This is a genomic window from Lysobacter sp. cf310 (assembly GCF_900114355.1).
Lineage (GTDB): Bacteria > Pseudomonadota > Gammaproteobacteria > Xanthomonadales > Xanthomonadaceae > Lysobacter.
This window is the reverse complement of sequence record NZ_FOSS01000002.1, coordinates 370,234-599,221: the sequence shown is the minus strand read 5'-3', so window position 1 is coordinate 599,221 and position 228,988 is coordinate 370,234. Positions and strand designations below refer to the sequence as shown.

189 protein-coding genes, 5 tRNA genes, 1 other RNA gene and 1 riboswitch (2 of these 196 running past the window's edge) are annotated in these 228,988 nt (G+C 69.1%); of the genes, 118 read left to right on the top strand and 77 right to left on the bottom strand.

All coding sequences use genetic code 11. The features are described from left to right. Positions 1 to 481, bottom strand: partial view of a PP2C family protein-serine/threonine phosphatase gene (locus BMZ45_RS09295; RefSeq protein ID WP_056173368.1) — the 5' portion only. The gene continues 224 nt to the left of window position 1, outside the view; the window shows 481 of its 705 coding nt (coding positions 1-481); its start codon is at positions 479 to 481; its stop codon lies beyond the left edge, outside the window. A 269-nt stretch (positions 482 to 750) separates the two neighbouring features. Then, positions 751 to 841: transfer RNA gene (locus BMZ45_RS09290), tRNA-Ser, on the bottom strand. 97 nt (positions 842 to 938) lie between these two features. Between BMZ45_RS09290 and BMZ45_RS09285 the strand changes: the two genes are divergently transcribed. The 3 genes from BMZ45_RS09285 to BMZ45_RS09275 all read left to right on the top strand — a co-directional run bounded on the left by BMZ45_RS09285 (position 939) and on the right by BMZ45_RS09275 (position 3,416). Then, positions 939 to 1,349 carry a DUF6165 family protein gene (locus BMZ45_RS09285; protein WP_091635423.1) on the top strand — a complete coding sequence of 137 codons (411 nt, stop codon included), beginning with the start codon at positions 939 to 941 and terminating at the stop codon, positions 1,347 to 1,349. Positions 1,350 to 1,362: 13 nt separating this feature from the next. Then, positions 1,363 to 2,031, top strand: coding sequence for a hypothetical protein (locus BMZ45_RS09280; protein ID WP_091635421.1), 669 nt, complete (start codon positions 1,363 to 1,365; stop codon positions 2,029 to 2,031). 374 nt (positions 2,032 to 2,405) lie between these two features. Then, positions 2,406 to 3,416, top strand: a complete 1,011-nt coding sequence (locus BMZ45_RS09275; RefSeq protein ID WP_139215448.1) for a hypothetical protein — start codon at positions 2,406 to 2,408, stop codon at positions 3,414 to 3,416. Positions 3,417 to 3,661: 245 nt separating this feature from the next. Here BMZ45_RS09275 and BMZ45_RS09270 read toward each other — a convergent pair whose 3' ends face one another. Further along, on the bottom strand, positions 3,662 to 4,726 hold the full coding sequence (locus tag BMZ45_RS09270; protein ID WP_091635416.1) for a glycosyltransferase family 9 protein: 1,065 nt from the start codon (positions 4,724 to 4,726) through the stop codon (positions 3,662 to 3,664). 22 nt (positions 4,727 to 4,748) lie between these two features. On the opposite strand from BMZ45_RS09270, the gene BMZ45_RS09265 reads away from it, so the two are divergent. From BMZ45_RS09265 to BMZ45_RS09235, 7 genes are all read left to right on the top strand, one after another. Beyond that, a complete protein-coding gene (locus tag BMZ45_RS09265; RefSeq protein WP_091635413.1) occupies positions 4,749 to 5,498 on the top strand; it encodes a 3-deoxy-D-manno-octulosonic acid kinase in 750 nt (249 codons plus the stop codon). After that, positions 5,499 to 6,257, top strand: coding sequence for an MBL fold metallo-hydrolase (locus tag BMZ45_RS09260; RefSeq protein WP_091635410.1), 759 nt, complete (start codon positions 5,499 to 5,501; stop codon positions 6,255 to 6,257). It abuts the gene before it with no gap. 5 nt (positions 6,258 to 6,262) lie between these two features. Further along, positions 6,263 to 7,285 (top strand): GTP 3',8-cyclase MoaA, encoded by a 1,023-nt coding sequence (gene moaA / locus BMZ45_RS09255; protein ID WP_254776611.1) that lies wholly within the window; start codon positions 6,263 to 6,265, stop codon positions 7,283 to 7,285. A gap of 75 nt (positions 7,286 to 7,360) precedes the next feature. After that, on the top strand, positions 7,361 to 7,873 hold the full coding sequence (gene moaC, locus BMZ45_RS09250) for a cyclic pyranopterin monophosphate synthase MoaC (protein WP_256374550.1): 513 nt from the start codon (positions 7,361 to 7,363) through the stop codon (positions 7,871 to 7,873). Next, a complete protein-coding gene (locus BMZ45_RS09245; protein ID WP_091635401.1) occupies positions 7,870 to 8,112 on the top strand; it encodes a MoaD/ThiS family protein in 243 nt (80 codons plus the stop codon). The genes moaC and BMZ45_RS09245 overlap by 4 nt, the downstream gene beginning before the upstream one ends. Positions 8,113 to 8,115: 3 nt before the next feature. Continuing rightward, positions 8,116 to 8,547: a molybdenum cofactor biosynthesis protein MoaE gene (locus BMZ45_RS09240; protein WP_091635398.1), complete on the top strand. Its 432-nt coding sequence runs from the start codon at positions 8,116 to 8,118 to the stop codon at positions 8,545 to 8,547. A 95-nt stretch (positions 8,548 to 8,642) separates the two neighbouring features. Next, complete coding sequence (locus BMZ45_RS09235; RefSeq protein ID WP_254776586.1) at positions 8,643 to 9,647, top strand: YVTN family beta-propeller repeat protein; 1,005 nt, start codon at positions 8,643 to 8,645, stop codon at positions 9,645 to 9,647. Between the two features lie 296 nt (positions 9,648 to 9,943). On the opposite strand, the gene ffs is transcribed toward BMZ45_RS09235, so the two are convergent. Continuing rightward, an RNA gene (ffs, locus tag BMZ45_RS09230) (signal recognition particle sRNA small type) lies at positions 9,944 to 10,040 on the bottom strand. An 81-nt stretch (positions 10,041 to 10,121) separates the two neighbouring features. Beyond that, a tRNA-Ser gene (locus BMZ45_RS09225) sits at positions 10,122 to 10,214 on the bottom strand. A 221-nt stretch (positions 10,215 to 10,435) separates the two neighbouring features. Between BMZ45_RS09225 and dnaX the strand changes: the two genes are divergently transcribed. The 6 genes from dnaX to BMZ45_RS09195 all read left to right on the top strand — a co-directional run bounded on the left by dnaX (position 10,436) and on the right by BMZ45_RS09195 (position 14,535). Beyond that, complete coding sequence (gene dnaX, locus BMZ45_RS09220; protein WP_091635393.1) at positions 10,436 to 12,343, top strand: DNA polymerase III subunit gamma/tau; 1,908 nt, start codon at positions 10,436 to 10,438, stop codon at positions 12,341 to 12,343. Positions 12,344 to 12,432: 89 nt separating this feature from the next. Beyond that, a complete protein-coding gene (locus BMZ45_RS09215) occupies positions 12,433 to 12,753 on the top strand; it encodes a YbaB/EbfC family nucleoid-associated protein (protein WP_056173402.1) in 321 nt (106 codons plus the stop codon). A 19-nt stretch (positions 12,754 to 12,772) separates the two neighbouring features. After that, on the top strand, positions 12,773 to 13,009 hold the full coding sequence (locus tag BMZ45_RS09210; RefSeq protein ID WP_056173406.1) for a hypothetical protein: 237 nt from the start codon (positions 12,773 to 12,775) through the stop codon (positions 13,007 to 13,009). 10 nt (positions 13,010 to 13,019) lie between these two features. Then, positions 13,020 to 13,619, top strand: coding sequence for a recombination mediator RecR (recR, locus tag BMZ45_RS09205; protein ID WP_091635390.1), 600 nt, complete (start codon positions 13,020 to 13,022; stop codon positions 13,617 to 13,619). Between the two features lie 29 nt (positions 13,620 to 13,648). Next, positions 13,649 to 14,002, top strand: a complete 354-nt coding sequence (locus BMZ45_RS09200) for a histidine triad nucleotide-binding protein (protein ID WP_091635387.1) — start codon at positions 13,649 to 13,651, stop codon at positions 14,000 to 14,002. A 26-nt stretch (positions 14,003 to 14,028) separates the two neighbouring features. Further along, complete coding sequence (locus BMZ45_RS09195) at positions 14,029 to 14,535, top strand: hypothetical protein (protein ID WP_139215447.1); 507 nt, start codon at positions 14,029 to 14,031, stop codon at positions 14,533 to 14,535. Positions 14,536 to 14,708: 173 nt separating this feature from the next. Here BMZ45_RS09195 and BMZ45_RS09190 read toward each other — a convergent pair whose 3' ends face one another. The 4 genes from BMZ45_RS09190 to BMZ45_RS09175 are packed head-to-tail and all read right to left on the bottom strand — an operon-like array spanning position 14,709 to position 19,078. Then, positions 14,709 to 15,209 carry a Slp family lipoprotein gene (locus BMZ45_RS09190; protein WP_091635382.1) on the bottom strand — a complete coding sequence of 167 codons (501 nt, stop codon included), beginning with the start codon at positions 15,207 to 15,209 and terminating at the stop codon, positions 14,709 to 14,711. After that, positions 15,206 to 17,188 carry a transglutaminase TgpA family protein gene (locus tag BMZ45_RS09185; protein ID WP_091635380.1) on the bottom strand — a complete coding sequence of 661 codons (1,983 nt, stop codon included), beginning with the start codon at positions 17,186 to 17,188 and terminating at the stop codon, positions 15,206 to 15,208. Before BMZ45_RS09185 ends, BMZ45_RS09190 begins: the two co-directional genes overlap by 4 nt. After that, the gene (locus tag BMZ45_RS09180; protein ID WP_091635377.1) at positions 17,181 to 18,146 is read right to left on the bottom strand and encodes a DUF58 domain-containing protein; all 966 of its coding nucleotides are present in this window, start codon (positions 18,144 to 18,146) and stop codon (positions 17,181 to 17,183) included. The genes BMZ45_RS09185 and BMZ45_RS09180 overlap by 8 nt, the downstream gene beginning before the upstream one ends. Before the next feature lie 5 nt (positions 18,147 to 18,151). After that, a complete protein-coding gene (locus BMZ45_RS09175; RefSeq protein ID WP_175489018.1) occupies positions 18,152 to 19,078 on the bottom strand; it encodes an AAA family ATPase in 927 nt (308 codons plus the stop codon). A 241-nt stretch (positions 19,079 to 19,319) separates the two neighbouring features. On the opposite strand from BMZ45_RS09175, the gene BMZ45_RS09170 reads away from it, so the two are divergent. Further along, positions 19,320 to 21,152, top strand: coding sequence for an ArnT family glycosyltransferase (locus BMZ45_RS09170; RefSeq protein ID WP_091635373.1), 1,833 nt, complete (start codon positions 19,320 to 19,322; stop codon positions 21,150 to 21,152). 46 nt (positions 21,153 to 21,198) lie between these two features. Here BMZ45_RS09170 and BMZ45_RS09165 read toward each other — a convergent pair whose 3' ends face one another. The 3 genes from BMZ45_RS09165 to BMZ45_RS09155 all read right to left on the bottom strand — a co-directional run bounded on the left by BMZ45_RS09165 (position 21,199) and on the right by BMZ45_RS09155 (position 22,778). Then, the gene (locus tag BMZ45_RS09165) at positions 21,199 to 21,717 is read right to left on the bottom strand and encodes a tetratricopeptide repeat protein (protein WP_139215446.1); all 519 of its coding nucleotides are present in this window, start codon (positions 21,715 to 21,717) and stop codon (positions 21,199 to 21,201) included. 93 nt (positions 21,718 to 21,810) lie between these two features. Continuing rightward, entirely contained in the window at positions 21,811 to 22,404 is a 594-nt protein-coding gene (locus BMZ45_RS09160; RefSeq protein WP_091635368.1) for a Maf family protein, read from the bottom strand. A gap of 11 nt (positions 22,405 to 22,415) precedes the next feature. Then, complete coding sequence (locus BMZ45_RS09155; protein ID WP_091635365.1) at positions 22,416 to 22,778, bottom strand: hypothetical protein; 363 nt, start codon at positions 22,776 to 22,778, stop codon at positions 22,416 to 22,418. A 126-nt stretch (positions 22,779 to 22,904) separates the two neighbouring features. Here BMZ45_RS09155 and BMZ45_RS09150 point away from each other — a divergent pair, with 126 nt between their 5' ends. The 13 genes from BMZ45_RS09150 to BMZ45_RS09090 all read left to right on the top strand — a co-directional run bounded on the left by BMZ45_RS09150 (position 22,905) and on the right by BMZ45_RS09090 (position 34,149). Next, a complete protein-coding gene (locus tag BMZ45_RS09150) occupies positions 22,905 to 23,432 on the top strand; it encodes a YceD family protein (RefSeq protein ID WP_091635362.1) in 528 nt (175 codons plus the stop codon). 88 nt (positions 23,433 to 23,520) lie between these two features. Continuing rightward, complete coding sequence (gene rpmF, locus BMZ45_RS09145; protein WP_056173439.1) at positions 23,521 to 23,715, top strand: 50S ribosomal protein L32; 195 nt, start codon at positions 23,521 to 23,523, stop codon at positions 23,713 to 23,715. 205 nt (positions 23,716 to 23,920) lie between these two features. Next, positions 23,921 to 24,916 carry a beta-ketoacyl-ACP synthase III gene (locus tag BMZ45_RS09140; protein WP_091635359.1) on the top strand — a complete coding sequence of 332 codons (996 nt, stop codon included), beginning with the start codon at positions 23,921 to 23,923 and terminating at the stop codon, positions 24,914 to 24,916. A 189-nt stretch (positions 24,917 to 25,105) separates the two neighbouring features. Beyond that, positions 25,106 to 26,053, top strand: a complete 948-nt coding sequence (fabD, locus tag BMZ45_RS09135) for an ACP S-malonyltransferase (protein ID WP_091635356.1) — start codon at positions 25,106 to 25,108, stop codon at positions 26,051 to 26,053. 108 nt (positions 26,054 to 26,161) lie between these two features. Beyond that, entirely contained in the window at positions 26,162 to 26,908 is a 747-nt protein-coding gene (gene fabG, locus BMZ45_RS09130) for a 3-oxoacyl-ACP reductase FabG (RefSeq protein ID WP_091635354.1), read from the top strand. Positions 26,909 to 27,025: 117 nt separating this feature from the next. Beyond that, positions 27,026 to 27,265: an acyl carrier protein gene (gene acpP / locus BMZ45_RS09125; protein ID WP_031373652.1), complete on the top strand. Its 240-nt coding sequence runs from the start codon at positions 27,026 to 27,028 to the stop codon at positions 27,263 to 27,265. A gap of 162 nt (positions 27,266 to 27,427) precedes the next feature. Beyond that, positions 27,428 to 28,666, top strand: coding sequence for a beta-ketoacyl-ACP synthase II (gene fabF / locus BMZ45_RS09120; protein WP_091635351.1), 1,239 nt, complete (start codon positions 27,428 to 27,430; stop codon positions 28,664 to 28,666). 184 nt (positions 28,667 to 28,850) lie between these two features. After that, on the top strand, positions 28,851 to 30,206 hold the full coding sequence (locus tag BMZ45_RS09115) for an aminodeoxychorismate synthase component I (RefSeq protein ID WP_091635348.1): 1,356 nt from the start codon (positions 28,851 to 28,853) through the stop codon (positions 30,204 to 30,206). After that, positions 30,203 to 31,045, top strand: coding sequence for an aminodeoxychorismate lyase (gene pabC / locus BMZ45_RS09110; RefSeq protein WP_091635346.1), 843 nt, complete (start codon positions 30,203 to 30,205; stop codon positions 31,043 to 31,045). Before BMZ45_RS09115 ends, pabC begins: the two co-directional genes overlap by 4 nt. Next, entirely contained in the window at positions 31,042 to 32,181 is a 1,140-nt protein-coding gene (gene mltG, locus BMZ45_RS09105; RefSeq protein ID WP_254776585.1) for an endolytic transglycosylase MltG, read from the top strand. Before pabC ends, mltG begins: the two co-directional genes overlap by 4 nt. Then, entirely contained in the window at positions 32,178 to 32,816 is a 639-nt protein-coding gene (gene tmk, locus BMZ45_RS09100) for a dTMP kinase (RefSeq protein ID WP_091635344.1), read from the top strand. Before mltG ends, tmk begins: the two co-directional genes overlap by 4 nt. Beyond that, a complete protein-coding gene (locus tag BMZ45_RS09095) occupies positions 32,813 to 33,787 on the top strand; it encodes a DNA polymerase III subunit delta' (protein WP_091635340.1) in 975 nt (324 codons plus the stop codon). Before tmk ends, BMZ45_RS09095 begins: the two co-directional genes overlap by 4 nt. Continuing rightward, the gene (locus tag BMZ45_RS09090) at positions 33,784 to 34,149 is read left to right on the top strand and encodes a PilZ domain-containing protein (RefSeq protein ID WP_055909722.1); all 366 of its coding nucleotides are present in this window, start codon (positions 33,784 to 33,786) and stop codon (positions 34,147 to 34,149) included. The genes BMZ45_RS09095 and BMZ45_RS09090 overlap by 4 nt, the downstream gene beginning before the upstream one ends. A 597-nt stretch (positions 34,150 to 34,746) precedes the next feature. On the opposite strand, the gene BMZ45_RS09085 is transcribed toward BMZ45_RS09090, so the two are convergent. Further along, positions 34,747 to 36,798 carry a 3-hydroxyacyl-CoA dehydrogenase NAD-binding domain-containing protein gene (locus BMZ45_RS09085; RefSeq protein ID WP_091635337.1) on the bottom strand — a complete coding sequence of 684 codons (2,052 nt, stop codon included), beginning with the start codon at positions 36,796 to 36,798 and terminating at the stop codon, positions 34,747 to 34,749. A 239-nt stretch (positions 36,799 to 37,037) separates the two neighbouring features. On the opposite strand from BMZ45_RS09085, the gene rpoE reads away from it, so the two are divergent. The 9 genes from rpoE to recO all read left to right on the top strand — a co-directional run bounded on the left by rpoE (position 37,038) and on the right by recO (position 45,936). Continuing rightward, complete coding sequence (gene rpoE, locus BMZ45_RS09080; protein WP_091635334.1) at positions 37,038 to 37,640, top strand: RNA polymerase sigma factor RpoE; 603 nt, start codon at positions 37,038 to 37,040, stop codon at positions 37,638 to 37,640. A gap of 1 nt (position 37,641) precedes the next feature. Continuing rightward, a complete protein-coding gene (locus BMZ45_RS09075) occupies positions 37,642 to 38,520 on the top strand; it encodes a sigma-E factor negative regulatory protein (protein ID WP_091635331.1) in 879 nt (292 codons plus the stop codon). 170 nt (positions 38,521 to 38,690) lie between these two features. After that, positions 38,691 to 40,205 carry a DegQ family serine endoprotease gene (locus BMZ45_RS09070; protein ID WP_091635329.1) on the top strand — a complete coding sequence of 505 codons (1,515 nt, stop codon included), beginning with the start codon at positions 38,691 to 38,693 and terminating at the stop codon, positions 40,203 to 40,205. Between the two features lie 132 nt (positions 40,206 to 40,337). Then, positions 40,338 to 42,131 carry a translation elongation factor 4 gene (gene lepA, locus BMZ45_RS09065; protein ID WP_091635326.1) on the top strand — a complete coding sequence of 598 codons (1,794 nt, stop codon included), beginning with the start codon at positions 40,338 to 40,340 and terminating at the stop codon, positions 42,129 to 42,131. Between the two features lie 108 nt (positions 42,132 to 42,239). Next, the gene (gene lepB, locus BMZ45_RS09060) at positions 42,240 to 43,025 is read left to right on the top strand and encodes a signal peptidase I (protein WP_091635324.1); all 786 of its coding nucleotides are present in this window, start codon (positions 42,240 to 42,242) and stop codon (positions 43,023 to 43,025) included. A 65-nt stretch (positions 43,026 to 43,090) separates the two neighbouring features. Then, positions 43,091 to 43,474 carry a DUF4845 domain-containing protein gene (locus BMZ45_RS09055; RefSeq protein WP_057162846.1) on the top strand — a complete coding sequence of 128 codons (384 nt, stop codon included), beginning with the start codon at positions 43,091 to 43,093 and terminating at the stop codon, positions 43,472 to 43,474. After that, a complete protein-coding gene (gene rnc, locus BMZ45_RS09050; RefSeq protein ID WP_091635321.1) occupies positions 43,452 to 44,129 on the top strand; it encodes a ribonuclease III in 678 nt (225 codons plus the stop codon). Before BMZ45_RS09055 ends, rnc begins: the two co-directional genes overlap by 23 nt. Positions 44,130 to 44,183: 54 nt before the next feature. Continuing rightward, positions 44,184 to 45,080, top strand: coding sequence for a GTPase Era (era, locus tag BMZ45_RS09045; protein ID WP_091635319.1), 897 nt, complete (start codon positions 44,184 to 44,186; stop codon positions 45,078 to 45,080). A gap of 94 nt (positions 45,081 to 45,174) precedes the next feature. Beyond that, on the top strand, positions 45,175 to 45,936 hold the full coding sequence (recO, locus tag BMZ45_RS09040; RefSeq protein WP_091635317.1) for a DNA repair protein RecO: 762 nt from the start codon (positions 45,175 to 45,177) through the stop codon (positions 45,934 to 45,936). Between the two features lie 47 nt (positions 45,937 to 45,983). On the opposite strand, the gene BMZ45_RS09035 is transcribed toward recO, so the two are convergent. Beyond that, positions 45,984 to 46,721, bottom strand: coding sequence for a response regulator (locus BMZ45_RS09035; protein WP_091636365.1), 738 nt, complete (start codon positions 46,719 to 46,721; stop codon positions 45,984 to 45,986). Positions 46,722 to 46,767: 46 nt separating this feature from the next. Between BMZ45_RS09035 and BMZ45_RS09030 the strand changes: the two genes are divergently transcribed. The 3 genes from BMZ45_RS09030 to rlmD all read left to right on the top strand — a co-directional run bounded on the left by BMZ45_RS09030 (position 46,768) and on the right by rlmD (position 50,954). Continuing rightward, complete coding sequence (locus tag BMZ45_RS09030) at positions 46,768 to 48,807, top strand: hypothetical protein (RefSeq protein WP_091635314.1); 2,040 nt, start codon at positions 46,768 to 46,770, stop codon at positions 48,805 to 48,807. 35 nt (positions 48,808 to 48,842) lie between these two features. Further along, positions 48,843 to 49,451, top strand: coding sequence for a YdbL family protein (locus BMZ45_RS09025; protein ID WP_091635311.1), 609 nt, complete (start codon positions 48,843 to 48,845; stop codon positions 49,449 to 49,451). 147 nt (positions 49,452 to 49,598) lie between these two features. Beyond that, a complete protein-coding gene (rlmD, locus tag BMZ45_RS09020) occupies positions 49,599 to 50,954 on the top strand; it encodes a 23S rRNA (uracil(1939)-C(5))-methyltransferase RlmD (protein ID WP_217643190.1) in 1,356 nt (451 codons plus the stop codon). 97 nt (positions 50,955 to 51,051) lie between these two features. Here the strand turns inward: rlmD and BMZ45_RS09015 are convergent, their stop codons facing one another. Both BMZ45_RS09015 and BMZ45_RS21625 read right to left on the bottom strand, forming a co-directional pair. After that, entirely contained in the window at positions 51,052 to 52,383 is a 1,332-nt protein-coding gene (locus tag BMZ45_RS09015; protein ID WP_235568786.1) for a S8 family serine peptidase, read from the bottom strand. A gap of 546 nt (positions 52,384 to 52,929) precedes the next feature. After that, complete coding sequence (locus BMZ45_RS21625) at positions 52,930 to 53,247, bottom strand: hypothetical protein (RefSeq protein ID WP_175489017.1); 318 nt, start codon at positions 53,245 to 53,247, stop codon at positions 52,930 to 52,932. Between the two features lie 21 nt (positions 53,248 to 53,268). On the opposite strand from BMZ45_RS21625, the gene BMZ45_RS09005 reads away from it, so the two are divergent. The 12 genes from BMZ45_RS09005 (at position 53,269) to BMZ45_RS08950 (ending at position 67,533) form a co-directional block, all read left to right on the top strand. Continuing rightward, complete coding sequence (locus BMZ45_RS09005; protein ID WP_091635299.1) at positions 53,269 to 53,784, top strand: CYTH domain-containing protein; 516 nt, start codon at positions 53,269 to 53,271, stop codon at positions 53,782 to 53,784. 272 nt (positions 53,785 to 54,056) lie between these two features. Continuing rightward, complete coding sequence (nagZ, locus tag BMZ45_RS09000; RefSeq protein WP_091635296.1) at positions 54,057 to 55,052, top strand: beta-N-acetylhexosaminidase; 996 nt, start codon at positions 54,057 to 54,059, stop codon at positions 55,050 to 55,052. Then, a complete protein-coding gene (locus BMZ45_RS08995; RefSeq protein WP_091635294.1) occupies positions 55,052 to 55,621 on the top strand; it encodes a hypoxanthine-guanine phosphoribosyltransferase in 570 nt (189 codons plus the stop codon). Before nagZ ends, BMZ45_RS08995 begins: the two co-directional genes overlap by 1 nt. 1 nt (position 55,622) lies before the next feature. Then, the gene (locus BMZ45_RS08990) at positions 55,623 to 56,396 is read left to right on the top strand and encodes an S-methyl-5'-thioinosine phosphorylase (RefSeq protein ID WP_091635291.1); all 774 of its coding nucleotides are present in this window, start codon (positions 55,623 to 55,625) and stop codon (positions 56,394 to 56,396) included. A gap of 192 nt (positions 56,397 to 56,588) precedes the next feature. Further along, entirely contained in the window at positions 56,589 to 56,795 is a 207-nt protein-coding gene (locus BMZ45_RS08985; protein ID WP_056176409.1) for a cold-shock protein, read from the top strand. A 121-nt stretch (positions 56,796 to 56,916) separates the two neighbouring features. Then, positions 56,917 to 58,158, top strand: coding sequence for an FAD-dependent oxidoreductase (locus tag BMZ45_RS08980; RefSeq protein WP_091635288.1), 1,242 nt, complete (start codon positions 56,917 to 56,919; stop codon positions 58,156 to 58,158). A 75-nt stretch (positions 58,159 to 58,233) separates the two neighbouring features. Further along, positions 58,234 to 59,871, top strand: coding sequence for an acyl-CoA dehydrogenase family protein (locus tag BMZ45_RS08975; protein WP_091635285.1), 1,638 nt, complete (start codon positions 58,234 to 58,236; stop codon positions 59,869 to 59,871). Then, entirely contained in the window at positions 59,868 to 60,401 is a 534-nt protein-coding gene (locus tag BMZ45_RS08970; RefSeq protein WP_091635282.1) for a L,D-transpeptidase family protein, read from the top strand. The genes BMZ45_RS08975 and BMZ45_RS08970 overlap by 4 nt, the downstream gene beginning before the upstream one ends. 432 nt (positions 60,402 to 60,833) lie before the next feature. Beyond that, positions 60,834 to 62,039, top strand: a complete 1,206-nt coding sequence (locus BMZ45_RS08965) for a S1 family peptidase (protein ID WP_091635279.1) — start codon at positions 60,834 to 60,836, stop codon at positions 62,037 to 62,039. Between the two features lie 450 nt (positions 62,040 to 62,489). Continuing rightward, entirely contained in the window at positions 62,490 to 63,650 is a 1,161-nt protein-coding gene (locus BMZ45_RS08960) for a S1 family peptidase (RefSeq protein WP_175489015.1), read from the top strand. Positions 63,651 to 64,185: 535 nt separating this feature from the next. After that, complete coding sequence (locus BMZ45_RS08955; protein WP_175489014.1) at positions 64,186 to 65,418, top strand: S1 family peptidase; 1,233 nt, start codon at positions 64,186 to 64,188, stop codon at positions 65,416 to 65,418. Between the two features lie 933 nt (positions 65,419 to 66,351). Continuing rightward, complete coding sequence (locus BMZ45_RS08950; protein ID WP_175489013.1) at positions 66,352 to 67,533, top strand: S1 family peptidase; 1,182 nt, start codon at positions 66,352 to 66,354, stop codon at positions 67,531 to 67,533. Positions 67,534 to 67,592: 59 nt separating this feature from the next. Here BMZ45_RS08950 and BMZ45_RS08945 read toward each other — a convergent pair whose 3' ends face one another. The 5 genes from BMZ45_RS08945 to BMZ45_RS08925 are packed head-to-tail and all read right to left on the bottom strand — an operon-like array spanning position 67,593 to position 71,993. After that, the gene (locus BMZ45_RS08945) at positions 67,593 to 67,961 is read right to left on the bottom strand and encodes an MmcQ/YjbR family DNA-binding protein (RefSeq protein ID WP_091635271.1); all 369 of its coding nucleotides are present in this window, start codon (positions 67,959 to 67,961) and stop codon (positions 67,593 to 67,595) included. A gap of 19 nt (positions 67,962 to 67,980) precedes the next feature. Next, positions 67,981 to 69,762, bottom strand: a complete 1,782-nt coding sequence (locus BMZ45_RS08940; RefSeq protein WP_091635269.1) for an ABC transporter transmembrane domain-containing protein — start codon at positions 69,760 to 69,762, stop codon at positions 67,981 to 67,983. After that, complete coding sequence (locus tag BMZ45_RS08935) at positions 69,759 to 70,361, bottom strand: IMPACT family protein (RefSeq protein ID WP_254776584.1); 603 nt, start codon at positions 70,359 to 70,361, stop codon at positions 69,759 to 69,761. Before BMZ45_RS08935 ends, BMZ45_RS08940 begins: the two co-directional genes overlap by 4 nt. A gap of 10 nt (positions 70,362 to 70,371) precedes the next feature. Next, complete coding sequence (locus BMZ45_RS08930) at positions 70,372 to 71,442, bottom strand: hypothetical protein (protein WP_091635264.1); 1,071 nt, start codon at positions 71,440 to 71,442, stop codon at positions 70,372 to 70,374. Beyond that, the gene (locus BMZ45_RS08925) at positions 71,439 to 71,993 is read right to left on the bottom strand and encodes an RNA polymerase sigma factor (RefSeq protein WP_056173542.1); all 555 of its coding nucleotides are present in this window, start codon (positions 71,991 to 71,993) and stop codon (positions 71,439 to 71,441) included. Before BMZ45_RS08925 ends, BMZ45_RS08930 begins: the two co-directional genes overlap by 4 nt. A 202-nt stretch (positions 71,994 to 72,195) precedes the next feature. Here BMZ45_RS08925 and BMZ45_RS08920 point away from each other — a divergent pair, with 202 nt between their 5' ends. Further along, a complete protein-coding gene (locus tag BMZ45_RS08920; RefSeq protein WP_091635261.1) occupies positions 72,196 to 75,102 on the top strand; it encodes a bifunctional diguanylate cyclase/phosphodiesterase in 2,907 nt (968 codons plus the stop codon). Here the strand turns inward: BMZ45_RS08920 and BMZ45_RS08915 are convergent. From BMZ45_RS08915 to xseA, 4 genes are all read right to left on the bottom strand, one after another. Then, the gene (locus BMZ45_RS08915; protein ID WP_091635258.1) at positions 75,092 to 76,993 is read right to left on the bottom strand and encodes a vWA domain-containing protein; all 1,902 of its coding nucleotides are present in this window, start codon (positions 76,991 to 76,993) and stop codon (positions 75,092 to 75,094) included. The two genes, BMZ45_RS08920 and BMZ45_RS08915, sit on opposite strands and share 11 nt — an antisense overlap. Positions 76,994 to 77,369: 376 nt before the next feature. Next, positions 77,370 to 78,842, bottom strand: coding sequence for an aldehyde dehydrogenase family protein (locus BMZ45_RS08910; protein ID WP_091635256.1), 1,473 nt, complete (start codon positions 78,840 to 78,842; stop codon positions 77,370 to 77,372). 41 nt (positions 78,843 to 78,883) lie between these two features. Next, positions 78,884 to 80,530 carry an acetolactate synthase large subunit gene (locus tag BMZ45_RS08905; protein ID WP_091635253.1) on the bottom strand — a complete coding sequence of 549 codons (1,647 nt, stop codon included), beginning with the start codon at positions 80,528 to 80,530 and terminating at the stop codon, positions 78,884 to 78,886. A 297-nt stretch (positions 80,531 to 80,827) separates the two neighbouring features. Further along, positions 80,828 to 82,183, bottom strand: a complete 1,356-nt coding sequence (gene xseA / locus BMZ45_RS08900; RefSeq protein WP_091635250.1) for an exodeoxyribonuclease VII large subunit — start codon at positions 82,181 to 82,183, stop codon at positions 80,828 to 80,830. A gap of 133 nt (positions 82,184 to 82,316) precedes the next feature. Between xseA and ispG the strand changes: the two genes are divergently transcribed. The 6 genes from ispG (at position 82,317) to BMZ45_RS08870 (ending at position 98,618) form a co-directional block, all read left to right on the top strand. Beyond that, positions 82,317 to 83,588 carry a flavodoxin-dependent (E)-4-hydroxy-3-methylbut-2-enyl-diphosphate synthase gene (gene ispG / locus BMZ45_RS08895; RefSeq protein WP_091635247.1) on the top strand — a complete coding sequence of 424 codons (1,272 nt, stop codon included), beginning with the start codon at positions 82,317 to 82,319 and terminating at the stop codon, positions 83,586 to 83,588. A gap of 22 nt (positions 83,589 to 83,610) precedes the next feature. After that, a complete protein-coding gene (locus BMZ45_RS08890) occupies positions 83,611 to 84,294 on the top strand; it encodes a phosphatase PAP2 family protein (RefSeq protein ID WP_254776609.1) in 684 nt (227 codons plus the stop codon). Positions 84,295 to 84,418: 124 nt separating this feature from the next. Further along, positions 84,419 to 91,495 carry an RHS repeat-associated core domain-containing protein gene (locus BMZ45_RS08885; RefSeq protein WP_091635242.1) on the top strand — a complete coding sequence of 2,359 codons (7,077 nt, stop codon included), beginning with the start codon at positions 84,419 to 84,421 and terminating at the stop codon, positions 91,493 to 91,495. A 1,268-nt stretch (positions 91,496 to 92,763) separates the two neighbouring features. After that, positions 92,764 to 96,093: a S8 family serine peptidase gene (locus BMZ45_RS22115; RefSeq protein ID WP_091635239.1), complete on the top strand. Its 3,330-nt coding sequence runs from the start codon at positions 92,764 to 92,766 to the stop codon at positions 96,091 to 96,093. A gap of 109 nt (positions 96,094 to 96,202) precedes the next feature. Then, positions 96,203 to 97,891, top strand: a complete 1,689-nt coding sequence (locus tag BMZ45_RS22165; RefSeq protein ID WP_091635236.1) for a YadA-like family protein — start codon at positions 96,203 to 96,205, stop codon at positions 97,889 to 97,891. A gap of 265 nt (positions 97,892 to 98,156) precedes the next feature. Further along, positions 98,157 to 98,618: a hypothetical protein gene (locus tag BMZ45_RS08870; protein WP_056173564.1), complete on the top strand. Its 462-nt coding sequence runs from the start codon at positions 98,157 to 98,159 to the stop codon at positions 98,616 to 98,618. A 130-nt stretch (positions 98,619 to 98,748) separates the two neighbouring features. Here the strand turns inward: BMZ45_RS08870 and BMZ45_RS08865 are convergent, their stop codons facing one another. The 9 genes from BMZ45_RS08865 to BMZ45_RS08825 all read right to left on the bottom strand — a co-directional run bounded on the left by BMZ45_RS08865 (position 98,749) and on the right by BMZ45_RS08825 (position 107,081). Next, positions 98,749 to 99,357, bottom strand: a complete 609-nt coding sequence (locus tag BMZ45_RS08865) for a hypothetical protein (protein WP_091635234.1) — start codon at positions 99,355 to 99,357, stop codon at positions 98,749 to 98,751. Positions 99,358 to 99,372: 15 nt separating this feature from the next. Next, a complete protein-coding gene (locus tag BMZ45_RS08860; protein WP_091635231.1) occupies positions 99,373 to 100,776 on the bottom strand; it encodes a pectin acetylesterase-family hydrolase in 1,404 nt (467 codons plus the stop codon). A gap of 284 nt (positions 100,777 to 101,060) precedes the next feature. Then, entirely contained in the window at positions 101,061 to 101,948 is an 888-nt protein-coding gene (locus tag BMZ45_RS08855; RefSeq protein WP_091635228.1) for a DMT family transporter, read from the bottom strand. Between the two features lie 20 nt (positions 101,949 to 101,968). Next, positions 101,969 to 103,015 carry a UDP-N-acetylmuramate dehydrogenase gene (gene murB / locus BMZ45_RS08850; protein WP_091635226.1) on the bottom strand — a complete coding sequence of 349 codons (1,047 nt, stop codon included), beginning with the start codon at positions 103,013 to 103,015 and terminating at the stop codon, positions 101,969 to 101,971. Further along, positions 103,012 to 104,067 carry a quinone-dependent dihydroorotate dehydrogenase gene (locus BMZ45_RS08845; RefSeq protein ID WP_091635223.1) on the bottom strand — a complete coding sequence of 352 codons (1,056 nt, stop codon included), beginning with the start codon at positions 104,065 to 104,067 and terminating at the stop codon, positions 103,012 to 103,014. Before BMZ45_RS08845 ends, murB begins: the two co-directional genes overlap by 4 nt. 106 nt (positions 104,068 to 104,173) lie before the next feature. Then, on the bottom strand, positions 104,174 to 104,503 hold the full coding sequence (locus BMZ45_RS08840) for a DUF4190 domain-containing protein (protein ID WP_091635220.1): 330 nt from the start codon (positions 104,501 to 104,503) through the stop codon (positions 104,174 to 104,176). A 66-nt stretch (positions 104,504 to 104,569) separates the two neighbouring features. Beyond that, the gene (locus BMZ45_RS08835) at positions 104,570 to 105,310 is read right to left on the bottom strand and encodes a metallophosphoesterase family protein (protein ID WP_091635217.1); all 741 of its coding nucleotides are present in this window, start codon (positions 105,308 to 105,310) and stop codon (positions 104,570 to 104,572) included. A gap of 58 nt (positions 105,311 to 105,368) precedes the next feature. Then, positions 105,369 to 106,901 carry an L-piperidine-6-carboxylate dehydrogenase gene (locus BMZ45_RS08830; protein ID WP_091635213.1) on the bottom strand — a complete coding sequence of 511 codons (1,533 nt, stop codon included), beginning with the start codon at positions 106,899 to 106,901 and terminating at the stop codon, positions 105,369 to 105,371. 103 nt (positions 106,902 to 107,004) lie between these two features. Then, positions 107,005 to 107,081 (bottom strand) — tRNA-Arg (locus BMZ45_RS08825). A gap of 387 nt (positions 107,082 to 107,468) precedes the next feature. Here BMZ45_RS08825 and BMZ45_RS08820 point away from each other — a divergent pair. Together BMZ45_RS08820 and BMZ45_RS08815 are read left to right on the top strand one after the other, a co-directional pair. After that, on the top strand, positions 107,469 to 107,843 hold the full coding sequence (locus BMZ45_RS08820) for a hypothetical protein (protein ID WP_254776607.1): 375 nt from the start codon (positions 107,469 to 107,471) through the stop codon (positions 107,841 to 107,843). Between the two features lie 595 nt (positions 107,844 to 108,438). Next, the gene (locus BMZ45_RS08815; protein WP_091635209.1) at positions 108,439 to 112,572 is read left to right on the top strand and encodes an autotransporter domain-containing protein; all 4,134 of its coding nucleotides are present in this window, start codon (positions 108,439 to 108,441) and stop codon (positions 112,570 to 112,572) included. A 114-nt stretch (positions 112,573 to 112,686) separates the two neighbouring features. Here the strand turns inward: BMZ45_RS08815 and BMZ45_RS08810 are convergent, their stop codons facing one another. The 4 genes from BMZ45_RS08810 to BMZ45_RS08795 all read right to left on the bottom strand — a co-directional run bounded on the left by BMZ45_RS08810 (position 112,687) and on the right by BMZ45_RS08795 (position 118,045). Then, the gene (locus BMZ45_RS08810) at positions 112,687 to 114,522 is read right to left on the bottom strand and encodes an ABCB family ABC transporter ATP-binding protein/permease (protein WP_091635206.1); all 1,836 of its coding nucleotides are present in this window, start codon (positions 114,520 to 114,522) and stop codon (positions 112,687 to 112,689) included. An 83-nt stretch (positions 114,523 to 114,605) separates the two neighbouring features. Continuing rightward, a complete protein-coding gene (locus BMZ45_RS08805) occupies positions 114,606 to 116,135 on the bottom strand; it encodes a S8 family peptidase (RefSeq protein ID WP_091635204.1) in 1,530 nt (509 codons plus the stop codon). A 192-nt stretch (positions 116,136 to 116,327) separates the two neighbouring features. Beyond that, positions 116,328 to 116,750, bottom strand: a complete 423-nt coding sequence (locus tag BMZ45_RS08800; RefSeq protein WP_139215445.1) for an ArsR/SmtB family transcription factor — start codon at positions 116,748 to 116,750, stop codon at positions 116,328 to 116,330. Further along, the gene (locus BMZ45_RS08795; RefSeq protein ID WP_175489011.1) at positions 116,747 to 118,045 is read right to left on the bottom strand and encodes an FAD-dependent monooxygenase; all 1,299 of its coding nucleotides are present in this window, start codon (positions 118,043 to 118,045) and stop codon (positions 116,747 to 116,749) included. The genes BMZ45_RS08800 and BMZ45_RS08795 overlap by 4 nt, the downstream gene beginning before the upstream one ends. 141 nt (positions 118,046 to 118,186) lie before the next feature. On the opposite strand from BMZ45_RS08795, the gene BMZ45_RS08790 reads away from it, so the two are divergent. The 4 genes from BMZ45_RS08790 to BMZ45_RS08775 all read left to right on the top strand — a co-directional run bounded on the left by BMZ45_RS08790 (position 118,187) and on the right by BMZ45_RS08775 (position 124,890). Continuing rightward, a complete protein-coding gene (locus BMZ45_RS08790) occupies positions 118,187 to 118,936 on the top strand; it encodes a response regulator (protein WP_091635196.1) in 750 nt (249 codons plus the stop codon). Between the two features lie 10 nt (positions 118,937 to 118,946). Next, positions 118,947 to 120,725 (top strand): ATP-binding protein, encoded by a 1,779-nt coding sequence (locus tag BMZ45_RS08785; protein WP_091635194.1) that lies wholly within the window; start codon positions 118,947 to 118,949, stop codon positions 120,723 to 120,725. Positions 120,726 to 121,079: 354 nt separating this feature from the next. Further along, a complete protein-coding gene (locus tag BMZ45_RS08780; RefSeq protein WP_175489010.1) occupies positions 121,080 to 122,027 on the top strand; it encodes a helix-turn-helix domain-containing protein in 948 nt (315 codons plus the stop codon). Between the two features lie 70 nt (positions 122,028 to 122,097). Then, positions 122,098 to 124,890, top strand: coding sequence for a TonB-dependent receptor (locus BMZ45_RS08775; RefSeq protein ID WP_091635189.1), 2,793 nt, complete (start codon positions 122,098 to 122,100; stop codon positions 124,888 to 124,890). Positions 124,891 to 125,132: 242 nt separating this feature from the next. On the opposite strand, the gene BMZ45_RS08770 is transcribed toward BMZ45_RS08775, so the two are convergent. Beyond that, positions 125,133 to 126,152: a FecR family protein gene (locus tag BMZ45_RS08770; protein ID WP_091635186.1), complete on the bottom strand. Its 1,020-nt coding sequence runs from the start codon at positions 126,150 to 126,152 to the stop codon at positions 125,133 to 125,135. After that, complete coding sequence (locus BMZ45_RS08765) at positions 126,149 to 126,700, bottom strand: RNA polymerase sigma factor (RefSeq protein WP_091635184.1); 552 nt, start codon at positions 126,698 to 126,700, stop codon at positions 126,149 to 126,151. Before BMZ45_RS08765 ends, BMZ45_RS08770 begins: the two co-directional genes overlap by 4 nt. A gap of 215 nt (positions 126,701 to 126,915) precedes the next feature. On the opposite strand from BMZ45_RS08765, the gene BMZ45_RS08760 reads away from it, so the two are divergent. Further along, the gene (locus BMZ45_RS08760) at positions 126,916 to 129,969 is read left to right on the top strand and encodes a TonB-dependent receptor (protein WP_175489009.1); all 3,054 of its coding nucleotides are present in this window, start codon (positions 126,916 to 126,918) and stop codon (positions 129,967 to 129,969) included. 113 nt (positions 129,970 to 130,082) lie between these two features. Then, positions 130,083 to 131,234, top strand: a complete 1,152-nt coding sequence (locus tag BMZ45_RS08755; protein WP_091635178.1) for a metallophosphoesterase — start codon at positions 130,083 to 130,085, stop codon at positions 131,232 to 131,234. A gap of 21 nt (positions 131,235 to 131,255) precedes the next feature. Here the strand turns inward: BMZ45_RS08755 and BMZ45_RS08750 are convergent, their stop codons facing one another. The 8 genes from BMZ45_RS08750 to BMZ45_RS08715 all read right to left on the bottom strand — a co-directional run bounded on the left by BMZ45_RS08750 (position 131,256) and on the right by BMZ45_RS08715 (position 138,911). Continuing rightward, entirely contained in the window at positions 131,256 to 131,984 is a 729-nt protein-coding gene (locus BMZ45_RS08750; RefSeq protein WP_175489008.1) for an FKBP-type peptidyl-prolyl cis-trans isomerase, read from the bottom strand. A 53-nt stretch (positions 131,985 to 132,037) separates the two neighbouring features. Continuing rightward, the gene (locus BMZ45_RS08745) at positions 132,038 to 133,693 is read right to left on the bottom strand and encodes a multicopper oxidase family protein (protein ID WP_091635172.1); all 1,656 of its coding nucleotides are present in this window, start codon (positions 133,691 to 133,693) and stop codon (positions 132,038 to 132,040) included. Positions 133,694 to 134,000: 307 nt separating this feature from the next. Continuing rightward, on the bottom strand, positions 134,001 to 136,406 hold the full coding sequence (locus BMZ45_RS08740) for an ATP-binding cassette domain-containing protein (protein WP_091635169.1): 2,406 nt from the start codon (positions 136,404 to 136,406) through the stop codon (positions 134,001 to 134,003). A 4-nt stretch (positions 136,407 to 136,410) separates the two neighbouring features. Beyond that, the gene (locus tag BMZ45_RS08735; protein ID WP_091635166.1) at positions 136,411 to 136,860 is read right to left on the bottom strand and encodes an iron chaperone; all 450 of its coding nucleotides are present in this window, start codon (positions 136,858 to 136,860) and stop codon (positions 136,411 to 136,413) included. A gap of 165 nt (positions 136,861 to 137,025) precedes the next feature. Further along, the gene (locus tag BMZ45_RS08730; protein WP_091635163.1) at positions 137,026 to 137,244 is read right to left on the bottom strand and encodes a hypothetical protein; all 219 of its coding nucleotides are present in this window, start codon (positions 137,242 to 137,244) and stop codon (positions 137,026 to 137,028) included. Between the two features lie 89 nt (positions 137,245 to 137,333). Then, the gene (locus tag BMZ45_RS08725; RefSeq protein WP_091635160.1) at positions 137,334 to 137,744 is read right to left on the bottom strand and encodes a VOC family protein; all 411 of its coding nucleotides are present in this window, start codon (positions 137,742 to 137,744) and stop codon (positions 137,334 to 137,336) included. Between the two features lie 43 nt (positions 137,745 to 137,787). Continuing rightward, complete coding sequence (locus BMZ45_RS08720) at positions 137,788 to 138,306, bottom strand: helix-turn-helix transcriptional regulator (RefSeq protein ID WP_217643175.1); 519 nt, start codon at positions 138,304 to 138,306, stop codon at positions 137,788 to 137,790. Positions 138,307 to 138,560: 254 nt separating this feature from the next. Next, the gene (locus tag BMZ45_RS08715; RefSeq protein ID WP_091635157.1) at positions 138,561 to 138,911 is read right to left on the bottom strand and encodes a DUF2200 domain-containing protein; all 351 of its coding nucleotides are present in this window, start codon (positions 138,909 to 138,911) and stop codon (positions 138,561 to 138,563) included. Between the two features lie 169 nt (positions 138,912 to 139,080). Here BMZ45_RS08715 and BMZ45_RS08710 point away from each other — a divergent pair, with 169 nt between their 5' ends. Beyond that, entirely contained in the window at positions 139,081 to 139,782 is a 702-nt protein-coding gene (locus BMZ45_RS08710) for a glutathione S-transferase family protein (RefSeq protein WP_217643174.1), read from the top strand. Positions 139,783 to 139,937: 155 nt separating this feature from the next. Here BMZ45_RS08710 and BMZ45_RS08705 read toward each other — a convergent pair. After that, a tRNA-Ala gene (locus tag BMZ45_RS08705) sits at positions 139,938 to 140,013 on the bottom strand. Between the two features lie 37 nt (positions 140,014 to 140,050). Then, positions 140,051 to 141,136 carry a ribonuclease D gene (rnd, locus tag BMZ45_RS08700; RefSeq protein ID WP_091635154.1) on the bottom strand — a complete coding sequence of 362 codons (1,086 nt, stop codon included), beginning with the start codon at positions 141,134 to 141,136 and terminating at the stop codon, positions 140,051 to 140,053. A 157-nt stretch (positions 141,137 to 141,293) separates the two neighbouring features. Here rnd and BMZ45_RS08695 point away from each other — a divergent pair, with 157 nt between their 5' ends. Together BMZ45_RS08695 and BMZ45_RS08690 are read left to right on the top strand one after the other, a co-directional pair. Next, positions 141,294 to 143,135: a formylglycine-generating enzyme family protein gene (locus BMZ45_RS08695; RefSeq protein ID WP_091635151.1), complete on the top strand. Its 1,842-nt coding sequence runs from the start codon at positions 141,294 to 141,296 to the stop codon at positions 143,133 to 143,135. Between the two features lie 88 nt (positions 143,136 to 143,223). Next, positions 143,224 to 144,156: a M48 family metallopeptidase gene (locus BMZ45_RS08690; protein WP_091635148.1), complete on the top strand. Its 933-nt coding sequence runs from the start codon at positions 143,224 to 143,226 to the stop codon at positions 144,154 to 144,156. Between the two features lie 798 nt (positions 144,157 to 144,954). Here BMZ45_RS08690 and phbB (BMZ45_RS08685) read toward each other — a convergent pair. The 4 genes from phbB (BMZ45_RS08685) to gluQRS form a co-directional block, all read right to left on the bottom strand. Continuing rightward, complete coding sequence (gene phbB / locus BMZ45_RS08685) at positions 144,955 to 145,695, bottom strand: acetoacetyl-CoA reductase (protein ID WP_091635146.1); 741 nt, start codon at positions 145,693 to 145,695, stop codon at positions 144,955 to 144,957. Between the two features lie 98 nt (positions 145,696 to 145,793). After that, entirely contained in the window at positions 145,794 to 146,294 is a 501-nt protein-coding gene (phaR, locus tag BMZ45_RS08680; protein WP_091635144.1) for a polyhydroxyalkanoate synthesis repressor PhaR, read from the bottom strand. 243 nt (positions 146,295 to 146,537) lie between these two features. Next, entirely contained in the window at positions 146,538 to 147,278 is a 741-nt protein-coding gene (gene phbB, locus BMZ45_RS08675) for an acetoacetyl-CoA reductase (RefSeq protein ID WP_091635141.1), read from the bottom strand. 43 nt (positions 147,279 to 147,321) lie between these two features. Further along, complete coding sequence (gene gluQRS, locus BMZ45_RS08670) at positions 147,322 to 148,245, bottom strand: tRNA glutamyl-Q(34) synthetase GluQRS (protein WP_091635138.1); 924 nt, start codon at positions 148,243 to 148,245, stop codon at positions 147,322 to 147,324. A 197-nt stretch (positions 148,246 to 148,442) separates the two neighbouring features. Here gluQRS and htpX point away from each other — a divergent pair, with 197 nt between their 5' ends. The 4 genes from htpX to BMZ45_RS08650 all read left to right on the top strand — a co-directional run bounded on the left by htpX (position 148,443) and on the right by BMZ45_RS08650 (position 151,010). Then, positions 148,443 to 149,351, top strand: a complete 909-nt coding sequence (htpX, locus tag BMZ45_RS08665) for a protease HtpX (protein WP_091635135.1) — start codon at positions 148,443 to 148,445, stop codon at positions 149,349 to 149,351. A gap of 192 nt (positions 149,352 to 149,543) precedes the next feature. Then, positions 149,544 to 150,182, top strand: a complete 639-nt coding sequence (locus BMZ45_RS08660; protein ID WP_091635133.1) for a TetR/AcrR family transcriptional regulator — start codon at positions 149,544 to 149,546, stop codon at positions 150,180 to 150,182. Beyond that, entirely contained in the window at positions 150,179 to 150,715 is a 537-nt protein-coding gene (locus BMZ45_RS08655) for a GFA family protein (RefSeq protein WP_091635130.1), read from the top strand. The genes BMZ45_RS08660 and BMZ45_RS08655 overlap by 4 nt, the downstream gene beginning before the upstream one ends. Continuing rightward, entirely contained in the window at positions 150,708 to 151,010 is a 303-nt protein-coding gene (locus BMZ45_RS08650) for a DUF6958 family protein (RefSeq protein ID WP_091635127.1), read from the top strand. Before BMZ45_RS08655 ends, BMZ45_RS08650 begins: the two co-directional genes overlap by 8 nt. Before the next feature lie 353 nt (positions 151,011 to 151,363). Here the strand turns inward: BMZ45_RS08650 and BMZ45_RS08645 are convergent, their stop codons facing one another. Both BMZ45_RS08645 and epmB read right to left on the bottom strand, forming a co-directional pair. Further along, on the bottom strand, positions 151,364 to 153,439 hold the full coding sequence (locus BMZ45_RS08645; protein ID WP_091635125.1) for an EAL domain-containing response regulator: 2,076 nt from the start codon (positions 153,437 to 153,439) through the stop codon (positions 151,364 to 151,366). Between the two features lie 62 nt (positions 153,440 to 153,501). Continuing rightward, positions 153,502 to 154,533: an EF-P beta-lysylation protein EpmB gene (gene epmB / locus BMZ45_RS08640; RefSeq protein ID WP_091635122.1), complete on the bottom strand. Its 1,032-nt coding sequence runs from the start codon at positions 154,531 to 154,533 to the stop codon at positions 153,502 to 153,504. A 218-nt stretch (positions 154,534 to 154,751) separates the two neighbouring features. Between epmB and efp the strand changes: the two genes are divergently transcribed. The 7 genes from efp (at position 154,752) to BMZ45_RS08605 (ending at position 162,520) form a co-directional block, all read left to right on the top strand. Continuing rightward, positions 154,752 to 155,318, top strand: a complete 567-nt coding sequence (gene efp, locus BMZ45_RS08635; RefSeq protein WP_091635119.1) for an elongation factor P — start codon at positions 154,752 to 154,754, stop codon at positions 155,316 to 155,318. A gap of 376 nt (positions 155,319 to 155,694) precedes the next feature. Beyond that, a complete protein-coding gene (locus BMZ45_RS08630; RefSeq protein ID WP_091635117.1) occupies positions 155,695 to 157,035 on the top strand; it encodes a TRZ/ATZ family hydrolase in 1,341 nt (446 codons plus the stop codon). 46 nt (positions 157,036 to 157,081) lie between these two features. Further along, positions 157,082 to 157,831, top strand: a complete 750-nt coding sequence (ubiG, locus tag BMZ45_RS08625) for a bifunctional 2-polyprenyl-6-hydroxyphenol methylase/3-demethylubiquinol 3-O-methyltransferase UbiG (protein ID WP_091635114.1) — start codon at positions 157,082 to 157,084, stop codon at positions 157,829 to 157,831. Then, the gene (locus tag BMZ45_RS08620; protein ID WP_091635111.1) at positions 157,828 to 158,514 is read left to right on the top strand and encodes a phosphoglycolate phosphatase; all 687 of its coding nucleotides are present in this window, start codon (positions 157,828 to 157,830) and stop codon (positions 158,512 to 158,514) included. Before ubiG ends, BMZ45_RS08620 begins: the two co-directional genes overlap by 4 nt. Continuing rightward, on the top strand, positions 158,511 to 159,269 hold the full coding sequence (locus tag BMZ45_RS08615) for a squalene/phytoene synthase family protein (RefSeq protein WP_139215443.1): 759 nt from the start codon (positions 158,511 to 158,513) through the stop codon (positions 159,267 to 159,269). Before BMZ45_RS08620 ends, BMZ45_RS08615 begins: the two co-directional genes overlap by 4 nt. Positions 159,270 to 159,415: 146 nt before the next feature. Then, complete coding sequence (gene folE2 / locus BMZ45_RS08610) at positions 159,416 to 160,348, top strand: GTP cyclohydrolase FolE2 (protein ID WP_175489007.1); 933 nt, start codon at positions 159,416 to 159,418, stop codon at positions 160,346 to 160,348. 489 nt (positions 160,349 to 160,837) lie between these two features. After that, positions 160,838 to 162,520 (top strand): diguanylate cyclase, encoded by a 1,683-nt coding sequence (locus BMZ45_RS08605; protein WP_091635104.1) that lies wholly within the window; start codon positions 160,838 to 160,840, stop codon positions 162,518 to 162,520. Positions 162,521 to 162,538: 18 nt separating this feature from the next. On the opposite strand, the gene BMZ45_RS08600 is transcribed toward BMZ45_RS08605, so the two are convergent. Genes BMZ45_RS08600 through yidD form a run of 3 tightly spaced genes read right to left on the bottom strand, consistent with a single transcriptional unit; the run spans position 162,539 to position 164,996 of the window. After that, the gene (locus BMZ45_RS08600) at positions 162,539 to 163,435 is read right to left on the bottom strand and encodes a M23 family metallopeptidase (RefSeq protein WP_091635101.1); all 897 of its coding nucleotides are present in this window, start codon (positions 163,433 to 163,435) and stop codon (positions 162,539 to 162,541) included. Continuing rightward, a complete protein-coding gene (locus BMZ45_RS08595; RefSeq protein WP_091635099.1) occupies positions 163,432 to 164,763 on the bottom strand; it encodes a dihydroorotase in 1,332 nt (443 codons plus the stop codon). The genes BMZ45_RS08600 and BMZ45_RS08595 overlap by 4 nt, the downstream gene beginning before the upstream one ends. Continuing rightward, on the bottom strand, positions 164,748 to 164,996 hold the full coding sequence (gene yidD, locus BMZ45_RS08590) for a membrane protein insertion efficiency factor YidD (protein ID WP_200943927.1): 249 nt from the start codon (positions 164,994 to 164,996) through the stop codon (positions 164,748 to 164,750). Before yidD ends, BMZ45_RS08595 begins: the two co-directional genes overlap by 16 nt. Positions 164,997 to 165,274: 278 nt before the next feature. Between yidD and dksA the strand changes: the two genes are divergently transcribed. Next, complete coding sequence (dksA, locus tag BMZ45_RS08585; RefSeq protein ID WP_091635096.1) at positions 165,275 to 166,348, top strand: RNA polymerase-binding protein DksA; 1,074 nt, start codon at positions 165,275 to 165,277, stop codon at positions 166,346 to 166,348. Positions 166,349 to 166,555: 207 nt separating this feature from the next. Here dksA and BMZ45_RS08580 read toward each other — a convergent pair whose 3' ends face one another. The 3 genes from BMZ45_RS08580 to cysS all read right to left on the bottom strand — a co-directional run bounded on the left by BMZ45_RS08580 (position 166,556) and on the right by cysS (position 169,893). Next, a complete protein-coding gene (locus tag BMZ45_RS08580) occupies positions 166,556 to 167,809 on the bottom strand; it encodes an MFS transporter (RefSeq protein ID WP_091635095.1) in 1,254 nt (417 codons plus the stop codon). After that, positions 167,806 to 168,258 carry a SufE family protein gene (locus tag BMZ45_RS08575; RefSeq protein WP_091635092.1) on the bottom strand — a complete coding sequence of 151 codons (453 nt, stop codon included), beginning with the start codon at positions 168,256 to 168,258 and terminating at the stop codon, positions 167,806 to 167,808. Before BMZ45_RS08575 ends, BMZ45_RS08580 begins: the two co-directional genes overlap by 4 nt. 258 nt (positions 168,259 to 168,516) lie before the next feature. After that, positions 168,517 to 169,893: a cysteine--tRNA ligase gene (gene cysS / locus BMZ45_RS08570; RefSeq protein WP_091635090.1), complete on the bottom strand. Its 1,377-nt coding sequence runs from the start codon at positions 169,891 to 169,893 to the stop codon at positions 168,517 to 168,519. A gap of 242 nt (positions 169,894 to 170,135) precedes the next feature. Between cysS and BMZ45_RS08565 the strand changes: the two genes are divergently transcribed. From BMZ45_RS08565 to BMZ45_RS21200, 14 genes are all read left to right on the top strand, one after another. Further along, positions 170,136 to 170,609, top strand: coding sequence for a hypothetical protein (locus BMZ45_RS08565; protein WP_091635087.1), 474 nt, complete (start codon positions 170,136 to 170,138; stop codon positions 170,607 to 170,609). A gap of 329 nt (positions 170,610 to 170,938) precedes the next feature. Next, positions 170,939 to 171,946, top strand: coding sequence for an N-acetylornithine carbamoyltransferase (locus tag BMZ45_RS08560; RefSeq protein WP_091635085.1), 1,008 nt, complete (start codon positions 170,939 to 170,941; stop codon positions 171,944 to 171,946). Positions 171,947 to 172,091: 145 nt separating this feature from the next. Then, positions 172,092 to 173,288: an argininosuccinate synthase gene (locus tag BMZ45_RS08555; protein ID WP_091635082.1), complete on the top strand. Its 1,197-nt coding sequence runs from the start codon at positions 172,092 to 172,094 to the stop codon at positions 173,286 to 173,288. 207 nt (positions 173,289 to 173,495) lie between these two features. Further along, a complete protein-coding gene (locus BMZ45_RS08550; protein WP_091635080.1) occupies positions 173,496 to 174,587 on the top strand; it encodes an acetylornithine deacetylase in 1,092 nt (363 codons plus the stop codon). Further along, positions 174,587 to 175,915, top strand: a complete 1,329-nt coding sequence (locus BMZ45_RS08545) for an acetylglutamate kinase (RefSeq protein ID WP_175489006.1) — start codon at positions 174,587 to 174,589, stop codon at positions 175,913 to 175,915. Before BMZ45_RS08550 ends, BMZ45_RS08545 begins: the two co-directional genes overlap by 1 nt. Position 175,916: 1 nt before the next feature. Next, entirely contained in the window at positions 175,917 to 176,537 is a 621-nt protein-coding gene (locus BMZ45_RS08540; RefSeq protein ID WP_091635078.1) for a GNAT family N-acetyltransferase, read from the top strand. Continuing rightward, positions 176,530 to 177,474 (top strand): N-acetyl-gamma-glutamyl-phosphate reductase, encoded by a 945-nt coding sequence (gene argC / locus BMZ45_RS08535; RefSeq protein ID WP_091635076.1) that lies wholly within the window; start codon positions 176,530 to 176,532, stop codon positions 177,472 to 177,474. Before BMZ45_RS08540 ends, argC begins: the two co-directional genes overlap by 8 nt. A gap of 11 nt (positions 177,475 to 177,485) precedes the next feature. Beyond that, positions 177,486 to 178,775: an argininosuccinate lyase gene (gene argH, locus BMZ45_RS08530; protein ID WP_091636355.1), complete on the top strand. Its 1,290-nt coding sequence runs from the start codon at positions 177,486 to 177,488 to the stop codon at positions 178,773 to 178,775. Further along, on the top strand, positions 178,772 to 179,953 hold the full coding sequence (proB, locus tag BMZ45_RS08525; protein WP_091635074.1) for a glutamate 5-kinase: 1,182 nt from the start codon (positions 178,772 to 178,774) through the stop codon (positions 179,951 to 179,953). The genes argH and proB overlap by 4 nt, the downstream gene beginning before the upstream one ends. Next, complete coding sequence (locus BMZ45_RS08520) at positions 179,950 to 181,218, top strand: glutamate-5-semialdehyde dehydrogenase (RefSeq protein WP_091635072.1); 1,269 nt, start codon at positions 179,950 to 179,952, stop codon at positions 181,216 to 181,218. Before proB ends, BMZ45_RS08520 begins: the two co-directional genes overlap by 4 nt. A 92-nt stretch (positions 181,219 to 181,310) precedes the next feature. Next, entirely contained in the window at positions 181,311 to 183,587 is a 2,277-nt protein-coding gene (locus BMZ45_RS08515) for a CocE/NonD family hydrolase (RefSeq protein ID WP_091635070.1), read from the top strand. Positions 183,588 to 183,718: 131 nt separating this feature from the next. Continuing rightward, positions 183,719 to 184,513, top strand: a complete 795-nt coding sequence (locus BMZ45_RS08510) for a class I SAM-dependent methyltransferase (protein WP_175489005.1) — start codon at positions 183,719 to 183,721, stop codon at positions 184,511 to 184,513. Between the two features lie 200 nt (positions 184,514 to 184,713). Further along, positions 184,714 to 184,934, top strand: a riboswitch (cobalamin riboswitch). A gap of 446 nt (positions 184,935 to 185,380) precedes the next feature. Further along, positions 185,381 to 186,187: a hypothetical protein gene (locus tag BMZ45_RS08505; protein ID WP_091635066.1), complete on the top strand. Its 807-nt coding sequence runs from the start codon at positions 185,381 to 185,383 to the stop codon at positions 186,185 to 186,187. Then, complete coding sequence (locus BMZ45_RS21200; RefSeq protein WP_139215442.1) at positions 186,184 to 186,684, top strand: hypothetical protein; 501 nt, start codon at positions 186,184 to 186,186, stop codon at positions 186,682 to 186,684. The genes BMZ45_RS08505 and BMZ45_RS21200 overlap by 4 nt, the downstream gene beginning before the upstream one ends. A 191-nt stretch (positions 186,685 to 186,875) precedes the next feature. Here the strand turns inward: BMZ45_RS21200 and BMZ45_RS08500 are convergent, their stop codons facing one another. The 5 genes from BMZ45_RS08500 to BMZ45_RS21605 form a co-directional block, all read right to left on the bottom strand. Continuing rightward, positions 186,876 to 187,271, bottom strand: coding sequence for a hypothetical protein (locus tag BMZ45_RS08500; protein WP_091635063.1), 396 nt, complete (start codon positions 187,269 to 187,271; stop codon positions 186,876 to 186,878). A gap of 127 nt (positions 187,272 to 187,398) precedes the next feature. Beyond that, the gene (locus BMZ45_RS21615) at positions 187,399 to 187,908 is read right to left on the bottom strand and encodes an HIT family protein (RefSeq protein WP_175489004.1); all 510 of its coding nucleotides are present in this window, start codon (positions 187,906 to 187,908) and stop codon (positions 187,399 to 187,401) included. Positions 187,909 to 188,000: 92 nt separating this feature from the next. Continuing rightward, positions 188,001 to 188,459 (bottom strand): hypothetical protein, encoded by a 459-nt coding sequence (locus BMZ45_RS21610; protein WP_175489003.1) that lies wholly within the window; start codon positions 188,457 to 188,459, stop codon positions 188,001 to 188,003. Between the two features lie 53 nt (positions 188,460 to 188,512). Beyond that, entirely contained in the window at positions 188,513 to 188,914 is a 402-nt protein-coding gene (locus tag BMZ45_RS08490; RefSeq protein ID WP_139215441.1) for a hypothetical protein, read from the bottom strand. A gap of 154 nt (positions 188,915 to 189,068) precedes the next feature. Beyond that, positions 189,069 to 189,509 (bottom strand): hypothetical protein, encoded by a 441-nt coding sequence (locus BMZ45_RS21605; RefSeq protein WP_175489002.1) that lies wholly within the window; start codon positions 189,507 to 189,509, stop codon positions 189,069 to 189,071. A 297-nt stretch (positions 189,510 to 189,806) separates the two neighbouring features. On the opposite strand from BMZ45_RS21605, the gene BMZ45_RS21600 reads away from it, so the two are divergent. Further along, complete coding sequence (locus BMZ45_RS21600) at positions 189,807 to 190,589, top strand: uracil-DNA glycosylase family protein (RefSeq protein WP_175489001.1); 783 nt, start codon at positions 189,807 to 189,809, stop codon at positions 190,587 to 190,589. 4 nt (positions 190,590 to 190,593) lie between these two features. Here BMZ45_RS21600 and BMZ45_RS08480 read toward each other — a convergent pair whose 3' ends face one another. The 7 genes from BMZ45_RS08480 to pgaA all read right to left on the bottom strand — a co-directional run bounded on the left by BMZ45_RS08480 (position 190,594) and on the right by pgaA (position 197,833). Next, entirely contained in the window at positions 190,594 to 191,214 is a 621-nt protein-coding gene (locus tag BMZ45_RS08480; RefSeq protein ID WP_091635054.1) for a hypothetical protein, read from the bottom strand. 64 nt (positions 191,215 to 191,278) lie between these two features. Further along, positions 191,279 to 191,581 carry a YciI family protein gene (locus BMZ45_RS08475; RefSeq protein ID WP_254776583.1) on the bottom strand — a complete coding sequence of 101 codons (303 nt, stop codon included), beginning with the start codon at positions 191,579 to 191,581 and terminating at the stop codon, positions 191,279 to 191,281. Between the two features lie 65 nt (positions 191,582 to 191,646). Continuing rightward, positions 191,647 to 191,964: a hypothetical protein gene (locus tag BMZ45_RS08470; protein ID WP_091635049.1), complete on the bottom strand. Its 318-nt coding sequence runs from the start codon at positions 191,962 to 191,964 to the stop codon at positions 191,647 to 191,649. 168 nt (positions 191,965 to 192,132) lie between these two features. Then, positions 192,133 to 192,642 (bottom strand): poly-beta-1,6-N-acetyl-D-glucosamine biosynthesis protein PgaD, encoded by a 510-nt coding sequence (gene pgaD / locus BMZ45_RS08465; protein WP_091635046.1) that lies wholly within the window; start codon positions 192,640 to 192,642, stop codon positions 192,133 to 192,135. After that, positions 192,639 to 193,886 (bottom strand): poly-beta-1,6-N-acetyl-D-glucosamine synthase, encoded by a 1,248-nt coding sequence (gene pgaC / locus BMZ45_RS08460; protein WP_091635043.1) that lies wholly within the window; start codon positions 193,884 to 193,886, stop codon positions 192,639 to 192,641. The genes pgaD and pgaC overlap by 4 nt, the downstream gene beginning before the upstream one ends. A gap of 10 nt (positions 193,887 to 193,896) precedes the next feature. Next, entirely contained in the window at positions 193,897 to 195,717 is a 1,821-nt protein-coding gene (pgaB, locus tag BMZ45_RS08455) for a poly-beta-1,6-N-acetyl-D-glucosamine N-deacetylase PgaB (RefSeq protein WP_254776605.1), read from the bottom strand. A 70-nt stretch (positions 195,718 to 195,787) separates the two neighbouring features. Next, the gene (pgaA, locus tag BMZ45_RS08450; RefSeq protein WP_091635038.1) at positions 195,788 to 197,833 is read right to left on the bottom strand and encodes a poly-beta-1,6 N-acetyl-D-glucosamine export porin PgaA; all 2,046 of its coding nucleotides are present in this window, start codon (positions 197,831 to 197,833) and stop codon (positions 195,788 to 195,790) included. Between the two features lie 647 nt (positions 197,834 to 198,480). On the opposite strand from pgaA, the gene BMZ45_RS08445 reads away from it, so the two are divergent. From BMZ45_RS08445 to BMZ45_RS08435, 3 genes are all read left to right on the top strand, one after another. Further along, positions 198,481 to 199,749, top strand: coding sequence for a S41 family peptidase (locus tag BMZ45_RS08445; RefSeq protein ID WP_175489000.1), 1,269 nt, complete (start codon positions 198,481 to 198,483; stop codon positions 199,747 to 199,749). 316 nt (positions 199,750 to 200,065) lie between these two features. Further along, positions 200,066 to 200,785 carry a response regulator transcription factor gene (locus tag BMZ45_RS08440; RefSeq protein ID WP_175488999.1) on the top strand — a complete coding sequence of 240 codons (720 nt, stop codon included), beginning with the start codon at positions 200,066 to 200,068 and terminating at the stop codon, positions 200,783 to 200,785. Between the two features lie 71 nt (positions 200,786 to 200,856). After that, complete coding sequence (locus BMZ45_RS08435) at positions 200,857 to 203,178, top strand: ligand-binding sensor domain-containing protein (protein WP_175488998.1); 2,322 nt, start codon at positions 200,857 to 200,859, stop codon at positions 203,176 to 203,178. A gap of 21 nt (positions 203,179 to 203,199) precedes the next feature. Here the strand turns inward: BMZ45_RS08435 and BMZ45_RS08430 are convergent, their stop codons facing one another. After that, positions 203,200 to 204,600 carry a sensor histidine kinase gene (locus tag BMZ45_RS08430; RefSeq protein ID WP_175488997.1) on the bottom strand — a complete coding sequence of 467 codons (1,401 nt, stop codon included), beginning with the start codon at positions 204,598 to 204,600 and terminating at the stop codon, positions 203,200 to 203,202. Positions 204,601 to 205,564: 964 nt separating this feature from the next. Here BMZ45_RS08430 and BMZ45_RS21595 point away from each other — a divergent pair. From BMZ45_RS21595 to BMZ45_RS08415, 3 genes are all read left to right on the top strand, one after another. Then, positions 205,565 to 212,335, top strand: coding sequence for an ESPR-type extended signal peptide-containing protein (locus BMZ45_RS21595; protein ID WP_175488996.1), 6,771 nt, complete (start codon positions 205,565 to 205,567; stop codon positions 212,333 to 212,335). A gap of 160 nt (positions 212,336 to 212,495) precedes the next feature. Beyond that, the gene (locus tag BMZ45_RS08420) at positions 212,496 to 213,326 is read left to right on the top strand and encodes an OmpA family protein (protein ID WP_091635020.1); all 831 of its coding nucleotides are present in this window, start codon (positions 212,496 to 212,498) and stop codon (positions 213,324 to 213,326) included. A 55-nt stretch (positions 213,327 to 213,381) separates the two neighbouring features. Continuing rightward, complete coding sequence (locus tag BMZ45_RS08415; protein ID WP_254776582.1) at positions 213,382 to 213,861, top strand: DUF4019 domain-containing protein; 480 nt, start codon at positions 213,382 to 213,384, stop codon at positions 213,859 to 213,861. 333 nt (positions 213,862 to 214,194) lie between these two features. Here BMZ45_RS08415 and BMZ45_RS08410 read toward each other — a convergent pair. Continuing rightward, positions 214,195 to 214,271: transfer RNA gene (locus BMZ45_RS08410), tRNA-Pro, on the bottom strand. A 196-nt stretch (positions 214,272 to 214,467) separates the two neighbouring features. Here BMZ45_RS08410 and hisS point away from each other — a divergent pair. From hisS to BMZ45_RS08395, 3 genes are all read left to right on the top strand, one after another. Further along, a complete protein-coding gene (gene hisS / locus BMZ45_RS08405; RefSeq protein WP_091635015.1) occupies positions 214,468 to 215,868 on the top strand; it encodes a histidine--tRNA ligase in 1,401 nt (466 codons plus the stop codon). Between the two features lie 303 nt (positions 215,869 to 216,171). After that, positions 216,172 to 218,064: an HAL/PAL/TAL family ammonia-lyase gene (locus tag BMZ45_RS08400; protein ID WP_091635012.1), complete on the top strand. Its 1,893-nt coding sequence runs from the start codon at positions 216,172 to 216,174 to the stop codon at positions 218,062 to 218,064. Between the two features lie 52 nt (positions 218,065 to 218,116). Continuing rightward, complete coding sequence (locus BMZ45_RS08395) at positions 218,117 to 218,662, top strand: prolyl hydroxylase family protein (RefSeq protein WP_217643173.1); 546 nt, start codon at positions 218,117 to 218,119, stop codon at positions 218,660 to 218,662. Between the two features lie 120 nt (positions 218,663 to 218,782). Here BMZ45_RS08395 and BMZ45_RS08390 read toward each other — a convergent pair whose 3' ends face one another. Continuing rightward, positions 218,783 to 220,651 carry a sensor domain-containing diguanylate cyclase gene (locus BMZ45_RS08390; protein WP_091635008.1) on the bottom strand — a complete coding sequence of 623 codons (1,869 nt, stop codon included), beginning with the start codon at positions 220,649 to 220,651 and terminating at the stop codon, positions 218,783 to 218,785. A gap of 282 nt (positions 220,652 to 220,933) precedes the next feature. On the opposite strand from BMZ45_RS08390, the gene BMZ45_RS08385 reads away from it, so the two are divergent. From BMZ45_RS08385 to BMZ45_RS08340, 10 genes are all read left to right on the top strand, one after another. Further along, positions 220,934 to 221,224, top strand: coding sequence for a YerC/YecD family TrpR-related protein (locus BMZ45_RS08385; protein ID WP_256374552.1), 291 nt, complete (start codon positions 220,934 to 220,936; stop codon positions 221,222 to 221,224). A 56-nt stretch (positions 221,225 to 221,280) separates the two neighbouring features. Further along, positions 221,281 to 222,195, top strand: a complete 915-nt coding sequence (gene hisG / locus BMZ45_RS08380) for an ATP phosphoribosyltransferase (protein ID WP_091635002.1) — start codon at positions 221,281 to 221,283, stop codon at positions 222,193 to 222,195. A gap of 14 nt (positions 222,196 to 222,209) precedes the next feature. Then, on the top strand, positions 222,210 to 223,511 hold the full coding sequence (hisD, locus tag BMZ45_RS08375) for a histidinol dehydrogenase (RefSeq protein WP_091636350.1): 1,302 nt from the start codon (positions 222,210 to 222,212) through the stop codon (positions 223,509 to 223,511). After that, entirely contained in the window at positions 223,508 to 224,599 is a 1,092-nt protein-coding gene (gene hisC, locus BMZ45_RS08370; protein WP_091635000.1) for a histidinol-phosphate transaminase, read from the top strand. Before hisD ends, hisC begins: the two co-directional genes overlap by 4 nt. 22 nt (positions 224,600 to 224,621) lie before the next feature. After that, complete coding sequence (gene hisB / locus BMZ45_RS08365) at positions 224,622 to 225,701, top strand: bifunctional histidinol-phosphatase/imidazoleglycerol-phosphate dehydratase HisB (protein ID WP_091634997.1); 1,080 nt, start codon at positions 224,622 to 224,624, stop codon at positions 225,699 to 225,701. Between the two features lie 130 nt (positions 225,702 to 225,831). Continuing rightward, the gene (gene hisH / locus BMZ45_RS08360; RefSeq protein WP_091636348.1) at positions 225,832 to 226,434 is read left to right on the top strand and encodes an imidazole glycerol phosphate synthase subunit HisH; all 603 of its coding nucleotides are present in this window, start codon (positions 225,832 to 225,834) and stop codon (positions 226,432 to 226,434) included. Continuing rightward, positions 226,431 to 227,180 carry a 1-(5-phosphoribosyl)-5-[(5-phosphoribosylamino)methylideneamino]imidazole-4-carboxamide isomerase gene (hisA, locus tag BMZ45_RS08355; protein WP_091634994.1) on the top strand — a complete coding sequence of 250 codons (750 nt, stop codon included), beginning with the start codon at positions 226,431 to 226,433 and terminating at the stop codon, positions 227,178 to 227,180. The genes hisH and hisA overlap by 4 nt, the downstream gene beginning before the upstream one ends. Next, complete coding sequence (gene hisF, locus BMZ45_RS08350; protein ID WP_091634991.1) at positions 227,174 to 227,950, top strand: imidazole glycerol phosphate synthase subunit HisF; 777 nt, start codon at positions 227,174 to 227,176, stop codon at positions 227,948 to 227,950. The genes hisA and hisF overlap by 7 nt, the downstream gene beginning before the upstream one ends. Positions 227,951 to 227,996: 46 nt before the next feature. Next, complete coding sequence (gene hisIE, locus BMZ45_RS08345; RefSeq protein ID WP_254776603.1) at positions 227,997 to 228,611, top strand: bifunctional phosphoribosyl-AMP cyclohydrolase/phosphoribosyl-ATP diphosphatase HisIE; 615 nt, start codon at positions 227,997 to 227,999, stop codon at positions 228,609 to 228,611. Positions 228,612 to 228,857: 246 nt separating this feature from the next. Beyond that, a protein-coding gene (locus BMZ45_RS08340) for a calcineurin-like phosphoesterase C-terminal domain-containing protein (RefSeq protein WP_091634986.1) crosses the window boundary here: on the top strand, positions 228,858 to 228,988 show its beginning. 1,492 nt of this gene lie beyond the right edge of the window; only the first 131 of its 1,623 coding nucleotides appear in the window; the start codon lies at positions 228,858 to 228,860; its stop codon lies off the right edge, out of view.

Genomic DNA, 228,988 nt, shown 5'->3' with positions numbered 1-228,988 from the left:
GGTCGGTCACGCCCAGGGCCTGGGTCACCACGTTGCGGTGCGGGTGGCTGCGCGCCTGCTCGTGGGTGATCGCGCCGTTGGCGATCAGTTCCTGGACGTAGCTGTGGTCCTGCGAGAGCTGGGCCAACTGGCCGTCGCGCCACAGGTAGACCCGGCTGTCGCCCACCCAGGCAACCTCGAATCGGTTGCCGTTGACGCGCGCGGCGACCACCGTGGTGCCCATGGGCAGGGCGTCGTTGCGGCGGCGCGAGGTGCGGATGATCTCCTCGTCGGCGATCCGGATGGCCTGAGCCAGCGGCGTGCCGTCGCGGACTTCGCGCACGATGGCTTCGCGCGCCAGCGCGCTGGCGACCTCGCCGTACTCATGTCCGCCCATTCCGTCAGCGACCAGCCACAGGCCCAGTTCGCTGTCACCGTAATAGGTGTCTTCATTGAGCTCGCGGCGCAGGCCGACATGCGTCAGGTGTCCGAATTCGATCATGAGTCGATCATGCCGGTCGCGTTTGTCGGAGGCTCTTCGGGTAGTAAACGGAATCATCGGGGCGTAGCGGCCGTGCAGCAAGCGGCGGTCGCGTCCCCCTCACGACCTTGCCCGGTGTTGCAGTAACGAAACATGACCGGGGCCGCGCATCATCGCGTAAAAAACCTGCCCTGCGACACGGTTCGGCGCGATTCCCGCACGATCCGGCGCCGCTGGCGGGGCCGCGGCCAACAAAAAAGCGGGCCCGGTCGGGCCCGCTTTGCATAATCTGGCGGAGAGGGAGGGATTCGAACCCTCGGTACGCTATAAACGTACGCCTGATTTCGAGTCAGGTACATTCAACCACTCTGCCACCTCTCCGGGTGCAGTGAGCCGGGAATGATACGGGTCGCGGAGCCTTCCGACAAGGCATGCGTCCGGCCGGCTACACTGTGGTCCCCCTGAACGAAACGCTGCCATGTCCGAAATCCTGGTTCCGGTGTCCTTCGGCGAATTGCTGGACAAGATCGCCATCCTGCAGATCAAGTCCGAGCGCATGAGCGACCCGGCCAAGCTGGCCAACGTGCGCAACGAGCTGTCGGCCCTGGAACAGACCTGGATGGCCCATCCGGCCGCCGGCCACGACATCGTGCGCCTGCGCGCCGAGCTCAAGGCCGTGAACGAGCGCCTGTGGGTGATCGAGGACGACATCCGCATCAAGGAAAAGGCCCAGGCCTTCGACGCCGAGTTCGTGCGTCTGGCGCGCAGCGTCTATTTCGAGAACGACGAGCGCGCCCGGATCAAGAAGGACATCAACCTCGCGCTGGGTTCCAGCTACGTCGAGGAAAAGTCCTACCAGGACTACAAGAGCGGCGCCGCCGCGCCCTGAGCCGGTCCGGCGCATGCCGACCTCCCCGCAGGGGCGCGAGCCCGGGCCACGCGCCGCCGGCGCCTGGCTCTACGACGATCTGCTGGCCTGGCTATGCCCGGGCGGCCTGCTGCTGACCGCGCTGGCCCTGCGTTACCCGGACGGCCTGCGCCTGCTGCGCGCGCAGGCGCCGGAACTGACCCTGCCGACCTGGTTCGCCGGCGCCTACGTGCTGGGCCTGGCCCTGAGCCCGCTCGGGCGCCTGGTTTACGCCTTCGCCCAGGCCATCGTCTGGCCGCGGCTGCGCCAGGCCTGGACGCCGGCGATCGCGTTCCTGGCCCAGCGCCTGCAGCGCGACGAGGGCCTGAGCCTGCCCGACGCCGCGCATATGTCGACCTCGGTGTTCCACGACGTCGACCGGCGCATGCGCGAATACCTGGAGGCGGTCGACCCGTCCTCGCGGCAGGCGCTGAATCGCATGAAGGTGCTGTGCAGCCTGGCCTGCAACGCGGCCGCCGCGGCCTTGGTGTTCGTCGCGATCGACGCCGCGCGCGGCGGTTACCGCTATTGGAGCGCCAGCCAGGTCGGTATCGGCGCGTTCGCGATCGGTTTGACCCTGGTCGCGGCGGTGTACCGCGAACGCCGGCGCCAGCGCACCCAGTTGTCGATCTGGCGACGTCTGCAGGTGGTCGCGAACGACTGATCGCCGCGCGTCGGCGGCCCCAGGCAACTGCGGGTTGGCTCGCGGCGCCAGAACGCGCTGGATCTCGCGCACCGGGCGCAACCCAGAGTGCCCCGGCGAGCGCGAGTCTCGTCAGCCTGCCCGCCATCGGTAGCGCCGCGCGCCGCCGGCCTGCCGCCACAGGCCTGCACACGCCGGGCCGGCCAACCGGATTGGCCGGGGCGCGGAACCGCAGCCCATTTTTCGCCAGCCACTGCCGCTAGGGTGGCCGCGCTCCGACCCGGCCCGCGCCTCGCGCGTGGACCGCGCGGCGCGACAGCGGGCAGGTCTGGATGGCCTCTCGCCCACGGACCGGCCCGATCGATCAATGGATGGACGACTCAAGGAGCAACAACGTGAAAAAGGAACACGTGATAGGGACGCTGTGCATGACGGTGCTGTTGGCCTTGTCGCCGCTGGTGGCGATGGCCGATCAATCCGAGGAGGAAACGCCCAAGGAGGAGCAGGAGTTCAAGCGCAACGAACCGCCGGTGCCCGAGGCGGTGAAGCAGCATCTGGCCTACGTCGAGGACCTCGACAAGCGCTATCCGGACACCTCCAAGGTCGATCCCGAGCGCTTCATGGCCGAGGAAGGCGAGAAGGCCGCGCTGATCTATTGCCGCGCCCTGGGCTTCGACGGTCCCTGCGAGCCGGCCAAGGAAGGGCAGTCGGCGCAGGCGCGTTCCGGCTTCGTCGCCATGAGCGTCGAGCGCGCGGCGGCCAAGGTCGGCCGCTACGGCTGGTTCGACTGGCTGTTCAATCTGCTCTACAGCGTCGGCGTGATTCCCGATAAGGCCTCGTGCCCGTCGCCGCACGTGCTGGTGCAGATGCACATGGACGACGAAGACCGCCGCAACGCCAATTCGCGTTGGGGCTGGATCGGCGCGACCGTGTCCAACAGCAACACCACCTGGCGCTTCTGTCGCCTGAGCTGGGACGCGTCGTTCGCGTTCAAGCCGCTGGCCAACTGGGGCAACCAGTACGACTACGCGGTGCAGAACCTGGGCATGTTCTGTCCGCCGGGTTCGCGCCGCGTGCTGCGCCGTCACGACAACGAGGATTGGGCCAACGCCAACTGGTCCAGCGGCGGCGTGTTCCCCAGCTTCAACCTGGGCGGCAACTGGTGGACCTACACCTGCCAGTACGACGGCGGCACGCCGACGCCGCTGATGTCCTCGTTCCCGACCTTGGGCTTCGGCTACGGCGTGTTCTCGCCGACCAACCTGCCGTGGCCCTATGCGCTGGCCAACGGCTACGTCTACCAGGACGACGAGGATTTCCTGAACCTCAACTTCTGGATCGGCTCGCCCGACGCGGTGATGGGCGGCGGCAACAACACCTGGCGCGGGCTGTCGCGCGTCAAATAAGTCGCTAGTTTCAAGCCCCTCTCCCGCTCGCGGGAGAGGGGTGAGGGCGCCGCGGCCGCGGTGCTGCTTGGGCTGCGCAGATCGAGCCGATGCATATTCGCAAGCCAGTGCGATGGGAACGCAGCAGCGCGCGGCTAAACGCGCCCGCACATCCATCACAGCGAAGCCGAGTGGATGCAGCCCACGCCATCGCTCAGGCCGACTCGCGTCATTCGTAGCGAAACTGCGGCTTCTGTGCCGCGGTCTCAGCCCGCCGAATGATCGGCGACATAACGTTCGAACGCCGCGACCCCATCCTCCACCGAGATCAGATCCATGACCCCGTCATGCTCGATCTTGGTCCCCCACTTGAGTTCGCTCGCAGGCTTGCCGAGGTACTTGCGCGCCGCGTCGTCGTAGCGGTCGGCGCAATAGCGGCGGTCGCTGTAGGGGCCGCTGCGGGCCGGGTTGCTGGCCGCGTGCAGGCCCAGCACCTTGGTGCCCATGGCGTTGGCGATGTGCATGGGGCCGGAGTCGGGCGTCATCAGCAACTGGCCGCGCGCGAGCAGGGCCGGCAATTGCTTGAGCGTGTCCTTGCCGACCAGGTCCAGCGCCGGCGCGCTCATCGCGGCCAGGATTTCGTCGGCGGTGCGGCGCTCCAGCTCGCTGCGGCCGCCGCACAGCACCACCCGCCAACCGCGCGTGGTCGCGTGATCGGCGACCGCGGCATAACGGTCGCTGCGCCAGTTGCGCAGGGCATGGCTGGAGCAGGGCGAGATCAGCAGGGTCGGGCGGCCGTCGTCCGGCCATTGCGCGCGCGCCCACTCGTAGGCCTCCGTCGGCACCGGCAGGTCCCAGCGCACCTGGGTCTGGCGCAGGCCCAGCGGCTCGCAGAAGCTGCCGATCGCGTCCAGCACGTGGATGCCGGGGCGGTCGGGGATGCGTTCGTTGACGAACAGGCCGTGCAGGTCCTTGGCGCGCGAGCGGTCGTAGCCGATCCGGCGCCGCGCCGGCACGAAGGCCGACAGCAGGTTCGCGCGCGCGGCCACCTGCATCTGCAGCAGGGCGTCGTAGCGCCGCCGCTCGCCCAGGCGCTCGCGCAGCTCTCGGCCCAGCGCGCGCATGCCGGCCAGGCCGGTCTTCTTGTCGTATTCGACGAAGCTCACGTTTTCCAGGCCGTCGAGCAGGCGGCGCTCGCCCTTGCCGATCACCCAGGTCAGCTCCAGCCGCGGCCAGGCCTCGCGCAGGGTGCGCACCAGCGGAACCACATGGGTCACGTCGCCCAGGGCGGAAAGCCGCAGCAGGCAGATCGAGTGGGGTGCGTTGTTCACGTGACTTGTTAGACTCCGGCGGATGACGGGCTACGACGCCGCCGAAGGATTGACGCCGTTCCGCGACGACAGCGGCTACGGCGCGATTCTGTTCGACCGCACCCGGGTGCGGCAAGCGAGCCCGGAATGGTTCTCGCCTGCCTTCTGGGGCGAACGCGCGCGCCCGGTCGACAGCGGCGGCCGCGGCGGGGCCTGGTTCGTGGACGCGCCGTTCGGCCCCAGCCTGCTGCGGCGTTACCTGCGCGGCGGCCTGGTCGCGCGCTTCAACCGCGACCGCTACTGGTGGCGCGGCGCCAACGAGACGCGCAGCTTCGCCGAGTTCCGCCTGACCCGCGCGGTGGCCGAGAAGGGCCTGCCGGTACCGCGTCCTATCGCCGCCTATTACCGCCGCGACGGCTTCTACTACTACGCCGCGATCCTGCTGGAACGCCTCAACGACGTGCGCTCGCTGGCCGACCGCGCCGCGGTCGCCGGCGACGGTGCGCCCTGGGAAGAGGCCGGTCGGCTGATCGCGCGCTGCCATCGCGTAGGCTTGGACCATGCCGATCTCAACGCCCACAACCTGCTGTTCGACCCCACCGGGCGCGGCTGGGTGATCGATCTGGACCGCGGCCACCTGCACATCCCCGCGACCGGCTGGCGCGAGCGCAATCTCGCCCGGCTCAAGCGCTCGCTGCTGAAACTGCGCGGCGCGCGTTCGCTGGAAGAGGTCGAACGCGACTACGGCCGCCTGCGCGCGGCCTACGAGCGCGCCTGGAACAAGGGCTACTGAATGAGCTGGCATCTGCGTCTGCACGGCGTCGGCAACGCGTCCGCGGTCGAGCTGGGCTCGGCGATGGCGACCATCGAGCGCGACGGCGCGCCCTGGCTGACCATCGACTGCGGCGGCGAGGGCCTGACCGCCTATCTCGCCCACTATGGGCAGGCGCCGCGCGCCTTGTTCATCACCCACACCCATCTCGACCACGTCGCCGGCTTCGAGCGCCTGTTCGTCTCGACCTATTTCGACAGCGAGCGCCGCGGCCGGGTCAAGCTGTACGTGCCGGCGCCGGTGGTGCCGCTGCTGCACCAGCGCGTGGGCGACTATCCCAATGCCCTGGCCGAGGGCGGGGTGAACTTCTGGGACGCGTTCCAGGTGATCCCGGTCGGCGCCGCGTTCTGGCACGAGGGCGTGCGCCTGGAAGTCTTCGCCACCCGCCATCACTGGCCGGACACCGCCTTCGGGCTGCGCCTGCGCGGCAGCGTGGTCTGGACCGGCGACACCCGGCCGATCCCCGAGGCCCTGGCCAAGTACGCCGACGCCGGCGAGCTGATCGCCCACGACTGCGCTCTGCACGGCAACCCCTCGCACAGCGGCATCGAGGACCTGGAGCGCGAGTATTCGCGCGAACTGCTGGCGCGCTGCCTGCTCTACCACTACGCCAGCGCCGGCGAGGGCGACACCCTGGCCGCACGGGGGTATCGTGTGGCCAGACCGGGCGAATGCGTCGCCCTAGCCGAATCCAGCGCAGAGCAGGTGCCGCCGTCGTGAGCGCGTTGCCGGATCCGAAGCAGACGCCGTGGGCGCAGGATGTCTACGGGCGTCCGCTGCGCGACCTGCGTTTGTCGGTGATCGAGGCCTGCAACTTCCGTTGCCCCTATTGCATGCCGGCCGAGCGCGTGCCCGACGACTACGGCCTGGACGCGGCCTCGCGCCTGAGCTTCGACGAGATCGAAACCCTGGTGCGCGGCTTCGTGCGCGTGGGCGTGCGCAAGCTGCGCCTGACCGGCGGCGAGCCGCTGCTGCGCAAGAATCTGCCGGAGCTGATCGCGCGGCTGGCGGCGATCGACGGCCTCGACGATCTGGCCCTGACCACCAACGGCTCGCTGCTCGCGCGCCAGGCGCGCGCGCTGCGTGAGGCCGGCCTGCGCCGGCTCACGGTCAGCCTGGACGCGCTGGATGCCGATCTGTTCCGGCGCCTGTCCGGCGGCCGCGGCGAAGTCGCCCAGGTACTGGCCGGCATCGACGCCGCCCAGGCCGCGGGCTTCGGCTCGATCAAGCTCAACTGCGTGGTCCAGCGCGGCGTCAACGACGATCAGGTGCTGCCCCTGGCCGAACGCTTCCGCGGCAGCGGCCACGTGCTGCGCTACATCGAGTACATGGACGTGGGCACCTGCAACGGCTGGGACGCCGCGCGCGTGGTGCCTTCGGCCGAACTGCGCGACCGGCTGCACCAGCGCTGGCCGCTGCGCGCGCTGGACGCGCACTACCGCGGCGAAGTCGCGGCGCGCTACGCCTATGCCGACGGCGCCGGCGAAGTCGGCTTCGTGTCCTCGATCAGCGCGCCGTTCTGCGGCGACTGCCACCGCTCGCGCGTCTCGGCCGACGGCCGCCTCTACACCTGCTTGTTCGCCGCCGACGGCGTCGACCTGCGTCCGACCCTGGCCCAGGGCGAGTTCGGCCTGGCCGAACGCGTGGCCGAGCTGTGGTCGCGCCGCGCCGACCGCTACAGCGAACTGCGCGCCGCCGACGCGCCGCGCCCGAGCCGGCACGTGGAGATGTTCCTGGTCGGCGGTTGAAGCGCGCGGCGTATCATGGCCGCTGCCCGATCCGCCGATACCGTTAGGCGTCCCGACCTGCCGGAGCCCCCTCGTTTGAAAGCCCGCAAAGCCAAGCCCGCCGCCACGCGTTCCGCGCTCACGCACCTGGATTCCGACGGCCGCCCCGCCATGGTCGACGTGTCCGCCAAGGCCGCGACCGCGCGCGAGGCGCAAGCGGAGTGCCGGGTGCGGTTTCCGGCCGCGGTCGCCGCGCAATTGCGCGCCAGCGGACTGCGCAGCGCCAAGGGCGGCATCGTCGATACCGCGATCGTGGCCGGCACCCTGGCGGTCAAGCGCACCGCCGAGCTGATTCCGTTCTGCCATCCGCTGCCGATCGACGGCTGTCGGATCGCGATCGACTGGCTGGACGAGAACGCCCTGCGCATCGAATGCCGGGTGCGCACCACCCATCGCACCGGCGTCGAGATGGAGGCCCTGACCGGCGCCACCGTGGCCGCGCTGACCGTCTACGACATGTGCAAGGCCTTGTCGCACCGGATCGTGATCGGGCCGGCCAAGCTGCTCGCCAAGTCCGGCGGCAAGCGCGACTTCGGGGGCGCGGCATGAACCGGCTCACCGTGCTGTATTTCGCCAGCTTGCGCGACGCCGCGGGTCGCGCCGACGAGAGCGTGGACACCGACGCCGCCGATCTGCGCGGCCTGTACGCGGCGCTGCGCGAGCGCCACGGTTTCGCGCTGCCCGCCGAGCGCCTGCGGGTCGCGGTCGACGGCGCGTTCGCGCACTGGGACGACGCGCCGCGCGCCGGCAGCGAAGTGGCCTTCATTCCGCCGGTGTCGGGGGGCTGAGCGATGCGCTTTCGTCTGTCCGAAACCCCGTTCGACCCGGCCGCCACGCGCGAATGGCTGATGCGCGACGAGGCCGGCGCCTACGCCAGCTTCGAGGGCTGGGTGCGCGACCATCACCAGGGGCGCGCCGTGCTCGGCTTGCGCTACGAGAGCTACGCGCTGCTGGCCGAGCGCGAGGGCGAGAAGATCCTGGCCGAGGCGCTGGAGCGTTTCGCGATCGTCGAGGCGCGCTGCGTGCACCGCGTCGGCGACCTGGGCGTGGGCGAACTCGCGGTCTGGGTCGGCGTCAGCGCCGCCCATCGCGATGCCGCGTTCGCCGCCTGCCGCTACATCATCGACGAGACCAAGGCGCGGGTGCCGATCTGGAAGCACGAGCGCTACGCCGAGGGCGACGCGGGCTGGTTGCATCCGGAGCCGCCCCCGACGCAGGGCTAGGGTCGTTGTTCGTCGTAAGTGCGAGGGCACGGTCGCAGCCGACGCCGCTCCTGCCCCAACGCGACGAGATTCGGATCATGGCGGAGAGGTGGACGATGCGACTGCAGTGCTTGCTGCTTTCCCTGGCCCTCGGCGCGGCGCTGCCGGCCCACGCGGCCGAACTGCTGGTCGGCAACAAATCGGCCGATACGGTCTGGCGTTTGTCGCTGGAAGACGGACGCAAGCTCGGCGAGTTCGCCAGCGGCAAAGCGCCGCACGAGATCGTGGTCAGCCCCGACGGCGCCACCGCACTGGTCGCCAACTATGGCGGCCCCAGCCCCGGCAATACGCTGAGCGTGCTCGACCTGCGCGGCGGCGCTGCGCCGCGCGTGCTGGATCTGGGGCAGCACGGCCGTCCGCACGGGCTGCGTTTCCTGCCTCATGGGCGCGAGGCAGTGGTCACCACCGAGGAATCCGCGCATCTGCTGCGCATCGCTATCGCCAGCGGCAAGCTGCTGGCGGAAATCCCAATGGGCGAGGGCCGAGGGCACATGGTCGCGGTCTCGGCCGACGGCAACACCGCCTACGTGAGCAAGATCGATCGCGGCACGGTCAGCAAGGTCGATCTGGTGACCGGCGCCAAGGTCGCCGAGGTCGCGGCCGGCGCGGGCGCCGAAGGCATCGCGGTGCGGCCCGGCAGCGACGAGGTCTGGGTCAGCAATCGCGAGGCCGGCACGGTGACCGTGCATGACGCGCGCAGCCTGCAACTGCTGGCGACGCTGTCCAGCCCCGGTTTCCCGATCCGGGTCGCGTTCACCGCCGACGGCCGCCAGGCCCTGGTCAGCAACGCGCGCGCCGGCACCCTGGCGGTGTTCGACGCCGCCAGCCGCAAGCCGTTGGCGACGGTCGCGCTGGCGCGCAAGGGCGCGCAGTACCGCGACACCCTGCTCGGGCGTGCGGCCCTGCCGATCGGCGTGATCGCCGATCCGAAGCGGGCGCGCGTGTACGTGGCGATCAGCGGCGGCGACGAAGTGGTGGTGGTCGACCGCAAGCGCTGGAAGGTGGTCGCGCATTGGACGACCGGCCGCGAGCCGGACGCGCTGGCGCTGACGGCGCCCTAGCATCTGCGCTGCCTGACTCAAGTGGGCCTGTGCTTGGCGCTGCGCGGGCTCGCCGTCCATGGTTCGACAGGCTCGCCACCAACGGCTATCGCAGTCGCGAGCGGCTCCGCTTGTCTTCCCCCTTTGGAAAAGGGGGATTGAGGGGGATTTGCTTCCGCCACCGCGCGAATCCGCGGTCCAGGTTCGACCCGCTCGCCACGGACGGCTCCGGGACGGCTTAAGGCGCGACGGTTCCCGCGCGCAAAAGCGCTGAACCGCTCGGCATCGCCCGAAGAAGCCGTCCCGAAAAGGTGGCGGCCCCGCCGGCTGACCTCGGCGCCCGCATCAGTCGATACCGTTGCTGCCTTCCGGCCCTGGCGGGATTTTCGACCTAGCGTCGCGAGGGGCCGACGGGGCCACCATAGGACGTGCGCATCTGGCGCGAGACGTGTCGCATGACGCGGCGACAGGATCTGAACGACATTGCTGGAAATCTGGCGGAGAGAGCGGGATTCGAACCCGCGAAGCGGGGTTTAGCCGCTTACACACTTTCCAGGCGTGCTCCTTCAACCACTCGGACACCTCTCCGGGCCTGGGCTGACAGCGACATCCGGTCGGGCTCAGGGCCGAGAATTCTAGCCGTCGCGGCGGTTGTCCACAAGTCGAGGCGTTGCGGTGGCGGTCGTCGCGAACGGCCGTGGCACAATGGACCGATCCGTTCCCGCGCCGCGCCGGCCGCTGCGACAGGGCCTAGGGCCGCGGCGCGCGGCGGTACCGACGCAAGCAAGCACACGCAACCAAAGGGTCCGATGTCCTACCTCGTCCTCGCCCGCAAATGGCGCCCCAAGCGTTTCGCCGAACTGGTCGGGCAGGAGCACGTGGTCCGCGCGCTGACCAATGCGCTCGATTCCGGCCGCGTCCACCACGCCTTCCTCTTCACCGGCACTCGCGGCGTGGGCAAGACCACGATCGCGCGCATCTTCGCCAAGTCGCTGAACTGCGAGCGCGGCACCTCGGCCGACCCCTGCGGCGAGTGCAACTCCTGCCGCGACATCGACGCCGGCCGCTTCATCGACCTGCTCGAGATCGACGCCGCCAGCAACACCGGCGTCGACGACGTGCGTGAGGTGATCGACAACGCCCAGTACATGCCCAGCCGCGGACGGGTCAAGGTCTACCTGATCGACGAAGTGCACATGCTCTCCAAGTCGGCCTTCAACGCCCTGTTGAAGACGCTGGAAGAGCCGCCCGGCCACGTCAAATTCCTGCTCGCGACCACCGACCCGCAGAAGCTGCCGGTGACGGTGTTGTCGCGCTGCCTGCAGTTCAACCTCAAGCGCCTGGACGAGGCCCAGATCTCGGGCCAGATCGGCCGCATCCTGGAAGCCGAAGGCATCGCCGCCGAGCCCGGCGCGATCCGCCAGCTCAGCAAGGCCGCCGACGGCAGCCTGCGCGACGGTCTGTCGCTGCTGGACCAGGCCATCGCCTACACCGGCGGCCAGCTCAGCGACGGCGCGGTCGCGACCATGCTGGGCACGGTCGACCGCACCCGCGTCGGCGCGCTGCTGCAGGCCCTGGCCGATGGCAACGGCCACACGCTGCTGGCCGAGGTCGCGGCCCTGGCCGAGTTCTCGCCCGACTGGGGCGGCGTGCTGGATACCTTGAGCGAGGCCCTGCACCGCGTGCAGGTGCGTCAGCTGGTGCCCGAGGCGCCGATGGAGACCGACGGCGTCGACGTCGACGCGCTGGCCGCGCGCCTGCGTCCCGAGGTCGTGCAGCTGTGGTACCAGATGGCGCTCAACGGCCGTCGCGATCTGCCGCTGGCGCCGAGCGCGCGCGCCGGTTTCGAAATGAGCGTGCTGCGCATGCTGGCCTTCCGTCCCGCCGCCGCTGGCGAAGACGGACGTGGCGCCGCGCCCGCGGCCTCCGGCGCGGGCGAGAGCGCGCGCGGCTCCGGCGCCGCCGCGGCGGCCGCCGCCCTGGCTGCGCCGCAAACCCGCGCCGCACCGCCGCCGTCGCCGTTCGACGATCGTCCCGCGACGACTTCGCGCGCCGAACCGGTGCGCACCGAAGCGCTCCGAATGGAGGCGCGCCCGGTAGAAGCGCCCCCGGTAGAAGCGCCCCGAATGGAAGCGCCTCGCATCGAAGCGCCGCGAGCCGAAGCGACCAGTGCGCAGGCTGCACGCAACGACGTGCCGTGGGCGGAGCCGCCCGAGGCAGTCGCGCCGCCGCGCCGTCCGCCCCCCGCGCCGCCGGAACCGGTCGCGGCGCGCGACGCCGCACCCGCGTACACCGCGCCGGCTGTGTCGCGCAGCGGCAGCGCCGGCATCGCCGATGCCGAGGCCTGGCACGACCTGGTCGCCAGCAGCGGCCTGCGCGGTCCGGCCCGTTTGCTGGCCGAGCACGCCGGCTTCATCGCTTACGCCGACGGCGCGTTGCGCCTGTCGCTGTCCGCCGACGACGATCACCTGCGCGCGCCGGCCCTGATCCAGATGGTCGCCGACGCCCTGGCGCCGCGCCTGGGCGTGGCCCCGCAGATCCGGTTCGAATCCGCCCAGTCCAGCGAATCGCTGCGCGAGCGCAACGAGCGCGCGCGCGATCAGCGCCAGGCCTCGGCCGAGGACGCGTTCATGAACGATCCCGACGTGCAGCGCCTGATCTCGCAGCACGGCGCGCGCGTCGTACCCGATTCGATCCGTCCCTTCGACGAGGCTTGAGGACGGCCCCGGCCGGCCTTACTCCAGTGTCATCGCGTCGCGCCCGCGCGCGACGCCGTTCCCCATCACCACGAGACAGGTAGACCACCATGCGCGGCAACATCGCCCAACTCATGCAACAGGCGCAGAAGATGCAGGAAAACGTGCAGCGCGCCCAGGAAGAACTGGCCAAGATCGAAGTCACCGGCAACGCCGGCGGCGGCATGGTCAGCGTGACCATCACCGGCCGCATGGAGTGCCGCAAGGTGCGCATCGATCCCAGCGTGCTCAGCGATCCGGAAATGGCCGAGGACCTGGTCGCGGCCGCGTTCAACGACGCCGTCAACAAGGTCAATGCCGAGTCGCAGGCCAAGATGTCCGCCGCCACCGCCGGCATGCCGATTCCGCCCGGCATGAAGATGCCGTTCTGAGCCGCTGGAACGCATCCGCATGAACCTGCATCTCGGCATCACCGCCGGCCTGATCGCTTCCGGCCTGCTCGGCCTGGACCTGTACACGACCTGGGCGATCTGGCGCGAGCCGGACCTGACCGGCGCCCAGAAGGGCCTGCAGTCGGCCTTCGTCTGGCTGCTGCCGCTGCTGGGCGCGATCGTCTGCCTCAACGTCGTGCGCGCGATGAATCGCGAGCCGACGCCGCGCAGCACCTCGTTCACGCCGTCCGAGTGAGTTCGCCGGCATGAGCAGCGCGCTGCTGGAGCAACTGATCGAGGCCTTCCGGGTGCTGCCCGGCGTGGGCCAGAAATCGGCCCAGCGCATGGCCTACCACGTGCTCGAACGCGAGCGCGCCGGCGGCCAGCGTCTGTCGAACGCGCTGGCCGCGGCGATCGAACAGGTCGGCCATTGCACGCGCTGCCGCGACTTCAGCGAGACCGAAGTCTGCGCCACCTGCGCCAGCGCCGCGCGCGACGCTCATCTGCTATGCGCGGTGGAATCGCCGGCCGACCGCCTGGCGATCGAGCAGGCCACCGGCTACCGCGGCCTGTACTTCGTGCTGCAGGGCCGTCTCAGTCCGCTCGACGGCATCGGCCCGCGCGAACTCGGCCTGGACGGGCTGGGCGCGCGCCTGGCAGAGGGCGAGGTGCAGGAACTGATCATCGCCACCAACCCCACCGTCGAGGGCGAGGCCACCGCGCACTACCTGGCCCAGCTCGCGCGCCAGCACGGCGTGCGGCCCAGCCGACTCGCGCACGGCGTGCCGCTGGGCGGCGAACTCGAGTACGTCGACCGCGGCACCCTGTCGCACGCCTTCGGCAGCCGCAGCGAAATGGGCCCTTGAGCGCCGCCTCTTCCCGGAAGGAACCCGCCATGACCGACCCCACCATCTTCGGCAAGATCATCCGCCGCGAAATCCCGGCCGACATCGTCTACGAAGACGACGAGCTGATCGCGTTCCGCGACATCGCGCCGCAGGCGCCGGTGCACGTGCTGTTCGTGCCCAAGACCCACGTGCCCACCCTCAACGAGCTGCAGCCCGACCAGGCCGCCGTGGTCGGCCGCCTCGCGCACGCCGCCGCGGCCTACGCCAAGCGCGAAGGCTTCGCCGAGGATGGCTACCGCATCGTCATGAACTGCAACGGCGACGGCGGTCAGACCGTGTTCCAGATCCACCTGCACCTGCTGGCCGGCGCCCAGCTTGGCCGCTTCGGCACGCCGCGTTGAGCTTCGCTTACCGAGTCGTGAAAGAGATGAGCAAGAAAGCACGCCGTAGGTATGTCCGTTCGTACTTTTCCGCCTTCGCGCTGAGCATGGCCTTGTGCTTGCCGATGGCGGCGGTAGAGGCCTATGCCCCGCCCAGTTCGATTCCGGAGGCGCGTCAGCGGCAGCGGGTCGCGGTGAACCTGTTCCCCGATCAGGAAGTGGCTTACGTCGATATCCCGGCCTCGACGGGGCACGCCGCCGAGAGGAATCCGGCGGACCTGGCGGGATCGCAGAGTTTGCGCGACCTGAGTCGTCTGTTCCGGCTAAGCCGCGAAAAAACCGTATATGTGGCCGTCGGCAGCAACAGCGACACCTTGGCCGCGGATGCGATTTATTTTGCGTTGCAGCGCGACAAGGGGCGGGACTTGAGCGGCCTGCATCTGATCCACGTGGGGGACGGCTGGGAGCGCGCCAACCAATTGCGCGGCCGGATCGAGCCGTTGGGCGCCAAGTACTACGTGGTGAAGCGAGATCCGTCGGCGACGGAGAACTGAGGCGTCGTTGCGTGGCCACCCGCTCGCGCGGTGGTCGGAGCACGCCGGGATTCGCGCACACCCATTGACGCTTTGATCGTCGCACGCTACCTACGCGCCGCGCGTCGGCGAACGCCGCAAACGAAAACGCCCGGGCTGTCCCGGGCGTTTCGCTTATCGTCGTGTTGCCGGTTTCACCACCAGCCCCACCACGGCCACGGCGCCGGGCGCGTCATCACCACGTCGACCTGTTCGCGCACCGGCCACAGGTAGACCACTTCGGCGTCGACGATCGGGAAGCGATAGTCGTACTGGCCGATGCGGCGGTTCTCGTAGCCGCTGATGCGACCGGTGAAGGTCACTTCGCGGTTCTTCTCGAACAGGGCCGGATCGTAGAAGCCGGTACGGCAGGCCAGGAAGCGGCCGCCGATGTCGTCGTTGGCCCAGTACGGGCGGCCGCTGCTGCCCAGGCGGGTGGAGATCATCACGAAGCAGGTGCGGTTGGCCTGCGGGTCGACCTCGACCACGCGGCCGCCCCAGCGCACGGTCGCGCCGGTGCTGTCGTTGGCGGTGGCGTCGGCCGGAGTGATCGGGTTGAACGCGCCCTGCAGCGGTTGCGGCTGGGTCGCGCAGGCGGCCAGCAGGCCGACGCTCGCGGCCAGCAGGACCAGGCGGGGGGTAAGACGGATGTTCATCGGCCTTCTCCATTGGGGCCCGGGCGATGCGCGCGCAGCGCCCTGATCAATTCGCGCTTCTCACGGGCGTCGCGCCGCCCGGGTTCCGCAACAGCGTACCGCCAATCGGCGAAACGGTGGCTGAGCGCCGCCAGCGCCGGGGCCAGGTCCGGGCGGCTGCGGGCGACCCGGTCCGACCAGTCCTGGGCCGGCTCGTGCGGTTCGCGCGCCAGGCCCAGGCGACCGTAGCGGCGGCCCAGTGCGTGCCAGGCGCGCAGGACCGGATCGCGTTCGCGCTGGCCACGGCTGCTCAGCCACACCATCCACAGCAGGGTCAGGCCCGCGGTCACGCCGAACAAGGCTACCAGGCGGCTCGTGTCGAGCCTGTCGATGCCCAGCGGCTGGAGCAGGCTTTGTTGGCGCTTGGCGTCGAAGCCGAGCACGAAGTCGTTCCAGCCGCGTCGGGCCCAGTCGCCGAGATTGAAGATCGGGGTCGCTACGGTCAGCCCGCCGAGCAGGTTGGCGCCGGGGGCGCGCTCGGCGAGGGTGTCGTAGACGCGTTCGGGCGCGACCGCGGCGGTCGGGTCCACCCGCACCCAGCCGCGCTGCGGCAGCCAGACCTCGGCCCAGGCGTGCGCGTCGGAGCGCCGCACCAGCCAGTAGTCGCCGAACGGATTGCGGTAGCCGCCGGCATAACCGGTGACCACGCGCGCGGGAATGCCGGCGCTGCGCATCAGCACCACGAACGACGAGCTGAAGTGTTCGCAATAGCCGGCCTTGTAGTCGAACAGGAACTCGTCGACCGCGTGCCGGCCGGGCAGGGGCGTGTCCAGGGTGTAGGCGAATTCGCGATGCACCCAGTCCAGCGCGCGCTGCACGATGGCCGCGTCGTTGCCGCCGAGCTCGCCTCGCCAGCGTTGAGCCAGCGCGCGTGTTCGCGGGTTGTAACCTTCAGGCAGACGCAGCGCTGCGTCGCGCAAGACGCTGTGCAAGTGCGGCTGATAACGAGCAGGCGGTGCCGAGCGCAGTCTCCAGCGCGTAAGCGCAGTCAAGGGGCGAGGCGTGTAGAGGCCGTGATCGATCGACATCCGGGTGCCGGGCGGCGCCGCCAATGGCAGGTCCAAGGCGACCAATTGCCGGCCGTCGGTCGGTTCGAACTCGATTTCGTAGTCCCAACGCGCCTCACCCGACTGCGTCTGGGCCGGCGGCAGGCCGCGGTACCAGAGCGGCTGGGTCCATTCGCGGCCGTCGAAATCCCACAGCACCGGACCGCGCCAATACATCTGCGAAGGGCGCGGCATGGCGCCATTGAAGCGCACGCGCAGGGTCGGGGTTTCGTCGTTCATCAGCTCGGCCCAGCCGCCCGGGGTCATGCTGCCGGACAGGCCCGGCCGGCTCAGCGAGCGGTCGGGCACGCCCCACAGCGGCGTGCCCAGGCGCGGGAACAGCCAGAACGCCGCCAGCGCCAGCGGCAGGCCGATCGCGACCAGGCGCGCGATGCCGGCCAGACGCTGCCAATGCCCGAGCCGGCGCACGCGTTCGCCCGATTCGAACTCGGCCAGGCGCTGCAGCGTGGCCAAGGCCAGCAGCGCCGCGATCAGGCCCAGCACCAGCGACAAGGGCCCCTGGTCGAGCAGGAAGGTGCCGAACGGCGCGAACAGGCCGAAGCCGATCAGGCTGCGCGCATCGCGCAGGGTCGAGGTCTCGGCGGGTTTGATCGCGAGCATGGCCGCGAGCAGGGCGCAGCCGGTGTCGCGGCCGATGCCGAAGTTCATCTGCATCATCACCGCGCCGATCAGCACCAGCGCCAGCAGTGCGCGCACCACGAAGTTGAGCGGACGACGCCAGGCCAGCAGCGCGATCGCGATGCCGCAGGCGGCGATCAGCGCGGCCAGCAGCGGGGTGAGCTGCAGCAGCAGCGGCAGCATGCACGCGGCCGCGGTAGACAGGGTCCAGGCGCGGCTGCCCGAATCCAGCAGGGGCGACGTCGACTTAGGCATGCGGCATCAGCGCCAGCGCGCGCAAACAGGCGTGACGGTGCGCGCTGCCGCTGCTGGGGCCCAGCTCGGGCTGGCCGGGCAGCATCAGGCGGTAGCGGCGGCCGTCGCGTTCGGCTTCGTCGACCCAGCGCGCCAGGCGCGCGATGCGCGCCTCGTAACCCAGCGCGAGCACCGCGCGCCAGTCCAGCACCACATCGGCGCCCAGCGGTTGTTCGTATTCGCGCACCAGCAGCGTGTCGCGTCGCGCGGACGGCTTCCACGCGATCGCGCGGCGCGCGTCGCCGCTGCGATAACCGCGCAGGTGATGGACGTCGTCGCCGCTGGGATGCAGGCGGGTCTGGATCTGATCGCCGCTGCCGGTCGGCAGCGGCGGGCCGTGCGGCTCCGGCGCCGGATACACCAGCAGGGGCGCGTCCGGCCAGACATAGGCCCAGGCGCGCGCCAGACCGAGCGGGCGCGTGGTCGACACGCGCAGGCGCGGCAGCTCGAACCAGCCGCGTTGGCGCGTGGCGAAACTGAGTTCGGCTTCGCCGCTGCCGGCGTCCAGGTCCAGCGGCGCGAGCGCATCGCTGTCGCCGTCGTCGTCCACGCGCAGGCCGCGGCGGGCACGTTCGGGCGGCGCCTTGGCATGCACGCGCACGCGCAGCGGCTGGCCGGCGGCGATCGGTTCGGCGTCGATCGCGACCACGCTCAGGCCGGTGAGCTGCATCTGCGCCGCGATCAGGCTGGCCAGGCCGGCGCCTGACAGCAGCAGGGCCAGCAGCAAGGCGGGGTTGTTGTTGTAGTTCAGCGCGCCCAGCAGCATCGACATCAGCGCGACCGCGAAGAACAGGCCGAAGCCGGTCGGCAGCACGTACACGCGGCCGCGATGGAAGCTCGCTGGCAAAGCCTCCGGATCGCGCGGTCGCGCGAACTTGCGCAGGCGCGCGCGCAGGCCGGGGCGCGGACGGTCCGCCATCGCGCTCAGTCCACCGGCACCGCGTGCAGAATCGCCTTGGCCAGGGCGCCGTCGTGTCCGGCATCGGCATCGGCGACCAGGCGGTGCGCGGCGACCGGCGCGAACAGCGCCTGCACGTCCTCAGGCAGCACGTGCGCGCGGCCCAGCAGCAGGGCGTAGGCGCGCGCGGCGCGCAGCAGGGCCAGGCCCGCGCGCGGCGACAGGCCCACGCGCACGCCCGGATGGCGACGGCTGCGCGCGAGCAGCGCCTGCACGTAGCCGATCAGGGCGTCGCTGGCATGCACCGCATTGACCGCGCTGCGCGCGGCGATCACATCCTCGCTGCCCAGGATCGGCAGGGTTTGAGCGATCAGATCGCGGCGATTGGCGCCGGCCAGCAGATCGCGTTCGGCGGCCTCGCCCGGGTAGCCCAGCGCCAGTCGCAGCAGGAAGCGATCGAGTTGCGAGTCCGGCAGCGGATAGGTGCCGGCCAGGTCGACCGGATTCTGGGTCGCGATCACGAAGAACGGATCCGGCAGAGCATGGGTGGTGCCGTCGACGGTGACCTGATGCTCGGCCATGGCCTCCAGCAGCGCACTCTGGGTGCGCGGCGGCGCGCGGTTGATTTCGTCGGCCAGCAATACCTGAGTGAACACCGGGCCCGGATGGAACTGGAAACTGCGCGCCTGCGGATCGAACACCGACACGCCGACCACATCGGCCGGCAACAGGTCGGAGGTGAATTGCACGCGCTGGAACTCCAGGCCCAGGGTCGCGGCCAGGGCGTGCGCGAGCGTGGTCTTGCCCAGGCCGGGCAGGTCCTCGATCAGCAGATGGCCGTCCGACAGCAGGGCCACGAACGCGAGCCGGACTTCGTGCGGCTTGCCCAGCACCAGGCCGTTGACCTGCGCCTGCGCGCGATCGAGGGCGCTGCGCAGGCCATCGGTTAGCATGGATGCCGTCGTGGGGGATGCCGCCATCGTGCTGGTCTCCTGAGGATCGCGTCGAGAATCCGGAGCGCGCCGCACCGCGGCCGCTGCGTCCGGTGCGCGAGGGGCAGGGCGCTGGTGCGCCGCGTCCGCGCGCGTCGAGTCCATCAGAGTGTAACGAGGTCGCGAGTCGATGCGGGGTGCGGAACAGCTGGCTGCAAATCAGGTCGATGCGAACGAGCTCGAACTCCATCGGGACCTTGTGATGCGCCGCACTTTTTGGGTTCTGTGGTCGATCGTGCTGGCGCTCAAGCTGCTGGTCGCCGCGCGCCTGCCCTTGTTCGTGGACGAGGCTTTCTATTGGTGGGAAGGGCGGCATCCGGCCGCGGCCTATTCCGACCTGCCCGGTCTGACCGCCTGGCTCGCGCGCCTGGGCACCGCCATCGGCGGCGAACACACCCTGGCCCTGCGCGCACCGTTCCTGGCGATCGCCGCGCTGCTGCCCCTGCTGGTACGGCGTATCGCCGCGCGCGAATACGGCGCGCGCGCCGGTTGGCAGGCGGCCTGTTTCGCGCTGCTGCTGCCCTTGGGCGGCACGCTCGGCCTGCTGGCCTTGCCGGACGCGGCGATGGCGCTGGCGACCTTGCTGTGCATGGACGCGGGCGCGCGCCTGCTGCGCCGCGTCGATGCCGCCACCGCGCTGGAGCTGGCCGCGGGCCTGAGCATCGGCGCGCTCAGCCATTACCGTTTCATCGCCGTGATCGGCGTGGGCTTCCTGGCTTTGCTGATGTTGGCCGATGGCCGCCGCGCCTTGCGCGACGTGCGCACCCTGACCGCGATCGCGATCGGCGCCTCGGCCTGGGCGCCGTTGGTGTTTTGGAACGTCGAAAACGCCGAGGCCGGCCTGCGCTTCCAGTTGGTCGATCGCCACCCTTGGGCCTTCCACGCCGACGGGCTGTGGTTCGTCGCGATCCAGGCCCTGCTGGTCACGCCGCCGCTGTTCCTGGCGCTGATGCTGGCGGCCAAGCGCGGCTATCGCGCGCATGCGCAGGCGACGCGCTACTTCGCCCTGCTCGGCGGCCTGCTGGTGCTGGGCTTCTTCGCCCTGGGTTTCTTCGCCGACACCGAGCGGGTGAGTTTCCATTGGCCCCTGCCGGGCTATTTCGCGCTGCTGCCCTTGTTGCCGGCGCTGCTCGCACAGTGGCCGCGCTGGGCGCGACGCCTCACCTGGATCGCGGCCGCGCTGGGCCTGCTCTCGATGCTGGGCTACTACGTCGCGGTGTCGGTGCCGCAGGTGCGCGCGTTGAGCGCGGCGCAGAAGTGGTACCCGAGCAACTTCGCCGGTTGGGACGAGCTGGCCGCGCGCGTGCGCGAGCGGCGCGCGCGCATGCCCGCCGGCACGCGCCTGATCGCCGACAACTTCAAGGTCGCCGCCGAGCTCGGCTTCGCCCTGCGCGATCCGCGCATCGCGGTGCTGGATCATCCGCTCAACCACAAGCACGGCCGCGCGCCGCAGCTGCAACTGTGGGGCCTGAGCAGCGCCGGCCGCGCCGACTGGGGCGACGCGCCGGTGCTGCTGGTGGTGGGCGCCAGCGAGGTCGAATACAAGAACCTGCTCGATCGCTACCAGGCCTTATGCGCGATGGTCGGGCCGCTGCCGCCGCCGCAGGTGCTCAACATCGATCATGGTCGCCAGCGTTTCCTGCTGTTCGCGCTGGACCGCCCGCGCGCGGGCGCGTGCACGACGCCGGCGATGGCGTGGATCGACGCGCCCGAATCGCGCGCGCGCATCGGCCGCCGCTTCGATCTGCGCGGTTGGGCGTTCAAGGACGGGGTCGGATTGGACGGCGTCGAGATCACCCTCGACGGGCGCGTGGTCGCGCAGGCGCGCTACGGCCTGGAGCGCCTGGACGTGCAGGCCTATTGGGCGCGTTCGCGCGATCCGCAGCAGCCGCGCGTGGGCTTCACCGCGCAGGTCGCGCTGGACGCGGGCGTGGCGCCGGGCCGGCATTGGCTGGGTCTGCGCCTGCGCGGGCGCGACGGCAGCGTCGAGACCTGGTCGGAGCAGCCGGTCGAACTGGTCGACGCGGCGCCTTGAGCCGGAACCGCGCCGACGCGCTGCGCGCGCGTCGACGCGAGTGCGCTCACTCCTGCGGCGCGACGTCCAGATAACCGCCGGCAGCGGCCACCGTGGCCCACAGATCGGGCTTGGCCTTGAACGAGCGGTCGAACAGACGTTCTGCGCCCGCGCGATCGCCCTGGATCAGGTAGTACGCGCCGATCTCGGCGAGCTTGGTTTCGTCGCCGTCGTTCACGCTCAGGAAGCGATCGAACATCGCCTTGGCCTTGTCCCACTCGCCGGCTTCGCGGTAGACGCGGGCGATGCGGTAGAAATCGGTGTCCTCGGGCTTGCCCGCCAGCACCTGGTCGAACAGGGCCTGGCCTTCGGCCTTGTGGCTGCCGAGGTAGTAGACGCGGCCGACCGCGATGCGTTCCCAGCTGCCCTTGCCGGCCAGCGCGGTGGCGGTCTGCAGCAGGGCCATGGCGGCATCGGGCTTGGGCTTGTCGCGGTAGGACGGCGCTGCGACCTTCTGCGCGGCGGTGCCGACCGCGATGCCGGAGACGAACAAAACTCCCGCGACGGCTGCGGTGCGAATCTTCATGCTGGTTTTCCCCCTGATAGTGCCGCGAGCATAGCCAAGGTCCGCTCGCCCGTCAGGCGCGCGTGGCTGCGTTTGCGTCGAAGCGGTGCCGGACTAGGGCAGGGCGTAGCCGGCCGCGCGCAGCAGGCGCGCGGTTTCGATCAGCGGCAGGCCGATCAGGGCGCTGGGGTCGCGGTTGTCGATCGCGTCGAACAAAGCGATGCCCAGGCCCTCGGACTTGAAGCTGCCGGCGCAGTCGTAGGGCTGCTCGGCGTCTAGGTAGCGGTCGATTTCGGCGCGGCTCAGCGTGCGGAAGCGCACCACGGTGACATCCAGGGCGCCCTGCGTCGCCTGGCCGCCGCGGGCCAGGCTCAGCGCGGTCAGGAAGCGCACCTCGCGCCCCGACATCGACGCCAGTTGGGCGATCGCGCCGGCGCGGTCGCCGGGCTTGCCGATCGGGCGGCCGTCGAACTCGGCGACCTGGTCCGAACCCAGCACCCAGGCCCCGGGCCTGCGCGCGGCGACCTCCTCGGCCTTGGCCCGGGCAAGGCGCTGGGCCAGGTCCAGCGGCGATTCGCCCGGCCGCGGGGTCTCGTCGACCCGCGGGCGCTCGCAATCGAAGGCCAGGCGCAGGCGCTGCAGCAGCTCGCGCCGATAGACCGAGGTCGAAGCCAGCACCAGCGGCGCCGGGGGCGGGGAGGCGGACATGGCGGCCGCGTTCAGGCCAGCGGCGCGCGCGCGCGTTCGATCTGCGACAGCTGCTGCTCGATGCGGGCGCGCGCGGCGTCGATCGAGGCCCGGACCTCGGCCAGTTGCTCGGGACTGGCCGAGGTGCCGTGGTCGCGCAGCCACAGGCGCTGGCGCAGCATCTCGCGCATGGCGTCGCCGACCGGGTCCAGTGGCTGGTCGCCGGCGACCGCCTCGATTTCGGCCCGGGCCGTGCGCAGGCGGGCTTCCAGGGCGTCGGCGGCGTCCAGCAGCTCGCGCACGGCGCGCTGGTGGCGGCCGGAACCGCGGCGCAGGCTGAACGCGACCGCGGCGGCCACGAGCACGGCCAGAAGCAGGATCAGGGAGGTGGTCACGGCGGAGTCGGCTGAACGCAGGGAAAGCCGAAGTCTGACCCGAGGGCCCGGCCGGCGGCAAATCCCCGCCAGGCCTGGGTTTCCGGTTTGACATCAGGGGGTTGGGTCTCTAACATTCCGCGGCTTATGTCAGCGGACGTGCCAGCCGGGCGGGTGCCCGAAGTACTCGATGCCTGGCGCCTGGTGGCCGCAAGGCGCGGCGTCGAGGGGCGCGTGCCGTTGTCGTCGTTCAAGCGGCTGCAGGACAGTCTGCTCGATACCGAGGGTGACGTGACGTTCTCGTTGGATTTCGCCAACGACGAACTGCAGGTGCCCTACGTCGAGTTGAAGATCGAGACGGCGTTGCCGCTGCTGTGCCAGCGCAGCCTGGAGCGGTTCCTGCTGCCGGTGCAGATCGTGCAGCGCCTGGGCTTGATCCGCGAGGAAGCGGACGAGGCCGGGCTGCCGCCGGGTTACGAACCGCTGCTGATGCCGGAAGACGGCCAGCTGCGGACCATCGAACTGGTCGAGGACGAACTCATCCTCGCCGTGCCGGTGGTGCCGATGGCTCCGGGCACGGAAGCGATGGAGCGGGACTGGCCGGCCACCGAGGCCGAACAGGAACGCACCCATCCCTTCGCGGCGTTGTCGGCGTTGAAGAACAAATCGAACTGATTCATCGCGGCGCGCTCCGCAAGACGCGCCCGGGCATCACCGCTTAACTAACAGTTTCAGTTTCCACAGTTTCTCTTGGAGCAAGACCATGGCTGTCCAGAAGTCCCGCGTTTCCCCGTCCCGCCGCGGCCAGCGCCGCGCCCACGACGCGCTGACCAGCAAGCAGCTGGCCACCGACCCGACCACCGGCGAGACCCACATCCGCCACCACGTCACCGCCGACGGCTACTACCGCGGCAAGAAGGTGATCAACACCCAGTCCAAGGTCGCCGACGAAGAGTAATCTTCGCTTCGCCCGTCGCGCCGCGCGCACGCAACAGCGGCGCGCGGGGCCGTCGCCGATCCGGCCGCCGCTGTCATAGCGCGCGGAACCAACACGTGCTTACCCAGCACGCGGGACCTGCGGCCGCCACGGCGGGGTTCCGCCGCCAGCGCGTCTGGCGGAATGGCCCGATCGGGCCTGGCTACGGTTCCGCAGCGGAGTGGTGATGACTGAGCAGCGCAAGCAAGACCGGATCTATTCGCGTGTCGCGGGCACCGGCAGCTATCTGCCGGAAAAGATCCTGACCAACGACGACCTCGCCAAGATGGTCGACACCAGCGACGAGTGGATCGCGGCCCGTACCGGCATCCGCGAGCGCCACATCGCCGCCGAAGGCGAAACCACCTGCGATCTGGCCTATCACGCTTCGGTGCGCGCGCTCGAAGCCGCCGGCGTCGCCGCGCAGGACCTGGACCTGATCGTGCTCGGCACGACCACGCCCGACCTGATTTTCCCGTCCACCGCCTGCCTGCTGCAGCACCGCCTGGGCGCCAACGGCTGCCCCGCGTTCGACGTCAACGCCGCCTGCTCGGGCTTCGTCTATGCGTTGACGGTGGCCGACAAGTTCATCCAATCCGGCGCGGCCAAGACCGTGCTGGTGGTGGGCTCGGAAACCCTGACCCGCATGATCGACTGGAGCGACCGCGGCACCTGCGTGCTGTTCGGCGACGGCGCCGGCGCGGTCGTGCTCAAGGCCGACAGCGAAACCGGCATCCTCAGCACTCACATGCACGCCGACGGCGGCAAGAAGGAGTTGCTGTGGAACCCGGTCGGCGTCTCGGTCGGCTTCAAGCCGGAAGAGCACAACGCCGGCGTGAAGGTGATGATGACCGGCAACGAGGTCTTCAAGCACGCGGTCAAGGCGCTGGATTCGGTGGTCGAGGAGACCCTGGAGGCCAACGGCCTGGATCGTCACGACATCGACTGGCTGATTCCGCATCAGGCCAACCTGCGCATCATCGAAGCCACGGCCAAGCGCCTGGACATGCCGATGGAGCGTGTGGTGGTCACCGTCGACAAGCACGGCAACACCTCCTCGGGTTCGGTGCCGCTGGCGCTGGACGAAGCGGTGCGCGACGGCCGCGTGCAGCGCGGCCAACTGGTGCTGCTGGAGGCCTTCGGCGGCGGTTTCACCTGGGGCTCGGCGCTGCTGCGCTACTGATAGCCTCGGTTTTCGCCGCTTCATCCGACGCGCCCGGCTTGCCGGGCGCGTTCGTTTTCGCGCCCGAATTCGCGTCTTTGGAAACTGTCGCAATGCGTCACGATACGCGCGGGTACAGACGATGACGCGGTTTGCCTCGTATCATGCCGGTCCTTACTCGAACTGGACCGGCGTTCGCGCCACGACTCGATGAGCCACGACTCCCTCGCCTTGGTGTTTCCCGGACAGGGCTCGCAATCGCTGGGCATGCTCGCCGAGCTGTCCGAGCTGCATCCGCTGATCCGCGAAACCTTCGCCGAGGCCAGCGACGGCGCCGCGACCGACCTGTGGGCGCTGAGCCAGGGCGGCCCGGAAGAAATGCTCAATCGCACCGAATACACCCAGCCGGCGCTGCTCGCCGCGGGCGTGGCAGTGTGGCGCCTGTGGCAGGCCCAGGGCGGCGCGCAGCCCGCGCTGCTGTCCGGCCACAGCCTGGGCGAATACACCGCGCTGGTCGCCGCCGGCGCGCTGTCGCTGAAGGACGCTGCCCATCTGGTGCGCCTGCGCGGCCAGTTCATGCAGGACGCCGCGCCCGCGGGCACCGGCGCCATGGCCGCCGTGCTCGGCGCCGAGGACGCGCTGGTGCAGGAAGTCTGCGCCGCGGTGTCCGGCAAGGAAGTGGTGGTGCCGGCGAACTACAACTCCCCCGGCCAGATCGTGATCGGCGGCCACGCCGCCGCGGTCGACGCCGCGCTGACCCTGCTGGCCGAACGCGGCGTGCGCAAGGCGGTCAAGCTGGCCGTGAGCGTGCCCTCGCACACCCCGCTGATGCGCGACGCCGCCAATCGCCTGGGCGAGGCCATGGCCGGCCTGAGCTGGCGCCTGCCGGCGCTGCCGGTGGTGCAGAACGTCGACGCCCAGGCGCATGCCGACGTCGACGCGATCCGCGACGCGCTGGTGCGCCAGCTCTATCTGCCGGTGCAGTGGACCGGCTGCGTGCAGGCCCTGGCCGCGCGCGGCGCGACGCGGGTGGCCGAATGCGGCCCCGGCAAGGTCCTCAGCGGCCTGGTCAAGCGCATCGACAAGGCGCTGGACGCCCGTCCGCTGGGCACGGTCGGCGATTTCGAGGCCGCCTTGGCGGACTGGTCGCAGGCCTGAACCCTATCCTGGTCGGGCCGGCTGCGCGCTCCGCCCGTTTCGGGCGATGATCGCGCCGACGCCGCACCGAACCGTCGCCGCACCGAATAGAAAGAAACGGAGCATTACATGAGCACTGGACCCCTCGCGGGCGAAATCGCCCTGGTCACCGGCGCCAGCCGCGGCATCGGCGCGGCGATCGCCGACGAACTGGCCGCGCAGGGCGCGACCGTGATCGGCACCGCCACCAGCGACGCCGGCGCCGCCGCGATCGGCGAGCGCCTGGCCGCGCACGGCGGCCACGGCCGCACCCTGGACGTGGCCGATCCGGCTTCGATCGAGGCGCTGATCGAGGCGATCGGCAAGGACATCGGCGCGATCTCGATCCTGGTCAACAACGCCGGCATCACCCGCGACAACCTGCTGATGCGCATGAAGGACGAGGACTGGCAGGCCATCCTCGACACCAACCTGACCAGCGTGTTCCGCACCAGCAAGGCGGTGATGCGCGCGATGATGAAGGCGCGCAAGGGCCGCATCATCAATATCGCCTCGGTGATCGGCGTGACCGGCAACGCCGGCCAGGCCAACTACGCCGCGGCCAAGGCCGGCATCATCGCCTTCAGCAAATCGATGGCGCGCGAGATCGGCAGCCGCGGCATCACCGTCAACGTGGTCGCCCCCGGCTTCATCGACACCGACATGACCCGCTCGCTGCCCGAGGACGCGAAAAACGCGATGCTCGGCCAGATCGCGCTGGGCCGTTTCGGCGAACCGGCCGACATCGCCCGCGCGGTGGCGTTCCTGGCCGGCCCCTCGGCGGCCTACATCACCGGCGAGACCCTGCACGTCAACGGCGGCATGTACATGCCATGAGCCGTCGTTGCGAAGCGTAAACGATTGAACCAAAAGGGGTTTCGCGCATGCTCGCGAACGCCCTCGATTCCATTAGACTATTCCATCGAAAACCCCTCACGGGAGGAGCACAAACTCATGAGCAGCATCGAAGAACGCGTCAAGAAGATCGTGGTCGAACAGCTTGGCGTTAAGGAAGAAGAAGTCACCAACAACGCTTCGTTCGTCGACGACCTCGGCGCTGATTCGCTCGACACCGTCGAGCTGGTGATGGCGCTCGAAGAAGAATTCGAGTGCGAGATCCCGGACGAAGAGGCCGAGAAGATCACCTCGGTGCAGCAGGCGATCGATTACGTCAAGGCGCACGTCAAGTCGTAATCGACGCGGGCGGCGCGGCGGCCAGCGCGAGCGGACCGCCGGCGTCGCCGGCAAAACCATACCGGGGCCGCATTGCGGCCCCGCGTTTTTAGGGCCGGTGGATACGCCGGCGTAGCGTCAGCAACCCGCGTCAACAATCGCGTCAACAGTACGGAGTGCTCCATGTCCAACCGTCGCGTAGTGATCACCGGCCTCGGCATCGTTTCCCCGCTCGGCAACGATCTGGCCAGCAACTGGGACGGCATCGTCAACGGCCGCTCCGGCATCGGTCCGATCACCTGGTTCGACGCGTCCAACTTCACCACCCGCATCGCCGGCGAAGTCCGTGGCTTCGACATCGGCAAGTGGGTCGGTCCGAAGGACGCCAAGAAGATGGACGAGTTCATCCATTACGGCGTGGCCGCTTCGATGATGGCGATGGAGGACGCGGGCCTAGTCGTGGACGAGTCCAACGCCGAGCGCATCGGCGCGCTGATCGGCTCGGGCATCGGCGGCCTGCTCGGCATCGAGGAGCAGACCATCAAGTACCACGAGGGCGGCCCGCGCAAGATCTCGCCGTTCTACGTGCCCAGCACCATCATCAACATGCTGCCCGGCCAGGTCTCGCTGCTGACCGGCATCAAGGGCCCCAATTTCTCCGCCGTCTCGGCCTGCGCCACCTCCAACCATTCCATCGGCATGGCGATGCGCATGATCCAGTACGGCGATGCCGACGTGATGATCGCGGGCGGCGCCGAGCGCGGCGCCTCGCAGACCTCGGTCGGCGGTTTCTGCTCGATGAAGGCGATGTCCACGCGCAACGACGATCCCACCCGCGCTTCGCGCCCCTGGGACCAGGACCGCGACGGTTTCGTGCTCGGCGACGGCGCCGGCATCCTGGTGCTGGAGGAGTACGAGCGCGCCAAGGCGCGCGGTGCGCGCATCTACTGCGAGCTGGCCGGTTTCGGCGCCAGTTCCGACGCCTTCCATATGACTGCGCCCAGCGAGAACGGCGAAGGTCCGGCGCGCTGCATGGCGGCCGCGTTCAAGGACGCCAAGATCAATCCCGAGGACGTGGCCTACCTCAACGCCCACGGCACCTCGACCCCGCTGGGCGATCTGGCCGAAACCCTGGCGATCAAGCGCGCGCTCGGCGACCACGCCTACAAGACCATGGTCAGCTCGACCAAGTCGATGACCGGCCACCTGCTGGGCGCAGCCGGCGGCGCCGAGGCGATCTACTCGGTGCTGGCGCTGCACCACGGCATCATCCCGCCGACCATCAACCTGGACCAGCCGGGCGAGGGTTGCGACCTGGACTACGTGCCCAACGTGGCGCGCGAGAAGAAGGTCGACGTCACCGTCTCCAACGGCTTCGGCTTCGGCGGCACCAACGGCACCCTGGTGTTCAAGCGGATCTGATCCGCGCGCCGACGGCAGGCGTTGCGGCCCGGACCGGTCGCCTCGGCACCGGTCCGCTCGCCGCGCACGCCGGATGTTCCCGCGCGGGCCGCGACAGGCCCGCGACTGCGCGGCCGATCGCGGCCGCTGCGCTTGCGCGTTGCGCTCGCCGGTCCACGACGCGCCGGTATAAGGTTCGACCATCATGCTGCTGACCCGCGCGCTGCCCGCCACCGTCGATCTGTTGTCGCTGCAGCGCCTGGCGCCGCAGCGCTACCCCATGCTGCTGGAATCCAGCGCCGACGGCACTGCCCAGGGCCGCTGGGACTTGCTGCTGGCCGCTAACGGCGCGTCGCTGCAACTGGACCCCGACGGTACCGTGCGCGACCAGAACGGGCACACGCGCGCCGGCGATTTCCTGTCCGCGCTCGACGCCGACTGGCGCGCCCAACGGGTCGCGCGCGACGAGCCGCGCTGGCCGTTCCGCGGCGGCTGGGCGCTGCTGTTCGGCTACGAACTCGCGGCCCAGGTCGAGCCGGTGCTGCGCCTGCCGGCGGCGCCGGGCGGCCTGCCGGTGGCCTTGGCCCTGCGCTGCCCGGCCGCGCTGCTGCGCGACCGCGCCAGCGGCGACTGCATCGTGCTGGCCGAGACCGACCACGCGGACATGCTCGACGCGATCGTCGCCGACATAGCGCGCGCGGTCGCGCTGGCGCCGCTGCCCGAATGGCAGCCGCCGCAGGCGATCGAAGAAGACGCGCCGCAGCGCTACACCGACGGCGTCGCGCGCGTGCTCGACTACCTGCTCGCCGGCGACGTGTTCCAGGTCAATCTCTCGCGCGGCTGGCGCGCGCGCTTCGACGCGCCGCTGGCGCCCGCGGCCCTGTTCCAGCGCCTGCGCCAGCACAACCCGGCGCCGTTCGCCGGCCTGTTCGCCGGCCCCGACTGGGCCGTGGTCAGCGCCTCGCCCGAGCGCCTGGTGTCGGTGCGCGGCGACGTGGTCGAGACGCGGCCGATCGCCGGCACCCGCCCGCGCGTGGCCGGCGACGACGATCTGGCGCGCATCCGCGAGCTGGTCGGGCATCCCAAGGAACGCGCCGAGCACGTGATGCTGATCGATCTGGAGCGCAACGACCTGGGCCGGGTGTGCACGCCAGGCAGCGTCGAAGTCGACGAGCTGATGACGGTGGAGAGCTACGCCCACGTCCACCACATCGTCAGCAACGTGCGCGGCCGCCTGCGCGCGGACGCGAGCCCGGGCGAGACCATCCGCGCAGTGTTCCCGGGCGGCACCATCACCGGCTGTCCCAAGGTGCGCTGCATGCAGATCATCGCCGAGCTCGAAGGCGGCGGTCGCGGCGTCTACACCGGCGCGATGGGCTGGCTCAACCGCGACGGCGACCTCGACCTCAACATCCTGATCCGCAGCGCCGAGCTGGAAGGCCAGGAACTGCGTTTCCGCACCGGCGCCGGCATCGTCGCCGACTCCGATCCGCAGCGCGAGCTGGACGAAACCCGCGCCAAGGCGCGCGGCATGCTGCGCGCGCTGGGCGTGGCCGGATGAACGCGCGCGTCTACGTCGGCGAGCGAGCCGCGCAGGCGCTGCCCTTGCTGGACCGCGGCTACGCCTATGGCGACGGCCTGTTCGAAACCCTGCGCGCGCATCGCGGCACACTGCCGTGGTGGGAGGCGCATTGGCGGCGCCTGAGCCGCGGCGCGACGCGCCTGCGCCTGTCGCTGCCGCGTCCCGAACTCGTGCGCGCCGAAGCCGAGCGCCTGCTCGACGGCACCGACGCGGTGCTGAAACTGATCGTGAGCCGGGGGCAGGGCGGACGCGGCTATGCGCCGCCGGCCGAAGCCGTGCCGACCTGGCTGCTGTCCACCCATCCGCTGCCGCCGCCGACGCCGGCCGAAGGCCTGCGCCTGCGTTGGTGCGAGACCCGCCTGGCGACGCCGTCGGCGCTGGCCGGGCTCAAGCACTGCAATCGCCTGGAGCAGGTCCTGGCGCGCGCCGAATGGGACGCCGCCGAGGTCCACGAAGGCCTGATGCGCGACGGCGAGGGCGCGGTGGTGTGCGCGACCGCGGCCAACCTGTTCGCGCTGCGCGAGGGCCGCTGGTGGACGCCCCGCGTGGACCGCTGCGGCGTCGCCGGGGTCTGCCGCGAGCAGTTGCTGGCGATCCTGGGCGAGGCCGCCGCCGAAACCGCGACCCTGTCGCAAGACGCGCTGGAAAGCGCGGACGCGGTTTTCCTGTGCAATGCCGTGCGCGGTATCCTGCCGGTCGCCCGGCTGGGCGAGCGCGTCTGGCCCTCGCATCCCGCGGTGGCCGGCCTGCAGCGTCGCCTGGCCGAGTCGCATCCCGCATTCGAATCTGCAGCCCCGCCGGGCTCGGAGGTGTCGTGAGTCGTAAAACCAAGCGCCGTGTCGGCGGTTTCTTCCTGCTGCTGGTGCTGGCCGCCGCGATCGCGGGCGGCTGGCTGTATCAGCGCTACACGCGCTTCGCCGACGCTCCGCTGTCCGGCCTGCAGGCCGGGCAAAGCCTGATCGTCGAACGCGGCGACTCGCTGCCGGTGGTGCTGCGCAAGCTGCGCGAGGCCGGCGTGAGCGGCGGCGACGCGCTGGAATGGCGCGCGCTGGCCAAGCAACTCGGCGCCGCCGGCCGCCTGCAGGTCGGCGAGTACGCGCTGGAGCCCGGCACCTCGCCGCGCGAATTGCTCGAGGCGATGCGCGACGGCCGCGTGCTCAGTCACCGCTTCACCGTGATCGAAGGCTGGAACCTGCGCGACCTGCGCGCGGCCCTGGCGCGCACCCAGGGCCTGAAACAGGAAGCCGCCAAGCTCGACGATGCCGCGCTGATGAAGGCGCTGGGCCGGCCGGGCCAGCATCCGGAAGGCCGCTTCCTGCCCGAGACCTACCTCTACACCGGCGGCGACAGCGACCTGGACGTGCTCAAGCGCGCCTGCGACGCGATGGACAAGGCCTTGAACGCGGCCTGGGAAGGCCGCGACAAAAACAGCGTGCTCAAGAGCCGCGAGGAAATGCTGATCCTGGCCTCGATCGTCGAGAAGGAAACCGGCATCGCCTCCGAGCGCCCGCAGATCGCCGGCCTGTTCGAGCGCCGGCTCAAGCTGGGCATGAAGCTGGAAACCGACCCGACCGTGATCTACGGCCTGGGCGCGGGCTACGACGGCAACATCCGCAAGCGCGACCTGCAGACCGACACGCCCTACAACACCTACACCCGCACCGGTCTGCCGCCGACACCGATCGCGATGCCAGGCGCGGGCGCGCTCAAGGCGGTCGCCAATCCGGCGCCCGGCGACGCGCTGTTCTTCGTCGCCTCCGGCGACGGCAGCGGCAGCAGCCTGTTCGCGGCCACTTACGCCCAGCACCAGGCCAATGTGCGCCTGTACCTGCAGCGCTACCGCGCGCAGCGTCGCGGCGGCCAGCCCGAGGAGGGCAAGGCGGTGCTGGAGGAAGCGCAGGAAGCCGAAGGCACGCCGACGCCCGCGGCGCCGACGCAGAGCCGCGGCCGATGAGCCTGCAGGTCCAGCCGCGCCTGATCACCCTGGAAGGCGGCGAAGGCGCGGGCAAATCCACCGTGCTGGCCGCGCTGCGCGACGCGCTGGAAGCCACCGGCGTCGAAGTGGTGTGCACGCGCGAGCCCGGCGGCACGCCGCTGGCCGAACAGATCCGCGGCCTGCTGCTGGACCCCCATCACGAACCCGCGACGCCGGAAGCCGAACTGCTGCTGGTGTTCGCCGGCCGCGCCCAGCACGTGCGCGAAACCCTGTTGCCGGCGCTGCGCCGCGGCGCCTGGGTGATCAGCGACCGTTTCACCGACGCCAGCTACGCCTACCAGGGCGAGGGCCGCGGCCTGGATCCGGCCTTCATTGCCGAGCTCGAGCGCCGCGTGGTCGGGATCGAGCCCGCGCTGACGCTGCTGCTGGACGTGCCGGTCGCGATCGGCCTGCAGCGCGCGCGCGGCCGCGGCGCGGCCGATCGCATCGAAGCCGAGCGCGAGGACTTCTTCGAACGCGTGCGCGCCGGCTACCGCGCGCGCGCGCAGGCGCAGGCGCATCGCTTCCATGTGATCGACGCCAGCCAGCCCGCCGACGCGGTCGCCGCGCAGGCGGTGGCGCGCTTGCGGCTATTGATCGAGGCGCAGTCGTGAGCGCGCCCGCGTTCGCGCCCTGGCAGCGCCGGGTCTACGAGCAGGCCACCGCCGCGCTCGACGCCGGTCGCCTCGGCCACGGCCTGTTGTTCTGCGGTCCGGCCCAACTGGGCAAGCGCGCGGTCGCCGAGCGCCTGGCCCAGCGCCTGCTGTGCCGCGATCGCGACGCCCAGGGCGAGCCCTGCGGGCATTGCCGCGGCTGCCTGCTGTACGTGGCGGGCACCCATCCGGATTTCCAGACCGTGTCCTTCATTCCGAACAAGGAAGGCACGCGCCTGCGCACCGAGATCGTGATCGAACAGATCCGCAGCCTGTCCGAGCGTCTGTCGCTGACGCCGCAATACGGCGGCGCCCAGGTCGCGATCCTGGATCCGGCCGACGCGATCAACAACGCCGCCGGCAACGCCTTGCTCAAGACCTTGGAAGAGCCGGTGCCCGGCCGCTACCTGTGGCTGGTCAGCGCGCATCCGCTGCGTCTGAGCGCGACCATCCGCAGCCGCTGCCAGCGCCTGGAATTCCGCTTGCCGCCGCAAGACGAGGCGCTGGCCTGGCTGAAGGCCGCCGGCCACGCCGAGACCGCCGCGCGCGAAGCGCTGGAGGCCGCGCGCGGCCATCCGGGCCTGGCCCACGAGTGGTTGCAGGGCGAGGGCCTGAAGCTGCGTCGCGACGTTGCCGCCGATCTGAGCAAGCTCGCGCGCGGCGACGCCTCGCCTTCGGAAATCGCCGCGCGTTGGGTCGGCGACGAACATGCCGCGCTGCGTCTGCGCCATGCCGCGGATCTCGCCCTGGCCGAAGCCTCCGGCTTGACCGACCCGGTGCGAACGCGCAGTCTGGCGGCCTGGTTCGATCGCGCCAATCGCACCCGCGATCTGTTGCGGACGACGGTGCGCGCGGACCTGGCGGTAGTCGAATTGTTGATGGCTTGGCGCGCCCCGGACGGCGCGCGGGTCGCTGGAGGACATCGGGGATGAGCGGAGCGGCAGGCGCGGGCGCAGCCAGGCAGGGCATTCTGTCGTTGGCGATCAAGGACAAGGCGGCGCTGTACGGCGCCTACATGCCGTTCCTGAAATACGGCGGCATTTTCGTCGCCACCCCCAAGCGTTACTTCCTCGGCGACGAGGTGTTCCTGCTGTTGACCCTGCCCGAATCCACCGAGCGCCTGCCGGTGGCCGGCAAGGTGGTCTGGGTCACGCCCACCGGCGCCCAGGGCAACCGCCCGGCCGGCATCGGCGTGCAGTTCGCCGAGACCGCCGAGGGCGATGCGGTGAAGGGCAAGATCGAAGCGCTGCTGGCCGGCTCGCTGACCGCCGATCGCGCCACCCACACGATGTAACGCGTCGTCTCTGCATCCGCTCCGTGCAGGAGCGGCGCAAGCCGCGACCGCGAGTCCTCATTCGCATCGAGTGTCCGTTTCCTCCGGGAGCGGCACCGGCCGCGATGTGCATCCGCGTGTGAATACCCCTGAATCGGGACCGCGACCGCAAAGGCCAGGTTCGGGATAAAGCGCATTCGCGCTTCGCGCTCATCCCTCACCCTAGCCCTCTCCCGCAAGCGGGAGAGGGGACCCCATCGACGCCGCTGCCTTCAGCCCCTCTCCCGCAAGCGGGAGAGGGGACCCCATCGACGCCGCCGCCTTCAGCCCCTCTCCCGCTGGCGGGAGAGGGGACCCCATCGACGCCGCCGCCTTCAGCCCCTCTCCCGCTAGCGGGAGAGGGGTTGGGGTGAGGGCGCGCGAGGTTACGAATTCGCGCCATCAGCTCGTACGCTGCGATGGGTCCAAGACGAACCGTACCGTCGCGCCGCCACAGCGGCCCGCGTCGATGCGGTGGTCAGCGCATGCTGTGAAGCACCCACTCGGGTTTGTGCCGTGGTGCGGCGAGGGCCATGGCAGCCTCGGCAACGCAGGCTGCTGACGCCAGCGCCGCGCCCCTCACGGACGCAGCGCCGGCGAATCCCAACCCAGCCGCGGCGCGAAGCGATCGCCGTAGCGCGCGTGCAGGGTCTTGAGGCGTTCCAGCAGCGCATCGGCGCCGGTTTCGCGCACGTACTGGATCGGGCCGCCGCGGAACGGCGCGAAGCCGGTGCCGAAGATCACGCCCGCATCCAGCAGGTCGGCATCGCTGACCACGCCATCGTGCAGGCAGGCCACCGCTTCGTTGACCAGCGGCAGGATCAGGCGATCCTCCAGGTCCGACGGAGTCTGGTAGTCCTTGGGCAGTTCGGGCTTCTGGGCGCGCCCGTTCTCCCACTTGTACAGGCCCTGGCCGTCCTTCTTGCCGCGCTTGTTCGGCTCCACGCCGCTCAACGCCGCCGGCACGCTCAGGCCCAGGAACGGCGCCAGTTCCGCGCCCACGCCCGCGGCCACGTCCAGGCCGACGGTGTCGATCAGTTCGATCGGACCCATCGGCATGCCGAACTTCACCGCGACCTTGTCGATGGCCGGGCCCGGGATGCCCTCGGCGAACGCGGTCGCCGCTTCCAGCATGTAGGGGAACAACACCCGGTTGACCAGGAAGCCCGGCGTGCCCGCGACCGGGACGGGAAGCTTGTCGATGGCCTTGCAGAACGCCGCCAGGCGCTGCTCGGTTTCCGGCGCCATGGCGTCGTGGCGGATGATCTCGACCAGCGGCATCAGCGCCACCGGATTGAAATAGTGCAGGCCGCCGAACTGGGCCGGACGGCGGATGTGGTCGCGCAGTTCGACCAGCGGGATCGACGAGGTGTTGGTGGTCAGCAGCGCATCGGGCTTCATCTTCGGCTCGACCTGATCGTAGAGCTCGCGCTTGGCCTCGGGCTTTTCGATGATCGCCTCGATCACCAGATCGGCCTGCGCCGCGCCGTCGCCGGCGAGGTCGCCCTTCAAACGCGCGGCCACCGCCGGACGCTTGCTCTCGTCCTTGACGCGCTTGGCGAACAGCTCCTGGGCGCGGGTCAGGGCGCCGTCGATGAAGCGCTGTTCGCGATCGGACAGGGTGACTTCGAAGCCTTTGTAGGCCGACCAGGCCGCGATATCGCCGCCCATCACGCCGGCGCCGACCACGTGCACGCGCTGAATCCCATGATCCTTGCCGCCCTGGCCCTTGAGCCGTTCCTGCAGGAAGAACACCCGGATCAGATTGCGCGCGGTCGGCGTGGAGGCCAGCTTGACCACCGACTTGCGCTCGGCCGCCAGGCGCGCCTGCACGCCGCCGCTGCTGCGCGCCCAGGTGTTGATCAGCGCGTATGGAGCGGGGTAGTGCTCCTTGCGCGCCTTGCGCGCGACCTGCTTGGTCAGCATGCCGGGCAGGATCTTGCGCGCCAGCCAGCTGTTCGTCGCCCAGCCCATGAAGCGTTGCTTGAACGGGCGCTGCGTGCCCTTGAGCGCCAGCGCGACCGCGGCGTCGACCAGCAGCGGCGCTTCCACCACCTTGTCGACCAGGCCGATCGCGCGGGCGTTCGATGCCGACAGCGCGCGGCCGGTGAGCATCATGTCGAAGGCGGCCGGCGCGCCTACCAGACGCGGCAGGCGCACGCTGCCGCCCCAGCCCGGGTAGATGCCCAGCTTCACTTCCGGCAGGCCGATCCGGGTCGAGGGGTCGGAGCTGGCGACGCGGTAGCGGCAGGCCAGCGAGATCTCGGTGCCGCCGCCCATGCAGAAGCCGTGGATCGCGGCAACCGTGGGGCAGGGCAGCTCGGCCAGGCGTTGGAACACCTGCTGGCCGCGCCGGATCGCGTCGCCGACCGTGCCCTTCTCGTCGAAGGTCTGGAATTCCTTGATATCGGCGCCGGCGATGAAGCCCGATGCCTTGGCCGAGCGCAGCACCACGCCCTTGGGCGGATCCAGCGCGAGGCGCTCCAGCAGCGCGTCTAACTCGATCAGGACGTCCTGTCCGAAAGTATTGACCGACGAGCCGGCGCGGTCGAACGACAGCAGCAGAATGCCGTCCTCCCGCAGCTCGGTCTGCCAATGTTGGAAACGAAGTCCGTCGAGGCCAGCCATCATGACTGCACCATCCGTTCAGGTATGGATATCCCGCTATCATCACGAGGATGTTTCGTCGCCGTCAAATCGGCACGTCCCAGGTCTCGGTTCCAAGCGGCCCCCAACGCGCGCCGCGCCGTGACCCTTGGCGGTTGCGCCGGCGCGGCTCCGGCCCCATTTATGATCGTGATTGAACTTTCTCCCGACAGGGTTGTCCCATTGTTCGGCCACGGCCGAGCTGACAGGAGTGCCGGCGCGGCATGGCCGAGAATGAGTTGGACCAAGAGCTGGTCAGGCGTGTCCAGCGTGGCGATAGCACGGCCTTCGATGCCCTGGTGCGCAAGTACCAGCATCGGATCACCGCGCTGATCGGGCGCTACATACCGGACTGGAGCGAATGCCAGGACGTTGCCCAGGAAACCTTCCTGCGCGCTTACCGCGCGCTGCCGAACTTCCGAGGCGATGCGCAGTTCTATACGTGGTTGCACCGGATCGCCGTGAACACCGCCAAGAATTACCTCGTCGCGCAGAACCGCAGGCCGCCGACCGACGACATCGACGCCGGCGACGCCGAGCAGTTCGAGACCGGCATCCGTCTGCGCGACAGCGACACCCCGGAACACGAGTTGCTGCGCCAGGAGATCGAACGCACGGTGATGCGCGCGGTCGAATCCCTGCCGGAGGAACTGCGGGCCGCGATCACCCTGCGCGAGGTGGACGGCCTGAGCTACGAGGAAATCGCGCAGAAGATGGGCTGCCCGATCGGCACCGTGCGTTCGCGGATCTTCCGCGCCCGCGAGGCGATCGACATCGAGCTGCGGCCCCTGCTGGATAACCAAGACACCCGCGAGCGCGCCCACTGATATGACGTCCAAAGCAGCCCCCAACGAGCACGACACCACCACCGACCGCGAAGCCCTGAGCGCGCTGTTCGACGGCGAGCTCGACGGCGATGCCGCCCGTTTCGCCCTCAAGCGCTTGAGCCACGACGCCCAGTGGCGTCGCGCCTGCGGCAGCTGGCAGCTGTGCGGCGACGCCCTGCGCGGCCAGGCCGCCGGCATCGCCGCGCCCGATTTTGCCGACCGCGTCGCCGCGGCGATCGCGGCCGAAGCCGCGACCGCGCGCGCCACCGCGCCGGCGGCCGCGCCCGCCAGTCGCCGTGGCTGGATCGGCGGCGCCGCCCTGGCCGCTTCGGTGGCGGTGGCGGCCCTGTTCGTGGCGCGCCCGTTCTCCAGCGACAGCGCACCCGATACCGCGCCCCAGACCCAGGTCGCAAGCGCCGACGGCGCCGGCATCACGCCGGCCGCCCCGCAACCGCAGAGCCCCGAGCTGCAGACCGCTACGCTCGGCGCCGCCGCGGTCGCCGTGGCCGAAGTGCCGCGCCGGATCGCCGAGCGCCGCAGTTCGCGCGGGCAGACCCAGCGCGCCGCCTTGCGTCGCCAAACCCAGACCCAGGCCGTCGCCGCGACACCGGCGATCGAAGTCGCGGCCGCCAGCGCCGGCGGCAGCAGCGCCAACCCATTCCGGCCCCAGCACAGCGACGCCCCGTCGCGGCCCTGGCCGCGCGCGGTGCTGCCGAATTACCCGGCCACCGGCGGCTTCACCGCCAGCTACGGCAGCAGCAGCGCCAGCACCAGCGGCAGCGCACGCTCGTTCTATCCCTTCGAGCCCAGCGCGACCGATTCGGTGCCCATGCAGCCGCCACCGGCGCCTCAGCCCGAAAGCCGGATGCCGCAGCCTTAAGCGGCACCGGCGGCGGACCGCGAAGACGCTGTGCGCGAGCTCGCCGCACTTCGCTTCCGCCTGTGTCGCTTACACCACGCATTCTCCAGCCCGTTCCCCTGTCCGTTCCCCGATCACGTGCGGCCCGGCGGCCGCGCGACCAAACCTCCGCAACCTTCGAGGCCGATTCCATGACTCGTCCGCTTCGCTCTATCGCCCTGGCCACTGCCCTGGTCGCCCTGCTGCCGGTCGCCTGCACCGCGCAGACCCCTAGCGCGCCGATCGCGCCGCCGCCGGCCGCGACGCCGTCCGCGCCGCTGGTCAGCGGCCTGCCCGATTTCACCGCCCTGGTGCAACGGGTCGGTCCGGCCGTGGTCAACGTGCGCGCCGAGATCGCGCCGCGCCGCGCCAGCCGCGGCCAAGGTCAGATGCCGAACGAGGAGGAGATTCCGGAAATCTTCCGCCGCTTCTTCGGCCCCGACATGCCGGGCGGTCCGCAGGGCCCGCGCGGTCCGCGCGGCGGCGGCAACTCGCTGGGCACCGGCTTCCTGATTTCGCAGGACGGTTACGTGCTGACCAATCACCACGTGGTCGACGGCGCCGACACGGTCAAGGTCACCTTGTCCGATCGCCGCGAGTTCACCGCCAAGGTGGTCGGCAGCGACGAGCAGTCCGACGTCGCCCTGCTCAAGATCGACGCCAAAAGCCTGCCGTTCCTGCGCCTGGCCAACGCCAGCCTGACCAAGCCCGGGCAGTGGGTGATCGCGATCGGCTCGCCGTTCGGCCTCGACCACTCGGTCACCGCCGGCATCGTCAGCGCGGTCGGCCGCAGCAATCCCTACGCCGATCAGCAGTACGTGCCCTTCATCCAGACCGACGTCGCCATCAACCAGGGCAACTCCGGCGGTCCGCTGCTCAATACCAGCGGCGAGGTGGTCGGCATCAATTCGCAGATCTTCTCCAACTCCGGCGGCTACATGGGCGTGAGTTTCGCGATCCCGATCGACGTGGCCATGAATTCGGCCGAGCAGCTGCGCGCGACCGGCAAGGTCCAGCGCGGTCTGCTCGGCGTGGGCGTGCAGCCGGTTACCACCGAAAACGCCAAGGGTCTGGGGCTATCTGAAACTCGCGGAGCCCTGATCAACAGCGTGCAGGCAGGCGGCGCGGCCGAGAAGGCCGGGATCCAGCTCGGCGACGTGATCCTGGCGGTCAACGACCGGCCGGTGAACACCTCCAGCGACCTGCCGCCGCTGATCGGCGCGCTGGCGCCGGGGGCCAAGGTCAAGTTGCAGATCAACCGTGATGGCAAGGTCTTGACCGAACAAGTGGTGCTGGGCGCGCTGGGCGCCGAGGTCGCCGGTGCGCCGGGTCCGGCCGCCAACGACGACAGCGCCGCGGCCCCCAGCCGCGGTGGCAGCAACGCGCTCGGCCTGGTCGGCCAGGACCTGGCCGCCAACGCGCGCCAGCGCCTGGGCCTGAAGACGGGCGAGGGCGTGCTGGTGCAATCCCCGGGCGAGGTCGCCGGCGAGGCCGGGCTGCGCCCGGGCGACGTGGTGCTCTCGGTCGGCCGCACCGCGGTCGGCAGTGCCTCGGCGCTGAACCGCGAGCTGGCCGGGGTCCGCCCCGGCGACACCGTGATGCTGCTGGTCCGCCGCGGCGCGGCCACCCAGTTCATCGCGGTCACCGCCGAGGCCAAAGCGGGCTGAAGAATCTGGCTGGAAAGCTGGGTGGAACAGGGCACCCACCCGCCTTCGGGCGGGCACGGGGCGTGGGTACTGCGCGGTATGCGATAATCTCCCGTTAACTCTCTGGAACCGGTGAGCTTCGCGCCGTCCCGCATGCAGCAGATCAGAAACTTCTCCATCATCGCTCACGTCGACCACGGCAAATCGACCCTGGCCGACCGCATCATCCAGCTCTGCGGAGGCCTGGAGGCGCGCGAGATGGAAGCGCAGGTGCTCGATTCCAACCCGATCGAGCGCGAGCGCGGCATCACCATCAAGGCGCAGTCCGTGTCCTTGCCCTACAAGGCGAAGGACGGGCTGGTCTACCAGCTCAATTTCATCGACACCCCCGGCCACGTCGACTTCAGCTACGAAGTCAGCCGCTCGCTGGCCGCCTGCGAAGGCGCGCTGCTGGTGGTGGACGCCGCCCAGGGCGTGGAGGCGCAGTCGGTCGCCAACTGCTACACCGCGGTCGAGCAGGGCCTGGAAGTGGTGCCCGTGCTCAACAAGATCGACCTGCCCACCGCCGATATCGCGCGCGCCAAGGCCGAGATCGAAGCGGTGATCGGCATCGACGCCGAGGACGCGGTCGCGATCAGCGCCAAGACCGGCCTCAACGTGGTCGACGTGCTGGAGGCGATCGTGCATCGCATCCCGCCGCCCAAGCCGCGCGACACCGACAAGCTGCAGGCGCTGATCATCGACTCCTGGTTCGACAACTACCTGGGCGTGGTCTCGCTGGTGCGGGTCATGCAGGGCGAGATCGTGCCGGGCAGCAAGATCCTGGTGATGTCGACCGGCCGCACCCATCTGGTCGACAAGGTCGGCGTGTTCACCCCCAAGCGCAAGGACCTGCCCAAGCTGGGCGCCGGCGAAGTGGGCTGGATCAACGCCAGCATCAAGGACGTGCACGGCGCGCCGGTCGGCGACACCCTGACCCTGGCCTCCGATCCGGCCAGCAAGCCGCTGCCGGGCTTCCAGGAAATGCAGCCGCGCGTGTTCGCCGGCCTGTTCCCGGTCGACGCCGAGGACTACCCGGACCTGCGCGAAGCGCTGGAAAAGCTGCGCCTCAACGACGCCGCGCTGCGTTTCGAGCCGGAAAGCTCCGAGGCCATGGGCTTCGGCTTCCGCTGCGGCTTCCTGGGCATGCTGCACATGGAGATCGTGCAGGAGCGCCTTGAGCGCGAGTACGACCTCAACCTGATCAGCACCGCGCCGACGGTGATCTACGAAGTGCTCAAGACCGACGGCACCACCATGCCGCTGGACAACCCGGCCAAGCTGCCTCAGGTCAACATGATCGAGGAGATCCGCGAGCCGATCATCCGCGCCAACATCCTCACGCCGCCGGACTACGTCGGCAACGTGATCACCTTGTGCGAGGAAAAGCGCGGCAGCCAGATCGGCATCACCTACATGGGCAACCAGGTCCAGATCAGCTACGAGCTGCCGATGGCCGAGGTGGTGCTGGACTTCTTCGACCGCCTCAAGTCGGTCTCGCGCGGCTACGCCTCGCTGGACTACCAGTTCCTGCGTTTCCAGGCCGGTCCGTTCGTGCGCGTGGACACGCTGATCAACGGCGACAAGGTCGACGCGCTCAGCATCATCACCCACCGCGCCCACGCCGATCGCCGCGGCCGCGAGATCTCCGAGAAGATGCGCGAGCTGATTCCGCGCCAGATGTTCGACGTCGCCATCCAGGCCGCGGTCGGCTCGCAGATCATCGCCCGCAGCACGGTCAAGGCGATGCGCAAGAACGTGCTGGCCAAGTGCTACGGCGGCGATATCAGCCGCAAGAAGAAGCTCCTCGAGAAGCAGAAAGAGGGCAAGAAGCGCATGAAGCAGGTGGGGCGCGTCGAGATTCCGCAGGAAGCGTTCCTGGCGGTATTGCAGGTGGACAACAAGTGAGGCGGGGTCGGGGATCGGTCCCCGCGACCGGCGGCCGGAGGCCGTTGCGCGTCGCGCAGGACGTATTCCCGATTCCGAACGCCGGAACCCGGCTTTCTAGGAGCTCGCATGCGCTGGTTTGAAATCGCACTGGTATCGCTGACGTTGTTCTCGGGCGCCGTCTGGCTGCTCGACAAGTTGTTCCTGGCCAAGCGCCGCGCCGCGCGCGAGGGTCTGCTGGACGACGGCAAGGAGCCGGCGCTGGTCGACTACTCCAAGGCCTTCTTCCCGGTGCTGCTGGTGGTGCTGGTGCTGCGCAGCTTCATCGCCGAGCCGTTCCGGATCCCCTCGAACTCGATGATGCCGACCCTGCTGACCGGCGACTTCATCCTGGTCAACAAGTTCACCTACGGCCTGCGCCTGCCGATCAGCAACCAGAAGGTCGTGTCGCTGGGCGAGCCCAAGCGCGGCGACGTGGTCGTGTTCAAGCCGCCGCACCATCCGGAACAGGACTGGATCAAGCGCGTGGTCGGCCTGCCGGGCGACCGCGTGAGCTATCACGACAACCAGGTGACGGTGAACGGCCAGGTACTCAAGTACACCCCCATCGGCACCTACGAGGGGCACGGCAACGGCACCGAGATGACGGGGTCGCAGGAACTGGCCGAGAATCTGCTCGGACGCGAGCACCGCGTCCTGGAGCGGACCAATTTGCCGTTGCTCGATCAAGGAGAGGGCGATTGGGTGGTTCCGGCCGGTCACTATTTTGTGATGGGCGACAATCGTGATAATAGCGAGGACAGCCGATACTGGGGCTTCCTTCCGGAGCGTAACCTGAGGGGCAAGGCGTTCCTGATCTGGATGAACGTCGATGGGGGCGTGGATTTCTCGCGTATCGGCAACAGTATTCCGTGACGGCGCCCGCCGTCGCGGCACGGTGACACTCAACAAATCGCGTCTAACGACGGGGGGATGATCGGATGAAGCGTAATCAGAGCGGCATGACCCTGATCGGGTTCATCATCGTGCTGGCGGTGGTCGGTGTATTCGTCTACATGGGCATGAAGCTGATCCCGATGTATACCGAGTACTACGGCGTGAAACGCGCGCTGACGAGCCTGGCGGCGGAGCCCGGCATCGCCGATCGCGATCCGGCCAAGATCGAGGATCTGTTCTTCCGTCGCTTGTACGTCAGCTATGCCGACAACGTGAAGCACGAGCACGTGAAGATTCAGCGTAAGGGCTCGGGCTACGAAATTCTGGTGAACTACGAGGTGCGGCGTCAGCTGATCGCCAATCTCGACGTGGTTGGCCGTTTCGAGGCCCATCAGGATATCGTCCGTGGCGGCGGTGGTGCCGACTGATCGCATCGAACACCGGTTCGCGAATCCGGGCCTGCTCGAGCAGGCCCTGACCCATCGCAGCGCCGGTGCGCCGCATAACGAGCGGCTGGAGTTCCTCGGCGACTCGCTGGTCAACCTGATCGTCGCCGAAGCCCTGTACGTGCGTTGGCCGCAGGCCGACGAGGGCGCGCTCACGCGCGCGCGCGCCGAGTTGGTGCGCGAGTCCGCGCTGGCGCCGATCGCGCGCCAGCTCGAGCTGGGGGCGCGTCTGACCCTGGGCCCCGGCGAGATGAAGTCCGGCGGCCATCGCCGCGACTCCATCCTGGCCGATGCGCTGGAAGCGGTGGTCGCCGCGATCTACCTGGACGCCGGTTTCGAGGCCTGCCGGGCACGCGTGCTGCCCTGGTTCGAGGCCGCGATGGCCGCATTGCCGCCGCCGCACAAGGTCGGCAAGGACGCCAAGACCCGCTTGCAGGAATGGCTGCAGGGCCGGCAGAAGCCGCTGCCGCTGTACGCCCTGCTGTCGGAGTCCGGCGAGGACCACGCCAAGAGCTTCCGGGTCAGCTGCAGCATCGCCCAGCCGCCCATCATCACCGAGGGCGAGGCCGGCTCGCGCCGCGCCGCCGAGCAACTAGCCGCCGAGGCCGCGCTGCGCCAGCTGGATCCGAATTACTGAATCCCGGCCGCCGGCCGGTTTGCCCTCGGGCCCGCACACGCGGACAATCCACGCATGAACGCATCCCCCTATCGCGCCGGTCACGTAGCCGTGATCGGCCGCCCCAACGTGGGCAAATCCACCCTGGTCAACGCCCTGGTCGGCGTCAAGGTCAGCATCGTCTCGCCGCGCCCGCAGACCACCCGGCATCAGCTGCTAGGCATCGCGACCTTCCCCGAAGGCCAACTGCTGCTGGTCGATACGCCCGGCATCCACCGCGAGCAGAAGCGCGCGATGAACCGCATGATGAACCGCGCCGCGCGCGGCGCGATCGAGGGCGTCGACGTGGCCTTGCTGGTGGTGCGCGCGGGGCAGTGGGACGACGAGGACGCGCTGGCCTACGATGCGCTGCGCAAGGCCGGCATGCCGGTGGTGCTGGTGGTCAACCAGATCGACCGGCTCAAGGATAAGACCGCCTTGCTGCCGTATCTGGCCAAGATCAGCGACGGCCGCGAGTTCGCCGGCGTGCATCCGATCTCCGCGCTCAAGCGCAACGGCCTGGAGGCCCTGGTCAAGACCGTGCTGAGCCACCTGCCCGAGCAGGACGCGCTGTACGGCGAGGACGAGATCACCGACAAGAGCCAGCGCTTCCTGGCCGGGGAAATGGTGCGCGAGCAGTTGATGCGCCAGCTCGGCGAAGAGCTGCCGTACGCGACCACGGTGGAAGTCGAGAAGTTCGAAGTCGACGGCACGATGCTGCGCATCGGCGCGGTGATCTGGGTCGAGCGCGATGGCCAGAAGGCGATCGTGATCGGCAAGGGCGGCGAGCGCCTGCGCGAGATCGGTTCCAAATCGCGCATCCAGATGGAGCGTCTGTTCGGCGCCAAGGTGTTCCTGGAAACCTGGGTGCGCGTACGCGAAGGCTGGTCGGACGACGAGGCCGCGCTGCGCTCGCTGGGTTATCACGATTGAAGCAGGAGTGAGCGCAGAGGAGTGAGGAGCGAGTCAAAGCCCATGCTCTTCGCTCCCTCTCACTCCTCACTTCTCCTCGCTCACTCCTAGCCCTATGCGTTACACCGCCGAACCCGCCTTCGTCCTGCACACGCGTCCCTGGCGCGAGACCAGCCTGCTGGTCGAGGCGCTGAGCCGGAATCACGGCCGCATCGGCCTGGTCGCGCGCGGCGTGCAGGGCCCGAAGAAGCAACTGCTGCGCGCGGCGCTGCAACCGCTGCAATGGATCCGTTACGACGCGGTGCAGATGGGCGAGCTGGCGCGATTGACCGCGGCCGAAGCGCTGGACGCCGCGCCGCGTCTGGCTGGCGACGGCATGCTGGCCGGCTTCTATCTCAACGAACTCACCTTGCGGCTGGCGCCGCGCAACGATCCCTTGCCCGATCTGTTCGCGGCCTACGCGCAGGCGCGCGCGCGCCTGGGCAGCGACGCTTCGCCGGGCTGGACCCTGCGCCGTTTCGAACGCGATCTGCTCGACGCGCTGGGGTTCGGCTTCGACTGGCATCACGACGGCGACGGCGCCGCCATCGATCCGGCCGCGCGCTACCGTCTGGACCCCGAGCACGGCCCGCGCCGTTTGCTCAGCGATCGCGGTCATGCCGACCGCAGCGGCGCGGCCACCGGCCAGGCCCTGCTGGCGCTGGCCGACGACCGTTTGCCCAGCGCCGACGATCTGGCGGGTCTGCGCCGGGCGATGCGCGGCGTGCTCGCGCATCACCTTGGCCCGCGCGGCCTGAAATCCTGGGAACTGCTGAGCGAACTGGCGCGCGTCGCGCCGCGCGCGAAACCCGCACGCGAGGACGGCGCCGAAAGCTAGCGCCGCCGCGCCGCGCGTACTGGCGACCCAGCGCGGGTCGACGCGCCCTAACTCGCGATCGGCAACGACGTGGCCAGCGTGTCCTGCACCGCGTCGTCGAAACGCGCCAGGCGTTCGCGCGAGTCCGGCTCGTTCTGCAGCGCCTGCACCGCTTCGCTCAGGCGCGTCGCGCCGACGAAGCCGCAGCTCGCGCGCAGCTTGTGCAGTTCGCTGCGCACGGTGTCCAGGTCCTCGCGATGGGCCGCGGCCAGGATGGCCTCGTGGGTGGTGGGCAGCTCCTGCACGAACAGGCCGCGCAAGGTCTCCACATGCGCGACGTTGCCGTTGAGCGCGCTCGCGGCGGCTTCGTCGTCCCACACCGGGCGCTTGGCGCCGGTGGCCACGCTGGCGACGGCGCGCTGATCGTGGCCGTCCAGGCCCAGCGTGCGCGCGATCGCGGCGCGTACCGCCGCGGCGGGCAGGGGCTTCACCAATACCTCGGTGAAGCCCACCGCGATCAGGCCCTCGAGCACCGATGCGTCGGCCGCGGCGGTGTGCGCGAGCGCGGGCGTGCGCGGGTGGCGCGCGCGCAGGCGCGCGAGCAATTCGACGCCGCTGCCGTCGGGCAGGTTGGCGTCGAACAACCACAGGTCGTAATCCTGCGCATTGCCCAGGGCGACCGCGGCGGCGACGCTGTCGGCGCCATCGATGTCGGCGGGCAGGGCCTGCGCGGCGGCGGTGAGGAAGGCGCGGCTGGTCGGGTCGTCCTCGACCAGCAACAAACGGGGGATCTGCGGCGAATTCATCGTCGGTTCCATCGGGTCGGGGGCTCCGCTGGTTATGCTGCCGGCTATGTCGTCTCCGATAGTACGCCTGCTGCTGTGGATGTCGCTTCCGGGTTTTTGCCTGGCCGGCGATGCCGGCGCGCGCAGCCTGAACGCGAAGATCGGCCGGATCGAGACCGCGGTCGCAAGTTTGCGCGAGGTGCGGGTGTCGCTGGACTGGCCGGCGCAGGCGACGCAGGGCGAACTGCGCCTGCGCGCGGCCAGCGTGGTCGCGCCCGACCTGGGTTATCGGTTTGCCGACGTGAGCTGGCGCTGCCCCTTGCAGCGCGACGGCCGCGGCGGTTGGCGCTGCGAGGGGGAGCTGCGCTCCGGTCGCGCCGCGCCCCTGCGGCTGGCGCTGGACCTGGGCGTGGCGATCACCGATGCGCGCCTGTCGCGCGGCGCGGCGGTGGTCGCCTTGCATCGCAACGCGGCGGCGCCCGACGCGACCCGGATCGACCTGACCCGGGTGCCGCTGGCCTGGACTCAGGCCCTGGCCGCCCAGGCCTGGCCGGAGGCGCGCTTCAAGAGGGGCGAACTCGACGCCCGCCTCACCGTCACCGCCGCCGAGCGCCAGCCGCTGCGCGTGGCCGGCCCGATCACGCTGCGCGGCGGCGCCTTCGACACGCCCGACGGCACCACCGCCGCCGAGCACCTGGGCGCCGAACTCGCCCTGGATGCGCGCTTCGGCGAGCTCACCCGTTTCGATCTGGACGGGCGCCTGCGAGGCGGCGAGCTGTTGTTCGGCAACGCCTACCTGTCGCTGCAGCAACGCGAGGTCGCGCTGGAGCTGACCGCGCAGCGCCAGGGCGCGCAGGGCTGGCAGCTGCCGCGCCTGCTGTGGCGCGACGAGGGCGTGCTCAGCGCCGAAGGCCGCGCGGCACTCACGCCGGACGCCGGCCTGGACGCGCTGGAACTGGATCTGCGCAGCGCCAACCTGGCGCCTTTGCGCGACGGCTACCTCACCGGCTTCCTGGGCCTGGCCGGCCTGGGCCAGTTGCAGCTGCGCGGCGCCATGCAGGCGCGCGTGCGCGTGGCCGGCGGCGAGCTGCATGCGGCCGACGCCAGCCTGCAGGACGCCGCCATCGACGATCCGCAGGGCCGCTTCCGTTTCGATGGCCTGGCCGGCAACCTGCGCTACTCGGCCGACGCGCCGGTCGCCAGCGCGCTGACCTGGAGCGGCGGCGCGCTGTACGGCCTGGACTTCGGCCCCGCGCAGCTGCCGTTCACCAGCGGCGCCGGCGAGCTGCGCCTGCAGCGCGCGGTCAGCTTTCCCATGCTGGGCGGGCAGGTGAGTTTCGACGGCCTGCGCCTGCGGCCGCCGTCCGGCGAGCGCGGTCTCGACATCCGCTTCGGCCTCGGCCTGGACCGGCTCGACATCGGCCGCATCGCCAAGGCCGTGGACGGCCCGGCCTTCAGCGGCGAGCTCAGCGGCCGCATCCCGCAGGCGCACTACGCCAACGACCGCCTCGATTTCGACGGCGGCCTGACCATGCAGCTGTTCGGCGGCAGCGTGAGCGTGTCCTCGCTGGCGATGGAACGTCCGTTCGGGGTCGCGCCCACGCTCTCGGCCGACATCGCGCTGGACGATCTGGATCTGGAGTCGCTGACCGGCGTGCTCGGTTTCGGCAGCATCACCGGCAAGCTCGACGGCCGCATCGACGCCTTGCGCCTGGTCGACTGGCAGCCGGTCGCATTCGACGCCCATCTGGGCACCGAGCGCAAGCGCGGGGTGCGCCAGCGCATCAGCCAGCGCGCGGTCCAGGACCTGTCCAGCGTCGGCGACGCCTCCTTCGTCGGCAGCCTGCAAGGCATGCTGATCGGCTTCTTCGACGACTTCGGCTACGCGCGCCTGGGCATCTCCTGCCGGCTCGCCGACGAGGTCTGCCATATGGACGGATTGGGCCCGGCCAGTAAGGATTCAGGCGGCAAGGCCTTTATTATCGTCCAAGGCGCGGGACTGCCGCGCCTGGACGTGGTCGGCATCAACCGCCGGGTCGACTGGCCGACCCTGCTGGAACGGCTCGAAGCCGTCGGCAAGGGCGACGTCAAACCCGTGGTCCAATAAACCCGTCGTAGAACATTCTTCAGAAGGAAACGAACATGCGCCGTTGGATGGGTTTGCCGGTCGCCGCCGTGATGCTTACGGCCTGCGTCACGATCAACGTGTACTTCCCGGCCGCCGAGGCCAAGGAAGCGGCCAAGGAGTTCGTCGAGAAGGTGATCGGCGACGACGCCCAGCCGGCCACCCCAGCGCCCGCGCCGACGCCCAAGTCGGGCGGGCAGAGCGCTTCGCTGGGCCCGCGCATCGACTGGCTGTCGCTGGTCGGCATCGGCAGCGCCTATGCGCAGTCCTCGCCAGACATCACCATCAAGACGCCGGCGATCCAGGCCATCCAGGCGCGCATGAAGGGTCGCTTCGACGGCCAGCTGCGCGCGCACTTCGATTCCGGCGCGCTGGGTTTCGGCAACGACGGCAGCATCGACGTGCGCGACGCGGCCAAGATTCCGCTGGCCGAGCGGGTCGGCGTGAACCAGGCGGTGGCCGACCAGAACCGCGACTCGGCCGCGGTCTACCGCGAGGTCGCGGTGGCCAACGGCCATCCGGAGTGGGAACCGCAGATCCGCAAGGTGTTCGCGCGCCAGTGGACCGACAGCGCCCGCGCCGGTTGGTGGTACCAGGACGCCGGCGGCGGCTGGAAGCAGAAGTAAGCGCGCAGCGCTCCCCGACGGCCCGCCCCGCGCGGGCCGTCGGCGTTTTGGGCGCATGAAGTCGGGCATGGCGGAGCGCATTCGGCCGGATGCGCGCGATTCCGGCAGCATCGCCCCGCATCTGCGACAATGCGCGGCCTTTGATTCCTGCCAGCAGCTGTGGCCCGCATCGATCAAACCCCCTTCGAGGCCGCCATCGGCGGCCTCACCCATGATGGCCGCGGCGTCGCCCGGCGCCCGGACGGCAAAGCGGTCTTCATCGCCGGCGCCTTGCCCGGCGAACGCGTGATGGCCAAGCAGACCGCGCGCTCGCGCAGCTACGACGAAGCGGTGACGCTGGAGGTGCTGGAAGCCTCGGCCGACCGCGTCGTGCCGCGCTGCCGGCATTTCGGCACCTGCGGCGGCTGCGCCCTGCAGCACATGGCCGAGGATCAGCAGATCCTGGCCAAGCAGAACGTGCTGCTGGAGAACCTCGAGCGCATCGGCCACGTGACGCCCGAGCGGGTCCTGCCCGCGCTCACCGATTCGGCCTGGGGCTATCGCCGCAAGGGCCGGTTCTCGGTGCGCCGGGTCGAGAAGAAAGACAAGACCCTGGTCGGCTTTCGCGAGACCGATCCGCGTTTCGTCGCCGACATCGCGCGCTGCGAGACCGTGATTCCCGCGATCGGCGACAAGATCGCCGCGCTCGCGGCCTTGGTCGATAGTCTGCAGGCGCGCCGCGAGATTCCGCAGGTCGAATTCATCGCCGGCGACGCCATGCCCGACGACGGCGACAACGCGCACAGCGGCGTGGCGCTGACCTTCCGTCATCTGTCGCCGTTGTCGGACTCCGACCGCGAGGCCATCGTCGCGTTCGCGCGCGAGCATCGGTTCGCGGTGTTCCTGCAACCGGGCGGCGTCGACAGCGTGCATCCGCTGTGGCCGGCCGAGCCGCGCCTGGCGTTCTCGCTGCCGGAGTGGAATCTGGAGCTGGCGTTCCGCCCGCTCGACTTCATCCAGGTCAATGCCGGACTCAATGGCCGCATGATCCAGCACGCGCTGGACCTGCTGGCGCCGCAGCCGGACGATCGGGTGCTGGATCTGTTCGCGGGGCTGGGCAACTTCACTCTGCCGCTGGCACGCCAGGTGCGCGAGGTGGTGGGCGTGGAAGGCGAGGCCGGTCTGGTCAAGCGTGCGCGCGAGAACGCCGAGCGCAACGGTTTGGCGAATGCGCAGTTCTACGCGGCCGATCTGGGCAAGGATCTCAGCGGCGAGGCCTGGATGCGCGAGGGTTTCGATCGTCTGCTGTTGGATCCGCCGCGCTCGGGCGCCGACTTCGTGCTGACCCAGCTGCCTTTGAAGCAGTTCAAGCGCATCGTCTATGTGAGCTGCCATCCGGCGTCGCTGGCGCGCGATGCGGGCTATCTGGTGCGGGAGAAGGGTTGGAAGCTGCGCGCGGCGGGGGTGATGGACATGTTCCCGCATACGGCGCACGTGGAGTCGATCGCGCTGTTCGAGCCTTGATGCCTAAGCGGCGGCCTGACGCTGCTTCGTCCGTCAAAAAAGAACCCGGCCTAGGCCGGGTTCTTCCGTATCGCTAACGCATGGTCGCTGTTGCGGTTCAGAACCCGCTGACGTCCAAACGCCCGCCGGTGACCGTCTTGCCGCTCAGCGACGGCGTGGGCACGGCCGCGTTCATGATCGCAGCTTTGATCTGTTGCGCCGTCGAGCCGGGATGGCGCGAGGCGTAGAGCGCGGCGGCGCCGGTGACGTGCGGGGTCGCCATCGAGGTGCCGTTGTAGCTGGCGTAGCCCGACACGAGCTTGCCCTTGGAGCTGACCGGCACCGTCGACGGAATCGCGTAGCCGGGCGCGCCGATGTCGACCGTGGTGACGCCGTAGTTGTAGACCAGGGCGCCGGTGTTGCGCAGCGCCGCCACCGACAGGATGTTGCTGTTCGGATACGCGGCCGGGTAGCACGCGCCGGAAGTGTTGCCCTCGCAGTTCACGCTGTCGTTGCCGGCGGCCACCACGAACAGGATGTCGGCCTGCCCGGCACGGTCGATCGCGTCGCTGAGCGACTGCGAGAACGGACCGCCGCCCCAGGAGTTGTTGGTGGCGACGATGTTGAGGCCGTGCCGGGTCTTGAGATCGTTGAAGTAGTCGATCGCGCGCACCGCGTCGGCGGTGCTGCCGCTGCGGCGGCCGAGGAACTTGGCGCTGATCAGCTTGACGCCGCTCCAGCACACGCCGGCCACGCCCTTGCCGTTGCCGCCCACGCCGGCGATGGTGCCGGAGACGTGGGTGCCATGATCGTCGCTGGCGCCGCCGGAGTTGATGTCGTTGGTATCGCCGTTGAAATCCCAGCCGTGCACGTCGTCGACGAAACCGTTGCCGTCGTTGTCGATGCCGTCGGCCGCGTCGTAGGGATTGGTCCAGATGTTGGCAGCCAGATCCTCGTGCTGCCAGTAGATGCCTTCGTCGATCACGCCGACGATCACGTTGCCGCATGCGGTCGAGCCGGTGTTCCAGGCTTCCGAGGCCTGCGAGCCGTATTGGTTGTTGGGGCTGCCGACGTCGCCGTACATGCCCCACAGCGTGCCGTTGGTGTAGTAGGTGTCGTTGGAGAACGCATCGTGGTGCAGGAGCCAGTTCGGCTCGGCGTATTCGACGTCCGGGTCGTTGCTGAGCGCGCTCACGGCGGCGGCGAGGTCGACGTTGGCCGGCAGCCTGAGCAGGGACAGCTCGCCGCGCCCGCCCTTGCCGGGACGCACGGTCTGCACCTTCTGCGCGCCGAGGCCGCGCTGTACCGCGTCGCTCGCGCCGGCATTGGCGCCGTCGCGGTACTTCACCAGCAATTCGCCGCTCGCGTGCGCGCGACCTTCTTTCAAACCTTTCAGCGCCAGATCGGGCCGTCCGCCCGCTTGCGCGACGAAGGACGTTCCCAGTGCCATGGCTACTGCGCCTGCGACCAAACCGACGCGGATACGCTTGTTCATAAGGCTAAAGACCTCTGGTAAGACCGCCCAGGCAGAGGGCGGCTGCGGGCGAATGTAGCGGGAAAATCCCAGGATGCTTGCTGCATCGCAGCGCGTGAGGCGGCGGTAGGCCGGGATTGCTGCCAAATTGGCGCATTAAGCGTGCCAGCGAGGGGCACGATCGCTCTTGCGTGCGGCTATTCATAAAAATTCTGGCCAGGTTCGGCTGCGGCGATCGCGTCTGGGCGGGGCTAAGGGCACGGAAGTGTCGCGGGTGAGCTTTTAGACCGTGGCCTCTCCATTTAAGGGGCGAAATCGTGCGTTTACGAGCCACAGATTCGTGCACGGCTGAACGCGAGCAGGTTCTTGCTTCTAGCGCCCTCCTTTGAAAAAGGAGGGTTGGGGAGGATTTGCTTTTGCTTTGCTGTCGTCTTTTCAGACCGAAGGTCAACAGCTTCCGCCTGCTGCGCATGCGGGTCACTTTCTCTTGCTAGCCCAAGAGTCCGTCTGGATTCCCTTCGGTCAAAAGTAACCAAAGAGAAGGGCTGGCGTGACCAACCCTCCCTTGCGAGTTCGGTGCGTGCGCCGGGATTTTTCGATAGGACATCCTTGTCCTATCGAAAAACGGCGCGCGTCCTGCGCGCCGCCCTTCGGGTCTACGGTTGTCTGTGTGAGTGCGGTGCTTTTGGACTTCAATGCCGCGGCAACGGCAACGGCAACGGCAACGGCAACGGCAATGGCAATGGCAATGGCAATGGCAATGGCCGATTGGGGCGACGGTTGGGCTGATTGGCGGTATCGTTGCGCGGTCTGATTTGAACAAGACGGCTGTGCGGTCATGGCCGGCGCTACGGGGCATGCATGGGTATCGAAATCGAACGCAAATTTCTGGTCTCGAGTGACGGCTGGCGCGAGGCGGCGCGTGAAGTCGTGCCGATGGCGCAGGGGTATCTCAACGACCTGGCCACGCTCGACAGCGGTGCGATGAAGGCGTCGGTGCGGGTGCGCGTCGCGGGCGATGCGGCGTATCTGAACTTGAAGTCGCGCGAGCTGGGTCATACCCGGCAGGAGTTCGACTACCCGATTCCGGTCGCCGACGCGCGCGCGCTGATGGCGCTGTGCACCGGCGGTACGATCGACAAGCGTCGCCATTACGTCGAGCACCAGGGCCACCTTTGGGAGGTCGACGAGTTCCTGGGCGACAACGCCGGGCTGGTGGTGGCCGAGCTGGAGCTGGAACGTGCCGACGAAGCCTATGCCCGTCCGGACTGGCTGGGCCGCGAGGTCACCGACGCGGCGCGCTACTACAACCTGGCCCTGGCCACGCGCCCCTACGCCGACTGGAGCGCCGACGAGCGCTCCGGCGAGGCGCCTTGAATTTGGCTTCCCGCTTGGAGAGGGGAGGGCGTGCGTTTACGAACCGCAGGTTCGTGCGCGACTGAACGCCAGTGGGCGGCGCCCGCTGGCCGGCGGGTTGAGAGCGACGCTGTCCAGGCGCAAAGCCGGGTCCCGCCATCGTTGCCATTTCGTGAAATGCCCCGAAACCGGCGCCGCCGCGCCCGCAACGGCCCCGGACTACGCCTGTAGCGGCTTCTGCGAGACAATGGCCCCGCGCAGTCAGCGCAGCCATACCCGCTAGGAGTCCCCGCATGCTCGTGATCGGCGTCGCCGGTACCGAACTCACCGCGCAAGAGCGCGACTGGTTGCAGCACGATGCCTGCGCCGGCGTGATCCTGTTCACCCGCAACTTCGCCTCCAAGGCGCAGGTCGCCGAGCTGTCGGCCGCGATCCGGGAGGCCGCGCCGCGTCCGCAGCTGATCTGCGTGGACCAGGAAGGCGGGCGCGTGCAGCGTTTCCGCGAGGGCTACAGCGCGCTGCCGGCGCTGGAAGGGTTCGGCCGCCGCTACGCGAGCGATCCCGCCGCGGCGCTCAAGCTGGCCGAGGAGCATGCCTGGCTGATGGCGCAGGAAGTGCAAGCCAGCGGCGTCGACCTCAGTTTCGCGCCGGTGGTCGATCTGGGCCGCGGCAATCGCGCCATCGGCGATCGCGCCTTCGATGCCGATCCGCAGGTGGTCGCCGAATTCACCCGCGCCTACGTGCGCGGCATGCACGCGGCCGGCATGGCTGCGACGCTCAAGCATTTCCCGGGCCATGGCTCGGTGCTCGAGGACACCCACTTCGACAACGCCGTCGATCGCCGCAGCCTGGACGAGATGCGCGCGACCGATCTGATTCCGTTCGTCGCCGGCATCGAGGCCAAGGCCGACGCGGTGATGATGGCGCACGTGGTCTATCCGGAGGTGGCGCCGGAACCGGCCGGCTACTCGCCGCGCTGGATCGAACAGATCCTGCGCAAGGAGATGGGCTTCCGCGGCGTGGTCTTCAGCGACGACATCGGCATGGCCGCGGCGTTCTCGGTTGGCGGCGTCAAGGCGCGCATCGACGCGCATCTGGACGCGGGCTGCGACGTGGTGTTGGTCTGCCATCCGAACCTGGTCGACGAGTCCCTGGCCGCGGTCGCCGGGCGCAAGCTCAACACCATGGCGCTGGCTGGCCTGATCGGCCGCGGCGCAATGGGCTGGGACGGCTTGATCGCCGACCAGCGCTACGGCGACAGCCGCGGCCGCGTCGAGGGTCTGGCCTGATGAGCGCCAAGCCCGGCAACGGCCCCGACCTGGCCGCGGCGCTGCAGAACGCCGACCTGCTGTTCGACCGCAAGACCCTCGAACAGGCGATCGCGCGCATGGCCGATAGCATCCGCGCCGACTACGCCGATGAGCGCCCGGTCTATCTGACCGTGATGCACGGCGGCCTGCCGTTCGCGGCGCAGTTGGCGATGGAGCTGGGCGAGCGCGGCCTGGATCTGGAGTTCGACTACCTGCACGCGACCCGCTATCGCGGCGCGACCTCGGGCGGCGAACTGGTCTGGAAGCACCGTCCGGCGACCTCGCTGAGCGGCCGGCGCGTGCTGCTGGCCGACGACATCCTCGACGAAGGCCACACCCTGCACGCGATCCGAGAATGGTGCCGCGAGCAGGGCGCGAGCGAGGTGCGCATCGCCGCGCTCGCGGTCAAGGCCCACGATCGCTGCGTGCCGGGCATCTGCGCGGACTACGTCGGCATCGAAGTGCCGGACCGCTACGTGTTCGGCTACGGCATGGACTACCACGAGCAGGGCCGCAACCTGCCCGCGATCTACGCATTGAAGGACTGAGATGGGCGAGGCAAGCATCGATCTGGCCGTCATCGGCGGCACCGGCCTGTACAAGCTGGCCGAGCTGGCGGACGTGGAAACCCACCAGCCGCTCACGCGCTACGGCGCGCCCTCCGGTCCGATCCGGATCGGCACTCTCGGCGGGCGCCGGGTCGCGTTCCTGGCGCGGCACGGCGAAGGCCATTCGCTGCCTCCGCATGCGATCAACTACCGCGCCAATCTCGCCGCGCTGCAGGCCTTGGGCGCGCAGCGCGTGCTCGCGCTCAACACCGTCGGCGGCATCACCGAGCGTTTCGGCCCGCGCGTGCTCGCATGTCCGGACCAGCTGATCGACTACACCTGGGGGCGCATATCGACCCTGTGCGAGGTCGATGCCGAAGGCCGCGGCGGCGGCGAGGTGCTGCACGTGGATTTCGGCGAGCCGTATACGCGCAGCCTGCGTCAGGCCGTGATCGCGGCTGCGCGCGAAGCCGGCGTGGCGATGGTCGGGGAAGGGTGCTACGGCGCCACCCAGGGGCCGCGTCTGGAAACGCGCGCCGAGATCGCGCGCATGCGTCGCGACGGCTGCGATCTGGTCGGCATGACCGGCATGCCCGAGGCCGGGCTCGCGCGCGAGCTGGGTCTGGATTACGCCTGCCTGGCGATCGTCGCCAACTGGGCCGCCGGCGCAGGTCCGGATCCGGACGAAGTCATCACGCTGCAGGACGTCCTCGATCACGTCGCCGCGGCGACCGCGGAACTGCCGAAATTGCTGGCGACGCTGCTGGCAAAGTGATCGGCATCGCAAATTTTCTGACGCTCAGCGTCAGTCCGCCGTTGCGTCGAAGCATCCTTCGTCGTAACGCCCGGATTCGCCGATCAGGCGCTTGTCATCATCCTGTTCAGTTTGCATATACTCGCGATGCGTCTCGGTCGCCCCGACGCGATGGCGCACGACAAACGCATCCAGCATGAGGTCAATAAGGATATGCAGTACGGCACCGTGAAATGGTTCAACGACGCCAAGGGCTTCGGCTTCATCTCGCCCGAAGACGGCAGCGCCGATGTATTCGTCCACTTCTCCGCCATCGTTGCGAAGGGATTTCGCAGCTTGCAGGAAGGCCAGCGCGTCAGCTACCAGCTGACCCAAGGACCGAAGGGCGCGCAGGCGTCCGAAGTGACGCCCGCGGCGTGATCGATTTGCTGGGCCGATGCTTGCGGATGCGCTGCTCGCAGCCGCGATCCGGCCCGGTCTGTGTTCCAGGCCCCGCTACGGCGGGGCTTTTTTCTTGGCGCGATGCGCTTAGGAGTCGCGCATGAGTACCCCGTTGCGCATCGGCATCGTCGGCTACGGCAGCGGCGGCCAAGCCGCCGCCCTGCTGCTCAGTCGCGACGGCCACGACGTCGAGGTGTTCGAGCGCGCGCCGGTGCTCGGTCCGGTCGGTGCGGGCTTCCTGCTCCAGCCCACCGGCCTGGCCGTGCTGTGGGAACTGGGCCTGCTGGACGCCGCGCTGCGCTACGGCGCGCGCGTGCGCCGCCTTTACGGCGAAACCGTGGCCGGGCGCGCGGTGATGGACATGCGCTATCGCGAACTGCACCCGCGCTATTTCGGCCTGGGCCTGCAGCGCGGCGCGCTGTTCGCCTTGCTCGACGAGGCCTGGGACGAGGGCCGGCGCGTGCATTGCGGCCGCGACATCGTCGCGATCGATCATGCGCGCGGCCTGTTGCGCGACGCCGGCGGTGACGAGCACGGCCCCTACGATCTGGTCGTGGTAGCCAACGGCGCGGCCTCGCTGCTGCGCGCGGGTGTGGCGCCGCCGGCGCTGGACCGGCCCTATCCCTGGGGCGCGCAATGGTGCCTGGTCGAGCGTGGCGATTGGGCCTGGCAGGACGAGTTGCGCCAGCGCTATGTCGGCGCGCGCCGCATGATCGGCATGCTGCCGGTCGGCAGCCGGCCCGGCGACGCCAGCGAGCGTCTGAGTTTCTTCTGGAGCTTGCCGGTCGCGGCCTTGGACAGCGACGCGGTCCGGGACGAGAGCGCCTGGCGCAGCGCGGTCGCGGCGGTGTGGCCGGAGGCCGGCGAGCGCCTGCGAGACACCGCCGTGCCGCAGGGCTTGGCGCAGGCGCGCTACCGCGATGCGGTCGCGCGGCGCTGGCATCGCGATCGCGCGGTGCTGTTGGGCGATGCCGCCCACGCCATGAGCCCGCAACTGGGGCAGGGCGTGAACATGGCGCTGCTGGATGCGCTGGCGCTGCGCGACGCCTTGCGCTCGCAGCCCGACATGCCGCACGCCCTGGCGCACTACCAGGGCCAGCGCCGCAAGCATGTGGGCGTCTACCATTTCTGGAGCCGCTGGCTCACGCCGCTGTTCCAGTCCGATTACGACCGCATCGCCGCGCTGCGCGACCGGGTGTTCCATCCGATGTCGCGGGTACCGGGCGGACGCGGGCAGATGCTGCGCGTGCTCACCGGGCTGCGCAGCGGCTGGTTCGGCGCGCTGCGGCTGGCGCCGACCTTTCTGGAGGCGCTGGAGCAGCGCACGGGCGAGCGGGACTGAGCGGCGCGCGGCGGTCGCGATCCGCGCGCCGGACGCTCTAGAATCGAAGCTCGCACCGTTCGCAGGGAGTCGACGATGTCCGAGCTGCCGCCGTTCGCGACCCATCGGGTCGAGAATCAACCGCCGCCGTTCGCACCGCGCGATCTGTGGCGCGACGACGCCGCCTTGCGCGACGCGCTCGCGCGCGAGGGCGGCGGCGAACATGCCGAGCGGATCGCCGCGTATGCGGCCCTGGCCGGTGACGCCCTGTACGCCTTGAGCTTCGACGCCCACCGCGATCGCCCGCGCCTGCGCAGCCACGACCGCTACGGCCATCGCATCGACCTGGTCGAATTCCATCCCAATTATCACGCCCTGATGCAGGCCGCGATCGAGCACGGCGTGGCCGGCTACTCCTGGCATCACGGCGGCGCCGGCGCGCATGTGGCGCGCGCCGCGCTCAGCTATCTGCACCATCAGGTCGAGCCCGGTACCAGTTGCCCGCTAACCATGACCCACGCCGCGATGCCGGTGCTGCGCCATGCGCCCGCGCTGGCGGAGTGGGCGCGCAAGGCCGCCGCGCCGCACTACGACGGCCGCGACCTGCCGATGCGCGACAAGGCCGGTGTGACCCTGGGCATGGGCATGACCGAGAAGCAGGGCGGCTCGGATGTGCGCGCGAATCAGACCGTGGCCACGCCGCTGTCCGGCGACGAGTACCGGCTGGTCGGGCACAAGTGGTTCTTCTCGGCGCCGATGTCGGATGCGTTCCTGGTGTTGGCGCAAGCGCCGGGCGGTCTGAGTTGCTTCCTGCTGCCGCGCTGGCGTCCCGACGGCAGCCGCAATGCGCTGCATCTGATGCGGCTCAAGGACAAGCTGGGCGACTGGTCCAACGCCTCGTCCGAGGTCGAGTTCGAAGGCGCCTGGGCCCAGCGCATCGGCGACGAGGGCCGCGGCGTGGCCACCATCATCGAGATGGTGATGCTGACCCGTCTGGATTGCATGCTGGGCTCGGCCGCCGAGATGCGCATGGCGCTGGCGCAGGCGCTGCACCACGCGCGCCACCGGCAGGCCTTCGCTAAGGCCCTGGTCGAACATGCGCTGATGCGCAACGTACTGGCCGACCTGGCCATCGAGGCCGAGGCGGCCTTGCAGTTCTCGCTGCGGGTCGCGCGTGCGGTCGATCGCGCGCCGCACGACGCGGGCGAGGCCGCCTACGCGCGTATCGCCACCGCGGTCGGCAAGTACTGGATCTGCAAGCGCGCGCCGGCCTTCGTCAACGAGGCCCAGGAGTGCCTGGGCGGCGCGGGTTACGTCGAGGAATCGCTGTTGCCGCGGCTGTACCGGCAGGCGCCGCTGAACTCGATCTGGGAGGGCAGCGGCAACATCCAATGCCTGGACGTGCTGCGCGCGCTGGCGCGCGAGCCCGAGGCCGGGCGCGCGGTGCTGGAGGAACTGCGCCGCCATGTCGGCGCCGACGCGGCGCTGGATGCGCGCATCGCCGAACTCGAGCCGGTGCTGGACGGCCGCGTGCGCATCGAGGAAGGCCAGGCGCGGCATTGGGTCGAGCGCCTGGCGCTGGCGCTGCAGGCGGGCGTGCTGCTGGACGCGCACAGCCCCTGCGCCGAGGCCTTCTGTCGCAGCCGTTTGGGTGGCGCGCATGGCTTGGCCTTCGGCACGCTGCCGGGGGATATCCATTTGGCGGCGATCCTGCAGCGGGCGCTGCCGGAATGAACCCGGCGTTGCGCGCGGCGTCGTTGATCGCGCTGGTCGCGGCGACGGCCTGCGCGCAAGACGATCGGCGCACCGTTCAAGCCCCGCGCACCGGCGCGAACGCACCGGCCCTGCTGCCGCCTGCGCAACGCGCCGATCGCATCGTGATCGACAAGTCGGAGCGTCGCATGGAGTTGCTGCGCGAGGGACGGGTGATCGGCCGCTACCGCATCGACCTGGGCGACGCGCCACAGGGCCACAAGCAGCGGCGCGGCGACGAGCGTACACCGGAAGGCGAGTACCGCATCAGCGATCGAAACCCGAACAGCGCCTTTCATCTGTCGCTGCGGGTGTCGTATCCGAACGAACGCGATCGCGACCGCGCGCGCGAGCACGGCGCCGATCCCGGCGGCGACATCATGATCCACGGCGGCAGCGCACGCTGGTGGCGCGAGGATTGGACCGACGGCTGTGCCGCGGTCAGCGATGCCGAGATCGAGGAAATCTGGCGTCGAGTACCGACGGGCACGCCGATCCGCATCGAGCCATGAGCGCGATTTCGCGCGGATAGTGCCCGCCAACGCAGCAATCGGCGCTATCGAAATGCGGTCGTATCACGCACCAGGTGCCATGCGCGTGCAGCCGCGCAAGTATCGGTTGCGTTCGCCATCGCGCCCGCATGATGCGCGCGATTTTCGGCCGAGTTTTCCGGTATCGCCATCGATCGCATCCGGCGATGGACGCCATCGCCTGCGCATGTCCGATCCTGTGATCCGCTTCCAACTTTTGCGCGGACCGAGTCGGTGCGCGCGGCTTGTTGCGTCGTTCGCGGCTCTGTTGTGGTGGACGCACCTGCCAACGAATCGCATCTAACGAGCATTCGACGGCAGACGGCCGATGCGACGCGCCGCGTCGCTTCGATCCAACGATCCGAACGGATCGCCCACGCAACGAGCAAACGCTCGTCAAATGAGGAAGTCGTCATGAAGGGATCCAAGCTACGTGGTTCATTGCTGTCGTTGGTCGTCGCTTCTGCCACGCTATCGGGCCATGCCCTGGCCGCCGAGGAACTCGATCCGGGCCTGAAACTGGCCATGCAGCGCGATCTGGGCGTGGCGCCGCATCAGCTGGCGCAGCACCAGAAGGCCGAGCGCCTGGCCGAGGGCCAGGCCCAGGCGATGGAGCGGCAACTCGGCTCCGGCTTCGCGGGCAGCTGGATCGAGCGTCGCGCCGACGGCAGCTTCGCCGCGGTCGCCGCGACCTCCGGCGCGGGCAAGGTGCTCGCCGCGCCAGGCGTCGAAGTGCGGCGCGTGCGTCACAGCCTGCGCGCCCTGCGTTCGGCGATGTCCTCGCTGGACGCCAGCGCGCAGCGTCGCATCCCAGGCATCAGCAAGCCGATGACCGGCGTGCATTCCTGGTATATCGATCCCAGCACCAATTCGGTGGTGGTGAGCGCCGCGCCGGACGCACTCTACCAGGCGATCGATTTCGTCGCGGCCAGCGGTGCCGACGCCTCGACGGTGCGGGTCGTGCAATCCGCGACCGTGCCGCGTCTGGCCGCGACCATCCGCGGCGGCATCGAGTACCAGATGCCGACTTCGAGCGGCGTCTTCCTGTGCTCGGTGGGCTTTCCGGTAACGCGCGGCAGCGTCAAGGGCTTCGTGACCGCGGGCCATTGCGGTGGACAGGGCCAGACGGTGCGGATCGGCAACGCCACGGTGGGTTCGTTCACGCAATCGAATTTTCCGGGCACGGACCGCGCCTGGGTGACGGTCGGCAACAGCCACACCTTGGTGGGTCAGGTCACCAACTATGCCGGCGGCTACGTGGCGGTGCGCGGCAGTACCGAGGCCGCGATCGGCGCGTCGGTGTGCCGCTCCGGCCGTACCACTCAGTACCGTTGCGGCACGATCACGGCCAAGAACGTCACCGTGAACTATGAGATGGACGACGGCTCGATCCTGACCGTGCGCGGCCTGAGCCAGGGCAATGCCTGCGTGGGACGCGGCGATTCCGGCGGCGCCTGGATCACCACCGTCGGTCAAGGCCAGGGCGTGAGTTCGGGCGGAGAGCTCGCGGACGACGGCACCGACAGCAATTGCAATATTCCGGCCTCGCAGCGGGTCAGTTGGTTCGAGCGTTTGAATCCGATCCTGAGCCAGTACGGTTTAACCCTGGTGACGCAGTAAGCCTCCGATAAGGCAAGCGGTCGCGAACGCTCCCAGCCAAGGGGCGTTCGCGGCCGCGGTGTCCCTCGAGTGCTCAAGCTCATCCGGCTACGCCCGGATGGGCCACCCGATGCGGTGCGGTATTTCCTCCGCAGCGTCGTTGCCGGACGAATCGGCGGGGCCAGGCGGTGTACGTCCGTATGCGCGCATATCCGTCGTGACGCGCCCTTCACCGCGATGAACGTCGCGCGTGTGCGTTGCGGTCTTGTGATTCGATTCAAGCTTCCGCTGTGATCCGGGTCTGCGCATGCCGATTGCCGCGGACGTGCGGCTTTGCTTCCTTGGACAGGCCTGTCCTCCTGTCGTGGCACGGAACGCGCCCGAGCTCAGGCCGCCGCCGACATGCGGCGCCGCGGCCCAATCCGGGCCGTCCAGTCCGAGCGCAAACGCTCACTCAAGGAGATACTCGCCATGCAAGGTACCAACGTACGTCGCTGCCTGCTGTCGCTCGCCCTCGCCAGCGTTGCATTCAGCGCCAGCGCCGCAGATCCCATCTCGAATTCCGCTCTGCGGCGCGATCTGGGCGTGATGCCCGCGCAGTGGTCGCAATATTTGAAGGCCGAACGCATCGCCGAACAGCAGGCCGCGACCGCGCAGCGCCGCTATGGCGCGGGCTATGCCGGCAGTTGGATCGAACGCAAGGACGACGGCTCGTTCGCTTTCGTCGTCGCGACCGCCGGCGCGGACGCCGCGGCGATGCCCGGTGCGGAAGTGCGCCGCGTGCGTTATTCGCTGAGCCGGCTGCAATCGGCGATGGATCAGCTGGACGGCAGCGCGAAGAAACGCGTGTTGGGCATCAGCAAGCTCTACGGCGGAGTGCATTCCTGGCACGTGGATCCGCAAAGCAATGCGGTGGTGGTCGCGGTGGCGCCGGGCGCGACCGATGAGGCGGTGGACCTGGTCGCCGCCAGCGGCGCCGATGCCGAGGTGGTGCGCTTCGTCGAGTCGGTCGGCGAGCCGCGTCTGGCCGCGACCATCCGCGGCGGCATCGAGTACACCATCAACAATCAGTACCTGTGCTCGGTCGGCTTCTCGGTCATGCGCGGCGCGACCAAGGGCTTCGTCACCGCCGGCCACTGCGGTTCGGCGGGCGCCACCGTGCGCGTGGGCGGTGCGGTGGTGGGCTCGTTCGCGCAATCCAATTTCCCGGGCACGGATCGCGCCTGGGTCCAGGTCGGCTCCACGCACACCCTGCAGCCGCTGGTCAGCAACTATGCCGGCGGCAATGTGATCGTGCGCGGCAGCGCCGAGGCGGCGATCGGCGCGGCCGTTTGTCGCTCCGGACGCACCACCGGCTACCGCTGCGGCACGATCACCGCCAAGAACGTCACCGTGAACTACGCCGAAGGCACGGTGCGCGGCCTGACGCGCTCCAACGCCTGCATCGGCGGCGGCGACTCCGGCGGTTCCTGGATCACCACGGCCGGGCAGGCCCAGGGCGTGAGTTCGGGTGGGCAGATTCCGCAGGGCAGCAACAACAACTGCGGTGTGCCGCAGGCGCAGCGGGTGACGTTCTTCGAGCGCCTGACGCCGATCCTCAGCCAGTACGGTTTGACCCTGCTCACGCAGTAAGCGTTAGTCGGTGCAACCGGCCCGGACGCTCCCGCCCAGGGAGCGTCCGCGGTCGTTCGGCGGCTTGCGCCGAGTGATCGCAGTCGCATAACGCGATTTCGATGGCGGCGCGCATCTTATGCTTTGGTCGTAGGCGTGGGATCGCACTGAGCACACAAGTGCCAATGAAGTGTGCGGATCTCCTACCGTTCGCCGGCCCGATATCTCACCGTTTGCGTAGCCGCGGCGTGTGCGTGATGCGTTCAGCGCTGCGCAGGCGCAGGCTCGTGTCCGAGAGTTAAGCGCGCTATAGCGCGCGTTTCGTTGCTCGCGACGGATTCCATCGCGGCATGTCCGCGCCGCGAGCGCGCACTGCGCCATCGCGCCCGAGGCGCGGTCGAGGTCGCGCGCGCAGGCACCTTCTTGCCGTCTTGCGGGACCCGCATGCGATTGCTTCTCTGTTTTCGTCGCGGTGCGGAAGCGCTTGCGATGGCCGGCACTCGCATCTTCGTGGATGCGCAGCGGTGCTCTCTTCCTCCCGCCTGGAGTACTCCGTATGCCCGTTATCTCCGCCAAAACCCGAAACCTGCCCCTGCGCGCGATCGCATGCGCCGGCCTGACCCTGCTGGCCAGCGGCGGCGCGGTCGCCGCCGACGAATTGTCCAGCGAAGTGAAGAATGCGATGCGGCGCGATCTGGGGCTGAGTTCCCAGCAGCTGGGTCAGTACTTGAAGTTCGAACGCGCCGCCGCTACCGAAGAAGCCGCGGCCAAGCGCGCCCTGGGCGCCAGTTATGCCGGCAGTTGGCTGGAGCGCGGTGCCGATGGTTCGTTCCGTCAGGTGGTTGCGACTTCCGGCAGCGGCAAGGCCCTGGCCGGCCGCAAGGGCATCGAGTTGCGTCGGGTGCGCCACAGCCTGTCGCACCTGAACGACACGATGGCGTCGTTGGATCGCAGCGCGAAGTCGCGCATTCCCGGCATCAGCAAATCCCTGGACGGTGTGCATGCCTGGTACGTCGATCAGACGACCAACACCGTGGTGGTCGAGTTGGCGCCCGGCGCGACCGATGCCGCGGTCGACTTCGTGGCCGCGAGCTCGGCGGACGCCGGCGCGGTGCGCTTCGAGACCAGCCAGGGCGAACAGCAGGCGATGGCGGCGATCACGGTCGCCGGCGGCTTCGAATACACCTATCCCGTCGGTCAGTACACCTCGTACTGTTCGGTCGGCTTCATGGTCATGCAGAACGAGCACAAGGGCTACGCCACGGCCGGACATTGCGGCAAAGCGGGCCAGCAGGTCTGGATTGCCGGCAATCTGACCGGGCATTTCGTGTTGTCCGATTTCCCGAGAAGCGACAAGGCCTGGGTCACGGTGTATCCGGAGCATACGATCGCGCCGTGGGTGGTGGACTACAACCACAACAACTTCATCACGGTGAAGGGGTCGGTTCCGGCGCCGGTCGGTGCGGTGGTCTGCCGGTCCGGCAGGACCACCGGCACCCGCTGCGGCACGATTACGGCTATCAACGTCACCACGCAAGCCAATACCAGCGCGGGCGTGGTCACCTGGAGCGGCATGACCCGCACCAATGCCTGCGGCGGCAAGGGCGATTCGGGCGGCTCGTTCTTCACCCCGGCCGGACAGGCCCAGGGCGTGACCTCGACCGCGAATCTGTTGGGGCCGGAGCCCTTCGCCCACAACTGCATGCATCCGCAGAGCAAGGTCCAGACCCATTTCACGCCGATCAACCCGATCCTCAGCACCTACAGCCTGACCTTGGTGACCGGCTAATCGCCATCGCAAGCATGGCCCGGAGCTCTCGTCGCAACGGGAGCTCCGGGTTTTAGGTCCGCTGCATGCATGCGATGACGCCGGTGCATGGCGATACCAATCTGTTCGTCTCGGCGGCCATCGCGGCCCGCGCAGGCGTTCTTGCGCGCCGACAGTAGCGTTGCTCGCGACCTTGGATGCCTGCATGTAGGTCGCTGTCCACATTCCAGTTGCCGTCGCTATCGATGACGGTCGCGGCGGCAGCTGCGCCGCGTGCAAGGCGTGTGCCTTTGAGTCGTAGCGGATTGACAAATAGTCCGTGCGAAAGTCATGCGCCTTGTGTGCCGCATTTTTTCGGGCATCGAAACGGGCGCGAATATTTTCGCGCGCGCACGCAGATCTCGATGTCGTTCCTGTGATTGCAGTCCTGTTTTCAGTGGTTCGCGCTCTTGCGATCGGCTTGTACGGACTGTCGTGCAGTTGATCTTCTAAAAGCGTCCGCAATCGCGATGTCGATTTCGACGCAGTCGGTTCCACCCCGACGGTCATGGCGGTGCTGACGATGAGATTCAGCAATCCCACCGGTTTTCGCACATTCGAGTAACGGCCCTTTGTCAGGAGGAAATCGCCATGCAAGCCTCTTCCGTTCGCTGATCGCCGCCGCCGGGCACAGTCAATGCACGAGTGCGAAGGCGATATGCCGAATCGGCAGAACGACCAGTGCGAGGTCGTGCAAGCGCAGCACGCGAGCTGTTTTTGACGTCGCGATCCTGTCTCCGGTCATGACGGCTCGACTTTGTTCACGCAGTTCGTTCGCGCGAAGCGTTCCTTTCTCTCGTGAGAAAGTTCCGCCGCGTCACCAGGCAATGCCCGCCACGTTCGTGTTTACCCATCGTGGTGGTTCCGACGATGTCAATTCCCCCGAGCCGAAACGCTCAACATCAGGAGTTCTCCATGAAGCATTCCAAACCCAACCGTTCGCTGCTGCCGCTGGTCGTAGCCATAGCGGCCATTTCTTGCGGCAGCGCCATGGCCGCGGACGAAGTGTCGCCGGTGCTGAAGGCGGCGATGCAGCGTGACATGGGCGTCAATGCCCAGCAGATGACGCAATACCTGAAAACCGAGAGGGTGTCGCAATCGCAGGCGTCGGTGGCCCAGCGCCAGCTCGGCTCCGGCTATGCCGGTAGTTGGATCGAGCGTAAAGCCGACGGCAGTTTCGTTTTTGTCGCCGCCACCGCCGGTGCCAAGGCGCTGGCGATACCGGGCGTGGAATTGCGTCGCGTGCGCTACAGCCTGAGCCGGCTGCAGTCGTCGATGAGCCAACTCGACAGCAGCGCCCAGCGCCGCGTATTGGGCATCAGTAAGCTCTACTCCGGCGTGCACTCGTGGCATGTGGATCCCACGAGCAACAGCGTGGTGGTGACGATCTCCCCCGGCGCCAGCGAGGAAGCGATCGACCTGGTCGCGGCCAGCGGCGCCGATGTCGCGACCGTGCGCTTCGTCGAATCGGTGGACAAGCCCAGCCTGCTCGCCACCATCCGCGGCGGCACCCTGTATGGGTTCAGCCCCGGCGCCACCCTCGGCTGCTCGGTCGGCATTCCGGCCAGGCGCGGCGGCATTGCGGGCTATGCGACCGCCGGGCACTGCGGTTCGGTCGGTACCCGCGTGTATGTGGGCAATTCGACGTTGGGATCGTTCACGCACTCGAACTTCCCCGGCACCGATCGCGCGTATGTCCAGGTCAGCACCGCCCATACCGTGTTGCCCGAAATCACCAACCACAGCGGCGGCGTAGTGCCCGTGCGGGGCAGCGTCGAGGCGGCGATCGGTGCGGCGGTCTGCCGCTCGGGCTATCGCACCGGATACCGCTGCGGCTCCGTTACCGGCAAGAATGTCACCGTGAACTACCAGGAAGGCACGGTAAGGGGCCTGACCCAGTCCAGTGCCTGCGCCGGTAAAGGCGATTCCGGCGGTGCTTGGATCACCCCGGCCGGTCAGGCGCAGGGTGTGACCTCGGGCGGTAACGTGGGCGCGGACGGGACCAACTGTTCGCTGCCTACCTCGCAGGTCAGGATGTACTTCGACAGGCTCAACCCCATCCTTAGCCAGTACGGGCTGACGCTGATGACGCAGTAAGCGCCGGCCAGGGAACGCCTCGCTCCGGCGGGGCGTTCTCCTCGCGGCTCAGGTCGCGGTCACGGGTCGATGCCGTTCAGCACCAGCGCACGGCGCTTGCGACTGAGCTTGCCCAGCGCTTCCTGGTACGACCACTCCACCAGCTCGCGCAGATAGTCGGCCGGCACGCTGCGCACGTCGACGACGGTGATCCAGCGGAAGCGGCCCATCCAGCGCGCGGGCTTGATCCCGGGCACGCCGGTCAGCTCCAGGAAGCGATCGGGCGTGACCTTGATGCTGAAGCGCCAGCGCTCGGGGTCGCTGGTTTTGAAATAGGCGAAGGTCTTGTCGCCGACCGCGTAGGTGAGGATGTTGGACGGATGGCCGTGCAGGGTGGACACGGCGCCGGGGAGCGTCGCGCAGAACTTCTTCAGCTGGGTCGTGTCCATGCCGGCGCGCGTCCTGGGTTCAGTCCAGAAACTGCAGCTTGGCCAGTTCCGCGTAGAGGCCGTCCTGGGCCAGCAGTTCCTCGTGGCTGCCCTCGGCGACGATGCGACCGCGGTCCATGACCACGATGCGGTCGGCCTTGAGCACGGTGGCCAGGCGATGCGCGATCACCAGGGTGGTGCGGCCTTCCATCAGGGTTTCCAGGGCCTGCTGCACCGCGCGTTCGCTCTGCGCGTCCAGGGCGCTGGTGGCCTCGTCCAGCAGCAGGATCGGGGCGTCCTTGAGCAGGGCGCGCGCGATCGCGATGCGCTGCTGTTGGCCGCCGGACAGGCGCGCGCCGCGCTCGCCCAGCTCGGTGTCCAGGCGCTCGGGCAGGGCGTCGATGAAGTCGGCGGCGTGGGCGGCGCGCACCGCGGCTTCGACCGCGGCGTCGTCGGCCTCCAGGCGGCCGTAGCGGATGTTGTCGCGCGCCGTGGCGGCGAAGATGGTCGGCTGCTGCGGCACCAGGGCGATGGTCTCGCGCAGCGCCGACGGATCCAGCCGGCGCGCATCGATGCCGTCGACGCGGACCGCGCCGGACTGCGGATCGTGGAAGCGCAGCAGCAGCGAGAACACCGTGCTCTTGCCGGCGCCCGAGGGGCCGACCAGGGCCACGGTTTCGCCCGGGCGCACGCGCAAGGTGAAATCGTCCAGCGCCGGCAGGTCCGGGCGCATCGGGTAGTGGAAGGTGACGTCGTCGAACGCGATCTCGCCGCGCACGGGCTGCGGCAGCGTCTCCGGTTGCGCGGGCGCCTCGATCGCGCTGTCCTCGTTGAGCAGCTCGCTGATCCGGCCCATGCCGCCGGCCGCGCGCTGCAGGTCGTTCCAGACTTCGGCCAGGGCGCCGACCGAGCCGCCCGCGATCAGGGCGTAGAGGATGAACTGACCCAGGGTGCCGGCGGTCATGTGGCCGCGCGCGACTTCGTGCGCGCCCGACCACAGCACCAGGGTGATGGCGCCGAAGATCAGGGTGATCGCGACCGCGGTGACCAGCGACTGGATGCCGATGCGCTTGCGCGCGGTGGCGACCGCGATCTTGAGCGCGGCGTCGAAACGGCCGCGTTCGTAGGGTTCGCGCGCGTGCGCCTGTACGGTGCGCACCGCGCCCAGGGTTTCGCTGGCCAGGGTGTTGGCGTCGGCGACGCGGTCCTGGCTGGCGCGCGAGATCTTCTGCAGGCGTCGGCTGCCGATCACGATGGGCAGCACCGCCAGCGGAATGCCCAGCATCGCGTAGGCGGCCAGGCGCGGTTCGGTGATGAACAGCATGGTGATGCTGCCGATCACCGTGATCGAGCTGCGCAGCGCGACCGACATGCTGGAGCCGACCACGCTGCGCAGCAGCTCGGCGTCGGCGGTCAGGCGCGAAACCAGCTCGCCGCTGCGGCTGCGGTCGTGGAAGCCGGCGTCCAGGCCGATCAGGTGCGTATACAACTGCTGGCGCAGATCGGCGACCACGCGTTCGCCCAGCAGCGAGACGAAGAAGAAGCGCGCGGCGGTGGCCAGGGCCAGCGCGACCGCGACGCCGAACAGCAGCACGAAGGCCTGGTCGATCGCGCCGCCGCCCTGGGTGAAGGCCTGGTCGATCATGGTCTTGAACGCCGGCGGCAGGCTCAGCGTGGCGGTGCTGGAGGCGGCCAGGGCGACCAGCCAGGCGATGAACAGCCCCAGATGCCGGCGCACGAACGGCCACAGGGTGCGCAGGCTGCCGATGGGCGCCTTGGCGGCAGCGGTCGGAGCCGGCGGGGTGTCGGCAGTGTCGGTCATGGGGTATCGGCGTCTTCGGCGCGCAGGCGTACCCGATCACGAGTGGCGTCGCGCAGCTGCGCTTTCAAGGCGTCGAGGCGGTTTTCCGGCAGGCGGACGCGCATTCGGGCGCCTGCGGCGTCGAAATCCTCGTCCAGCTTGTCGGCGCCGTGGGCGGCCAGGGCCGCGTGCACGGCGCCGGTGTCCTCGAAGGCGTAGCTCAGCGTCGCGTTGCGCAGCACGATCAGTTCGCGCCGCTCGGCCCGGCGCAGGCACTCGGCCGCGCAGCCGCCGTAGGCGCGCACCAGGCCGCCGGCGCCGAGCTTGATGCCGCCGTACCAGCGCGTGACCACGGCCACCACGCGGTCGTAGCCCTGGCCCTCGATCGCGGCCAGGATCGGCCGGCCGGCGGTGCCGGCCGGTTCGCCGTCGTCGTTGAAGCGGTACTGCGCGCCGATCCGGTACGCCCAGCAGTTGTGGGTGGCGGCGGGATCGGCGACGCGGGCCAGGAAGGCCAGCGCGGCCTCCGGCGTGTCCACCGGCGCGGCCAAAGCCAGGAAGCGGCTGTGCTTGACCTCGATCTCGTGCGAGACCTCGGCCGCGAGCGTGGCCGCGCTCAAGGCGCCGACCTCATCGTTGCAGCGGGCGCAGGTCGTCGGGGACGCGCACGCGCGGGTGGGTCTTGCGGAACAGCTTGAGGCTGGCGCGGGCATCGTCGACGTCGCCGGCGTCGCGGCGGGCGCGGATGCGTTCCAGCCACTCGGCGCGTTCCAGGCGCGCGTCCTCGCGCACCGGCGGCAGCGCGATCGCGTCGCGTTGCAGGACCGTCGCCGGTTGCGCGCTCTCGATGTCGGCGCGCTTGATGCGCGAGCCGGTGACCTCGATGCGGTCCAGCGTGGTGTCCTGCTTGGCCTCGGCTTCGCGGCGCTGTTCGGCGGCTTCGGCGGCGCGGCGGGCCTTGGAGGGGCTGAGGCTGAAGGGGTCCGAGTCCTGTCCCGGCTTGGCGGCCGGCGCAGGCGCCGGCGGCGCGTAGGCCGGCGCGCTGCGGAATGCGGTCGCATTGCCCGCGGCGCCGGCGGCCGCATCGGTATCGGCCGCGGCGGCGGCGACGCTCTTGTCGCTGCGCTGGCGGCGCGCGCTGGGCGCGGCCGGCGAGGGCGCGTCGCTTTCGTAGAAGGCGCTATCGGCGGCTTGCGCGGCCGCTTCAGCCGCCGGCGCGGGGGCGGCGGCCGCCAGCGGCGGTGCCGCCGCCACGGATGCGGCGGCCGCATCGGCGGACGCGCGCGGCGCGGGCACTCTCATGCTGGCGGCCGGCACCGGCGCTCCCGGCGGCGGAGGCGGCGCTATGGTCTGGCGCGGGCGCGCGATCATCTCGGCGCTGGTGAAGGCGCCGTCGGTGGGCTCGTGGATCGGCGCCTCCCGCGAGGGGCTGATCGGGCGCAGCTGCCAGACCACGCCCACCGCCAGGGCCATGGTCGCGGCCACGCCGACGCCGGTGATCAGGCCGCCCGGGATCGCGCTCAGCGCCCAGCGCCGGCGCGTGCGCTGCGGCGGCCGCGAGCTTGCCGCAGCGGCATGCGCCGCGGCCAGGATCTTCGCGTCCAGCGCGGGCGAGGGGCCGTCGTGCGGCCCCAGCCGCGCCAGGCGGTCGGCCAGGGCGCGTTCTTCGGGCGACAACGGATCGGGGGTGTTGCGCTTCATTCGTTCAGCCTCAGCCGCAGCTTGTCCATCGCGTAGCGCAGCCTGGATTTAACCGTTTCGCGTCCGGCGCCGGTGATGTCGCCGATCTCTTCGAGGCTCAGCTCCTGCTCCAGCCTCAGCAGCACCACCTCGCGCTGCTCTTCGGGCAATTCCTCGATCGCGCGCTGCAAACGGCGGCGCTGTTCGAATTCGGACAGTTCGCGCTCGGGCGTGGTCGGATCGGGCACGCGCGCGGCGCGCTCGTCGCCGTCCTCGGGGGCGGCGGGGCGGTGCTTGAGACCGCGCCAGTAATCGTTGAGCCGATTGTGAGCGATCCGGAACAGCCAGGTGCTGAATGCGGCGTCGGGCTTCCAGCCGTGGCGCGCGGCGATCACGCGCTGCCAGACGTCCTGGAAGAACTCGTCGGCCAGCGCCGAATCGCGCACCTGGCGCAGCAAAAAGCGGTACAGCGGGCCGCGGTGACGGGCGTACAGGGTCTCGAACGCCGTCGTATCGCCGCCCGTCCAGGCCAGCATCAATACGTCGTCGCTCGCGTCCGCAGCCGAATTCATCCGCGGCAGGGTACGGGTTGGCGCCGCCGACGGGAAGCCATGGCTTTCCCTCCGGACGGCCCTGGGGTGGGGGGCGATCGCCAGGTGCATGTCCAGACGAACGGCCCAAGGGCCGCGACGGGGTTGGCGGTTCGTGGCCGTCCGGTCAGGCTATCCTGGGTGCTGCGTTGTGGAAACATGAACGATCCAGAGGCCTGTAGCGGTGCAGACAACCGGAAGGCCAGCAGCAGGCGTCGACACGGGGGCGCCTGGAACCGGCGATGAGCTGGCGGGCGCGCTATGCGACGGCCTGCCCCTGGGCTCGCGGGTGGCGGTGCGCTGGCTGGACGCGCGCGGCGTGGTCGGCGGCTCGGCCGCGAGCGCGGCGCCGGAATCGGCGGAGATCGCCGAACGTCTGCTAAACGGCCATGGGCCGGAGGCCGAACGCCAGGACCGCGTCGAGGCGGCCTGGACCCTGGACGACGGCACCCGCGCGGCGCTATGCGCGCAACTGGGCGCGCCGCTGGCGCAGGCCCTGCGCGAACCCTGGCTGGCGCTGGCCCAGCGTCTGGTCGCGGCGCAACTGGCGGCCGCGCGCGCGCAGGCGCGGGCCGAGTCGCTGGAGAAATCCGAGCGCCTGCAGCAGGCGCTGTACGAGATCGCCGATCTGGCCGGCTCGGATCTGGAGATGATCGACATGCTGCGCCGCATCCACGGCGTGGTCGGCGGCCTGATGTACGCCGAGAACTTCTACATCGTGCTCTACGACGACGTGCGCGACAGCCTGCGCTTCCTGTACTTCGCCGACCGCATCGACACCTACATCGCCGAACCCGAGCGCGAGATCCGCGCCGACGAGATGCCCAACAGCCTGACCCTGGCGCTGCTGCGCCACGGCGAGCCGTTGCTGGGTTCCTCGGCCTCGGTGCGCGAACAGCTCAACGTCACCCAGGACCTCACCCACGGTCCCGACAGCGAGGACTGGCTGGGCGTGCCGATGCGCCGCGACGACCGCGTCTGCGGCGCGATCGTGGTGCAAAGCTACGACCGCCCCTGCCTGTACGGCGACGAAGAGCGCGCGTTGTTGGCGTTCGTGGCCCAGCACATCCTGACCGCGCTGGATCGCTACCGCGCGCGCGAGGAGCTCGAACGCCGCGTAGCCGAGCGCACCCAGGCGTTGCAGCTGAGCAACCGCGATCTGCAGGCCGAGATCATCGAGCGCCAGCGCGCCGAGCGCCTGCAGCGCGCGCTGTTCCGCATCGCCGAGCTGTCGATCACCTCCGAGACCCTGGAGCGCTTCTACGCCCAGGTCCACGACGTGGTCAGCGAGCTGCTGTACGCGCGCAACTTCTACATCGCCCTGATCACCGACGACGGCGAGCATCTGGAGTTTCCGTACTCGATCGACGAGCGCGACCCGATCCGCGAAAGCCGGCGCCTGGGCGCGGGCCTGACCGAGTACGTGATCAAGCGCGGCCAGGCCCTGCTGGCCGACCGCAACCGCATCGCCAGCCTGGAAGCGGCCGGTCTGGTGCGCAGCCTGGGCTCGCAGGCGCACTGCTGGCTGGGCGTGCCGCTGTTCCGCAGCGACCACGTGGTCGGCGTGATCGCGGTGCAGAGCTACTCGCCGGCGATCGCCTTCACCGTGCGCGACCAGGAACTGCTGACCTTCGTCGCTCACCACATCAGCAACGGCCTGGCGCGCAAGCAGACCCAGGACCGCCTGGTCGCGGCGCATTCCGAACTCGAGCAACGCGTGGCCTCGCGCACGCGCGAGCTGGCCCAGGCCAACACCGAGCTGCTGTCGCAGATCGGCGAGCGCCTGCGCGCCGAGCAGCAGCTCACCCACCAGGCCCTGCACGACGCCCTGACCGGCCTGCCCAACCGCGGCCAGCTGCTGGAGCGCCTGGAGACCGCGATCGCGCGCGCCCAGCACGACCCGCGCCGCCAGTTCGCGGTGCTGTTCCTGGACCTGGACCGCTTCAAGCTGGTCAACGACAGCGTCGGCCACTCGGCCGGCGACGAATTGCTGATCGAGGCCGGGCGCCGCATCGTCGCCGCGGTGCGCACCGACGACACGGTCGCGCGCCTGGGCGGCGACGAGTACGCGATCCTGGTCGACAACATCGACGGTCTGCGCGTGGCCGAGGAGCTCGCGCACCGCATCCTGCGCGCGCTGGGCGAGCCGTGCTGGGTGGCCGGGCGCGAAGTGTTCCCCTCGGCCAGTCTGGGCATCGCGATGTGGCACGCGCGCTATCGCACCGGCGCCGAGCTGCTGCGCGACGCCGACGCGGCGATGTACCGCGCCAAATCCGCCGGCCGCGACCGCTGCGCGGTGTTCGACGAGGCCATGCGCGAACAGGCCGTGCGCATCCTCGACCTGGAAGCCGATCTGCGCCGCGCCATCAACGGCGACGGCTTCATCGCCTACTACCAGCCGATCGTGCGCCTGAGCGACCACAGCGTGATCGGTCACGAGGCCCTGTTGCGCTGGCGCCACGAGCGCCGCGGGCTGCTGCTGCCCAGCGATTTCATCGGCCTGGGCGAGGACAGCGGCCTGATCGAGGAAGTCGACTGGTTGCTGTACGCGCAGGTGATGCGGCAGCTGGCCGAAGGCGGCGAGGGCTATGTGTCGGTCAACGTTTCGCCGCGGCATTTCCGCGCTGCGGACTTCGCCGACCGCCTGCTGCGCATGATCGACGAGGCCGGCGCCGATCCGCACCGCCTGCGCATCGAGATCACCGAGGGCGCGCTGCTGGACGACGTGCCGCGCGCGCTGCGCATGCTGCGTACCCTGCGCGGGCACGGCGTGCTCGCCCAACTGGACGATTTCGGCACCGGCTTCTCGGCGTTGTCCTACCTGCACCGCTTCCCGATCGAGTGCCTTAAGATCGATCAGAGTTTCGTGGCCGGCCTGGTCGGTGAAACCCGCCCGGAAAGCGTGGCGGTGGTGCGCGCGATCCAGGCGTTGGCCGGCACCCTGGGCATCCACACCATCGGCGAGGGCGTGGAAAACGAAGCCCAGCTCGCGGCTTTGCGCGAACTGGGCTGCGCCTATGGCCAGGGCTATCTGTTCGGGCACCCGGCCGAGCGTGCGCAGGCGCCGTTGCGCCAGGCGCTCACTCGCTGACGCTGACCGCGGTGGGCGGGGTGTCGCCGGCGAGCTGACGGCGCGCGCGTTCGATCAGTTGCACCAGTTCGCGGCGCTGGCCCCAGCGGTCGTCGAGCCTGGTCGCGCGCGCGGTCGCCTCGATCTTGTCCCAGCCCCAGCCGTCGGAGCGGCTGCCGCCGCGCAAGGCGTCGGCGAATGCGGCCACCGCGGCGGCGAAGCGCATCGACTCGCCGGGCTGGGCATGCAGCTGCGAACGCAGGATCGGGGTTTCGATCAGGCGGCTGGCGTCCTGGCCGGGGCGCTTGTAGCGCAGCTTGAGGTTGGCGATCTCGCCGCTCTTGCCGGCCTGCGCCGCCGGCGCTTCGCGGTAACGCAGGGCGGGCAGGCGCGCGGCGGTGGAGCCGACCGGCGTGAGCTCGTACAGCGCGGTGACCTCGTGGCCGGCGCCGATGTCGCCGGCGTCGACCTTGTCGTTGTTGAAGTCCTCGTGCTTGAGCACGCGGTTCTCGTAGCCGATCAGGCGGTACTCGGAGACCAGGGCCGGGTTGAACTCGACCTGGATCTTGACGTCGCGGGCGATGGTCAACATGGTCGAACCCATTTCCTCGACCAACACCTTGCGCGCCTCCTGCAGGGTGTCGATGTAGGCGTGGTTGCCGTCGCCGACGTCGGCGAGTTTTTCCGACAAGGCGTCGTTGTAGTTGCCCTGGCCGAAGCCCAGCGTGGTCAGGGCGATGCCGCTCTTGCGCTGATCGGCGACCAGGGTCTCCAGCGCGTTCTGGTTCACGGTGCCGACGTTGAAATCGCCGTCGGTGGCCAGGATCACCCGGTTCACGCCGTCCTTGACGTAGGCCTGCTTGGCCATCGCATAGGCCAGGCGGATGCCGTCGCCGCCGTTGGTGCTGCCGCCGGCCTGCAGGCGGTCCAGCGCTTCCAGGATCTCGCCCTGGCGATCGCCGGGCGTGGGCGGCAGGACCAGGCCGGCCGAGCCGGCGTAGACCACGATCGAGATGCGGTCCTGCGGGCGCAGTTGCTTGGTCAACAGGCCGAAGGCGCTCTTAAGCAGCGGCAGCTTGTCGGGCTGGTCCATCGAGCCGGACGTGTCGATCAGGAACACCAGGTTGGCCGGCGGCAGGGTGGCCTTGGGCACGTCGTAGCCCTTGATGCCGATCATCAGCAACTGGCGCTGCGCGTTCCACGGCGCCGGCGCGAGTTCGGTGGTGACCCGGAACGGCGTTTCGCGCGACGTCGGAGCGGGGTGGCCGTAGTCGAAGTAATTGATGAACTCTTCCGCGCGCACCGCGTCGGCGGGCGGGCGCACGCCCTGGTTGAGCATGCGGCGCACGTTGCTGTAGCTGCCGGTATCGACGTCGATCGAAAAGGTGGACAGCGGCTCGTCGGCGGCGCGGCGCACCGGGTTGTCTTCGCGCGCGGCGTACTTTTCGGTGTTGGCGGGTTGAAATTGCGCATTGCCCAAGAAGCCCGCGGACGGCGACGCCATCACCGGCGACGCGGTTTCCATCTGGACGCGCTTGATGCGGCTGCCGCTGACCCTGACGGCTTCCAGCGCGGGCGCGGGCGCCACCTGCCGGTAGGCCATCACGGGTGCCGGAGGTGGCGGCGGCGCGCCGGGCGCACGGCGCAGCTTCGCTTCCGGCATATCGGCGCGCGCCGACGCGGCGGCGTCGGCGGCGTCGGCGGCCGATTCGGCCGCGGCTATCGCGGCGTCCACGGCCGCTTCGTCGACCGGAGACGCTTCGGGGGCGGACACCGCGGCTTGCGCTTTGTCGCGATCGGCACCCAGCGGCGCCTTGTCGCGCGTGCTGGTGTGGCAGGCGCTGAGCGCGAGCGCGCTGAGCACGGCGACGAACAGGAGGGAGCTGGGGTAGGGCTGCGGCTTGGCGTTCATGCGGGCGGTTCCCAGGGAGGTCCTGGGTCGAAACGCATGGCTTGGCGAAGCGGGGTTAAAGGCGTCTCGATCGCGTGTGGGGGACGCTCACCCCAAGCCCTCCCGGCCCTGCCCACCCTCCGGGCGCCGCGTGCGCGAGGGGCCACAGGTAGGGTGTGGTGAGCGCAGCGAACCGCACCATCGCGACGGCGCGGTTGTCACCGCACCCTGCGTCGCCCTAGGCCTTCATCCGCTCGTGGGAGCAGGTGCCCGCAGGGCGCGTGAGGGCGCCGTGCGAGGCGGGAGTTGCGCGCGCTCGCGCCCGGCCCTCACCCCGACGCCTCTCAGCCTTGCATACCTTTCGGGCGCCGCCAGCGGAAGAGGGACTAAAACAGCGTTACGCCACCGGATCGCGAATCACCAGCAAACGCTGCTCGGTCATATCCTCGATCGCATAACGCACGCCCTCGCGGCCCAGGCCCGAATTTTTCACGCCGCCGTAGGGCATGTTGTCGACGCGGAAGCTGGGCACGTCGCCGACGATCACGCCGCCGACCTCCAGGCGGTCCCAGGCGCGCATGGCGTGGTCGAGGCGGCCGGTGAATACGCCGGCCTGCAGGCCGAAGTCGCTGTCGTTGACCTGGGCCAGGGCCTGGTCGAAGTCCTCGAACGGGGCCATGAACGCGACCGGGCCGAACACTTCCTGGCGGAACAGGTCGCTGTCGCGCGGCACCCGTTCCAGCAGCGTCGCCGGCAGCATGTTGCCGCGGCGTTCGCCGCCGGCGATCAGCTTGGCGCCGCCCTTGCGCGCGGCCGCCACCCAGGACTCGATGCGCTTGGCCGCGGCCTCGTCGATCACCGGGCCGATGAAGGTGCGCTCGTCGCGGGGGTCGCCCATGCGCAGCTTCGACACCGCCGCCTTGAGCTTCTTGCGCAATGGGTCGTAGATCGCCGCGTGCGCGTAGATGCGCTGCACGCTGATGCAGCTCTGGCCGCTCTGGTAATAGGCGCCGAACACCAACCGCTCGACCACGTGATCCAGCGGCACGCCCGGGTCTTCGTCGATGATGCAGGCCGCGTTGCCGCCCAGTTCCAGGGTCACCTTCTTGCGGCCCGCACGCGCCTTGAGCTCCCAGCCGATCAGACCGCCGGTGAAACTCAGCAGGGCGATGCGCTCGTCCTCGGTGAGCGCGCCCGCGTCCTCGTTGGAACAGCAGATCACCGAGAACGCGCCCTTGGGCAGATCGGTCTCGGCCAGCACCTCGCCGATGATGAGCGCGCCCACGGGGGTCTTGACCGCGGGCTTGAGCACGAAGGGGCAGCCGGCGGCGATCGCCGGCGCGACCTTGTGCGCGACCAGGTTGAGCGGAAAGTTGAACGGGGTGATGAAACTGCAGGCCCCGACCGGCACGCGCTTGACCATGCCGCGGTAGCCGCGCGTACGCGGCGAGATCTGCAGCTCGATGATCTCGCCGTCCAGGCGCGTGGCTTCGCCGGCGGCGATGCGGAAGGTGTCGATCAGGCGGGTGACTTCGCCGCGCGCGTCCTTGATCGGCTTGCCGGCCTCGATGCACAGGGCCAGCGACAGCTCTTCGTGGCGCTCGCTGAAGCGCTTGACGCAGTGTTCGAGCACGTCGCGGCGGGCGTCGGGCGGAAACGCGGCCATGGCCTCGCGCGCCTTGTGCGCGGCGACGATGGCCTTGCGCACCACCGCGGCGTCGGCGAAGGCGACGCGGGTGGCGACCTTGCCGCTGTACTTGTCCAGTACTTCCAGGTCGGTGTTGGCCGCGACCGGGCGATTGGCGAGGTAGTAGGGGTAGCTGCTCTTGAGTCCGGAGGCGGTCTTGGACTTGGAGGGGGACTTGGCCATGGCGGATTCCGGTTGCGTACGGAGGTGGTGGGCGTCGGCGCTCAGCGCACCGCGGCGCTCAGGCGCGGGATGTCTTCGTTGAGGATACGATCGTCGTCGGCGTAGTCGATCGGCACTTCGATCAGGTCGACGCCGGGCGCGTCCAGCGCGCGTCGCAGCAGCGGCAGGAATTCGTCGCTGCTGGCGGGACGGTGGCCGCGCGCGCCGTAGCTCTCGGCGTATTTCACGAAGTCCGGATTGCCCAGGTCCATGCCGAAGCTGGGGTAGCGCTCGTGGGCCTGCTTCCACTTGATCATGCCGTAGGCGTCGTCGCGCAGCACCAGCACGGTCAGGTCCAGGCCCAGGCGCACCGCGGTCTCCAGCTCCTGCGAATTCATCATGAAGCCGCCGTCGCCGCAGACCGCGAGCACGCGCCGGTCGGGGTGCACGATGCGCGCCGCCATCGCCGAGGGCAGGCCCGCGCCCATGGTCGCCAGCGCGTTGTCCAGCAGCAGGGTATTGGGGCGGCGGCAGCGGTAGCCGCGCGCGAACCAGAGTTTGTACAGGCCGTTGTCGAGGCAGACGATGTCGCGTTCGCCCATCGCGGTGCGCACGTCGGCGACCAGGCGCTGCGGCACCAGCGGATAACGCGGGTCGGCATTGCGCTCGTCGATCTGCGCTTCCATCGCGGCGCGCACGCGGTCGAAGAAGGCGAAGTCCCAGTGCGGCTGCGGCGCGATCGCCTCCGACAGCTGCCAGACCGCGTTGGCGATGTCGCCCACCACTTCGATCTGCGGGAAGTACACCGCGTCGACCTCGGCGCTGGCGTAGTTGACGTGGATCACCGTGCGCCGGCCTTCGCGCATGAAGAACGGCGGCTTCTCGATGACGTCGTGGCCGATGTTGACGATGCAGTCGGCGGCGTCGATCGCGCGATGCACGAAGTCGTGGTCGGACAGGGCGGCGTTGCCCAGCCACAGCGGGTCGGTCTCGTCGACCACGCCCTTGCCCATCTGGGTGGTGAAGAAGGGGATGCCGAGCTTGGCGATCAGGGCGCGCAGCTGGTGAGCGGTGGCCTTGCGGTTGGCGCCGGCGCCGATCATCAGCAGCGGATGGCGCGCGCGCATGATCGCGGCGGCGGCATGCGCGATGGCCTTGTCCTCGGCCAGCGGGCGGCGCGAGTACGAGGCCGGGATCAGCCGGGCCTCGGTCGGATCGGCGGCGATGTCCTGCGGCAACTCCAGATGGGTGGCGCCGGGGCGCTCCTCCTCGGCGCGCCGGAAGGCCTCGCGCACGCGCGCCGGGATCGCATCGGCGGACACGATCTGGCGCGTGTACTTGGTCAGCGGGCGCAGGGTGTCGACCACGTCGACGATCTGGAAATGGCCTTGCTTGCTGGTCTTGATCGGCTTCTGACCGGTGATCATCAGCATCGGCATCGCGCCGAGCTGGGCGTAGGCGGCGGGGGTGACCAGGTTGGTCGCGCCTGGGCCCAGGGTCGACAGGCAGACCCCGGCCTTGCCGGTGAGGCGGCCGTAGGTCGCGGCCATGAAACCGGCGGCTTGTTCGTGGCGGGTCAGGACCAGCTTGATCGTGGAGGTGCGCAGCGACTCGAGCAGGTCCAGGTTTTCTTCGCCCGGAATGCCGAATACGTACTCCACGCCTTCGGCCTCGAGCGCGGCGACGAACAGATCGGACGCCTTGGTCATGCGGGACTCCGTGGGGGGCTGCGCCCGAGTCCTGCGATCCTCGCTCAGATCGTGTTAGCGATGGGCGATGGCGGGGCGCCTTGGGCGGAACGGTGCGTCGCATAGGCGGGGCGTCGGCCGTCGACGCCATCGTCGAGTGCGAGGCGGCGCTATCGCGGCTCACGCCGCTCCCACAGGCGCAGCGGCGGCGCTGCGGAGGGGCCTGCGCAGGCCCTGAGTTTCTGGTGCCCGCCGCCTGTGGGAGCGGCGTAAGCCGCGATGAATCCCGCTGCGGCGCAACTCGTATCGAACAGCGCCTCAGGCGGCCGCGTCGTCGTCCGCGCCCTCGACTTTCACCCGCAGCCGCCCGTCCTGGACGCGCGCGCTGAGACGATCGCCGGGCGCCGCGTCCAGCACGCTGCGCACGACGTGACCGTCCTCGCGCTGCAGGATGGCGTAGCCGCGCGCGACCGTGGCCAGCGGGCTGACCGCTTCCAGCGAGCGTGCCAGGCCGCGCAGGTGCAGGCTGCGGTGGGCGAGCCGGCGCTCCACCGCGGCGCGCGGGCGCTGGGCGAGCGCGCTCAGGCGTTCGCGCAGGGCGGCGATGCGGCGTTGCGGGTGGTTGGCGCGCAGCACCGCGTCGGCATGGCGCAGTTGCGCGCGTTCGCGCTCGAGCCGGCGTTGCCAGGCCGCATTGAGCCGGCGCAGCGCCTCGGCCTGGCGCAGGCGCAGGGCCTGCAGGCGCGCCTGCGGCCGCAGCGCATTGAGGCGCAGCGCGGCGCGGTCGGCGCGCTGCATGGCCTGGCGCAGGCGCTGCAGCTGCAGATTGCGCAGGCGCGCGTCGAGCTGGCGCAGGCGGCGCAGCAATTCGTCGCGATCGGGCGCGATCAGTTCGGCCGCCACCGACGGCGTCGGCGCGCGCAGGTCGGCGGCGAAGTCGGACAGGCTGAAGTCGGTCTCGTGGCCGATCGCCGACACCACCGGCACCTCGCAGGCCGCGATCGCGCGCGCCAGGCGTTCGTCGTTGAAGGCCCACAGGTCTTCCAGCGAGCCGCCGCCGCGCGCCAGCACCAGCACGTCGTAGCGGCCGGACGCCTCGGCGCGTTGCAGCATGCTCACGATCTGGGCCGCGGCGCCTTCGCCCTGCACCGGCACCGGCAGCACCTCGGCCTGGATCAGCGGAAAGCGTCGCGCGAACACGCTGAGCACGTCGCGCACCGCCGCGCCGCTGGGCGAGGTGATCACGCCCACGCGCGCCGGATAGCGCGGCAGCGGACGCTTGCGCTCGGGGTCGAACAGGCCTTCGGCGCTCAGGCGCGCCTTGAGTTCCTCGAACGCGCGCCGCAGCGCGCCTTCGCCGGCCTCTTCCATGTGGTCCAGCACCAACTGGTAGTCGCCGCGCGCCTCGTACAGGGTCAGGCGGCCGCGCGCGAGCACGCGCAGGCCTTCGCGCGGGACGAACTTCAGCCAGCTGCTCTTGGGCTTGAACATCGCGCAGCGCACCTGCGCGCGCGCGTCCTTGAGGGTCATGTACAGATGCCCGGAGGAGGGCCGCGACAGGTTGCCCAGCTCGCCCTCGACCCAGACCAGGGGGAACGTGTCCTCCAGCAGATTGCGCGCCAGGGCGTTGAGCTGGCTGGGCGAGAGCACGTGGTCGGGCGCGGCGGCGTTCATGTTCGGGCGGACGTTACGGCCCGATACCGTACTGCTTTTGCGGCCGGGATGGGGAATTCGGGATTCGGGCTTGGTTAACGTCCGGATCTGCGTCGCGCGGGCGGAACCGGCCGCCCGGCCTTACAATGCCGACATGAATTCCGACGCTCCCTTGCCCTGCGCCCATCCCGGTTTCGGCCCCTTGCCGCGTCGCCTGACCCGCAGCGTCCGCATCGGCGCGGTCGAGGTCGGCGGCGGCGCGCCGGTGGTGGTGCAGTCGATGACCAACACCGACACCGCCGACGTCGCCTCCACCACCAAGCAGGTCGCCGAGCTGTGGCGCGCCGGCTCGGAACTGGTGCGGGTCACGGTCAACACCGTCGAAGCCGCCGCGGCGGTGCCGCGCATCGTCGACAAGCTGGCGATGATGGGCATCGAGGTGCCGATCATCGGCGACTTCCACTACAACGGCCATCAACTGCTCACCGCCGAGCCGGCCTGCGCCGAGGCCCTGGGCAAGTACCGCATCAACCCCGGCAACGTCGGCTTCGGCAAGAAGAAGGACAGCCAGTTCGCGACCCTGATCGAGTTCGCGATCAAGTACGGCAAGCCGGTGCGCATCGGCGCCAACTGGGGCTCGCTGGACCAGGCCCTGGCGGCGACCCTGATGGACGAGAACCACGCCCGCGCCGAACCCTGGGACGCCGGCCGGGTGCTGCGCGAAGCCTTGATCCGCTCGGCCCTGGACTCGGCCCAGCGCGCGGTCGAGATCGGCCTGCCGGCCGATCGCATCGTGCTCAGCGCCAAGGTCAGCGGCGTGCAGGAGCTGATCGCGGTCTATCGCGAGCTCGCCAACCGCGGCGATTTCGCCCTGCATCTGGGCCTGACCGAGGCCGGCATCGGCAGCAAGGGCATCGTCGCCTCCAGCGCCGCGCTGGGCGTGCTGCTGCAGGAAGGCATCGGCGACACCATCCGCATTTCGCTCACGCCCGAGCCCGGCCAGTCGCGCAACAACGAAGTCATCGTCGCCCAGGAACTGCTGCAGACCATGGGCCTGCGCGCGTTCACCCCGATGGTCACCGCCTGCCCGGGCTGCGGCCGCACCACCAGCACCTTCTTCCAGGAACTCGCGCAGAAGGTGCAGGAGCATGTGCGCACCAAGATGCCGGAGTGGAAGATCAGCCACCCGGGCGCGGAGAACCTGACCCTGGCGGTGATGGGCTGCGTGGTCAACGGCCCCGGCGAATCGCGCCATGCCAACATCGGCATCTCGCTGCCGGGTACGGGCGAAGCGCCGTCGGCGCCAGTGTTCGAGGATGGCGAGAAGACCGTGACCCTGCGCGGCGAGCGCATCGCCGACGAATTCGTCGACCTCATCGACCGTTACGTCGAACGCAACTATGGCGCTAGCGCAGCGGGTGCCTGATCCCGCCGGCGACGACGCGGCGCTGAAGCAGGAAGCGCGCTTCGGCGTCGCCTTCCTGCGCCGCCACGGCCTGCGCCTGCTGCTGGTGTTCGCCGGCCTGCTGTTGCCGCTGTGGGCCTTCGCCGAGTTGGCCGACGAGATCCACGAGCAGGACACGATCCCGTTCGACGAGCCCATCCTGCAGTTCGCGCACTCCTTGGCGCGCGAAGGGTTCGACCGCTTCTTCGTCGCGATCAGCAAGGTGGGCTACCTCTACGGCGTGGTCCCCTTCGATATCGCGTTCGTGCTGGCGCTGAGCCTGCTGCGCCGTTTCCGCGAGGCCACCTACGCTGCGATCGCGCTGGGCGGCTCGGCCCTGCTCAACATCGCCGCCAAGCAGGCGTTCGCGCGCGACCGGCCGTCGCTGTGGGAATCGATCGCGCCCGAGCACAACTACAGCTTCCCCAGCGGCCACGCCATGGGCTCGGCGACCCTGGCCTGCGTGCTGACCTTGCTGGTCTGGCGCACGCGCTGGCGCTGGCCGGTGGCGCTGCTCATGGCCGCCTTCGTGCTGCTGGTCGGCCTGTCGCGGGTCTACCTGGGTGTGCATTACCCCTCCGACATCCTGGCCGGCTGGGCGGTGGCCACGGCCTGGGCGGTGGCGGTGTATCTGCTGGCGTTCCGGGGCGGGGTGGGGCCGTGGCGGCGGACGCAATCAGCAAGTTAGGTGTCGCCGCTATGCCTTGCGCGGAAGTGTGACGGCCTTCAAAATTATCAATAGCTTACGTCGGTCATAGGATCGCGCTGCTGCGCGAGTGGCCGGCGGCTTTGCGGTGAGGGGACCGCTTTCCATGTCGAACGAAACTGCCGCCCGAGCACCGCTGGGGCCGATCCTGCTGTTGTCCGCCGTCGCCGGTTTGCTGCTGCTGCAAGCGGGCGTACTGATATCCGGCAGCTTCGCCGAGCCCACTACGGGAGGCAGTTTGCCGCCGACCGCCTTGTTCGCCAGCGATCCCGAGTCGGACCGTGTGTCGGCCATCGGCGCGGAGTTCCGGGTCGACGAGACCGGCGCAGCGACCTACACCGTGCCCTTGTACTCGGCACCGGGTACCGCCGGTGTCGCGCCGAAGATGAGTCTGAATTACTCCAGCCAAGCCGGTAACGGGGCGCTGGGGAAGGGCTGGTCGATCGGGGGCCTGTCTTCGATCTCGCGCTGCCGCGCCACGCGCGAGGCCGGCGACTTCATCGAGAACGGTCAGCCGGTGGACGGCAGCCCGCCGCCGGTCAATTTCTCCGATTCGGATCGCTACTGCCTCGACGGCCAGCGCCTGGTCGCCTATGCCGGCACCAACGACGCCTGCCCCAGCGTCGCCGGTTTCACCGTGTCCGGCTTCCGCACCGAGTTGGAGTCCTTCCAGCGCGTGTGCGCCTACGCAGACGGCGGCGCCAACGGCCCGTCCTTCTTCACCGTCGAGCGTAAGGACGGTTCGACGTCCTGGTACGGCGATCGCGACAACAGCGGCAGCGCCAATCGCGCGGACGGTTACGTCAACAGCAACGCGCCGGGCAAGGAAGCGATGGCCCTGACCTGGGCGCAGACGCGTTTCCAGGATTCCACCGGCAACTATATCGACTACGTCTATCACGAGGGGCTGGACGGCGGCGTCGGCGAGCACCTGATCCATAAGGTGCGCTACACCGGCAAGACCGCCTTGGCGGGCCAGTCCGCTCCGGCCTCGGCGCCTTATGCCGAGATCGTCTTCAACTACAGCGCGGCGCCCGCCTACAAGGCTTACATCGCCGGCGGCTACACCCAGCTGGCGCACCGTCTGGACAGCATCACCTCGACGGTCGACGACGACTACAACGGCAGCTACGCCACGGTGCGTCACTACGCGTTGACCTACGCCTACGGCAGCGCCGCCCAGACCTTGACCCAGCTGCGCGAGTGCAATGACAGCGCCCAGCAGATCTGCGCGGCGCCGACCAGCTTCAACTGGAGCCAGAGCTACACCGACAGCCGCGGCTTCTTCGAAACCCAGGAGTCCTCCGGCTCCATTCCCAACGGCAGCCTGATCAAGTTCGAGGGCCTGAAGTTCGGCGACATCGACGGCGACGGGCGCCAGGACCTGGTCTGGATCAAGGACGGTCAAACCGGCGAAGCTTGCGGCACCGAAAGCATCTACGTGGCCTTCAGTCGCCAGGACCCCAGCGGCAAGCCTTACTTCACCGTGGGCAATCCGGTGCTGTGCAGCCCGTATGAGCTGAGCTGGGAGGAGTACGAGGGCGACGCCAGCTGGTTCCTGCTCGACTACGACGACGACGGCCGCGACGATCTGTTCCTGAGCGGCACGCCGAACTGGGTGGGCTATCGCTCCAACGGCGACTACAGCCAGCCGTTCCAGACCGGCGTGAACCTGCTCGCCGAACTGGCCCAACCGGTTCCGGGCGCGGGTTCGGTCAAGAATGCCGAACCGCAGCATGCCGACGTCAACGGCGACGGCCTAATCGACCTGATCTATCCGCGTGCGGGCAGCATGTATGTACGCGTGATGGAGCGCGGCGGCAGCTACGGCTATCGCTGGGGCAATGAGCGTTTGCTGTCGCTGCTGGATGCGCAGGGCAACGGCTATGCGGTCTACGGGCTGTATCGCAAGAGCAATTACCAGCAGCTCAACGATTTCAACGCCGACTCGCGTTCGGATCTGCTGATCGAGGTGAGTGCCGGGTGTAGCGGTGGCGGTGGCCCCGGCGGACCGGGCCCTGGGCCTGGCGATCCGCCGACGCATCCGAACAGTGAGCCGGTGGCCCTGAGCAACGCCACTCAAGCGGTGGTAACGGGGTGCGCGACGATGGCGCCGTTCACCGTCGAGCAAATCACGGCGAATAGCGTCAGCGCCAGGATTTACGGCGGCTTCCAGTTCTCGACCAGCGAGGCGATGAGCTTCGCCGACATCAACGGCGATGGGCTGACCGATTACATCGTGCACGGCAAATCGACCGGTGTTCCCGGCTTCGGCATCAATACCGGCACCGGCTTCGTCAACGGTGGCCCCATCGACAGCGGCATTCTCACCTCGCAGTTGCAGGTGGCCGACATCAATGCCGACGGCCGCGCGGACATCGTGTACCCACGCAGCGACGCGCAGCAGTTCGTGGTGCGTTACGGCGACCCCGCGGGCGCGTTCTCGCCCGCCGTGGCGCTGCCCAACGTGCTGACCGGTTGCGGCGATACGATGTGCCTGCCGCGTCATAGCTATTTATTCGGCGACTACGACGGCGACGGCAACGTCGACTATATGCGCGTGCGCTGGGACGACTCGACTTCGCCGATCTATTTCTCGCGCCCTGGTCCGACCAACCGTTTCATTCCGCGCGACGTCATTACCCGCTTCACCAACGGCCTCGGCGCGGAAACCGATGTCGGCTATGCGCCGCTGATCAACAAGGATCTGTATCGGCCGGCCGTGGGCACGCGCAACGCCGCCGTGTGGGGGCGCGGATCGCCCGTGCGCGACGTGTTGGGCCCGGCCTATGTGGTCTGGCGCGCGGCCAGCAGCGCGCCCAAGTCGGGCGCGCCCGAGGCCAAGGCCACCTTGTACTACCGCTATTCCGGCGCGCTGATGCAGGCCGGCGGCCGCGGCTATCTGGGCTTCGGCGCCATCGACACCATCGATGTGAACCACGCCAGCGGCTACGTCGTCACCAGCAACACGTATCAGCAGAACTTCCCGTTCATCGGCATGCCGCAGCGCACCGTCAAGTCCGCGGTGGCCGACCAGGCGTATGCGGTGCCGGCGTGCCTGACGGGTCCGGTCACCGACGCCTGCTTCGTGCCGCGTGGGCAAGGCTTGCCGTCGTTGGGCGGCAGCTGGTTCTCGGACCAGACGCAGGCGTGGTGGATGACCGGCGCCGGATTCCAGGCGGGCGTGCAGGCGCCGATCCATGTCGCCACCTTCGGCACCGAGGAAAAGCTGCGCGACCCGTTCACCGGTATGCAGACCGGCCGTACCACCACGGCGTTCCACTACGCCGACTACGGCAGCGTGGCCCGGTCGGATGTGACTACCTACACGCTCAGCGAAACCAATCCCACTTCCACGGTCGTCAACAACAATAGCTATGCCGACGATCCGGTGCGGTGGCGCTTGGGCCGTTTGAACGTGAGCTGGGTCGAGCACGCGCGTCCGGGCAAGCCCAATGTGGTCAGGCTCACCACGTTCGGCTACTCCATGACAGGCCCTGTCACCGGCCTGTTGACCGAGGAGCGGACCCAGTACATCGGTACGGCCGATCAGGACCTGCGCAAGCTGTACTACTACGACGATTACGGCAACAAGGGACTGAGCGTAACCTGCGCCGGAGTGTCGTCGTCGATCTGTAGCACGACACCGAACTTCCGCTCGACCGATCCGCATGAGGTCGTGCGGTACAGCAAAGTCACCTACGATAGCCGCGGTCGTTTCCCTATTCAGACGTCAGAACCGTTCTACAACGGCTCCACGCAGGTTGAGCGCGGCACGCTGACCGTGTTGGGGCGTAACCGCTATGGCGCCGTAGTCGAAGCGATAGACGTCAACGGAGTGCGCACAGTCGCCGAAAGCGGCGCGCTGGGTCGCGACTATGCGACCTGGAACCAGACTTCGCCAATGTCGACGCCGGGCAGCGGCGGCGCTTACGGCTATACGCGCTATCGCTGGTGCGGGACAGGCTCGGGTGCGGTGAGCTGTCCGATCGGCGCGCGTTTCCGCCAGGAGGTCAGCGGGACTGCGGCTCCCTCTTCGTGGACCTACTTCGACGTACTGGGCCGGCCGGTGATGAAGGCCAGCGAGACCTTCAATGTCGGCGTATCCGGCAAGGACGTCTCGGCGGTATGTACGGAATACGAAGCCACGGGCAAGCCGGTTCGTACCTCCAATCCGTTCTTCCTGGGCGGAACCGTGGGCAGCGGCGGCCCCGCGGTGTCGGCGGATGTCTGTTCGGCCGGCCGCGATTGGACCACCACGATTTACGATCTGCTGGGGCGCCCGCGCTTCGTTACCGCGCCGGACGGCGCAACCGCACAGAACTACTACTCCGGTCCCTGGACGGTCGCGGTCGATCCGCGCGGCAACCAGATGACCACCACGCGCAATGGTTTGGGCGAGGTGGTCACGGTTACCGATCCCAACCACAAGGGCTTGGCCAACTACTACAACGCGGACGGTACGGTCAGCAACGTAAACCGCGATGCCGGTCGCGGCGCGGTGGTCAACTACTTCCAATACGACGTGCTCGGCCGCAAGGTACAGCAGACCGACCCCGATGCGGGCGAAACCACCTACCAATACAACGCTGCCGGCGAGGTAGTCGTCGAGCAGGACGCGGCGGGCAATCGTACCGAGAACCTGTACGACGCTCGCGGCCGCGTCTGGCGCAAGACCGTGCGCCTGGCGAACGGCAACATCGAATCGCAGTCCACCTACAACTACGACACCGCGACGAACGGCGCCGGCAAGCTGGCCAGCGAGACGGTGACAGGGGCCTACGCGCAGTGGGCGGCCGGCGGTGGGACCGGGGGCGGGCCGCAGCTGAGCTTCAGCCGCAACTATCAGTACGACGTCATGGGGCGCGTCAAGCGGGTGGAGACCGTGATCGACGGCGCCACCTATGTCGCCCAAACCGAGTACGACGAGCTAGGTCGCCCGTGGCTGTCGCAAGACGCCTCCGGCCGCTGGAGCAAGGTGGAGTTCAATACCCGCGGCATGCCCAGCGCGACCTGCGATGTGGGCCTGAACCCGGAAGGCACCCAGGCCGGCTGCCCCTCGGACGCCAACACGGTCTCGCGCACGCTGGAAACCGATGCCTGGGGCAACGCCATCAGCGAGCGCCGCGGCAACTCGGCGACTATGGACGTGAAGCGTTCGTATTCGACGTTGACGGGGCGGCTGGAATCGCTGTGCGCCGGCAACGCGAGTACCTGCAATCTGATGAAGGAGCTGTACGCCTGGGACGCGGCGGGCAATCTGCATACACAGCAGAAAGAAAACCGCTATCTGGAAACCTTCACCTACGACAGTCTGAATCGTCTGGTCGAAGGCCGACAGGCGATGCGCGACGGCGTGACGGTGGACCTGGTCACCCAGCGTTTCGCCTACGACCTGATCGGCAATGTCTGCCGCAAGGACGATCGTACCTACCGCTATGACGGCAACGCCGGCTGCGGTGCGGGTGGTTTGGAGGGCAACGGCAGCGCCAGCACCAGCGGCCCGCATCGGGTCGCCGAAACCGTGCTGGATGGCGGCGGCAGCGTTTTCTATTACTACGACGCGCGCGGCAATCAGACCGTCCGCGACGAGCCGGGCACCGCCAACGACCGTACGGCCTACTACAGCGCGGACGATCTGGCTTACGAGATCTCGTTGGGTAATGGCACGCGCACCCGTTTCTGGTACGGCAGCGATGGCCAGCGCTACAAACGCGAGGATGGCGGCAAGACCACGCTGTACCTGGGTAACGTGGAGATCGTGACCGATCTGGGCGTGACCACGATCAAGCGCACCCTGGGCGGCGTCCTGTTGCAGCAGATCGTCGGCACCTCGGTCACTAAGCGCTTCCTATTCCACGACCGCTTGGGCAGCCTGGTCCGCACGGCCACCGAATCGGGCGCCGTATTCAACAACATGGACTTCGCGGCCTACGGCGCGCGTCGCAGCCACCTGACCGGCACTGGCAGCGGTGCCGCGCCCAGCCTGACCACGCGCGGCTTCACCGGCCACGAGCATGTCGACGCTGTCGGCGTGATCCATATGAACGGCCGCATCTTCGATCCCGCTCTGGGGCGATTCCTGCAAGTCGATCCGTTTATCCAGGACCCGGCCAATCCGCAGAGCTGGAACGCGTACACCTACGTGTTCAACAACCCGCTGCGCTATACCGACCCCAGTGGCATGCTGGGGGTGGAAGAGAGGCAGTGGTTGGGGGCGATCGTGATGATCGTGGCCGCCGCGACAGGGCAGGCCTATGGGATCGAGGGTGGCGCCGCACTAGCCTTCTATGCGGCGGCTGGATTCGTGTCCGGAGCCGTTGCCACCCAGAGCCTTCGCGGAGGTGTGCTCGGTGCAATGACTAGTCTCATGACTACGGGCATGGGAATCGCTATGCAGGGTGCCAATCCGCTGGTGCGCGCCGGCATGATGGCATTGACTGGCGGTGTGATGGCGCGACTGCAGGGCGGCGATTTTGGCAGCGCCTTCTTGTCGGCAGGATTGACTGCGGGATTCATGCCGCATGTCGCGGATATTGGAAATGACCTCGGTCGTGCGCTAACGGGCGCGCTGCTGGGCGGCACGATTTCCGAGCTAACGGGTGGAAAGTTCGCAAACGGAGCCGTGACTGGTGCTATACAGGCTGCGCTGGCTGGTGGTTTGCAGCGTCGTGGATTTGCTTCCGACACCTATGATGAAAAAACGGATCTCCGTGATGTGCCTAACGATCACCTGAGGAAGCTAATGGCTTCAACTGATCCAAATGATCGAGTCACCGCAGCTAGGGCCGCTGCTCGTCACTTTGGTATAAAGGATGCAGGTGTTACATATGGATACAATGCTCATCCAAACGCGCATGCCGGCACGATGTCGGTGAATGGTGAGATGATCCTGGGTAGGAAGGCGTTCACTTCATGGGCGCGACTTGGGAGTACGGTCGGTCATGAAATTGAGATGCATTGGAAGGTTCACTATTTGGGCAGAGGGTGGGATGACGGCCCGCAGAAACTTTGGGCCGGTGAATATGAGGCGTACAAATACAACATCGCGAATGCAGCCCGATTTGGGAATACTGCACAGCATGTGGCGGGTTTTCGCTATCGAATGAACGAAGCGCTTAGTAATTTGAACTCGGCAAATAGAGAGGCGGTTTTAGGGGGGCACTATGATCGAGTCTACTAAGAAGCGCTCAATGTTATTTTTCTCAGCGATGCTTTTGTTCGGCTGCGCGCATGGGCAGGAAGATGGAGTATGCGTGGACGCTGAGGCCGAGACGTTGTATGTCACGGTGACAAATCGAAGTGATTCGGTCATTGCAGTTCCAAGAGATTCGCCGCATATAGGGTGTTGCAACGTTTCTGGATTGGCGATAGCCGTTACTGACGTCAATGGGAGCGAGTTGAAACGGTGCGCTCGATCAGACGATTTCGGTGAGCCTTCGCTTGTCGAGCTTGCTCCTTCTGAGTCGAAACGATATGCGCTGAGCGAAATGACGATTCGTAGTGTTTACTGTAAGGTCGACTTAAGGAGGCATTTCATTACGGCAACATTCTCTGTTGGTGGAAAGTCGCTGCCTCTTTTGCCTATTGCGAGCCCCGTCGGCTTCTGTTCGAAGGGTTAAGGAGCTTCTCAGTTGTATTGTCCTTCGATTGGGGCGCAAGGTGAAACAAGGATGAAACAAGGACACCCATAGATCAGCGGGCGAGGGAGTGAGATTCCTACAGGTCCGACAGCGGTGTGGCGACTCCTGAGGCTACCGCCGTTGTAGTACCTCCGGCCGCTGGAGCAAGGTGGAGTTCAGTACGCGCGGTATGCCCGCTACAGCCTGGACGGTCTGGCCTACGAGATCGCGTTGGGCAATGGAGGGCGTACGGGCTTCTGGCATGGGAAATCCGGGTCAGGATGGGCCTAGAAGGGGCGCTCTGCCGCGTTTCACTTACTTCGTCTTTTGCAGCCTGCCGCGTGTGTACGGGGCTGCGTTACCTGGCCGACCTCCGGGTCGGCGGACCGGTGGCGACCCGGCCCGGGGGCGATGCATCTGCTGGCGCTCGAGGCGGGCCCTGGTGGGCGACGGATCAGCGGGTCTGATCCGGGCGCGTCGTCGGCGCATGAGGCAGTCTTAAGCCCTGCGCTTTCGGACTTTCCTGCACCGACATAACCGGCTTTGCTCCGGCCGGCACCGCACAGGTGTCTGAATCTGGTGCTCAGGCACATGCCCACTGGGCGATTTTGTGCATAGCATGTGCCTGACGAGGTAGGGCGATCTGTATCGGCGCCCGTTATCGATCAGGTCGGCGCCTGGGGAAGCGCCGGCCGGCGCCTCTGGCGGTTCGTGCTCCTGCGGCCGGTCGGGCCTCGCTCAATACCACTCTCCCATCTGGGCCACCGGTTCGGCGTAACGCCGTCGGTGGGCGTATGCATTGCGGAACTCGCATTAGGGGACGTTGCACATGTCGACAAGAATCAACCGATGGACGATCGGGCTCGCGCTGGGTGCGCTGGCCGCGATCGCCGGCGCCACCGTCATGCTCGGCGGCGGCGTATCCGATGCCGGCGCGCCGATCGGCGGTGCGCCGCCGGCCAGCGCCGGCGCCAATAACAATCTGCCGGAGCAGCAGGTCCGCAAGTACATCGTGGTCTACCGCGAGGCGCCGCTGGCGACCTACCGCGGCGAGGTCCAGGGTTTGCCGGCGCCTGAGCGCATGGTGGGCGAGCCCGGCGTGCCGCAGATGGCGCGCGCCGCCGCGACCGTGGCCGGCGAAGGCCGCGTCGATGTGCGCAGCTCGCGCGCCCGCGCCTACGTGCGTCACCTCGAAGGCGCGCAGCGCCAGCACGAGGCCGGCATCGCCGCCGCGATCGGCCGCCCGCTGCGGATCGAGCGCCGCATGCAGCATGCGCTCAACGCGGTGGTCACCGACCTGAGCGAGGCCGAGGCGCAGCAGGTGCAGCGTCTGTCCGAGGTTCAGTTCGTCGAGGAATACCGCGAGTACGAGCAGGACACCGACGTCGGTCCGGCCCTGATCGGCGCGCCCGAGCTGTGGAATTCGCCGACCAGTCCGGTCAAGGGCGAGGGCGTGGTGGTCGGCATCATCGATTCGGGCATCAACTTCGGCAGCCCCTCGTTCGCGGCCACCGATGAGCAGGGCTACACCCACGTCAATCCGCTCGGCGCCGGCACCTACCTGGGCACCTGCGCGGCCGGCGGCGTCGATGCGGGTCGCTGCAACGACAAGCTGATCGGCGGTTACGACTTCGTGTGCGCGGCGCCGGGCAACACTTGCGGCGCGCCCAACATCCGCGAGGAGCCGGGCTTCGGCGACACCAACAGCCATGGCAGCCATACCGCCGCGACCACGGCGGGCAACTTCCGCACCGTGAACTTCAAGGGCCGCAACAGCCTGATCTCGGGCGTCGCGCCGCACGCCAACATCATCGCCTACGACGTGTGCTACACGAACACGGCGACCGGTCGCGGCCTGTGCCCGAACACCTCGTCGGCCGCCGCGGTCGACCAGGCGGTCGCCGACGGCATCGTCGACGTGCTGAACTTCTCGATCGGCGGCGGCGAAAGCCCGTGGAGCGATTCGGTCTCGCTGGCCTTCCTCAACGCGGTCAACGCCGGCATCTACGTCGCCACCTCGGCCGGCAACAGCGGCCCCGGCCCCAACACCATGGGCCACCTCGAGCCCTGGACCGGTTCGACCGCGGCGGCGCAACACGGCCGCCAGGATTTCAATCCGGTCATGCAGGTCACCGGCCCCGGCGTCGTGCCGGCCGCGCTGAGCGCGATCGTGCTCAACGAGGGCACCGGTGGCGTCGCGTTCACCGCTGCGATCGCGCCGACCACGCCGCTGCGCGTGAGCCCGGGCATCGACACCGCCGACGACGGCTGCGCCGCGTATCCGGCCGGCACCTTCACCGGCGCGATCGCGGTGATCCGCCGCGGTACCTGTTCGTTCACGATCAAGTCGGGTAATGCGGCCACCGCCGGCGCGGTGGCCGTGGTGATCGCCAACAACGCCGCCGGCGGTCTGATCCCGACCATGACCGGCGCGACCATCCCCGGCTTCGCGATGCTGCAGACCGACGCCAATGCGGTGCGCGATTTCCTGGCCGGCAATCCCGGCACCGCCGGCATCAGCGTGCTGCCGATCCCGAACACGCCCGACGTGCTCGCCGATTTCAGCTCGCGCGGCCCGGCCGGTACCTTCGATCTGCTCAAGCCCGACGTCACCGCGCCCGGCGTCAACATCCTGGCCGTGGTCGCGGGTACCGCCATCAGCGGCTCCGAGAATGCGGTCGGTCTGATGAGCGGTACCTCGATGGCGTCGCCGCACCACGCCGGCGCCGCCGGTCTGCTGCGTCAGGCGCGTCCGACCTGGACGGTGCCGGAGGTGAAGTCGGCGCTGGTGATGACCGCCGAGCAGCAGGTGTTCAAGGAAGATTCGATCACGCCCGCGACGCCGTTCGATCGCGGCGGCGGCCGTCTGCGCGTCGACCTCGCGCTGCGCGCCGGTCTGGTGCTCAACGAAACTCGCGCCAACTACCTGGCCGCGAATCCGGCCAGCGGCGGCGACGTCGCCAACCTCAACCAGCCCAGCCTGGCCAAGGCGCGCTGCGTCGAGCGCTGCGTGTTCACGCGTACCTTCCGCAACACCCAGACGGTGCGCCAGGGTTGGACGGTGAAGCTGACCGGTCTCAGCGGCACGATCACGCCGGCGCTGTTCACGCTCAATCCGGGCGAGAGCAAGGCCGTCAAGGTCACGGTCAACAGCTATCAGTTGCCGGCCGACGGTTCCTGGAACTTCGGCACCCTGGTGCTGACCCCGACCTCGATCGGCACGCTCGACCAGCCGACCCTGCGCCTGCCCGTGGCGGTGTCGGTGCCGCCGCCGGTGATCGCACTCAACCCGCTGCAGATCGCGGCGACCTTGCCCGTGGGCGGTACCGGCTTCGCCAACTTCCGCATCGACAACCTCGGCGGTTCGCGTCTGGATTACACGATCGACAACACCGGGCAGGGCCTGCGCACCTTGCTGGACGCGCCGCGCGGCGCGGTCAGCAGCGGCTTCCGCGCCACCACCTACACGGATCCGGCGACCGCCGGTTCGGCGGCGCAGTTCAGCGCCGACGACTTCACCGTGACCGAGGCCACGCGCATCGTCACGCTGTTCACGGAAGGCTTCGTGTCCAGCAATCAGCCGCTGGCGACCACCGCGACCAGCCTGACCTGGACCCTGTTCCGCGACAGCGGCGGCAATCCGGAAGGCAATCCGCAAGCGTCGCCGGGCGTGGCCGTGTGGAGCTACACCGCCGCACCGACCGCCGCCGGCGTGACCATCACCGGCGCCAACATCGGCCTCAACCTGACTGCCGCCGGCCAGAACGTGGACCTGCTGCCGGGCCGTTACTGGCTGGTGGTGAGTGCGCGTTCCAGCTTCGCCAACCGTTGGGTGTGGTTCGCTTCCAACACCGGCGATAACGTGTTCCGCACCATCACGGTGACCACCGCCGGCGCCGGCGCCTGGACCGCGGCCACCGGTTTCGCAGGCCTGGCCTGGAACGTGGGCGCGTCCAACGCCTGCGGCGCGCCGTGGATCGGCGCACCGGTGAGCGCGATGGGACGCGTGAACCCGGGCGCGGTGGGCAACAACGCCCAAGTGCAGCTCAACGCAGCCGGCCTGAGCGCGGGCACGCACGTGGGCTACATCTGCGTGGCGAGCAACGACCCGGTCAAGCCCAAGGTCGCCGCGCGCGTAACGCTGACGGTCACGCCGTAACGTTGGCTCGCTAACTTCGCCGGGCCCGGCAACGGGCCCGGCGATTTCTCAGATACCGGTACGGGCCGCGTTGCACGGCCCATCCAATCGATTCCTTAGGGGGAACGCAATGAAGCAGATGCACTCCACGCTCCTGTCGTCCGCGCTGTTGCTCGCGCTGGCCCTGCCCGCCACCGCGATGGCCGGCGAACCCTGCCTGCTCGACGACGGCCTGGGCGGCACCACCACCGGCGGCGCGACCGCGGCCGGCGGCGGCGCCACCGCCTGCGGCAGCGGCGCGACCGCCAGCGGCGACGGCAGCACCGCGGTAGGCGCGGCCAGCACCGCCAGCGGCACCGGCAGCACCGCGGTCGGCGCCGACAGCAATGCCGGCGGCGATCAGAGCACCGCGGTGGGCCAGGGCGCGCAGGCCGGCGGTTTCGGCGCCACCGCCTCCGGCAGCGGCAGCAACGCCAGCGGCGAATTCGCCACCGCCACCGGCACCGCCAGCGAGGCGACCGGCCAGTTCAGCAGCGCCAGCGGCGCCGGCGCGCGCGCGACCAACGACAACGCCACCGCCACCGGCGCCTTCAGCGAAGCCAGCGGCCTGGGCAGCACCGCGCACGGCTACAACGCCATCGCCAGCGGCGAACTCAGCAGCGCCAGCGGCAGCGGTTCGGTCGCCTCGGGCGACGCCAGCACCGCCAACGGCGCGGGCTCCACCGCCAGCGGCAAGGGCAGCACCGCGACCGGCGCGCACAGCGTCGCCAGCGCCGACGGCGCCACCGCCAACGGCGGCTGGGTCGACAAGGACGGCGACGGCGTGGTCGATCCGGACGAGGTCACCACCGCCAGCGGCCTGGAATCCAGCGCCTACGGCGGCGGCGCGCAAGCGACGGCCGACCAGTCCAGCGCCTTCGGCGGTCGCAGCGTGGCCAGCGGCATCGGCAGCAGCGCGTTCGGCTACGGCGCGCAGGCGACCGTGCAGAACGCGACCGCTATCGGCCAGGGCAGCAACGCCAGCGCGACCAATAGCGTCGCCCTGGGCGCGGGCTCCAACGCCAACCGCGCCAACACCGTTTCGGTCGGCGATACCGGCAACGAACGCCAGATCACCAACGTCGCCGCCGGCACCCAGGGCACCGACGCGGTCAATCTGACCCAGTTGCAGGACGGCAACGCGGCGACCTTGAACGCGGCCAACACCTACACCGATACCGTCGCGGCCAACACCTTGAACGCCGCCAACACCTATACCGACACGGTGGCGGCCAACACCCTCAACAGCGCCAACACCTACACCGACACGGTGGCGGCCGGCACGCTGGCCAGCGCCAACAGCTACACCGACTCGCGCGTAACCAGCAACAACGCGGTGGTGCTGAACCAGGCCAACGCGCACGCCGACGCCGGCGACGCGGCCACGCTCAACTCGGCCAACGCGCATGCCGACGCCGGCGACGTGGCCACGCTGCGCAGCGCCAACACCTACACCGACACCCGCTTCGCCCAGGCGATCGCGGCGCCGATGGTGGCGATCGACGACCTGCGCAGCGACATGCAGTGGGGCTTCGACCGCACCGATCGCCGCATCGATCGCGCCGGCGCGATGACCGCGGCGATGGTGCAGATGGCGACCTCGGCCGCGGGCATCCACACCAAGAACCGCGTCGCGGTCGGTGCGGGCTTCCAGAACGGCGAGCAGGCCCTGTCGATCGGTTACCAGCGCGCGATCAGCGAGCGCGCCACGGTGACTTTCGGCGGCGCTTTCAGCAGCTCGGAGAGCTCGGCGGGCGTGGGTGTGGGTTTCGGTTGGTAAAGCTTCCCTGGGAATGTGCGACACATTGACGGCGCCTCCGGGCGCCGTTTTTTTTGGCGATGCGGGTCGCCGCGCAAGCGACGTGTTGAGCTGGTATTGCCGTCGCACGGCATACGACGCGGTTGCGGGCGCGCTCAGACGAGGGCCGGCCTGGGGCGCGTGTTGCACCGCGACTTGACGACGCAGCACCCGCGTCACAGTGTTTGCGCGCCGGCGAAGGACTTGGCCGGGATTTGGCGCGACGCGCCAATACAGGGGAAAGGACATGGCCGACAACAGCAATGCGCGCGCCTGGTTCGGCGCGCCGATCGTGATCATCCTGCTTTCGCTCTACGTCTATATCTTCTTCCGCTACGGAGTGACGGCGAACTGCGAAACCGACGAGCCTAACTGCGGTTTCACTCCAGCTATGTCGCAAGCCTTCTCCTGGATCGCAGGGCTGGTATCGGCCTTGGTCATCGCCCAGCTCGCCATCGCCGAGCCGGGCGACGTGCCCTCCTTGCTGGGCGTGCGTTCGCAAACGCCAGGCAGCTGGCAGTCCATCATGCAGTCGTCGATTTCGATCGTCTGCATGCTGGTGTGGACCTCAGTGGGTCTGTACGCCTTCATCCTGGGGCTGGACCGCAATCCGACCCTGCCTAAGGAACTGGTGGCGTACGGCCAGTCCTGGATCGGCCTGGCGATCTCGGCCGGCTACGCCTATCTGGGGATATCCAAGGTCAAGTGAGCGTGCCTCGTAGGATGCGCTGATGGCCGCATCGCTGCGTGCTGGGCTGCTCGCGTGGGGCGATGCGGTGCGCCTTGGGCTTACCGCATCCTACGAGGGGCGTCGCGTTCGGAGCATCGCGCCCGCGACTCTATCGATACGCGCGTTCGCGTTCGGTCTGCAGGCGCTGGCGCAGGTACTCGTCGCGGGTCAGGCCGCCCGGAATCTTGCTCAGCGCCGCCACTTCGGCCACCACCTGCGCCTCGCGCTGCTTGTAGGACTGGAAGCGCGGGTCCTGGCGTTGCTGCGCCAGCCATTGCGCGTTGCGCTGGTCGGCGATGGCGCGGTAGCGCGTCGCCAGCGCTTCGACCTGACGCATCTGTTCGGCCTGGTCGGGCACGGTGGCCTGGATCAGGGCCACACGCAGCAGCATGGTTTCGCCGGCCGACAGTTCGCCGGCGCGCTCGTAGGCGTCGACGTCCTGTTCCAGCGCCTGGGCCTGGCGCGCGCGTTCGGCCGCGCTCAGTGCGGCGGCGTCGCGGAAGTAACGCTGCGCCTCGTCGCGGAAGTGCTGCCGGTCGCGATAGGCGCGCGCTTGCGGCGTGGCCAGCAGCGCGGCTTGCCTGGCTTCGGTCGGGCCAGCCTGCGCGCCCGCGACGGCGGCGACGCTCGCGCGCGCCTCGCGCGAGCGCGCCACCAGCACCGCCGCGGCCAGGGCCGCGACGGCGAGGGCGATCAACAGCAGCTTGGTGCGGCTCATGCGCGTCGCCGCGCCTTAACCCAGCAGCTGGTCGACCAGCCAGTACAGCAGGTTGAACGGCTTGGCGCGGTCGGCCTGGTCGTTGGCTTCGCTGGCGTCCACGACCTTGCCGTTGCCGTCGAGCACGCTGTCGATGAACTGCTTCAACTGCAGGTTCTGCGCCTGCACGTCGCCGTTCTTGAAATCGACGATGGTGGTGCAGTGGCTTTCGTTGAGCGCGCGGTACTGCGGGAAGTAGCCGCCGAAGTTGTCCAGCGTGTTCAAACGCGCGGATAGCCGCTGGGTATCGGCGCCCCACTTGCTGTGGATCAGGGCTTCCTTGGCGGCCTGGTCGGGCGCGGCCTGGATGTCGTCGTGGAAGCGCTCGTAGGAGTACGAGGAGTAGTTGAGGTCCTGCCAGAAGTGGGTCGCGCCGAGGCGGTCGCCGCTGTGCTTATTGGCGAGCGCCGGATACAGCGAGCCCAGTTCGTTGAGGTCCAGCTGCGGCAGGCCGCTGGCCAGATAGGCGAGCGGGCCGTTGGGCGCGTCCAGGCCCCAGGCGCCGCGGATGTGCGCCATCAGCGGCTGCGAGGGATATTGCGCCGGGTCGCCGTTGCGCGGGGTGGGGAAGATCGGGCCGGAATCGTCGATCAGGAAGCCGCGCGTGGGCGCGAGGTCGCGGCGCAGCGGGTCGTAGCTGATCAGACTGCCGGCGCCGCCGGCGCTGCAGCCGGTGCTGAGCATCTGGCCCGGACGCGGCAGGTTGTCCTTCAACCAGGCCACCACCGCGCGCGAATTGCGCAGGCCGTTGTGATGCCAGACCAGCGGCGGGGCCTGGTTGCTGGGGTCGTTGTAGACCGCGACCTTGTCGCCGCCGTAGATGTCGCCCGTGCAATAGGGCACGTAGACCATGTTCCAGTTCTGGGTCTTGACCGCGTCGAAGGGGCTGACCCGGGTCACGAACGGGCTCACCAGGCTGGCGCCGGGATTGAGCAGGCTCATGTAGTCGTCGGGAATGCCGTTGGGGTTGCGCGCGCCGCGGATGCCGCTTTGGCCCGAGCAGCTCGCGTAGTCCCAGCATGCGCCGCCGCCTTCCATGTAGATGATGGTGTTGGTGGTGTTGGGCACGCGGTTGACGAAGATCTTGTACGGCGAGCCGTCGCCGCAGACCGCGCCGGTCTCGGCCGGCAACTGCACGGTCTGCCACTGGTAGTAAGCGCCCGGGCTGAAGCCGTCGGATTTGGCGGCGTCCTTGCTCAGCAGCGGGTACTGACCCTGGCGCTGCGCGGGCTGCACCGGGTTGTTCGCGCGCGGTGGCGAGACCAGGTTGCGCAGGGTCTGGAAGAAACCGTAGTCGCCTTCTTCGGCCAACAGCGGCGGGCTGGCCAGCGCGATCGCGCCTCCCAGCAGGACGACGGCGACGGAACGGGTATTGGCCATGGCCTAGCTCTCCTTTGCGTGCGATGTGTGCGGGCGATGCCCGCGCGACGCGGCGTGCTATCGGTCCCCCCCGGTCCGATGCCGTCGCGGCAGCCCCCTGTCCATACTGCTGCGTCTGGATATCGCCGCGAGCGCGGCACCGTCAATGCGTATCGCACGCACACGGCCGATTGGCCGCAAACGCTGCCCTGCGTGTCCGTTTATGCCCGGAATCCGGTCACGGAACCGGGGCGCGGGCGCTTGCGGTTCTTGCGCCGCAGCATGGCGCTGCGGCGCTTCGGGCCTTATTCGCCCGGCGCCGCCGCTTCGCTGGCCGCGTTGGAGGCCGCGCGCCGCGCCAGCACCGCCTCGCGGTGGGCGATGTAGGCGTTGGAGGCCAGGATGATGCTGGCGCCGATCACGGTCCAGCGGTCGATGGATTCGCCGAACCACAGCCAGCCGGCCACCGCGACCAGCGGCAGCTGCATGAAGCTGATCGGGGTCAGCGCCGAGACTTCGCCGAGTTTGAGCGCGTGCGTCCACAGCACCTGGCCGCCGGTGCCGAGCACGCCGGCGGCGATCACCCACACCCACATCGCGCCCTGCGGCCATTCCCACACGAACAGCGCGGGCAGCAGCGACATCGGTACCCAGAACAGATAGGTGTACAGCACGATGGTATTGGCCGAATCCACGCGCGACAGCTGCTTGATCTGGATCGCGACCACGCCGCTGAGCACCGCCGCGAGCAGGGCGATCAGGGTGCCGGCGGTGAAGTCGGCCGAGCCCGGGCGCACGATCACCAGCACGCCGACGAAGCCCAGCGCGACCGCGGCCCAGCGTCGCGCGCGCACCTGCTCGCCCAGGAACAGCACCGCGGCGATGGTCACGAACAACGGGGTGGAATACGACAGCGAAATCGCCTGCGCCAGCGGCAGGTGGCCGATCGCCCAGAACCCGGCCAGCATCGAGCAGATGCCGATCGCGCAACGCACAAAGTAGCGCGGCAGCTGCTTGGTGCGCAGGGCGGCGCGGTTGGCGCCGGCCAGCAGCGGCAGCACCGCGAGCAGGCCGAAGAAGTTGCGGAAGAACGCGATCTCGAAGGTGTGCAGCTCGGCCGAGGCGATCCGGATCACGATCGCCATCGCGCCGAAGCACAGCGTGCTGGCCAGCATGTAGGCCGCCGCGCGCATCGGTTGCGAGAGCGGGGCGCTCACCAGCGTGCGCCGATCAGGCGCGGCTCGGGTTCGATCGCGACGCCGAAGCGGGCCTGCACCGAATCGGCGATGCGGCGCGCGAGGGCTAGCAGTTGCAGGCCGCTGGCCTGGCCGTGATTGACCAGCACCAGCGCATGCGAGGCGGCCACGCCGGCGTCGCCGTCGCGATGGCCCTTCCAGCCGCAGGCGTCGATCAGCCAGCCCGCCGACAGCTTGCGGCTGTCCTCGTCGGCGCCGCGGAACACCGGCAGCGCGGCGTGTTCGGCCGACAACGCCTCGGCCTGCGCGCGCGGCACGATCGGATTCTTGAAGAAGCTGCCGGCGTTGCCGAGCACGGCCGGATCGGGCAGCTTGCGGCGCCGGATCGCGATCACCGCCTCGGCGACCGCGCGCGGCGTCGGCGCGTCCACGCCCATGGCCGCGAGTTCCTCGCCCAGACCGGCGTAGTCCAGCTTGAGCGCGGGCGTGCGCGGCAGCGCGAACTCGACGGCGGTGACCAGGTAGCGATCGGGCGCGTGCTTGAACAGGCTGTCGCGATAGGCGAAACGGCAGGCGGCGGCGTCGAAGCGGTGCAGGGTGGCGGTGGCCGGTTCATAGGCCTCGACCGCGTGCACGAAGTCGCGCACCTCCACGCCGTAGGCGCCGATGTTCTGGATCGGTGCGGCGCCGACCGTGCCCGGGATCAGGGCCAGGTTCTCTAGGCCGGCGTAACCGGCTTCCAGCGAGTGCATCACGAAGCCATGCCAGGGCACGCCGGCGTCGGCGCGCAGGATCGCGCCGTCGCCATCGGGCCGCTCGCCCAGCACCTGCACGCGCTCGCCGGTCAGGGCCAGCACCGGGCCCTCGGGATCGCCGGCGAACAGCAGGTTGCTGCCGCCGCCCAGGATCAGGGCGATGCCATCGCGCAGCTCGGGCAGGCGCAGGGCTTCGTCCAGGCGCGCGGCGTCGGCGACCTCGGCCAGCACCGGCGCGGTCGCGGCCACGCCGAAGGTGTTGCGTCGGATCAGCGCGGCCTCGCGCAGGAGGCGGACGGCGTCGCTCATGCCGGCGGGACGTTGCCGCGGCTCGGGGCTTCCTTGCGGCGACGCATCGCTTCCACGCATTCGTTGACCAGCGCCGGGCCGCGATAGACCAGGCCGGTGTAGCACTGCACCAGGGCCGCGCCGGCGGCCATCTTGGTCACCGCGTCGGCGCCGGAAAGGATGCCGCCCACGCCGATCATCGGAATCGATTCGGGCAGGCGCGTGCGCAGCATGCGCAGCACCGTGGTCGACTGGCCCATCAGCGGACGCCCGGACAGGCCGCCCACCTCGCCCGCACGCGCCGCGCCTTCGATGGCGATGCGCGAGACGGTGGTGTTGGTGGCGATCACGCCGTCCACCTGCAGTTCGCTGAGCACGCGCGCGGCGGCCTCGATGTCGTGATCGGACAGGTCGGGCGCGATCTTGACCAGCATCGGCACGCGCTTGCCGTGCAGGCCGGCGTACTTCTCCTGCGCCTCGCGCAGGGTGCCGATCAGGCGGCGCAGGGATTGCTCTTCCTGCAGCTCGCGCAGGCCGGCGGTGTTGGGCGAGGAGATGTTGACCGTGATGTAGTCGGCCAGCGGATAGACCCGCTCCAGACACAGCAGGTAATCGTCCTCGGCCGACTCGTTCGGAGTGTCCTTGTTCTTGCCGATGTTGATGCCGAGCAGGCCGTGGCGGCGCTGTGCGCGCTCGACATTGCGGACCAGGGCATCGACGCCCTCGTTGTTGAAGCCCAGGCGGTTGATCACCGCCTCGTGCTCGGGCAGGCGGAACATGCGCGGCTTGGGATTGCCTTCCTGCGGCCGCGGCGTGACCGTGCCGATCTCGACGAAGCCGAAGCCCAGCGCGAGCAGGGCATCGATGTGCGCGCCGTTCTTGTCCAGACCGGCGGCCAGGCCGACCGGATTGGGGAAGGTCAGGCCGAAGGCCTTGGTCGGAAACGGCTTGGGCCGGGTAGTCAGCAGCGGGTTGAGGCCGGTGCGATAAGCCGTTTCCAGCGCCGTGAGGCCAAGGCCATGCGCTCGTTCGGCATCCAGTCCGAAGAGAAAGGGGCGGGCGAGGCTGTACACGGGATCGCAGGCGTCCGCTGTAGAACGAACGCGCATTATCGCCTATGCGGCGCTCATCAGGCGAGCGCGGATCGTCCGGCGGGCCGCGGGCACGGCCCGAGGCGGCTCATCCCACCACGCCGCAGCACAGGAAAAACACCAGGAAACCCAAGGCCAACAGCAGGCTCAACAGCACCGGATAGCCCAGCCACAGGGCGGCTGCGGCCAGGCCGCCGCCGCCGGGCGGTTCCTGGCCTCGGCGGATCGCGGCGCGCGCCTTATGCCCGCAGATCACCGCCAGCAGGGCAACGAACTGCGCCGGCAGCACACGTCCCAGGTGCTCGTCGAGTTGGGCGGTGGCGAACCAGGCCCAGACCGCCAGGGCCCAGGCCAGCACGCCCAGGGCCACGCCGACCAAGGGCCAGGCGCCTACGTTTTCGAGTTCGGGACCGTTCACGGCGCGATCCTTTGCGAGGCCGGGCGCAGCCACGATAGCGGCCGGGGCGGCGTCGCGACAGCTCGCTCAGCCCGCGACCCGGCCGCTGCGCAGGGCCCGCGCCCAATCGGCGCGGCCGTTGCGCAGCGCCAATGCGGCCGCGGCGTCGTGGTCGTAGTCGACCGCGATCAGCTCGGGCTGCCAGCGCCCGCTGGCGTCGTCGACGATGGCGTAGCGGGCGCGCGGATCGCCGACCTCCATGTCGTGCGGGCTGGGATGCTCGCTGTGATAGGCCTGCAAGCCGACGCTGCCGGGATTGAGCAGCAGGCGGCCGTCGTCCAGGCGTATCGCGCGCGGGATATGGGTATGGCCGCACAGGATCAGCGCATGCGCGATCTCGCCCGCGCGTTGCCGCGCTTCGTCCGGGTTCGCCGCGCGCGGCACGCCGTCGTCCAGGTGTTCGAGGAAGTATTCGAGATCGTCGCGCGGCGTGCCGTGGCAGAGATAGACGGACTCGCTCAAGGCCAGCGTCGCCGGTAGCGAGGCGATCCAGGCCAGTTGGTCGGGGCGCAACCGGTCGCGCGCGTAGGCGTCGGACTCGCCCATGCGTTCGCGCGCGGTGTCCAGCAGCTGGCGCTCGTGGTTGCCGCGGATGGTGGGCAGATCCAGGCCGATCAGCAGGTCGGCGGTGGCCACCGGTTGCAGCGGGCCGGACAGGATGTCACCGAGATTGACGGTGAGGTCGCAGGCGCGCGCGCGGATGTCGGCGAGGACGGCGGTGAGCGCATCCAGGTTGCCGTGGATATCGGAGACTACGGCGATGCGCATCGCGGGCTCCCGCAGCGGGTCCGCCTGAGCGGACCCGCCTGGTCTTGCGGTTGCGACCTCAGAGGTCGAACTTGATGCCCTGCGCCAGCGGCAATGCGTCGGAGTAGTTGATGGTGTTGGTCTGGCGGCGCATGTAGGCGCGCCACGCGTCCGAACCCGACTCGCGACCGCCGCCGGTTTCCTTCTCGCCGCCGAACGCGCCGCCGATCTCGGCGCCGGAGGTGCCGATGTTGACGTTGGCGATGCCGCAATCCGAACCGGCCGCCGACAGGAAGGCCTCGGCCGCCTTGAGGTTGGCGGTGAAGATCGACGAGGACAGGCCCTGCGGCACGTCGTTCTGCAGCGCGATCGCCTCGTCCAGGGTCTTGAACTTCATCACGTACAGGATCGGCGCGAAGGTTTCGGTCTGCACGACTTCGGCGTCGTTGCTCAGGCCGGTGACGATGGTCGGCAGCACGAAGTTGCCCTTGCGCTCGATCGCCGCGCCGCCGGTCTCGACCTTGCCGCCGCTGGCCTTGGCCTTCTCGACCGCGTCCAGGTAGGCCTGCACCGCGTCGCGGCTGTTGAGCGGGCCCATCAGGTTGGCCGGGTCGGTCGGATCGCCGATCTTCTTCTCGACCTGCTTGTAGGCCGCGACCAGCTTGGTCAGCACGTCATCGAAGATGGACTCGTGCACGAACAGGCGGCGCGTGGTGGTGCAGCGCTGGCCGGCGGTGCCGACCGCGCCGAACGCGATGGCCGGGATCGCCAGCTTCAGGTCGGCGCTGGCGTCGACGATGATGGCGTTGTTGCCGCCCAGCTCCAGCAGCGAACGGCCCATGCGGCGGGCGACACGCTCGCCGACGTGGCGGCCGACCTTGGTCGAACCGGTGAAGCTGATCAGGCCGATGCGCTTGTCGTCGACGAAGTTCGACGCCAGCTCGGTGCCGGCGTCGTTGAACAGGAAGAAGATGTCGGGGAAGCCGCCGGCGCGCAGCGCTTCGTTGCAGATCTTCATCGAGGCCACCGCCGACAGCGGGGTCTTGGGCGAGGGCTTCCAGATCGTGATGTCGCCGCAGATCGCCGCGATGAACGAATTCCAGGCCCACACCGCGACCGGGAAATTGAAGGCCGAGATCACGCCGACCAGGCCCAGCGGATGCCACTGCTCGTACATGCGGTGGCCGGGACGCTCGGAGTGCATGGTCAGGCCGTAGAGCTGGCGCGACAGGCCGACGGCGAAGTCGCCGATGTCGATCATTTCCTGCACTTCGCCGTCGCCTTCCGGCTTGGACTTGCCCATTTCCAGCGCGACCAGCGAACCCAGCGCGTCCTTGTGCTTGCGCAGCGCGTCGGCGCACAGGCGGATGGCTTCGCCGCGGCGCGGGGCCGGGGTGGTGCGCCACACCGCGAACGCGGCCTGGGCGCGCTCGACGATGGTGTCGTAATCGCTCTGCGAGGACGCCTGCACGCGCGCCAGCACTTCGCCGTCGGTGGGGTTGATCGATTCCAGCACGCCCGCGTCGCGCGTCGCGGCCCATTCGCCGTGGCCGAGATAGGTGCCGGATTCCAGGTCTTTCAGGCCGAGTGCGGTAAGAACAGCGTGCGTCATTGCAAGAACTCCAGAATCAGGTAGGTAAGCTTTTTGAAAAGTCCGCACACGGAATGTGCGGCGCCTGCGCACAAAAATTGCGCTCTATTTGCTGCGATCCACATGGCGACCCCGACACGATTCGAACGTGTGACCTTCCCCTTAGGAGGGGGATGCTCTATCCAGCTGAGCTACGGGGCCTTGCAATGAAATCAATCGCTTGCGTGATCTGATGCGCCCGCAATGCGGACCGGCTAGGGCGAGCGAGGCCGGCGTATCGATCCGCCAATTGTACTCGGCCCGTTGCGCGCGCCGCCATGTCGGCGCCGCGCATTCGTGGCCGGAAGCCTCACCGAACGCTCACATTTGCCTGGAATCGCCTGATTACTCTGGGCAAGACCGGTGCTCGGGCGTCGTCTCGAACCAAATCCTGCCCCGGCGCCGGTCGCGTCATCGCCGCATTTCCGACATGGATTAAGGAGTTCGTCTATGCGATTCGATCCCCGTACCCACCGCAGGATGCAACAGGCCGGTGTCGCGGCCGCCTTGCTGTTCGGCGCCGGTACCGCCTTCGCCCAATCCGATGCGATGGTCTACGAAGCGGCGATCGCCGAAGCCGCGCGCCTATGCCCGGGGCATTCCAAGGAACGCACCACGCCCGGCGTGCGTGCGGTTCCGGTGGGCGCCTTGCGGGTGCTGGCCCAGCGCAGCTACACCCTGTGTCCGGATCGTCGCCTCGACGCCGCCACTCCCGCGGTCTGGTACGGCGCGGCGGGCGTGTTCGCTTGGAACCCCGACGCCAAGGGCGCGGCCAAGCTGATCGCGGCCAAGATCGATGCGATGACGCGCAAGGAGGAGTTCCCGGCGCAAACCCTGGTCTGGAAGGCCGACGGCAGCCCGGCCACCGGCGTGACCGTGCCCATGTTCGAACGTCGGCCGCGCCCGGCGGGCGGCTCGTACTGATCTGCCAGCGGGCCGCGAGCGCGGCCCGGTAGGCCGCGGCCGGCGCCGGCCGGTCCAACGCCCCGGCGGTGAGCCTCTGCCGGGGCCCGGTCGCCGCCTCCGGCGGTGGCCGGTCGCGGCCAGCCCCGCCGTTGAGTACCTCAACTGCGCCGTTAGGCGGGAGCCGGGACACGAGGGCGGGGGAAGTCGCCCGGGGGCGTACCAGGAAGGGGACTGCCACGCCGCGCCTACGGCAGCGCAGCGAGGGTTGGCGCGAAGACGCTGAATCCCAGGGGTTTTGCGGCATTCGCGTGAGCGGGACGGGGGCGTATGCGGCCCTCATGCCGGGGTGCGGCCACGCCGTCCGCCCGGCCGGGTCCGGCCGGCTACCTGATCCTGGGGATTGCCCCTGAGCACACGACGTGCAATCGTTGCGTGGGGAAATTGTGCGCATTGTCACACACCAAAGTGTGCCGTGATCACACACATTTTGCGGACGCATCGATGCGATCCGTACCAGGGGGCCGTAATGAATCGTTGTCTAGGCAAGGCGAGATACGCCGGTGTGCCGGTGTCCGTGTGCGCTGCTCCGCTGACGCGGATGGCGCGCAAATCCATGACCTTCTTGAGCGCGGTGCTGCTGACGGGCCTGGCCCTGGTCGGCACGGCGCAGGCGCAAACCTGCGCGGTCGGGGAGACCCCCGCAGCGTTCGGCTTCACCGGCGGCGAGCAAACCGTCACCGTGCCGGCCGGCGTGCATTCGCTGACCGTCTACCTCAGCGGTGCCCAGGGCGCCGCCGGACGTAGCGGCGCCGGCAGCATCGGCGGCAGCCCGAACTCGCCGGGCGGCACCGGCGGCCTGGGCGGACGCGTGCGCGGCACCCTGGCGGTCACGCCGGGCGCGACGCTGTCGATCTGGGTCGGCGGGCAGGGCTCGCAGGCGGTCAACCCCGGCGGCATCGGCCAGGGCATCGACGGCATCGGCGGCGGCGCCACCGATCTGCGCGTGGGCGGCAACGGCGTCGGCAACCGCGTCGGCATCGCCGGCGGCGGCGGTGGCGGCGGCAATGCGGGCTGGAGCACGTCCAATGTGATCGCCGGCGGCGCCGGCGGCGTGGGCGGCGGCGGTGTCGGCGGCGCGGGCGCGGACGTGCCCGGCGGCCCCGGCCCCTACGGCGGCGGCGGCGGTGCGGTCGGCACCGGCGGTGCGGGCGGTGGCGGCTGCGGCGGCTTTCCGGCCACCGCGGGCAACGCGGCCAACGGCGACGGCGGCGATTCCTTCAATTTCTCCGGTTCCTTCAGCGGCGCCGGCTATGGCGGCGGCGGTGGCGGTGGCGCCACGGTCGGCGCGGGCGGCGGCGGTGCCGGCGTCGGCACCACGGCCTGCCAGCAGAACTGGAACGGCGGCGGCGGCGGCGGCGCGGGCGGCAGCTCGGGCGCGACCGGCCTGACCGCGGTCACCATCAACAACGGCGTGCAGGCCGGCAACGGCGCGGCGCTGGTGTGTTTCGCGCCGACCCAGTTCGCGGTCGGCGGCCCGGCCAGCGGCCAGACCGGCGCGGTCACCCTGCAGCTCAACGCGACCAATCCGGTCAGCACGCAGCAGGTGGTGGTGGCGCAGGCCGCCAACAGCTATGTCTTCCCGACCCGTTTGCCGGTCGGCGCGAACTGGAACATCAGCGTGCTTTCGTCGCCGGCGGGGCAGTTGTGCAGCGTCACTCCGGCCAGCGGCAACGCGATCGCCGCGGACGTGACCAACGCGGCGCTGGTCTGCACCACGGTGACCACGACGGTCGCGCCGGCGACCTTGCCCAATCCGGTGTACAACGTCGCGTACTCGCAAACCATCACCGCCAGCAGCGCCAACGGCGGCACGGCGCCTTACACGTTCTCGTTGAGCGCCGGCGCCTTGCCTGCGGGACTCAGTCTGAGCGCGGCGGGCGCGCTGTCCGGTACGCCGACCGCGGCGGGCACCTACAACTTCACGGTCCAGGCCACGTCCAGCAACGGTTTCAGCGGCACCCGCGCCTACAGCCTGACGGTGGCCACGGTCGCGCAGGCGATCACGGCGTTCGCCGCCAACCCGGCCGCGCCGACGTATACGCCGGGCGGCACCTTCACGGTTTCGGCCAGCGGCGGCGCGTCCGGCAATCCGATCGTATTCGCCAGCACCACGCCGGCGGTGTGCACCATCGCCGGCAGCACGGTGACGATGCAGAGCGCGGGCAACTGCGTGCTGACCGCCAATCAGGCCGGCAACGCCAACTACAGCGCGGCGCCGCAGGCTACTTTGAACGTGAGCATCGCGGCCGCGACGCAGACGATCACCGGCTTCGCCGCCAACCCGGCGACGCCGGTGTACGCCCCGGGCGGCAGCTTCACGCTCTCGGCCAGCGGTGGCGCGTCCGGCAACCCGGTCGTGTTCGCCAGCACCACGCCGGCGGTGTGCACCGTCGCGGGCAGCACGGTGACGATGCAGAGCGCGGGCAACTGCGCGCTGACCGCCGACCAGGCCGGCAACGTCAACTACAGCGCCGCGCCGCAAGTCGCGTTGAACGTGAACATCTCGGCTGCGACGCAGACGATCACCAACTTCGCCGCCAACCCGGCCGCGCCGACGTATGCGCCGGGCGGCACGTTCACGGTCTCCGCCAGCGGCGGCCCGTCGACCAGTCCGGTGGTGTTCGCCAGCACCACGCCGGCGGTGTGCACGGTCAGCGGCAGCACGGTCAACATGCTCGGCGGCGGTACCTGCTCGCTCACCGCCAATCAGGCCGGCGACGCCAACTACAGCGCCGCGCCGCAGGTCGGCTTGAACGTGACGATCGCCGCGGCGACCCAGGCCATCACCGGTTTCGCCGCCAATCCGGCCGCGCCGGTGTACGCGCCCAACGGCACGTTCGCGCTCTCCGCCAACGGCGGCGGCTCGGGCAATCCGGTGGTGTTCGCCAGCACCACGCCTGCGGTCTGCACCGTCGCCGGCGGCACCGCGACCATGGTGGCCGCGGGCACCTGTTCGCTCACCGCCGACCAGGCCGGCAACGCCAGCTATAGCGCCGCGCCGCAGGTCAGTTTGAACGTGACGATCGCGGCGGCCCCGCAAGCGATCACCAACTTCAACGCCAACCCGGCCGCGCCGACCTATGCGCCCAACGGTACCTTCTCGGTCTCCGCCAGCGGCGGCGCCTCGGGCAATCCGGTGGTGTTCGCCAGCACCACGCCGGCGGTGTGCAGCGTCGCCGGCAGCGTGGTGACCATGTTGGCCGCGGGCAACTGCACGCTGACCGCCAACCAGGCCGGCAACGCGAGCTACACCGCCGCCGCGCAAGTCACGCGCACCGTCACCATCGGCGCGGCCACGCCGGTGCTGAGCTGGATCGGCAACGTGGTCAAGACCGTGGGCGAGCCCGCGTTCGACCTGCCCAATCCGACCAGCAGCAACCCCAGCGGCGCCTTCACCTTCACCAGCAGCAACACCGCGGTGGCGACGGTGAGCGGACGCCAGGTGACCATCGTCGGTCCCGGCACGGCCACCCTGGTCGCCACCCAGGCGGCGACGGCGAACTACGTGCAGGCCTCGGTCAGCACCGGTCTGTCGGTCACCGCGCGTCCCGATCCGACCCGCGATCCGGGCGTGGTCGGTCTGCTGCAGGCCCAGGTCGACACCAGCGTGCGCTTCGCGATGGCGCAGCAGTCCAACATCCGCGATCGCCTGCGTCAGCTGCGCCACGGCAGCGGCAACCGTTCCAGCAACGGCCTGAGCCTGAACGTGGCCAGCGGCCGCAACAACAGCCTGACCTTGCCGGCCGCGCAGCTGGTGTCCGACGACGCCCTGCGCCTGCCACCGGGTTGGGGCGTGTGGACCGCGGGTACGGTCACGGCCGGCGACCGCGAAGGCCGCAGCGGCAGCGAGGGCTACAACTTCCGCAGCGACGGCATCACGGTCGGCGCCGACTGGCGCATCAACGAACAGTTCCTGTTCGGTGTGGCCGGCGGTTTCGCCTGGAACGACACCGATCTGACCCGTTCGAGCTCGCGCCTGGATGCCGATCAGCGTTCGCTGTCGGTGTACGGCCTGTGGCGCCACGGCGAGCACCTGTTCGTCGACGGCACCCTGGGTTGGGGCCGTCTGGGCTTCGACATCAAGCGCTGGAGCGATCCGGCCGGCGCGACCGCCACCGCCGAACGCGACGGCAGCCAGTCCTTCGGTGCCCTGACGGTCGGTTACGAGCGCACCGGCGATCGCATGACCCTGACCAGCTATGGTCGCTTCGACGCCAGCCGCACGCGTCTGGATGCGTATCGCGAGTTCGGCCTGGGCATCTACGACCTGGCCTACAGCTCGCAGACGGTGAAGAACAACGGATTGGCGGTGGGTCTGGAAGGCAGCTACCTGGTCCAGGGCGCGAAGAGCCTGTTCCGTCCGTACTGGATGCTCGAGTACCGCGATGCGATCAGCAACAGCAGCAACGTCGATCTGAACTACGTGGTGATGCCGGTCGCGAACGACTACACGCTCGGCCTGCGCAGCTACGGCAACAACGCGCTGATGTACGGCGGCGGCGTGGACATGGACATCGCCAGCGGTTGGAAGCTGTCGGTGCTGCTGCGTCGCGAGCACGCGTCGGGCCTGGACCCCAGCACCAGCTTCGGCCTGCTGCTGTCGTTCAACCCGCGCGCGCAACCGATGTCGGCGCTGGCGCCGGATCTGAGCGACGAGGCCCAGGCCACCGCCAAGACCGGCGACTGAGGCCGGCCACGGCCGGCGCCGCAGGGCGCCGGTCGGGAGCGGATCGTCATCGCTGCATGCAACGGGCCCGCTGGCGGATGCGCCATGCGGGCCCGCTGTTTTTTAGGCCGCCGATCAGACCACGACGGCCGGCGCGCCTTCGGGTCCGGCTTCCGCTTCGCGCTGCTGCAGCATCCACATCTGCGCGTACACGCCGCCGCGGCGCAGCAGTTCGCCGTGTTCGCCGCGCTCGACGATGCGGCCGGCGTCCATGACCAGGATCTGGTCGGCGTCCATCACCGTCGACAGCCGGTGCGCGATCACCAGGGTGGTGCGGCCCACGCTGATGCGGTCCAGTTCGGCCTGGATCGCGCGCTCGGATTTGGAGTCCAGCGCCGAGGTGGCTTCGTCGAAGATCAGGATCGAGGGGTTCTTGAGCAGGGCGCGCGCGATCGCCACGCGCTGCTTCTCGCCGCCGGACAGCTTCAGGCCGCGCTCGCCGACCGGGGTGTCGTAGCCGTCGGGCAGGGCGGCGATGAAGTCGTGGATGTGGGCGGCGCGCGCGGCCGCCTCGACTTCCGCGCGTTCGGCTTCGGGCCGGCCGTAGCGGATGTTGTAGTAGATGCTGTCGTTGAACAGCACCGTGTCCTGCGGCACGATCGCGATCGCGCCGCGCAGCGAGGACTGGGTCAGTTCGCGCAGGTCGTGGCCGTCGATGCTGATGCGGCCGCTGTCGACGTCGTAGAAACGGTACAGCAGGCGCGCCAGGGTCGACTTGCCCGAGCCCGAATGCCCGACCACCGCCACCGTGCCGCCGGAGGCGATCTCGAAATCGATGCCGCGCAGGATCTCGCGGCGCGGGTCGTAGCCGAAATGCACCTGCTCGAAGCGCACGCGCGGCCGGCTCGGCGCCAGCGCCACCGCGCCGGGCGCGTCGCGCACGTCGTGGCGCTCGTCCAGCAAGCCGAACAATCGCTCCATGTTGGTCAGCGACTGCTTCACCTCGCGGTACATCATGCCCAGCATGTTCAGCGGCGCCGACAGCTGCAGCAGGTAGGCGTTGACCAGCACCAGGTCGCCCACCGTGAGTTCGCCCGCGACCACGCCGCTCGCGGCCAGCCACATCATCGCGGTCACGCCGATGGCGACGATCGCGCTCTGGCCCAGGTTGAGGATGGCCAGGGTCTTGGTCGACTTGACCCGTGCGTTCTCCAGCGAGCGCAGGTTGTCGTCGTAGCGCGCGGCTTCGTGGGCCTCGTTGTTGAAGTATTTGACGGTCTCGTAGTTGAGCAGCGAATCCACCGCGCGTTCGTTGGCGCGGGTGTCGGCCTCGACCGCGGCGCGGTAGTAGCGGGTGCGCCATTCGGTGACCGCGAAGGTCCAGGCGCCGTAGGCGACCAAGGTGACCAGGGTCACGCAGGCGAAGCGCCAGTCGTAGGTCCACACCAGCACCGCGGTGACCAGGCTGACTTCCAGGATCACCGGCACGATCGAGTACAGGGTCCAGTCGAGCAGGTCGGTGATCGCGGTGCCGCCGCGTTCGACGTCGCGTGCGACGCCGCCGGTGCGGCGGCCGAGGTGGAACTTCAGGCTCAGCCCGTGCAGGTGGCGGAACACGCGCAGGGTCACTTCGCGCGAGGTCCGCGCCATCACCCGCGCGAACACGATCTGGCGCAGCTCGCCGAACAAGGTGGTGCCGACGCGCGCCGCGCCGTAGGCGACCAGCAGGCCGACCGGCAGCACCAGCAGGCTGGGGGCGACGTTCAAACCGTCGACGATGCGCTTGAGCACCATCGGCACGGCCAGGTTCAACAGCTTGGCGGCCAGCACCATGCCCAGCGCGAGCAGGATCCGGCCCAGATAGGGGCGCAGGTAGGGCAGCAGTTCGGCGACGACCGAATAGTCGCCGCGCGAGCCGGCGGCGCGTGCGACCGGCACGACCTCCGTGTCGACGGGGGCAGGGGTGTTCATGCAGGAACCGGAGGGGGAATGGCGAGGAGGATAGGACCTCAAGGCTGCTTGAGGTCAAGTCGCGACAGGCGCCGACGCGGCGTTCAGCGCAGGCGCAGGGCCCCGCGCAGCCGCGATTCGCGCGCCTCGCGCGCGGGCGCGACGCGCGGCGTGGACGGCAGCGGCGCCGACTTCGGCGTCGGTCTGGCCGCGCCGCTCAAGCCGGCCGGCGGATCGGCGGGCGGGATCAGCGGCTGCGAGCCGTTCATCGGCAGCGGCCCGAACACCTCGGGATTGAGCAGGCCGAAGGCGTCGCGGCAGTTCAGCAGCGGGTAGCTGCGGCCGCTGGCGGGGTCCTGGATGCGCGTGCTCGACAGAGTCATCGCCTCCATGCGCTGGGCCACGGTGCTGGCCGGCGCCGCCTGTTTCAGCGCCGTCGCGCAGGCGCAGGCCTGCGGCGCCGCTTGCGAGGTGCCGCCGAAGGTGGAGCTGCCGCCGTTCAGGCCGGCCGCGGTCACGAAGGCGCTGGCGCCGAACAGGTCGGTGGTGGCGCTGCGGTTGGCGAAGCAGGTCGGTTGCAGGGGCGCGGTCGAGGTTTCGCTGCAGCCCAGGTAGGTGATCGGGCCACCGGCGAAGTCCCAGGTCGCGCCGGTGGACACGGCGTTGCGCACGCAAGCCGGTGCGGCCATCGCGTTGAGGCTGCCCTGATTGCCGCTGGACACCGTGACCACCGCGCCCTGGGCGTTGAGGTTGCCGATCGCCACCGCCATCGCCTGGGTCCAGGCGGTGGCGCTGTCGCAGTCGCCGACGAACTGCGCATCGGTGCCCAGGCTGAGGTTCACCGCGTCGACGTCGGGATGGTTGGTCGCGACCCAGTCCAGCGCGGCGACGATGTCGGCGATGCAGCAGAAGCGGTTGTTGCGATCCAGCACCTTGACCGCGACCAGGCTGACCTGCGGCAGCGCGCCGCGCGGCGCGACCGTGCCGTTGCCGCCGATGATGCCGGCGACATTGCTGCCGTGGCCGTGATCGTCCTCGGCCGAGCCGGCGCCGCTCTGGGTGGCGCCGCCGTTGGGACAGCAGCCGCCGCCGACGCTGCAGAAGCAGGCCTGGCCGACGAGGCGGCCGGCGAAATCGGGATGATCGGTGTCGATGCCGGTGTCGATCACCGCGACCTTCATGCCGGCGCCGGAGTACCCCGCGCCCGCGACTTCGTGCAGGTTGTTGAGCACCAGCGCGTTGTCCGGCGCGATCGCGCCGCCGGAGCCGCCGACGTCCAGGTCGACCCGCGCCACGCGCGGATCGCGCGCGAGCGCGGCCAGGGTCGCGGCGTCGGCGCGCAGCGCGAAGCCGGGCACGCGCTGGTAGCGGCGCAGCACGCGGCCCTGCGCGCGTCGCGGCAGCGCGGCCAGCACCGCATCCACGTCCAGTCGGACCTGCGGATGCAGGCGCGCCGCGGACGCGTCGCGCGCGCCGGGCGCGGCGGCGGAGGTTTTCATCAGCACGAACACCGGCGCTTCGCCCTGCGCCTGCACGCGCGCCGTCGCCGCCGCCGCGACCTTGGGCGTCTGCGCCAGCGTCGGCCAGGCGATCAGGCACAACAGCACGAGGAGGCAAGAGCGAGAGAAGGGCATGGCGGCGTTCCGATACCGGGTACGGCAGCGGTCAGCGTACTGCTTTCCGGCGGCAAGACACGCGGCGGCGCAGCGAGCGCGCGCCGCGGTCGGGCTCAGGCCGCGGGCGCGAGCACCAACTGCGGCGGCAGGTCGGGGCGCTCCGCGCGCACCGCCTCCGCCCAGGCCCCATCGCTCGACGTTGCGGCGCGGCTAGCGCTCGCCCACCGCCCGCAGCGGCGCCATCGGCCCGAGTTCGTCGGCCATCGTGCGCAGGGTTTCGATCGCCAGGCGCCGGCTCTCGTCGGCCACGCGCACGCGGCGGCGGCGGCCGTCGCTGATCACCGCCAGCCAGCCCTGGTGTTCCAGTTGCGCCACGTATTGCGAGGCCAGCGACACGCTGCAGCCGAGCAGGCTGGACAGGTCGCCGATGCTGAGCCCCGGCGCGCTGGCGGCGTAGAACAGGATCTGGCCGCGCTTGGGATTGCCGAAGGCGTCGGTCAGGGCCGAGGCCAGGGTCGCGGTGCGTTCGGTCGCGGCGGCGGCGTGCGCGGTAATGCTGCGGCCGCGTCCGCCGCTGGGCGTCGAGGCGCTGTCGGGCAGGGCGTGCAGGGGCCAGGTGCCGGTCAGGTTCATCGCGGCAGCCACCGGCCGGCGAGGCTGCCCAGGCTGCGCGCCATCGAACGCCAGGAGCGCGCCGGGCCGATCACGCTGGGTTGCGGCAGCAGGGCGGCGAGCACGCGCTGGGCGTCGCGGCCTTCATCGACCGCACGCGCCAGCAGGCCGCGTTCGTAGTCGGCCAGCGCGGCCGCGATCGAGTCGCGGTGGCGCGACGAAGTCAGTGCCTGCGCGAGCTCCAGCGCGTCCTGCAGTTCGCCGCTCTTGCGGTCGTTCAGCAGCATCGGCGCCATGCGCGCGGACGCGCCCAACAGGGTCATCGCGCCGCGCTCGGCCCAGGCGCGATCGGGCGCGCTGGTCAGCAGGGCGCGCGCGGCGAAGCGCGGTTCGGCGGCGTCGATCAGGCGCAGGAACTTGGGATCCCAATGCGCGAGCTGCTGGCGCAGCAGGCCGCGCGCCTGCGCCGAATCGTTCCAGTCCACGCCGCGCAGCGACCAGTCGCGCGGCACCCGCAGGGCGATGCGCAGGTCCATGCCGCGCAGGCTGTTGCGCTGCGCGATCAGGGCCGCGTCGGCGTCGCGCACCGCCAGCCGGTCCTGATCCAGCCACAAGGCGATGCGCGGCACGCGCAGCTCCGGCAGCGGTACCTGCGCTTCGATCAGGGTCACGCCGGAATAGCGCAGGCCGCTGGGCGTCGCATACGGGCGCAGCAGCGAGCAGGCGCCGTCGGCGCCGATCACCAGGTCGGCGCTGCCGCGCGCACCGTTGGCGAAGTTCAGGCGCTGGCTGCCGTCGGGCGCGCCGGTCAAGGAGGTGAAGCGGCGGCCCCAGATCACGCTGCCGGGTTCGAGGCTGTTGAGCAGCAGATCGCGCAGCAGGCCGTATTCGATCCGCCACTGCGGCAGGGCGCGCGCGGGCAGGGCGCGGTCGCGCTGGCGCCGGCCCTGTGCGTCGACCAGGCGGGTGTAGGCGCGCTCGCGCTCGCAGCAGCGTTCGAACAGCGGCCCCAGTTCGGCCGCACGCAGGGCCTTGATCGCCGGCTCGCGGTCGATCGCCAGGCTACGCCGGTACCAGGCCGGGTCGCTGGCGCTGCGCGCCTCGTGGACTTCGACCTCGATGCCCTGGCGCTGCAGCAGTCGGGCCAGGCACAGGCCGCCCAGGCTGGCCCCGACCACCGCGACCTTGCGCCCGCGCAGCGGGTGGCGGGCTTGGGCGGCGGCGCGCGGCATGGCGCTGGGGGTGGGGAGGGGCGCGGCATCGGCCGGGACGGCGCGGCGCAGGGCGGGGGAGAGCTGCAACGTCGAAGAAGACATGCGCGGCATTCGGACCGTGGGGGCGGCGACCCCTCGAATCCTAGGCAGCGCGCGCGCCCGGGCGATTTCGGCTATCCATCGTTTTGTTTCACTGTGTTACAGAGCATGGGCCGCCCCCGGCCTTCGTTTAACCTGCGCCCCATGGGATCCGCCTACGCCAGCGCCGCACCGACCGTACTCGTCGTCGACGACGACGACACCATCCGTTCCATGCTCGCCCGCTTCCTCGGCGATCACGGCATGCGCGTGCTCGAGGCCGGCGACGGCATCGGCATGGCCGAGCGCATGGCTGCCGAGCCGGTCAGCGTGGTGCTGCTGGACGTGATGATGCCCGGCGACGACGGCTTCACCCTGTGCCGCAAGCTGCGCAGCAGCAGCCAGGTGCCGGTGATCCTGCTGACCGCCATGAACGGCGACACCGACCGCGTGGTCGGGCTGGAGCTGGGCGCGGACGACTACATCGCCAAGCCTTTCAACCCGCGCGAACTGCTCGCGCGCATCCGCGCCCTGCTGCGCCGCGCCGACGCCGACTGGCGCGGGGCCGCGCGCGGCGGCTCGGAGTACGCCTTCATGGGCTGGAAGCTCAATGCGCGCCACCGCAGCCTGGTCTCGCCGCAGGGCGCGCTCACCGACCTCACCAGCGGCGAGTTCGACCTGCTGCTGGCGTTCCTGGAGCACCCGCAGCGCGTGCTCTCGCGCGATCAGTTGATCGACCTGGTCAAGGGCCGCGTGCTCACGCCCTACGACCGCAGCATCGACGTCCAGATCAGCCGCCTGCGGCGCAAGATCGAGGACAGTCCGCAGCGCCCGAACCTGATCAAGACCGTGCGCAACGAGGGCTATATCTTCGCCGCCGACGTCAGCGTCGCCGGCGAGGCGCGCGCGCGGTGAGGCGGGACCGATGAAGGCGCGCCTGTCCTTGTCGCGGATGCGGCTGGCGCCGCGCATCGCGATCGTGGTGCTGTCGACCATGGCCATGACCCTGCTGATCGACATCGCGATCGGCATGGCCCTGCGTTCGGCCGGGCCGACCCTGGTCGACGAGCAATCGCTGGTGCAGCAGGCGCTGGACGTGCGCGCGATGATCGCCGCCTTGCCGCAGGCGCAGCGCGCGGCCGCGGCCGAGGAGGCCAGGCACCGGCGCAAGCTCGAGTTCGCCTTGCTGCCGCCCAGCGACGATCGCCATGGCCCGCCGCTGTCGGGCCTGATCGAAAGCATGCGCCGGCGCCTGGTCGAAAGCCCCGACACCAGCGGTGGCGCCTACGCGGTATCGATGAACGTGCTGCCCGACGAACACGGCCGCGGCGTGCGCCAGGTGACCGTGGTGGTGCCGCGTCAGGGCGCCGAGCGCGGCGAGATTCTGTCGGTGGCCGCGCGCCCGGCGGCCGGCATGGTCACCATCACCGCGCTGCCCAGCCCCGGCGTGGTCGCGTCGGCGCCGACCGTGCCGGCCGCCAACCAGGACGCCTCCGAATTCGCGCCCGCGCTGTTGACGAAGCAGAGCGCGGTCGCGCTGCCGCCGGCTACGCCCGCCCAGACCGAGCCGGCCTGGGCGCCGCCGACGCCCGAGACCCTGCCGCGCATGGCCGCCTTGCGCGACCCCGCCGGCGTGGCCTTGCCGCCGAACATCGCACTGCGCCGCGTCGACGCGCCGCCCGCGACTACGCTGATGGGGCGGATCGGCATGGTCCTGGGCCCGGTGGCGGGGCCGCCGTTCCTGGACGGTCTGCGCGCGGAAGAGGCGCTGCCGCGCATGTCGGTGGCGATCGAGCTGCCCGACGGCGGCTGGTTGCTGGCCAGCCCGGGCCGGCCGAGTCCGCGCTGGCTGCACCACCTGTTCAAGCTCAGCGGCATGGCCCTGCTGATCGTCGCGGTCGCCGGCTTATCGATGTGGACCGCGCGCAGCTTCCTGCAGCCGCTGACCAAGCTGTCGCAGGCCGCCGAGCGCCTCGGGCGCGAGCGCGAGCCGACGCCGATCGAAGGCATGACCATTCCCGAATACGCGACGATCGCGCACAAGTTCAACGAAATGCAGGTGCGGCTGAAGCGCTTCGTCGACGACCGCACCCAGCAGCTGGCGGCGATCTCGCACGATCTGCGCACGCCGCTCACGCGCATGCGCCTGTACGCCGAGTACGTGGACGACGGCCACCGCGAGCGCCTGCTGGCCGAAATCGCGCAGATGGAAACCATGATCTCCGGCTGCCTGGCCTTCGCCGGCGAGGATGCCAGCCTGGAGCCGCACCAGACCGTCGACCTGGCCTCGCTGCTGATCAGTCTGTGCGACGACGTCGCCGACGCCGGCGGCGACGCGCTCTACGACGGGCCCGATCATGCCTATCTGCCCTGTCAGCCGATCGCGATGCGGCGCGCGTTCGCCAATCTGATCGACAACGGCTGCCGTTACGGCGACCGCGTGCGGGTCTCGCTGCAGGAAACCGAGCAGGCTCTGCGCGTGACCGTGGTCGACGCAGGCCCCGGCATTCCGCCCGAGCAATACGAACACGCGTTCGCGCCGTTCCGGCGCCTGGGCGATGCCGGCGCGCGCCATGCCGGCGGTTCCGGCCTGGGGCTGTCGATCGCGCGCAGCGTTATCCGCGGACACGGCGGCGACATCGCGCTCGCGCCGGGCGTGCAGGGCGGTCTGCAAGTGCGCGTGGAACTGCCGCGGCCCAGCTGAACCTCGCGGCGCGGCGTCGGCCGCGATACCGAATGTTGCGGATCGTGTCTTCAGCGCGTTCGCAATCGCGCATGAACCTGTGCGCAATCCATACGCGACATGAACGCCGACGCGATCGTTCGAATCAATTCGAACCGTGCGCACGCGCGCATCGCAACACTCGGCGGCGTCGCAACACGATAGCGACGGTACGCGTGACGTAGCCGATCGGGCCGCGCGCGCGTTAACGAATTACGGGCCGGATCGCCCTTCCACCTCATCGCAGGCGCAACTCGCCCGCGCCGTCGGCGCGCGCGACGGGGCGTCCTGCGCCCGATGCCGCGCGATGCGGCCAGGCCGACAGGGGCAGCGACGATGCAAAGCGAATACCACCACTACGGCAGCCAGGAAGGCTGGGAAAGCATTGAGTCCGGGCAGATGATCGACAGCGATCAGGCGCCGTCCAACGACGGCTTCCAACTCTATCTGGTGCGGGATTTCGGTAGCGTGCGCGTGTCCGGCACCTCGCCCTCGTACTGGCTGCAGCTGCGCGGGCGCTCGCAAATCGAGAGCCGCGAGGGGCGCTTCGCGCTCGGCCGCAATCAGTGGATCGCGTTCGATCGCGACAGCGCGCCGCGCATCGACACCGAGCGCCGCGGCCTGGTCATCGGCTTCAGTTGCAAGCCCGCGCTGATGCGCGAGATCGAGCGCCACGCGCGCATCGACCTGATCCCCGGCGAAGGGCGCGTGGATGCCGTCCAGCGGCGCGCGCTGGTGCGGCTGTGGCGGCGCAGCGCCACCGCGTCCCCCGGCGCGGGGCTGGCGAATCAGCGCCTGGCCGCGTTCCGCATGCTGCTGGCCTACGTGCACGAGACCCAGCACGAGCTCGACGAACTGCTGGAGCGCTGCCCGGGGCGGCGCCGCGCGCGCCAACGCCAGGTGCTGGGACGCCTGCAGCGCGCGCGTTTGTACCTGCGCGGCAACGCGCATCGGGTGGTGCTGATGGACGAGTTGGCGCAACTCACCAGCTTCTCGACCTGGTGGATCTCCAAGACCTTCCACGCCGTGTACGGCATCACCGTGCAGTCCGCCTGCGTGAATCAGCGCGTGCAACAGGCCTGCGAGCTGCTGCGCGAAAGCCGCCTGTCGATCGGCGAAGTCAGTCACGCCTGCGGTTTCGATTCGCCGTGCAGTTTCGCGCGCACCTTCCGCGCGCGTATGGGCTGCACCGCCAGCGAATATCGCAGCCTGCAAGCCAGCGGCCAGAAATCCGCAAGTTCCGCGCCCGTATTGCGCACCCAGCTCGGACTCGCCGCGCCGTAGTTTGGCCTGCGTTTAACGCGTCGATAACAAGGCGCGAAACGCAACCACCACTACGAGGGGACTTGTCTAGATGAAGCAGTACGCCACCACCTCCGCCGCCCGTCGCGCGCGGCTGCCGCTGGAAATCGCCATCGCGCTCGCGGTCGTCGCGCCCGTCGCGCAGGCACAGGACGCGGCCGCCGCGCTCGACGAAAAGGCGCCGACCGAGATCGATCGCATCCAGGTCACCGGCTCGCGCATCAAGCGCGCCGACATCGAGACCTCGCAGCCGATCTTCACTCTGACCCGCGCCGAGATCGACAAGCAGGGCGTGACCTCGGTCGCCGATGTGCTGCAGCGCATCTCGACCAACGGCGCGGCGCTCAACACCACCTTCAACAACGGCGGCGACGGCTCGGCCGGCATCAGCCTGCGCAACCTCGGCAGCGGTCGCACCCTGGTGCTGGTCAACGGCCGCCGTTGGACCACCCAGCTCGACGGCACCGTCGACCTCAACACCATCCCGGCCTCGATCATCGAGCGTGTGGAAGTGCTGAAGGACGGCGCCTCGACGATCTACGGTTCCGACGCCATCGCCGGCGTGGTCAACATCATCACCCGCAGCAATTTCGAGGGCGCCGAGGCCGGCGCCTACATCGGCCAGTTCGGCCAGGGCGACGGCATGCGCCAGGCCTACGACTTCAGCCTGGGCGTGAGCAACGACCGCTCCTCGCTGCTGATCGGCGCGTCCTACGTGAAGGAAGAGGAGGTCATGGCGGGCGATCGCAAGATCTCCGCCGGCGGCCCGCCGTTCTTCGGCGGCCAGAGCAATACCGGCTTTCCGGGCTCGTTCGTCGATCCGCGCGACAACAAGCGCTACGTGCTGGGCAACAACAACAGCTTCGTCCCGTTCAGCTCCAACACGCACGGCTACAACACCGCGCCCGACAACTACCTGCTGACCCCGCAGGAGCGCAAGTCGCTGTTCGCGCAGGGCACCTTCGACATCGCCGACAACCTGACCTTCCGCGTCGAGACCCTGTACAACCAGCGCATCTCCGAGCAGTTGCTCGCGGCCATGCCGGTCACCGGCCTGACCCTGAGCAAGGACAGCATCTACAACCCGACCAAGGGCACTGCCGGCGCGCGCGACCTGATCAGCGTCAGCCGCCGCTTCCAGGAATCGGGCGGCCGTTCGTTCAACCAGGACGTCAAGAACTTCCACTTCTACGGCGGGCTGGAAGGCTATTTCAACTTCGGCGAGCGCACCTTCGACTGGGACGTGGGCTACCGCTACGACCGCAGCGACGAGAACACCATCACCTACGGCCTGTTCAACCTGGCCAACCTGCGCAACGCCTATGGCCCGTCCTTCGTCGACGGCGGCGGCGTGGCCCGCTGCGGCACGCCCACCGCGGTGATCGCCGGCTGCGTGCCGATCAATCCGCTCGGCGGCCTGGGCTCGATCAGCAAGGAAGCGCTGGACTACGTGTCCTTCACCGCCCACGACTCGCGCAAGGTCGAATCCAAGAGCTACACCGCCAACATCAGCGGCGAGCTGTTCGATCTGCCGGCCGGTCCTCTGGGCTTCGCCGCGGGCTACGAGCACCGCACCGAGAGCGGCCAGTTCGATCCGGACGCCTTCATCGCCGCCGGCCTGAGCACCGGCAACGGCAGCAAGCCGACCCGCGGCGATTACTCGCTGGACGATCTCTACGCCGAGTTCGCGGTGCCGGTGCTGGCCGACCTGCCGTTCGCCAAGATGCTGGATTTCTCGATCGCCACGCGCTATTCGGACTACAGCAACTTCGGCGACACCCTGAACAGCAAGTTCGGTTTCCGCTGGAAGCCGTTCGACGATCTGCTGATCCGCGGCAACTGGTCGGAAGGCTTCCGCGCGCCCAGCATCACCAACCTCTACGCCGGCGACTCCGACACCTTCGTCAGCTACGCCGATCCCTGCTCCAGCCATTCGGGCAAGCGCAGCGATCCGACCGTGGCCGCACGCTGCGCCGCCGACGGCGTGCCCGCCGGCTACACCCAGTCCGGTAGCGGCTCGTCGCGACAGACGGTGGAGCCGTTCACCAACAAGTCCAACCCGGATCTGCAGCCGGAGACCTCGGTCAGCAAGACCCTGGGCTTCGTCTACAGCCCGAGCTGGCTGCAGGGCTTCGACATCGCGGTGGACTGGTACCGGATCACCATCGAGAACGCGATCACGCGGCCTACCGCGCAGTTCGTGCTCGACAAGTGCTACTCCGGCACGCCCGGCGAGCGCGCGGTGTACTGCGCCCTGTTCAAGCGCGACAACGCCTATCCGGGCAACCCCGGCACCATCACCGACATGGATCTGCCGCTGCTGAACCTGGCCGAGTACGAGGTCGAGGGCTACGACGTCACCGTCAACTACCGTCTGCCGGAAACCGTCTACGGCAAGTTCTCGGTGACCTGGGACACCAGCTACACCGCCAACTGGGAGACCAAGACCACCAAGGACTCCAAGCCCGAGCAACGCCAGGGCCTGTACCTGCCGCAGGATCCGTACTGGCGCATCAAGTCCAACCTGTACCTGGATTGGAGCAAGGGCGACTTCGGCGCGACCTGGGGCATGCGTTACAAGTCGGGCATCGACGAGACCTGTCCGGCGGCGTTCAAGGCCTATTGCTCCAGCCCGCAGACGCTGGAGAACCACCTGGGCGCGGTCACGTACCACGACATCCAGTTCCGCTACAACACGCCCTGGAACGCGACCGTCTCGATCGGCGCCAACAACGTGTTCGAGAAGGACCCGCCGCTGGCCTTGACCGCGCCGTACAACCAGTTCGACCAGCAGTACGACGTGCCGGGCCGGTTCTACTACATGCAGTACCGTCAGCGCTTCTGAGTCGGTCGGGCGCAGGCCCGTACGGATCGCCGCGGCCGCCATGGCCGCGGCGGATCGACGCATCGCGACGAGACCCCGGCACCGATGGCGCCGGGGTCTTTTCGTTGCCGGGAATGACGTAGCCGCTGCGAGGCCGTCGGCGATCACCGGCGATCGACGTCGCGATCAGGATGCTCGACGGTCGTCGGCGCGGCGATGCGCCTGCGGCCCGGCGCGGGCTTCTCAGCCGCGAGCGCGAGGCTTCAGCGCCGATCGCTGAGCAGCAGATCGCCGCTGGACGTGGGCGCTACCGTCACCGGATACAGCTCCTGCAAGGCTTCGACGAAGGCATGCGGGTCGTCGCTGCGGAATACGCCGCTGACCCGGATCCGCGCCACCGCCTCGCCCTGCAGCACGATGCGGCGGCGGCTGTAGCGGTTGAACTCGGTCACCGCCGCCGGCAGGGTCTGGTCCTCGAACGCGAGCTTGCCCGACAGCCAGGCGGGCAGGGCGGCTTGGCGGTCGGGCTGGATCATGCGCAAGGGCTTGCGCTGGCCGAAGCTCGCCTTCTGCCCGGGAGCCAGCATGGCCAGCTGCACCGGCGTCGCGCCATCGAGCGCGGCGGACAACAGCGCCACGCGGCCTTCGATCAGGGCCACTTCGATTTCGCCGTCGCGACGATAGACCTCGAACTCGGTGCCGACCGCCTTGACGCTGCCGTCCTCGGTCTGGACCAGGAACGGGCGCGTTCCCTTGGCGACGCGGAAGAACGCGCGCCCGCGCACCAGGGACAGCAGGCGCTGCTCGCCGGAGTAGCGCACGCGCAGACGGGTGTCGGTGTCCAGGCTCACCCGCGAGCCGTCTTCCAGCGCGATCGTGCGGCTTTCGCCGACCGCGGTGACGTACTGCTGTTCGGGCGCCGGCGGCGCCGGCATCAGCCGCCAGCCGACCACGGCCAGGGCGACCAGGGCGGCAGCCGCGCCGCTCCACCAGGACACACGCGCGCCGCGTCGGCGCGCGCGCTGGGGCGCGGCCGCGGCCGGCGTGTCGGCGCGGATGCGCAGCGCGACCTCGGGGTGCGGCGCATGCTCGCCCAGGGTCGACCACATGCGCTCGATGCGCTCGTAGGCGGCGCGATGGCGCGGGTCGGCGTCCAGCCACTGCCGGCAGTCGCGACGGTCGCTCTCGCTGACGTCGTCCGCGCGCAGCCGCGCGAACCAGGCCGCGGCCTGGCGCCGGATCGGATCGCCGCCTTCGACGACGTTAAGACGGGTGGTGCTCACGGATCTCCCAATCGCGTATCGAAATGCAGCAGGGCGCGCATCATCTGTTTTTCCACCGCGCTCACGCTGATCTCCAGGCGCCTGGCGATCGCACTGTAGGTCAGGCCTTCGTAGCGTTGCAGCAGGAAGACCTGCCGGCAGCGCGGCGACAGTTCGTCCAGCGCCGTCAGGAACAACTGCAGGCGCTTGTTGCCTTCGTAGACGCGCTCGCCGTACGGGACCTCACTGGGCCAGTCGCCGGTCAGCTCGTCCAGCGACACGTGCTGCTGGGCGCAATGGCTGACGTCGCGGCGGAACCGGTCGCGCACCAGGTTGGAGGCGATCCGCAGCAGGTAGGCTTCGACATTGAGCACATCGGCCGGCGAGGGCATGCGCATCAGGCGCACCAGCGCTTCCTGGGCCAGGTCCTCGGCGTCGTCGCCATTGGGCAGATGGCGCAGGAAGTAGCGCACCAGCGCGGGCCGGTGCTGCTCGATCATGCGCGGCAGATCGTGGCGGTCCGCTACAGGACCGCTCAGCTCTGCCGCGTCGATGCCGCCCTCGTTCATTGCCTTGCCGCCTGCGCCAGGTGGACGCACGCTAAGTGATGGCGGGCGCGACGGCAAGTGCGATGGGGCCAGCTGAGGGATCGCTGCGGGGCTGCGTCTGCATCGGTCAAGGGAGTGGAAATACTCAAGTCAGGGACGGCTCCATCGTCAGCCGGGGGAAGGTTTCAATGGGAACAGTTTCGAGGGGAGCGAAGCCGTGGCGCACGCGGCATCCGTTGACGGTCGCGCTGAGCGTCGCGCTCGGCTTGTCGGCCTGCATCGGTGCGCATGCCGCGCAGGCGCAGACGCAGGGCGCCGCGCACGACTACGCACTGCCAGCGCAGCCGCTGGGTGCGGCCTTGAACCAGCTGGCCGCGTCGGGGGACGCGCAGATGCTGGTGCCGCCGGAGCTGGTGCGCAATCGCACCGCGCCGGCCTTGTCCGGTCGCTACACGCTCACGCAGGCGCTGGAGCGTCTGCTCGCGGGCAGCGGCTTGAGCTACCGGGTCACCCGCAGCGGCGTGATCACCATCGTCGCCGCGCCGGCCACGCCGCGTCCGCGCCAGACGCCGACCGCGCCGCCGCCCAAGGCCAAAGCGGCCGCCGCCGAACCCGACCCGACCGAACTGGCCACCGTCCAGGTCACCGGCTCGCGCATCAAGCGCGCCGAGATCGAAGGGCCGTCGCCGATCACCGTGATCAGCGCCGAGCAGCTCGAACGCGAGGGCCACGCCACCGTGTTCGAGGCATTGGAAACGCTGGTCATGGCCAACGGCGCGGTCGAGACCGAACTCTCCGGCGGTTTCTCCGCCAACGCCCATCCGCTCAACCTGCGCGGCCTCGGCCCGGGCCGCTCGCTGCTGCTGATCGACGGCCGCCGCGCCGCCGACTATCCCTTTCCGTACGAAGGCCGCAGCAACTTCCAGAACTTCGGCAACATCCCCTCGGGCGCGGTCGATCGCATCGAGATCCTGGCCGGCGGCGCCTCGGCGATCTACGGCGCCGATGCGGTGTCCGGCGTGGTCAACGTGGTGCTCAAGCGCGACTATCAGGGCGATGAGCTCAAGCTGCGCGCCGGCACCAGCTCGATGGGCGGACGCGACCGCGTCGATCTGCAATGGACGGGCGGCCGCACCGGCGAGAACTGGGGCCTGACCTATGCCTTCCAGTACTACAACCAGGAACTGCTGTACGGCTTCCAGCGCGACGACTGGGACCTGCGCAAGAATCCGGTCGTCGATCCGCGCCTGGGCGTGCAGCCCGATGCGGGCCTGCGCATCCGCCGCGGCAGCACCAGCAGTTCCAGCCCGCTGATCGCGCCGCCGGCCGGCACCTGCGAGCGCTGGGGCGGCGAGTTCGTGCGCCATACCTACAAGCGCATCAGCTCCAACAACGTCCAGACCCTGGGCGACGGCTGCGGCACCTGGAACGACGCGCGTTACCAGCACCTGAGCAAGGGCAAGGACGAACTGGCCGGCTACGTGTTCGGCACCTGGGACTTCAGCGACGGCCTGCAGGGCTGGGCCTCGGTGCAGGCCTGGCGCTCCAAGGTCGAATCCCTGGGCGGTTTCGAAAGCATCACCGGCCCGCACACCGACGGCGTCGGCCGCCGCGGCGACTTCTACGACCCGCAGTTCAACAGCGTGATCGCGCCCAATCGCCTGCTCACGCCAGTCGATCTGGGCGGCGTCGAGAACATGAACCAGCACTACTACGAGCGTTCGCTGGACGTGGCGGTGGGCCTGCGCGGCAGCTTCGCGCAGCGCTGGGATTGGGACCTCACCCTGAGCCGCGCCGACTACTACTTCGAACGCACGCGCAGGCGCCTGGTCGGCAATCTGGTCAACGACTACTTCTTCGGTCCGCAACTGGGCACGCGCCCCAACGGTGTGCCGATCCATCGGCTGAATCTGGACCGTTGGTACCGGCCCATGACGCCGGAGGAATACGCCTCGATCTCGACGCTGGCGCGCTACGAGGCCGAGTCCTGGGTCAACACCGCCAGCTTCGTGGTCACCGGCGATCTGTTCGAGCTGCCGGCCGGTCCGGTCGGCGTGGCCGGCGTGGTCGAGGCCAGCTCGCAGGGCTACGACCTGTCCAGCGATCCGCGCGTGCAGCCGGGCGTGGTCCAGCTGTACAACCTCACCGGCACCAACGGCGGCGGCGAACGCGACCGTTACGCCGCCGGCATCGAGTTCAGCGTGCCGATCACCCAGACCATCAAGGCCAGCCTGGCCGGTCGCTTCGACAAATACGACGACATCACCGCCGTCGACGATGCGCGCACCTGGAACGTCGGCCTGGAATGGCGCCCGACCGAGTCCCTGCTGCTGCGCGGCGCCTACGCCACCAGCTTCAAGGCGCCCGATCTGCATTGGGTGTTCAGCGAGGGCAGCGGCAGCTTCGGCAGCAACACCGATGTGTGGCGTTGTATCGCTGCCGGCGCCAATCCCGGTTGCTCCGGCTACAGCTACAACATGTTCAGCCTCAGCGAGGGCGATCCGAATCTCGAGGAAGAGACCGGCAAGTCCTGGAGCGCGGGCGTGGTCTGGGACGTGGCCGACGGCGTGTCGATCACCACCGACTACTGGAACATCGAACTCAACGGCGCGATCGAACGCCTCAGCGTAGGCAGCATCCTGGCCGGCGAGGCGGGCTGCCGCACCGGCAAGATGCTCAATGGCCAGCCGTTCCAGTTCGCACCGGGCTCGGGCTACTGCCAGGCGGTCACCGCGCTGGTCACGCGCCGTCCGGAAGGCAACGAAGCCATCGACCGGGTGGTGGAGGTCCGCTCGGCGCCGATCAACCAGTCTTACCGCCGCGTCTCCGGCATCGACGCCGGCATCAACTGGCGGCTCAAGACCGATCGGTTCGGCGACTACCGCTTCGATCTGAACTGGTCGCACACCCTCAAGTCCGAGCAGCAGGTGTTCGCCACCGACGGCGTCGACCGCGACTGGCGCGACGATCCGACCAATCTGGATTTCCGCAGCCGCGTGCGCGCGGGCGCCAGCTGGCGTCGTGGCGACTGGTCGTCCAGCCTGTTCATGACCCGCTACGGCAGCCTGCCCAAGGCGGGCGGGGTGGGCCGCACCGGCGTGCACTTCATCTGGAACGCCAACGTCGGCAAGCAGATCACCGACCAGGCCGCGATCAAGTTCTACGTCAACAATCTGTTCAACAACCTGCACCCGGAAGACGAGACCAACAACAGCTTCCCGTACTTCTACGACGTCTACAGTCCGATCGGGCGCGAGCTGGCGCTGCAGTTCGAGTACCAGTTCAAGTAAGGTCGTAAGCTGGCGATGGGGCCCGGTGCGCCGGGCCCCATGCGCTTTGGATCGGATGGCGCGCCGCCTCGGCGACGGGCGCGGTCGTAGCGGGCGAATCGGGAAGACGAAGCATGAGCAAGCTGTCGCAACGAATGCTGGCCTTGGTCGCGTGCCTGGCCTGCGTGGGCGCCGTGCAGGCGCAGGCCGGCGACGGCCAGGCGCGTCCCGCCGATACCAAGGTCGAGGTGCCGGCGCCGGCGTTGGACGACGGCCCCTATCTGAGCTACGAGCCGGGCCAGGTGTCGGCGCGCTGGGTCTGCGGCGGCAAGCTCGTCGAGCGCAAGATCCCGGCCCCGCGCTGGCCGGTCGAGGTGAAGCCCGAATGCGGCTATCCGCGCGCGATCGAGGTCTCGGCGCCGGCAACGCCCGACGCGGGCGCGCCGGTTAAAGGCGTGTCGCGGATCGCGGCCCTGTCCGACGTGCACGGCCAGTACGGGATCATGGTGCAGCTGTTGCGCGCCAACGGCGTCATCGACCAATACCACGAGTGGCGCTACGGCAAGGGGCATCTGGTCATCGTCGGCGACGTGTTCGACCGCGGCCCGCAGGTGAACCAGGCGCTGTGGCTGATCTACGAGCTGGAGCGTCAGGCGCGCAAGGCCGGCGGCGGCGTGCATCTGCTGCTGGGCAACCACGAGATCATGGTGCTGGCCAACGACCTGCGCTACGTCAACGACGGTTACAAGACCAACGCGGCGTTGCTCGGCAAGCCCTATCCGGAACTCTACGGCCCCGATACCGTGCTGGGGCGCTGGCTGCGCAGCAAGCCGGTGATGGCGCAGATCGACGACCTGCTGTTCGTGCACGGCGGCATCGCCGAGGAATACCTGGCGCTGGGCCTGGATCGCAACGACGCCAATGCGCGCTACCGCGCCTCGCTGGGCACGCCCAAGGCGGTGTGGTCGCAGGATCCGGTGCTGAGCGGGCTCTACAACGGCAAGACCAGCCCGATCTGGTACCGCGGCTACTTCAAGGACCCGCAGCTGGATCAGGCGCGCGTGGACGCGATCCTGCGCCGCAGCGGCGTCAAGCGCATCGTGGTCGGCCACACCTCGATGAAGACGGTCGGCCTGTATTTCGACGGCGCGGTGATCTCGGTCGACAGCAGCATCAAGAACGGCGAGTCCGGCGAGCTGCTGATCGTGGAGAACGGGCGCTTGAGCCGCGGCACCCTGGACGGCAGGCGCCTGCCGCTCACCGAGCCCGCAAGCGCCGAGGATTGAGCGCTCGCGACGGCGCGCGCCTCAGCCGGCGATCTCCAGCAGTTCGACGTCGAACACCAGGGTCGCGTTCGGCTCGACCTGGCCGGGCACGCCGACTTCGCCGTAGCCCTGCGCGGCCGGGATCCAGAACCGGTACTTGCTGCCGGTGGGCATCAGCATCAGGCCCTCGCGCAGGCCGGGCATGATCTGGCTGAGCGGAAACTCGGACGGGTGATCGATCGCGTAGGTGTTCTCGAATTCCTTGCCGTCCAGCACCGCGCCGATGTAGTTCACCCGTACCGTCGACGCGGCGTCCGGCTTGGCGCCCTTCGCATCGCGTACGATTTGATACTGCAGGCCCGATGCGGTCTTGACGATGCCGGGCTTGGCGCCGTTCTCGGCCAGGAATTCGCGGCCGCGTTCGAGGTTCTTCTTGGCCAGCACCGCTTGCTCGGCCTTGCGCTTGTCCTGCAGCTGGCGCACGAAATCCTTGCGGATCTGCGCGATCTGGGCCTCGTCCAGCTGCGGCTTCCGGCCGGCATGAGCGGCGCGCAAGGCGGCCACCACGGTCTCGATATCGACCTCGTCGCGCACCGGCGCGACCTGCTTGGCCAGGTCCAGGCCGACCATGTAGCTGGTCCTGGCGCGGGCGTCGTCCAGGCGCAGCGGCGCTGCGTCCGGCGACGCGGCCGTATCGCCGCCTTTGGGCTGGCAGGCGCTCAGCGCGATGGGCAGCAAGGCGAGCAGGCAGACGTGGGCGGCACGATTCATGGTGGGGCTCTCTACGGAGTGGGGACGTCGCATGGGCGGTGCGCGGCTTCGCGTCAATCCTCGACGGCGAAGCTCACCATCATGCCCATGTCCTCGTGTTCCAGATTGTGGCAATGGAGCATGTAGCGCTGGGTGCCGGAGTAGGGCTGCGAGAAGTCGATCGCGATGCGTACGATCTCGCCGGGCCAGACCACGACGGTGTCGCTCAGTCCCAGGTCCTGCGGCCCCAGGCCCTGCGGCGCGACTTTGCGGCTGCGCACGTCGGGCGGGCTGATGCTGCGCGAGACCACGCGGAACTGGAATCCGTGCAGATGGATCGGGTGCGGCATGCTGGTCATGTTGTTGCGGATTTCCCAGACCTCGCGACTGCCGCGCTTGACGTTGAAGACCGGCGCGTGGCCGACCTGGTGGTAGTTCCAGTCGTTGATGAACCAGGTGCCGTCGCTGTCCATGCGCAAACGGATCGGCCGCACCGGCCAGCCCGCGGTGTCCGGCGGCGCGGGCAGCGCGCTCAGCGCGGCCGGCACATTGGCCGACGCCACCTTGGCCTGGCGGCGCTGGCCGTCGCTGCACGCGGCCACGCAGAACTGCATCAGGTCCAGCGCATCGCCCATCGGCGCCGCGCCCGGATGGTCGCCCATGGGGTCGGGCGCGAACGCGCCGGATTCGTCTTCGTTCTCCATCGCCACGTATTCCAGGCTGCGCAGCAGCACGCGCGCGCCGGCCGGCAAGGCGCCGAAGTCGACCAGGACGTCGATGCGCTGCGCCGGCGCCAGGAACACGTCGTCCATGTTCCAGGCCTGCGCCAGCAAGCCGCCGTCGGTGCCGATCAGTCGGAACGGCAGCGTCTGGCCCTGATGGTCGAACGCGATCCGCAGCATGCGCGCATTGCAGCCGTTGACCAGGCGCAGGCGGTACAGCGCGGGCAGCACTTCCAGGAAGGGCTCGGGCGTCCAGTTCACCAGCACGCGATTGCCGATCCAGTCGTCGGCGCCGATGCGATAGACGATGGCGTTGTCGGCGTCGACCTGCTTGTCGGCGATGAACAAGGGCAGGTCGCGCTCGCCCCAGCGCAGGCCCAGGCGTTCGCCCAGGGCGCGATCCTCCGCGTCCTCGACCCGCAGCAGGCCGGCCAGGCCGCGCTGCAGCTGCAGGCCGGTGCGCTCGTGCGGATGCGCGTGATACCAGTACAGGCCGGCGCGGTTGTCGATCGTGTAGCGGTACGTTCTGCGTGCGCCGGCCGCGACCGGATGCAGGCCGCTGCCGTCGTTGGCTTCGTCGATGCTCAGGCCGTGCCAGTGGATAGTGGTGGCTTCGGCCAGCTCGTTGGCGAGCGCGACTTCGACGCGGTCGCCCTGAGCGGCGCGCAACAGGGGATTGGCGACGGCGCGCCCCTCGACGCTGCCGGCGTAGTGCCAGACCGGCGTCGGCTTGCCGGCGAAGATCGGGAACGACGCCGCGCGCGCGCTCAAGGCCAGCGGCGCGGACAAGGCGACTTCCGCGAACAGGCCTTCGCGGCCGGGCAGGCGCAGCGGTGTCTGGAACGGTTGCGCGTTGGGCAGGCCGGGGCCCGTATGCGATTCCGGCGCCGTCGGGTTCATGGCGTGGTCGTGCTCGCGCCGACGCTGGAACAGCCAGGGCGTCGCGGCCACCACGGCGGCCGTGGCGGCCAAGCCGACGAACAGGCGACGACGCGTGGTGTCAGTCATGCGGCCTTGCCCTCACGCCGCGCGCTCGCGGCTCCCCAAGCCGCCGGATTCTGTCACGGAATCCCGGGCATAAAGCCGCGTTGTATCCCACATTCGCGCGTGCGGCCGCTGTCATGAAACCGCATAAGGACTATGCGTGGCGACGGTTACCGCGCGGCGGTTTCGACGTAGGGTTCGAGCTGAGGAAATCGCACGCCGCTGCGTCTGCCCGATTCCCGGCGCCACGTTGCGCTGCGCGACTGCGGCTGCGCTCTGCCCCGGAGCCGTCGGCTGCCGGGGGCGAATGCGATACGGACGCGCGCGGCGATCAGCCCTTGCGCGTGACCCTGCCGCGTGCGCCCACGTAGGTCGCCAGGTGCTGGCCGGTGAGCGTGGAACCGGCCTTGATGAGCTCGGCGGGCGTGCCTTCGAACACCACCTGGCCGCCGTCGTGTCCCGCACCGGGGCCCAGGTCGATGATCCAGTCCGCATGCGCCATCACCGCCTGGTGATGTTCGATCACGATCACCGACTTGCCGGATTCGACCAGGCGGTCGAGCAGGCCCAGCAACTGCGCCACATCGGCCAAGTGCAGGCCGGTGGTCGGCTCGTCCAGCACGTAGACCTCGCCCTTCTCGCCCAGGTGCGTGGCCAGCTTGAGGCGTTGGCGCTCGCCGCCCGACAAAGTGGTCAACGGCTGGCCCAGGCTGATGTAGCCCAGCCCGACATCGGCCAGCCGGTCGAGGATGACCTGGGCCGCCGGCGTATGCGCCTTGCCGGCCCCGAAGAAGGCCTGCGCTTCGGTCACCGACATCGCCAGCACTTGGCTGATGTCGCGGCCGCCGAAGCGGTATTTCAGCACCGAGGCGTCGAAGCGCTTGCCCTCGCATTCCTCGCAGGTGCTGGCCACGCCCGCCATCATGCCCAGGTCGGTGTAGATCACGCCGGCGCCGTTGCAGTTCGGGCAGGCGCCCTCGGAGTTGGCGCTGAATAGCGCGGGCTTGACGTTGTTAGCCTTGGCGAAGGCCTTGCGGATCGGTTCCAGCAGATCGGTGTAGGTGGCCGGGTTGCTGCGCCGCGAGCCGCGGATCGCGCCCTGGTCGATGGTGACCACGCCTTCGCGGTTCGCCACCGAACCCTGGATCAGCGAACTCTTGCCCGAGCCGGCCACGCCGGTCAGCACCGTCAGCACCCCCAGCGGAATGTCGACATCGACGTTGCGCAGGTTGTGGGTCTTGGCGCCGCGCACCTTGAGCGCGCCGGACGGCGTGCGCAGCGAGGTCTTCAACGCGGCGCGATCGTCCAGGTGGCGCCCGGTCAGGGTGCCGCTGGCGCGCAGGCCTTCCAGCGTGCCTTCGTACACCACCTCGCCGCCGGCCGCACCGGCGCCAGGGCCCAGGTCGACGATGTGGTCGGCGATCGCGATCGCCTCGGGCTTGTGCTCCACCACCAGCACCGTATTGCCCTTGTCGCGCAGGCGCAGCAGCAACTCGTTCATGCGCTGAATGTCGTGCGGATGCAGGCCGATGGTCGGCTCGTCGAACACGTAGGTCACGTCGGTGAGCGCGGAACCCAGATGACGGATCATCTTGACGCGCTGCGCCTCGCCGCCCGACAGCGTGCCGGCGGGGCGGTCCAGCGAGAGATAGCCCAGGCCGATCTCGACGAACGAATCCAGGCTATGGCGCAGCGCCGCCAGCAGGGGCGCGACCGAGGGCTCGTCGAGCCCGCTCACCCATTCGGCCAGGTCGCTGATCTGCATCGCGCAGGCGTCGGCGATGCTGAGCTTCTTGATCTTGGACGAGCGCGCGGCCTCGCTGAGGCGGGTGCCGTCGCAGTCGGGGCAGGGGGTGAAGGTCATCGCGCGCTCGACGAAGGCGCGGATGTGCGGCTGCATCGCATCCACGTCCTTGGACAGGAACGACTTCTGGATGGTCGGGATCAGGCCCGCATAGGTCAGGTTGATGCCGTCGACCTTGATCTTGGTCGGTTCCTTGTGCAGCAGGTCGTTCAATTCCTTCTTGCTGTACTTCTTGATCGGCTTGTCGGGATCGAAATAGCCGCTGCCGCGGAAGATGCGGCCGTACCAGCCTTCCATGCTGTAGCCGGGGATGCGCAGCGCGCCTTCGTTGAGCGACTTGCTGTCGTCGTAGAGCTGGCTCAGGTCGATGTCGGTGACCGCACCGCGGCCCTCGCAGCGCGGGCACATGCCGCCGAGGCGGTTGAAGCTTTCCTTGACGGTCTTGGTGCGCGCGCCGCGCTCGACCGTGATCGCGCCCGCGGCGCGCACGGTGGGCACGTTGAAGGCGTAGGCGCTGGGCGAACCGATATGCGGCTTGCCGAGCCGGCTGAACAGGATGCGCAGCATCGCGTTGGCGTCGGTGGCCGTGCCCACGGTGGAGCGCGGGTCGGCGCCCAGGCGCTGCTGGTCGACGATGATCGCCGTGGTCAGGCCGTCCAGCACGTCGACCTCGGGCCGCGCCAGGGTCGGCATGAAACCCTGCACGAAGGCGCTGTAGGTCTCGTTGATCAGGCGCTGCGACTCGGCGGCGATGGTGTCGAACACCAGCGAGCTCTTGCCGGAGCCGGACACGCCGGTGAACACTGTCAGCCGGCGCTTGGGCAGCTCGACGCTGATGTCCTTGAGGTTGTTCACGCGCGCGCCCTGCACGCGGATCAGATCGCGCCGGTCGGCGACATGCGTCGCCGGCGCCGCCTTCGTGGTCTTGGCCATCGGCTCAGCCCAGCGCCTTCTTCAGCAGCGCGCGGATCTTCTTTTCCTCGGCGGCGTCCAGCGACTTCAGCGCGAACGCGGTGGGCCACATCTCGCCGTCGTCGAGCTGGGCGACGTCGTTGAAACCGAACGTCGCATAGCGGCTGCCGAACTTGGACGCTGCCTGGAGGAAGCACAGGATCTTGCCATCGTCGTTGGCGTAGGCGGGCATGCCGTACCAGGTCTTGGGGAACAGGTCGGGCGCGACATCGGTGACGATCGCATGCAGCTTCTTGGCGATGGCGCGATCGGCCGGCGGCATCTCCCCGATCTTGGCGATCAGGTCCTTTTCGCTCTCGGCCTTGCTGGCGGCGGCCTTCAATTCCTTGGCGCGCTCCTTCATCGCGGCGCGCTCTTCGGCCGAGAAGGCCTTGGACGGGCTGGTGCTTGCGGCAGCTTTCTTCTTCGCGGTCATGGGACATCTCCTGGTGCGATAGGGGGCCGGGCCGACAGACCGCGTACCCGGGCAACGCCGGAGCGGGGCTGGGGCAGGGTAGCGGCGCGGGGGAGGCCAGCGCCACCCGCGGGGCGGGCGGCGCGGCCGGGAGTTCGGGCGCGGCCTGGGGCGCGCCCGCTGCGATCAGGTCTGGCCGGCGCCGGAGCGCCTGCGCCACTTGCTCAGGTACGGCAACGCGAACAGGTACACGCCCGTGATCAGCAACAGGGCCAACGGCGCCAGTGGCACGTAGGACACCCAGACCAGCGGCTGCTTCTGCGCCAAGGCGATAAACGTCGCGATCACGGACAGCGTGAAGATCATCGACATCCAACGGTGGAACTGCCGTATCCACTGATTCATGCAGAGCTCCTTTGACGATGGGCGCCCCAGAATGCGGCGAGCGGCCGGCCGTTACCCCGGGGCGGTTGCGAACATCGAAAGCGAATGCTTCAGCGCACTTCGTTGATGCGGACGTGATTGCCGGCGGGGTCGCGGAACGCGCAGTCGCGCACGCCGTAGGGCTGCACCGTCGGCTCGTGGATCACCTCGGCGCCGGTGGCCTGCACGCGGTCGAAGGTCGCATCCAGGTCCGGACTGGCCAGGATGATCATGGCGTAGGTGCCCTTGGCCATCATTTCGGCGATGACGCGCCGCTCCTCCTCGGTGACCCCCGGCGTAGCGCTGGGCGGGTACAGCACGATCGAAGTATCGGGCTGCCCGACCGGGCCTACCGTGATCCAGCGCAAGCCTTGGTAGCCCACGTCCTTGCGGACCTCGAAGCCCAGGGCGTCGCGGTAGAAGGCCAGCGAGGCCTCCGGATCGGTGTGGGCGAGAAAGCTGGAGTGAATGCTGAGGTTCATGGCAGTCCTGCGGTGTGGGTAGGAGCCGTCATGCTAGCCGCGCCTAGTCGCCCGGCGCTTCTCGATTCCTGATCGGTCTGGTCACTTGTTTGGCCACGCACGCCGGCATCCCCTCGGTGGCGGCCGCCGCCTCGCGCCGATACACGCTGGGCGACACCCCCACCAGCTCGGTGAAGCGGGTGCTGAAGGTCCCCAGCGACGAACACCCGACCGCGAAACAGACCTCGGTCACGCTCATCTCGCCGACCCGCAGCAACGCCATCGCCCGCTCGATCCGCCGCGTCATCAGATAGCTATACGGCGACTCCCCGTACGCCGCGCGAAACTCCCGACTCAGATGCCCACCCGACATATGCACCCCGCGCGCGAGCGCTTCCACGTCCAGTGGCTGCGCGTATTCGCGATCGATGCGATCGCGGACGCGGCGCAGGCGGGCGAGGTCGCGGAGGTGGGTGGGGGAGACGGCTGCGTTGCTCGCGGGTGCGAGGTCGCGATCTCCCGCGGTGGCAGCGGATTCGCCGACCGGGCCATCTTTGCGGGATCGGAGCTTGTCACCGGGCATCGCGAGGCCTCATGAAACAAGGGTTTCCGGAACGCAGAAAAATCACAGCGACGAGTGTAACGCACTGAAAGATAAGCTCGAAAGCAGGACGGTGTGGGGGCACGGGGTCGAGCGCCGGCGCCATGATCCGGTCCTGAAGGACATGCGGAGACGCTGCCGGCGACCACGGCGTTCGTGCATCGCTTTCCAGCTATGTGAGGTCGACCAGATCGTTGCGCCGGCCCGTTTTGCAAACGGCGCAGTGCACGAGCGAGTCACTTGCGCAGAATCTTGTCCAGCGCTTTGCCCTTGGCAAGCTCATCGATGAGCTTGTCCAGATAGCGGATCTTCTGCATGAGCGGGTGCTCGACATCCTCGACCCGGATGCCGCAGACCACGCCCTTGATGAGCGAGGCATTGGGATTGAACTTCGGCGCTTGGGCGAAGAAGGTCTCCAGGTCGTTCTCGGACCCGATCTGCTGTTGCAGGCCTTGCGGACTGTAGCCCGCCAACCAACAGATGACCTGGTCGACCTCGTCTTTCGAGCGGCCCTTGGATTCGGCCTTCTTGATGTAGAGCGGGTACAAGCCCGAAAACTTGATCGCGAAGACTTTGTCCAGACGCATGGCCGTTCTCCGGTGGATTCGGGCTGGACGCATAAGGTCTTCGGTGCCTACGCCCGAGTCAAGCCGAACCGCGTAGCGACTTCGGTGGCGTCGATTCGCCGAGGATGCGGTTCAATCCTCAGGCGCTCTGACGCCTGCGTTTCCGTATGCCACACTCCGCGGCCGTGACATGTCCTTGCATTACGCAGCCGTCAGGTTGGAGGAAATGGTGAGTCGGATTCTGTATTCGGGCACGCGGAACGCCTCGAGCTGGGCCTTTCGCGCATGGCTTGCACTCAGGGAAGCGCAGGTCGACTTCGAGGAACACATCGTCGATATCCGCGTGCCTCAGCGCTTCGAGAACCTTGCGCGTATTCAGGCGTTCTCGCCTCCCGGCGCTGTTCCGGTTCTGGTCGACGGCGACCACGCGATCTTCGATTCCTTGGCGATCATGGAGTACGCCAACGACCGCTCCGGGGGGCGGCTGCTGCCCTCCGATCCCGTGATCCGCGCCATCGCACGCTCTTTGCTGGCCTGGCAACATTCCGGGCTGTCGGGCCTGTGTGCGCGGCTGTCGTTCGAAAGCGCGTTCTATCCGGAACGCCGTGCGATGACCGAGGACGAGCAAGCCCAAACAGAGCGCATCGCGGCGGCCTGGGAATCCACTCTTAAGCGCGGTGGCGGGCCATGGCTGACGGGAGACCTGTCGCTGGCCGATCTGGCTTTCGTGCCTACGGTCATCCGCTTGCTGGCGCATGGGCCGGATTTGAGCGCCTACCCCCTGAGCGAACAGTGGGCGTCGCGCCTGTTGCAGCGACCGTCCGTGAACGAGTGGATGCAGCAGGCGCGGGATCTGCCGCCGGTCTATCTGGACGACTACCAGCCTGCCTGATCGCGCCACGAGCCCCGCGCTTGGCCGCAGGAACAGACACCGGGTCGTGCCGCCTGCGCATCAATGATGTCGAAACGCTCAGGATGCGACCTGCGGCCCCAACGCGAGAAAGCCCCGGAAAGGCGGGCTTTCCGAGGCTTCCAAGGCTGGATGAGTGGTGGAGCGGAAGGGGATCGAACCCTCGACCTTCGCATTGCGAACGCGACGCTCTCCCAGCTGAGCTACCGCCCCACGTGCTTAAAAGTGTAACGGCCCGCTGGCGAGGGCGCTAGTCCTGCGCGGCCAGCAGCGGGGCCAGGCCGGGTTCGAGGGCGGCGCGGCGCCAGCCGGAGAGGGCGTCGGGCCAGTCGCCGTGGTCGAGCAGGGACTCCAGCCAGCGCCGCGAGGCGAGTACGCCGTCGGGCAGGCCGAGTTCGGCGCTGCGCGCGGCGACCACGTCCTGCAGCTTGCGCAGGCGCTGTTTGTCGCGGGTTTCGCCGAGCGCGGCGTCGGGGGCCTGGTCTTCGTCGGGCAGCGGGGTGCTCAAGGCGGTCCAGACCGCGTCGCCGAGCTTGCGCGGGGCTTTGGGGTGGGCGTCGAGCTGCGCTTGCAGCAGGTCGCGGTCGGCCGGGTTGGCGCGCGCGATCGCGACGGCGAGTTCGTTGTCGAGAATCCAGCTGCGCGGGCGGTCGTGGTCGCGCGCGTAGGCGTCGCGCCAGCGCAGCAGGCGCAGCAGGCGGCGCTGGGCGTTGCGGTCGAGGAACTGGGCGCTGCGCATGCTCAGGTGCGGCCAGCGTTCCAGGCCTTCGTGTTCGGCGTTGTGGACGGTGCGCTGGGCGTCTTCGGCCAGCCACTCGCGGCGGCCGAGCTGGCCGAGCTGGCCGTCGAGCGCGTCGTGCATGGCGAACAGGTGACGCACGTCGTCGGCGGCGTATTCCAGCTGCGCGGGCGACAGCGGGCGGCGCAGCCAGTCCGAGCGCGTCTCGCCCTTGGCCAGGGTCACGCCGGTGAGCTGTTCGACCAGCTTCTGATAGCCCAGGCCGCCGCCGATGCCGGCCAGCGCAGCGGCCTGCTGGGTGTCGAACAGCGGCTTGGGCACGACCTTGCAGGCATGCATGAACGCGACCAGGTCTTCGCTGGCGCTGTGCATGATCTTGAGGATGGTGGTGTCGGCCAGGATCGGCGCCAGCGCTTCGGCGATGCCAGGCTTGAGCGGGTCGACCAGCAGGATCTCGTCGCCGACCGCGATCTGCACCAGCGCCAGCTGCGGCCAGTAGGTGCGTTCGCGGATGAACTCGGTGTCCAGGCCGATGCGCGCGGGCCGGGAGGCGAAATATTCCTGCAGGTCGGCAGGCTGGGAGATCCAAATGGGCATGGTGATCTGAACGTGTGCGGGACGGTGCGGCGGCGCCGGCGCGACGAAGTTGCCGCGGCGGGCGACAATAGCCTACTTTCGCCCGGTCCGGGCCCGCGCCGTCGGCGCCGGCCCGGAGCGGTACCGTAGGATCGATGGATTAGGCTGCGGAGGACGTTTGCGCGCACAGGCATGGGCAGGTTTGGCGGTGGCGGTGGCGGTGCTGCTCGCGGCGTGTACGCGCGAGCCGTCGACGCCTGCCACGCCGAACCCGGCCGCCGGGCGCACGCCGATCGTGACCATCAGCGCCGACCAGGCGGTGTCGCCGGTGCCGGCCTGGCGGCCGCCCGCGATCGCGGTGGACGACGCCAACGCCAAGGCGCTCAAGAGCCGCGCCGACGCCGCGCTGGCGGCTGGCCAGCTGTACGCGGACGCTGATTCGGCGATTCCGCTGTATTACGCGCTGCTGCAGTACGCGCCCAACGACGTCAAGGTCGCCGCCGGCTTCGAGCGCGCGCTGGCGATGCTGATCGTGCAGGGCGATCAGGCCCTGGACGGGATCGACGACGATCCGCTGCAGCTGCGCGGCGCGCACGAGGCCGCGGCGGTGGCGCGCGCGGTCGCGCCGGAGAACAAGAAGGTCGGCGCCTATCTGCAGCGCGTCGACCGCGCCGACCAGGCCCAGGAGGCCAATCGCCTCGGCGAGGGCGAGCTCAACGCCGGCCGCATCGGCGAGGACGGCAAGGGCGGGGCGTTGGGCTATTTTCGCGAGGCGCTGGAGCTGCGCCCCGGCGACGTGCGCGCCAGCCAGGGCATCGCCGCGGCCGAGAGCGCGCTGATCCGGCGCGCCGAGGTCGCGGCCGACCGCGACGATTACGCCGGCGCCGAGCGTTGGCTGGCGTTGGCCGCACAGGTACGGCCGAAGATGAGCACCGCCGCCGACGCCCAGGGCCGCATCGCCACCCAGCGAGCCGCGCGCGTGGGCCGCTTGCGCGATCTGGGGCTGGCTGCGTTGCCGCGCGCGCGCGGGATCGAGGAGGCGCGGGTGCTGCTGGCCAATCTGCTGCGGATCGCGCCGTCCGGCGATCCGGCCGCGGTCGAGCTGCGCGAGCGCATCGAGCTGGCCACCCACTACGGCCTGTTCCGCCCCGGCCAGGCCTTCACCGAGGCCATGCAGAGCGGCGGGCGCGGGCCGACCATGGTGGTGATCCCGCACGGCGCGTTCCGCATGGGCGCCGAGGCCGAGGAGGCCGGCTCCAGCGACGCCGAGCGCCCGACCCGCAACATCCGTTTCGATCGTGGCCTGGCGGTGTCGCGCACCGAGATCACGGTCGGCGAGTTCCGCCGTTTCATGAACGCGACCAAGCACCGCGCGCGCGCCAGCCGGCGCGGTTATTCCACCGCGTACGACGAGCGCAGCGGCAACCTGGTCCGGCGCGGCAACGTCGACTGGCAGTCGGACTACGCCGGTGCCAAGGCCGGCGACGATCTGCCGGTGGTGCACGTGAGCGCCAAGGACGCGATGGCCTATGCGGCCTGGCTGTCCAAGCAGACCGGGCACCACTACCGGCTGCCCAGCGAGGCCGAGTTCGAATACATGCTGCGCGCCGGCAGCGCCCAGACCTATCCCTGGGGCGAGGGCGCGCCGCTGACCCGGGTCGGCAACCTGACCGGCGCCCTGGACGCATCGCCGACCGGGCGGCGCTGGAACAACGCCTTCGCCGGCTACGGCGACAACGCCTGGGGCCCGGCGCCGGTGGGGCGCTACCGCGCCAACGCCTTCGGCCTGCACGACATCGCCGGCAACGTCAGCGAATGGGTGGGCGACTGCTGGCACGACAGCTACCGGCGCGCGCCGCGCAACGGCGAGGCCTGGGTCAATCCGGGCTGCCGCACGCGGGTGCTGCGCGGGGGCTCCTGGGCCAGTTCGCCGGCGCAGACGCGCTCGGCCTGGCGCCAGGGCAGCGACGCCGATACCACCAGTGCGCGCATCGGCTTCCGCGTGGTGCGCGATATCTGACACGATGGGCGTCAGGCGGGCCTTGCGTCCGCTCGGGGCCGGCAACGCCGGCGCAAGCGGCACGACCAGGCAGGGCGGAGGATTACAGATGCGGATCGACCCCTTCGGTAACGCGCAACAGCGCCAGGGCGGCCAGCGCCGCGGTTTCGGCGGCATACGCTGGTGGATCCTGATCCTGTTCGCGGGCTACGCGGCCTGGTCCTGGTTCGGCAGCGCCCAGACCGATCCCTACACCGGCGAGCAAGCCCACTACGGCGCCAGCGCCGACGAGGAAGTGGAGTTGGGCGCGCAGGCGTTCCAGCAGGTGCTGGGCGATGCCAGCCAGCAGGGCGCGCTGGTGCCGGCCGACAATCAGGTCAGCCAGCAGGTGCGCGAGATCGCGCAGCGGCTGATCAACCGGGTGCCGCAGGTCACCGCCGATCTGGCCGCGCAGCATCAGCAGCAGGCGCCCACCGACTACCAGGGTTTCAAGTGGGACGTGGCGGTCATCAATTCCAAGGAAGCCAACGCGTTCTGTCTGCCCGGCGGCAAGATGGCGGTGTACACCGGCCTGTTGCCGATCGCCGAGAACGAAAGCGCGCTGGCGGTGGTGATGGGGCACGAGATCGCGCATGCGCTGTTGCGCCACGGTTCGCAGCGCATGGCGCAGCAGAAGTTGGTGCAGATGGGGCAGATGGCGGCGGGCGTGGCGCTGGGCGGCATGGATCCGCAGCAGCAGCAGGCGGTGATGGGCGCGCTGGGCGCCGGTGCGCAGTACGGTTTCGTGCTGCCGTACGGGCGCAATCACGAGACGCAGGCCGATCAGGTCGGTCTGATGTTGGCGGCGGCGGCGTGCTACGACCCGCGGCAGGCGATTCCGCTGTGGCAGCGGATGGAGCAGTTGGGCGGGGGGCAGCGGCCGCCGGAGTTCGCGTCCACGCATCCGGATCCAGCCAATCGCATCCAAGTGTTGCAGGGGCTGATGCCGCAGGCGGAGGCGTATTACCAGAAGTATTGCGCGGGGCAGCCGCCGTTGAAGTGAGACGGGGGGGATTCGCCGCGTCGGCGCGCGTTGGCGCGACGATGCGGTTGTCACCGCAACCTACGGCTTCACCGCGACGATGCGGTTGTCACCGCAACCTACGATGTCGCCGCTTTCTGTGGGAGCGGCGTGAGCCGCGATGCGCTTGGTCGAGTCGGCGCGCCCGCAGTCCAGTCGTAGGGTGTGGTGAGCGGAAGGCCAACCGCACCATCGCGCAAATCCGAATCATCGCGACTAACCGGGCGGCGTGGGGAGGATTCGCTTTTGCTTTGCTTTCGCCTTTTCTGACCGAAGGTCAAAGGCTTCCGCCTGCTGCGCATGCGGGTCACCTCCTTTTGCTTTTGGCTCCCTCCTTTGAAAAAGGAGGGTTGGGGAGGATTTGCTGTTGCTCTGCTTTTGTTTTTCTGACCGAAGGTCAAAGGCTTCCGCCTGCTGCGCATGCGGGTCACTTTCTCTTGCTAGCCCAAGAGTCCGTCTGGATTCCCTTCGGTCAAAAGTAACCAAAGAGAAGGGCTAGCCGGACCAAACCTCCCCTGCGAGCGCGGAGCTCGCGCCGGGATTTTTCGATAGGACATCCTTGTCCTATCGAAAAACGGCGCGCGTCCTGCGCGCCGCCCTTCGGGTCTACGGTTGGTCGTGTGAGTGCGTTGCTTTTGGATTTGAATGCCGGGGCAACGGCAACGGCAACGGCAACGGCAACCGCAACTGCAACCGCAACTGCAACCGCAACCGCAACCGCAGCTGCAAGGTGATGCTGGTAACGTCGAACGTCGGTAGGACTGAAGCGGGGCGTCGCTCTCAGAAGCTCATGAACAAGCCGCCGTTCACCGGGATGTTGGCGCCGGTGATGAAGCCGGCGTCTTCGGCGGTCAGGAACTCGACGGTGCGCGCGATTTCGCTGGGCTTGCCTAGGCGGCCGACCGGGACGCTGTCGACGATCTTGGCGCGGATGTCTTCGGGTACGGCCATCACCATCGCGGTTTCGCAGTAGCCGGGGGAGACCGAATTGACGGTCACGCCCTTGCGTGCGACTTCGCGCGCCAGCGCCATGGTGAAGCCGTGCATGCCGGCCTTGGCGGCCGAATAGTTGGTCTGGCCGAACTGGCCGGTCTGGCCGTTGACCGAGCTGATGTTGACGATGCGGCCGAAGCCGCGCTCGGCCATGCCGTCGACGGCGTGACGGCACAGGTTGAACACGCCGTCCAGGTTCACGCCCAGGACCTCGTCCCACTGGCGCTTGTCCATCTTGCGCAGGCTGGTGTCGCGGGTGATGCCGGCGGCGTTGACCAGAATGTCGATCGCGCCCTCTTCGCGGTGGATGCGTTCGACGGTGGCCGCGCAGTCGTCGTAGTCGGCGACGTTGGCGGCTTCGAAGCGCACGTCCAGGCCGCGCACTTCGTCGTGGAAGGCGGCGATGCGTTCCTCGCGCGAGGCCAGGTCGATCGCGATCACGCGCCGGCCGGCGCGCGCCAAGGTCTTGCAGATCTCGCTGCCGAGACCGCCGATGCCGCCGCTGACGACGGCGATGCGTTTGCTCATGCTTGTTCCCCCTGCGCCGGCGCGGGCCGGCTACGCGCACGCGCCGGCGCCGCGCGCGGAAGCGCGCGAGCCGTCGCGGTCGGTGATCGATACGCGGCTCAACGCTCGCGCTTGGTGTCGCCCTTGGGCTTGGTGCCGGCGCCGGAGGCCGGGCTCTGGCCGACGCTGCCGGACAGGTTCTGCTGGAATTCCTTCCACAGGGTCAGGTTGCGCTCGGTGAGCTGATTCATCATCGCCCACGGGGTCTGGCCGAGCATGCCGCCGACCTGGTTGCGGAACTGCGCCTGCTGATCCAGGAACACCTGCATCGAGCGTTCCAGGTAGTTGCCCATGAAGCCCTGCAGCGAGTCGCCGTAGAAGCGGATGATCTGGCTCAGCAACTGGGTCGAGAGCACCGGTTCGCCGTCTTGTTCGTGCTCGGCGATGATCTGCAGCAGCACCTGGCGGGTCAGGTCGTCGCCCGAACGGGCATCGCGGACCTCGAACTCCTCGCCGTCGACGATCAACTGGCGGACGTCCTCGATGGTGATGTAGCTGGAGATCTCGGTGTCGTACAGACGGCGGTTCGGGTACTTCTTGATGACTCGGGTCGAGGCCATGGAGCTTTGGCTCTAAAATCGTGGTGCCTTGCAGCATGGCGCAGGCCGAGGGGGCTTGCAACAGGCAGGGGCGGGCCCTGGCCGCAGGCCGAGCCGCGGGGCACGGGGGTAGGTGGATTTGGTGTGCCGGCGGCGCCGGCTGCGCGACGGCAGGGTCGGGGCGGCGCGCTCGATGCGATCCGGCCGGGCGCCTTGGCGCCCAAGCCGGGATGCGCCGCGCCCGCGGGCGCGGCGCGTGGGGACTTACCAGCCCATGTACTGGCCGCCGTTGGCGGACAGGTTGGCGCCGGTGATCCAGCCGGCCTCGTCGGGGATGAAGAAGCCCACCGCGTAGGCGATTTCCTCGGGGTTGCCGAGGCGGCCGGTCGGGATCTGCGCGACGATCTTGTTGCGCACGTCCTCGGGCACCGCCATCACCATGTCGGTGGCGATGTAGCCGGGCGAGACCGTGTTCACGGTGATGCCGAACTTCGCGTTCTCCTGCGCCAGCGAAATCGTGAAGCCGTGCATGCCGGCCTTGGCCGCGGCGTAGTTGGCCTGGCCGTACTGGCCCTTCTGGCCGTTGATCGAGCTGATCTGCACGATCCGGCCCCACTTGCGCTCGCGCATGCCTTCGATCACCGGGCGGGTGACGTTGAAGCAGGAGTTGAGGTTGGTGCCGATCACGTCGGTCCACTGCTGCGGGGTCATGCGGTGGAAGGTGGAGTCGCGGGTGATGCCGGCGTTGTTGACCAGAATGTCGACCGGGCCGAGCTGGCTTTCGACGTTGCGTACCAGCGCTTCGGCCTGTTCGGGGGAGGACACGTCGCCTTGCGCGAGCGCCACGTCGATGCCGAGTCCTTTCATCTGCGCCTGCCAGGCGCGTCCTTTGGCCTCGTCGCGATAGTTGGTCGCGACCCGATGACCCATCTGGGCCAGGCGTTGGACGATCGAGGTGCCGATGCCACCGGTACCGCCGGTGACCAATGCGACGCGTGACTGCATGTCTTCCTCTCCACGGCCGCGACGGTGCGGCCCTGACCCGATTCTAGTCAGCAAATATGAAATCGCCGTTGTGCATCGCGGCGAGCGAAACGGTCGGTGTGGACGCGATGCGACCGGGATCGAACTCGGCCTGTGCGCGGGTGAGCAATTGCGGCACCGTGCTCGCGCCCGCCAAGGCCGTCGGGGCCTGGCCCAGGGCCTGCCAGGCCGCGCGCAGCGCCGGCAGCGGGTGCTGCGGATCGACCGGCAGCGCGGCGTCGGATTTGGACAGCTTGCGGCCGTCGCTGCCCAGCACCAGCGGCAGATGGGCGTAGTGCGGCGTGGGCAGGCCGAGCGCGCGCTGCAGCAGGATCTGGCGCGGGGTCGAATCGAGCAGGTCGGCGCCGCGTACGACGTCGCTGATGCCCTGGTCGGCATCGTCCACCACCACCGCCAGTTGGTAGGCCCAATAGCCGTCGGCGCGGCGCAGTACCACGTCGCCGACTGCGCGCGCGACATCCTGCGTCTGCAGGCCGCGGATGCGGTCCTGGAACTCGACCACGCTGGCGTCGGCCACGCGCAGGCGGATCGCCGGCGTACGCCCGGGGCGTTCCGGCGCGGCCACGCAGCGGCGGTGGATGCCGCCGACCGCGGCCAGGTCGCTGCGGCTGCAATGGCAGGGGAAGGCGAGGTCGCGCGCGAGCAGATCGTCCAGCGCCTGGCGGTAGCGTTCGCCGCGCTCGCTCTGGCGCAGCACGGGTTCGTCGGATTCCAGGCCGAACGCGCTCAAGGCGCGCAACTGGCGCTCGGCCGCGCCGGCGACTTCGCGTGGCGGATCGAGGTCTTCTATGCGCACCAGCCAAGTGCCCTGCGCATGCCGCGCGAGCAGCCAACTGCCGAACGCGGCCAGCAGCGAACCGAAGTGCAGGTCGCCGGTGGGCGAGGGCGCGAAACGGCCGCGGTAGCTGGAATTCAGGGGCGTGGGCAAGGGCGTTCGGACGGCGGGTGCTGGGACGGGGTGGTGCGGCGGTCGCGAGCCCAAGCCCGATCGAAGGCCTGGCGCTTGCTTGAACCGACTCGCCGGGCAAAGCCGCGCGGGGCGGGGTTTCACTTGAATTCACGGGGAGCCTGCCACATTTTGTTCCGGACCGCGCACGGTGCGCGGGTACGGTTCACCCCACGACCATGTTCAAACGCATCGCTCTATTCCTCGCTACCAACCTGGCCGTCCTTGCCCTGCTGAGCATCGTGCTGGCGGTGCTGCAGTCGTTCGGCATCACCACCGGGCGCAACGGCTCGCTGCTGATCATGGCCACCTTGTTCGGCTTCGGCGGCTCGTTCGTGTCCTTGCTGCTGTCCAAGTGGATGGCCAAGCGCAGCACCGGTGCGTACGTGATCGAACAGCCGCGCAACGAAGCCGAGCAGTGGCTGGTGAACACGGTGCGACGCCAGGCCGAAGCGGCCGGCATCGGCATGCCCGAGGTCGCGATCTACGACGCACCCGAGATCAACGCCTTCGCCACCGGCGCCAACCGCAACAACGCGCTGGTCGCGGTGTCCACCGGCCTGTTGCGCTCGATGAGCCGCGACGAGGCCGAGGCGGTGCTGGGCCACGAGGTCAGCCACGTCGCCAACGGCGACATGGTGACCATGGCGCTGGTCCAGGGCGTGCTCAACACCTTCGTGATCGTGCTGGCGCGCCTGGTCGGCCGCGTGATCGACGGCTATCTGTCCGGCAACCGCGACGGCGGCCCGGGCTTGGGTTACTACGTGATCGTGTTCGTGCTGGACATGGTGTTCGGCCTGTTCGCGAGCATGATCGCGATGTGGTTCTCGCGTTATCGCGAGTTCCGCGCCGACGCCGGCGGTGCGCGTCTGGCCGGTCGCGACAAGATGATCGGCGCGCTGGAGCGCCTGGCTCAGACCTACGGCGAGAGCACCCTGCCCAAGCAGGTGCAGGCGTTCGGCATCAGCGGCGCGGTCGGCCACGGCCTGTCCAAGCTGCTGCGCAGCCACCCGCCGCTGGAAGAGCGCATCACGGCGCTGCGCAATGCGCCGGTCGAGACGGTGCGCGGGTCGGTGGTGGCGCGCTAATCCAGCGCTGCCGATAGTCAGGAAGAAGCCCGCCGGATGGCGGGCTTTTTCTTTGGGGCTGGGGGCGGGTCCGGGATTCGTGGGCGGGTGGGGCGCGGCTTGCGCCGCTCCTGTTGGGGAGGGCGGATGCGGGATCAGGGCGGGGCTGAAGGGAGGGGTTGACACATACCGACTATTTGGTATGTTTAGGCCATGGCCAGACCTACCAAGCAATCGCCCGAGCGCGGCGGCGCACGACTCAGACTCCTGGAGGCGGCACGCGACGTGATCCGCGCCAAGGGCTATGCGGCTACGACGGTCGACGAGCTGTGCGCGGCGGCCGGCGTGACCAAGGGCGCGTTCTTCCATCACTTCGGCAGCAAGGACGCGCTGGGCGTCGCCGCGGCCGAGTTCTGGGCCGAGACCACCACCGCCTTCTTCGCCGCGGCGCCGTACCACGAACCCGCCGATGCACTGGACCGCGTGCTGGCCTATGTCGCGTTCCGCAAGGCGATCATCGCCGGCGACCTGGCCGAGTTCACCTGCCTGGTCGGGACCATGGCGCAGGAGGTGCATCGCAGCGCGCCCGAGATCCGCGACGCCTGCGGCCGCAGCATCTTCGGCCACACCGCCACGCTGGAGGCCGACATCGAACGCGCGCGCCGCGATCGCGGCATCGACGCGCACGACTGGAGCGCCGCCAGCCTGGCGCGGCATACCCAGGCGGTGATCCAGGGCGGCTTCGTGCTGGCCAAGGCCGGCAACGATCCCGCGCATGCGCGCGAAGCGCTGGATCATCTGGACCGGTACATCCGGCATCTGTTCCACGTCGTGCAGGAGCAAGCGGCATGAACGAGACCACGAGCCTGGCCTGCGCCTGCGGGCGCACCCGTCTGGAAGTCAGCGGCGCGCCGATCCTGGTGTCCGAATGCCTGTGCGACAGCTGCCGCGAGGCCGCCGATCGCCTGGCGACGCTGCCCGGCGCGAGCAGCATGCTCACGCCGTATCGCGCCACGCCCAGCGCGGAGTACCGCAAGGACCGCATCCGCATCCTGGCCGACGCGGCGCAGTTGGCCGAGTTCCGCCTCAGCCCCGGCGCCGGTTCGCGCCGCGTGGTCGCGACCTGCTGCAACACGCCGCTGTTCCTGGAGATGAAGGGCGCGCACTGGCTCAGCGTGTATTCGCACCTATGGCCGGCGGCGACGCGGCCGCGGCCGCAGCTGCGCACGATGGTCGGCGATCTGGCCGATGCGTCGCGGGTGCCGGACGACCTCCCCAATCTGAAGACCCACACGGTGCGCTTCTACGCCAAGTTGTTCGCCGCCTGGGTCGCGATGGGGCTGCGCAATCCGAAGATCGAGGTGGGAGGGAAAGTCGATGCCTGAGGACAAGGTCGAGATCGAGAACGTCAACACGCCCGGCAAGACCGAGCGGGTGGATCGCGCCAAATACACGGCGATGCGCAAGGCGTTGCTGGCGGTGCTGCCGAAGGCGGCGCCGGGGCTGAAGGTGCCGGAGGCGAAGGAGGCGTTGCTGCCGCTGCTGCCGGAGGCGCTGTTTCCGCAGGGCAAGACGGCGGGGTGGTGGCTGAAGGCGGTGCAGCTGGATCTGGAGGCCAAGGGCGTGATCGCGCGGGCGGAGATCAAGCCGGTGCATTTGTATAGGTTGGGATCGGGCTGAGGTCCTATTCCGATCGGCGTGTGCGGATATAGCGCCGTTCGCGCGATTCGTTGGTGATGGGCCTGTCGGGCTGCGGTGGCTGTGGCGCGGAAAAGCAAATCCCCCTCGATCCCCCTTTTTTAAAGGGGGAGGAAGAGCGGGGGCATTTGTATGGGGTGGGATCGGGCTGAGGTTCCCGTTCAATCGGCGTGTGCGGATATAGCGCCGTTCGCGCGATTCGTTGGTGATGGGCCTGTCGGGCTGCGGCGGCAGTGGCGCGGAAAAGCAAATCCCCCTCGATCCCCCTTTTTCAAAGGGGGAGGAAGAGCGGGGCGGCGCGGGGTTTTGCTCGGCTTCGAATGCGGAGTAGCCGCTTACTGGAAGTCGTAATCCATATCCGGACCCGCCGCGGCCAGGAAGTGGCCCTGGGCGTAATCGATGCCGGCGGCGAACAGGAAGGACATGCTGGCCGCGTCCTGGACGAACTCGGCGATGGTCTGCTTGCCCAGTTCGCGCGCCTTGCTGGCGATCTCGCGGATGCGCTGCTGGTGGTCGGCGCTGCTGGGCAGGTCTTCCATGAAGGCACGGTCGATCTTCAGGAACGAAGCATCGAAATGGCTGAGCATCTGGAACGAGTTCAGGCCCGAGCCGAACTGTTCCAGGCCCACGCGCACGCCGAAACGCGAGACCCGGGCCTGGAATTCCTGCGCCGCGCGCAGGTGGGTGAAGACCTTGGACTCGGGCAGCTGCAGCACCAGCAGGCTGCCTTCGGCGTTCTGCCGCGCCAGCTGCTCTTCGATGTGCTGGAGCAGGCTTTCGTCCTGCAGCGAGGCCTGGGTGATCTTGACCAGCAAGGTGGTGCGCTTGCCGGCGCGCAGGCGATCGCCGATGACCTGGATGGCCTTGCCGACCACCCAGCGGTCGATTTCCCACAACAGCCCGTGCTCCTCGGCGATCTGCAGGAAGCTCAGCGGCTGCACCAGTTCGCCGGGCTCGCCCTGCATGCGCAGGTAGGCCTCGTACATCTCCATCGGCTCGCCGTGCAGATTGATCAGCGGCTGGTAGTTCATCAGGAAGCGGTCGGCGTCCAGCGCGTCGCGGATGCGCGTGACCCAGGCTTCGACGCGTTCGGACTCGGCGCGGTCGGCCGCGCCCGGGTCGAACAGTTCGGTGCGGTTGCCGCCCACGCCGATGCTGGACAGCACGCACTGGCTGGCCTTGCCCAGCACCGCGGTGACGCTGGCGATCTTCTCGCCGATCTGCACGCCGCCGATGCTGACGGTGGTGTTGAGCGAGCGGCTGGGGGTTTCCAGCACGTGGTCGGCGAAGGCGGTGCGCAGGCGGTCGGCCAGGGCCGAGGTCGCGTGGTAGTCGCAGTTGGGCGTGAGCACCGCGAACTGGTGCTCGGAGAAACGCGCGGCGACGTCGTCGGGGCCGATCACGGTGCGCAGGCGCTCGCCGAACGCGGCGATCAGCTCGTCGGACGCGTCCAGGCCGATTTCCTGCAGCAGGCGCGCGTAATGATCGGGTTCGATCAGCAGCAGGCCGTGGTGGGTGTTGTTCTGGGCGGCGTCGGACACCGCGTCCTCGAGCGCGCGCAGGAAGGTGGCGCGGTTGAGCAGGCCGGTGACCTGGTCGCGCTGGCGCAGGGCCTCGACCTCGCGCGCCAGTTCGGGGTCGAACTCCTGGCGGCGCAGGATCACCTGCAGGCACTGCTCGCCTTCGTAGCTGGCCGGCGTGAATTCCATGACCGCGGCGAAATGGCTGCCGTCGAGCGCGCGCGCCTCGGTTTCGTAACGCGGCGGCGGCGCCTCGCCCTTGGACAACTGCTTGAGCAGTTGCTTGAAGCCGTCGACCTGGCCGGGTGCGACCAGGTCCAGCAGCGACATGCCCTCGATCTCTTCGAAGGATTCGAAACCGAAGATATCCAGGTAGGCCGCGTTGGCGCGGATGTGCATGCCTTCGTGGATGTAGGCGATGGGCTCGCGCGAGGAATCGATCAGGGTGTCGCAGCGGCGCTCGGTCTCGCGCACCTGGGCTTCCAGGCGGCGCAGCGAGCGGCGCGCTTCCAGGTCGGCCCATTCGGCGCGGACCACGTTCTGCACGTGGTCGGTGTGACCGCGCAGGATCACGCTGCGCGCGCCCATCGACAGGACTTCCAGCAGGCCGGTGTCGTCGACGTTGTCCAGCAGGACCAGGACCGGCAGGTCCTTGCCGGTGCTGTCGACCTGCTGCATGACCTTGGGCAGCGGCAGGTTGCGCGCGTCGCGCGCGGCCAGCACCAGGTCGGGCTGCTGCAGCACCTGCGCGGCCAGCTCGGTTTCGTTCTCGGGACGCGACGGTCGCACGGCGATGCCGCTGTTGCGTAGACCGCTGACGATGGCTTCCGCCGCCTCGACGCTGTCGTCGACGATCAGCAGGCGCAGCACCATGTCTTTGCCGAATTGCATTCACCACCTCCGTGGCCCGCGTTTATGACACGAAGGCCGGGCCGGAGTCCATGCGAACCGCGTTACAGCGGTCGCTTTCCGGGATCTCCGGCGATCTCGCGCACCAGTTTTGGAACCAGGTAGCCAGAAAGCCGCGCGGCCAGCGCGCGATGCAGCGCGCGGGCACGTTCGTCTTCGATTTCGAAGTGCGCAGCCCCCTGCACACGATCGAGCTGATGCAGATAGTACGGCAGGACGCCGGCACGGAAACCACGCTCGCTCAAATCTGCGAGCGCCTCGACGCTATCGTTGACGCCGCGCAGCAGCACGGCCTGGTTGAGCAGGGTCGCGCCGGCGGCGCGCAGCCGGCCCAGGGCGGCATCGACGGCGGCGTCGAACTCCTGGGCGTGATTGGCGTGCAGGACCACGGTGACCGGCCAGGGCAGGGCGCGCAGCCAGGCCAGCAGCGGCGCGTCCACGCGCTCGGGCAGGACCACCGGCAGGCGGGTGTGGACGCGCAGGCGCTTGAGGTGCGGGACTGCGGCCAGGGCCTGGGTCAGCTCGGCCAGCTTAGGGGTGGCCAGCGACCAGGGGTCGCCGCCGGACAGGATGACCTCGTCGATCTCCGGGTCGGCTGCGATCAGGTCGATCGCGGCGCGCCAGCCGGCCGCGGCCGCGGTTTCCTCGGCATAGGGGAAGTGGCGGCGGAAGCAGTAGCGGCAGTGGATCGCGCAGCTGCCGGTGGTGACCAGCAGGGCGCGCCCGCGGTACTTGCGGATCACCCCGTCGCCGGCCTTGGCCAGGCCGTCGCCGACCGGGTCCAGGACGTAGCCGGGCATGGGTCGCAGCTCCTGGTCCAGAGGCAGGACCTGGCGCAGCAGCGGGTCGTGCGGGTCGCCGGCGCGCATGCGCGCGACGAAGCCGCGCGGCACCCGCAGCGGGAACTGCGCCGCGGCCTCGTCCGACACCCCGGCGGCGACGCCGTCCAGCCCCAGCAGGGCCAGCAGCTCGCGCGGATCGCGCACCGCATCGCGCCACAGCGCCTGCCAGCGCGCGGACGCGCCGGGGTGCGGGAGGGGCTGCGGCTGTATGGAGGCCGGGGCTGCGGGTATCATGCGGGGCTAGCTTGTATGGATCCGGTTTCGTGGGTCCGGCGCCCAGGGGCTTCCCCCGGCTCCGGTCCCGTTCGCGTCCCGCCCGGCCTTTCGGCGGCGGTGGCTGGCGCAGCCCGACATTCTAGCCTCCCGCCGTCGGTACGGCGGCCCCGACCCGTCGGGGCCCCGCGCACCGGCCGGCGCAACCGCCTCATTCTTACATTCGCAGGAGTTTCAGCATGGCCAGCTTGGGCATGAACGACGTCAAGACCGGACAGAAGATCCTGGTCAATAACGACCCGTGCATCATCACCGAGACCGAGTACGTCAAGCCGGGCAAGGGCCAGGCCTTCACCCGCATCAAGTACCGCAGCATCAAGTCGGGCCGCGTGGTCGAAATGACCATGAAGGCCACCGACAGCGTCGAACAGGCCGACGTGGTCGACACCGACATGCAGTACCTGTACTCCGACGGCGAGTACTGGCACTTCATGAACCAGGAGTCGTTCGAGCAGGTCCAGTCCGACAAGGCCGGCATGGGCGGCGCCGAGAAGTGGCTCAAGGGCGAGGAAGAGTGCGTGGTGACGCTGTGGAACGGCGTGCCGATCGCGGTCCAGCCGCCGAACTTCGTCGAGCTCAAGATCACCGAGACCGACCCGGGCGTGCGCGGCGATACCTCGGGCGGCGGCGGCAAGCCGGCCACCCTGGAAACCGGCGCGGTGGTGCGCGTGCCGCTGTTCGTGGGCCAGGACGAAATCATCAAGGTCGACACCCGTTCCGGCGAATACGTCAGCCGGGTGAAGTGACGCGAGGGCCCTTGGCCGCTTGTGGCCAAGGCTTTGCCATCGGGTCACTCCGCGAAAGCGGGGGCAGTGCTTTCAGCGCCATGCTGGATTCCCTGGTTCCCCGCATTCGCGATGCCATTGCGTCATCCCGCGAAAGCGGGGGTCCAGTGAATCAGCGCCATGCTGAACTCCCCCGACCCCCACCTTCGCGATCGAATCAGGATCCTCCCGCGCAAGCGGGGTATCCACCAAAGCTCAGGCGCCTCCGCCTGAGCCGGGCGGTCCGAACGCCACCCCGCGCCCACTCGCCATCCGCGCGTAACCGCAATCGGCCCCCGACCCGCTACGCTATCGATACGCGCCGCCGTTGCGCGAAAACGAAGGGCCGACTACGCGAATGACGACCGATACCGAAACCCGATCCTGCGACCTGTTGATCGAAGCGGGCTGGGTGGTCCCGGTCGAACCGCATGCGGTGGTGCTGGAAGACCACGCCGTGGCGGTGCGCGGCGGCGCGATCGTCGACGTGCTGCCCATCGCCGAAGCGCGCAGCCGCTACCGCGCCGCCGAGACCGTGTCGCGCCCCGAGGCGGCGCTGATCCCGGGCATGGTCAACGCCCACACCCACAACCCGATGACCCTGCTGCGCGGCATCGCCGACGACCTGCCGCTGATGGAATGGCTGCAAGGCCATATCTGGCCGGTCGAGGCGGCGGTGATCGGGCCGCAGTTCGTCGAGGACGGCATCACCCTGGCGATCGCCGAGATGCTGCGCGGCGGCACCACCTGCGCCAACGAGAACTACTTCTTCCCCGACGTCCAGGCCGCGGTCTACAAGCGCCATGGCTTCCGCGCCCGGGTCGGTCTGCCGGTGATCGATTTCCCGACCGCCTGGGCCCAGAGTTCGGACGAATACTTCGACCGCGCCGGCGAGGTCCACGACCTGTGGCGCGACGATCCGCTGGTCGCGACCGCGTTCGCGCCGCATGCGCCGTACACGGTCAGCGATGCGAACTTCGAACGCATCCGCATGCTCGCCGATCAGCTCGACCTGCCGGTGCACCTGCATACCCACGAGACCGCGCAGGAAGTCGCCGACTCGATCAAGCTGCACGGCCAGCGCCCGCTGGCGCGACTGGACCGGCTGGGCCTGGTCACCGACCGCCTGATCGCGGTGCACATGACCCAGCTCACCGACGCCGAGATCGAGCTGTGCGCGCAGCGCGGCGTGAGCGTGGTGCATTGCCCGGAATCCAATCTCAAGCTGGCCTCGGGTTTCTGCCCGGCCTGCAAGCTGCACCACGCCGGGGTCAATCTGGCGATCGGCACCGACGGCTGCGCCAGCAACAACGACCTGGACATGTTCGGCGAGACCCGCACCGCGGCGCTGCTGGCCAAGGCCGTGGCCGACGACGCCTCGGCGCTGGACGCGTTCAGCGCGCTGCGCGCGGCCACCCTGGGCGGCGCGCGCGCGCTCGGCTTCGAAACCAGGATCGGCTCGATCGAGATCGGCAAGCAGGCCGATCTGGTCTGCGTCGATCTGGGTCAGCTCGAAACCCAGCCGCTGCACCACGTGGTCTCGCAACTGATCTACGCCACCGGCCGCCACCAGGTCAGCGATGTCTGGATCGCCGGCGCTGCCAAGCTGCGCCAGCGCGTGCTGGTGGATATGGACGTCCAGGCCCTGATCGCCAACGCGCGCCAATGGCGCGGCCGGATCGCCGCGCTCGGGCGCTGAGTCCGGCGTCGTTCCCCCTTTTCACGTACGCACAGGCAGATCCCCCATGAGCGCACACGGCACCGCGTCCGAATCGGCCCAGGCCGGCGGCGACGACAACTACAGCCAGGCCGAACTCGACAAGTTCGGCGCCCTGGCCAACCGCTGGTGGGACCCGCAGGGCCCGCAGAAGGCGCTGCACGCGCTCAACCCGGCGCGTCTGGGCTATGTCGCGCAGCGCAGCACCCTGAGCGGCGCGCGCGTGCTCGACGTCGGCTGCGGCGGCGGCCTGCTCAGCGAGGCCCTGGCCGGCGCGGGCGCCGACGTGGTCGCGATCGACCTGGCGCCGGAACTGCTCAAGGTCGCGCGCCTGCACAAGTTGGAAACCGGTGTGCGCGTGGACTACCGCCAGCAGTCGGTGGAGTCGCTGGCGGCCGAACAGCCGGGCAGTTTCGACGCCATCACCTGCATGGAAATGCTCGAGCACGTGCCCGATCCGGCGGCGATCGTGCGCGCCTGCGCCAGCCTGCTCAAGCCGGGCGGGCGCCTGTTCCTGTCCACGCTCAACCGCACCCCGGCCGCGTTCGCGCTGGCCATCGTCGGCGCCGAGTACGTCGCGCGCGTGCTGCCCAAGGGCACCCACCAGTACCGCGATTTCATCAAGCCGTCCGAGCTGGCGGCATGGCTGCGCGCGGCCGAGCTGCAACTGGAAGACGTGAGCGGCCTGATGTACGAACCCTGGCGCAACGCCGCCCGCGTGATCGCGCGCACCGACGTCAATTACCTGGCCTGCGCGCGCAAGCCGGAGAGCGCATGAACCGCGAGATCGCGACGGCGTTTCCCAAGGCGGTGCTGTTCGATCTGGACGGCACTTTGCTCGACAGCGCGCCGGACATGCTGGCCGCGCTGAACGTGATGCGCGCCGCACGCGGCGACGCGCCCATGCCCCTGTCGCAGTTGCGTCCGCACGTGTCGCGCGGCGGCCAGGCCATGCTCGCGGCCGCGTTTCCGCAGGTGCCGGCCGACGAGCGCAGCGGCTGGCTGCAGGAATTCCTCGATCACTACCAGCGCGAACTCGGCCGCCACGGCGGGCCCTTCGACGGCATCGAGGCGATGCTGGCCGAACTGGAAGCCGCCGGCAGCGTCTGGGGCATCGTCACCAACAAGCCCGAGTATCTGGCGCAGCTGCTGATGCCGCTGCTGGGCTGGGAATCGCGTTGCGCGGTGCTGATCGGCGGCGACACCTTGGCCAAGCGCAAGCCCGACCCGCTGCAGTTGCTGGTGGCCGCCGAACGCATCGGTGTGGCGCCGGCCGACTGCGTCTACGTCGGCGACGACGAGCGCGACATCATCGCCGCGCGCGCCGCCGGCATGCCGTCGGTGGTGGCGCTGTGGGGCTACCGTTTGGCCGAGGACGATCCGTCGGCCTGGCAGGGCGATCGCCTGATCGAACAACCCGACACCTTGTGCGCGGCGGCGGCGTGGCCGCCCACGCGATGAGCGAACCGAAGGCCGACCCGGCGCGCGACGCCGGCCACGGCGCGGCCGCGCCCGAAGACGCGCTGGCCAGCTTCATCGGCAAGTGGCGCGCACGCTGGCCGGAATGGGCGCTGGCCGAAACCTTCGTGCCGGCCGCACAGCGCGAGACCGCGCTGGCCTGGGCCGCGCTGCAGCAGGAGCTGGCCGACGCCGCCTGGGGCGGGCGCGACGCACGGCCGGGCGAGCTCAAGCTGGGCTGGTGGCTGGAAGAGCTGCAGGGCTGGTCGCAGGGCCGGCGCCGGCATCCGCTGGGCCAGGCCCTGCAGCGCCTGCCTGCGCCCTGGGCCGCGCTTGCGGCCGCGCTGCCGAGCTTGCTGGAAACGCGCGAACGTCCGCTCGACCGCGCCGATGCGACCACCCAATTGAATACTTACGCGGCCGCGTTGGCCGCGGTCGATGCGGCCCTGTTCGGCGCCGCGGTCGCTACCGGCGACGCCGCCGTGGCCAGCGCCGGCCTGCTGCATGCGCGTCTGGCCCACGAGGGCGAAAGCGCGGTGCCGCTGGGCGTGCTGGCGCGCGCGGGCGAGGCCGCCGCGGTCGAGGCCTGGGCCGAGGAGTTGCGCAGGCACTGGCCCACCGAGCCGGCCGCGACCCGACCGAGGCGGCTGTGGGCGGCGCTGGCGCTGGGGCGCCTGCGCGCGGGCGACGCCGCCCGGCCGCTGTCGCCCTGGCGCGCCCTGCTCAGCGCCTGGCGCGGCGCGCGCGGCGGCCGCTAGGCCGCGCCGGCACATAGGCGCGGCCCGCGCACGGCCCAACCGCGGCCGCGCAGACACAGCGTTTCAGCCCCGGACAGGGGCGGGCCCGGCGCGGCCGGTAGAATGGCCCCGTTGCGGTCCCCCACGCCGCCCTCATTGAAGCTGTCGTGACCACCCATACGAACACCCCGCGTCGCCTCCCCGATGTCGCTTTCGACGCCGCCGCCGCGGCGCGTCCGCTGGACTGGGTCGGCATGTCCAACATCGCCCTGCCGCTGCGCGTGGCCTCGGGCCGCGGCGATCCGATCCAGGTCGCGGCCTCGGTCGACGTCTCGGTCGACCTGCGCGATGCCGACGCGCGCGGCATCCACATGTCGCGCATGTACCTGCAGCTGCAGGACGCCTTCGCCAGCGAGACGGTCACTCCGGCCGGCCTGCGCCGCGTGCTGCAGGCGCTGATCGAAGGCCAGGGCGGCATCTCCAGCGCCGCGCGCCTGGTGCTGCGCTACGAACAACTGCTGCTGCGTCCGGCCCTGGCCAGCGCCAACGCCGGCTGGAAGCGCTATCCGGTCGAGATCGACGCGACTTTGCTGGACGGCCATCTGCATCTGGGCCTGCGTTTCTCGGTCGAATACTCCAGCACCTGTCCGGCTTCGGCGGCGCTGTCGCGCCAGCTCAACGCCGAGCGCTTCGTCGAGGACTTCGCCGCCGCCCGCCCGCTGTCGACCGCCGTGGTCGGCGAGTGGCTGGCGTCCGAGCGCGGCCTGGCCGCCACCCCGCATGCCCAGCGCAGCCGCGCCGAGATCAGGGTCGAACTGCGTCCGGCCTTCGACGAGCTGCCGCTGAACGCGTTTATCGATGCCATCGAGCAGGCCCTGGGCACGCCGGTGCAGACCGCGGTCAAGCGCGAGGACGAGCAGGCCTTCGCCCGCCTCAATGCCGAGAACCTGATGTTCTGCGAAGACGCCGCCCGCCGCGTGGCAGCGGCGCTGTCGGCCGATCCGCGCATCGACCGCTACGAGGCACAGGTAGCGCATTTCGAAAGCCTGCATGCGCACGATGCGGTCGCGCGAGTGAGCGGGCAGGGCGCTCGCGACTGAACCCGGCGATCCGACGCGCGGGTTGGCTGTTCATGCTTCGATAAGCGCATCGTGAACGGCTCATCGCGGCTAAGCCGCGGCGGTGGACGGCAGGCGCAGTCGCAACCCCGATCGCCTGGCGCTGCTGCCCAGTTCGTCATTCCCGCGCGGGCTCCCCTTTACGTCGGCGGAGCCGAATATCCAGCGACTTAGGCGCCATGCGCCGATACGGCGCCTGACTCGCCGGAGCCACGCAGGCCCACGATCCGCGGCTCGAACGGCCCGCCATGAACCGCCCCCGAGCGGCTTCCCGGAGAGGCCTCGCTCCGCCATCAGCCCACGCCGACCCCGCAGCCCATGTCGGCACACACCCGGCATCCAAAAACCACCGCTTACCGCCTCTTAAAACACCCCCGCCGGCCGTTCGGAGCGCTTAAACGGCCGTAAAACTGTGCGTGCCGTCACCTCATTGGGCTATGCTCGAAGCGTTGCAGGGTGCCGAGGCGGGTTATGGGGAAACCCTCGCGTCGTAAGTGGCAGGCCGTCCTGGTCTGGCTGGGCATGCTAGTGGCGGCCGTCGCGCCGGCGCAGTCGCCTTCCTTGCAACTCTCGCGCCTGGATGCCGACCCCTTGCCCGTGCAGGTCCTGGCCGGCGACTTCGACCAGCGCTTCGTCGCCGTGTCCGATCTGTCCTTGCGCGAACGCGACCGCGCGCCGCGCTGGTGGCGGCTGACCACCACCCGCGACCGCAGCGCCGCCGATCAGCCGCAGCTGGTGCTGCGCTCGCCGCACCTCAACCGCGTCGAAGTCTGGCTGCCGAATTCGCCGCTGCCGGTGCCGCGCGCGCTGCTGGGCAACGGCGCCGACCGCAGCGCGTCCACGCGCGCACTGGTGGTCCCGTTGAGCCACGGCCTGGCCGCCGGCGAATCGGTGTACCTGCGCGTGCAGTCGCTCACGCCGCTGCCGATGACGGCCTCGATCGAACCCCTGGCGGTGGTGCACAGCAAGGACATGACCCATGTCGCCTGGCGCACCGCCGTGCTCACCACGATGGTGGTGCTGGCGATCCTCGCGTTCGGCTTCTGGGCCGGAATCGGCGAGCGCAGCTATCTGATGCTGAGCCTGACCCTGCTGGCGCAGCTGCTGTACCTGATCAGCTACGGCGGCGAAGTGCGTTCGATTCCGTTCCTGGCCATGCTGGTCGGCGACGATGCGCGCGCCGGGCGCATGTTCGGCCTGATCGCGGTGCTGGCCAGCAACGCCTTCCTGGCCCACTACCTGAGCCTGCGTCAGACCCAGCCCGGTCTGATGCGGGTGCTGATGGGCTGCAATATCGCGATCGTGCTGTTGATGCTGGTGACCCTGGCCACGGTCGCGCCGGTGATCGCGTTGGCGGCCAACCTGATTCTGCTGACCGGCTTCGGCATCGTGGTGGCGGCCGGCGCGATCGGCGTGCTGCGGCGTCAGCGCGAGGCGTATTTCCTGCTGCTGTCGTGGACGCCGATGTTCGTGCTGACGGCCCTGCGTTTCGCCGGGCAGTTGGGCTGGTGGGGCAATCCGGAATGGATGGACTACGCCTTCCCGCTCGGCTTCGCGATGGGCGGACTGGTGCTGATGATCGGGCTGTCCGACAAGCTGCAGCAGCTGCGCCGGGATCGCGATCAGGCCAGCCGCCAGGCCACCTACGACGCGTTGACCGGCGCGATGACGCGCCCGGCGATCGAGGCCCGCCTCAAGGCCGCGGTCGAGTCGGCGCACAAGAGCCGGCGCCCGCTGTCGGTGGTGTTCTTCGACGTCGACCATTTCAAGCGCATCAACGACGAGCACGGCCATCGGGTCGGCGACCAGACCCTGCGCATCATCTCCCTGCGCACCCGCAATCGCCTGCGCACCTACGACCTGTTCGGCCGCTACGGCGGCGACGAGATCCTGGTGGTGCTGCCCGACACCCAGCTGCGCGAAGCCCTGGGCGTGGCCGAGAACCTGCGTTCGTCGGTGAACTGCCGGCCCTTGTCGATCGACGGCAAGCTGCTCGGCGCCAGCCTCAGCGTGGGCGTGGCCGAACTCATGCTGGAGGAAACCGCCGAGCAATTGCTGGAGCGCGCCGACGCGGCCCTGTACGCCAGCAAGTCGGCCGGCCGCGATCGCGTGACCGGCCACAGCGCTTCGCGCGCGCAGGAGTTGGTGCACTAGCCCGGCGCGGGCGCGGGTTTACTTGGCGCCGGCGCGCACCGCGTCGCCGCGTTCCAGCACCAGCAGCGGATCGATGCGCACGTCGAACCAGTTCATGCCCCAGTGCAGGTGCGGCCCGGTCGCGCGGCCGGTGGCGCCGACCGCGCCCAGGACCTGGCCCTGGACGATGCGGTCGCCGACTTTCACGTCGATGCGCGACAGGTGCAGGAAGTTGGAGCTGATGCCATGGCCGTGGTCGAGCAGCAGGGTGCCGCCGGTCAGGTACAGGTCGGGCGCGGCGAAGGTGACCACCCCCGCGGCCGGCGCCAGCACCGGCGTGCCCGTGGCCGCGGCGATGTCCATGCCCGAATGGGCGGAGCCGGGCTGGCCGTTGTACACGCGCTGATTGCCGAAGCGCCCGCTGATGCGGCCGCGCACCGGCCACACGAAGGCCTGGGCGAAGTCGGCGCGCTCGTCGTCGCGATCGCGCGCGGCGGTGACCAGGGCTTGCTCGCGGCGGATGCGTTCGGCGATCTCGGGCGGCGGATTCACGGTCTTGGGCGGCACGCCGTTGATCTGTTCGATCGGCCAGTCGCGCGGCAGCACCACGATGCTCACGCGCTGGCTGCGGCCGTCGGCGGCCATCACGTCGACCTCGACCGGCGCGGTCTGCTCGCGGCCGATGCCGAACACCACCGAACCGTAGGGCGTGGCGCGCAGCGTGCGCTCGCCGTAACGCACGCTCGCGCCGGCGGGCACCTTGCCGATCACCATCGCGCCTTGTTGCACCGATGGCGGAAACACGATGCGCGGGTCGACGGCGTCGCCGGCGGGCGCCGCGACCGGCGTCGGCGCGGGCTGGGCGTCGGCGACCGGCGCCGCGCTGGAGGCGGCCAGCGCCAGCGTCGCCAGCGCGGCCGCCACGGCCAACCTCATCGCGCGAACGCCAGGCGCTGCCCGTTGGCGGCGCCGACCAGGCGCGCGCCGTCCCAGGCCAGCACGCCGTTGACCCAGGTCGAGGCGATGCGCGAATGGAAGGTGCGGCCTTCGAACGGCGACCAGCCGCACTTGGACAGCACGTCCTCGCGGCGCACCGTGAAGGGCGTGTCGTCGATCAGCACCAGGTCGGCGGCGTAGCCCTCGCGCAGGAAGCCGCGGCCTTCGACGTCGAACAGCTTGGCCGGCGCGTGGGCGAACTTGTCGACCACCTGGGCGGTGCTCAAGCGGCCTTCGTGTACCAGTTCCAGCGCGGCGTTGAGCGCGTACTGCACCAGCGGCAGGCCGCTGGGCGCGGAGGTGTAGGGGCGGCCCTTTTCCTCCAGCGTGTGCGGCGCGTGATCGGTGGCCAGCACGTCGATCACGTCCTCGGCCACGGCGCGGATCAGCGCCTCGCGGTCGCTGGCGTCCTTGATCGCCGGATTGCACTTGATCAGATGGCCGAGCGCGGCGTAATCGGCGCGGTCGAAGCGCAGGAAGTGGATGCAGGTCTCGGCGGTGATGCGCTTGCCCTCGATCGGGCCGGGCGTGAACAGGGCCAGTTCGTCGGCGGTGCTGATGTGCAGCACATGCAAGCGGGTGTTGTGCTTGCGCGCCAGCGAGATCGCCAGTTCGGTCGACTTCTTGCAGGCCTGACGCGAGCGGATGTCGGGATGGCATTCGGCCGGGATGTCGTCGCCGTACTTGGCCTTGTAGCGGGCCAGTTCGGCGTCGATCATCGGAGTGTCTTCGCAATGCGTGATGATCGGCGTGGGCACGTCGCGGAAGATCGCGTCCAGGGTGACCGGATCGTCGACCAGCATGTTGCCGGTGGACGCGCCCATGAACACCTTCACGCCCGGCGCGGTGCGCGGGTCCAGGCGCTGGATATCGGCCAGGTTGTCGTTGCTGGCGCCCAGGTAGAAGCCGTAGTTGGCCCAGGCGCGACCGGCGGCGCGGCGGTACTTGTCCTCCAGCGCCTCGGCATTCAGGGTCGGCGGATTGGTGTTGGGCATGTCCATGAAGGTGGTCAGCCCGCCCGCCACCGCGGCGGCCGATTCGGTGGCCATGTCGGCCTTGTACTCCAGGCCCGGTTCGCGGAAATGGACCTGGTCGTCGATCATGCCCGGCAGCAGGCGGCGGCCGCCGGCGTCGACCACGATTTCGCCGTCGCGGGCGGTCAGGCCGGTGCCGATCCGGGCGATGCGGCCGTCCTCGATGCGCAGGTCGCCGTCGTATTCGCGGCCTTCGTTGACCAGGCGGGCGTTGACGATCAGTGTCGATGACATGAGTGTTTTCCGGGGTCCAGGGGCGGCACCGGGTCGTGGCCGCCGGGGTGCAGGGGATGACAGCGCAAAATCCGCCGCAAGGCGAGCCAGCTGCCCTTGAAGGCGCCGAAACGGGCGATCGCCTGCATCGCGTACTCCGAGCAGGTCGGATAGAAGCGACAGCGCGGCCCGAGCAGTGGACTGATCCAGCGCTTGTAACCGCGTAGCAGGACGATGAGGAGGCGGTCGATCACGTTTCCTTAATGCGGACGACCGGCGTCGGATTGCGGTTGCCGCAGTAGTCGGGGCAGGGTATAACAGCGCGCTTTCCTCTCACAAGGCAAGCGCAAGGCAAGGCCGGGCGAACCCCAGTGACAGGGTTGGCCTGACGAGGCGAAAAATGCCGGGTACGGCGGATTTCGCTTGCGGCGGTCGCGCATTTGTGTATTTGATCGCCGAGCGGACCTCGCGGTTCGCGAAGCTTCCGGAACGGTCCGGGAGTTCCCTCAGGGAATAGAAGGACAAGCCGCTCGTGGCAGTGAAAAAACCTGCGAAGAAGGCCGCCAAGGCGGCTAAGAAGACCGTCAAGCCGGCCGTGAAGAAGGCCGCCTCCTCCAAGACTGCGGCCAGCAAAACCGCGACCAAGAAGCCGGCGGCGAAGAAGCCCGCGGCCAAGGTCGCCGCCAAGAAGGTCGCCAAGCAGCCCGCAGTCAAGAAGCCCGCGGCCAAGAAGGCGGCGCCGGTCAAGAAGCCCGCGTCCAAGCCTGCAGCCAAGAAATCGCCGGTCGTCGCCAAGAAGGCGGCGCCCGTGAAGAAGCCCGCGGCCAAGCCCGCTGCGCCGGCCAAAAAGCCGGTCGCGGCCAGCAAGGCCCCGGTCAAGAAACCCGTGGTGGCCCCGGCGGCCGCGGCAAGGAAGCCAGAGCCCAAGCCCACCGTCGTCAAGAAACCCGCCGCTAGCCCGCCGACCAAGACCGCACCGGTGGCGACGCTCGCGAGCAAGAACGAACCCGCAAAGAGCACAGTGACCCAACCAGTCTCCAGCAAGTCCCCCGCCGCTGCGACCCCGCCCGCCGCCAAGCCCGCCGCTACCCGCCCCCTGGGCAAGGTCGCCGTGGCCGTGGCCGCCAAGCCCCAGGCGCCCGCGCCCAAGGCCAAGGTGAAGGTCGTCCCGTATCAGAACGATGAGGCCACTGGCCGTCCGATCGTGCCGCAGGGCTACCGCCCGGCCGTGGACGAGGAATACATGAGCCCGCTGCAGTTGGAGTACTTCCGCCAGCGCCTGCTCAGCTGGCGCGCCGACCTGGTCGAAGAGTCCAAGCAGACCATCGAGAACCTCAAGGACGAAGTCCGCGACGTCGGCGACGAAGCCGAGCGCGCGACCCGCGAAACCGAGAACTCGCTGGAACTGCGCACCCGCGACCGCTACCGCAAGCTGATCAGCAAGATCGACAGCACGCTCAAGCGCGTCGACTCCGGCGACTACGGTTTCTGCGTCGACACCGGCGAAGAGATCGGCCTGGAGCGTCTGGAAGCCCGCCTCACCGCCGAGCGCACCATCGACGCGCAGGAGCGTTGGGAGCACATGCAGAAGCAGATGGGCGACTGAGCCTCGCGGCTAGGATCGCTTGCGAAAGGCCCCGCGCGAGCGGGGCTTTTTCGTTGGCGGCGCGGGCAGGAGCAAATCCCCCTCAATCCCCCTTTTTCAAAGGGGGAGGCGGTGCGTCGAAAGGCGGCTTGCTGTTCCCCCCTTTGAAAAAGGGGGGCTAGGGGGGATTTGCTTCTAAGCTCGACCGACCGCAACGCCCCAGCGCCGCTACTGCAAATCGCGCAGATTCAAGCGCCGCAGCTTCGGCGCCAGCTTGGCCGTCGCCGCCACCACCATCAGGGTCATGCAGCCGCCGAACACCACCGACGGCACCAGGCCCAGCAGCTTGGCCGCCACGCCCGATTCGAACGCGCCCAGCTCGTTCGACGAACCGATGAAGATGCCGTTGATTGACGACACCCGGCCGCGCATTTCGTCCGGCGTCGACAACTGCAGAATGGTCGAACGCAGCACCACCGACACGCCGTCGCACATGCCCGACAACAGCAGCATGGTCGCCGACAGCCAGAACTGGCGCGACAGCGCGAAGCCGATGATGCACAGGCCGAAACCGGCCACCGCGTACAGCAGCAGGCGCCCGGCGTGCTTCTGCGGCGGATGTCGCGCCAGCCACAGCCCGATCAGCACCGCGCCGGCGGCCGGCGCCGCCCGCAGGATGCCCAAGGCCTCGGGTCCGTAATGCAGCACGTCGTGGATGAAGGCCGGCAGCAACGCGACCGCGCCGCCGAACAGCACCGAGAACATGTCCAGCGCCTGCGCGCCCAGCACGATCTGGTTGTTGAACACGAAGCGCAGGCCTTCGCCGATGCTCTTGAACACCGGCGCGCGCTCGGCCGCGGGCGCGGGTTCGGTCACGCGCAGGGAAATGATCGCGATCGCCGCGGCCAGCGCGAACGCGGCCGAGGTCAGGTAGGCCGAGGTCACCCCGCCCCAGGCGATCAGGCCGCCGCCCAGCGCCGGGCCCACCACCAGCCCGGTCTGCATGACCACGCTGCCGACGCCGGCGCCGCGCGCGAACTGCTCGCGCTTGAGCACGCGCGCGAACAGCGACATGTAGACCGGCGACAGGAACGCGCGCACCACGCCGTTGATCGCGATCGCCGCATAGATGGTCAGGGTGCCGATGCCGAACGCGCCCGCGGGCAGATGGCCGCTGGCCACGCCGGCCAGCATCAGGGTGGTCAGCAGCAGGCCCAGGCAGGCGAACATGCCCAGCTTGCGCCGCGGCAGGTGATCGACCGCATAGCCGGCGAACAAGGCGAAGCAGAAGTAGGGCACCACCTCGGTCAGGCCGATCAGGCCCAGCGCGAGGGTGTCGTTGGTGAGCTTGTAGATGTGCCAGCCGACCGTCACCGCGACGATCTGGTAGGACATCATCGCCAGCAGACGATAGACCAGCAGGCCGACGAAACCGCGGTTATGCAGCAGCGACGGCTCGGGCGCGGTCGCCGCTGCGTTCACAGCCGCTGACGGGCCTGGTCGCCGATGAAGGCCAGCAGCGCGGTCAGGCCGTTGCTGCGGGTCGGCGAGAGGTGCTTGGCCAGGCCGATGTCGGCGATGTAGTCGGCCTCGGTGGCGGCGATCTCGGCCGCGCTGCGGCCCGAGTACACCCGCAAGGCCAGGAAGATCAGGCCGGACACGATCGCCGAATCGCTGATGGCATGGAAATCCAGGCGCTCGGCATCGCCCTGGGCGACGATCCAGACCAGCGACTGGCAGCCGTGCAGGCGGTGCTCCTCGGTCTTCCACGCCTCCGGCAGCGCGGGCAGCTTGCGGCCGAGGTCGATCAGGTACTGGTAGCGCTCGGACCAGTCGCCGAAGAAGGCGAATTCCTCGCGGATCGCGGCCTGGGCTTCGGTGGCGGTGGGTTCGAGCGGGAAGGGCGAGACGGGGACGGCGATGGCGTTCATTGCCTGCATATTCTACGCCTCATGCGCGGGAACGGGCGGGACGCTGCGTCGCTGCGTGGGCTGTCTTGTCGCTCGCAAAGAAAATCCCCCTAAATTCCCTGTTTCAAAGGGGGATGCAAAAAGCCGGTATCGCTGAGCGCCGCGCTTTACCCCCACCTTTGAAAAAGGAGGGCCGGGGAGGATTTGCTTTTCGGCACGGCTTAGCGAGCGCGCAAGCCCGGCGGTTCGCAAGAGCAGCTGGTGCCGATAGGGCATCGCCTAAGCGCGCTTCCTCACCCAGCGCACGCCCTGCGGCGTGTCTTCCAGCAGGATGCCTTCGCCCGCTAGCTGGTCGCGGATCGCGTCCGAGCGCGCGAAGTCGCGGTTCTTCTTGGCCGCGCTGCGTTCGTCGATCAGGGCCTGGATGCGCGCATCGTCGCTGCCGTCGGCGCCGCGTGCGAACCAGGCCGCCGGATCCTGCTGCAGCAGGCCCAGGGCCAGGCCGGCGCCCAGCAGCTGGCGCTTGAGCGCCGCCCGCTCGTCGCCCTCGGCCTTGCGCGCCTCGGATGCGATGCGCGCGATCTCGGCCAGCGCGTTGGGCGTGTTGAGATCGTCTTCCAGCGCCGCCTCGATCGCGGCCGGAATCTCGATGCCCTCGACCAGGGCGATGTCGGCCAGGTCGCGCAGCGTCCCGTACAGACGGTCCAAGGTGCGCACGCTTTGCTCGATCAGCGCGTCCGACCAGTCCAGCGGCTGGCGGTAGTGGGCCGAGAGCAGGGCGTAGCGCAGGGCTTCGGGCGGGTGCTCGCGCACCAGGTCGTGCACGCGCTCGATGTTGCCCAGCGACTTCGACATCTTGGCGCCGCCGAAGTTGAGCATGCCGTTGTGCAGCCAGTGGCGGGCGAAGATCTTGCCGCCGTGCGCGCATTCGCTCTGGGCGATCTCGTTCTCGTGATGCGGGAACTGCAGATCGACGCCGCCGGCGTGGATGTCGATGGTCTCGCCCAGGTGGGCGGCGGCCATCGCCGAGCATTCGATGTGCCAGCCCGGGCGGCCGCGGCCCCAGGGCGAGTCCCAGCCGGGCAGGTCGTCGGTGGACGGCTTCCACAGCACGAAATCGCCGGCGTCGCGCTTGTACGGGGCCACCTCGACGCGCGCGCCGGCCAGCATTTCTTCCGGGTCGCGGCGCGACAGCTTGCCGTAGCGGTCGAAGCTGCCGATCGCGAACAGGGCGTGGCCCTCGGCCGCGTAGGCGTGGCCGTTGGCGATCAGGCGCTCGATCATGGCGATGATCTGGTCGATGTGCGCGGTGGCGGCCGGTTCCAGGTCCGGCGCGCGCACGCCCAGCGCGGCCATGTCCTCGCGGTAGGCGGCGGCGTAGCGGTCGGTGATGGCCGAGATCGGCACCCGCTGCTCGGCGGCGGCGGCGTTGATCTTGTCGTCGACGTCGGTGATGTTGCGCGCGTAGACCAGGCCGCCGTAGCGGCGGCGCAGCAGGTCGGCGAGCACGCCGAACACCACCGGGCCACGGGCATTGCCGATGTGCACGTAGTTGTAGACGGTGGGCCCGCACACGTACATGGTCGGGCGGGCGGGATCGACGGGTACGAACGGCTCGACCCGTCGCGTCAGGCTGTTGTAGAGATGCAGGCTCATGGGGGCACGCTATGGTTCAGGCCATTCTAGCGGCAGGGGCCCGACCCGCGCAGCCGGCGTCCTTCCACTCAGGCCCGCGGCGATCCCGATCCGGCCGAAAGCCCTCCGACCGCGCTCGGTCGGCGGAATGAGAATCGATGCGAGGGCGCCGATCTCGTCCTGGGTTCGGGACTGGAGGGTTGATTCAGGTCGTGGCTACACTCCGGTCCTTACAATTTGTTCACGGAACCGATGCGAGCCCGATGAACCGTCCTCACCTGGTAGTCCCACTCTTGCTGGCTGGCGCCTTGGGGGCCCTTTGGGCCGGCGCTGCGTCGGCGCAGAGCACGACGGTGATCCAGGCCGAGAACGTGCGCTACGAGTACGCCCAGGTCCTGCGCGTGACCCCGGTCTACCAGACCCTCACCGCGACCAGCATCGAAAAACGCTGCGACCAGAGCCCCAAACCCGCCACCGAGGACTCGCGCCTGTCGCGCATGGTCGGTGCGGTCAAGGACGTGCTGACCCGCGACCGCCACGAGCGCGAGCGTCAGGCCGCGGCCGAGAATTGCCGCTCGGTGCCGGTGGAGCGCGAGTTCCGCCAGCCCATCGCCTACGACGTGGACTACGTCTACAAGGGCTCCAAGTACCGCTCGCGCCTGCCCGAGGATCCGGGCAACCGGCTGCGCATCCGGGTCGCCGTGACCCCGGTGGTGGCCCCGCTCAACTCGCGCTGATGCCGATCCGGCATAAGGCCCGGCCCGGTTTCGACTTGCGCCGCCGGGGGCCGCATGCGAGCATTCGCCCCCTAATGACCCACCTGCGCGCCGACGCCGACGTCCTCACCTCCGCCTACATGGCGGCGGGCATGACCTCGCGCGCGCGCCGACCGTTGCCCTGCCAATCCGCTGGGTGACGGTGCTCGCCGTCGTTCGTGTAACAAGCCACACACACGAAAAGCCCAGCCTTAGCGCTGGGCTTTTTTGTTTTCAGCCTCCGCAAACCCCGAACCGCGGTTTCCGGCCTCCCTCCCACCGATCCAGAACTACGCCCAACGACACCGCCCATGATCAAGCACTTCCTCAACACCCAGGACTGGTCGCGCGCCGACCTCGACGCGCTGCTGGCGCAGGCCGCCGCGTTCAAGCGCAGCAAGCTCGGCGACCAGTTGAAAGGCAAGTCGATCGCGCTGGTGTTCTTCAACCCGTCGATGCGCACCCGCACCAGCTTCGAGCTGGGCGCGTTCCAGCTCGGCGGCCACGCCGTGGTCCTGCAGCCGGGCAAGGACGCATGGCCGATCGAGTTCGAACTGGGCACGGTCATGGACGGCGACACCGAGGAGCACATCGCCGAAGTCGCCAAGGTGCTGGGCCGCTACGTCGACCTGATCGGCGTGCGCGCGTTCCCGAAGTTCGTCGACTGGGCCAACGACCGCCAGGACAAGGTGCTGGCCAGCTTCGCCAAGTATTCGCCGGTGCCGGTCATCAACATGGAGACCATCACCCATCCCTGCCAGGAGCTCGCCCACGCGCTGGCCCTGCAGGAGCACTTCGGCACCTCCGACCTGCGCGGCAAGAAGTACGTGCTGACCTGGACCTACCACCCCAAGCCGCTCAACACCGCGGTCGCCAACTCGGCCCTGACCATCGCCACCCGCCTGGGCATGGACGTGACCCTGCTGTGCCCGACGCCGGAGTACGTGCTCGACGAGCGCTACATGGGCTGGGCCGAGCAGAACGTGGCCGAGAGCGGCGGCTCGCTCCAGGTCAGCCACGACATCGAGAGCGCCTACCGCGGCGCCGACGTGGTCTACGCCAAGAGCTGGGGCGCGCTGCCGTACTTCGGCAACTGGGGCCCGGAGAAGCCGATCCGCGACCAGTACCAGCACTTCATCGTCGACGAAGCCAAGATGGCGCTGACCAATAACGGCGTCTTCAGCCACTGCCTGCCGCTGCGCCGCAACGTCAAGGCCACCGACGCGGTGATGGATTCGCCGCAGTGCATCGCGATCGACGAGGCCGAGAACCGTCTGCACGTGCAGAAGGCGATCATGGCGGCATTGATCGGACAGTAATTTCCAGCCCCTCTCCCGCGGCACGGGAGAGGGCTTGGAGTGGAGGCGCGTTCGCCTTCGCTCCGAAACCTTGACCGCATTCGTTTGCCCTCACCCCAACCCTCTCCCGCAAGCGGGCGAGGGGGCAAAGACAAGAGAGAAAGAAATGAGCAAAGACATCGTCCTCGCCTTCTCCGGCGGCCTCGACACCAGCTTCTGCGTGCCTTACCTGCAGGAGCGCGGCTGGGCCGTGCACACCGTGTTCGCCGACACCGGCGGCGTGGACGCGGAAGAGCGCGCCTTCATCGAACAGCGCGCGGCCGAGCTCGGCGTGGCCAGCCACGTCACCGTCGATGGCGGCCCGGCGATCTGGTCCGGTTTCGTCAAGCCCTTCGTATGGGCCGGCGAGGGCTATCAGGGCCAGTACCCGCTGCTGGTCTCCGACCGTTACCTGATCGTCGAAGCCGCGCTCGCGCGCGCCGCCGAGCTGGGCACCAAGGCGATCGCGCACGGCTGCACCGGCATGGGCAACGACCAGGTGCGTTTCGACCTGGCGGTGAAGGCGCTGGGCGACTACGAGATCGTCGCGCCGATCCGCGAAATCCAGAAGGAGCACACCGAGGTGCGCGCCTACGAGCAGAAATACCTGGAAGAGCGCGGCTTCGGCGTGCGCGCCAAGCAAAAGGCCTACACCATCAACGAGAACCTGCTCGGCCTGACCATGTCCGGCGGCGAGATCGACCGCTGGCAGGCGCCGGGCGAGGGCGCGCGCGGCTGGTGCAAGCCGCGTGCCGAATGGCCGACGGACGCGCTGAAGGTGACGATCGGCTTCGAGAACGGCGAAGCGGTGTCCCTGGACGGCCAGAAGATCGCCGGCCACACCCTGCTGGCCAAGCTCAACGGCCTGTTCGCCGAGTACGGCGTCGGCCGCGGCCTGTACACCGGCGACACCACCATCGGCCTCAAGGGCCGCATCATCTTCGAGGCCCCGGGCCTGATCGCGCTGCTGACCGCGCACCGCGCGCTCGAAGAGGCGGTGCTGACCAAGCAGCAGAACCGCTTCAAGCCGGAAGTGGCGCGCAAGTGGGTCGAGCTGGTCTACGAAGGCTTCTTCCACGATCCGCTCAAGACCGACCTGGAGGCCTACCTGGCCAGCTCGCAGTCCACCGTCAACGGCGAGGTCGTGCTGGAGACCAACGGCGGCATCGTCAACGCGGTCGCGATCAGTTCGCCGCACATCCTCAACGCCAAGGGCGCGACCTACGCCCAGGCCGCGGATTGGGGCGTGGCCGAGGCCGAGGGCTTCATCAAGCTGTTCGGCATGAGCAGCACGCTGTGGGCCGAGATCAATCGCAAGCAGTAAAGCAAACAAGCGTGAAGCCCCTCTCCCGCTTGCGGGAGAGGGGTTGGGGCGAGGGCAGCAAGCGCCGAAGGCGCAAGCCGCTGTTGCTGTTGTTGTTTCTCTCAAAGCAACAGCGGCCCTCACCCTAGCCCTCTCCCGCAAGCGGGAGAGGGAACCAACGCAACACCGAACCCGAACCGCCGCCCGACACGACGAGCCACGAACTCCATGCTCTCCGAAGTTTTGCAACACCTCGAAGCCCTGGTGTCCTTCGACACCCGCAACCCGCCGCGCCAGATCGGCACGGGCGGCATCTTCGATTACCTGCGCAGCCAGCTCGAAGGTTTCCGCATCGAGGTCGTCGACCACGGCGATGGCGCGGTGTCGATGCTGGCCGTGCGCGGCAAGCCGCAGCGTCTGTTCAACGTCCACCTCGACACCGTGCCGTCCTCGGACGCGTGGAGCGCCGACCCGCATACCCTGCGCGTGACCGGTGACCGCGCGATCGGCCTGGGCGCCTGCGACATCAAGGGCGCGGCGGCCGGCCTGCTGGCCGCGGCGGCGGCGACCACGGGCGATGCCGCGTTCCTGTTCAGCACCGACGAAGAGGCCAACGACCCGCGCTGCATCGCCGGCTTCCTGGCCACTGCGCACGGTTTCAACGAAGTGGTGGTGGCCGAACCGACCCAGTGCGAGGCGGTGCTCGCGCATCGCGGCATCAGCTCGGTGCTGCTGAAGTTTCGCGGCGTCGCCGGCCATGCCTCGGGCGCGAACGCGATCCAGGCCAGCGCGCTGCACCAGACCATCCGCTGGGGCGGGAAGGCGCTGGACTACGTCGAATCGCAGTCGCATCAGCGCTTCGGCGGCCTGACCGGCCTGCGTTTCAACATCGGCCGCGTCGAAGGCGGCATCAAGGCCAACATGATCGCGCCCAGCGCCGAGCTGCGCTTCGGCTTCCGCCCGCTGCCCTCGCAGTCGATCGACGGCCTGCACGAGACCTTCGGCACCCTGATCGAGGCCGGCGCGATCGAGCGTTACGAGGAAACCTTCCGCGGCCCCTCGCTGCCCGGCGGCGACGTCGCCACGGCCGAGCAGCGCCGGCTGGAGGCGCGCGATCTGGCCGACGCGCTGGACCTGCCGATCGGCAACGCGGTGGATTTCTGGACCGAGGCCTCGCTGTTCTCGGCCGCCGGCCTCACCGCGATCGTCTACGGCCCCGGCGACATCGCCCAGGCGCATACCGCCGACGAATGGGTGAGCCTGGAGCAACTGGAGCGTTACGCGCACAGCGTCGCCCGCATCATGGGAGGCAAGGTCTGATGGCCATCTCGATGGACGCCCACCTGCAAACCCGCCAGACCATCGTGCGCCTGCTGTCCAGCATGGCCAGCGCGAAGGAGATCTCGCAGTACCTCAAGCGCTTCTCCCAGCTCGACGCCAAGCGCTTCGCCGTGGTCAAGGTCGGCGGCGCGGTGCTGCGCGACGATCTGGAGGCGCTGACCTCGTCGCTGGCCTTCCTGCAGGACGTGGGCCTGACCCCGATCGTGATCCACGGCGCCGGCCCGCAGCTGGACGACGAGCTGTCGGCGGCCGGTATCGTCAAGCAGACCGTGAACGGCCTGCGCGTGACCTCGCCGGAAGCGCTGGCGATCGTGCGCCGCGTATTTCAGTCGCAGAACCTCAAGCTGGTCGAAGCGCTGCAGGCCGGCGACGGCCGCGCGACCTCGATCATCTCCGGCGTGTTCGAGGCCGACTATCTCGACCGCGACACCTACGGCCTGGTCGGCGAAGTCAGGAAGGTCAACCTGGCCCCGATCGAGGCCAGCCTGCAGGCCGGCTCGATCCCGGTGATCGCCAGCCTGGGCGAGACCGCGGGCGGGCAGATCCTCAACGTCAACGCCGATTTCGCCGCCAACGAGCTGGTGCAGGTGCTGCAGCCGTACAAGATCGTGTTCCTGACCGGCACCGGCGGGTTGCTCGACGACAACGGCCGGGTGATCGATTCGATCAACCTGTCCACCGAATACGAAGACCTGATCCAGCAGCCGTGGATCAACGGCGGCATGCGGGTCAAGATCGAGCAGATCAAGGACCTGTTGGACAAGCTGCCGCTGACCTCGTCGGTGTCGATCACCAAGCCGGCCGAGCTGGCCAAGGAACTGTTCACCCACAAGGGCTCGGGCACCCTGGTCCGGCGCGGCGAGCGCGTGCTGCAGGCGCAGCGCTGGGACGAACTGGATCTGGTGCGGCTGCGTTCGCTGATCGAATCCGCGTTCGGCCGCAAGCTGGTCGACGACTATTTCGACAGCACTGTGCTCAAGCGCGCTTACGTCAGCGAGAACTACCGCGCCGCGGTGATTTTGATCGAGGCCGAGGGCCGCACCTATCTGGACAAGTTCGCGGTGCTGGACGACGCCCAGGGCGAAGGCCTGGGGCGCGCGGTGTGGCAGGTCATGCGCGAGCAGAATCCCAGCGTGTTCTGGCGCTCGCGCCACGGCAATCCGGTCAATCCCTTCTACTACTCCGAATCCGACGGCTGCCTGAAGCAGGAGAAGTGGAAGGTGTTCTGGTACGGCATGCAGGGCTTCAACGAAATCGCCGCCTGCGTCGATTATTCCAGCCGGCGCGCGCCGACCCTGGAGGGCTGAGATGGGCACGAACCCCGCCTGGAACGCACAGCCGCGCTTGCGCGGCGAGCACGTCGCACTCGAACCCCTGACGCCCGCGCACGCCGACGGCCTGCGTGCGGCCCTGGCCGGCGGCGCGCTGGCCCGGCTCTGGTACACCAACGTGCCGGCGCCCGAGGGCGTGGACGCCTACATCGACGCGGCGCTGGCGATGCGCGACCGCGGCCAGGCCTGGCCCTACGCCGTGCTCGACGCGCAGGGCGGGGTGGTCGGCAGCACGCGTTACTACGACATGGACGCGCAGGTGCCGCGCCTGCAGATCGGCTACACCTTCTACGCTCCTCGCGTGCAGCGCACCGGTCTGAACACCCAGGCCAAGTTGCTGTTGCTGCAGCACGCCTTCGAAACCTTGGGCTGCATCGCCGTGGGCTTCGAGACCAGTTGGTTCAATCTGGCCTCGCGCACGGCCATCGCCCGGCTCGGCGCCAAGCAGGACGGCGTGCTGCGCAACCATCGCCGCCACGCCGACGGCAGCCCGCGCGACACGGTCGCGTTCTCGATCATCGACTCGGAATGGCAGGCGGTGAAGCGCAACCTGCACTACCAACTTCAACGGCACGCTACGGGAGCCTCGCATGACTAAGACCGTAGGCATCGTCGGCGCGCGCGGCCACGTCGGCGCGGAACTGATCCGCCTGATCGCCGCGCATCCGGGCTTCGAGCTCGCCTTCGTGTCCTCGCGCGAGCGCGAAGGCCAGCGCGTGGCCGAGCATTTTCCCGAGGTCGGCGGCGAACTGCGTTACAGCGCGCCTTCGCACGAACAGCTGCCCGGCTACGGCGCCGACGCGGTGATCCTGGCCCTGCCCAACGGCAAGGCCGCCGACTGCGTGGCCGCGTTCGACACGGCCGGCGTCGATCCGGTCATCGTCGATCTGTCGGCCGATTACCGCTTCGACGAGGGCTGGTACTACGGCCTGCCGGAGCTCACCCGCGCGCGCTATGCCGGCCAGCGCCGGATCAGCAACCCCGGCTGCTACGCCACCGCGATGCAGCTGGCGGTCGCGCCCTTGCTGGATGTGCTGGACGGCCCCGTCCAGTGCTTCGGCGTGTCCGGCTATTCGGGCGCGGGCACCACTCCCTCGGACAAGAACGACCCCGACAAGCTGCGCGACAATCTGATGCCGTACGCGCTGACCGGTCACGTGCACGAGCGCGAGGTGACCCGCCAGCTCGGGCACGCGGTCGAATTCCTGCCGCACGTGGCGCCGCATTTCCGCGGCCTGACCATCACCGCCAACCTGCACCTGAGCCAGGCGCTCACGCACGAGGCCCTGGTCGCGCGCTATCGCGAACGCTACGCCGGCGAAGCCCTGGTGCGCGTGCTCGATGCGGCGCCCTGGGTCAGTGCGATCGCCGGGCGCCATCATGTCGAGCTGGGCGGTTTCGCCCTGGCCGACGACGGCCGCCGCGCGGTGGTGGTGGCGACCGAAGACAATCTGCTCAAGGGCGCCGCCACCCAGGCGCTGCAGAACCTCAACCTGGCCTTCGGCTACGACGAAGCCGCCGGCATCCCCCTTTGAAGGAAGGCTCCATGTCCGATCTGCTCTGGCAAAAACCCGGCGTCAAGGTCGACGCGCGCATCCAGCGTTTCCTCGCCGGCGAGGACGTGATCCTGGACCGCGAGTTCTTCCTGTTCGACATCGAGGCCAGCCGTGCGCATGCGCAGGGCCTGCAACAGATCGGCATCCTGTCCGCCGACGAGCTGGCCGGGCTGTCGCGCGAGCTCGATGCGCTGGCCGCGGATTTCGGCGCCGGCGCATTCGTGCTCGACGAGCGTTTCGAGGACGGCCACTCGGCGATCGAGTCGCGCCTGATCGAGCGCCTGGGCGATGCCGGTCGCAAGATCCACACCGGCCGCAGCCGCAACGACCAGATCCTGGTCGCCACGCGCCTGTGGCTGAAGGACCGGCTGTCGCGCCTGCTCGCGCTGTGCCGCGAAAGCGCGCAGGTCGCGCTGGCGCGCGCCGAGGCCGAAGCCGCGCTGCCGCTGCCGGGCTACACGCATCTGCAGCGCGCCGTGGTGTCCTCGGCCGGCATGTGGTGGGCGGCCTGGGCCGAAGGCTACATCGACGACGCGCTGCGCGCGCGCCAGACCCTGGACTGGGTCGACGCCAATCCGCTCGGCAGCGCCGCCGGCTACGGCGTGAACCTGCCGCTGGCGCGCGACCACACCACTCAGGCCCTGGGCTTCGGCCGCTTGCAGGTGTCGGCCGCGTACGCGCAGCTGTCGCGCGGCAAGTTCGAGATGGGCGCGATCGAGGCGCTGTCCTCGGCCTTGTTGGACCTGCGCCGCCTGGCCTGGGACCTGAGCCTGTTCACCAGCGCCGAGTTCGATTTCGTCGCCCTGCCGGCGGAGTACACCACCGGCAGTTCGATCATGCCCAACAAGCGCAATCCCGACGTGATCGAGCTGATGCGCGCCAGCTATTCGGCCGCGGCCGCCGCGCGCACCGAGATCGAGCAATTGCTGTCGCTGCCCTCGGGCTATCACCGCGATCTGCAGTTCTCCAAGGGCGCGATCTTCCACGCCTTCGGCCGAGGCCTGGCCGCGCTGGAGCTGCTGCCGGATCTGCTGCGCAATCTGGAATGGAAGCCCGAACGCCTGCGCGCGGCGCTGGACCCTTCGATGTACGCCACCGACCTGGCGGTCGATCTGGCGCGCGACGGTCTGCCGTTCCGCGACGCCTACAAGCAGGCCGCCGACCCGGCGCGCTGGGCCCAGGGCGATCCCGAGGCCAGCCTGGCCGCACGCGTCTCGCCCGGCGCGGCCGCCGATCTGCGCTTGGACAGCTTGCGGCAACGATTGCAGGATCTGACATGAGCACGACGGCAAAGGACTTCGCAGCGCAGCCTTTGCCGTCCTGGCGGCGCGCGGTATTGAAGGTGGGCAGCAGCCTGCTCGCCGGCGCGCCCGACCGGCCGTCCGAGGACGGTCTGGACCCGCGTTACGCCACCGAGCTCGCGCACTTCATCGCCCACGCGCGCGCCGAAGGCCGCGAAGTGGTGCTGGTCTCCTCCGGCGCGGTCGCGGCCGGGCGCGGCCGCATCAAGACCGGCGGCGACGGCCTGGTGCTGCGCCAGGCGCTGGCCGCGCTGGGCCAGGCCTCGCTGGTCTCGTTCTGGCAGTCGCTGTCGCCCGCGCCGGTCGCGCAGGTACTGCTGACCCACGACGATCTGCGCCATCGTCGCCGCTACCTCAACGCGCGCGCCGCGTTGCGCGAGCTGCTGCGCCTGGGCGCACTGCCGGTCATCAACGAGAACGATACCGTCGCGGTCGACGAGCTCAAGCTCGGCGACAACGACAACCTCGCCGCTGCGGTGGCCTCGCTGGTCGACGCCGACCTGCTGCTGATCGCCACCGATATCGGCGGCCTCTACAGCGGCCACCCGCAGCGCGATCCCGACGCGCGCCCGATCGAGCGCGTGGCCGCGGTGACGCCCGAACTGCTGCAAGCCGCCAGCGGCGGCGCCGGCGCGCTCGGCACCGGCGGCATGCGCACCAAGCTGGAGGCCGGCGCCAAGGCGGCGATGGCGGGCATCTCCACCGCGCTGTTCTGCGGCCGCGACGCCGAGGTCGTGCGCGCGCTCGGCGAGGGCCGTCTGCGCGGCACTCTGATCGCCGCGCGCCGCGATCGCGCGCGTGCGCGCAAGCAATGGCTGCGGCATGCGCCCGCCAGCGGCGCGCTGCGCATCGACGCCGGTGCGGCGGCGGCGCTGCAAGCGCGCGGCGCGTCCTTGCTGCCGGGCGGCGTGGTCGAGGTGCTGGGCGAGTTCCGGCGCGGCGACGTGCTCGAACTGCGCCCGCACGACGATCCCGCCGCGGCGCCCTTGGCGCGCGGCCTGGCCCAGTACAACGCCGCCGAGACCCGGCGCATCGCCGGTCGCCACAGCCGCGAGATCGAAGCGCTGCTCGGTTTCCGCTACGGCGAGGAAGTGGTGCACCGCGACGACCTGGTCCTGCTGGACGCGCAACCCAACGATCTGGAGACGCCCGCATGAGCGGTTACGTGCGCAATCTGGCGCTGCAGGCGCGTGCGGCCGCGGACGCGCTCGCGGCCAGCGATGGCGCGACCCGGCGCCGGCTGATCGAAGCCATGGCCGCGCAGTTGGACGCGCAGTCGGTGCAGGTGCTGGCGGCCAATGCCGAGGATCTCGAACGTGGCCATGCCGCCGGCTTGTCGCCGGCGATGCTGGACCGCCTGCGCCTGGATCCCGCGCGCCTGGCCGCGATCGCCGACGCTCTGCGCGAAGTCGCGGCCCAGCCCGATCCATTGGGCGACGTCACCCGCCGCGAGCAACGTCCGAACGGTCTCACGATCGAGCGCCAACGCGTACCGCTGGGCCTGATCGCGATGATCTACGAAGCGCGCCCGAACGTAACCGCCGACGCGGCCGCGCTATGCCTGAAGGCGGGCAACGCCGTGCTGCTGCGCGGCGGTTCGGAAGCGCGCGCCAGCAACCGCGCGATCGCCGCCTGCCTGCATGCGGCCTTGCGCGAAGTCGGCCTGCCCGAGGCCGCCGCGACCCTGATCGAGGACACCGCGCGCGAGCACGTGCTGGAGCTGCTGCAGCTGTCGGACCTGATCGATCTGGCGATCCCGCGCGGCGGCGAGGGCCTGATCCGTTTCGTCGCCGAGCACGCGCGCGTGCCGGTGATCAAGCACTACAAGGGCGTGTGCCACCTCTATGTGGACCGCGCCGCCGACCCGGAGCGCGCGCTGGACTTGCTGATCGACGGCAAGACCTCGCGCCCGGGCGTGTGCAACGCTCTGGAAACCCTGCTGGTGCACGCCGATATCGCGCCGACGTTCCTGCCGCGTGCGCTCGCGGCCTTGGCCGAGCGTGGAGTCGAGCTGCGCGGCTGCGCGCGCGCGCAGGCGTATTCGGACGCGGTGCGACCGGTCAGCGAGGCCGACTACGACGCCGAGTACCTGGATCTGATCCTCAGCCTGCGCGTGGTCGACGACCTCGACGCCGCGCTCGCCCACATCGCCCGCCACGGCTCCGACCACACCGAAGTGATCGCCACCGAGGACGCGGCCGCGGCCGACGCCTTCGTGCGCCGCACGCGCAGCTCGGCGGTGATGGTCAATGCCTCTTCGCGCTTCAACGACGGCGGCCAGCTCGGCCTGGGCGCGGAGATCGGCATCTCGACCACGCGTCTGCACGCCTACGGCCCGATGGGCGTGGAATCGCTGACCATCGAGCGCTACGTGGTACGTGGGGCTGGACAGGTCCGGCACCCGGAGTCGAGACAGGCCTGAGCGCCGGAGCGGTCCCCGCCGCCCTCGGCCTTGTGCGACGATTCGGCACCCTGGAGGCATCCCTTCCGGGAACCGTCACGCCTGGAGGGCGAATGTTGCGACTGATCCTGTGTGCATGCCTGTCGCTGGCCGCGCTGCCCGCATTCGCCGATACCCCCTATGCCTTCCCGGCCGCGGCCGTCGAGGACCGCGCGGCCTTGGATGCGGCGATGCCGATCCTGGCGCGGCAACTGTTGACCGACTATCGCGACGAAGACCGTGCGCGATACTTGAACAACCGCTTCCGCCTGCAGCTGGTCGCCGGCCAGTACGACGAAGCCGAGCGCAGCCTGGTCGAGATCCGCACCACCGCGCCGAGCACCGGCCCCGTGCCGGTGCGCCCCAACCTGATTCAGTACGAGCTATATGCGCGCGCCAAGGCGCTGCAGACGCGCGACGGCACGAGCTTCGAGACGGCGTTCCAGCGAGCGTTCACGGACGTGGTCGGGGCGATGGACGACCCGACGTCGGCCCTGGCCATGCGAGTGCTGAACCTGGACCCGACCGAAGGCACGCAGGAACGACGCGCGGTGGACGATGCGCTGGCCGCGCAGAAGGGCAAGGCCACGATCGAACGCGACCCGGCCTTGGGCTTGTCGCGGGTCTATCAGATCGAGCAGGTCTATCGCGAGCTCAGGCCCTTGCTGCCGCGCCTGGTGGTGCAGGACGACCAGCGCCGCTACACGATCCAGCGCGACATCGCGGTGCGCACGCCCGAAGGGGCCACCGTGTGCGCGCTGCTGGTGCGCCAGCGATCGGCGCCGGCGAAGTCGCCGACCCTGCTCAACTTCACCATTTACGCCAATCCGGTGACGCTGCTCAACGAGGCCCGGCGGTCCGCCGCCCACGGCTACGTCGGCGTCGGCGGCACCAGCCGCGGCAAGGCCTGCAGCCCGGATAAACCCACGCCCTACGAACACGACGGCCGCGACGCCGCGGCGCTGATCGACTGGATCGCGGCCCAGCCCTGGAGCGACGGCCGCGTCGGCATGTACGGTGGCAGCTACGAAGGCTTCACTCAGTGGGCCACCGCCAAGCATCGGCCCAAGGCGCTCAAGGCGCTGATGCCCTCGGTCACCGGCGCGCCCGGCATCGACGTGCCGATGGAGGGCGGCATCACCTTCGGCTTCCAGTACTACTGGCCGTTCTACGTGGCCAACAACCGCAGCGTCGACAACGCACCGATGGAGGACTACGCGCGCTGGCAGCGCATGCAGCGCGAGTGGTACGTGAGCGGGCGCAGCTACCGCGATCTGGAAAAGATCGACGGCGTGCCCAACCCGTTCTACCTGCGCTGGCTGGATCACCCCGACTACGACCGCTATTGGCAGGACATGATCCCGTACCGCGAGGAGTTCGCCGACCTCGACCTCAAGGTGCTCACCACCACCGGCTATTACGACGGCGCCCAGATCGGCGCGCTGTACTACCTGCGCGAGCACTACCGCTACCGCCCGCAGGCCGAGCACTACCTGGTGATCGGCCCCTACAACCACATCAGCGGCCAGCGCGGCACGGTCGCCACCGGCGATTGGCTGCGCGGCTACAAGCTGGATCCGGTCGCGCAACTGGACATCGGCGTGCTGCGCTACCAGTGGTTCGACTACGTGTTCAAGGGCGCGCCCAAGCCGGCGCTGCTGGCCGACCGCATCAACTACCAGGTGATGGGCGCCAATGTCTGGAAGCACGCCCCTTCGCTGGCCGCGATGGGCGAGCGGCGCCAGCGCTTCCATTTCGGTCCGGCGGGCGAGGGCGACCGCTACCGTTTCCTGACCCAATCGCCGGGACACGACGCCTACGTGACCCAGACCCTGGACATGCGCGACCGCAGCGACGCCGACCGCATCCTGCCCGGCGGCGGCATCGTCGATAAGGTCATCGACACCGCCGACAGCCTGGTGTTCGTAAGCGAGCCTTTCGCCGAGGCCGGCGAGTTCAGCGGCCTGTTCTCCGGGCATCTCGATCTGGCGGTGAACAAGCGCGACTTCGACTTCAACATCGGCCTGTACGAGCTCAGCGCGCAGGGCGAGTACTTCGAGCTGTCGCGCTACCAGTCGCGCGCCAGCTACGTCGCCGACCTGTCGCGGCGCGCCTTGCTGAGCCCGGACCGACGCACCCAGCTCGACTTCAGCGCCGGCCGCCTGACCAGCCGCCGCTACGCGGCCGGCAGCCGCCTGGTCGCGGTGGTCAGCGTGCTGCGCAACCAGCAGCAGCAGATCAACTACGGCAGCGGCAAGCCGGTATCCGACGAAACCGTGGCCGACGCGGGCGAGCCGGTGCGGGTGAAGTGGTACGGCGCCAGCTATCTGGAGATTCCGCTCAGCCGTTGAAGCATCGCGGCGGCATCGCGGACACAGCGCCCGGCAAGCCGGGCCCTGCGTCTTTGTGCGAGGCGTCGTGATCCGGGCCCTGGCCGGGTGCTAGGGTTTCAGCGGCCCAAGACCGGGCGCAGGAAGACGCCATGACCTCCTTTGAAGCGGCATCGCCGGATTCGCGCCCGAAGGCGGGCGGCGCACCGGTGGACTTCGACTCCGAATTGCAGCGGCACCATCCGCTGTTCATGCGTGCCTGCGCCATCGCCGCGCATGAGCGGGTATTGGACATCGGCTGTGGGACAGGGCTGACCACCCGCGAGGCCGCACGTGCGGCCACGGCGGGCGGTGCGTATGGCGTCGATGTCATGGCGTCGGCGATCGCGAGCGCGCGCGAACGGGCCGCGGCGCAGGGCCTGCGCAATGTGCGTTTCGAGCAGGGCGACGTGCAGGCCTATCCGTTTCCCGCGAACGCGTTCGACGTCGCTATCAGCCGCTACGGCACCATGTTCTTCGCCGACCCCGCCGCCGCCTTCCGCCATGTTCGCGGCGTACTGACCGACGAGGGCCGCCTGGTGATGATGGTCTGGCAAGCCCGCGAGGCCAACGAATGGACCACCGCCATACAGGGCACCAACGCCCAGTCCCCCGCCGCCTTCTCCTTAGGCGATCCGGCGACAGTGGAGTGCCTGCTCGATACGGCCGGGTTCGCGCAGGTGACGTTCCAGGACGTGCAAGAACCTGTGTACTACGGCGACAGCGTCGAGGCCGCATTGGAATGGATCGGGCAATTCCAGGCCACCAAGACCGCCCTACAGTCGCTGGACATAGCGGCCGCCGAGCGCGAGCGGGAGAGGATGCACGACGTCGTCGCTCAGCACTATCGGGATGGAGGCGTGTGGTTCGGCTCGCGGGCGTGGATCGTCAGCGCCCGGTGCCGTTGATCGGCTGACGCGCCGCGACCGCGCATCGGCAGCCTTTATTTGCCGTTTGAGAGCTGTTCTTTCGCGACTGCCTCAGCTCCGGCTCCAGATCGCGTACGCGCCCGGGCATTCGGACGGCAAGCAGAGTGCTGCTCGCTTGTCGGAGAGCTAAAGCATTGAGTCAAAACACTATATTTGGTGTTGACGAGGCGAAACCTTCTCACTATCTTCGTAACGTCGGTTCTATCGGCCAGCAAGCCGTATGGATTGAAAGGGAAGTCGGTGAGGCGTTCGCGCTATTCCGACACTGCCCCGCAGCGGTAATCGGGAACGATCCCGCCACGAGCACTGAGGCGCAGCCCTCGGGAAGTGGCGGATTAGGTGGGAGGTCAGCCTTCCGTGCCCGAGAGTCCGAAGACCTGCCGACAGCTCAATCAACGCACGCGATTGAGCTAGTCGACTGGCGCTTGCCTGTCGCGGGGCCTTGCATGTCTGCTTATGTCCCCGTGTTGCGTCCAGTAGCCCTTGTTCGGGTCGCAGGGGAGTGCGCGTCTTTGTGGGACAGTCCGATGAGAAGCGAAAGCGGTCGCAGCAAGCTTGAGGTTCGGGGCGCTATGAGCAAGAAGGGCGCGGATCGGGTAGGGAACAAGCTGGCTAATGCGGCATTGATCCTGTCCATCGGTATTGCGCTTGCGTTTGTTACCTACGCCGCGCGCTGGTGGTAGCGGTCGCGAACGATCAACTACAGCTGAGGCATCCAGATGAAGTTGGAAGTAGGGGCCCCTCCCCTTGGGTCGTTATGTATATGGTCGAACGATCGGGGCCGCCAATGATTCGCCGTATAGTTCAAACGGATTGCACGCAACCAGCGTGCTCGGTGGGGCAGGGATGAGCAAGAAGCGCATCGTGGTAGTAGGCGTGGTAGTGCTGATGGCGCTGGCAGCCATCGCGTTCTTGAGGGTCAAGAACGCCGGTGCCCCTGCGTCACCTCCGTCCACCACGGTGAGCGGCACGACAACGCCGACGGCATCGGCGTCCGTTGCCGCCATCGAGGGCGTGCGCAGTCCGCCCCGTACATCCAATGCGGGAGTCGCAGCGCAGAGGCTCGGCACGATGGCGCCTGAGCTTGCCTTGGCCGAAGCGCATTCCCTTAGCAAGTGCCTGCGGCTGGCGAATCGCAAGCTGACAGTGCCCGAAGGGCTCACGCAAGTTCAAACCGAGCAGTTCCTGAAAAGCAGCGGCGCGCTGGACGCGAACTGCCCGCCTGATCCAGATCCATACCGCGTGTATGCCCTGGCTGAACATGCGGCCGAGGCCGGAGACCTTCAGGCCCAGCTCGATTTCTCGCTACTGGCCGCTGGCGTGTTTGACCTGCAGAAAGCGGCGTTGGATACCGACCTGATCACTCGATACAAACGCGATTCGATGCGCTATCTCGAACAGGCCGTCAAAGCCGGTAGCGTCGAGGCGCTTTCGCGACTGTCCGAAAACTACGACACCGGGTTGTTTACCCCAGCGGACCCGTTGCAGGCCTACGCCTACGGGTATGCGCGCCATCAGATCGTGAACTCGCCTGTATCCGCCCTGCGGCTGGGCCAGCTCGGTCGCGGCTTGTCGCCTTCGCAGATCAAGCAAGGGCAAGCCCTCGGCGCCGCCTACGTTCAAACCGTTCAAGCCGCAGGAGTGAAGAAATGAAGACCTATGCCAAAATCGGACTGGTGCTGCTGCTGGCGTCCGTGACCGGTTGGGTGGCAGCCAAGTACGTCGGCCGCTTCTATTGCGGCGCCACCTGTGAGGTGGGCGCGGGGCCTGCAATGGGTGACACGTATACGTTCATTCGCGCCATCGTCAACGAGAAGGTCACCAGTTGGGTCGACTCCAACAATCGTCCCAATCAGGTGACCATCTGCAACGGAACCAAATGCTCGCTCTACACGGCCGTGGTGATTTCGGGTCAGTTCGTTTCTGAGGGCTATTGGTACAGCGACTGGACCGGTACTGGCGAGGTCGGCAATGGAGGCGGGGGTGCAGTCGGCGGCGGAAGCGGGCCGATCTCGGGTGGTGGCGATAATCCCTGGCAGGACTGCATTAGCACCACTAAGACGGGGCAGGCGTGTACCAGTGTCGACGGCGGCCCCAAGAGCTGTGTCGAAGTAGATATGCCGGCGTTGAGTTGTCCGGGGATGGGATGATCTGCTGCCTGCTTCGGAGCAGCATGACTGAGCGATGAAACGCGAAGTCATAACGCCATTCGATCGCGTTTCGGCGAAACAAGGGGCAGAGCTGATTTTCTAGAAAGCCCGTTCTGATCCCTGTTTCTGGCGGTACGCGCATCAAGCCTGCTGCGGCCCGACGCTTGAGTTGGAACACTGCGAGGTCCTGGCTACTTCGGCAGATCCAGTGGCGAACCAAACTCTTCGATGTACGCAGCCATATCCGATTGGAACAGCGCTGGGCGGGGCTCAGGGTTCAGAAAGAAGACTGATTGGTCGGCTTGAACGTAGATCTCGTAGCCAGGTCGATACAGCGGAGAGCTGTTTGCCAACGGATGATCATGGGCTCTATCGGCGCCGCCGGTTCCGAGCAGCAATTCCCTGGCCGATTTCAGTGCCTCGGCGCTGTCGGATTCGATGCAAAGGTCGTCGTACTCGCCGTTGCCCAGCATGACCAACAGCCCGAATAGGGCGCGCTCGTCGTCGAGCGGAAGAACTGTTGGCTGGATCTTCTGGGGCTCCGCGCCACGCCATTTTCTGTACCACTCGGTCAGAACAAGCTGCATGCGGCACCTAGCTGCCTAGTATTCGAATTCCGGGGGCGATTGTACGACCTGCCCACGGTGCATCGTATGGCGGGCCGCGCCCTCGATGCCTATTCGATAGGCGGCCGATCCGGGGCTGCCGGCCTGGCTATCCCGGCAGATTCGAACGAATCAGGTTTACGGTTTCGGTAAGTCGCTTGGCGGACGCTTGGACCCGCTCGCGACGCTGCGCATCCCCGCTGGGCTCGTGTGAGCTGCCTCTTTCGCGCCCGGCGCCATCGAAGGTCGCGAGCTGTGGCGGGCCTACGCCCCAGTCGCTTCCCCGCTGGCGGGGTACCACGTGGAAATGGAAGTGCGGTGTTTCCTGTCCGCTGTAGACCCCGTTGTTCTGAAACGTCAGTATTCCGAGGGGGCGATAGGTCAGGACAAGTGCCTGCGCGACTCGCTTTGCCGAGATCAGCACGGCCTCGCATTCTTGCTGTGAAAGATCGAGCAGCGTTGCGACATGCCGACGGGTGATCACGCAGCATTGGCCCACTTCGAACTGCCGCGGATTGATCACAGTGAGCGTGTGCTCGCCCTCCTCGATGATCTTCCAGCGTTCTTCGCGAGCCGCCACGCAAAGGTCGCACGGTTCTCTTATGGGAAGCTCGATCAAGGGCCTGCTCCTGGTCGGCCGACAGGCCGATACAAACAACGATGATTCATTCGATGTGCGCCGGCGGAGGTATGGCTGTGCCAGGCAAAGGCTCAACCGCCCGTGTCCTCGGGAAGTTTTGGAAACAGCGCCTCCAGCGCATCGCGTTCGTCCTGGCGCTGCTGCTGGGTCGCCTCGATGGTCCGGCATTCGCGTAGCAGGCGGTCGCGTTTTTCCTCGGGCATCGCGCCGCTGCGGTAGTCCGCGATCAGCGCCTTGGCCTCCGCGGATTCCGGGAACGCCGCCAGTTCGGGGCTGGCGCGCGTTGCGGCATAGCACTGCGGCGCTTTTTCGCGGTAACGGGCCAGGACCCTGTCGAAGGACGGCGCGGTGTCTGGCGCGATCTCCGCGCAGATGTGCGCTTGCATGGAGAGCAGGGCGGTCATCATGTAAGTCTCGCTGCGAACTCGCAGGCCGATGCCGTCGCATGCCTCCGGAAAGCCCTGCGCCATTGCCGGATGGACTAGCCATAGGGGCGAGACAACCAATAGCGCAATGAGAGCTTTCGTCATGGGGCCACTGCAGGGTGGAGGGGCCGGGAGGCCGTGCGCTTCGTCTGGGGGCGCTAGTCTTCGATTTCCCGGATGCTGCCCAGATTCCCTTTGAATACCCGCGTGTAGGGATAGCTGGTCCGGTCGACTACTTCGAGCTGGTACTTGTCCTGGCTGCCCTTGGGGATGGTTATGAAGACAACCTCGTCGTCTTTTTCGAATATCTGGGTTTCGAGTGTGGCCCAGAAGGGCTGCTCGTCGCTGCGCTCGAGGTAGACGAGATAGCGCCTCTGGCGCCAGTCCCCTTCCGGTTTCGGCAGATGAATGATGTAGCGATGGTCGGCGTAGATTTCGGCTTGCGGCTGGATGGGCGTGCCGTCGCGAACTCGAGGCGCCGGTGGCGCCACCCACCGATCCACCGCCCAGGCGTTTCCGGTGAACAAGGCAGCAAGCAAGACGATGGCTCTGACGGTCACGGTGCATCTCCTGGGTAGTGGCGGGGTAAGGCTTATCGCGCGCTTGAATCGTCATGCGCTGGCGAGCGGTCGGGGCGTCTGCGGCTAGTCGTCAAAGTTCGAGGCTGGAGCGCAGGCGGATTGCGAGGTGGATCGGGTGCGAAAGCGCAGGGCCTCACCGGACCTTAAAGGCAGCCCGATGGACGCTCACGCCGTTGAGGAACACTTCGACCTGGTAGCGGCCCTCCGGCCAGTCGTTCGGCTTGGAAATCTCGAAAACGGTGTAGCCCTGGCCCTCGAACAGGATTTCGCGGCTGTCGTCGTTGACGGCCTGGCGGTCTTCGCCTTCGCCGTAGGTCCACAGCACCCCCAGCGTGCCCACCACCGGATCGGGGCCGGATACGCGCGTGGCGATCGAAAGGTGGATGCTGTCGGTCGGCTTGAACAGGGTCTTGGGAACGGGCGTGCGCAGTTGGTGGTCCACGTGCGAGCCCAGGCTGGCGCCGACGACCGACACGGTCGAGGCGGCCGCCTCGCTGCGCGGCGCGGGCTCGACGACCCGGTGTTGCGCCTGGCCCGAGACCAGGATGGCGGCCAGCAGCAGTGCGGTGAGCATGTCCTCCCCCTTAAGGCGATGCTCGGTTCGATGGCCATCCTAATCGATGCCTGGCCCGTCCGATCGCGGTTCCGGCTGGGTGGCGCGGTTCTCGGTCGCCCCTTCACGGGCTCGGCCGCGGCGCGTAAGGTCCGGTCTCCCGGGCGTGGCGCTTGCATCGTGCGAAGTCCGGGCCGCATTCATCTGGGTCGTTGCGTCGGAAGGCCCGAACCATGCCCGCGTTATCGCCGGCCATGGCCGCAGACGGGAAAAGACCGCGTTCCTAGTAGGCGACACCGCCGCGCCATGGAGGCCACGATGAACACGGACCCGTTCGATACCGGCCCTACGGGCAAATTCCGCACCCTGTGCCAGAAGTATCCCGACGCCACGGTGTATCGGGGCGCGGACGGGTTTCGTTCGCTATGGGGCCCGATCTTCTACCGCGGCCGTGCCAATGGCACCGCGCGCCTGTTGGTCATCGGCCAGGACCCGGCCCAGACCGAGGCATTCACGCGCCGGATTCTGTCGGGGCAGGCGGGGCAGCGCGTGCAGGGCTTCGTCGAGAAGCTGGGTTTCACGCGCAGCTATCTGATGATCAACGCGTTCGCGTACGGCATCTTCAACCAGGACATGGCGATGCCGCATCTGAACGATCCGGAGATTCAGGCCTATCGCCACCAGTGGCTGGAAGCGGCGTTCGCGAAGGGCCGGATCGAAGCCGTCGTCACCTTCGGCAATGCCGCGTTCAACGCCTGGACCGCGTTCAAGGCGACGCCGGCCGGGCAGGCGGTGACGGCCTTCCATCAAAAGGCGCTGCACCCCACGGCCGACAAGCCCGGCGGGCCGATCACGCGCAAGGATCTGCTGGACAACTGGAATGTTGCTTTGAACAAACTCCGTCCTCATATCCAGAATCCGGACGTGAGCAAGGCGCTGGTGCCCTACGGCAACGACTTCACCGCGGCCGAGCTGCCGCCGATTCCCAGCCGCGACTTTCCCATGGGCCTGCAGCCCTGGATGCGCGACTCGGATTTCTGGGCGAAGCTGGGCGATCCGCCGGGCACGGAGCGCGCCAACATCTCCATCGTCGTCCCCTAGGCGCTCAGCTGACCACCGAGGGATCGGCGACTTCGATCACCAGTGGCGCCTGATGCGCGCTATTCGGGGCGCGCCAGACGCGCGCTTCGGCGCCGACGCCGGGCACCTGCGTTTGCAGCAACTGCTCGCGCGAGCTCGTCGGGCGCCAATGGCCGCAAATCGGCCGGTCGCCGGGGATCTGCACGACGAGCGAGAAAGAGGCGACCGCACCGTCTTCGGCGAGCTTCCAGCGCCGCTCGCTGACTCGTCCGCCGGTCGCGACTGCGCGGGGCGCGATCCCGCGCCAGATCGTTTGCAGCCGCGCTTCGCGCTTGGCCTGCCGGATCGAGCCGGACAGAACGGCCCAGAGCGCGAGTGCGAGGCCGCCCAACATGACGGTGAAGATGAGGTTGAACCACCAGCCGGGGGTGTCGTCCGTCCACAACAGGTAGATCGCCCAGGCGGCGCCAGCGGACGCGATCACGTTCAACAGAGCGAACAAGATGCGTCCTGTGCGACGCATGCGGGGCGGGAAGGCCAGCGCCTCGGGGGCCTGCACTAGCGGCGATGCCGCTTCCAGCCGCGGCAGCAGATGGATGACGTGGCCGTCGTCGTGGTCGTGGTCGTGCGTACTGGGCGTCGGCATGGGCGCATGGTAAGGGCGCCGTCGGACCGGGGCCAGCGTTCGTCCATGCACGCTGGCGCCGCGATCAGGACTCCGGGTTGTACATGATCTCGCGCACTTCCTGGGCGCAACGGCAGGACGCGGCGAGCTTGGCCGCCCACTGCAGCGCCTCGTCCCGCGAAGACACCTCGATGATCGAAAAGCCGCCGATCACCGCCTTGGTTTCCGGGTAGGGGCCGGCGGAGACCGAGCCGTCGCTGGCCACGATGCTGGCCTGCTGGCTCAGTAGCCCGCCGCCGAAGATCCAGACCCCCGCGGCCTTGGCTTCGCGCACCACGGCGTGCGAGGCCTCGGACACCGCGGGCAAATCGGCTTCGGCAATCGTCATCGTTCCGTCATCGAACGAGATCAGATATCGCTGCATCTCCCTGCTCCTGAATGTTTAGCCGCCGGTCACGACGCCCGCGCTTGCGCGACGCGCTTACGACGCGAGACGAAACGCCACACCAGCCAGGTCAGCAGCACCAGCACGGTGGGGCAGGCCCAGCCGAACGCGGCGGCGATGGCGATGTTGTCGTCGGCGTCGGGGGTTGGGGCAGCGGTGTGCTGGACGGCGTAGGCATAGGCCAGGTTGAGGGCCCAGCCCAGCGCGATCGCGATGCCGGCCGCGACCAGGCCGTGCAGGCGCGTGCGCGATCGCAACAGCCAGAACGCGACTACCGGCAGCGCCAGCGCCGCGAGCAAGAGTGCGAGGACTGCGTAGTGGTCCATGAGCCATCCGCCGAATCCAGCGATAGCGGGATTCTGGGTACCGCGGGCCGCCGCCGTCAATCCGGCCTTGCGACAAAGTAAGGGCATTACAGAAGCGGCGCGACCCACGGCTGCGCGCTGACGTCACGGGCCGTCGCGCGGGCGCGGTTCGCGCCGCCCCTGCAAGCCTTAAGCGGGAATCAGTACCTCTTCGACGGGCGCGAGCACGTTGCGCACGCCGCGCGGGATCGCCTGGGCGTCCATGTTCAACACCACCACGCGGCCGGCATTGAGCGCCGCGCCGATCTCGACGTCCGCGCCCAATGCGCGCGCGATCTCGTCCAGTTGGGCGCTGGGCGGCGCGCCGCGGCGGTCCTTGCCGGAGAAGCGCCAGCGGTTGTATTCGGCCCAGGCGATCAGCAGCACGGCCGCGCACAACGCCAGGCTGGGCAGGGCGATCAGCAGGAAGGGTTCGACGCGGTGCTCGCGCAGGTAGAGTTCGAAGTAGGCGTTGCGGATGCCCAGCACCCACAGCAGGAAGGTGATGACCGGCATCCACAGGTAGACGTACATGCCCCAGAACACCGCGGTCACGAAGCCCCAGGCGGTGCGGCGCAGGCGCGGCTGCGAACGCCGCTTCTGGATCAGGCGCGAGTCGAACTTGGCCGCGGCGTTGCGGCGCTCTTGGGTGGTGTTCATCGGATTCCCCTGTCAGGACTGACCCAGGTCGCGCGCGTGCCGCGGCGCTTGAGCAGCGCCTTGGGCAACGCGGTGACCGTGGTCGCGAAACTCAACAACCAGTACGCCATCGGGTACCAGATCATCCAGTAGTAGTTGCGGCCGACTCCGGTCTCGTAGCGGCGGTCGATGATGATGCTGGCCGCGAACTGCAGCAGGCAGACCATCGCCAGGATCATGCCGTGCCAGGACGGCAGCAGGCTGCGGATGGTCAGCTCCGGCGGCAGCGGCAGGAACAGGCCCAGCGCCCAAAGCAGCATGATGAAGGCCATGGTGTAGGCCCAGACCACGCTGAGCAGGTACTCGGCCATCACCGCCCACATGCGGCGCTTGCGCCAGGACAGCAGGTCGCGGCTGTGGCGCAGCAGCACTTCGACGCCGCCCTGGGCCCAGCGTAGGCGCTGGCGCCACAGCCCCTTCAGGGTTTCCGGCATCAGGATGAAGCACAGCGCGTTGGGTTCGTAGCGGATGTCCCAGTGGTCCATCTGCAGGCGCCAGCTGATGTCGATGTCCTCGGTCACCATGTTGTCGGACCAGTAGCCGATCCGATGCAGGGCGGTGCGGCGGAACGCGCAGATCACGCCGGAGACGGTGAACAGGCGGCCGTACACGCGCTGGGCGCGCTTGATCATGCCGATGATCGAGGAGAACTCGCCGACCTGCAGGCGGCCCAGCAGGGTGGAGCGATTGCGGATGCGCGGGTTGCCGGTGACCGCGCCCACGCGCTGACCCGAAGCCAGGTGCCAGACCATCCAGTGGGTCGCGTATTCGTCGAGCAGGGCGTCGCCGTCGATGCAGACCAGGTATTCCGAGCGCGCGGCCAGCGCGCCCATGCGCATGGCGTTGGCCTTGCCCAGGTTGCGGTCGAGGTGAATCACGCGCAGGCGCGGGTACTGCTGGGCCAGCGCATTGAGTTTCTCGGCGGTGTCGTCGCGGCTGCCGTCGTTGATGGCGATGACTTCGAAATCCGGATAGCGCTGCGCCATCGCCGCGCCGATGGTCTCGTGGACGTTGTCGCCCTCGTTGTGGCAGGGGATCAGGATCGATACCGGCGGCGTGTCCGCCAGCGGCGGCGGATCGGTGCGCGGGCGCGCGTGGCGCTCGCGGCGCAGGTAGTAGTACAGCCCGCCGGAGATCCAGAAGAACGACATCACGATCGGATAGAAGAACGCGAATTCGAACAGGAAGTAGAGGAGGCGATGCATGGCGATCTCCTCACTTTTCCAGGTACGGGAACGAACGCGCCGACAGCGCTTCGCGCGCCGCGGCGGTGTTCGGGATGTCGGCGACGAAGTCGTCCGGGTACCAGCCGATGTGGCGCACGCCCTGGGCGAGCAGGCGACGCACCTGCGCCTTCAACTGTTCGGCCGGAATCGGCCGGCGGTTGCGCCAGTCCACCGTCTGCAATTCGAACAGGGTCTGGGTGAGCTGCGGATCGTGCGCGCGCGTGGCCGCGACCAGGCGGTCCAGCCAGCGCTCGGGTTGGCGGCTGCCTTCCATCCACGGCATCGCCATCAGCGCGGTGTAGTCGTAGGCGCGATTGAAGGTATCCAGGCGCTGGGCGAACCAGGCCTCGCTCTGCGGCTCCAGCACCGGGCGCGCGTAGAGGTTGCGCACGGTCTTGAGCTTGGGTCGCCAGCGTTCGGCGGCACGCTTGAGTTCCAGGGTGAAGTCGATCAGCTCCTGGGTACGCGCCTGCGATTCGGTCGCCGCGCGGCCCTGCAGTTCGGTGTCGCGCAGGTAGGCGTCGTCGTGGAACAGCAGGCCTTCCAGGTAGGAGCCGGCGGCGAGGTCGGCGTAGATGCCGGCCACCAGGCGGCGCACCTCCGGTTGGGTGTAGTCGAGGCGGTAGACCTCGTCGGCGCGCGCGCCCGGGATCGCCAGCGCGGCGCGCTGGGCGGGGTCGGGCAGCTCGTAGCCCAGCACCGGCAACCAGGCGTAGACCACCACGCCGGCACGCGACTTGAGCTGCCAGGCGACGCGGTTGAACAGGTCCGCGCGCATCGGCAGGGCGTGGTTGGGGAAGTACAGCGCATCGGCCGAGCCGTTGCCGTCCGGATCGGCGAAGGCCTGCAGGAACACGTGGCTGGGCGCGATCTGCTTGACCCGTTCGATCAGGGCATCGAGGTTGCGCTCGGTCTGGGCCGGGTCGGCGTCGTAGACCGAGTCCAGGTCCACCTGCAGCGCGCGCACGCCCGTGCGTTCGTCGTCATGGCGCAACTGGTAGGCCAGGTCGCCGACGTTGGGGTTGTTCATCACCAGCAGGCGCGCCAGGCCGTGCAGGTCCGACGGCATCGGCGTGCTGCGGCCTTCCAGGTCGAACGAGACCGACATGCCGAGCTGGTCGGCGATGCCGTTGGTGACGCTGCTATAGGCGGCGTAGGGCCACACCACTGCGCGCGGAGCGCGGCCGAGTTCGCGTTGCAGACGCTGCTTGCTGCGCTCCAGGTCGGCGCGCACGCGCGCGACGTATTCGCTCTCGCTCTCGTAACGCGCGCTGGCCGGGTCGTAGCGGCGGGTGACCGCGGCCGGGGTCGAGTTGCCTTGCGGGTTGGAGACGATGCCGTGGTGCAGGTCGTCGCTGTGGCTGGCGACCTCGATCAGCCCGCTGTCCTGCATCTCGCGCAGCTGATCCCAGGTCACGAAGTCGTCGCCGGTGAACGGACGCGGGCCGTAGTCCACGGTTTCGCCGGCCGGCAGTTCGACCCAATGGGTCACCACCGCCGCCAACGCCGGGTAGTTGTAGGCGCGCAGCAGCGGGAAGGCGCGCGTGTACAGGCTGCGCAGGCCGTCGTCGAAGGTGATCAGCACCGGCTTGGACGGCAGCGCGGCGCCGCCGTTGTTGGCCGCGATCACCTGCGCCAGCGACACCGGGTGATAGCCGTGGCCGGACAGCCAGTCCAGATGCGCGGCGAAGTTCTGGGTGCTGACGGCGTAGGCGTCGCCGTCGCCCTTGCGCGCGACGTCGTCGCGCACGTCGTGATAGCTCAGCACCAGCAGCGGTTCGGCCGCGTGCGCGGTCGCGGGCAGCAGCATGCAGAACACCAGCGCGTACAGCACCAGCACGATCAGGATCAGCCGCGAGGGGCGGTGTGGACGGTTCATCTCATTCTCCCCAGCGGAATTCGGCGTCGAAGCCTAGGCGCTCTTCGCGCTGGCCGTCGTAAACCGGGCGCGACCAGTTCAGGCCGTAGCTCAGCACCCGCCCCAGGGCGAATTGCCACTCGTGTTCGTAGCGCAGCGACGGCACCCAGGCGGTGCCGTAGTCCTGCTGCCAGTAAGCGCCCGACGACAGGGTCAGGCGCTGGCGGAAATGGCGGTCGTAGCGGCGCCAGGCCAGATGATCGAGGCGGATCCCGAACTCCGCCGAGGCGTCGCGCGAGGGATTGAAGTAGGGCGCATCGTCGCGGCTGCCGCGGCCGCTGCCGACGCTGGCCAGGCCGTTGATCAGCAGGTGCGGACGGCTGAGCAGGCGCTGATCCAGCGCCAGGCTGAGCTGATCGCGGTCGTTGCCGTCGTCGTAGCGCCAATGCTGCAGGCTGGCGCTGACGGCGGTGCGTTCGCTGGGGCGGTAGTCGGCGCCGATCTCGTACAGATCGCCGGTGATATCCGAGGCGCGCGCCTGCAGCGAAGCGGCGGCGTCGTTGCGGCTCACGCGTGCGCGCAGAGCGAAGCGGTCGTCGATGCGCCAGCCGGCGCCGACGGCGATCGCGGTGCCGCCCAGGCCGTCGCGGTCGCGGCCGAGGTAGAGCTGCGCGTCGAGACGGTCGTAGGCGTAGCCCAGGCCGACTTCGTTGCGCTGGGCGACGCTGCGGTCGCCCTGGAAATCGGCCCAGCGCCGGCCGCTGCGCGCGAGCAAGCGCCAGCGATCGTCGATCAAGGGCGTGGCGACTTCGACGCCGTACTCGCGGTCGCGGTTGCCCAGTGGCGAGGCACCGCCGCCGTCGCGGTTGCGGCCGCCGGCCGCGTACACGCGCGCCTGCCAGCCGCGGCGCATGTCCCAGCTGCGGTCCATCGAGCGCACGTGGGCTTCGTTGGGATAGCGCGCCAGCAACTGGTCGTGGATCGGCCGGGCCAGATCGTAGCGCTGCAGGGTGGACAGGGTTTCGACCTGGCCGATGCGCGCCTCGACGTTGCGCTCGTCCAGGGTACTGGCGATCGAGAACCGCTCCAGTGCGCGGCTGGGCCAGCCGCGGAACATATAGATGGACCCCAGGGTGGCCTGCAGGTCGGCGTTGTTGGGGCCGATCGCGGCCAACGGCTCGATCATGGCCTGAGCGCCGGGCAGGTCTTCGCCGAAGGCGCGGGCGAGGGCGTAGTTGGTTTCGGCGTCGTAGCGCGGCCAGTTCTCGTAGCCGCGGCGCGCGCCCGGCGCGCGCGGCCAGGGCGCGCGCGCGTCGACCAGCCCGCGCAGCAGCGGCAGGGCCAGGTCGTAGCGTTCGCGTTCCAGCTGTGCGTAACCGAGTTGGATCGGCAGGTCGGGATCCTCTGGATCGGCCTGCACCGCGCGTTCCAGCGCGAGCGCGGCTTCGTCGGGGCGGCGCAGGGTGAGCAGGGAATCGCCGACCGCGCCCAGCGCATAGCCCGGCACCGGATGGCCGCTGTTTTCCAGACGGCGGAATTCGTCGGCGACTTCCTGATGGCGGCCGAGACGGTTGAGCACGATCAATCGGTCGTAGGCCAGGCTGGCCGGCTCGGGCGTGCCGCTGCGCGCGAGATCGGCGCGGTAGGCATCGATCGCGGCGTCGGCGGCGCGCGCCTCTTCCAGGCGGGTGGCTTCGTCGACCGCGTAGAGCTTGCTCCAGACGATGCGCCGGGCCAGGCCGGCGGCGTTGAGGCTGGCGGCTTGTTCGGCGCTGAACGCCTCGGGGCGGGCCAAGTACAGGGTGCGCGCGCGGTCGCGCGCGCCGATGTCGGCCAGGGTCAGCACGCGCAGGCGATACAGGCGCGCGTCGTCGCGGTGCAGGTTGAGGTGGCGTTCGATCAGGGACAGCGCCGCCAGCCAATCGCGGTCGGCGCGCAGTTGTTCGATCTGGGCGTAGGGGATCGCGGCCGCGGACTGACCTTCAGCGGCAGCTACTGACGTGGCGTGTAAGGTTCCACCGGCCAAGACCAAGGCCAGGGACAGCGTGAGGCGATGTAAAGACGGCATGGATAGTCCGTATCCCGTATGACTGGTGGGGGCGGGGCGGCCCCAGAGGTACGACGCTTGAAAATGCGAACTGAGTCACGGTTCCTGGACGCAAAGTCTGTGCCAGAGCTGTACATCTGGAGGATTTTGTTCATTTAGAGCAGGTACTTAGCTGCTGGAGGCCGCGAGGCGGGGGTTGCGGCCCGTTCAGGTTCGGCGCGGGCGGATCGGCGATCGATCGGGCAAAAAAAACCGGCACGTGGCCGGTTTGGGGGACAGGAGCAGAACCTGTCAAAGCGGGGCCGCCTGTGCCGATCCTGGTCGGAGCGGGGGCGGGCATGTCTTAGGGATGATCGCCGCGGCCGATCCGTCGCAGTCGGACCGCATCGGCGCGGCACGCGATCCTCCGTCGCATTCGGTCGGTTCGCTCGCGCGTCCGGCGCCGGCGAAGATACGCGGGCGAACTCCGAAGGTGCGGCTCCGCGGCGCGTGCTTGAGTTGCGGCGGTGCGATCTGCGCCAAACCGGTCTGGCACGACAGATTCGGCAAAGTGGTCGCCGTCCGACGCTCGCCGGCCACGTCCTGCCGCAGCGGGTGCCCACGCCCCTTGAGCGCCCTGGGGCGCGTTGTTAGCGTCGCCCGCATTCCCCGTAGGAAGGAAGCTCCGAGTGACGAAGCGCAGCGCAGTGGCCTGGGTGATCGCAGCCGGTTTGCTGTGCGGGGCCGCCAAGCCCGAACCGGCGACGGACTATGCCGCGCTGTTCGAGCGGGTCTGGAGCAGCGTCGATCAGAACTATTACGACCCGGGTTTCCACGGCGTGGATTGGCAGGACGCCGGCCGCCGCTACCGCGCACAGCTGCGCCCAGTTCGCGACGACGCGGCCTTCAAGGCCTTGATCGCGCGCATGCTGGGCGAACTCAAGAGCTCGCACACTTCGCTGTCGGCGCCGAGCAAGAGCGGCGATCAACGCCGCGGCATCGGCGCGCGTTTCGAACTCGTGGACGGCGTGCAGACCGCGGTGGACGTCTCGCCGTTGAGCCCGGCCTGGCGCCACGGACTGCGGCCGGGCGATCAGTTGTTGGGTTCGTCGGACGAACTGCCCGGGCCGCTGGGCAGCAGCGCCGAGCTCGCGATCCGCGACTGCGCCGGCAGCGAGCGCCGACTGAACGTCGAGCGCGTCGCGATGGGGTGGCCGCCGGAGCATCCGGGCTGGCGCTGGACCCGCTATACGCCGCGCAGCGGCCTGGCGGTGGGCTATCTGCGCGTGGATCGCTTCGACGACGGCGCCGCCGCGCTGGCCGATCAGGCCATGAACGAACTCGCCGACACCCAGGCCCTGATCGTCGACCTGCGCCGCAACAGCGGCGGCAACACCTCGGCGCTGCGCCTGGCCAGTTACTTCATGCCCGCCGGCGAGACGCCGGTACTGGGCCTGTTCGCACGCCCCTATCTGCAAAAGCTCGGCCACGCACCCAGCGCGGACGAAGTGCGCGCCGGCCCCAAGGTGGTCGGCGCCTACACCGACGAGGCCGTGTTCAAGGCCGTGTCCGAGCACGGCGGCGCGGCGGTGTTCCACAGCGACGCCCTGGACGGCCGCCGCTACGCCGGCCGCGTGCTGGTGCTGATCGATCACGAGACCGCCAGTTCCGGCGAAGGCTTCGCCTGGGTTCTGCGCCTGCACACGCCGGCCCGCTTCATCGGCCGCGCCAGCGCCGGCGAGCTGCTCAGCGGCGAGCGTTTCGCGCTCGGCCAGGGTTGGAATCTGACCGTGCCGGTGCATGGCCTGTGGGGCGCCGACGGCCGCGACTTCGCCGATCAGGCCGTGCAGCCCGATCAGGCCGTGGCCTGGACGCGCGCGGACTATTGCGGCGGTCGCGATCCGGATCTGGAAGCCGCGATGGCGAACGTTCTGCAGAATCCCGCGGTCACGGAGTAATCGCCGCCTCGCCAGCGCGCGCGGCGTCTTCATCGATCGCACGCGCGGACGTAGGGCGCGCGATGCCGAGCTTCGCAATTGGACGAAAGTAGTAGAAGGTCCGGGAGTTGCTACGCACGCGACGGCCGCGGCGTGTTTGCAGGTTCGGTCGTCAAGATCTCGAGTTCGCGCATTCGATCGGGCGCTGTGACATCGATCACGGATGTCGCCTCGCTATCGCGAATCGCGCCATGCTACTTTGAACTCACGCGAAAGCAGGGAGCGATGCTCGCGTGTTTTTCAGGAAGCTGGCTCTGGTTTCCGCAGGGGGAGAGTGATGCGCGCTAGCTCGATGGAGGCCGTGCGTCGGCCGCCCACGCTTGCGGTGGTCGAGGACGATCGAACATTCCGGGAAGACGTGCTCCTGCCCGTGCTGACCCAATCCGGATTTTCCGCCGTCGGCATGAATGGCGCGCTGGAGCTGTACCGGTCGATGACCCAGCGTTCCTACGATCTCGTGCTGTTGGACATCGACCTGCCCGATGAGGACGGCTTCAGCATCGCCGAGCATCTGCGCAGCCTGTCGCCGCGGATCGGCATCGTGATGCTGACCGGCTACGACTCCAGCCAGGACCGCATGCGCGGCTTGCGCGCGGGGGCGGACGCCTACCTGCCCAAGCCGGTCGATATGGAAGAGGTCGTGACCACCTTGCGCAATCTGGCCCGATGGGTGATCCCGGACGAGAGCGCGGTGCCGGTCAGCACGCAGGCCAAATGGCGGCTGGACGACAGAGGCTGGTGCATCCTGACGCCGCGTGGCGTCCAGATCGAGATGAACCTGGCCGAGCGCCAGGTCATGGCGATGCTGGCCGCGTCGGCCGGCAGGCCGGTGCAGCGCGAGGCCCTGATCGCGCGCCTGGTCAAGAATGCCCACGACTTCGATCCGCATCGCTTGGAGATGCTGATCCACCGCTTGCGCAAGAAATGCGAGCAAGTCGCGGAGGAAGAACTTCCGTTGCGTGCGGTGCGCAGCGTCGGCTATGTATTGAACTGGTAGTCGCTGGTGTCGGCATCGGGCCGACGGTGGGGAAGGACGGCGTGCGAAACATAGGAGTCTGGCTGCGGTCGATGGTGTTGGCCGCGGGGCTATTCGTCATATGCGCTCCCGCGTCCGCGTTGCCCGCAGGCGGGTTCGACTATCGGATGGGCGCGCGGGCTTTCACCAGCGACGACGGGCTTCCGCAGTCCGGCGCGAACACCGTGGTCCAGACCCGCGACGGCTATCTCTGGGTCGGCACGTTCGGCGGTCTGGCGCGTTTCGACGGTCTGGCATTCACGATATTCCGCGGAAAGCCTGCGTTCGATACATCCGCCTCGGAAGGCCCGCAAGCGGGGCCGGCCAGCGATCGCATCCTGGCGCTGTATGAGGATGACAGGGATTGGCTCTGGGTCGGGACTCAGGACGCCGGGCTGAGCGTGCGTCGACAAGGGGCATTCCATCACCTGCCGGTGTGCGGCGGCTCGTGTCAGATCAACGACATCCTGCAGACGCCCGATCGCACCTTATGGATAGCTACCAGCGTGGGTGTGCTCAATCTGGATCCTGAGCTTGGGCGCGAGACCTGGATCGGTCGAGGAAGCATCGGCTACGCCCGTTTGGCGCGCGACACCCAGGGTCGCATCCACGTAGCCGGAAACGAAGGCTTCTTCGTCGTCGCCGATGGGCGCTTGCGACCCATCCCGCTGCCCGACGGGGAACGGCGGGTACCGGTGCTGAAAACCAGCGGTAGCGGGCTGCTGGTCGGCACGGAGCGCGCGCTCTATCGCTACGATCCCGCGCTAGATCGATGGCAGTTGTTGGGCGTGGCCGGTCCCAAGGCAGCGGTGAAGGATGCGGATGGCCGATGGTGGGTCGCCACGATCTCCGGACAACTGCTGCGCGAGACCGGCCCCGGACAGTGGCGGGACGTGCCCGAACTGTTCGGCCTTGGCATCACCAGCCTGGCTTGGGACAACGAAGGCAATCTATGGATAGGCAGCGGCGGCAAGGGCTTGTTGCGCGTGCGCAAGCCGCTGTTCGGGTTGGTCTCGGCCCCGGGATGGGGCATGAACATGGCGGGCCGCGCGGTGATCGACGATGGCCGCGGCGGGATGTGGCTGGGATCCGCCTGCGCAGGGCTGTGGCATCGGGCGCCCGACGGCGGCATGCAGCGCTATCCGATCCAGTCGGGTCAGGGCAATGGCTGCGTGGCCAGCTTGGTCCTGGATCGCGAGGGCGCGCTCTGGGTGGGAACGGTCGAGGGGCGATTGATACGCGTCGTCGACGGCAAGGCCAAACCGGTCGGAGCCTGGTCGATCGGTAACGCGATCAATGTCTGGCAGCGTGGCGACCGACGTTTTCTCGTCAGCTCCGAGCGTTCCATGTTCGATGTCCGCACCGATGGCGAGGGGCGCATCGTCGGACAACAGCGCATCGCCGCGCTTGAGGGCATGAACGTCAATAACATCATTCCAGCCGCGCGCGGGGGCGATTGGTTCGCCGGCGACCGCGGCGTTTGGCGCGTGGTCGATAACCGGATCGTCGAGCGATGGACGCCTCGGGAGGGGTTGTCCTCCCGCTTCGCGCGTGCCCTGTACGAAGACAAAGAGACCGCCACGCTCTGGGTAGGCCTGTACGGCGGCGGCCTGAATCGCATCCGCAACGGCCAAGTGTCTCGTTACGACAGCCGCAACGGCCTATTCGACGATACGGTGTCGTGCATCCTGCGCGACGAGCGCGGACGTTTGTGGCTGGGCGGCAATCGTGGCGTCACCCTATTGCCGGCGCCACGGCGGGCTGCGGCCGAGATCGAGTCGATCGGCTACACGACCAGCGATGGCCTGACGCCATCCGAGATCAACGGTGGCTACTCGACTCCTTGCCACCGCGATACGCAAGGCAGGCTCTGGTTTTCCCTGGTCGAGGGCTTCGCCGTACTCGATCCCGCGGATTTCCCCGACGTCCCGCCGGCGCTGCTGACGCCTCGGATAGAGCAGGTCATGGTCGATGGACGCATGCAGAGGATCGCCGGGTCGTCGCTGACTCTGGAGCCTTACGCGCGCAGCCTGGAAATCCATTACACCGCCATAAATCTGAGCCGGCCTCGCGAAACCCATTTCCGCTTCCGCCTGCTCGGCTTCGATCCCGGTTGGGTCGACGCGGGACAGAACCGCAGCATTCTCTATCCCTCGATTCCCTGGGGCGACCATCTGTTCGAGGTCCAGGCGCGTACCCAGGGCGGGCGCTGGTCGACGGTGTCGGCCGACCTGCGCGTGCTCAATCCGCAGCCCTGGTATCTGCGGCCCTGGATCCTGATCCTGGCGACCTCGTTGAGTCTGTTGGCCTTGGTGGGCGGTACCCAGTTCGGCGCAAGCCAGATCGGGCGCGGACGCGAGGAACCGGCCGACTGAGAGAGGCCGCCGCGCATCGCTTCAGCGAGCGGCGGCGCGATCGCCCGCAACGGCGACGGCCGCAGACGCATGCGTCGAGCGTTCGCTTACGGTCGCATGCTCGAACGGAATATCCGTGCGCGCCGCTTGCGACGACTCGCGTGCGGGCTCCGCCAGCGGCAGACGGATCCGGATGCGCGTGCCCAGGCCTGGGGCGCTGTCGGCTTCGATGTCGCCGCCGTGATCTGCGACGAAACGACGCACGGTCGCCATGCCGATGCCGGTGCCCCGATCCTTGGGCTTGGTGGTGAAAAACGGCTCGAACAGGCGTGCGAGTACTTCCGGTGTCATTCCGCAGCCGGTGTCTTCCAAACGCAGCGAGGCATGCGCTCCGTCGGCTTCGACCGCGAGCAGAAAGCGGCCGCCCTTCGGCATGGCGTCGCAGGCGTTGCTGGCGATGTTCAACAGCGCCAGCACCAGTTCGTCGCGATCCGCGCTGACCCGCAGGCCGGTGGCGGAGGTATCCAGCGAGACCTGGATCGCGCGCGAGAACATCGGCAGCAGCAATGGCCGCACCTCGTCGATCGCCTCGGCAAGATCGAAGGTGGACACTTGTCTGATGTGGGTGCGGCTGAAGCTGAGCAGGCGTCGAGTGAGCGTGGCGCCGCGTCGGGCCGCGTCGCGTATGCCTGGAAGCACCGTATCGATGGAACCGCCGCGCAGGTTCACCGACGTCGCCTGGCCCAGGATCACGCTGAGGATGGCATTGAAGTCATGGGCGATGCCGGTCGACAGGCGGCCTATGGTTTCCATCTTCTGGGTCTGCAGCAGACGCTCGTAGGCGCGCTCCTTTTCCTCCACCTGGCGCTCGAGCTCCAGGCAGGTCGCGTTGAGTTCTTCGCTGCGACGGATCGCGCGTTGCGACGACAGGATCAGGCGATCGAGGATGGTTACCAGGACCAGGAAGTTCAGGCCCGCCAGCAGCAGGTTGGTCAAGGCGTCCGAGGTCTGGCTGGCATCCGTCGCCAGGCGCAGATCGGTAAGCGTGCCCAAGGTCAGCACCGCCGCATAGGCCAGGGCGGTCCACCACACCGCGGTCCGGCCCAGCAGCAGGCCGGCGAACAGCAGCGGCAGCAGATGGGTGATCTGCAGCCCGGATTGCGCGCGCAATCCGTAGGCCTGATAGCTCATGCCCATCAGGACCAGGCCGCCGATAACGGTAAGGCTGGCCGACAAGCGGAAATGCCCCTTGCGCAGCAGGCACAGGCAAGACAATGCGTATGCGCCGATGACCAGGGTGAGCCAGCTCTCGGTGATCCGGGTCATGTTCTGGGCGGCCGCGTAGGCCCCGATCGTCGCCAACAGCGCGGTTACGACTGCGACCGCGAGCAGCGCCTGCAGGGTCAGCGCATTGCGTCGGTCGTGCGCGGCGCGGGCGGGCACGCGCTGCACCCAATCGAGTAGGCCGTGCCAAACAGACTGGGGCGGTACGCGGACGGTCATCGTGGGCTAGACAGGGAGCGATCGATGGCCGAGGAGCGGAGCGCGCTCGCTCAGCGGATTAGGTACGGAAGGTGGCGGTTATGTGTCTTAGATGACTACCGGTGGTCAGGTTAGCACCGCGCTTTGGCACGCCGACGTGGCACGCGCCGCGTCGGCGGAAAACTCTAGTGGATGTCACATTTTGTGCGGCTCGCTCGGTCGCGGCGAGCGCGGGGTACTCGTTTGATTTCTCACCGTAGGTGAGCATCGGCTAGCTTCGCGTGCGCACTGCGTCGCCGGGCGTCGCCGATTGCGTGTGCGCTCGGGACGATGCAGCCGCACGGACCATCGCCCCGGGCGGTATCGGCAGGCGTGGCGTATGTACTCTCGTCTCCGCCTGTGGCATTCGGCGAATCGATCTCTCGTGCGGCGCCGCCGCGATCCCGCTTCGCTGCGTTCGCATGCGCGAAAGAACGTCGTCGCACTGGCCGATTCGATCGCGCATCCACCTCCAGAGAAATCGCCTTCGCGCCCAGGATTCGTTGGTGAGAAATCGTGCGTGTATTCGCGACTTGCGCTCGCTAACGTTCGTCGCGAACGAGCAGTTGCGCATCTCTTCACGGCGGAGATAGCGCGCTTCGGACCGCCAACAGGATGGGCAGTGCATGAAGCGAATGACCGACGAGCGTGGCGGCGATGCGACCGGATGCCTGCGTCCGGACCAGGCCTGCGACCCCGGTTGTGAAGCGCCGACTACCGATCCGATCCGGTTACGCGTGCCTCCCGGAAGGCGAGGCCGATCGGCGCGCGCGTCGCATCGGCGAGCGCGCCCATCGCGATGTTCCTGCGGATGGTTACGCCAGCGCCGCCACATCGCCTTCATTCCGCAGACCGCCGCATTGGCCTGACTTTAGGGGAACGAGCAGTGAACAAAATCTACAGCGTCGTATGGAGCCCGTCTCTCAATCAGCTGGTGGTGGCCTCCGAGTTGGCTGCGCCGCGCGGCAAGGCGCGCGCGGGCGGAAGGCGGGCCACGGTGTGGAGCTTGCAATCCGGGACCATGGCCGCGCTGCTGGCGATCGGCTGGGTCGGATGGTCGCCATCGGCGCAGGCCCAGGCGGTGAACTGCGATACGGCGCCTTGGGACGAGTACAACGGCACCGCCTCGTGCATGGGCCTCAATTCGGTCGCCTCGGGGATCGGCGCGACCGCGCTGGGTTCGCTCGCGCGCGTCGATCTCCTCGGTGGGCTCGCAGTCGGATACAACTCCTATAGCGCCGCGCAGAACTCGATTTCGCTGGGGTTCCAGGCCTATTCCGCGGGCGGCAACTCCATCTATCTGGGCGCGCGCACCGCCGCGGGCACAGGCGCGCTGTTCGATGGCGCCATCGCCATCGGCACGGACGTGACTGCCGGTGCTGCCCATGCCATTGCCGCCGGTACGCAAGCCAGGTCGACGGGCAACCTGTCCGTAGCGCTCGGCTTCCAAACGGTCGCAAGCAATATCAATACGGTCGCGCTGGGGGCCAGTTCACAGGCCACCGGCGCCGGTGCCAGTGCCTTGGGCACGTTCTCCCAGGCTACGGGAGGGAACGCCACCGCGGTCGGTGTCAGCTCCCTGGCCAGCGGCAATGCTTCATTCGCCGGGGGCTGGGCGTCCGTCGCCAGCGGAACCAATACCGTCGCGATAGGCAGCCAGGCAACGGCATCCATCGATGCGGCCACCGCCGTGGGCAACAACGCTCGGGCGCTGGGCAATAGTTCGCTCGCGCTCGGAGCGCAAGCGCTCGCGTCCGGAACCAGCACGGTGGCGGTCGGACAGGGTGCCGGTGCGGGCTCGACGACCGCCAATACGGGTTCGATCGCCGTGGGCATTGCCGCCGGTACCTTGGTCAGCGGTGCGCAGAACACCGCCATGGGCGGAGGCATTCCCAGCGCGATGCGGGGCGCGGGTTCGGGCGTTACGGGTACGCGCAACGTCGCCTTCGGCAGCGGCGACGGCAGCGTCGCCTACGATGCCACCCTGGACGCTTCCGCGGGCAACCTGGTAAGCGGCAACGACAATATCGCCATCGGCACCAACGCGGGCATCGGCATTGCGAGCAATGCGACGACAGCGATCGGCTTGAACGCGAGGGCGAGCGCGGAAAACGCGCTCGCCCTCGGTACCCGGGCAAGCGCGTCCGGACTGGACGCCGTCGCGCAAGGCACCGGCACCAGCGCGGCCGGCCGGAACGCCGTCGCCATCGGTTTCCAGGCGGTCGCCTCTCAACTCAACTCGATCAATATCGGCGGGCGCACGGCTCCGGGAGCGGGCGCTACCGCGGTGGGCTCCATCGCCATTGGCACGGATGTGACGGCATCCCAGCAATACGCCATCGCGTTGGGCCTTTCGAGCCAGGCCACCGCTACCAACGCCATCGCCTTGGGTCAAAGCGCCGCATCGACGGATCTGAGCGCCATCGCCATCGGGCGCAACAGCACCTCAGGCGCGGTCAACGCGATAACCCTGGGTGTCGATACCAATGCGACCGCCGTTAACGCCGTGGCCATCTCGGCCTTGGCCCAGGCGACCGGCCTCAACGCGCTCGCGATCGGGACCGGGGCCAACGCCAGCGCCGACAACACGATCGCGATGGGCCGTTCGGCGCTTGCGGACTCGGCCGACGCCGTGGCAATCGGCAACGATGCGACCGCCACCGGCGGCCGCGCGGTCGCGATCGGCGCCGGCAACTTCGCCAGTGGCAACGGCGCGGTCGCAATCGGCGATCCCAATACCGCCACCGGCAACGGCGCGGTCGCGCAGGGCTTGGACAACACCGCCACCGGCAACGGTTCGATAGCGATGGGCAACACCAATATGGTCGGTGGCGGCGGCCAGGCGGTGGGCGTGGCGGGCACCGCGGCACAGGGCGCGGTCGGCATCGGCTACCAGAACACCGTGGTAGGCCAGGGCAGCATCGCCCTCGGCAGCACCAGCCGCGCGCTGGCGGCGGGCGCGGTCGCGTTCGGCGATACCGCCGTGGCCAACAACGCGCGCGACGTGGCGCTGGGCTCGGGCTCGGTGACGTCGACCGCGGTCGGCACGGCCAGCACGACGATCGACGGCGTGAGCTACAACTTCGCAGGCACCACGCCGACCAGCACGGTCAGCGTCGGCAACCTCGGCGCCGAGCGCACCATCACCCATGTCGCGGCGGGCCGGATTTCCGGTGCTTCGACCGACGCGATCAACGGCTCGCAGCTGTTCGCGACCAACCAGTCGATCGAAAACCTCAGCAACGAGGTCGAAGCCAACGCCATCCACTACTTCAGCGTGAACGACGGCGGCGTGGCCGGCGGCAATTACAACAACGACGGTGCGGCCGGAACGAATTCGATCGCGGTGGGACGCGATGCCGTCTCGACGGTGCTGGATGGCGTCGCCATCGGCCGCGGAGCTTCCAATCAGAACTCGGGCGGCACTCTCGGTGCGACGGCGATCGGCGCTTCGGCGTTGACCAACCAAAGTTATACGACCGCCATCGGTTTCCAATCCCAAGCGGGTGTGATCGGATCGGTCGCGTTGGGCTCGCAGGCCTCGTCGACGAATGCCTACGCCATCGCCATCGGCGGATCCGGCACCGGGGCGGGAACGAGCGCGGCCGGCTTCGGCTCGATCGCCATCGGCGGCGGCGGCGGGACGCCGCTTACCGGTGCGCCGGCCTCCGCAACGGGCCCCCGCGCCATTGCGATCGGGCAGAACACGACGGCTCTGACCCAATCCGTCGCCCTGGGCTACCGGGCCACGGTCGGCAGCGCTTCCTCGGTCGCGATCGGCGACGCCTCCACGACCGGCGCGACCGGCGTGAACGTGGCCATCGGCAATCTGAGCAGCGCCAACGCCGGCAGCGCCGCGGGCGGCGCGGTGGCGATCGGTCGGTCCAACACCGCCTTCGGCGACGGCGCGGTCGCGATCGGCGACCCCAGCTTCGCCAGCGGCACCGGCGCGTTCGTCGGTGGCGCCAACAACATCGCCAACAGTGACGGCACGACCACCGCCACGGCCGCCAACCAGGCCAACGGCGCGGTGGCGATCGGCAACGGTAACCGCGCCATAGGCCAGGGCAGCGTGGCGCTGGGCAACGGTTCCGCGGCGGGCGCGGCCGGCATCGCCGGCAATGTCGCGATCGGCAACGGCGCCAGCGCGACCGCCAGCGCCGGCGACATCGCCTTGGGTTCGGGTTCGGTGACGACGGCCGCGGTGGCGACCACCGGCACGACGATCGACGGCGTGAGCTACAACTTCGCTGGCACCACGCCGACCAGCACGGTCAGCGTCGGCAATCTCGGCTCCGAACGTACGATCACCAATGTCGCGGCGGGCCGGATTTCCGGTGCTTCGACCGATGCGATCAACGGCTCGCAGCTGTTCGCGACCAACCAGTCGATCGAAAACCTCAGCAATGTGGTCGAAGCCGGCGCCACGCACTACTACAGCGTCAACGACAACGGCGTGCAGGGCGGCAACTACGCCAACGACGGTGCGACCGGGACCAATGCCTTGGCGGCGGGCGTGAACGCCAGCGCCAGCGGCAACCTGTCGGTGGCCGTCGGCTTCAATTCCGCCGCCGCCGATCAGGGCGCGGTGGCGGTGGGCGTGAACTCCGATGCGACCGCGGCCTGGACCACCGCGGTCGGCGACACGGCGACCGCGAGCGGCCAGTTTGCGACGGCCGTGGGCAACAACGCCCAGGCCGGCGATCAGTTCTCCAGCGCGTTCGGCGCGAACTCGGCCGCCTCGGGACGTGCGGCCACCGCCATCGGCCCGAACGCCGTCGCCTCCGGCGCCAGCGCCGTCGCCGTGGGCGATACCTCGCGGGCGTCGGGGGTTTCGTCGGCCGCGTTCGGCCGCGGCTCCAATGCTAGCGCCCTGGGCGCGTTGGCGATGGGACCGGCTTCGTCGGCCAGCGGGCGCAGCGCCACCGCGCTAGGCGACAGTTCCTCGTCCAGCGGCGAATACGCCACGGCCCTGGGCGCGGGCGCGAACGCCGGCGCTCCGCAGGGCGTCGCTCTGGGGTCGTTCTCGGTGGCCAATACCGCCGCCGGCGCAGCAGGCTACGACCCCGTCACCGGCCTGCCTTCCACCGACACCAGCAGCACCTGGGTCAGCCGCCTGGGCGCGGTGAGCGTGGGCAGTAGCGGCCAGACCCGCCAGATCACCAACGTGGCGGCGGGTTCCACCGACACCGACGCGGTCAACGTCGCCCAATTGCGCGCGCTGTCGCAGGAAGTAACGGCCGGGCAGACGCACTACTACAGCGTCAACGACGGCGGCGTGCAGGGCGGCAACTACGACAACGACGGCGCCACCGGTCTGAATTCGCTGGCTGCGGGCGTGAACGCGACGGCCGGCGGCAGCGGCTCCGTCGCCATTGGCGCCGGCGCGACCGCGGCCGATGCCAACAGCGTGGCGCTGGGCTCCGGCTCGGCCACCGCGGCCGCCGTGGGGACCTCCAGCACCACGATCGACGGGACGACCTACAACTTCGCCGGCGCCACGCCGACCGGCACGGTCAGCGTGGGCAGTCTCGGCGCCGAACGCACTATCACCAACATCGCGGCGGGCCGGATCTCCGGCAGTTCGACCGACGCGATCAACGGCTCGCAGCTGTTCGCGACCAACCAGTCGATCGAGAACCTGAGCAACGTGGTGGAAGCCGGCGCGACGCATTACTACAGCGTCAACGACGGCGGCGTGCAGGGCGGCAACTACGCTAACGACGGCGCCACCGGCCTCAATTCCCTGGCCGCAGGTGTGAACGCGGCGGCCAGCGGCGCCGGCTCCGTGGCGATCGGTTTCGGGGCGACGGCGGCGGATGCGAACAGCGTGGCACTGGGGTCGAACGCAGCGACGGCGGTCGCGGTGGGCACCTCCAGCGTCGTCATCGCCGGCACCAGCTACAACTTCGCCGGCACGACCCCGGCCGGTACCGTCAGCGTGGGCAGTCTGGGTGCCGAGCGAACCATCACCAATGTCGCCGCGGGCCGGATTTCCGGCAGCTCGACCGATGCGATCAACGGTTCGCAGCTGTTCGCGACCAATCAGTCGATCGAGAACCTCAGCAACGAGGTCGACGCCAGCGCGACCCACTACTACAGCGTCAACGACGGCGGCGTGCAGGGCGGCAACCATGCCAATGATGGTGCCACCGGCCTCAACGCGCTCGCGGCGGGCGTGAACGCGGCGGCGGGCGGTGCGGGTTCGGTCGCCATCGGCTACGGTGCGACCGCGACCGACGACGACAGCGTGGCGCTAGGCTCGAACGCGTCCACGGCGGCGGCGGTGGGCACGGCGGGCATCGTCATCGGCGGCACCAGCTACAGCTTCGCGGGCACCGCGCCGGTCGGGACCGTGAGCGTGGGTAGCCTGGGTTCCGAGCGCACCATCACCAACGTGGCGGCCGGCCGCGTCTCGGTCGACAGCACCGATGCGATCAACGGTTCCCAGTTGCATGCGACCAATCAAGCGATCGCCAATCTCAGCAACACCGTCAACGCTTCAACGGCGCACTACTACAGCGTCAACGACGGCGGCGTGCGCGGAGGCAACTACAACAACGACGGCGCTAGCGGCGTGAACTCCGTGGCCGCCGGCGTCAACGCATCGGCGAGCGGGCAGGGCGGCGTCGCGATGGGTGTCAACAGCGTCGCTTCCGGCACCGGTTCGGTGGCGGTGGGCGCCGGTTCGCAATCCACCGTCGCCGGCGGCGTCGCGCTGGGTGCGGGCTCGGTCTCCAACACCGCGGCCGGCGTCGCCGGCTACGTGCCCCCGGGCGCGACCGCTGGCCAGACCGCGGCCATCGCGGCCACCACCAGCACCGCCGGCGCGGTCAGCGTGGGCGATGCGGGCAATGGCGTGTACCGCCAGATCACCGGCGTGGCCGCGGGCACCGCGCCCAGCGATGCGGTCAACGTCGCCCAGCTGCAGGCGGTGCAGAACCACATCAACGCCACCGCGACCCATTACTACAGCGTCAACGACGGCGGCGTGCAGGGCGGCAACTACGCTAACAACGGCGCCACCGGGGTCAACGCCATGGCCGGCGGCGTGAACTCCAGCGCCAGCGGCAACAACAGCGTCGCCATCGGCGCCAATACCAGCGCCACGGCCAACGATTCGGCGGCGCTGGGCGCTGGCTCCAAGGCCACCCACGTCAACAGCGTCGCCGTCGGCAACGGCTCGGCCACCACCGTCGGCGCGCAGACCAACTACAACGCGGCCTACGTGGGCAACAGCAGCTCGACCGGCGAGATGAACATCGGCGGACGCACCATCACCGGCGTGGCGCCGGGCATCGCCGGCACCGACGCCGTCAACGTCAATCAGCTCAGCTCGGGCGTGAACTACGCCATCAACCAGGCCAACCAGTACACCGACGCCCGCCTGGCCCAGTTGGACAACGACGTGTGGACGATGGAGCGCGGTTATCGCGGCGCGACCTCGTCGGCGATGGCCATGGCCGGTCTGCCGCAGGCCTACCTGCCGGGCAAGAGCATGCTGGCGGTGGGCTTCGGCGGCTATCAGGGCGAGTACGGCATGGCGATCGGTCTGTCGGGCATTACCGACAACGGTCGCTACGTCTACAAGGCGCAGGCCAGCGGCAACACCACACGCGATTGGGGTTTCTCGGTGGGTGCCGGAATTCAGTGGTAATCCTCCGGGGGCGGCAGGCCCGCGCAACGCCGACCCCGGCGTGGCCTGCCGCTTCATTTCCCCACGAATCCGCGGCGGATCTGCCGGAGTCGAAAGCGATCTCCAGAGCGTCCGTCCAGCCACCGAAGTCTAGAGACGACAGATAAGAGGCGACTAAGGCATGGTCATCAGGAACAGTTCGACGCGGACCGCACGGTTCGCGCTATGCGCCCTCATCGCGGCAATCGCGCTGACGGCATGCACCCGCCATGTCAGCCGCGGTATCGCGCCGGACGCGCGAGCGGATGAGGTCATCTTTCCGTCCACCGACGAGATCGTGCTGAAGGAAGGCACCTTTCCCAACCGGGACAACTTGCGCCAGATCGGTCCGGGCGTCACCAAGGACCAGCTGTACCACCTGATCGGCAGGCCGCATTTCCGCGAGGGCTACTCCGCCCGCGAGTGGGACTACCTGTTTCATTTCCGCCAGGGCGATCGGATCGTCAGCTGTCAGTACAAAGTGATATTCGACCAGAGCTATCACGGTCAGGGCTTTCACTGGGCGCCGGCCGCTTGCCTCGACTCGCTGAAGACGGAGGCGACGAGCGCCGCGCCTGCGATCGCGGGTGAGCCGAGGCGCTTCCAGCTGTCCGCCGATGCGTTGTTCGCGTTCGCGCGTTCGGATGCGCAGGACATCCAGCCGCGGGGCCGTGCGGAACTGGCGGCTATCGCCATCCAGCTTAAGGGCTCGAAGGCGACCATCGTGCAAGTGATCGGGCACACCGATCGGATCGGCAGCGAAGCGGCCAATCTGGCCCTGTCGCAACGGCGAGCGCAGACCGTGCGCGCCCTGCTGATCGAGGAAGGCGTGGCCGAGGACAGTCTCAAGGCGCAAGGGGCCGGGGAGTCGGAACCCGTGCAGCAGTGCGCCGACGCATTGCCGAAAGACGAACTGGTGGACTGCCTGCAACCCAATCGGCGCGTGGAAGTGCTGGCCTGGGGCCTGCAGTAAGACCGCGCCTCTTCTCTCCTGATGTACGACCCAGAACTTTGATAGAGGTGTTCGGATGAAAAGCGGTCTTTCGATGATGGGTGTCGCCCTGCTGCTGGCGACCGGCGTGGTGGCTGCGCAACAGGCTCCCGCAGCGCGGTCGGCGGCACCTCAGGCGACGGCGCGCCCGGCCCCCGGCGCGGTCGACCCCAATGCGATCCGCGATGCGGGTTTGCGCGTGGCCACGGCGGTGGATGCGGGGCAGGCGGCGCAGCTTTGGGACGAAGCCTCGGTGGTGACCAAGAAGACCCTGAGCCGCGAGGCCTTCGTCGCCGGCATCAGCAAATCGCGTCAGCCCCTGGGCAAGACCCCCAACCGAAGCTGGCTGTCGGTGCGCCGCCAGTCCGGCGATGGCTCGGCCCTGCCGCCGGGTCTGTACGCCTCGACCGAGTTCCTGGCCGAGTTTCCAGGCAAGCCGCCCGTACGCGAGTTGGTGTCGTTCCGGCTGGACGAGGACGGCAGCTGGCGTTTCGCCGGTTACGCGGTGCAGCCGTAGCGAACGCGCGTTCGGCGGGCCGGCGGCGAAAGCGTCGCCGGCCTGAGCGGGCCTGGATGCGGCGCGATGGGGCGGTCCTCAGGCCCTCGCTTCGGGTCTGGATCGCTCTACCGGATCGGATGGGGCTTGGCGGCAGACGGCCAAGGCCGTACCCGCGTGAAAGCGCCATTTGCGGCGCTTGCGCCTGCCCGCAGGGCGCGCGGCCACGCTCGCGGGCGACCCTTCGGGCGCTGGGGGCGGCACGCCCGGTGCCGCATCGATCGACCCCGTGGCCGGATTCGGCCCACAAAAAAGCCCGAAAACGTAAGTTTTCAGGCTTTTTCCGTTTTCAGTTGGTCGGGGAGACAGGATTCGAACCTGCGACCTCTACGTCCCGAACGTAGCGCTCTACCAGACTGAGCTACACCCCGACAGCTGAGCCGACAATTCTAGCGGCACCGATCGAGGCGAGCAAGAGGCAGGCCGCAATCCGTCGCGCGAGCCCGCGCAGGCGCCGTTCCGGGTGAGGGTGCGGCGTACGGGCGGAACGTTAAACTACCGGCCTTGCGTCCACTCGGCGCGCGCTGCGGCGTGCCGGGCCGGCGCGTCTTTCCTCCGGAGTCCCGCTTGATCAAGCCACGCACCCCGCCCGGCGTCATGGAGCTGCTGCCGCCCGACCAGATCGCGTTCCAGCGCATGCTGGATACGATCCGCCGCAACTTCGAGCGCTTCGGCTTCCTGCCGGTGGAAACGCCGGTGATGGAACTGTCGGAGGTGCTGCTGACCAAGTCCGGCGGCGAGACCGAGCGTCAGGTCTACTTCGTCCAGTCCACCGGCAACTTGAACAAGGCCGCCGAGGGCGGTGGCGAGGGCGTGCCCGAGCTGGCGCTGCGCTTCGACCTGACCGTGCCGCTGGCGCGCTACGTGGCCGAGCACGAGCACGAGCTGGCGTTCCCGTTCCGTCGCTATCAGATGCAGCGCGTGTACCGCGGCGAGCGCCAGCAGCGCGGCCGCTTCCGCGAGTTCTACCAGTGCGACATCGACGTGATCGGCAAGGACAGCCTCAGCGTGCGCCACGACGCCGAGATGCCGGCCGCGATCCACGCCGTGTTCTCCGAGCTCGCGATCGGCAAGTTCACCATCCAGCTCAACAACCGCAAGCTGCTGCGCGGCTTCTTCGAGGCCCAGGGCGTGGCCGACGCCGAGCTGCAGGCGCGCGTGCTGCGCGAGGTCGACAAGCTCGACAAGCGCGGCGCCGACTACGTGCGCGAAACCCTGACCGGGCCGGAGTTCGGCCTGGCCGCGGACGCGGTCGCGACCATCCTGGAATTCGTCGCGGTGCGTTCGAACTCGCATGCCGACGCGATGGCGCAACTGGACGCCCTGGGCGAAGGCAACGAATCGCTGCGCACCGGCGTGGCCGAGCTGCGCGAAGTGCTGGAGCTGGTGCGGGCGCTGGGCGTGCCCGAGGCCAATTACGCGCTCAACTTCTCGATCGCGCGGGGCCTGGACTACTACACCGGCACCGTCTACGAGACCACCCTGGACGACTACCCGCAGATCGGATCGATCTGTTCCGGCGGCCGTTACGAGGATCTGGCCAGCCACTACACCAAGTCGCGCCTGCCGGGCGTGGGCATCTCGATCGGCCTGACCCGCCTGTTCTGGCAGTTGCGCGAGGCCGGCCTGGTCGACACCGCCGCCAGCACGGTGCAGGTGCTGGTCACCCAGATGGACAGCGCGCACCTGCCGCACTGCCTGGCGGTCGCCAACGAGTTGCGCCACGGCGGCCTCAACACCGAAGTGGTGATGGAGCCGTCCAAGCTGGGCAAGCAGTTCAAGTACGCCGACCGCGCCGGCATCCGCTTCGTGGTGGTGCTGGGCGAGGACGAAATCGCCAAGGGCGTGGCCACCGTCAAGGACCTGCGTCGCGAAGATCAGTTCGAGGTCGCGCGCAGCGAGCTGGCGCGCACCCTACGGATCGAGCTGGAGCAGGCGCGGGTCATGCCGCAGGCCGTGTCCGAGTGAGCAATCGAGGCGCGAACGGCGTCGGCGTCGCGGGTGGTATGGCCGCGTCGCTGTGCGTTCGCGCTGCTGGATCGCGGTGCCGGACGCGCGGGTGCGCGTCCGGATTCCGCTACGCGGTGCGTCGTCGGCCGGATCGGAATCCGGCGTGAGGGCGTACCGAATCACCCCGTGGCGCGCATCCGCCGTCGCGGTTCCCAATGTGGCATAGACGCACCGACTCCCGAGTACGCTCGGCCGGGCCAGACCGTTCGCGGTGAACGCCCGCCGTTCAGATGATCGCCAGGGTGCGAGGCGAGGTTACAGATGAACAAGATTCAACTCGACGGCCGTTCGCTGACGCGCGCGCAACTGGTGGCGGTGGCTTACGGCGCGCAGGTCGAACTGGCCGCCGCGCAACTGCCGGCGGTGCAACGCGCGGCCGACTTCCTGGCCGAACAGGTGCGTCGCGAAGAACCGATTTACGGCGTTTCCACCGGCTTCGGCAGCAACGCCGACCGTCTGCTCGGCGCCCATCACCTGCGCGACCAACTGCCCGGTGCGCAGGCCTCGGGCGAGACTCTGCACGAAGAGCTGCAGCGCAATCTGATCGTCACCCACGCGGTCTGCGTGGGTGAGGCGTTCGCGCCGGAGATCGTGCGCGCGATGCTGTGCATCCGCATCAATACCCTGATGCGCGGCCACTCCGGCATCCGCGTGCAGACCCTGCAGGCGCTGACCTCCATGCTCAACGCCGGCATCGTGCCGGTGGTGCCGCAGCTGGGTTCGGTCGGCGCCAGCGGCGATCTGGCGCCGTTGTCGCATCTGGCGATCGTGCTGCTGGGCGGCGGCGAAGCCTTCTATGAGGGCGAGCGCATGCCCGGCGCGCAGGCGCTGGAGCGCGCCGGCCTCAAGCCGGTCACGCTGTCGTACAAGGAAGGCCTGGCGCTGAACAACGGCACCGCGCAGATGCTGGCCTGCGGCGTGCTGGCGCTGGAGAAGCTGGAGGATCTGGCCGACACCGCCGACCTCGCCGCGGCCATGACCATCGACGCCTTCGCCGGCCGTCTGGGCGCGTTCGCCGAGGAAGTGCACGCGCTGCGCCCGCATCCGGGCCAGGTCGAGGTGGCCGCGCACCTGCGCCGCCTGCTCGAAGGTTCGACCCTGTCCGACATTCCCTACCATCTGGTGCCGCGCTTCCGCGCCTGGCAGCCGCGCAGTTGGGACACGCCGGAATCGCAGGCGCTGCGCTTCGACATCGGCTGGGACTGGGTGCCGTTCGGCCAGCGTCACGGCCGCGAGAAGTTCTATCTGCGCTTCCGTCCGTTCCGCGGCGGCAAGAAGCACCAGCCGCAGGACAGTTACTCGCTGCGCTGCATTCCGCAGGTGCACGGCGCCGTACGCGACGCGCTGGCCCAGGCCGCGCGCGTGCTCGAGGTGGAGCTCAACTCGCTCACCGACAACCCCATCGTGTTCCCGGACGCGCAGGCCGAGCACGTCGAACAGCAGGTGATCTCGGCCGGCCACTTCCACGGCATGCCGCTGGCGCTGGCGATGAGCTACGTCAAGGCCGCGATCCCGGTGCTGGCCAGCATCTCCGAACGCCGCCTCAACAAGCTGGTCGATCCGGCCACCAACGACGGCCTGCCGGCGTTCCTGATCGGCAACGAGGACTCGACCGAGTCCGGTCACATGATCGTGCAGTACACCGCCGCGGCCATCGTCAACGACCTGGCCAGCCGCGCGCATCCGGCTTCGGTGTATTCGATCCCGACCAGCGCCAACGCCGAAGACCATGTATCGATGGGCGCCAACGAGGCGCGCCACGTGCTGGCCATGGCCGACGATCTGGGCAAGGTGCTGGCGCTGGAGCTGTACACCGCCGCTCAGGCCCTGGACCTGCGCCGCGACATGATCAATGCGGCGCGCGATCTGGCCGATCGCGCCGATGCGCCGGCACTCGCCGGCAAGGTTGCCGGCGGCCCGCTGCCCGGCGACGCCGACCACGCCGGCTTCCTGGCCGAGGTCGAAGGCCTGCGTAGCGAGCTGGCGGCGGCCGAGGAGTTCCGTCCGGGCCGCGCGGTCGCGGCCGCGCACGCCGCGATCCGCGAACGCATTGCCTTCCTGCCGCGCGATCGCGCCCTGGACGGCGAAGTCGCGACCGCGCTGCGCATGGTCTCCGACGGCAGCGTGCTGGCGGCGGCGCGTTCGGTGCTGTGAGCACGACGACGGGATACGGCGCCGCCGTATCCCGTCGCTACGAGGTAGCCTCATGCGGGTGATCGCGCATACGGATCAGGTATTCAGCGTCGAGGATTTCCTCGACGCCGATGAGTGCACGGTGCTGATCGAGCTGGCCGAGGCACGCGGCTTCGCCGCCGCCGACGTGCGCGCGCCGGGCGGCGCGCGGGCGATACCGCAGGTGCGCAACAACGAACGCGTGGTGTTCGAGTCGCCGGACTGGGTGCAGCGCTTGTGGCGCGGCCTCGGCGAGGTTGCCTTGCCGCTGCTGGAAGGCGAGGCGGCGATCGGCCTGCCTCGCGCGCTGCGCTTCTACAAGTACGGCCCCGGGCAGCGTTTCCGCATGCACAAGGACGGGCCCTGGCTGGAGGACGGACGCAGCAGCCGGCTGACCCTGCTGGTCTATCTCAACGAAGGGTTCGCCGGCGGCGATACCGACTTCCGCGGCTTCCGCGTGGTGCCGCGCACCGGCGCGGCGCTGCTGTTCGTGCACGACACCTGGCACGAGGGTGCGGCGGTGGAGGCGGGGACCAAGTACGTGCTGCGCTCGGACGTGATGTACGCACCGTCCGCTTGAGGCGGCCGTAGGGTGTGGTGAGCCGTAGGCGAACCGCGCCATCGCATTGCAGGGTGCGTCGCGACTTGGCGGGCGATGCGGTTCGCTGCGCTCACCGCATCCTAGGTGGCGCGCTGGGCGCTAATGGTGTCGGCGTTCTTCCGGGGCCGAGGTGCGCACGCAGTCGCGGCCATCGGCCTTGGCCTGGTACAGGGCCTGATCGGCGTCCTGCAGGGCGGGGTCGATCGCGTTGTCGCAGTCGCTGTCGTTGTCGGCCTCGCGTGCGATCGCGTGCACGCCGATGCTGGCGGTGATGGTGATCGCGTGTTCGCCGCTGCGGCAGGGCTGCTCGCGCAGGTGCTGGCGCAGGTCTTCGGCCACGCGCGAGGCCGCCTGCAGGTCCAGGCCGGGCAGGGCGACGATGAATTCCTCGCCGCCGAAGCGTGCCAGCAGCGCGCGATGCGGCTGCAGGGCATGGCCCATGGTGCGCGCGGCCCAGCACAGGCATTCGTCGCCGACCAGGTGGCCGTAGCGGTCGTTGATCTGCTTGAAGTGGTCCAGGTCGATCATCAGCAGCGACAGCGGTCGTCCGCTCTGCTGCGATTTCTCCAGCAGCTCCTGAAACACGTTGCGGAAATGAGTGCGGTTGTGCAGGCCGGTCAGGCCGTCGCGCTGGCTGCTTTCGCGCAGGCGTTCGTGCGCGTCCTCCAGCTGCGCCAGCGCGCTGCGCAGCTCGACCGTGCGCTGCTCGACCTTGTGTTCGAGCTGGGTCTTGGCCTCGTGGACGATGCGTTCGTTCTCGTTGCGCAGCGAGGCGTAGCGATAGCCCAGCGCCACCGACAGCAGCAGCATCTCCAGCGCCGAGCCGATCTGCACGCCGTATTCGGTGATGAACACCTTGGGCAGCAGGCCGAACGCGATCGCGGTGAACATGCCGGTGCCGAGCAGGAACATCGACCAGGCCAGCAGGAACAGCTGCGCCGGCTTGTAGCCGCGGCGCAGCACCACCAGGGTCGCGACGGCGATCCAGGCGATGCTGAAGAACACCGCCGCCGACGCGAGCGGGGTGGCGACGTTGTAGGGCAGGCGGGTCGCGGCGATGCCGAGCAGGACGAAGAACGCGATCATGCCCAGGCCGACCCGGTCGCCCAGGCGCCAGCGCTGCTTCAGCCCCAGGAAGGTGCGCGCGAACTGCTGCATGCCGACCTGGGCCAGACAGATCGACAAGGGCACCGATTTGTCGGCCAGCCAGGTCGAACGCGGCCACAGGTATTCGAAGCCCAGGCCGTTGAGGGTCAGCAGGACCAGGCCGAAGGCGGAGATGTGCAGCAGGTACCAGAAGTAGCTGGCGTCGCGCAGGCTCAGCCACAGCACCAGGTTGTAGATGAACAAGGCCAGCAGGATGCCGTAGTACAGGCCGATGCCGAATTGCGCATCGCGCGAGACCTCGGTGAACGCGGTGGGCGTGAACAGGGTCAGCGGCACCTGCATCGAGCTCTGACTCTGCACGCGCACGTACAGATCGGCGGGCTGGTCGGCCGGCAGGTTCAACCAGAAGTTCGGATGCCGGTAACGGATGCTGCGCGAAGAGAAGGGCAGGCTGTCGCCGCCGGCCAGGTGATCGACATGGCCGTCGGGATGGCGCGTGTAGACGTCGATGCGGTCGCTGAGCGCGTACTGCTGCACCAGCAGCCAGCGCGGCTCGTTGCGGTCGCGGTTGAGCAGGCGCACGTGGAACCAGTACGCGCCGGGTTGGAAGCCGAACGCGGCGTTGCCGTTGGGCAGGGGCGCGTACCGGCCTTCGCGCAGCGCGCGCTCGGCGCCGATCAGATCCTGGCGGCCGTCGACGTCGTGGTAGTAGGCGATGTGCGGTTCCAGCGGCACGCCGACATGGGTGCCGTCCAGCACCAGCGCGGTGTCGGTCTTGGCGAACGCGGCCCACGATGCACCGACGAGGCATAGCCCGAGTACGAGCAGCCAAAGCTGTAGGCCTCTCCAACCACGCCCCATGCGCACCCTCTCCGTTGGTCCGGCCGGCGGTGGGTCTACGCGGCGCGGGCTCGGAGGCAGTCTACGCTCCGGCACCGCCCTAGTTTGCAGCCTGCGGCGCCTTAGGCGGAGCGCCAGCGACCGCCGGTCGGTCGTTCTTATTGTGATGAACGGCGGTTTTCGCCGATCCCGGCCGGCCGCGGCGGGCGGCTTGACGGGCGCGGCCCGCTTCGGCTAATGTATTAACGCGTTAATACATTAACGAAAGAGCGAACCGTCCCAGTGAAGCGCCGCGCCGTAGACATCGATGACAGCGAAGACCCGATCGCCAGCCTGGCGACCGCGCTGTTGGGGCTGCGCAATCCCGAGCAGATGCGGGCCTTCCTGGAAGACCTGTGCACGCCGGCCGAACTGGAAGCCATGTCCGACCGCTGGCGGGTCGTGCCCTTGCTGCGCGACGGCATGCCTTATCGCGAAATCCACGCCCGCACCGGGGTCAGCGTGACCACGATCGGTCGGGTCGCCCGGATGCTGGAACGCGGCGCCGGCGGCTACGCCGCGGCCCTGCATCGACGCCCCACGCGCGTCCGCTGAACCGTCGTGCCGGGCCCTGAGCGCCCTCCATCCCCCGCCTCTTCGAGATGTCCCCCATGAGTCCTCCCGCCAGCCCGGCCGCGCGCGACCGCCTGCGCATCGCGATCCAGAAATCCGGCCGCCTCGCCGAGCCGGCGCGCGCGCTGTTGGCTTCCTGCGGCCTGAGCTGGCGCGAAAGCCGCGACCGCCTGTTCTGCTACGGCGAAACCCTGCCGGTGGACCTGCTGCTGGTGCGCGACGACGACATCCCCGGCCTGATCGCCGACGGCGTCTGCGACCTCGGCGTGGTCGGCCGCAACGTGCTGCTGGAGCAGGACGGCGACCGCCGCGGCAACGGCCGCGCCGCGGCGTTCCGCGAATGGCGCGCGCTCGGCTTCGGCGCCTGCCGGCTGGACCTGGCCGTGCCCGAAGGCTGGGACTGGCAGGGGCCGGCGCAGCTGTCCGGCAAGCGCATCGCCACCAGTTATCCGGCCCTGCTGTCGCAGTGGCTGGCCGCGCAGGGGGTGGACGCGCAGGTGGTGCTGCTGTCGGGTTCGGTCGAGATCGCGCCGCGCCTGGGCCAGGCCGAGGCGATCTGCGACCTGGTCTCCAGCGGCGCCACCCTGGCCGCGAACCAGCTCAAGGCGGTGACCACCTTGATCGAGAGCGAGGCGGTGCTGGCCGGCCCGATCAATCCCTTCGACGACGTGCGCGGCGAACTGGCCGATCTGCTGCTGCGCCGCCTCGACGGTGCCCTGCGCATCCGTCACAGCAAGTTGTTGCTGTTCCAGGCCCCGCGTCAGTTGCTGGCCGATCTGTTGCCGCTGCTGCCCGACGCCGAGGCGCCGACGGTGATGCAGCTCGACGGCGGTGACGGCGTCGCGCTGCAGGCGTTGTGCCACGGCGCGGTGACCTGGCAGCGCCTGGAGGAACTCAAGCGCGCCGGCGCGCGCGGCCTGATGGTGCTGCCGGTGGAGGGCATGCTGGCATGAGCGGCGAGGGCAGCATGCAGCGCCTGCGCTGGAGCGCGCTGGACGAGCAGGAGCGCGAGTCCGCGCTGCGCCGTCCGGCCCAGCAGACCCGGCGCGAAACCGCCGAGGCGGTGGCGGCGATCCTGGAACAGGTACGGCGCGACGGCGACGCCGCGCTGCGTGCGCTGAGCGCGCGTTACGACGGCGTGGCCCTGGACGCGTTCGCGGTCGGCGCCGAGGAATTCGACGCCGCCGAGCGCGAGATCGCCACGCCGCTGCGCGCCGCGATCGACCAGGCCGCCAGCCGCATCGAGGCCTTCCACGCCGCCGGCATGACCCAGCCCTACGCGTTGGACAGCGGCGACGGCGTGCTTTGCGAGCGCATCCTGCGCCCGATCCAGCGCGTCGGCCTGTACGTGCCGGCCGGCTCGGCGCCGCTGCCGTCCACCGCCTTGATGCTGTGCATGCCCGCGCGCCTGGCCGGCTGCCCGCGGATCGCGCTGTGCACGCCGCCGCGCCGCGACGGCCGCGCCGATCCCGCGGTGCTGTACGCCGCGCGTCGCTGCGGCGTGGATTCGGTCTACAAACTCGGCGGCGCCCAGGCGATCGCCGCCATGGCCTTCGGCACCGCCAGCGTCGGCAAGTGCGACAAGCTGTTCGGGCCGGGCAATGCTTACGTCACCGAAGCCAAGCGCCAGGTCGCGTTGCTCGAGGGCGGGGCGGCGATCGATCTGCCGGCCGGACCGTCCGAAGTACTGGTAATCGCCGACGCCGGCGCTAACCCGGCGTTCGTCGCCGCCGACCTGCTGTCGCAGGCCGAGCACGGCCCGGATTCGCAGGTGATCCTGCTCAGCGATGACGCCGCGCTGCTGGACGCGGTCGAAGTCGAGATCGCGGCGCAGCTGGCGGCCCTGCCGCGCGCCGAGACCGCGCGTGCGGCCTTGCGCGCCTCGCGTTCGATCCGGGTCGACTCGATCGCCGACGCGCTCGACGTCAGCAACCGCTACGCGCCCGAGCACCTGATCCTGGCCCTGCGCGACGCGCGCGCCTGGCTGCCGCGCGTGCTCGCGGCCGGCTCGGTGTTCCTCGGCGATTGGGCGCCCGAAGCGCTGGGCGACTACTGCAGCGGCACCAACCACGTGCTGCCCACCAGCGGCGCCGCGCGCTATGCCGGCGGCGTCAACGTCGCCAGCTTCCAGGTCGCGATCACGGTGCAGGAAGTGCAGCCGCGCGGCATCGCCGCGATCGGCCCCTGCGCGGTCGAACTGGCCAGTGCCGAAGGCCTCGACGCGCACCGCATCGCGGTCGCATTGCGCCTGCAGCAGGTGGCCGCATGAGCGCGCCGCTGTCGCTGCTGCGCGAGGACCTGCGCGATTTCGCCGGCTACAAATCCGCGCGCAGCGAGGCCCTGAGCGGTTCGGTCTGGCTCAACGCCAACGAATCGGCCTGGGCCAACGCCGCCGACGACGCCGGCGCGCTGCGCCGCTATCCCGATCCGCAACCGCCGCGCCTGCGCGCGGCCCTGGCCGAACTGTACGGCTGCGCGCCCGAGCAACTGCTGGCCGGGCGCGGCAGCGACGAGGGCATCGACCTGCTGCTGCGCGCGTTCTGCCGCCCCGGCGGCGACGCCATCGTGACCACGCCGCCGACCTTCGGCATGTACGCGGTGTGCGCGCGCCTGCACGGCACGCGCGTGGTCGAGGTCGGTCTGCGCGACACGCCGGCCGGCTTCGTCTGCGACTTCGACGCGATCGCGGACGCGGCCGAGCAGGCCGCGGCCAAGCTGGTGTTCCTGTGCTCGCCGGGCAACCCCTCCGGCACCTTGCTGCCGCTGGACGCGATCGCCGCGCTCGCGCAACGCCTGAGCGAACGCGCGCTGGTGGTGGTGGACGAGGCCTATCTGGAATACGCGCAGGCGCCGTCGGCGATCGGCCTGATCGCCAGCCAGCCCAACGTGGTGGTGCTGCGCACCTTGTCCAAGGCGCATGCGCTGGCGGCGGCGCGGATCGGCAGCACCATCGCCGACGCCGCCCTGATCGCGGCGCTGCAGCGTTGCCAGGCGCCGTATCCGCTGGCGGAGCCCTGCGTGGCACTGGCCCTGCGCGCGCTCGACAGCGGTGCGCGCGCGCTCAGCCACGCCAATGCGGTCGCCTGCGTGCTGGAGCGCGAGCGCCTGTACGCCGCGCTGCCGGCCGTGCGCGGCGTGCGCCAGGTCTACCCCTCGCAGGCCAATTTCCTGCTCGCGCGTTTCGAACGCGCCCAGCTCGCGTTCGACGCGCTACTGGCCGCCGGTGTGGTGGTGCGCGACATGCGCGCGGCGCCGCAGCTGGGCGACGCCTTGCGCATCAGCCTGGGCACCGCCGAACAGAATGCGCGCGTGCTCGACACCCTGGCGCGCGCCGACGCGGGCGAGCGCGCCGCATGAACCCGACCCTCGAATCGTCCCTATGAGCCAGACCCCGCTATTGTTCGTCGACCGCGACGGCACCCTGGTCGCCGAGCCCGAGGATTTCCAGATCGACAGCTACGCCAAGCTGCGTTTCGTCGACGGCGTGATTCCGGCGATGCTGCGCCTGCGCGATGCCGGCTATCAGTTCGTGATGATCAGCAACCAGGACGGCCTGGGCAGCGCCGCGTTCCCGCGCGAGGACTTCGAGGGCCCGCACGCGCTGATGCTGCAGGTGTTCGCCAGCCAGGGCATCGTGTTCCGCGACATCCTGATCGACACCAGTCTGCCGGCCGACAACGCGCCCACGCGCAAGCCGGCGATCGGCCTGGCGCTGCCGCTGCTCAAGGACCGCGGCATCGACTGGACGCGCACGGCCATGGTCGGCGACCGCGACACCGATATCGCATTCGCGCGCAATCTCGGCATCCGCGGCTTCCAGTTGCGCACCGATGCCTTCGGCGGCGAGTGGGACTGGGCCGGCATCGCGCATGCGCTGGCCGACGCGCCGCGCACCGCGCGCATCCAGCGCAACACCCGCGAGACCCGCATCGAGGTCGGCGTGGATCTGGACCGCGAGGCCGATCCCAGCGTGTCCACCGGGCTGGGCTTCTTCGATCACATGCTGGAACAGCTGGGCAAGCACGGCGGCTTCGCGCTTGAGCTCACCTGCCAGGGCGATCTGCACATCGACGAGCACCACACCATCGAGGACAGCGCGCTGGCGCTGGGGCAGGCGCTGCGCGCGGCCCTGGGCGACAAGCGCGGCATCGGCCGCTACGGCTTCGTGTTGCCGATGGACGAGAGCCTGGCCACGGCGGCGCTGGATTTCTCCGGCCGGCCCTACTTCGTGTTCGAGGGCGCGTTCGCGCGCGAGCGCGTGGGCGACGTGCCGACCGAACTGGTGCCGCACTTCTTCCGTTCCCTGTGCGAGACGGCCGGGCTGAATTTGAATCTGAACGTACAGGGCGACAACGACCATCACAAGGTCGAGGCCTGCTTCAAGGCGGTCGCGCGCGCCCTGCGCCAGGCGATCCGGCGCGAGGGCCACGGCCTGCCCAGCACCAAGGGCACGCTCTGAGGGCACGCAGCGTCGTTCAGAAATGTGTAGTCCGCGTCGAAGCGGCGGCCGCAAGTCCGCTTTGCGACCGGAATGGCGATAGTTGAGCCGACCCGAAGCGGTCGGCGGTGGCACGAGCAAGAGGTTTTTCGTGACGGGCGTCGTACTGATCGACATGGGTGGGGGGAACATCGGCTCGGTGCGTTATGCACTGGAGCGGTTGGGTGCGCACGCAGTTCTGAGCGCCGACCCCGCCACGATCCGTAAGGCCGAGCGCGTGATTCTGCCGGGGGTCGGGGCGGCGGCGCCAGCGATGGCGCGGCTGCGTGAGCTCGGTTTGGTCGACACCATCCGGGCGCTGCGTCAGCCGCTGCTCGGGATCTGTCTGGGCATGCAGCTGCTGTTCGAGTCGTCCGAGGAGGGCGACGTGGAGTGTCTGGGGCTGTTGCCCGGACGCATCGGCAAACTGCAACCGCGCCAGGGAGTTCGCGTGCCGCACATGGGATGGAATGCATTGGAACGGCGACGTCCGTCGCCCCTGCTGGACGGCATCGCCGACGGCGACCGCGCCTACTTCGTGCACAGCTACGCGGTGCCGGTGGGCCCCGACACGCTGGCCGCAAGCGAACACGGTGTGCCGTTCTCGGCCGTGGTCGGGCGCGACAACCGCTACGGCGCGCAGTTCCACCCCGAGCGGTCGGCGGCGGTGGGCGCGCGTTTGTTGCGCAACTTCCTCGACGGGGTGCCGGCATGAACAACTGCACCTTGTACCCGGCCATCGACGTGCGCGCCGGCCGCGTGGTGCGCCTGCGCCAGGGCGACTACGAGCAGGAAACCGCCTACGACGAAGAACCCCTGACCATGGCCAAGCGCTACGCCGACACCGGCGCGCGCTGGCTGCACCTGGTCGACCTGGACGCCGCCCGCTACGGCGGTTACACCCTGGCGCCGCTGCTGCGCGCGATCACCACCACCAGTTGGATGCGTGTGCAGACCGGCGGCGGCGTGCGCAGCGAGGCCGACATCGAGGCCATCCTCGACGCCGGCGCCGACCGCGTCGTGGTCGGATCGCTGGCGGTGCGCGAACCCGACCGCGTCGGCGATTGGCTGCAGCGCTACGGCGCCGACCGCATCACCGTCGCCCTGGACGCGCGCCAATCCAGCACCGGCCACTGGCGCCTGCCGGTCGCCGGCTGGACCGAGGACAGCGGCGCCCAGCTGGAGCCGATGCTGGAGCATTTCGCCAGCGTCGGCGTGCGCCACCTGCTGTGCACCGACGTGTCCCGCGACGGCACCATGCTGGGTCCGAACCTGGATCTGTACCGGCACGTGCGCGCGATCGCCCCGGAGATGCAGGTGCAGGCCTCCGGCGGCATCCGCGACATCGCCGACATCGTCGCCGCGCATGACGCCGGCTGCCGCGGCGCGGTGCTGGGCAAGGCTCTGATCGAAGGCCGTTTCGGCCTCGGTGAAGCCCTGCACAAGGCGCAACGATGCTGAGCCGCCGTATCGTCCCCTGTCTGGACGTGCGCGATGGTCGCGTCGTCAAAGGCGTGCGCTTCCGCGATCACGTCGACATGGGCGATATCGTCGAACTGGCCTTGCGCTATCGCGACGAGGGCGCCGACGAGCTGGTGTTCTACGACATCACCGCCAGCCCGCAGGGGCGCAGCGTGGACCGCGACTGGGTGGAACGGGTGGCGCGCAGCATCGACATTCCGTTCTGCGTGGCCGGCGGCATCCGCAGCGTCGAGGACGCGCGCTCGGTGCTCAGCGCCGGCGCCGACAAGATTTCGATCAATACGCCCGCGCTGGAACGTCCGGCCCTGATCGGCGAGATCGCCGACGCCTTCGGCGTGCAGTGCGTGGTGGTCGGCATCGACAGCCTGCGCGACGAGGACGGACAATGGCGGGTGCGCCAGTACACCGGCGATCCCGAACGCACCCGCGCGCTGGCGCGACGCACCCTGGACTGGGTGGTCGAGGCGCAGGAGCGCGGCGCCGGCGAGATCGTGCTCAATTGCATGGGCAGCGACGGCGTGCGCCGCGGCTACGACCTCGAACAATTGGCGGCGGTGCGGGCCTGTTGCGAGGTGCCGCTGGTCGCGTCCGGCGGCGCCGGCGAAATCGCCCACTTCACCGAAGTGTTCCGCGGCGCCGACGCCGATGCCGCGCTGGCGGCCAGCGTGTTTCATTCCGGAACGATCCGCATCCCCGAGCTCAAGCGCGAGCTGCGTGCACAGGGCGTAGAGGTCCGTTATGAGCATTGAGTCCGGCGCCGCGCCCGCAACCGCGCGCGCGTGGGCGGACTTTTCGATGGACGGCCTGTCCTGGGACAAGCAGGACGGCCTGTTGCCGGCGATCGTGCAGGACGCCGCGACCCTGCGCGTGCTGATGCTGGGCTACATGAATCGCGAGGCGCTGGCGCAAACCCTGGCCAGCGGCCACGTCACTTTCTACAGCCGCAGCCGGCAACGGCTGTGGACCAAGGGCGAGACCTCGGGCAACGTGCTGCAGCTGCTCGCGATCGAAGCCGATTGCGACGGCGACACCTTGCTGGTGCAGGCGCGTCCGCAGGGGCCGACCTGCCACCTCGGCCGCGACAGCTGCTTCGAGCACGCGCCCGACGATTTCCTGGCCGAACTCGACGGCCTGGTCGCGCGCCGCGAACGCGAGCGCCCGGCCGGCAGCTACACCACCCGGCTGTTCGAGCAGGGCCGGCGCAGCATCGCCCAGAAGGTGGGCGAGGAGGGCGTGGAGACCGCCCTGGCCGGCGTGATCGAGGACGACGCGGCGCTGTGCGGCGAAGCGGCGGACCTGCTCTACCACCTGCTGGTGCTGCTGCGCGCGCGCGGCCTGTCGCTGGACGACGCGGTGGCGGTGCTGAAGTCGCGCCACGGCCAGCCGCATCGCGGTTCCGAGCCGGCCTGAGCAGGTTTTCGTGCCCCTGGGTTCCGGTTGTCTGTGGGAGCGGCGTAAGCCGCGATTCGACCTTCGGCATGCGACGAGAGCCGCGACCTACCGAGAGAACACCCGCCTGGAGCCGCGTCGGTTGACGAGTTGTCGCGCATCGCGGCTTACGCCGCTCCCACAGGAAGCGACAGCGCGCACTCGTGCGCTCCGGCACATGGATCGGTAACTCGGCGCCGCATAATGGGGCCCCGTTCGGAGCCCGCCATGCGCCCATCCGTCACCGCCTGCGTCCTCGCGCTCGCCCTGATCGCCCCGGCCCGCGCGCTGGCGCTGCCGCCGCCGTGCAACAGCGGCATCGTCTATGAAGACCGCAACGGCAACGGCAGCCGCGACGA

What these genes read in the sequence shown, in the direction of transcription:
- BMZ45_RS08400 (WP_091635012.1), top strand. Translation starts at nt 216,172, where the DNA reads ATGAACAAGATTCAACTCGACGGCCGTTCGCTGACGCGCGCGCAACTG.
- BMZ45_RS21600 (WP_175489001.1), top strand. Translation starts at nt 189,807, where the DNA reads ATGAACACGGACCCGTTCGATACCGGCCCTACGGGCAAATTCCGCACC.
- BMZ45_RS08690 (WP_091635148.1), top strand. Translation starts at nt 143,224, where the DNA reads ATGCGGATCGACCCCTTCGGTAACGCGCAACAGCGCCAGGGCGGCCAG.
- fabF (WP_091635351.1), top strand. Translation starts at nt 27,428, where the DNA reads ATGTCCAACCGTCGCGTAGTGATCACCGGCCTCGGCATCGTTTCCCCG.
- BMZ45_RS08505 (WP_091635066.1), top strand. Translation starts at nt 185,381, where the DNA reads ATGAGCAAGAAGCGCATCGTGGTAGTAGGCGTGGTAGTGCTGATGGCG.
- BMZ45_RS08650 (WP_091635127.1), top strand. Translation starts at nt 150,708, where the DNA reads ATGCCTGAGGACAAGGTCGAGATCGAGAACGTCAACACGCCCGGCAAG.
- BMZ45_RS08565 (WP_091635087.1), top strand. Translation starts at nt 170,136, where the DNA reads ATGAACCGTCCTCACCTGGTAGTCCCACTCTTGCTGGCTGGCGCCTTG.
- BMZ45_RS09245 (WP_091635401.1), top strand. Translation starts at nt 7,870, where the DNA reads ATGAACCGGCTCACCGTGCTGTATTTCGCCAGCTTGCGCGACGCCGCG.
- BMZ45_RS08905 (WP_091635253.1), bottom strand. Translation starts at nt 80,530, where the DNA reads ATGACCAAGGCGTCCGATCTGTTCGTCGCCGCGCTCGAGGCCGAAGGC.
- BMZ45_RS08560 (WP_091635085.1), top strand. Translation starts at nt 170,939, where the DNA reads ATGATCAAGCACTTCCTCAACACCCAGGACTGGTCGCGCGCCGACCTC.
- BMZ45_RS08750 (WP_175489008.1), bottom strand. Translation starts at nt 131,984, where the DNA reads ATGAATCGTGCCGCCCACGTCTGCCTGCTCGCCTTGCTGCCCATCGCG.
- BMZ45_RS09195 (WP_139215447.1), top strand. Translation starts at nt 14,029, where the DNA reads ATGAGCAAGAAAGCACGCCGTAGGTATGTCCGTTCGTACTTTTCCGCC.
- BMZ45_RS08965 (WP_091635279.1), top strand. Translation starts at nt 60,834, where the DNA reads ATGAAGGGATCCAAGCTACGTGGTTCATTGCTGTCGTTGGTCGTCGCT.
- BMZ45_RS08810 (WP_091635206.1), bottom strand. Translation starts at nt 114,522, where the DNA reads ATGAACACCCCTGCCCCCGTCGACACGGAGGTCGTGCCGGTCGCACGC.
- BMZ45_RS08395 (WP_217643173.1), top strand. Translation starts at nt 218,117, where the DNA reads ATGCGGGTGATCGCGCATACGGATCAGGTATTCAGCGTCGAGGATTTC.
- BMZ45_RS09150 (WP_091635362.1), top strand. Translation starts at nt 22,905, where the DNA reads ATGTCAGCGGACGTGCCAGCCGGGCGGGTGCCCGAAGTACTCGATGCC.
- BMZ45_RS08470 (WP_091635049.1), bottom strand. Translation starts at nt 191,964, where the DNA reads ATGGACCACTACGCAGTCCTCGCACTCTTGCTCGCGGCGCTGGCGCTG.
- BMZ45_RS08440 (WP_175488999.1), top strand. Translation starts at nt 200,066, where the DNA reads ATGCGCGCTAGCTCGATGGAGGCCGTGCGTCGGCCGCCCACGCTTGCG.
- BMZ45_RS21200 (WP_139215442.1), top strand. Translation starts at nt 186,184, where the DNA reads ATGAAGACCTATGCCAAAATCGGACTGGTGCTGCTGCTGGCGTCCGTG.
- BMZ45_RS08775 (WP_091635189.1), top strand. Translation starts at nt 122,098, where the DNA reads ATGAAGCAGTACGCCACCACCTCCGCCGCCCGTCGCGCGCGGCTGCCG.
- BMZ45_RS08865 (WP_091635234.1), bottom strand. Translation starts at nt 99,357, where the DNA reads ATGAGCCGCACCAAGCTGCTGTTGATCGCCCTCGCCGTCGCGGCCCTG.
- BMZ45_RS08755 (WP_091635178.1), top strand. Translation starts at nt 130,083, where the DNA reads ATGAGCAAGCTGTCGCAACGAATGCTGGCCTTGGTCGCGTGCCTGGCC.
- BMZ45_RS08785 (WP_091635194.1), top strand. Translation starts at nt 118,947, where the DNA reads ATGAAGGCGCGCCTGTCCTTGTCGCGGATGCGGCTGGCGCCGCGCATC.
- BMZ45_RS08720 (WP_217643175.1), bottom strand. Translation starts at nt 138,306, where the DNA reads ATGCCCGGTGACAAGCTCCGATCCCGCAAAGATGGCCCGGTCGGCGAA.
- BMZ45_RS08630 (WP_091635117.1), top strand. Translation starts at nt 155,695, where the DNA reads ATGACGACCGATACCGAAACCCGATCCTGCGACCTGTTGATCGAAGCG.
- BMZ45_RS08960 (WP_175489015.1), top strand. Translation starts at nt 62,490, where the DNA reads ATGCAAGGTACCAACGTACGTCGCTGCCTGCTGTCGCTCGCCCTCGCC.
- hisB (WP_091634997.1), top strand. Translation starts at nt 224,622, where the DNA reads ATGAGCCAGACCCCGCTATTGTTCGTCGACCGCGACGGCACCCTGGTC.
- phaR (WP_091635144.1), bottom strand. Translation starts at nt 146,294, where the DNA reads ATGGCCTCGACCCGAGTCATCAAGAAGTACCCGAACCGCCGTCTGTAC.
- BMZ45_RS08515 (WP_091635070.1), top strand. Translation starts at nt 181,311, where the DNA reads ATGTTGCGACTGATCCTGTGTGCATGCCTGTCGCTGGCCGCGCTGCCC.
- BMZ45_RS08830 (WP_091635213.1), bottom strand. Translation starts at nt 106,901, where the DNA reads ATGACGCACGCTGTTCTTACCGCACTCGGCCTGAAAGACCTGGAATCC.
- BMZ45_RS09115 (WP_091635348.1), top strand. Translation starts at nt 28,851, where the DNA reads ATGCTGCTGACCCGCGCGCTGCCCGCCACCGTCGATCTGTTGTCGCTG.
- BMZ45_RS08660 (WP_091635133.1), top strand. Translation starts at nt 149,544, where the DNA reads ATGGCCAGACCTACCAAGCAATCGCCCGAGCGCGGCGGCGCACGACTC.
- BMZ45_RS22165 (WP_091635236.1), top strand. Translation starts at nt 96,203, where the DNA reads ATGAAGCAGATGCACTCCACGCTCCTGTCGTCCGCGCTGTTGCTCGCG.
- nagZ (WP_091635296.1), top strand. Translation starts at nt 54,057, where the DNA reads ATGCTCGTGATCGGCGTCGCCGGTACCGAACTCACCGCGCAAGAGCGC.
- BMZ45_RS08835 (WP_091635217.1), bottom strand. Translation starts at nt 105,310, where the DNA reads ATGCGCATCGCCGTAGTCTCCGATATCCACGGCAACCTGGATGCGCTC.
- hisF (WP_091634991.1), top strand. Translation starts at nt 227,174, where the DNA reads ATGCTGAGCCGCCGTATCGTCCCCTGTCTGGACGTGCGCGATGGTCGC.
- BMZ45_RS08390 (WP_091635008.1), bottom strand. Translation starts at nt 220,651, where the DNA reads ATGGGGCGTGGTTGGAGAGGCCTACAGCTTTGGCTGCTCGTACTCGGG.
- acpP (WP_031373652.1), top strand. Translation starts at nt 27,026, where the DNA reads ATGAGCAGCATCGAAGAACGCGTCAAGAAGATCGTGGTCGAACAGCTT.
- BMZ45_RS21625 (WP_175489017.1), bottom strand. Translation starts at nt 53,247, where the DNA reads ATGACCGCACAGCCGTCTTGTTCAAATCAGACCGCGCAACGATACCGC.
- hisIE (WP_254776603.1), top strand. Translation starts at nt 227,997, where the DNA reads ATGGACGGCCTGTCCTGGGACAAGCAGGACGGCCTGTTGCCGGCGATC.
- rpoE (WP_091635334.1), top strand. Translation starts at nt 37,038, where the DNA reads ATGGCCGAGAATGAGTTGGACCAAGAGCTGGTCAGGCGTGTCCAGCGT.
- BMZ45_RS08805 (WP_091635204.1), bottom strand. Translation starts at nt 116,135, where the DNA reads ATGCCCTTCTCTCGCTCTTGCCTCCTCGTGCTGTTGTGCCTGATCGCC.
- BMZ45_RS08970 (WP_091635282.1), top strand. Translation starts at nt 59,868, where the DNA reads ATGAACCCGGCGTTGCGCGCGGCGTCGTTGATCGCGCTGGTCGCGGCG.
- BMZ45_RS08930 (WP_091635264.1), bottom strand. Translation starts at nt 71,442, where the DNA reads ATGAAGCGCAACACCCCCGATCCGTTGTCGCCCGAAGAACGCGCCCTG.
- BMZ45_RS08500 (WP_091635063.1), bottom strand. Translation starts at nt 187,271, where the DNA reads ATGCAGCTTGTTCTGACCGAGTGGTACAGAAAATGGCGTGGCGCGGAG.
- phbB (WP_091635146.1), bottom strand. Translation starts at nt 145,695, where the DNA reads ATGAGCAAACGCATCGCCGTCGTCAGCGGCGGCATCGGCGGTCTCGGC.
- xseA (WP_091635250.1), bottom strand. Translation starts at nt 82,183, where the DNA reads ATGAACGCCGCCGCGCCCGACCACGTGCTCTCGCCCAGCCAGCTCAAC.
- BMZ45_RS09190 (WP_091635382.1), bottom strand. Translation starts at nt 15,209, where the DNA reads ATGAACATCCGTCTTACCCCCCGCCTGGTCCTGCTGGCCGCGAGCGTC.
- BMZ45_RS08800 (WP_139215445.1), bottom strand. Translation starts at nt 116,750, where the DNA reads ATGAACCTGACCGGCACCTGGCCCCTGCACGCCCTGCCCGACAGCGCC.
- BMZ45_RS09185 (WP_091635380.1), bottom strand. Translation starts at nt 17,188, where the DNA reads ATGCCTAAGTCGACGTCGCCCCTGCTGGATTCGGGCAGCCGCGCCTGG.
- BMZ45_RS08730 (WP_091635163.1), bottom strand. Translation starts at nt 137,244, where the DNA reads ATGAATCAGTGGATACGGCAGTTCCACCGTTGGATGTCGATGATCTTC.
- proB (WP_091635074.1), top strand. Translation starts at nt 178,772, where the DNA reads ATGAGCACGACGGCAAAGGACTTCGCAGCGCAGCCTTTGCCGTCCTGG.
- BMZ45_RS09215 (WP_056173402.1), top strand. Translation starts at nt 12,433, where the DNA reads ATGCGCGGCAACATCGCCCAACTCATGCAACAGGCGCAGAAGATGCAG.
- BMZ45_RS08975 (WP_091635285.1), top strand. Translation starts at nt 58,234, where the DNA reads ATGTCCGAGCTGCCGCCGTTCGCGACCCATCGGGTCGAGAATCAACCG.
- BMZ45_RS09030 (WP_091635314.1), top strand. Translation starts at nt 46,768, where the DNA reads ATGTCGTCTCCGATAGTACGCCTGCTGCTGTGGATGTCGCTTCCGGGT.
- BMZ45_RS08605 (WP_091635104.1), top strand. Translation starts at nt 160,838, where the DNA reads ATGGGGAAACCCTCGCGTCGTAAGTGGCAGGCCGTCCTGGTCTGGCTG.
- recO (WP_091635317.1), top strand. Translation starts at nt 45,175, where the DNA reads ATGCGTTACACCGCCGAACCCGCCTTCGTCCTGCACACGCGTCCCTGG.
- BMZ45_RS08795 (WP_175489011.1), bottom strand. Translation starts at nt 118,045, where the DNA reads ATGTCTTCTTCGACGTTGCAGCTCTCCCCCGCCCTGCGCCGCGCCGTC.
- BMZ45_RS08780 (WP_175489010.1), top strand. Translation starts at nt 121,080, where the DNA reads ATGCAAAGCGAATACCACCACTACGGCAGCCAGGAAGGCTGGGAAAGC.
- BMZ45_RS09070 (WP_091635329.1), top strand. Translation starts at nt 38,691, where the DNA reads ATGACTCGTCCGCTTCGCTCTATCGCCCTGGCCACTGCCCTGGTCGCC.
- BMZ45_RS09090 (WP_055909722.1), top strand. Translation starts at nt 33,784, where the DNA reads ATGAGCGGAGCGGCAGGCGCGGGCGCAGCCAGGCAGGGCATTCTGTCG.
- BMZ45_RS08510 (WP_175489005.1), top strand. Translation starts at nt 183,719, where the DNA reads ATGACCTCCTTTGAAGCGGCATCGCCGGATTCGCGCCCGAAGGCGGGC.
- BMZ45_RS08545 (WP_175489006.1), top strand. Translation starts at nt 174,587, where the DNA reads ATGGCCATCTCGATGGACGCCCACCTGCAAACCCGCCAGACCATCGTG.
- BMZ45_RS08995 (WP_091635294.1), top strand. Translation starts at nt 55,052, where the DNA reads ATGAGCGCCAAGCCCGGCAACGGCCCCGACCTGGCCGCGGCGCTGCAG.
- BMZ45_RS09170 (WP_091635373.1), top strand. Translation starts at nt 19,320, where the DNA reads ATGCGCCGCACTTTTTGGGTTCTGTGGTCGATCGTGCTGGCGCTCAAG.
- fabD (WP_091635356.1), top strand. Translation starts at nt 25,106, where the DNA reads ATGAGCCACGACTCCCTCGCCTTGGTGTTTCCCGGACAGGGCTCGCAA.
- BMZ45_RS08855 (WP_091635228.1), bottom strand. Translation starts at nt 101,948, where the DNA reads ATGCGCGCGGCGGCCTACATGCTGGCCAGCACGCTGTGCTTCGGCGCG.
- BMZ45_RS08915 (WP_091635258.1), bottom strand. Translation starts at nt 76,993, where the DNA reads ATGAACGCCAAGCCGCAGCCCTACCCCAGCTCCCTCCTGTTCGTCGCC.
- BMZ45_RS08815 (WP_091635209.1), top strand. Translation starts at nt 108,439, where the DNA reads ATGACCTTCTTGAGCGCGGTGCTGCTGACGGGCCTGGCCCTGGTCGGC.
- BMZ45_RS08990 (WP_091635291.1), top strand. Translation starts at nt 55,623, where the DNA reads ATGGGCGAGGCAAGCATCGATCTGGCCGTCATCGGCGGCACCGGCCTG.
- BMZ45_RS09200 (WP_091635387.1), top strand. Translation starts at nt 13,649, where the DNA reads ATGACCGACCCCACCATCTTCGGCAAGATCATCCGCCGCGAAATCCCG.
- BMZ45_RS09025 (WP_091635311.1), top strand. Translation starts at nt 48,843, where the DNA reads ATGCGCCGTTGGATGGGTTTGCCGGTCGCCGCCGTGATGCTTACGGCC.
- BMZ45_RS08540 (WP_091635078.1), top strand. Translation starts at nt 175,917, where the DNA reads ATGGGCACGAACCCCGCCTGGAACGCACAGCCGCGCTTGCGCGGCGAG.
- BMZ45_RS08555 (WP_091635082.1), top strand. Translation starts at nt 172,092, where the DNA reads ATGAGCAAAGACATCGTCCTCGCCTTCTCCGGCGGCCTCGACACCAGC.
- BMZ45_RS08955 (WP_175489014.1), top strand. Translation starts at nt 64,186, where the DNA reads ATGCCCGTTATCTCCGCCAAAACCCGAAACCTGCCCCTGCGCGCGATC.
- htpX (WP_091635135.1), top strand. Translation starts at nt 148,443, where the DNA reads ATGTTCAAACGCATCGCTCTATTCCTCGCTACCAACCTGGCCGTCCTT.
- efp (WP_091635119.1), top strand. Translation starts at nt 154,752, where the DNA reads ATGGCCAGCTTGGGCATGAACGACGTCAAGACCGGACAGAAGATCCTG.
- rnd (WP_091635154.1), bottom strand. Translation starts at nt 141,136, where the DNA reads ATGCCCATTTGGATCTCCCAGCCTGCCGACCTGCAGGAATATTTCGCC.
- epmB (WP_091635122.1), bottom strand. Translation starts at nt 154,533, where the DNA reads ATGATACCCGCAGCCCCGGCCTCCATACAGCCGCAGCCCCTCCCGCAC.
- BMZ45_RS08860 (WP_091635231.1), bottom strand. Translation starts at nt 100,776, where the DNA reads ATGGCCAATACCCGTTCCGTCGCCGTCGTCCTGCTGGGAGGCGCGATC.
- ubiG (WP_091635114.1), top strand. Translation starts at nt 157,082, where the DNA reads ATGAGCGCACACGGCACCGCGTCCGAATCGGCCCAGGCCGGCGGCGAC.
- BMZ45_RS08520 (WP_091635072.1), top strand. Translation starts at nt 179,950, where the DNA reads ATGAGCGGTTACGTGCGCAATCTGGCGCTGCAGGCGCGTGCGGCCGCG.
- BMZ45_RS08740 (WP_091635169.1), bottom strand. Translation starts at nt 136,406, where the DNA reads ATGGCCAAGACCACGAAGGCGGCGCCGGCGACGCATGTCGCCGACCGG.
- BMZ45_RS08600 (WP_091635101.1), bottom strand. Translation starts at nt 163,435, where the DNA reads ATGAGGTTGGCCGTGGCGGCCGCGCTGGCGACGCTGGCGCTGGCCGCC.
- BMZ45_RS08885 (WP_091635242.1), top strand. Translation starts at nt 84,419, where the DNA reads ATGTCGAACGAAACTGCCGCCCGAGCACCGCTGGGGCCGATCCTGCTG.
- BMZ45_RS08980 (WP_091635288.1), top strand. Translation starts at nt 56,917, where the DNA reads ATGAGTACCCCGTTGCGCATCGGCATCGTCGGCTACGGCAGCGGCGGC.
- BMZ45_RS08870 (WP_056173564.1), top strand. Translation starts at nt 98,157, where the DNA reads ATGGCCGACAACAGCAATGCGCGCGCCTGGTTCGGCGCGCCGATCGTG.
- rpmF (WP_056173439.1), top strand. Translation starts at nt 23,521, where the DNA reads ATGGCTGTCCAGAAGTCCCGCGTTTCCCCGTCCCGCCGCGGCCAGCGC.
- BMZ45_RS08595 (WP_091635099.1), bottom strand. Translation starts at nt 164,763, where the DNA reads ATGTCATCGACACTGATCGTCAACGCCCGCCTGGTCAACGAAGGCCGC.
- BMZ45_RS09160 (WP_091635368.1), bottom strand. Translation starts at nt 22,404, where the DNA reads ATGTCCGCCTCCCCGCCCCCGGCGCCGCTGGTGCTGGCTTCGACCTCG.
- BMZ45_RS08475 (WP_254776583.1), bottom strand. Translation starts at nt 191,581, where the DNA reads ATGACGATTGCCGAAGCCGATTTGCCCGCGGTGTCCGAGGCCTCGCAC.
- BMZ45_RS09005 (WP_091635299.1), top strand. Translation starts at nt 53,269, where the DNA reads ATGGGTATCGAAATCGAACGCAAATTTCTGGTCTCGAGTGACGGCTGG.
- BMZ45_RS08745 (WP_091635172.1), bottom strand. Translation starts at nt 133,693, where the DNA reads ATGACTGACACCACGCGTCGTCGCCTGTTCGTCGGCTTGGCCGCCACG.
- pgaA (WP_091635038.1), bottom strand. Translation starts at nt 197,833, where the DNA reads ATGCCGTCTTTACATCGCCTCACGCTGTCCCTGGCCTTGGTCTTGGCC.
- BMZ45_RS08435 (WP_175488998.1), top strand. Translation starts at nt 200,857, where the DNA reads ATGGTGTTGGCCGCGGGGCTATTCGTCATATGCGCTCCCGCGTCCGCG.
- hisD (WP_091636350.1), top strand. Translation starts at nt 222,210, where the DNA reads ATGCAGCGCCTGCGCTGGAGCGCGCTGGACGAGCAGGAGCGCGAGTCC.
- BMZ45_RS08655 (WP_091635130.1), top strand. Translation starts at nt 150,179, where the DNA reads ATGAACGAGACCACGAGCCTGGCCTGCGCCTGCGGGCGCACCCGTCTG.
- BMZ45_RS08735 (WP_091635166.1), bottom strand. Translation starts at nt 136,860, where the DNA reads ATGACCGCGAAGAAGAAAGCTGCCGCAAGCACCAGCCCGTCCAAGGCC.
- BMZ45_RS09075 (WP_091635331.1), top strand. Translation starts at nt 37,642, where the DNA reads ATGACGTCCAAAGCAGCCCCCAACGAGCACGACACCACCACCGACCGC.
- BMZ45_RS09175 (WP_175489018.1), bottom strand. Translation starts at nt 19,078, where the DNA reads ATGCTAACCGATGGCCTGCGCAGCGCCCTCGATCGCGCGCAGGCGCAG.
- BMZ45_RS09285 (WP_091635423.1), top strand. Translation starts at nt 939, where the DNA reads ATGTCCGAAATCCTGGTTCCGGTGTCCTTCGGCGAATTGCTGGACAAG.
- BMZ45_RS09055 (WP_057162846.1), top strand. Translation starts at nt 43,091, where the DNA reads ATGAAGCGTAATCAGAGCGGCATGACCCTGATCGGGTTCATCATCGTG.
- BMZ45_RS08575 (WP_091635092.1), bottom strand. Translation starts at nt 168,258, where the DNA reads ATGAACGCCATCGCCGTCCCCGTCTCGCCCTTCCCGCTCGAACCCACC.
- hisC (WP_091635000.1), top strand. Translation starts at nt 223,508, where the DNA reads ATGAGCGCGCCGCTGTCGCTGCTGCGCGAGGACCTGCGCGATTTCGCC.
- BMZ45_RS08790 (WP_091635196.1), top strand. Translation starts at nt 118,187, where the DNA reads ATGGGATCCGCCTACGCCAGCGCCGCACCGACCGTACTCGTCGTCGAC.
- cysS (WP_091635090.1), bottom strand. Translation starts at nt 169,893, where the DNA reads ATGAGCCTGCATCTCTACAACAGCCTGACGCGACGGGTCGAGCCGTTC.
- BMZ45_RS08710 (WP_217643174.1), top strand. Translation starts at nt 139,081, where the DNA reads ATGTCCTTGCATTACGCAGCCGTCAGGTTGGAGGAAATGGTGAGTCGG.
- BMZ45_RS08645 (WP_091635125.1), bottom strand. Translation starts at nt 153,439, where the DNA reads ATGCAATTCGGCAAAGACATGGTGCTGCGCCTGCTGATCGTCGACGAC.
- ispG (WP_091635247.1), top strand. Translation starts at nt 82,317, where the DNA reads ATGAATTCCGACGCTCCCTTGCCCTGCGCCCATCCCGGTTTCGGCCCC.
- BMZ45_RS09165 (WP_139215446.1), bottom strand. Translation starts at nt 21,717, where the DNA reads ATGAAGATTCGCACCGCAGCCGTCGCGGGAGTTTTGTTCGTCTCCGGC.
- BMZ45_RS09140 (WP_091635359.1), top strand. Translation starts at nt 23,921, where the DNA reads ATGACTGAGCAGCGCAAGCAAGACCGGATCTATTCGCGTGTCGCGGGC.
- argH (WP_091636355.1), top strand. Translation starts at nt 177,486, where the DNA reads ATGTCCGATCTGCTCTGGCAAAAACCCGGCGTCAAGGTCGACGCGCGC.
- era (WP_091635319.1), top strand. Translation starts at nt 44,184, where the DNA reads ATGAACGCATCCCCCTATCGCGCCGGTCACGTAGCCGTGATCGGCCGC.
- lepA (WP_091635326.1), top strand. Translation starts at nt 40,338, where the DNA reads ATGCAGCAGATCAGAAACTTCTCCATCATCGCTCACGTCGACCACGGC.
- pgaC (WP_091635043.1), bottom strand. Translation starts at nt 193,886, where the DNA reads ATGCATCGCCTCCTCTACTTCCTGTTCGAATTCGCGTTCTTCTATCCG.
- pgaD (WP_091635046.1), bottom strand. Translation starts at nt 192,642, where the DNA reads ATGAACACCACCCAAGAGCGCCGCAACGCCGCGGCCAAGTTCGACTCG.
- BMZ45_RS09265 (WP_091635413.1), top strand. Translation starts at nt 4,749, where the DNA reads ATGACGGGCTACGACGCCGCCGAAGGATTGACGCCGTTCCGCGACGAC.
- pabC (WP_091635346.1), top strand. Translation starts at nt 30,203, where the DNA reads ATGAACGCGCGCGTCTACGTCGGCGAGCGAGCCGCGCAGGCGCTGCCC.
- BMZ45_RS08925 (WP_056173542.1), bottom strand. Translation starts at nt 71,993, where the DNA reads ATGAATTCGGCTGCGGACGCGAGCGACGACGTATTGATGCTGGCCTGG.
- argC (WP_091635076.1), top strand. Translation starts at nt 176,530, where the DNA reads ATGACTAAGACCGTAGGCATCGTCGGCGCGCGCGGCCACGTCGGCGCG.
- lepB (WP_091635324.1), top strand. Translation starts at nt 42,240, where the DNA reads ATGCGCTGGTTTGAAATCGCACTGGTATCGCTGACGTTGTTCTCGGGC.
- BMZ45_RS09210 (WP_056173406.1), top strand. Translation starts at nt 12,773, where the DNA reads ATGAACCTGCATCTCGGCATCACCGCCGGCCTGATCGCTTCCGGCCTG.
- BMZ45_RS08940 (WP_091635269.1), bottom strand. Translation starts at nt 69,762, where the DNA reads ATGACCGACACTGCCGACACCCCGCCGGCTCCGACCGCTGCCGCCAAG.
- BMZ45_RS08615 (WP_139215443.1), top strand. Translation starts at nt 158,511, where the DNA reads ATGAGCGAACCGAAGGCCGACCCGGCGCGCGACGCCGGCCACGGCGCG.
- phbB (WP_091635141.1), bottom strand. Translation starts at nt 147,278, where the DNA reads ATGCAGTCACGCGTCGCATTGGTCACCGGCGGTACCGGTGGCATCGGC.
- tmk (WP_091635344.1), top strand. Translation starts at nt 32,178, where the DNA reads ATGAGCCTGCAGGTCCAGCCGCGCCTGATCACCCTGGAAGGCGGCGAA.
- BMZ45_RS09240 (WP_091635398.1), top strand. Translation starts at nt 8,116, where the DNA reads ATGCGCTTTCGTCTGTCCGAAACCCCGTTCGACCCGGCCGCCACGCGC.
- BMZ45_RS09035 (WP_091636365.1), bottom strand. Translation starts at nt 46,721, where the DNA reads ATGAATTCGCCGCAGATCCCCCGTTTGTTGCTGGTCGAGGACGACCCG.
- BMZ45_RS08620 (WP_091635111.1), top strand. Translation starts at nt 157,828, where the DNA reads ATGAACCGCGAGATCGCGACGGCGTTTCCCAAGGCGGTGCTGTTCGAT.
- BMZ45_RS08820 (WP_254776607.1), top strand. Translation starts at nt 107,469, where the DNA reads ATGGTCTACGAAGCGGCGATCGCCGAAGCCGCGCGCCTATGCCCGGGG.
- BMZ45_RS09180 (WP_091635377.1), bottom strand. Translation starts at nt 18,146, where the DNA reads ATGGCGGACCGTCCGCGCCCCGGCCTGCGCGCGCGCCTGCGCAAGTTC.
- dnaX (WP_091635393.1), top strand. Translation starts at nt 10,436, where the DNA reads ATGTCCTACCTCGTCCTCGCCCGCAAATGGCGCCCCAAGCGTTTCGCC.
- BMZ45_RS08420 (WP_091635020.1), top strand. Translation starts at nt 212,496, where the DNA reads ATGGTCATCAGGAACAGTTCGACGCGGACCGCACGGTTCGCGCTATGC.
- BMZ45_RS08945 (WP_091635271.1), bottom strand. Translation starts at nt 67,961, where the DNA reads ATGGACACGACCCAGCTGAAGAAGTTCTGCGCGACGCTCCCCGGCGCC.
- recR (WP_091635390.1), top strand. Translation starts at nt 13,020, where the DNA reads ATGAGCAGCGCGCTGCTGGAGCAACTGATCGAGGCCTTCCGGGTGCTG.
- pgaB (WP_254776605.1), bottom strand. Translation starts at nt 195,717, where the DNA reads ATGCTGCTGCCCGCGACCGCGCACGCGGCCGAACCGCTGCTGGTGCTG.
- BMZ45_RS08415 (WP_254776582.1), top strand. Translation starts at nt 213,382, where the DNA reads ATGAAAAGCGGTCTTTCGATGATGGGTGTCGCCCTGCTGCTGGCGACC.
- BMZ45_RS08950 (WP_175489013.1), top strand. Translation starts at nt 66,352, where the DNA reads ATGAAGCATTCCAAACCCAACCGTTCGCTGCTGCCGCTGGTCGTAGCC.
- BMZ45_RS08715 (WP_091635157.1), bottom strand. Translation starts at nt 138,911, where the DNA reads ATGCGTCTGGACAAAGTCTTCGCGATCAAGTTTTCGGGCTTGTACCCG.
- BMZ45_RS08480 (WP_091635054.1), bottom strand. Translation starts at nt 191,214, where the DNA reads ATGCCGACGCCCAGTACGCACGACCACGACCACGACGACGGCCACGTC.
- BMZ45_RS21610 (WP_175489003.1), bottom strand. Translation starts at nt 188,459, where the DNA reads ATGACGAAAGCTCTCATTGCGCTATTGGTTGTCTCGCCCCTATGGCTA.
- BMZ45_RS09015 (WP_235568786.1), bottom strand. Translation starts at nt 52,383, where the DNA reads ATGGCACTGGGAACGTCCTTCGTCGCGCAAGCGGGCGGACGGCCCGAT.
- BMZ45_RS22115 (WP_091635239.1), top strand. Translation starts at nt 92,764, where the DNA reads ATGTCGACAAGAATCAACCGATGGACGATCGGGCTCGCGCTGGGTGCG.
- BMZ45_RS08985 (WP_056176409.1), top strand. Translation starts at nt 56,589, where the DNA reads ATGCAGTACGGCACCGTGAAATGGTTCAACGACGCCAAGGGCTTCGGC.
- hisG (WP_091635002.1), top strand. Translation starts at nt 221,281, where the DNA reads ATGAGTCCTCCCGCCAGCCCGGCCGCGCGCGACCGCCTGCGCATCGCG.
- BMZ45_RS08550 (WP_091635080.1), top strand. Translation starts at nt 173,496, where the DNA reads ATGCTCTCCGAAGTTTTGCAACACCTCGAAGCCCTGGTGTCCTTCGAC.
- BMZ45_RS08910 (WP_091635256.1), bottom strand. Translation starts at nt 78,842, where the DNA reads ATGGCCAAGTCCCCCTCCAAGTCCAAGACCGCCTCCGGACTCAAGAGC.
- BMZ45_RS08725 (WP_091635160.1), bottom strand. Translation starts at nt 137,744, where the DNA reads ATGAACCTCAGCATTCACTCCAGCTTTCTCGCCCACACCGATCCGGAG.
- BMZ45_RS09280 (WP_091635421.1), top strand. Translation starts at nt 1,363, where the DNA reads ATGCCGACCTCCCCGCAGGGGCGCGAGCCCGGGCCACGCGCCGCCGGC.
- BMZ45_RS09085 (WP_091635337.1), bottom strand. Translation starts at nt 36,798, where the DNA reads ATGATGGCTGGCCTCGACGGACTTCGTTTCCAACATTGGCAGACCGAG.
- BMZ45_RS09260 (WP_091635410.1), top strand. Translation starts at nt 5,499, where the DNA reads ATGAGCTGGCATCTGCGTCTGCACGGCGTCGGCAACGCGTCCGCGGTC.
- murB (WP_091635226.1), bottom strand. Translation starts at nt 103,015, where the DNA reads ATGAGCGACGCCGTCCGCCTCCTGCGCGAGGCCGCGCTGATCCGACGC.
- BMZ45_RS08765 (WP_091635184.1), bottom strand. Translation starts at nt 126,700, where the DNA reads ATGAACGAGGGCGGCATCGACGCGGCAGAGCTGAGCGGTCCTGTAGCG.
- hisA (WP_091634994.1), top strand. Translation starts at nt 226,431, where the DNA reads ATGAACAACTGCACCTTGTACCCGGCCATCGACGTGCGCGCCGGCCGC.
- fabG (WP_091635354.1), top strand. Translation starts at nt 26,162, where the DNA reads ATGAGCACTGGACCCCTCGCGGGCGAAATCGCCCTGGTCACCGGCGCC.
- BMZ45_RS09235 (WP_254776586.1), top strand. Translation starts at nt 8,643, where the DNA reads ATGCGACTGCAGTGCTTGCTGCTTTCCCTGGCCCTCGGCGCGGCGCTG.
- BMZ45_RS21605 (WP_175489002.1), bottom strand. Translation starts at nt 189,509, where the DNA reads ATGCTCACCGCACTGCTGCTGGCCGCCATCCTGGTCTCGGGCCAGGCG.